The sequence below is a fragment of the Pseudomonas sp. Irchel s3h14 genome, from assembly GCF_900187425.1.
In the GTDB taxonomy this organism is placed as follows: Bacteria; Pseudomonadota; Gammaproteobacteria; order Pseudomonadales; family Pseudomonadaceae; genus Aquipseudomonas.
The window spans coordinates 57,672-288,357 of record NZ_FYDJ01000007.1; the positions used below are offsets into that span (position 1 = coordinate 57,672).

Consider the following 230,686-nt stretch of genomic DNA (forward strand, 5'->3'; position numbering starts at 1 on the left):
TGATGCTCGAACGGTACCCCGAAACTGTGCGTGCGACGCTCGGCGGCGAGATCGAAGTGAGCCCTCGCCTAGTGAACATGATGATCAACAACGAGGAAAGCGATCTGCTGATTTTTGAAGCCAAGATGAACCTCAAACCTATCTGAGTGAGGATCTTGGAAGCGCCTGCGAGTTTGATCAGGATAGGCGACAAAATCTCCGTATGCCGGAATCGGCTGCAATCGCAGAAAATCACAGCGCTGCAACCTGCATTTACTCCGTTACCCGTGCCGCTGACCGGGGCAAGCTTGCACCCAACATCATCGAATATCTGCGTCCAAATCCAGCACCCGCGCGGTATCGTAAAAGTGAACTGGCCTACTGAGAATGCTGCTACTTGGGCAACCTTTCTACGAGACCTTTTGCGATGAATCGTACGACACCATCTGGCTCGCCACCGAGCCGATGGACATGCACGCCGGTACCGAGACGGCATTGGCCAGGGTGATTGCGATGTTCGGTGCGGCGCAGCCGCACTGTGCTTATCTGTTCGCCAATCGCCGCGCCAATCGCATGAAAGTGCTGGTGCATGACGGCTTCGGGATATGGCTGGAGGCGCGCCGGTTAAACCAAGGCAAGTTTCACTGACCTGGCATTCGCCACGGTTCTGAGATGGAGCTGGATACTGAGCAACTTCAGGCATTAGTGCTGGGCCTTCCATGGCAACGCGCAGGTTCTGGAGGTTCGATCACACTGCTTTAACGGCTGCCATTAGCCTATCGGTCTATCGCCGGGAATTGCCTGCTCTGGCAAAATCCGCCCCATGACTTCGCTACCCAATCTCGATCACCTAACCCCCGGAGCAACCCGTATCTGGCAAATCCTTGGTCGTTCGGAAAAGGATATGAGTAATGAGTCGATATCCAAGCAGATAGTTCGGTCAGACCCCAGAACCCACCACTTCAATGAGTGGGTAACGGACGACATGCAATCTCTTGTTTCCTATCGCGATTAGGGGGCGAAGACGTTACCTGCTGTTAAGTAGACCTTGGTGCAGCTTAGACGTGGTCACGGCAAACGCATCATAGGGGCGGCGTTCTTGTGGCATGGGCGTCCACTTAAAATTTGGTGAACGCCATTGCCTCAAGCGACGGAGTCAGGAAGGTGTGTTGCCCGAACGGTTACATTGGGCATTGCCAATGCTGAGACATTAACTGCGCTGGCCCTCACCTACGGGTGAGGACGCTTCGCCCGGTGCTTCCTGAAAGCGAGCTTTTTCTATATTTCGACACCACTTACGAGCAATTACTATCCCAATTCTTCTATCAAATCGACGTGATGAAGATGAATGTTAAATTTTCTTTCCGGCGCCTGCTGATATTTGCGCGCGCTAGAGGCCAGTGCTGTCATGTCGATTTGGGCCTTAGCGAGTAAATGTCTCAGATTTCCTTTAGTGGTGTTTTGGACAAGTAGTGGCAGAAGCTTGAGAATGGCGCCTGTGTTTGTAGAAACTAACTTCAATAAGTTTGCCGCTTTCGGATGTGTTGCCTCGTCCAAGTAGGCGCGGTATCCAGCCTCAGCGGGTTGACCAGGCTCAATAGTCCAACGTATCCGACGTATTGCCAGGTGCTGCTGTATCCGGGCCCAGAATTCGTCGCCGTATAGGTCGATGCTGAGCATTTCAGTAGTAGCAGACCATAGCGCAGCGAAGAGTTTGGCTGATTTGGCCAGGGCTTCTGTATCCAAGGTCTCGGGCTCATAGGTTGTGCAGTCAAGTATGCCGAGACCGATATCGACTAATGTCCGCATTAGGCTCGATGCGTCCGAGGGGCGCCATTTTTTCGAGGTTTGGGTTGTAGGGCTAAACTCCAGGATCTCTCTCAGTGCAACGCTGCAGTCCCACGTTTTCAACCAATCATTAGCAAAGTCGCCACTTAGAGCGATCGAGTACCCAAGTACTTTGCAGGCATAGTCACCTGGTCGGGTCGCATGGTAATGCCTAGCGTGATCTCTGAGGCTCTGACCCTTACCCGCATCCCATTCTTCCAGTGTGAGATCCCACTCACCAAGGAAGCTTGTTATGTCCGGCGCTAAAAATTTGGTCGGTTTCTCAGAGTGCAAAAGTGCAAGCATGCTTTGGTAGACCCAAGGCTCCCAACTGTTGTCTAGGTCGCTTGATGTGGCAGGCGAAAACGAGGGGGCTATCTTGTCAGCCAAAGCCATTAGAAGGTCATTGCTGTCAATGAGTGTCTTTCGCTGCGTCTCATGAGCCGGAAAATTGAGGGTCTGACGAGTAAGCCACGTGCCCCAGCGCTTAAATATTCCGATAAAATCTGATCGCAGTGCAAGAGTGTCCCTCAGACGAGCAAGCAGGTATTTGACATGAGCTTCCAGTATGTCCTTTGGATGCTCTTGTCTGTCAGCTACATGAAGTAACATGGATTTGCCATGTCTGATCAAGCTCGGAAGCAATATCTCGCCGTTCCAAGTGCCGTCATCCCCAAAACTGGGTGCCACTCTGAGAGTCAAACATTCCCATAAAACATAATTGCGGTAAAACTCTGGACTCTCTAGCACCCGGTTGAGCAGTACAGGGTTTCGTATCAATTTCATCGATGCGAGCAGTTGTTCAGCGTCTAACTCAGCGAGCAGGCGTACCCAAGACCAGCTCGATTCGTTTGATCGTGCTTCGCGGATATGTCCGCTCCAAATGTCACCGAGTGTGAATGGATCAGCGTGATCTTCGGGGTGTTCTGAGTTGAGTTTAACTTCAGCATTGATAAAATGTTGAGCAGCAAGGGTGACGACCGTGGATCTGAAACTTTCATTCAATCTGGCTAGGGTGGCGGTAGCGACAGGCCAGAGCTGCTCAAGCCACCAAGAATGCCTAATCAGTGCTAAAAGCGCTGGTAGCCTGCCCTCAGTTTCTTTAGATGACCAAACGCTAATGATTGCCCCACATAGAACGGCAAGGGATTCAGCGTCGTCCAAGATGTCCGAAGCCTCATCCGTGTCACTCAACTGCATGGCAAAATTTTTGAGCGCAGTTTTGGCGTCTCCAGGAGCGAAAAAATAATTTTCGATCAGTGCAATCAGCTGTGGAGAGTATTCAACATTGCCTGCCGCGTAGTTGTTGATAAGGACTAATGCACTGTTGTAATCCTTTTCAGTGCTTGATACATATGCAGAAGGTAGCAACCATTCTTTGTTCATTGATTAAAATTCCTAGATTAGTCGCTTAGGCCTTTCCATGCCATCTCAAAAAAGTCGATTGCTCTGTGAGCGTTGACATCCCATCCTCTACTGGCAGCATTCACGTGACGATGAAACCCACCTACGGTAGCCCCGAAGTGCCAAAGTTCATCATCAATTATCGCGAATCGGTCATGTATGTAGGGGAACTTATTTATTGTAAATTTTATCTGCGCGTCGAGTGGCGGATAAAGTGGGCCTCTACGATCTGTGACCTCTTTGGATAAGTCCGAAAATACATCTAGCGCCTCGTTTTGATCGGGCGGTGCGCCTGTTAAAATACGTACTGATTTAAGCTGGTCGGTATCCCGAAACCAGTTTGAAACCTTTTCGAGTCTTTGGTTGTGTTTAGGTTTTTTGCCATCGTCGGAAAGGATGCGTTTGTCAATAATCCATACCCGTGACTGTGCTGCAAGAATAGCATTGGAGAACTCGTCAAAAATTTGTACTCTTTCCACATTCTGCCTTGCCTTAATTGCGGCAATGTCGGGGAAATACTGCACTCCTTCTTCGCGATAGTGGGGCTCGCAAGGAATCAGGAGTTGGGGTTTGAGAGTAGACTCAGCTTCCGGGACGACACTCACTGCGGGAGTAGGTGAAAGCTTAGGCATCTGATTCGTCCCGCTCGGCGAGCCCCTCAAAAGCGGCAGAGTTATCAAACAAATGACTTAGGTAGTCTAGAACTTTTTCGCCATGGGGAATCCGCATAATCAAGGTCGGTCGTACGCCAATCGAATTTAATGAACTGCCAAGCATCCAGACTCGACCATCTACAGCGATAAATCGGTCGTGGAAGTATGTCTCGATCGTTCGCGCAATCTTGATTTCAAGGGGGTTGCTGTGCAGGGTTCGGAATTTTTCTATATTAGTTTCTAACGCGCTGAGATCATCGCCCGCCAAAGTTGCCGACTTCTCATCCCCTTCTGATGTTTTGGGCTTGCTGAATGCGTAGTCAGATGTGAGGATTTTAACTTTAATATCATCGCGCTCAAGTGCAAACAGATATTGCACGATCTGAGTAGCACCAAAATAGGGGTCGGCGATAAAAACGCTAACACGCGCATTTCTAATTTTGGCTCTGATGTGATCTAGCGCCGCCTTGCGTTGCCCGGTGCCAAACCACGTTTGATCGTATAGGCGGGCACTGTGGTTTAGATTTCGCTCATTCCGGGCCTCAGTCAACCGCTTGAAGGCATCGGAGTTGTTCTGGGGATCTCCGTAAGTCTGAGCGGAAGCTAACGTCTTTTTCTCGGTGTGATATTGATCTGCTGGGCTCCTTTTACCCTCGTTTTGCGGCACGGTGACACTGACGCGTCGCTCAACGACCTCTGTCGTTAAGTGCATTTGTCGCAAGAATGATCGCATAGGTGTCTGTAGTAACACACCGCGTTGCTCATGCGCTAAAACCAATCCAGCAGTATCGATAGCAGTTGGCCTTTTGATTTCTATTAGGCCATCCTCAGGCACTTTGAGCGTTTGAAAAGAGGTCAGCATACCCTCCTGCCCCTCAAACACAGTCAAGTTAAGGTGTTGTAAGGTTTGGCCTGGATGAGGCTTTAAGTGGAAGTAAAGTGACTCCGAACCCTCGTTCTTCGGTTCGATGAACTGTCTAACTGAGTGAACGTCTAGGTCAGGGACGGCAAGCGTGAGGCCGCCTAAGTATTCTGGATATTCTCTGAGATCGACATGCATGTGTCTTTCCAAGAACTTAAAGGCCTCGTCGGCATTGTCTCTCCGTCCATTAGGGGTCAAGAACTCTGGCCATGATTGATTTCCGGAGATTCGACGAGAGTACCGGGTGATGCCGATATTTCGGAACGGGACAGAAGAACGTTCCGATGACCCGGTCAGACTTTCACTTTGCATAGGTACACCCAAGAGCGGCCACCTAGGAAAATCGTCTAGGCTTGCTACATCCAGAGGAATACCATCTGAGTCCTGGGAGTCCTGAAAAGGAATAGGTGTAGTAAAAGTTTCAAATGAGCTTCTGTACCAGTTGATAGCGTCTTCAGCTCGCATGACTATTCGATCAACTGCGATGCCGCCCTTTTCCTTTTTAAAGCGTTTGATTGCCGCTTCATGACGTTTAGAGGGTATTTCTCGTCCCGGTGGCAATAGCCAAACCGAGGCATATAATAAACGGAGGGGTGGTCTCTCGGTTTGATCCGACTTGGGCGGTATCAGCACGGCAATGCGAACTACTGCATAGTCAAAGCTCTCAAGGGCATCGTTGTATTGGTAAGATGATGAAAGGCTTTCTAAACTGTCCATGTTTGGCTCTTACTATGGCGCGATTTACGGGTCGCTGGGTTTGTCGTTCTAGTGCGTCGATTTTACCGAAAGTTTGATGAAGCTGCCATTGTGCTATCAAATGTTAACGGTCTCGGAGGCAGGCGTGCTATTGAAGGAGAGGCACCACGAAATGCTGGAGATTTGATCCTGCCAGCGAGGCGTAGCCGGAAAGCAAGTCTGACTAGAATAATGACGACTTTTCGAGGGGGCTCGAGGAGGGTGACGACTAAGCTCGGTGGTTGGGACAGGCATCGCAACGCCATTAACTGAGGTGATGGGGTAGCGCTTGATGGCGTTTTTACAACAGTAACGGATGATATTTTCGAGAAGGGGACTGTTGGACCTCAGGCTGGGGGCATCCTTTTCAAACCATCCATAGCATGCCCTCAAATATGCCCCCAATGTAGCAATCCACTGGAAGTGAATGGAGCTCCATGGTTTGTGGAAGGGCAGAAATGATCAGCCGAACAGCCTGCCAGCCGACGCCTAAAGACTCTCAGGGTCGCCAAAAAACATTTTGACTGGGCTCTAGGGCGGTAGTTACAACCTGAAAAAATCGAATTGTGCCCCCAGTTTTGCCCCCATTTGCACCGGATGTGCGAGCGGTCGCGAATGGCGATTTCTGACAGAAGACCAGGCTGGTGCGGGGTGGCTTGCAGTGGAACTCCACATTTGATCTGGAAGGAGGGTCCAGGGCTCATCAAGGACGAGCTAATCCGCTCTCGCTCGAGAGCAGCACCTGCGATCGGTTGTGTTCGACCCAAAGCGGACGGTCACGACAGACTGCTTTTGGCTAGGAGCGGTCAGTATCCTGGACGTGAGTATGGCGTTTTGCTAGCGTCTGACGCTCGCTTACCGAACCGCGTTTAAAAAGACGATGAGGTAGCATAAACAACTACTTTCCTGAGCCAGTGAATGACCCCATTATGCTGAAGATAAAGATGTATCCCGCAGGCAATGGTGATGCATTCCTGATCCGTTTCGAGGGCGTTAACATCCTGATCGATGGTGGTTACGCTTCGACCTTCGACCAGCACATACGCAATGACCTGAAATCCATTGCACTTAGCGGGGAAAGCTTAAGCTTGGTCATTGCAACTCACATTGATGCTGACCACATTTCCGGCTTGCTCACGCTGTTGCGCGCCAATGGCAATGCAGCCAACCCCCAAATTATTCGGATCGACCATGTCTGGCATAACAGCTTGCGCAGTCTCGTGTGTCAAGCGTCAGATGAGCCGGAGGGTTTTGCTCGGATGATGCTGGAAAGTATCCGCAAAAGGGGGTATCCGAAGCCGGTGGCCAGTGATGCGCGCCCTCAGGAAATCAGCGCACGGCAAGGAAGCTCCCTAGCCAACCTGCTTCGCATCGGGGGCTATAATTGGAATTTGGGTGATGGTACGCAACTCATCAGTACCTTTAACACGCCGAGCGTCGAACTTCATTCAGCGATCATACAAGTCATTGGTCCAAGCGCAGAGAGGATGGACGGCCTGCAGCGTCTGTGGATCACTGAGCTGAGAAAAAAAGGCTATCAGGGTCCTGTCGGATCAGGGGAGCTGTTGGACGATGCGTTTGAATTTCTTTGTGCTAATGCGCCAGAAAGGATAAAGAAAAAGCCCGTTCTTATTTCCGCGAATCAAAATCAGCGACTGAATGACATCTACGAGCCCGATACATCCATCCCTAACGGTAGTTCGATTGCCACGATTATCGAGTTAGGCAACAAACGGATGCTTTTTCTTGCCGACAGCTGGGTAGAGGATCTTTTGGAGCAACTGCACAAACTGGCAGCCGCGGGCCACTCAATGCTGTTCGACGCTATCAAGATTTCACACCATGGGAGCGTTTGCAACACTAGCCCAGCGCTACTCGAGTTGATCGATGCGCCGATTTACTTGGTCTCATCGAACGGCAAACAACATGGTCACCCCGACTTTCCCGTGCTTAGGGCGATTGTAGATCGGCCTGCACCGTTCCATCGCAAGATCTACCTCAACTACCGAACACCTGCATCCATTCGCCTCAGTGAATATCAGTCCAGCTCTGGCGCTGGCTTTACAGTGATTGAGGGTGGGAATGATTGGATCGAAATGGAATTAGCCGACAATGAATGAGCAACAAGTCAAGCTTGCTACCTGCAAAATCACATGTGTCGATGAGCTTGGTACGGGATGGCTGATCTCGGCAGACAAGGTGCTGACGGCATATCACTGCGTAGCACCTGCCATCGACAGCGGTAACCCGATATCTGTGGAGTTTGGCGAGGGTGACGAAGAGGCGATCTTTGCGAGTGTTGTTGCCTACGACGCGGGTTTGGATGCGTGCATTCTGCTCTTGCCGAGTAAGTGTTCTAAAACGCCTATTGCGCTGTCTACGACGCTGCCTCGGGAGGGAGCTGAATGGAGGGCCTTTGGCCACCCAGTGGTGAAGTTTGAAATTGGCCACCGCCTCGAAGGGCGCGTCTCGCAGATACTGGACCAACCAAAAATGTCCATGGACTTAGATCTGTCCGTGAAGCAGGACACTGCGCTGACGGATTATCGGGGCCTTTCCGGAGCGGCACTCATCTGTGGTCCACTCTGCTACGGGATGCTCCGTATTGCTGTTGATCACTCTTTGGGGGCCATTAGCGTCGTACAGCTGGGGCAGTTTCTGATAAAGAACCAAATAGATCTGGAACAGCCGGAGGAAAAAGCGACTGCCAACGAGGGCAATGCCGAACGCCCGGAATTCTCCGAGCGGTTTGAGGCAGCAGTAAACCGGAAGTCGAGCGGTTTTTTGTTTCTCGAAGGCGCGCCGGGTATTGGCAAGACGACATTCTGTGAAACGTTTCAACCAGAACTGAATCGACTTGAGCTAGCAGGGACGTATAGCTTTGCCTCGGGGGATCGGGGCACCAATGCAACGCTGCGCATTCAGCCAGAAATTTTCCATGATTGGCTCAACACACTCGTATCGCTTCAAAGTACCGGTAAGCCAGCCAGGCTATCCGAAATGCACTACTCAGCGCTCGTAACAAACACCAGTAGCCTGTTTAGCATTCTTGCGGAGCGGTACGCTTCTCGCGAGAAGGTTGGCGTTTTGTTTGTCGATGGTTTGAATGAAGCGGCTGCGGTCGGCGCAGAAGCTTTTACCAATTTCATCGGTCTATTTCCAGAGAAACTTCAGGAAGGGCTAGTCATAATCTTCTCCGGCCCGAGCTATGCCCATGTCGCAGCGCCTCTGGGAAAACGCCTGCAATCGGACGACAGCATTCAGATGCCTGCCCTTGAAAGGGATGTGGCGACTGAGTTCTGCAAACAGGGGCTGGTGTTCGGCAGGACAAGTCCTTCCCTGGTCGCTCGAATTTGCGATCGTGCGCAAGGTCACCCTCTGTACCTCCATTATCTGATTGATTACGTCAACGGCGGCGCAACCGACGAAGAACTGGACGAATTGCCTACCTTCAGTGGAAGCATTCGAGCGTACTACGATGTGTTGTGGGCGCAACTGCTGAGCGACGCGGAAGCGGTAAACCTGCTTGGGATCATGGCCAGGCTTCGATGGGGCATCCCAATGGAGCAGTTTGCCAACATCCTTACAGGATCCGAACATGGCGCGTTTGTTCCCACAACAACCCGTATTCGCCACCTGCTCTTGTCCCCTGAGCAGACGGCTGTATACCACGCCTCTTTCTCGGATTTTCTGATTGAAAAGACGGCCCACCTCGAACAAAACACACAGCTTCGACTGGCCGATTATTGCTGCGCACAGCAGGCGACCGACTACGGACTGTTGAATGTTGTTTACCACACGCTACGCGCAGGCGATGCTGGAAAAATCCAAGCTATTGCTGTTTGTCAGCAGGATTGGATCGATCATTGTGTCACTAGAGGGGCAGATCCAGACACTTTGCTTTCTGACATTGAAGAGACGCTTGCTGCGGCGACGCAGGTGGCGACTGCCGTCGAAATAGTACGGATGCTGCTGATACAGCAACGCCTTCATTTCCGCTACAACACTCTTTTTGCCCAGCACGCTAGATTGGCGGCGAAGGCATTGATCGCGTTAGGCAAGTCAAATGAGGCATTGCAGCACACCACTCGGTATGGCCACTTGATTGTGCAGCCTGCGCACGTGTTAGGGCTCGCGCTGCAATTGACCCAAGCCGGAGAAAAGGATGCAGCGCTGGATTTGCTGCATAAGGCTGATCAGATTGTCGAAGAGGCTTTGACGGCGCCTAAGCAAAAAGTATCGGCTTTCATTGATCTTGTTCATCTACGCATTCACATTCTTGCGTATATGGCTCATGCTGGCCGGGCTGAGGCACTACATGAAATACTGGCGTTCAATAAATCAGTTTTTGCATACCTCAAGCATGTTTTTCAAGATGCCCCCGAGAAGCAGCTCGATGAGGTACTGAATGAAATTTTCAGCGATTTTTTGGGGAGTTTAATGTGTCTCCAGGGATACTACCTGCCGCTGTTAAAATTGCCCCAATTTTCTAACAAGCCCCCAGCAGTACTGTTGGAAATTCTTGTCCGTCAGCTGAACTCTTACCACCTCTGCGCCTTAACCAACAACCTGCCTATAAATCATCAAACGATTTCTAAGGTGTTTGATGACATGGCCACGGTTTTAGAGAAGGCCGACAAGAAATCCCTCGAGCTAACCACATCAATCCTAGACACACTGATTCTCTTGCGTGCCCCTTGGCCTTTGGTCAACAGCCTCGCTGGTCAGGGTCTCTTGTCTGCACCACCGCCGGTCAACATATTTAATGTGAATAAAGTGAACGTCGATGAGGAGGCTCTCGACGAAGGCACTTCACAGTGGCGTGTATCTTCGTTTCTTCAGGCTGATCTTAAGTGCCCTGCCGTCGTAGCATGGGAGGAAACACACTGGCAACACAGTCTAGAGGGTGTCGTCAAAGCACTGGCCTGGTGCGATGGCAAGGCACGGCGCGCGGTCGTAGAGGAAAGCACGGCAGTCATTCGACAAACCTGGTTGGATATCGAGAGGGTGGTGCTGCAGCCTTTACGGCGTTTGACCTTGATCCAGCGCGTAAAGTGGAGTGACTGCTACGCCATCCCCGAGGCGGTGTTGCCGAAGATTTACGATCAGATTTTGACACTGTGCCTGGACTGCTACCCCAACGAGATCGGCAAGCTTCTCTTACTGATTGACGAACGCTTCTCGGATCAGTGCGGCATGTACTCGGAAGGCTTCCGCAAAACCCTATTGACGGTACTGAGCCGGCTGTCGCAGGCGACGGTAGACAGCAATGATTCTGACTTGACGTTCACATTGGCAGAGCGCTTTAACGAATATGTGAAACGCAATCTGAAAAATCGCCATGAGTTGGTGCCGGAGTTACTCCAGCTCATTCCTATCTTCAGTCAGTTGGACGCAACGGAGCTGGCGGATGACATTTACCAAGCCGTGCTTTCAGTTTCCATGGGGCCTGGCTGGTATAAGGAGGATCAACTAGCGCTCATGACCCGTACGTTGATGCGCTTTCCTGCAAAAGAGGTGCTTGCCCGACACATACTGCCAAGCGTTGCTGCGAACCTTGACAATGCCAGTGGCGAAATGACTTTTCAGCGGTACGTGCGCTTCAGCAAGGCTGAGTTGCTGGGAGAGATGTGTAGGAGAGGGCAGTATGGCAACGCGGTACGGTACTTTCAGCGCCAGGCTTGTGGCACGGCTGAAGAACTGTTGAAAGAGGCGAGTGAGGGTGACATAGATAGACCTTCACGTTTACGGGGTATGCGGTTTCCTGGCGGTTCACTGGACGAGCAAGGCGCAATAAGTCAGATGTTGAGCCAAACGGGGTCGAGCGCAAGTTGGCAGATCAGTTGGGCGCTGCTCGAGATATTTCAGCACGGTGACAGCAATGATCAGCTCTACTGGGGAAAAGCTTACGCTCGATTGATTGAGCAGGAGGGCGACGACAATGATGCTCTGGCGCTTATGTCGGAACGTATGCGCATCATTGTCAAAGCCGACGTCAATCGGGATCAGCGTCAGGAGTTTCTAGAAGCATTTCAGCAGCATCTAGACGCTCGCTATCGCCAAGCGTTTGCCAGCGTTCTGAGTGAGCTTGGGTCTTCTGATCATTCAAACAGCGTCAAGGATATGTTAGACGGTAATCCGTTTTCTAGTACCAGGCTCGAGCCAAATGAGGCGGAGTTGGCGCAGGAGTCTACCGAGGACTTAGATGATGACTTCTCAATGATGCCTGGGCTGTTTGGAAAGTCGTCAGCGAGTTCTGATGCCGCCGATGCTCTCAAGAAAGCCCGGGCACACCTAACCAGGCGTAACAAAGAACACGCCAAAGAGGAGGCCATCCACGCTCTAAAAGCTTTCCAAGATGGCGACTGGTCAATCTGGGGAGACCTTTCTGATATAGCTCGTGGAGCCGAAAACTTACTGAGTCAAAACTCCTCAGACGCTGATTCTTTGGCCCGGTCGTATGGCCCTCTAATTCTGGCTGAGCGCTTCGCCGAAAAATGGAGGATCGCGGATCATCTCATGGGGCGGATAGCAGAGCTCCTTACTGCGGAGGATAGAACGCTAATTGCAGAATGCGTGTTGGAGCATGTCAAGCTCATGCTCGCATGCGAAGACGAGAGATTGCCCTCCTATCAGTTCCTTGAGGGAAGTAGCTCAGCCAGTGCAACGGATTCATTCTTGGAACTTGTTTTGTGGCTGATTGACCATCCTCAATGGGGGCGCCGTGACAAGGCGGCCGAACTGGTGACGTGGCTCATCGACTCCTATCCTGATGGCATGCGAGTTTTTGTCGACCAGGCTTTTTCCATGAGCAATGGATTCCGAGCGGATATTCTTTGTGGCGGGTTGGACAACCTATCGCAACTCCAGCCTCTGGATTTTTGGAATCGCATTGAACCCTTGCTTGATTTGCCTAACATCGAATCCAACTGTAAGCATGTCGGCCGTATTGCCGTACTGCTTCGAATTGCCGGTCGGGCAGCAGGGAAAGGGGCCGATTCAGCTTCTGCTGCGCTTTTAACCCTGCGAGCAACAATTCAGGGGAAACGTGAAACTCAAACCCATCTTGCGAGCGATCTGCTTCCCGTATGGGCTGATTCGGTCAAATATGAGTGGGACGCACTTGCCACGCAGGGGTTAGCTACGCGAGAAGTCGCAGACGCCATGACCAACAAGCTCGAGCAAGACTGTGCGCCTTTAGATATCGAGACGGCTTGGCAACTGGAGGGATTAGTTTGCGAAGCATTCGGCGAAAACCCGCGCGCAGCATTGAATCGATGGAACGCGAAGCTTCGATACGCATTGCATACGTCGCTCCATTCGTTCGCGTCGGAAAACGACTTGGAGCCTATAGAGCGCACACTTAGAACCTACAATCCGGTACCTTTGCGATTGGTGCGTCGGTTCGGCTTCACCTCTCCATCCGAGCAGTGGCTCTCGTGCCTGAACGGCAGTGTTTCTGCAGGGTTTGTTCCTGCAAGCGATACTCATCTGTATCTAGATTTTCATGAGCTGGTAATGGAAGGGGACACTCCGTGTCTGTTGGAAATAACGGCATTCCTTTACCCTATGGGACGACCGGCTTGGCCTATGTCACCGTTACGTACATTCAGTTCAACCGAAGCTCCGAACATTGATGACTACACTGCTGGCGAAGTTTGCTCTAGCGTTAATTTCAAACCCGCTTTTTTGGGCGTATTCACGCCCGCTATGCCTCTTCTAGGCTTCATGCATTTGAGCGGCACTTCGACGTCCGACTTTGCCCGATCTTATTGGCGCGATGGCAGAGTTACAGCTGCAAGAGGAGCAAAACCCATGAGGGAAGGTTGCGGCCTATCCATTAGACGTGATGGGCTTCAACTGCCTCCGGGTTGGAGCATTGGCTGGAGGGTAGAAATAAATGGGCAGCTTGTGGACATACTAAGTGCAACGAAATAGGAGAGCGTATGCGACCAAAGATCGAAGCTATGAAAACACCAGAGACACGAGCAGAGTTTGAGCATCGGTTCAATCTTCTGCACAACTCAATAGATCAGGGAAGATATTCATTTCCTCGCGATTGTGTGGATGGATTGATGGCTCTGAGGCGCCTGCCAAATGGCAGACTCGATATTCTGAGTGTCAATCAGGATGTTCGAATGCAGATGAATATGATGGTTCAGTTTGCGGATGTTATGAAGGGCTCACTGCCGAGCGATACGCGAACGGCAAACACGCCTTCCGAACACTAAAATGAGGACGATAGTGTCCGCCTGTAGGCGGACACTATCGTCCTTAAGGCTGGAGTTCGAAAGGTGAGTTGGCCGGACGCTTACGGTTATTTACCATTGTTGATTTCGTTGTCGAAACCTGGGACGAGAAAATCGCCCTTAAAAAGTGTTTTAGTGCCATTGTGAGCAAACTGCGAGCGCAGCCGGCTCGACGACCTCATTCGTAAGGTAGTTCACCAAGCAGCCCTATCATCAGATCTCCACTGAGGATTTCAAATGGCAGCTCGATATACTCGTTCGGATGTCGAGGAATGGCTTTACCGTCATGACTCGAGTTCTTCGTATGACCCAGCACCTTTTCACCATTCTCCTTGATGTAGGGGAGCACGACGATACGGCCATGATTCTTCGAGATGATCGTTCCCTCGTGCCAAATAGTTTGGCCGCTGCCGCTCGCTGAGTCGCCGCCGATGGTTTTGACTACCCAGCCTGGTTTACCATTTTCCTCGTACCAAAAAACGAAGCCACTCATGACCACTACCCGCTGACCGCGGGACTTGGCCTCAAGCAGAATTTTCTGGATGCTTGCATGTTGAAGCAGCTGGTTGGCGCGAGGCAGCAGCAAGGCGCGGATCGCGGCTTTTGTCTTCCCCCAATGGTCAGTACCTGAGAAACCAAACCCTCTCGCAATTTTTTCGCGAACGCAGTACACCGCACATTTTTTGGAGGGGCTTATGCGATGCGTCCAGTCGAATTCCTTCGTCCGAGCTAAGGCGACTCGGTAACGCGGGAAGTTGATGATTTGCAGGTAGGGGGCTTCCTCGAGTTGACGGAAAAGATCCTCGTGCAGCCCCTGGAGTTCAGAGGGCAGAATGAGGTCTTGCGCCGCAGGGCGTGGACTGGAAGCATGCCTGCGCAGTGCCTCAGTGAGCATCAGAAGTTCTTCATCAGCCAGGCGTTCTTGCACGGTGATTTCTTTTTCAGCCTTGAGGGTCACTGATGTCTTCTGAGGCTCGCTGAGGCCAAGCATCTCGATACGTTCCGCAATCCCTTCGTTGAAACTAGATGCGACTTGTCGAGCTTCCTCCTGAGTTGCGTAGTTGTGCGCCTTAGCGTGACCTTCTGCCTCAACGTAATCAGGCAGCCATTTCAGGTCACCTGAAGGAAGTAACTTGAGGGCGTAGATCAACCAGCGATTCGTCTCATACCAGCGAAACGGAAAGGTCGCCAGCGTCGGATATATATATCCAGGCATTTCGCTCAACAACATTGGCTCACCTCCAGCATGCAGACGTGGTCAGGATGACCACTCCACATATGCTGCGAATGCTAACTTTTGTATCGCTTAAATAGGTTGTCTGGCGCCACATAGACTTTACCTCGCGCCCGCGAGAATGCCACGTAAAGCTTGTTTCGGGTCTGAGCCACAGACTCATGAAGCTTGCCCACGAGATACTGATTCCACGCTTTAGTGCCTAGTATCACGCAGATGTCTTCGTAGTGATCCTGGCCCTTGCTTGCTCCCCAATTCTGCGAGTAGCACCCGTATTTGTAATGCTGCTCATAGAACAGTTTGACCACGTTTTGATCGCGATGAAGCTGATCGGCTAGCTCCTGGGTGTCGACGTTCACCACCTCACTCATCCTGTTTTCATGAGCGTCTATGTAGATCTGCAGGTGAACACGAATAAACTCACACACAGTCGTCCCACATCGCCAGCTTTTGCTTAGGGTCTCCTTGTCGACCGCGATTTTGGCGTCCTTGAATCTCTTCTCATAGCGCGAGATGTCGTTGTGGAGCGGACCATTGACCGCTCCGTCGCGGCTTGTATCGAAGGTGTGCTGGTAAAAGTCGCCCACGAGAAGCATGTCGGCGTTGGCTGCAGATACCTCCAGTAGCAGGTTGAAATCGTGCCCGGCGAAATCCTGCACTTCGTCAACGTAAACGGCATCGTAGAACCGCTCGATGCGGGCTCTAACTGCCGGCAGAAACCCCTTCACCTCGATCAACTTAGCGAGACGGTTGTGGTACAGCCTTCCGCTAGTGTCGCGATAACGTCTCGTGTCATCGAGTGCAAAGTTCCGTTGTGGCGGCCGCCTGAAATTCAATCCCCTCGTGTTCAGCTGCAGCTGCATTATGGGGCGATAACAGAACCCATGCAGGAACGAGAAGTAGGTCATCAGGGAGATGTTCGACGGGATGGTGCCAAATTTCTGAATGATCCGGTTGCGCAGGTGGCTATGGTTATTCTCGGTATAGGTGATGATAAGAGCGCGCTTTTCCAGGCTGAGGCAGCTAATCAGATGCGTGGTTTTACCCGAGCCTGCCACCGCAAAGATCACTCTTTTATCCATGCGATCGCATCCTTGATGTACTGGGGGGCAACCAACTCGTCCGCTTTCTTCGTGAGCAGCTCGAAGGCTGCGTCTGCCTTGTTCTTGAGCATGTACTCTTGAACGGTTAGCTTCTTCCGCCCTGCGCCGAACAGGGCTTCACAGGCGGCCTGGTTGTCCTGGTACAGACCGATCTCGAACGTCGAGCGACTGTTGTCCTGATCTGCAAATATTCGGGCGCCGTTGTAGAGGCAGCCCTCATAATTCTCCACACAGTGCTGCTGGTAGTTCCCATCGTTGTCGCGGATTGCCGCCACGTTGATTCCCAGAAGCTTTCCGAGCTCCAGGTAGCGTTTGAAGCTCGTGCCACCGATGGAGATGATGTGCACCTGATCTGCTTGCGGCGATCGACCGTCGGAGTGCTTCTTGTACATCTCTTCGATGAGGATGAACTCGGCATCACCCTCGACTAAGATGACCTTCTTGGAGAGCGCAAACTCCAGAACGTTGTTGTCAGGAGCCTTCATGAAAAAGGTGGCGGTGCCGCCGGAAAGCGCTCTTAGACGACCAGCCTTCTGGTCGCTCCCCAGTAGCAGCGCATGGCGAAGGTCGAGCCTGGAGCAGATGTGGCTGCTGTGTGTGGCTATGAAGAGCTGATTGCCCGCTGTGTTGGCCAACTGCTCGACCAAGAGCTTCATCTTGGTATGGCTGAGATGGTTCTCGGGCTCCTCAAGGAGAAGGGCGTGGAGCTCTCCTTTGGCCTCATGCCGTCGCAGCGCGAACTCAGTCTTGATGAAACACTGCTCACCTTTGCCGCGGTTCTCGATGGGGATGCCATCTTTGGTGATGATCAGGTCGGTTTCGAGATTGGAGCGGATACTGGTTCTTACCCCGAATTGATAGGCGCCCAGCTCTGCGTTAAGTGCGGCAAGTTCGTTATCACGGAACGCCTCTTTGCCACGACGATAGCAGTTCTCGAGGCTGTAGCGCTGCGGCGGTTCAGCGTTGAAGCTGAAAACTGTGCGCGTGTACTCTCGCGTTGCGTATTCGCTGTCGATGCGGGAGCTGTCCAGCATCAGGTGCTTCACAGGGCGTCGGTAGCTGACATGCGGGGCCGCTGAGAACGTGGAGAACTTCACGGCGTAGTATTCGTAAGGGAAATTATCGGGATCCTCGCGAAGCAACTGCAGGATCGTCGTGCCGAACTCCTCGATCAGAGGCGCAATCTCCATCCGGAGTCCATCAGTCATAGCCCCCGCCAAATTTTGCGTGCCGTAGAATCCTTGGTCGTCACCTTCCTCCAAGAATACATCCACGATCAACGTCGGAAGCAGGTCGAGAGTACGCGGCCCTCGTTTGAAAGCACGCACCGCTGCCTGCGCAAGCAGTGATTCGTAGCCGATGGTTTCAACACGGCTTCGGCTCGCGCTTAGCGCAAGATCCAATGCGAGCAGCACGCTGCTTTTGCCTGTCTCGTTATCACCGATCAGCACGTTGACCCCGGCATCAAACTCGAGCATCAGCGAGTCGAACTTCTTGAAGTTTTGGAGCATCAGTTTCTTGATTGCAGGCATCTCAAATTACCTTCCCCTGCGAGCCGATGCGATTGAGGGTGAAGTGAGCTAGCAGAACTACTTCCATGGTTTGCGCCTCTCCATTGGGGCTTGATAGCCGGAATTTGCTGGGCAGCCGCTTCGCGGAAATGGCGATCTGTCTCCGGGCGCCTCGATAGCCTGGATCCTCGCTTTCAATACGCGGCAGGCCGAGTCGGGGGGGAGGGCAGGCCGTTTGCCCTCAAGGTTTGCGCGATCGCTGATTATGAAACGGACTGATGAATCAATAATTACTGGCTTTTGATCGACGGGATCGTGATGCCGCCGGGATTTTTGATCGACAGCATGAGGCGTAGCTCTTGATCGGCTGTCTTCACCTTTCCCTCGCGTGACAACAAGCCGTCAAAAAACGACCCGGCCACCACGTATTGTTGATCGATGGCGTCATTAGTAGCTTTTTCGGGTATGAGATTTTCAATCCCGCCCATCCTTGCCCATTCCATGCCATGGCGCACGAGCGCTAGATAGTAGCGAAAGAGGAGGGGGTTGCCCTTTAGAAAATTTCTGACACGAGCAGGGGAATGCCCTTTCTCAACCAGGAAGTCCTTTGCTAGCACTGAGGCCATGACGTAAACAGCTGCCAGTCTCTCGCCAGTTGTGCAGCCTGGATGTTTTAACGCCTTCATTCCCGCCTGGCCAAAAAACGTCTTGATCTTTTCAGTGGTGTCTTTTAGGCGATTTAGATTTTTTGCGTGATCAAGCTCGTCGAGGCTGAGCTCATGCTGCACAGCAGGTAATAGAGCTTTGAACCGTGCGACTACAGGCCCGTCAGGATCATTAGTGGCCAGCTCGCTTACCAGGGCTCGTAACCAGCTCGTTGACTCCTTGCAAACCATGTTTGGCTGCGCACATCTCAGCGTATCCATTTCGTACCGGAGCGCCTCCGCGATAGAGATCGAAGCCAAGATACGTCCCCGCTTATTGCTTAAGATGGCTAGTGAGCCCCGCATCGTCTCCCACCACTTTTCACCTTTGGCCATCTCAAGAAGCGCAATGTCCAGCAGTACGAATTTGGCGGTCGGCTCAGCCGCAATCACGGACTCCAGCTCAGTACTCCTGAAGAAGTTTTGGTCAAGCGCAAACACTTTTGCCATGCGTCATCCCCTACCTTCAGCGATCGCGAGACTACTCCATTTCGGACACATAGCGACAATGCCCACATAGTCTGCTGAGGTCATCATCTTCGTCAATCTTATCCTCCAGCGAGCTACCGCACTCTGCGCATGCACGGCCCGGGCTTTTATCCAGGCAAAGCACGCAACTGGCCTCATCGGTTAGGTATGTGAATTGATTACACCCTGCGCAGGTTTCGACAGGCGCTTCACCACCTTTTGTCATGGCGTAATAGAGATCGCGATAATGGTGCATGGTCGTAATGACCTCTGCGGCCTCCGCATATGTGGCTTCGGTTGCGCAGCACGTGCACACAAATTTTATCTGTGAGGCAGGTTCGATCAGGGTCCGGGGCTTGATCAGTTCTGATTTGCATGAGGGGCACTGCAATAGTTTTGCCGAACTCATCAGCAACGGATGAGCCCAGGCAACTCCTTGGTTGGCAGCCTGGCAAACCTCATGTTCACGCTTGTAAAAGCTCTCCTGCGCTGTCAGAAACTTCCATACATCCTCCCCCAGAAGCTGAACAGGTGTCAGGCTGAGATAGGTCGGAACAAATTGCTGTATGAGGTGGAACGACGCAGCCATCGCTTCGACAAGTCCAGCTGTTGGAAGCCTGGAATAGTAGTGCTCCACGTCGTTGCGCATCTCGATAAGCTTTCTCAAGAGCTTCCAGTCAATCCCAGTGACATCCAAAGCTTCCAAACGTTGGATAATCGTCTCCACGTCAGCAGTCTTATTGCCCTTGCCAACCCAGACAGGATTGCCAGCAGCATCCATGGAAGGGATCACATTTTGCTTGAGGAGCGACTCGTTGGAATCCAGAGGGCTAAGCTCTTGAAGCTTGACCTTGAACATTAGGAGAAGTCCTGCAGAAAGGTTCCGCATCGCCGAGAGAGCACGAGCCTCATCAGTCGAAATAGACTTGAAGTCTTCCACACCCAGTCGAATAGAGGAAACAGCGTTGTCGAGCATTGACATCAAAAACGTCCTTGTTTGAGAGGGGCCTAAGCCGTTTGAACGATCTGTTTACGAAAACTACATAACCCAGGGCGTGAGGGGCGAGCGATAGTGAGGTGCCTAGGGCCATTAAGATTTTCATGGAGCGCTTCATTCGGGTGCTCGAATTCGAAGTGTAGCGCTCAGTTTGCTCGTTTGCGCACAGTCCAATGTAATGGGGAGTTTAAATGCGTAGGTCTCCGTGATGCCCCGGTGTAGGTGAAAGAGAGCAGGTGGCCCGGGATCAGCAACTGGGTCGAAATACGCTCCTCGAAGTCCTGTATGGAATATAGCCTGAAGCGCTCGGGCCCACTCTCTTCCTCATCTTCATAGTCTTCGTCGGGGTGAAGTAGGTTATCCGATGCTAAGCAGATTCGCGCCACGAATGGGCAATCTGGCTGATCTCGAGCCTCCAGAACAACGTCAACAGACACTTCACCCGGTTTTCCGGGTAGCACATGGAAGCGAGGCGCGTGGGGGAGGAGGCATTCTGCGATGAATTGAAAGCTAGGCGTGGTCGATTCAAAGCGCTGAAGGTCAAAAAGCCGATTGAAGCATCGATCCTTGGCGGACTTGCGCAGGTCGCCATTGCTGTCGAAAAAAACTTCGAAAAGCATGCCGTCCAGCAGTGCTTTTCTCTTTATCTCAACTAACTCCCTCATTTTTGAGGGGAAATTATCTATGAAATGGGTCGCCTCACGTGCTTGACCGCAAGCTGCTTGATAGATATTTCGCCCGATTACAAACAGATTGTCTTTGCGAAATTTTCGGGAGGTCTCGGGCGTCAGCTGGGTCAGTGCAGAATTCTGCACGCTCCATGTATAAACCTTAAGGTTCCGGATGATTTCATGGGAAGCCAGCGAGTTATCGAGCTCTAGCAGCGCATCCCTCAAGGCTGAGGGACTGTAGCTGTCTATACGCACTCCAATACTGCGATTGAAGAAAAACTCTGAGGCCAGTGAGGTGTGCTCCCAAGAAATTTGCTTTCCGTTGGTCGCTACACTTAGCGTGTTACGCACCCGCTTGAACATGGCCTCGATCGTGCAGTCGGGTGCACCAATGTGTTGTAGGAGTGCATTGGTGTACCGACCGTTTCTTTGATCCTTCCCATCGTCAGCAGTTTGGCCAGGTGAGGTGGCGAATGCGATCAGGGTGCCTTGTGGCACATAAACCGAAGCTAGGCCTCTGGAACCGAACGATCTTTCCCAGCGTCGCTCCCAAGGGTTATTGCGGCAGGCGTCCAGGATTATTAGATTGGTATTGGTGCCAGCTCTCTCCATAGAGTCGATGACGTAATCGAGATTCATGGAAGAATGCTTGACGTCGATTTCGTCTCCAGTGCGGGTGTCAGTCGCGAGTAGGTAGTTCCTGCCGTCGATCTGTAGCCCGTGACCTGCAAAGAAAAAAAGCCCAACGTCCGCAAGGTAAAGCTCGCCGCGAAAATCGCGCAGGGCCTGCTCCATGTTTTGGTAACTCCCGTCTCGGCATTCGAGGACATCAAAGCCGTAGTGACGCAAGACGGTGGCGATGTCCTCAGCGTCATGACAGGGATTCGTGAGAGGTTTTTCCGGATAGGCAGCGTTACCAATAACCAAAGCGACCCGCTTCATAAAATCGTGTACATCCTGTAGGCGTTAGATGGTTACTCGCTATTAAAGTGGGATTTATGCTCGTAATCAATCTGTCTCTAACAATTGATCCGCTTTAGTTTTGAGCCACGATTTGGACGTCAGAGGGCGCTCCGATGCGTCCCCCTTCTTCGGGCGGTTCATCATTAGATCCCCGCATCGGATCGGTCTTCTGCTGAGTCGGAGAACAGGATGGGCAGTTCGCCAGAACCGCATGCCTTTCTTTTCAGCGGCCAACCGCTTGCGAGTCTGGCCCTCACACAGGCACACTCCTATACGTCCGAAGCGGCCCCCAAACGCTAAGTTTTCGAAACTTATCGAGCGGCATCCAGGGAAGGGAAAAAAATTGGAAAGAATTGATGACCGTCATTGACGATACCCTGCATGGGCCCATTGTCTGGCCATCTATCGAAGAAATCCCTCCACAAGAAGAGGGGGGGCCAATTGCCAGAGCTGGCTTCAGCTATCAGGACGAAGTTGCTGTTGGCTTTCTCATTGAGATGCTGCGCTCTTCAGCTATCGTAAAGGTTCATTGCGAATCGCACGATGACATCCTAGTAGTTCGATGCATCGAAGGGGTTCTTTATGCCGAGTTTGTTCAGGTCAAAGGTAACCAGCTGGACCAGCTTTGGTCCGTAGCCAATCTTTGTACTCGTAAGAAGGGCTTAGGGACTTCGATTTTTGAGGTTTCGCTAGCTCGTGACCGGCACGATCTACCATCTCTCTTCCGGCTGGTCACCCATCGGCCTGTGGCGCCTTTACTTCGCGTTTTGACATATCCGCTCGGCTCGCTCGGACGAGAGTCAGATGGGAATGCAGTAGCTGCGCTGCGGGCCGCAATTTGCGAGTACCACCCTGATGCCAAGTCGCCGAAGGGCAACGACACACAGTTTTGGATTGAAAATTGCGTCTGGGACATACGTAATGACCAAAGCAACATCGCCAATGCAAATCTGATCAAATTGATCGAACTATCTGCTCTCGATGGTCGTTGTTTACTTCCTGAACAAGCTCAAGTGTTGCTTACAGAATTACGGGAATGGGCAAAACGGGCTGGAGAGGCGCGATGGATTCCTGATCGTGACAAGAAGATCATCGCGCGCGCTGAAGTTTGCACTTGGTGGGAGCGGCGTACGGCAGAAATTCGCGACGGAGCCTCGGCGCCCGGTGGGGGCAAGCTCTCACACAAGCTCGATGAAATCGGTGCCGGTGGCGAGATGATAGCGCTTGCTGTTGAGTTGAGGCGAGACTATGCCGCGCTGATGAGAACCCCTCGTTACATGGAGGCGGACGAAACGGCTGCGCTCCAACAGCGGGTTAAGTCGGAAATGATGCGTTTGCGAGCACGATATTCTGCCGGACACCTGGATATCGACGGGGTGGAATTCCTTTCTCTGTGCTTGGACCGCCTCGACGAAGTGAACGAAGCACGGCCTGACGGTGAGCAGGATCGTTCGGCCTTCTTACAGGGATGTTTGTACGACATCACAGATCGATGCCTGCACCGATTTGGAAGACCACTCCGATGAAGTCTCTCGAACGCTTGGGTAGCCGTCCAGTGAGCTTGCCGCTAGCGGCCGACGACGTCATTGAATTCCATATGGCAAGACTGCTGCTGCTCTTGAAGCTATGTGGAACCGCAGGGCGAATTGACGGTTTGACTAAGATGGCAAAGCTAGACTTTTTCGTTAGATACCCAGACTTCTTCAATGTCGCACGCGATCAGTCGGTCGGAACAGTAAGGAGCGACCACGCTGTCGAATCAGCCATGGTGCGGCATCACTATGGTCCATGGGACAAGCGCTACTATCACGTGCTAGCAAATCTGGAAGCAAAGGGATTGATTTCGGTGACTAAAGAGAAGAACTCATATCAAATCGCCCTGACCGAACTCGGGCAAGGTCGAGTGAAACGTTTGCTCAGTCTTCCATCCTTCGAGCCAATTGTGGTTCGTATGAAGGACGTCAAGCGCGCTTTTGGCGCTCGCAGCGGCTCCTCGCTCAAACAGATGATTTACAAAGTCTTTGATGAAGAAGTTGGACAGCGTCGCCTCGGCGAGGTGATCGAGGCATGAGCGGCCCCTACCTTTCGATCGCGCGATTGTCTCGACGGCTCACTACCGGCGCCACGGAAGCGCTAACTTTCCAGCCAGGCGTCAATCTACTTATTGGCCAGCCCAACACGGGCAAAACAAAGTGGCTGCAGATGCTTGACCATCTGTTGGGCGATCCATCTTCCTTTGAGTCCACGTTCGATGAACAGCTCTACGAGAAATATGATGCAATCAGCGCCGAGCTTGTAATAGGCGAACACACGCTGAATGTTGAGAGGCGCTGGAAAGAGCCCGGTAGCAAAAGCAAAGTATTCGTTGATGGCGAGCCGCTGTCACCTCGCGATTTTCAGCATGTGTTGCTCGATAAATTGGGCATTCCGTTGTTGCACTTCCCGAAGGGCAATCCCTTCTCGGGCCAAACGTGGCCTGAGCTCAGCTTCCGCATGCTATTGCGCCACATGTATCGTCAGCAGCGATTCTGGGGTGGGATCGCGGATCAGCAGATCGACGCGGAGCAGCATGCCTGCATGCTGCAGTTTCTCGGGCTCGCCGAGCATATCTATACCGACGAGTATGGAAAATTGGTAGAGATGAAGCTCACTGCGGAGCGACTCAAAGCGCGTCGTGAGCAGTATGGCGCCACGCTTAGTGAGCTCGCCGGTGATCTTTTGACAGCTGAAGGCCTCAATCTCACAGTAAATTCAGAAATGGTCCGACTGGCAGAAGAGCGCATCATTGGGAAACTCGACGACCTGCACGTCCAGCGCGACAGGACGCTCACGGAAGGGAGGGATAAAGTTGTTGCGACCGAGTCGCGTGCTCGCATCGACGTATTGAGCGAAAAAAGGGCCACTCTCATCATCGAACGGGAGGAGCTGTTTATCCAGGCCAAGGCGACGAATGAGCGCCTTGAGGAAATGCAGCGCTACCACGACGATCTAAAGAATGAGCTGGCTCGGCTGCATCGTGCAGAAGATGCAGGCGCAGTATTTGCCGACTTGAAAGTCACGCATTGCCCCGCATGTGATCAGCCCGTCGCCGCTCAAGCTGTCGCCGATATTAGCTGCCATCTGTGCCATCAGCATCTGCCGAGCGACCCGATGGTTGAGGGCATGGGCGCTGCACGCCTGCAGTTCGAGAACGATCGGCTCACCGGTGAGTTGCACGAAGCGGAAAGCTTACTCGATATTTTGGAACGCGAGGCAATAAGACTTGCCCGTAGGCACGAGACACTCAATGAGCAACTCAAGGCTGCAGAGACGGAGCTTGCGCCTGCAAGGCAAGCGGTTTCCGCCCTGGTCAACGAGGATCTACGCGCAATTGACATGTCCATGGGTGAGCTAAACGAGCGGCAGCGCCAAGTCCAGCGTCTCAAAGGGGCGCTCGAGTTGGGTGAGCAACTGACCGCGCAGATCCAAGAGATGGAAACTACCATTGAGCCGCTACAGGATCAGGTCGATGCAAAGATGCGTACGACGGATTTTAGTCATGGCGAAGAAATGCTCGCGGCAGGTATGTCTACTTACTTGAACTCACTTAATGCCCTAAAACCCAAAGTCTGGCGTCACAGCGCACCAGACGTGAATCTTTCCCGGTCAAGCTTCAGCATCAAGGTTGGCGCCAGACGGTGGAACTCTGCCCTGGGCGGGACGGACACTTTGTACTTCCTGATGTCGTACCACTACGGTCTTCTCTCGCTAAGTGCCACGCCTGGGTACCACTACCCTGGCTTGACGATTATCGACCTCCCCGGAGACTTTTTGGGAGAGTCGGTCGAGGACAAAGAGAACTTTATCGTTCAACCTTTCATCGACCTCTTGCGCCAAGAAGCTTATTCGGGAGCACAAGTCATCATCACGGGTGCTTCCTTCCAAGGCCTAGAAGGCGTTCATAGCAACAAACTCACCAAGCCTTACGTCGGATGACGCCCTCATACCATGTATTAAGGTTCTGCGATTTTAAGAAAAGGATTGTCGGGTGGTATCAATTCAAAAAAAATCTTCGGGTCCTCAATCAAGTACCCCTTTAAGGTGGTTCTCTTCCTAGCGCCCTGCACTTGGCATGCCCAGATGTTTAGGCCGTTGCCTCGCTTCCTGTGGACCTTCATTTTTTCAAACTGCTTCTGGACCCAACGCCACTCTTCAATCTCTTGATCTATACCTTTGGCGATGCCTGGAAACTCCCGAACGTAGCGCTGGAAGAGACCTGGCGTTACCAGAAACACAGTACCGCTCACTGTGTGGATTTTAGCCTTGCTGTCGTTGATTATCAGCTTGTGGCTCTGGATGCCTCCCTTGATCCAATTCAGGAAAACCTGACCTGGGTTGTCCGAAGGGGGGCTTGAGACTTCGAGAGCATTTTCTGACGGCGTATAACGCACCACGGGTTCTCCCATTTCGAACATATCCAGCAACGTTCCGAGGTAGTCGGCCTCCTCTTTGGCCATAGGATCTTCTAGCGATTGGTTTTGATGCGATCCTGTTCCGCCTACCTTGGACGCTGGTGGTGATACCGGAGCGTCAGTCAGGTGGTCATCGACTGCAGTGCTCACCGTTCCGCTGAAAGCCTCAGGCCGGTTTTCGTTCCCCCAGATCAACGTCGGTTGAAGGCGCAGAAAGGTGAAGGTCTGCTGCCAGTCTCCATGTGTCACTTGTGCAGTCCAGATAGCTTTGCCTTCCGACGTGGACTCAACCAATCCATGCGACTGCAGCTCATCGAACACCGCGATATTGGACGTGGGAATGCCCTCAATCGATTGCGACAGCAGATAGGCTCGCAGCTTGTCCGTGACCGTCTTGCTGACCAGCCACAGCGCGTCTTGAGTCAACCAACCCGCAGCACCCGGCTGGTTGAGTTTTAGTTCGTGTTGAATCAGATGACGCAGTCCGCTGATCAAGTGATGTTGCAGCGAGTGAATCGGTGCTTGTAGCGCTTTGCTTGGATTGCCGCCGATGTTCTGCGCAGTGGAGACGCGGTCGGCCTGAATCACCAATTCGCCCAGCACGCCGGCGCGCTCGTACTGGCCCGCCAGGACATACAGCAGGCTGGCCCAGAGTGACGGAAATCCACTGAGCCAGTCCAAGATTGGACGGTCGAGAACTTGGGTGTAGAGCAAGCCTGCGGCGGCGCCGTGCAGGTGATAGTCGCGACCTTTGAGGTAGCGAAAGCGGTAGGGCTGATCCAGCGGGCCCTGCCAAGGATGCCAAAGACGGCCATCCTGGCGTTCGACCAGCAGGTCCACGGCGATCTTGCCTATATCATGCAGCAGGGCACCATAAGCAATACCCGCCGACCAGGCATCGGTCTGGGCGGCTTGGTCTTCGGGCGCGGCGCCGGTGGGAAGTAGATACGACTGACGCAGTTTCAAACTGCAAGCGACCAGTTCCAGTCCATGGTCGAGCATGCCGCCAAGATAAGCATGGTGGTGCGTCTCGCTGGCCGGGAGTTGCTGGACCTGCTCGGCGTAGCGATGAATCGGATTTAAATAGAGCTGGATGAACTGCGCGTGGGAGAGGGCGGTGTACTGCCAGATGCGATCGAGCAACTGGCGGCGGTGCTCCGCGGCTAACAAACTGTGGGCCGACTCGATGGGCAGGTAACCTTCGGTGGCGCTCACGGTCGGTGGTGGAGGGGGCTTCTGCCTTTTGTGGCGAAACAGACCGAGCATCGTGACCTCCGGGAAGTGGCTGGGTCAGTGGCCTTTTAGCCTTTTCGGGTAGGGCTCTTACCCTTGAGTCCCCATTCCCTTCCAACCCTTACCCGTCCTTTTGGCTCGTGTCCCTTTGTGCCGCAATCGGAATATGGATACTGCTCGACATCGTTTTGTTGGAGGGCTGGTACGAAAAAGACAAGAGTCGGTACACTGCGGTGCGAATTTTCTCGGGGCTTGCCATGAATCTGACTGACGCCACGCTGGTGCTGCTCCTTGCGGCACGTATCCATGGGACAGACGAAGCCGTCAGGGCCTCGGCGAAGAGCGTGGTCAAGAAGTTGCCGCGCAGTAAGCGCGATCTGATCTACAAGGTGATCGACAGCCGGAGACCACTCGAGCTGGTGGATTTTCTGGCGCAGAACCTGGATGCGGAATGACAGGCTGCTGGTGTGCGCGCCTCTCTTGTTCTTTGCGTCAGAGTCCCGCGGCATGGAGCCTTTCTGCTGAGCGTAAAAAAGGGCCCAACTCGTGTCAGGCCCTTTGAAGCGTTTGCAACGGTGAGGTATCGATTAAGCTCCATCGTTCATGCAAGGCGAGTCATCCATGACCGCTTGCTTCAGTTGCTGCTCCAAGTTGAGTACATACTCCGAGGCGCTTCGGGCGTGACCACTGGCACGAAAGATCGCGCGCTTGTCTGCCTTGAGCAGAGCGAGCCAGGAGTCGATGTAGCCCTCGTGCCGAAGCTCTCCCTGTATACCGGAGTAGGCACATAAAAACGCAGCGCCCATTTCGGCGATCAACTCCTCAAACGCGTAGCCTGGCGAGCCAAACGGACAGACTGACGTCACGCCTTCGCGCTGCAACCGAGTGCGATGCCCGGTCCAGTGCGTCAGCTCGTGCAGTGCGGTGGCGTAGTACCCACCTTCATCGTGAAATTGCGCTTTTGTCGGCAGTTGGATGAGATCCCTGATCGGATGGTAAAAGGCTTCATCTGCAGATCGATGAACGATGTGTGCACCCGAACTTAACAGCAGGTTTTCCGCAGCGCTGTTGGGCTGGAAGGGATCACTCTGTTCCGTCTCGAGCAGGGTTTCATTGAGCATTTCGAGCCCCTCCGTTTGCTCTATGTTGAACAGAAAATGCGTCCTGAGAATACCGAAGTGAGCTACCTTGGGCTGACCGTTTTCATCGAGTACGGGTTGGCCTGACTCCGTCTGTTCCTCGCGCTCCATCGGCTTGTAGAGCACTGCTAGGGCACTTTGCTCACCCTTACGGATGTGCCCACCGGCTTTTTTGGCTTGGTTGAAGGTCAGCCAACGATCTTGAGTGAACCCCTGCAACCTGGCCTCGGCCCAGAGCAACGGTAAATTGATCCCCGAATAGGGACGATGCGTGATTGCGTTGATGGCGTAGGGTTGATGACCGATGTAAGCGGAGCCACTTGAGGACCAGGGTTTGATCCAGGGGGCAACGCCTTGATCCAAAGCGGTAACGATCTTGTCAGTCACGTCTTGGTAGATATCGCGCATGGCATTTTCCTCGAGAGAAAACGGAGGAACGCCTTGCCCGTCGGGGAGGGTTCCCCGATTGGGTGATGGGTGGGTTGATGCAGGTCTTGCATGCTGTCCGAATGTGGATTTGAGAGCCGACTACGGTTATCTGCGTTTAGCGTTGGCCTCTTCGGCAAGCGCTATCAGCAAGGCGCCAGGCTGACCCGGTTCTTGGAGTAGGCTGAGACTCAATTGCAGCAACAGGTCGTGGTCTAAGTGATCTGTTGGTTGAATGTGTACTACCTCGAACATTACATAGGGCTCGTGTGGAGAGGCCAGGTGAGTCTCGAAGGCTGCGCGCAATACGTGGCTCAGCCGATCGACTTGCAGCTTCTCAGGATGACCTGAGCACTCGAGCAGTACTGCGCGTTGCCAAGCACCAGGCGTGAACACAATGGGCAACCGAAGGGTGTTCAGTGCTTCCAGTGTCAGTGAGTCGGACATGGTGTGCCTCCGTTGAAAGCGCGAAGAAACCTGTCCCGTGGGGGAAAGAATTTCCCCGCAGTGGGTTGAAGAAAAACAAGAAGGTTTGCCTGGCGAGCGGAGCTCGAAAGACGCTCAGAAGAGCAGTAGGCGTTCATCACCTTAGAAACGGTGACCGTGCGAGCTACCGAACGCTAATCGCACTTGGGGAGAACCATCACCAAAGTGACGTAGCCTTGAAGGCTCTGGCTACCTAGGCAGGGTGCTGTCGAAAACAGCGATCCGTACCTTGTATTTAGCGGAGCGATTTATACGGGTCAACCTCCGAAGAGAAGCTGTGTCCCGATGTTCGTCTTTTGTCTTCCAGTGAAGATTTTTTGGCTGGGCAAGCTGATAGACGGTCAAGCACGGACAGTTTTCAGTAGTAGGCTGTTACTCCTGTCTCAATCATGAAAACGCTCAGAAGAGGGCGAGAACATGCCGACTCAGAGCCCTGTTCAGAATTCACGTGCCCACCGCTGGGCGTACGCCTGTGGCATGTCGGTAAAGCGTGGTTATCGCAAATTGAAAGCGTTTGAGTCCCACCTGGCTGAGCGTGCGGTGACGGCAGGTATGCCTGCGGGTAATTTACTCGTTCGCGGGAGCTTTCTGATCGCCAAGTTCATTATGGTGGGAGCGTTGCTTTTTGTAAGTTTTTGGCTGTTCCTGTCGTTGATGACTCTAATGGGTTTGTATTGGGTAATCGTCCATCGCCCACCCAACGCCTCAAAGGACTTTTACGGGGCTCAGGCATTCGGCGATCCTTATGGCGAGTACGAACTCAATCGTGCACCGGGACAACCTGACCTGGACGAGCATTAGTGGGTTGTCGTTAGCTTTTTCTGATTGAAGTACCTGCGGAGATCAGAGCATCAGTACCTTTCGACCCCGCATTTTGTGCACTGAGTGTCCCTTTTCCTAGCATGCCTTCTGCTATGGAACCTACGCTATATCCGGCCCAACTCATTGCGGCTAGAAAGACCATTGGCAGCACGATGAACATCGCCCCCATCACATACTCAATTACCTGCGCCGTGACCGTCCCATCCATAAACCCGGATGTGGGCAGCGATAACAACACTTGATTGGACGCCGAAACCTGGTTGTACAGCGTATCGAGCATGCTGGAGTCGACCCAGCGGGCGAGTTCCCACCAGAAACTCAGCATATGCAGCGTGAACAGCGCGAACGTCACCGTCATGACGGTTTTCAGCTGGTAAGTACTGACCAACAGGATCAACGGCAAGCTGATGATGACGCCCATGATCAGGAAGGCCTGCACCATTGGCAGAGCGGCGCGTAGCGCATTCATCGCCGGGAAGTTGCTGAAGGAGCCGAGGGCCAACCCAGTGTTGGTGGCCAGGTTATTGAGCCCCTGATTGATCGAGCCGCCACGAGCGCTAGAGCCATAGTCCTGGTACACCTGTCCGGGCGACATGGACATCGATTGCTGGCGCGGACTGACCAGTTCGCGCAGGGTGGCATCCTCGATCTCGTTGCTCGAGCGGCCAGTCAGCCAACCTTTCAGCTGAGTCAGCAGAGAGGGATCAACCTGCTGGATCAACCGCCCGCGCAAGCCGACACCGCTGTCGCTCCACCACTGCTTGCAGGTGGGGTAGCCCGCGCCATTTTCTAACCGAGGTAAGGAGACATCGCGGTTTTCATCATAGGGCCAGTTGACGCGCGGCGTGCGTGAACGATCCGTATCGTAGTAGCCGGGCGTATCGAGAAAATAGCTTGAGCCGATCCAGGACGCATCAAAACTTTGTGCCTTATTCAACTGCGGGCGGTTGGTGAACAGCCGAGAACGGGAATAGCCATAGCAGTCGCGGGTGAAGTCGGCGACTTCCTGCAGCAGTACCTGGCTGTCGATGCGCGAACTGTCGATCTCCATGCGCATCTGCCGGATATCCGGTGCGCAGGGGATGGTAGCCGTGGCCGCCGCGGTCACACCTTTGCTTAAAGCATGCACCAGAAACCACCAGATCGGTACGTTGGCGGAGCGTTCGCCGATAGTATTGAAGGTCGTCCCCCAGGCAGTTTCCGTCGGTTTGGCCACACTCACGCCGCAACGCTGACTCGCCGCATCATCGAACGTCATTGACGAGAGGCTCAACGGAAAGACCGGCGCGCAGCCGAACAACACGACGATGTAGGCCAGCCACAATCGGTTCTCGATCCTCGGCACCGAGAGCAGTCCCTTGTTGCCTTCATCCGCGCCTTGCTGACGGGCCGACAACCATTCTTGCAAAACGATTGCGCCAAAGGGGGCGGCGAACAGTCCAGTGTCGGACAGGACGCTCCAGAGGCCGTTGTTGATGATCCAAGCCAGCAGGGAGAGGTAAAACTCCAGGTAGCTGTTGGTGCTCATGAGCATGGTGGTGACCTCACAGTCGGGTGAGTTCGACACAGGTAAAGAGCACGAGCCCTAATGTCCCGATGCGCTGCACGCGCAGTCGCTCCTGTGGTCGATGTCGGTAGTGGCGAAACAGGTCCCACCAGAGCGCAAAGAGGGTGCTGTAGAGCAGGGCACGCCACCACCGCAGATAGGGCCGTACGGATTCGAATGCCTGCTGCCAGACCTCGAAACTACCCAGCGCAGTGCGGCCGATCCATGCGACCAGTGCGGCGGTCAGGACCATCACCGCGGCAATCCCCAGACTCGAAAGCAAAGTGAATAGCGGTGAGCGTTTCATGGCTCACTTGCGCCTGGCGTCAGCATCATTGAGTCGACCAGGCTCGGGGTCGCCTTGCTCGACGGTACGCGATGCGTCGGCACCACCGGCATGCCGGTCGAGCACCAGGCTGGCGGTGTTGGTGGCCAGCATCTGCCGGACCTGCAGTTCGGTCTGCAGCAGGCGTATTTCGCGCTCCAGGGTGTCGATGTTTTTCGTCAAGGCGCTCTGTGCCGGCTCGGCTGAGGCGATGTTCGGTTCGTGACTGCCCGCCAGCAGGGTGCGCAGTAGCAGCAACGCTTTGTCGAGCACACTGGACAAGGCCGTCTCACTGGCCAGGCGCCGCGCCAACAGATCCTGATCGGGGTCGTCACGCAGGGCTTCGACCACACCACGGGTCACCGGCAGCATCGGGCTGGAGGCTTTCGCCAAGTTGTCAGGGGTAGGCGGCAGAGAGCCAGACAACAGCCCTTGCAGGGTCTTGAGGCGCTCGTTATAGGCCTCCTGGATCAGCGGCGTCAGTCCGCTGCCAGCGGTCGCACGCAGAGTTTCGCAGCTGTCGCAGGTCGCGACTTCACTCTCGCCCAACACCCGAACGGCCCAGTCGGAACCCTCTTGGGGCGAGGTCCAAGTCTGGCAAATAGCCCCGCCTAAGCAGTCGCTGCTACTGATCGAGGCGCTGTCATCCACCGACCGGTTATGCAGCAGGTTGTAGCCTGCTCGCACTACGTCGGAAGTCACCCGGATGGGGGGCTGCCCACTACCTCCAGCCTTCTGGCCACCGACCCAGGACACCCCATTGCTGCCGTTACGGGCCTCGGTGTTTTTCACCGCGGCCACAGCATCACCGCCGGTTTGCTCCAGATTGCCCTGCATTTCCTGGTTCTTGGCCAGCGCGCCCCAGCCGGCTTGACCGACCTTGTCCGCCATCTTCTCGGCCATGGCCTGGCAGGTCAATTTGGAACGATCGAAGTCGATACGCCCCTGCATCACCCCGTTACTCAGCAACTCATAGAGTCCGGGGTTGGCGCGCTGAATGATCAATGCTGGCAGCGACATCACCGCCTGGGTCGCGTTCTGCACGATGCTGCCCATGATCTGCTGGAAACCTTCGGTGACACCGTTCAGCTGGTTTTGCAGGGTATTAGTGAGGCTCATGTTCCCGCACATCATGTTCGCTCGCCAGGACCCGCCGACACCGAGACCACTGGGTCGGTAGAGCGAGCTCGGTGAGCCCACTGCCGAGCCACCACCGATGGTGTACATCACTCGGTCATCGAGCACTTCGCCTTGAGTGCCCAGGCGGTAATCGCCCTCGGCGGCGTGGGCATGAGTGGCCATAGCGAGTAGCCCGTAGAGCAACAGACTCATCACGCCCAACCAGGGGCGCGCGAGAAACCGGCTCATGAAGCACCTCCTTCGAAGTCGATGCTGAACAGGAAGGTCTGCCCCTCACGTTTGCAACAGCTATAGGGCCGCCACAACGACCAGGCGTAGCCGCCATCTGCGCCCGGTACCGGATCGCTGGGGAAGATGGCGCAAGTCGGTTGAACCTGGGGGTAAAGCAATTGCCATTTGTGGGTCGAAGCGTCGTTTTCAAAGATCGGACCAGGTGGCCAGTAGCCGTCGCGTGGGGTGGGTGTCAGCGGTACATATACATGCGGCTGTCCATTACGGGTAATCACATCGCCGGCCCGTTGCGCCATGACCGCGGCCGCCTTGAAGTCGTCGGGCTGTACCAGAAAGCCTTGGCGGGGATAGACGTTGCCCCACATGTTTCCCGAAGCCTGACGACCAATTTCACGGATCCCCGGCATGAGCGACTCGGGATAGAGACTTTCCGGAATGCCATGACGCCAGGCCAATGAATCCAAGGTGCTCAGGTAGTAGGGCATGAACTCAGTAGCGCCGCTGGCGCAGGCGTAGCCTGATTGCGAAGCCAGTTCCGTTGCGATCCAGCCACCGGGGTGGCCGATGCCATCAACGTTCTTGAAGCGGGGTAAGTTGTCGCGGCGGGTGTTGGGTGTGATCAGGTTGCCGCCACCGTCCGCACCGCTGATGGGGAAAGAGAGGGTGGCCATCGCGCCCCAGGGATTGTTGCCGGTGGTGGCGTAGCTCGAGACCACCAGTTCAGGAATGAAATGACGAACCTTGGTCGAGGTTTTGACCTTGCAGCCGAAGGGCGTGCAGAGGAGCCAGAAACAAATGCCGACGACCCTGTATTCGAGACAGTTTGGAGAAAGCACGGAGGACGTGATGCTGGCGGTGTCCAGCGCCATGCTTGGACCGCACGCCAGCAGGATGCTTAGCGCCAAAGGCCGTAGCTTTGTGGGCGGGATTGACGAGCAGGCAACAGGCATGATCCAGGCTCTCGGTGTATGGCCTGGGCAGGTTCGGTTACGGACTGAAGACTGTCAGTGGAAAAAATGAAGGTGGATGTATCGGATTTGCGAGACGTGAGACTATTATTTGACGTGAAGCGAGCTGCGCAGGATGTCCGGCTGTGTAAGTAGTTGATCTGCGGTAATTTCGAAAATATTGGCGAGCTTGCACAGGACCAACAGCGACGGATTGCCCGTGCATCGTTCGATTTGACTGACGTACGTGCGATCCACCTCGGCCATGAGCGCCAGCTGCTCTTGGGTGAGGTTTTTTACGCGTCGCATCAAGCGGATGTTTTCCGCCAGCTGCAGACGAAGCTGTTCGTAGTCTTGAGTCATGCGCGCAAATTGCGCCTTGAGGGACTCTCAATCCACGGGATATAGTCTACATTGGCACTGATCTAGGCCATTTGATGCTCATGCCTGTTATCGAGCGTTCATTTGGCTTCGTTAAGCTTTTCGAAGCTGGGCCCAACATCTAACAATAAATCAGAAATCTAGGGTGTGTATGGACGAAAACTACATTTCAATTCCTGCGGCGGATGGTTGCCCAAGTCTTCTGACACCTTGGGGCAACGAGTTTGCCTCGATGATCGAACGTGGCGTGCAATGTGCTCAGGCTTGGCTTGATACGCCCGGCGAGATTCCCCTGTGGTGGGAACTGGCGCAAACCCGCAAGACGTTTCCTGTTGGCGACTGTCAAGATGCTTTTGAAGCCGGATTCCTGTTGAGGATTCAGCAGCGGGTTCGAGGCGCATCGCAATAACCTATCCCTCGCTCTAGAGCGCGATACCTGAATAGATTTCCCTATGCAGGTTCTATTCCTCGCGCTCTATCGATCCGTTCGGCTACCCGGTAAGCCGCTTCCAACTCTGAGCAGCCATTCTCTTGCATCAGTGTCCAGCGCTCGGCTTTTTCCTCGGGCTCTGTCATGGCCAGGGCGAGATAAAGACTGGGCGGCACGGCGCGAAACAGCGTTTCGAGTTTTTTCGACAGCACGACCCCCTCGGTGTATTTGCCCGGCTCCTTGCTGGCGGAGAGCAACAAGGCTTTCTGTGCCGGCGTGAGTTTCTTGAAGCGAGCGATTTCTTCGATTTCCGCCGGTGGCATGTTCAAGCAAATCCACCATTCGATCATGTTGAGCATGGTCTGCGCGGCCGTGGGGAAGTCGGCCAGGTTCTGTGTGGCGAGCCAGAACCAGGCACCGAGCTTGCGCCACATCTTCGTGCCCTTGACCACGAATGGCGCCAGCAGCGGGTTCTTGGTGATGATATGGCCCTCGTCGGTGACCATGATGATCGGTCGACCCAGGTACTGGTCGCGCTCGGCAAGGTTGTTCACGGTGTTCATCAGGCTGATGTAGCTAATGGACATCTGGGCTTCGTAGCCTTCGCGAGCATAGGTGGCCAGGTCGACAATGGTCACATCGCTCTCGGGCCAAGGCGTGCCCTCGCGATCGAACAGTTCACCCTCGAAACCTTGGCAAAAAAGGTCGATGGACTCACCCATTTCTTGGGCACGCTCGCGACGCTTCTCCGGCAGGTGCGGGTCGGCGGCGACGCGCAGCAAGGCGTCGCGCACGTTGCGGGTCAGTACCTGGCGACACGCCGCGACACACGTTTGCGCCGCATCGAGAATGCACTCGCGGATCAAGCTGCGATCGGCTCGACTCAGGCGCGCCTCTTCCTTGGCCTCGCCGCCGGTGATCATCAGGCGGGCGGTGATTTCCAGTTCGCCGAGAACATCGCGCTGGTCTTCGCGACTGGTTACCACCTCATCGTCCAGCTCATCGATCGACAGACTCGCTACCTGATCCGGCTGCTCGACCAGGCGCCAAGCATCGGCGAACGGTGCGAGACTGACCGAGGCGCCAGGTTTCAATTGGACCTTGTTGACCGACAGGCCCTGTGTCGCGAAGTAGTCGCCCTGCAAGCCGAATGAGTTGCCGGCCTCGACGATAAACAGGCGAGGGCGGTACACCGCCATGACTTGCATCAGTAGGGTGACCAGAGTGGCCGACTTGCCGGCGCCGGTAGGGCCGAACAACAGCAGATGACCATTCATGGCTCGGTCCCGGCGTGATAACGGATCAAAACTCAACGGCGAGCCACCCCGATTGAACAGGGTGATGCCCGGGTGGCCGGTGCCGGTGCTGCGACCCCACACCGGAACCAGGTTCGCCAGGTGCTGGGCGAACATCAGCCGCGTGTACCAGTTGCGCGTGTCGCGGGCCGGGTTGTAAGCCATCGGTAGCCAACGCAGGTAACTGTTGCAGGCGGCGACTTCATCGCCTTCGCGTACCGGTTGCAACCCCGCACCCAGCAGCGCGTTGGCCAGGCTGACCGAGCGCTGGTGCAATTGCTGCTCATCGTGACCGCGCACGTAAAACGCCAGGGTGCCCCGGTACAGCTTGTGCTGGCGGCCGATGATCGCGCGAGCCTCTTCGACATCCTGACGGGTCTGGGTCGAGGCCAGGTTTTCACCGATGGCCTTGCGGGCCAGGCGGTTCAACTGCTCCTCAAGTACATCCTGCGGTTTGACCACCAAGGTCAGACTCATCACCGTACCTTCGGGTAACTGGTCGAACAGTGCGTTCATCGCATCGCCCTTATGGGTTTCGCCGGTGAGTTGGCCAATCAAGGGTGCCCGCCGCAGTTTGTCCACCATCATCACCCGGTGGGGCTGATCGTCGAAAAACCAGAGTCCGCATTGCACATCCGAGCGCGGTTCGTTGAAGAACAGCCGCTCGGCAAAGTCGTGATCGAAGGGCAGTTCCAGCGACTCGCCATCGCCCGGCTCCGGATAGACTACGCGGCGGTAGAACTCCTCGGGTGCTTCATCGGTGAGCGTGGGGGCCGGATTGAACCAGGGCAGCAGCCAGGCATACAGACCTCGGCCATCGACTCGCCTCGATTGCACCCCGCATGCCTGCAACGAAGCCGCAATACGTTCGCAAGCCTGATGCAGGGATTGCACTGGGCTGAGTCCCGTCTCCTCATCGCCAGACTCGAGCCAGCGATAGACCACCAGGCGCACCCGACGGTTATTGCCACGCCAGGGCAGGCGCGTCACCACTTTATCCTCAAACAGACCACCGGGCTTGGCGATGGCCTTCAGATGACGGCGGCTAAGCTCCAAATACGCCTCGGTGAAGACCGTGCCTCGCGCGCTGTCCTGGATATAATCGGTGAGCCGGGTCAGGTAGGGGGTGAAGTCGTTGTCGTCCTGGCAGAAAAACTGCGCCACCCAAGGTGCTTGATCCAGCTCGTCAAAGCTATCCTGCAGAGCATCCTCGAGGGCATCGCGGGCTGCCATCAGCCAATCGGGTTCGCGCCCTTCGGTGCCGATGGGCAGTAACTCGAACACCGCCCCCACCGAACGATTGTCATCCAGCAGAAAACACTGCTCGGTGTCGAGGTATTCGACCCACGGCAGGTGATCGGTGAAGCTGGGGTTATGCGCATAGAGTGCAGCGTCATCGGCCAAGGTGGCGCGAGGGCGTAATGGGTGGCGCCAGGCTCTCCACGCGGCAGTGCGGTTGCCCGAGTCGCCGCTACGCACTACAAGTCTTCCTGACGTTCACCCGGCAATGCGTACTGCACCCGTTGGTAGAACGGAAAGACGGTCGAGTAACCCGGCACCGGTGCCTGCTCGGTACCACTCAAATGCGGATACACGTACAGCACCAGATCGGGATTGGGCAGGCGCGGGAACAGGTTATGGATCTCGTTCGCCGCTGTGCGCGTGTACGGTTCCTGGAGAGCCGCGGAGACATCTGCCTGAGCCAGCGGGCGGCGTAACTGTTGCCGAGCCTCCAACAGTTGCTGCTGAGTGCCTTGCGAACCGGCGCCGTTCCATATGTCCAGCATTGTTTGCTCGCCATGGGGCAGCAGCGTGTCCTTGTCGGTGGAACACCCCGTCAGGACCCAGCAGAACACACTAATCCAGATCAGGCAGGGAGACAGGGTCTTTTTCATGGCGAACGCTCCGGCCCTTGGGCTCGTAGTCGATGGTGATCTCATGGTCGAGGTGCAGTGCGACTTGGGCGGCCGGTGGCACGTACACGGCAGCAAAGGCTTCGCCATAGAGTTTGTTGACCCACTCGCGGATGTCGCTGACCCCACCACTGAGAATTGAATTCAGTGCACTATTGCCACTGCTGTTGGTGACTCCGAAGGTACTGCCGCCCGAGCTGATCACGCTGCTGTTGTTCTGCTCATCCCCGAGTAAGGCGGCGACACCCGCGCCGGCCGCGGTGATCAAGCTCTGGCTGCCGAGGTATTGCCGGGCGTTCGAGCGGCGCTCGCCGGCAATGCACGGAATGCCATACGGATCGGACAGGTAACCGAGTCCACCACGGATCTTGTCGGTGTTCGAGCTCTGGGTGGTGGAGGCATTGCGACCGGCTACCGCCTTCGGCTGAGGGACCGTGCGGATGGTGCCATCGATAAACACAAAGGTGATTGACTCGACCTGTCCGCGTACGCAAGACAGGGTCCAGTCACCGGACGCCGTGCCGCTCATCACGGCACCCGCAACGTCCGGCAGGTCGATGCCGTTGGCAGTCAGGTTCTCCGGGCCGACCAGCACCTTGAAGGGATAGGGATCATTCACTGTGCCGTCCACCGGGACGCGGCCGATCAGCGCGGTCATGGTGACCGAGCCCATCAATGTCGCGTTTTCAGGAATGGTGTAGACCGGCTTCGCGCCTTCGGTACGATCAACGGATTGCGTCAGGTCACGCTCACCCTTGGTGACTGCACGTAGCTGTTTCTGGCTGCGATCAATCGCGTTATCTTTTAAGCCTTCCAGTGAGTTGAAGGCGGTAGGCAGACTCAATGTGGAGGAGGTCTTGGTTTTGTCTCGGGCGTCGGTGGGCCGAGCATCTGAAGGTTCAATCCACTGCATCGCATCATTGGCAGAATGCTGCCCTTCGAACTGAGCACCGTCGCCGGGCTCAAGCCCCAATCCGATTGGCATGTCCTTACCTTTGCCGGTCAGCCCCGACAACTGGTCCTGCAATTGCGTCAGCAGACCACGGGCCTGGCGGCTGTCTTGTTCTGCTTTGAGCCGGGCCTCGTTGGCTTGTCGACGGCCTTCATCAACTTGCTGGGTCACACTGCCAAGCGCGGTCTGGATGCGCGAATCGACACTGTTCTCCCGTTCGCGCAGGCGGTTGTTTTCCGTCTGCAGTGAGTCATTGTGTTTCTTCAAACCGAGCATGTCGCTGCGCATGGCCTTCACCTGCCCGACCAGGGTGGCGACGGTGTCGCGTGGGGTATCGCCAGCAATGCCGAGCGACTTGGCTTGCTCGGCGGATAACTGAATATTGCCCTGATCAACTGGGTGCTCTGGAGAGGGCGTGCTGCCACCCGCGACCCAGCTTTTTAGGATGATCAACACCACGGCCAGCAGCGCAGCCGGTACCAGCCATTTGAGCAATGCGTTAGCCTTCATCGCCAGCACCTCGCGCAACGGGCGGAAGCAGCACGGCGTGTTCGAGGCCGGCACCGCGGGTGACGAGGTAGGCAATCGTGGTGTCTTCAGCGCTGCCGACAGGCCCGAGGAAAGCATGCTGGAAAGCAGCGGCGAACAGCTTGGCCTGAAGCTGACGCGGATCGAGTTGCACCCTCGCTGAACCACGATTGCGCAACTTCACCGCCGTCACCCAGTAGTCACCGAGTCGCCAGGCGGCGATGGGCGTGCTGGACACGTTTTCGATCGGCAGCAGGCTTGGCAGTTCGGTGCGTAGCTTGAGCGGGACGCGGCGTACACCGGGCAGCGACTCCACGGTGCGCAGAGGCGCGTACAGGCTTTGCGCAGCATAACGCGTCAAAGCGACCGGGATCGGTGTACGTTCTGTAACAGGGACGGTGCTCGATTCAGCTTCAGTAACCTGCGCCTGAGCATTCTTGAGGATACGCACGGGCTCCAGCGGTTGATCACCAAGCGTGGCCGCGATATCCAGCAGGATGATCTCGCCCGTCGCTACCGATCGCAGTTGCAGTCGGGTCGGTGCAATGGCTTCCGATGCGCGCAGGTACAGCGTGCCGCCGGTTGATTGCACACGCAGTTTGCCCGTCAGGGATGCGGGCACACCGACGCGAACATTCTCATCGACAAAGACCACCCGCTCCTGATTGATCACCAGCGGGACCGCGAGGGGAAGACGTTCCCAGTGCATCAGCTCGACGGCCTGCGCCGCAACTCCCCATAGCATCATTACGACGGTGAGTCCCAGGGTAGAAATCCGCTTCATGGCTCACCTCCAGGCAGGGAGATTTTTTGCGGAGTGCCCTGATAACAATCGAGTGCCAGTCCCCACTTGTTGCGTTCGGGATCAAGATCAAAACGCACCACGCGTAATGGATAACGCACCACCACCCGCTTCACCGGTTCGGCGGCGTAATACTCATCGGCGTTGAGGTCGAGCTTGACCAGCCAGCTGTCGCGGTCGAGTTGCTTGACCCTGAGCTCCGGATCTTCGCTGTAACCTCGGCCCAGAATTTCGTAGACACCACGCACCCGCTGGCGTAGTTCGCCGGCGGCCTTGCGGTACTCGTAGTCGCCGTCGAGGAAGGACTTGCAGGCGGGGGTCAGGTAGGACTGCAAGCCATAGATGGCGCGGCGATAATCCTGCTCGCCATCCGAGGGCCAGCGGTTGAGTTGGCCAAAGATGTAGAGGGCAAAGGCATAGACATTCTCTGAGGGGATATCCCACCACTTGCGAGTGCTGCCCGAACGCAGATCCGGTGGTACATGCACGGTCAGATCGGTCGGTGCCGAGCGCCAGCCATACCAGAGTCCGACACAGACCAGGGCGAGGATCATTACCGCCAGACGCAGACTGAAGATATGTGCCTGTTGGGCATCGACCTTGTTCCGAAAACGGCTCATGGCTGCCACCGGGGCAGGGCTGGGTGCAGTCGACGCGAACGGCGAACCGTCCAGGCGCCGGAGTGAAGGATCAAACTCCCGCGACCCAGGCGCCAACGGCTGGCGAGTATCCATTCGAGTTTGCGGTACAGCCAGGTCTCGGGGCGGGCCCGTTTGGCCCGACGCAGTAGTGTGCCACCGGCAAATAGCACCACCGTCATGCCTGCGATCATGCTGGTCGGCGCTACGGCAATGGAGGCGGTGGCGATCGCCAGAGGAACGCCCAGCAGTAGTCCAATGATTGCGCCGGCACCGAGCGCCATCCACATCTCATCATTGGTCAACCCGCGCAGTACGGCGGGATCACGATTGAGTCGCTCCGGCAGAAAGACCAAGGTGCCGTCGACAAGGCGTTCGATAGTGTCGTTCATGTCAACCTCACAGAATCGCGGCAGCCTTGGTCAGAAACCAGATGATGATCACTACCAACAGGGCTCCGATGCCGACTACAGCACCCAAGTCCTTCCAGGTCTTGCGCTGGTTCTGCACATCGGCATAGACGGTCAGGGAATGCCAGGCCACGCCGAGAAAAGCGAGCAGGGCGATCAGTAGACCAAGCAGGATGCCGCCGTCGTAGGCGTAGTTTTTGATTGTCTCGATCAACCCGGAACCTTCACCGCGCGAAGGCGCTTCCATGGTCGGGAGTTCGGCAAAAGCCAGGCTTGGACCGAGCACCAGCAGCAGACCGATCAAACGCTGGCTCGCACGATCACGCAGGTTGTTTTTCAGAGGGGTAAAGTACTTGAGCATGGCGGCGATCTCCTGGGTTAGGACAGAGTGAAGAACATCAGGACGAGTAGGGCGAGTAAGACGCGCGCGGCACTGCCGCCGAAGGCTCCAAAGCGCACACTGCCGGCCGCCCAACCCCGGTAAGCCGTCCACATCACCCACGTACACCAGAGCAAAGTCAGGACCAGAACCAGGGATAGCCAGAGCGTCGAACTGCTCTGTGCCGAGAAGCCGGCGGCGTTTTGGAACGCCGCGGTCTGGGCGTTGGTCATGCTCATGGCGACGGCTTCGTGGGCGGAGTGTCTAGGCGGTATTCGCCGACCAGTTCAACGGGATCACGGGGTTGCGCGCGGGAAGGGGACAGGTAGCCCTGTAAGCCCTGGCGAATGCGTTGGAGGTCCTGAGTCAGACGGGGATAGTCGAAGCGATAGCGATCGTCGGGTTCAGCTGTGCTGGCTGCCTCAGCTCGCCTTGCAAGGCGTTCGATATTGTCAAGCTGCTGCTGGATTAGGCTGAGCTGTTCCTGCTCATGAGCCGATGCGGCATAGCCGCTGCCATGAGCGATGGCCAGCGGAAGGATTAAAAAGCAACGAAAGACGCTAGTCGACATGATGCTGGTCCATGTGGAGATGGAGCTAGCATCAAGTTAGGGGTTGAATTACTCAGTATAAAACCCGAGATGGGATGTATCGTTTTTTTGGAGGCGAGCGGAAGAAGTTTACCCACACATACACTAGCAATCGATTGGACGAAAAAGAAAGTCCAGTCTAGCAATCCTTCCCCATTAGTAATGTGTTGCTCATAAGGCAATGAGTGGATTCACTTCTGCCTGAAGCGCGTATGGGTGACGAAGAGTCAATCATCGCTTAGCATGGGGGCGTTCACTTCTCATTTCCCTAACCTGAAGGAAGTTACACATGTCTCGTTTGGCTGAATTTCGTAAGCTTGAGCAACAACTGGCCGAACAGCTCGCAGAGCTCGAGTCGATGAAAAGTGATTCCGGTCTGAAAAAAGAAATGGAATTTGAGAGCAAACTACGTGCGTTGCTTGGTGAGTACGGCTTCAGCTTGAAGAACATCATTGGCATCCTAGATCCAGAAGCTGGCCGTCGTACCTCTACCCCAAAAGATACCTCCCTAAAGGCAGTCCGTAAGGCTCGCGAAGTGAAGATTTACAAGAATCCAAACTCAGGTGAGGTGATCGAAACCAAGGGAGGAAATCATCGACAACTGAAAGAGTGGAAAGTCGAGTTTGGCGCAGACGTTGTTGACTCGTGGCGTACTCAGTAAGATCGGTTTGATGATCAAGGGCCTGTAACGGCCCTTTTTATCGGTGAGAATGATAAATCCAGAGTGCAAGTCTTGACCCAGTCCTGCGCCAGTTTGATTGGTGGTTAGACCCTGGGTATACCCACAAATCTTGGAAGCCTGCATTTCATCTGTTGCTCTAACCCCTTGGTGGGAGTTGAGGACGACCTCTAGTAGCTATATTTGCATTCGTATGGTGGGTCAGTTTTCGGTCGCTGAATAACTAACCTGGCATCGGGGTATGTAAAGAAAAAATTGGTTTTTCCGAATCAGAGATACTTCTTGAATGTCGTTGCCGTGATTGCCGTAATGATGCCGAGCATCACAGCACTAGGGAAAAACACAGCCATGGGATTGAGCGAAAAGGGCAGAGACAAGTAAATGACCCAGGGCACGATCAGCAGTGGTATCACGGCTCGTTTAGCTCGATGGTAGACAAAGCTACTTTCTCGTCCTGCGCCAAATTTACGTAGGTCCCGGCGCATCAGTCCATCGACAAAGCCAGTGAACATGGCCAGCAGAAACAGGGGGATGGCTAGGACCAGAATGGTTAGGCGCACCACGAAGGTAAAGCTCATATACACAGCCGCCAGCACGAAATCCTCAATGCTTACGTAGAGCTGATTGATCCAACTCCAGAAGTCGTTGCCCTGACTCGACACCCGCGCCTGCTGGGCAAAATCCGCAAAACCTGTCTTGACCAATAACCACTGATTGAAAAAATCCAGCCACTGGACAATCGTCTGTCCGGGTTGTTGGATGATAAGTGAAGATTTGAAGTGGTCGCTGAGCCAGCCTAACTCATTGGTCAGCATGACCTGGCTGTGTCGCCAACCTTGGTCACTCCAGAATAGTAGCAGGCCAGCGAACTCGATCAGGATCGAGAACAGCAACGAGGCGATCAGTAAACCGATGATGCGCAGTACCAGACTGATCGTCGAGACAATCACTCCAGGACGCTGGATCGGTTGTGGCGGCGTATTTTGTGTGGAAGTCGCCATTGTTCACTCCATTGCGCACTGCAGAGTTGATGTGGGCAGATTCTGCTGAATAGAAACCTGTGGCGGAGGCGGGCTACCCCACCTGATCCAAATTGAAGTCAATTGTTGGGCCGCCACCGCTTGCGCTCCACCATTGCCCCGCCTGCTCGTTGTAGGCCACCCGCATCCGTTGAGTGAGTTCCTGCAGGTCCTTGGGCATGGCGTCGTCGTTGGAGGGTTTGGGTAAGGGCATCCGGACTTTCCAGAGTTGCCCACCAGCCTGGAAAGAGAACATTTGACCCTTGGGCAAACTGACGATATGAGCCGGCTCGATCAGCGCCACACTGGTGCTGCTGACACGGTCCTGTGAGGACGACGTGAAGTCCGTGTTGGCCTCAGGATCGGAAGTGTCGGTGGCACCCGACACCAACGTTTTGGTCAGTACATTCACCATCGGCAACTGCTGGGTGAGCAACTCAGCGGTAGCGGTTTCGCGCACGCGGAGCATCTGCAGAGTATTAAAGTTGCCGATGACCTGACCGGCCTTGGCACGGTTGCCGATACGTGCTTCGATATCACTGAGGGTCTGGGTGTAGGCGGTTACTTGGATCCCGGCACCGCCGCCCTTATTGATCAGTGGGATGAATTCATCACCCATCAACTCGTTGAACTCATCGGCGTGCAGGTTGATCGGCAACTTGTCACTTTTGTTACCCGATTGGGGCAGGCCATGGTCGATGCCGTGTTTGTAGATGTGCCCCGCGACCGAGACCAAATCGGCGAACATGGAGTTGCCCACCGCTGCGGCCACCTCGGAGTCGGTCAGTGCATCCAGACCGACGTAGACGATGCCGCGTTTTCGGATGATCTGCATCCAGTCGAAGATTGGCCGCGGGTCATCTAAATCGGTGTAGTTTGGAGCCAGTAACTGGGCGGTCTTGCCGGTGGTGAGTTTCTCCAGCAGCGGCAGTAGCGAGGCAACGATTTTGTCGAAGTAAGTACGGTCATATCGCACCGCCGAACGCAGTCCGTCCATTACCGGATCAAATACCCGCTTCAGCGCCAGGTACTGCTCGATGGCCACCACACGCTTTTCGCGCCCGATCATATGCCGGGGGATGTTCTTCTCGGTCAGCTTGCCTTCAAGCTGGACGATCACTTCCCACGCCTTTGGGTCGGTCTTGGCGAAAAACTGCTGGGCGTATTCGATAAACAGTGCGTCGATGTTGACCACATGTCGCTGGATCTGCAGGTAGTCCGGACGTCGGCCCAGCTCGATCAGAGCGCGGGCAATGATGTTGACGAAACGCCAGGCGAACTCGCGAAAGGCTGCGGAGTTGCCTTCACCACTGAGCTGCCCGGCGATGCGCGACGCCACTTCCGAAATACGTCCGAAACGCCCCACGGCGTTGTAGCGGGCGGAGATCTCCGGCCAGCCTAGATGGAACACATAAAACTCCTTTTCCCGACCAGCGCGTTTGGCTTCGACGTACATCCGTTTGAGCAGGTCGGCATCGCCCTTCGGATCGAAGACGATGACCACCTCATGTTCGACGCGGTGAATGTCCTGGGTGATGTACACCTCGGCGAGCCGGGTCTTGCCGACACGGGTAGTGCCGAGCACCAGGGTGTGTCCGACCCGTTCGCCCAGCGGCAGACTGACTTCCGTTTCATCGGGCTCGACCCCATGCAACAGTGGCGAGCCACCTACCGGGGGCAAAGGCCGCAACGGATTGAAGGCACTGTCCCAGGCCGTGACACGGGCCAGTATCGAGAGTGGAAACGGTGCATGCTCCAGGCGCCGTTCGAGTCCACGGGCCAGGCGGTAGCTGGTCGGTTGGTCGACATAGTGGGCGACCGCCGGATCCTGGGCCTCGACCAAGCGCTGGGTGTGCAGGCGGGTCCAGCGAAAGCCGCGACCCATGAACAGACGCTTGCGGCTGACCGGAATCTGCCGACTGGTCAGCTCGTAGCGGGGCAGCCGACGGATATTGCGCCGATAACGCAGCACCTCCCAAGCTTGTCGCAGCCGGATAAGGCCGAACAGGGCATAGGCCAGCGCCGCCACCAGCCCGATCTCGGGTGACAGGGCCACAGCCCAGGGCGAGTACACGCACAACACCGCGGCAGCGATACAGATTGCTACGGTGTACAGCTCCACCGCTGGCCGGAGCTTGGACTCCATCGCATGCTCGGCCATGACCTGGACTCACTGTTCCAGTGAGGTGGAAGTGATCAAGACGGGATAGTGCTCAATCTGCAGGCGGGTGGCGATGTCGTTGCCGTTGACCGGCAGGATGGTGATGCCCGGAGCGGCTGCTCGAATCCGGGCCAGGGCTTCATTATCGGCCACTTCGACGGCGAGGCCAGCCGCGCCCATTTCCTGCAGTTCAGCAGCGCGTTGACGCAGCCAAGTCAGCGACTGGGGATCGTCACCGACCAGAAAAAATGGCCGCAAGCCCGGCATGTTCAGAGCGCGAGACGTGGTCTGGCCGGGGCTCAAGTGGGAGCTGCGGATGGGCAGTATCCAGGCTTCATCGGCAACCGTGGACAGGTCCGCATGCATGGCCCGATCAGGCTGGGTTCTGTTGCTTATTGACTGCCTGGCAGCTTGAAAATGGGGGCGGATGAAGTCGTTAGGCTGATCCTCGGCTACGGTCAGTTCCGGCTGGGCGAAAGGTGCCAAGAGCAGGATGAAGTAGCAGGTAAGGGGCATTCGCTTCATGGTGGTGTGCCCTGTTTGAAGGAAACCTGCAGGCGTTCGAGTTGTCGGGAAAAGCCGGCGCGGTAACGCGCGGCCGGCGTTCCTCCTGCCGGGCGGTGATATCTGCCGGCAGCTGATACCCAATCACCGGTAGCGGCGTGATGCTCCTGCAACAGCGCGGCGGTCACGGCGAGATTTCGGTAGGGATCAAGGGCTTCGCAGGGGGTGGAATAACGTTGTCCGTGGTAACCCAGGTTGATTTGGCCGAGTCCGGCATCGACCCGCTTGGCGTCATGTCGGGCGAGGGCCTGAAGCAAAGCGTGACAGGCGGCCTGGCGAGTGGCGAAGCGGTAGGGTGTTCCAGCGATGTTCAGTGTCCAGGGCCAGGGCAGCAGTCGACCACGGACGTGGATACCACTCTCCTGCAGGGCGATCGCGAATAGCACCGTAGAAGGAATGTCGGCGTCATGCGCCGCCAATTGGTAGGCCGGAGGCGGAAGTTCGTCAGCCTGGACGGCGAGCACCATCAGCAGGATCGCAATACCACTCAGTCGAGGCGTTGCCATTGTCCATTCATCTCTTGAAATGTGGCAGGCAATGGCCCCGGGGCTCCCAGGCTGAACCAGCGACCACGGTCATGGTTCAGGGTGATCTGCCGGCGTTGGACCTTGGCCGGATCAACGTCTGCTTGCCGAGCCCAGCTACGGACGCGTTCATCCTCGCCTTGGCTGCCCACCAGGTAGATATCGAACGCCACGTCACTGCTTTGCAGACGCTGCGCTTCGGAGGTGCACGCTGGGCAGTGGTCCTCCACAAACAAGGCTTGACGCGCCATGACCGCTGAGCTGGCAGGGGACGGGGATGCCATGCCCTGGATCGGCAGCAGCCCGGGAAACAGCTTGGCCCAGGCAGCGGTGTAAGCGTTTTGGTAAGCCAACTCGCGCTCGGCGCGTTTGGCTTCCAGCGCTACCTGTAATTCGGCATAGCGCTGGCGCTCTTGGTCGGTCTGGGCCTCGACACCGAGTGCGGTCAACGGATCGAGGTTCGGGCTCCAGAAACCGCGTGGGCCGGCATGGATCTGTTCGAAGCGCGTCCACTCCTGCTCCGTCAGACCCCAGCTCGCCGCCTGTTCAGAGTCAGAGCGCCCCAGCGGAGCAGACTGCGTGTCCTGGGTCCGTGACTGTGTCGTGACGGGGTTGCCCATCGCAGCGCCCATGGCCAGTAGCGAAGCGAGACAGACGACGGTGGGCAGTAGCGCTCTGTTCATGATCGCTTCTCAAGGGAGGTGCACGGTCTGGTCTGGCTGAGCGGCCACCGCGAAGATGGCTGAGTTCGGCTCCAGCACTTTCAGGTGCCAGGCTCCGAGCTGCTCGCCGCTATGCAGCAGCCGGACATCCGTGAGCGAGCGACTGTCATGAGGTGCGACCGCCAGAAAGCGTTCGCCACCGCGGGACTCGACACTCAATACTGAAAACGGTGGCGAGAGCGGGGTGGGTTTGGGGCGAGCGGTCTTTTTCGATTTAGTCGCGGAAGGCGACGGCGGTGGGGGTGATGGCTGGGTCTTGTGCTCCTGGAACTGCTGCTCGACCTGTTCAAGGCGTGCGCGCAGCGCTGTCAGGTCTGCCTGGGTGGCGCGGGCTGCGAGACCATCGCGCAGTTCCTGTATCTCTTGCGCCCACTGATCCAACATCGGATCGAGGGTATTGGCCTGTTGCTCACCAGTATCGACCATCTGCTTCAGGTCTTTCAGCGCGTACTGCAGCTTCTCCTGGGCGTCCTTGAGGGCGCTTGAATCATGTTGCAGGATGTCCAGGGTTTGTAGGTGTTGGGTGTTCGTGCTCTGCAGTTCGGCCACGTGTTGATACTGGTTATACAAACCACCACTCAGGCCGGCGACCGCCAAGCAAAGCAGCCCAATGATGAGGGTTTGAAACGTCGAGGCTCTCATGGGCGTGCCTCCAACAGATGGGGCGAGACGGGTGTGATCAGCGCGACGCCGGCCTCCGTTTTCTGCTGTTCGAAGCAGACCGAACGGCTGACTTCGTCGGTCGTGAGTTGCCAGGCGGGGCCAGCGAGCACTTGCAGCGCGCGGCGCAAAGAGATCGGGCCGAGCCGGTAATGGGCCGCGGGCAGGGGCCGAGTAAACAGCACCCTCACGGACGCGGTAATGGGGCAGAGCGAATAGCCCGAACGCTGCAATACGTACTGCAATGCATCCTGCACCGGAGGGTTCAGGCTGGACGGGATGCTCACGTCAATGATTTGGGCAAGAAGATCGCGTTGTTCCGTGGTGGGCTCGGTGCTGACCAGCGTGTAGCGGCCATAACGAAGCTCTGCCGGATGGCTTTCTTCGGCTATGCCCCTCGAGTGCTGAGCCCGATTGGAGCCACTGTCGATCTCTGGATTGGTCGGCAAAGGGTTGGGGATTTGCGCGGTGCAGGCGCTCAACAAAGCCAGCAGGCAGACAGGCGTGAAAAAACGCTCCATGGAAGAAACCTCATGCCAGATTCAGTGCAGAACCTGACATGAGGTGAAGGAGCGATTCAGTGAGAAAGTTGATTCAAGGTGGATCGTGTTAACGCTGAACACGTTGCTATTCATCGAAAATGGCGAGCCCATCCAAGACGGCAGCGTCGGGGTCGAAGATCAACAGTCGCACATCCGCCAATGCCGACAAATACAGTACGTTGACCAAGGCTTCCGGTGTGCCTGCGTCGAGTTGTTCTTGTCTCAAGCTCGAATAACGATTGCCCTCAATGTTCAGCAAGTTCTCGTCCGTCCATGGCGTGCCGATCAGTTTGCAGCCGATACCGCAGCAATCTGGCAGCGTAAAAAGCTCGAACAAGAGGCCGGTTTGCCGCAGAGCGAAGTTACTGACCCACTCCTCCAGATAAAGCATCGCTTCTTCGGGAAGGTGCGAGGTACTGATTTCCCAAGCCCGACTGTAGTGTCCGTTTCGAAGCTCAAGCGATGGACCATGGCTTGGGCCTCTTCCAGGGAGTACAGATCACCCAGGTGATGCCGCTCATTGAGCATTTCGCCCATCACGCGTAGATCACTTGGCGCGCTAGCCCGCTGGACTGACAGCGTTCATCCAAATTATCCGGAATGGAGTGGCCTTCGCTGATCACGGCGAAATCGTCATTGCACAGGCAGGGGAACAGTTGCAGCTCGTCGTCGGGCAGATGGGTTTGTGCGTCATGCACTGGTCGAAAGCAGGGAGGGCAGTCGTCTTCGTAGGTGATCAGTAGCAGCCGTTCGATATGAAGGTTGTCGTAACCGCGAGCAAATGGGTTTGAGGCCGTCAGCAGGGCTGCAGCTTGGTGTGTGGGGTTCATGAAGGTTCTCCAGAATGATAATGGACAAGGCGCCCGAAGACGCCTGTGAGGGTTAAAGCCAGCCATGTTCGGCAAGGGAAAGTGGACGACCTTCACCCACGATGAAGTGATCCAGTACGCGCACTTCGATCAAGGCCAAGGCATCTTTCAACCGTGCGGTCAAGACGCGATCCGCCTGGCTGGGTTCTGTACAACCTGAAGGGTGGTTGTGAACAAAAATGGCGGCCGCAGCGTTATGCGCGAGGGAGCGCTTGACGACTTGGCGGGGGTAAACGCTGGCGCCATCAATGCTGCCGTGAAAGAGCACTTCGAACGCCATCACCCGGTGCTTGGCATCGAGAAAAATCACACCGAAGACTTCATGCTCTTGTGGCGCAAGATGCAATTTTAGGTAGGAGGCCACAGCGCCAGGGGACGTCAGGTTAGGGCCGCGGGCGAACAGCCGACGATCCAGAATCTGCAGTGCTTCGTCGATCACCTGGTTTTCTTGGACGATACGATCAGCCTCGAAATCCGCGGTTTCAATCAGTGTGAGTTGGGTGCTCATGGTAGTACCTCCGAAGAGAACAATCAGGGGTACACGCCCGAGGGGAGTGGTGTCCCCGAGGTGGATAGAGAGTCGCGGGTGTTAGCAGATGGCGAGCTGTTTACAGCCGAGTGAATCGGTGGCGTTGACCGTGTAGGTGTGAACCACAACCGTCGCAGGGCAATAGGGAAAAGGCTTTTATTCCCCAGCCAGTTTCGGGATCAAAGTCGGCACTGATGGGCATTAACCGAACCAGTCCTCGATGGATGCCGGCGATGCGTTTCTCAATTTCATCCGTCGTGTAATAGAGCGATAACGTGCTGTAGTCCTCGTAAGCAGTAGCAAACAGGCAGTCGTCGCAAAGCCAGAAGGATTCCATGTTGGTTCTCCTGTGCGGATTGAAGAAAAGGCGCTCGACGGAGCGCCTTGATGAGGAACATCGTGGACTGTTCAGGCGGACTGAACGGTACGGGTGGCATCACGGCGGGCCGTGCGGGGAGTGGGTGGAGATTCAGGTTCGACCCGAGCCTCTGTTGGGTTTGCGGTCTCCTCAGCTTCGGTATCAGCCGATGATGGGGATGGCTCACTGTTTGGCGCTTGCTCAGCAAGTGCTGTTACTTCCTGCCTGGCGGGCGCTTTGTATTCGAACGTGCCGTTGACCTTGATCCAGTCAATGAACAGCAAACGACCTTTCAGGCTGGCGCCCGGTTGACCTTGTTTATCGCCTTTCTCGTAGAGAAACGGATCGATCCACAGGTCGCCGATACGGAACGACAGCAAGACCTTTTTCTCGGCTTTGACGGCGTCCATATAGAGACGAATCAAGCGTTCAGCTTCACCCCCAGCGACTTTGCAGTCGAAACGGGTGTACTCCACCGCATCGGTGGCACCGTGCAGGGCTGCGATATCGCAAGCCATGAATGGCTGGCCGCGGCGGACTTGTACTTCACGAACACGGTTGAGATAACCGATACCGACGGTGTGCAGATTGAAGTAAGTGGTCGCTTCTTGGGAGTGATTGGCGTGGGCCATGGTGGTTCTCCTGTTTCAAGGGAAAACGGCGACGCACAGGCCCTTACGGGGAAGTGAGCCTCCGTCAGGGTGGGTAAGGTGAAGTCGAGTCATGAACTACTCGCCACCGGCAAGCCGATGACGATCAGAACGATGCGTCTGGGGGAACAGCGGTGCAGCAGAGAAACGTCTGCGGTGGTGATCCGCAGGCATGAGGTAGTGGGCATTCATCACCGCTGAAGCGGTAACCGCGCGAGCTTCCGAACGCTGATCGCACTTGGGTAAACCACCACGAATGTGGCGTAGCCTTGAAGGTTCTGGCTACCTGGGCTGGGCTGTCAACGACAGCGAACCACGCCCTTTGTATAAGCCTGTCATAGGGGAGCGTCAAGACGCTGCCACCCGATTTTTTATGGCCGGAATATAGTGGTAGTCACTGGACTGAAGAAAGTGAAGAGGGGGCCTGGCGGGGTGCCAGGCGAAGAAGAGAAAAGCCACCTTTGACGGTCGTACGCAGTCGACAAGCTCCTCGCAAAACTTTATTCACTGCGTCACGCTTCGCCAACCGACCCTTGTCGTGGCCCGGGTCGGAACATGCTGGCACGCATCCGCGCACAAAGGGTGCCCAGTGTTTCCCCGGTGGGCTCCGGAACTGAATACGATCGCTGAAGCGGATGACCGCTATTGCCTGGTAGAGGCAACAGTGGTCATCCGCCACCGTGATCAGGTCGAGCATAAATCAGGAATGAAATTCCGCAGAAAGAGAAGGCTCCGAACTCAAGGAGTTCGACCGAGCTGCCCGGAGCGATTCGGTCTTAGGTCGCCGTTGGCGATGATCCTGAGACACTACAGCAGAGAGGGTGGGATCACGTCAAGCCAGTGGGCGATCCCGCATAAGCCACTACATTGAGCACGATGAAAGAGGTTACTTACTGCCGAGATGAGCGGCCAATTGTTCGATGGTTGCCAGGATAAAGGCGCGGTCACTTTCTTTGCCTTGGCCCGTGAAATCGGACAACACTTTATCGACTTAGAGAGGGATAAGCCGCCGTTGATGATGCACTGATCACCCCAATACTCATGTCGATCTCCAGTGAAGCGTCATGAGCGACGCGTATCTTTTCTGATCGGCACTGTTCCCTTACAGTCGGGGTAGTGGGAGCATGACCAGAACGGCCCTGATTTCCCCTTTCGCCTGCGCATTGAGGCGTTGCAAATGGGGCAGGTCGGGCCGGCTTCGACCGGTACCGCCAAGGTGAGTGCGCCACAGTGTTCGACCAATTGTGCAATCCAGTTCGCCTGCTTGGCGACGAACGCATCCAGGGTCAGACGTCCCGCTTCGATTTCGTCCAGAGCCTGTTCCCAGATCGCGGTCATACCCGGATCCGCGACTGCAGCGGGTACCGCCTCGATCAGAGTATGGGCCGCTGCGGAGGCCATTAAGGCGCGTTTTTTCTTCAGTAAATAGCCGCGATCAATCAACCCCTTGATGATGCCGGCTCGCGTGGCTTCGGTACCGATTCCGGTGGTGTCCCGAAGTTTCTGTTTCAGCCGTGGGTCGTTGACCAGCTTGGCCACGTTTTTCATCGCCTTGATCAGATCGCCTTCGGTGAGAGGTTTGGGAGCGGCAGTGCGCATGGATTTGAGTTTGACATCGTTCACTGCGCACTGAGTACCCTGTTGCAGGACGGGCAATACTTGGTGCTTTTGACTGGGCTCATCCTCCTCGGTCTTTTCGTAGAGCAAGCCTTTCCAGCCCTGGATCAGGATCTGCTTGCCAACAGCAGTCAAACACTCTCCGCCGCACTCCAGTTCGACCTGAGTTCGATCAAACTCATGATGCGGAAGAAATTGCGCGAGGTAGTGGCTACGAATCAGTTCGTAGACTTGGCGTTCTTGTTCGGACATCCGCGCCAGGTTCGCCGGCTCGGTGGTGGGGATGATGCCGTGGTGCGCGGTGACCTGGTCATCGTTCCATACCCGTGAGCGCAGTGATCGATCGAGGCTTGCGAGTGCGTGCCGCAGTGCGGGATCCGTTTTGAGCAGGGCATCGAATACCGCGGGTACCTCGTCGAACATACTTGCTGGCAAATAGCGGCAATCGCTGCGCGGGTAGGTGGTGGCTTTGTGGGTTTCATACAGGGCTTGGGCGATGTTCAGGGTTTCCTGAACGCCGAGTCCCAGCTTGCGCGAGCAGATCTCCTGCAGGGTGCTCAGGTCGAAGGGCAGGGGCGGCGCTTCGCGGAAATGCTCAGTCTGCAATGAGAGTACCGTGGCGGCGCAACCGTCAATGATTGTTTGGACTGCCTGACGTGCAATCTCCTGCTGAAGGCAACGACCGGCTTCATCTCGTCCTGAGCTGGGTGGTAACCACGATGCGATAAATGGTTTCCCCATAGAAGACAGGTACACATCCACTTCCCAGTAGGGCACCGAGACAAAGCTGGCAATCGCACGATCCCGACCGACCACCAGACGTAAGGTGGGTGTCTGGACGCGTCCCACTGACAACACGCCATCGTAGCCCGCTCGTCTACCAAGAAGGGTAAACAAACGACTGAGGTTCATGCCGATCAGCCAGTCGGCGCGGCTGCGGGCGAGGGCGGAGTGGTAGAGCGGGCAGGTCTCTTGACCAGACTTCAGCGCGGACAGTGCCCTGCGAATTGACGCCTCGTTGAGTGCGGACAGCCAGAGGCGCTGAACAGGGCCTCGATACTTGCAGAGCTCCAGCAACTCTCGGGCAATCATTTCACCTTCGCGATCGGCGTCGGTGGCGATGACGACGGTGGCCGCTTCACTGAGCAGGCGCTTGATGACTTTGAACTGTGCCGCAGTCTTGGGTTTGACCTCGACCTGCCACTGCGCGGGAATGATCGGTAGATGATCCAGCGACCAACTCTTGAATTGTTCACCATAAGCTTCAGGCGGTGCTGTCTCCAGCAGGTGGCCGATACACCAGGTGACGGTTGTCTCTGTACCGATCAGGCAACCATCACCACGCCGAGTGGCTCCGAGAACCTTGGCGATGTCACGACCTTGGGACGGTTTCTCACAGAGGAAGAGGCGCATAGAACAGCTCCGGATTGAGTTCGGAGCAGCGTTGTTGGAAACCGCAGGTGAGGGATATGAGAAACCTGAATCGAAGGATGCTCATATTTGTCAGTCAGGGCCGCCAGGTATGGGACGAGGTTGTACCCCGTCGCATCCCGACGACAGTGTGCATATTCACGAGCAGACAGTAAAAACGGCTCAGCAATCTCGCGCAAAAAAGCAATTTTTATGCCTGAAGTCTGTCAGTCCGTCGGTGGTTGCCCTCTGCGCTTTCTGGGTTTCGACGCAGGTGAACTGGCGTGCTCTGTGTTTTGCCCGACGGGTGTCGCAGATACTGCCGGTTCACTGGATCGTTCCCGCATGACCACGCTGTGCACCCGGTGAGGCAGAATGCCGACTCGACGGGCCTCGATCTTGAAGGTCACCCGCGCATTGTCTTCGCTGTCCTCCCACTCATCGCGTACGGTGCGGCCTTCGACCAGCACACGCATGCCTTTCTGGTACAGCGTGCTCCAGTGTTCAGCCTCACGGTGCCAGAGCTCAACCGGCGCCCAATAGCCGCCTCGATCTTCATAGCCGCCCTCGCGTGGCACGGGGTTGTCGAAGTACACATTCAGCCGTAGCAAACGTCGTGGCTCGTCATTGCCTGTGGCGAACTCCTGGAACTCTGGCGCACTGCCGATGTTGCCTTCGCCGACGAAAAAAGTACTCATCGTGATACCTCCACTGCGGTTGTGAACTGGCGCAGCAGCCGTTCGGCACTGTCCATTTTGATCGCGCAGGTCGTGGCCTGGCGGTAGAGCGAATGCACCACACTCATCTGTAGGTTCAGCGCGATGCGATTGCATTCGAAACGGCGTAATCCCTCGCGTACGACCTGCGGCAAGGCTTTGTTGCAGACCTGGCGTTCCCAGACCGAGACTCCCATACGGGCAAAGTCACGGGTGCGCCAACGCAAAAAGGTGCTGCCAGCGCTGGTGTTCTGCAGCACCAATCGGATATCCAGCAGTGAGTAAGGGGGCTGTCCGGCTTGCTGTACAACAGCCTCCATCAAGTCACATAACTGCGCCTCGATTTCCCTCGCCATCTGCGCCAGGTGCTCCAACTCCCCCTTACCCTTAAAGGGCTTTAAAAGGCCTTTTAGGGAGGCTGCGTGTTCGAGTTGCCGATAGGCATCTTGTGTCAACGTTTCGAAGGGCATCTGTTGAGCCGAAGTCAGGGGATTCATACTTCGTCCTCCGTCTCATCCACTGTCGCAGACGACTCTCCCGCTTCCTCGGCCAGCGCGTCAGCGTCATCCACTGGCACAGCGCCGCGACGAATGATCGGTGGCGCGAACTGGGAGCGGCGATGACCCTCAAGGATGTCCATCGGGGGCAAGCCCAACTTCTCGATGGCCGCATTGGCACGGGCATTATTCGCCGCCATGTCATCACGCGTGACGCCGGCATGCCGATAGCGCTGTGCCTGACCGAACAGGCTGCGCAGCAGATGGGCACCGTCGTCGATCCAGGCTTCCATGTCGACGCGGCCAATCAGGGCTGTGTGATGGGCCAATAGGGTACGACGCACCAGGGTGTCGTAGTCGGTCAGCAGGTAGACCGCCAGAAAACCCAGCTGGCTGCCGATGTACAACGGCAAGGTGACGGGGTGGATGTTGAGGTTGTCGCTCATGTCGATCTGTGTCGGCAGGTCCTGCCTGATCCGATCCAGCTGTTGGGTCAGTTCCAGCATCCCGGCTTTGGCCTGCATCAGTTTTTCTTCGAGTTGCACGATGGCCCAATCGGCATAGGGATCGTCCTGGGCCGCGGTTTGTTTGATCAGGTTGGTGACACTGATGTAGCCGGCCATGCCCATGATCGAGTGGACGCCTTCGCGTGCGGTTCGACCTTGCCAAATACGGGCGGCGTGGTGAGTGTGCAGAGTCAGGGTGATGCTGCTGCGCAATGAACCCAGGTTGAGTTGATAGTGATCGGCCACGGTGTTGTCCTCGCATAAGCTTGGACGGGAACGTTGCGACAGGTGAGGGTCAAGGGCAGCCAAAAAGCTGAATGCGGTCTATTCGGTTTGGTTTGAGACGGTTAATTTCGTAGACGTTCGTGAGTGATGCCAATGGCATCATTTCCATCGATGGCGATGGCGATGGCGATGGCGATGGCGCTCGGATTGCGCAGGTTCGGCCCTTTGCAATCTCACCCTTAGAACTCAGTAGATTTGATGCCACTGGCATCAAATCTACTGACGTCCAGGGTGTTTGCCGCGCAATTGGCGTAGCTCATTCAGGCACGCTTGGGCGAGGGCGGAGGCGGGTTCGCCCTGTTTTCGGGATGGGCGCGAGGATGCCGTTGGGGGCGGTTCTGCAACGGGTGAGGGTTCTGTCTGACCTGCCCAAGGACGAAAGTCGCCTTTCAGTGCGCGCTGGATTAGGCCCATCAGATACGCCGCTGGCTTGCGGATACCTCCTGCCGTACAGCGTGCGCTCGCTTCGTTGAGTACCGCCTGACGATCCGCTGGTTTGAGCTTGTTCAGCGCCACGGCGACGGCCTGACGCTCGCTTGGACTCAGGTGCAGCGAATCGGGCCAGTGCAGGTTATCCACCGCTTGGGTCGCGCGCGGTACAGTACAAGTACTTTCTTTTAATACAGTACAGGCGGCGTTCGGATTCCGAACGGTGCCGGAAACACTGGTGTTCAGACCCGATTCGGAATCCGAACGAGGGCTTGCACGATTCCGAACGAGGTGATCTTCCCCCAGTTCGGAATCGTGCATAGTGGTATCGGTTGCCTGATCCAATCCTTGCTGCATCCAGTGTTCACCCCAACTGTCGAGCCGCGTGGGTAGCTGACCTAAATCGATACGGGTGTCCTGGCGAATTTCTTCCAGAATATGCTGAGCGACAATGCGCACAGCCTTCGTTGCATGACCGAGGGTATGTCCGACTAGCTCCAGGTAATCCTGATCCAGCTCCATGGCTTCGGCGGGGGTTAACGGCTCATCGTGCAGGACGTACAGAGAACCTTGAAGACGCCCGGTGAGCTGATCGCGCCCGCGACTCACCAAGCTGAGCCAGCGAGTGAGCCTGAGCATCGTCAACACGCGAGCTATGGTTTCACGGGAAGCTAACGCGCCATAGGGCACGCTCGACAGGTAAGGCTGCAAATCCTCATAGCGTGGTGTGACCACGCCCTGGCCTTGCAGCATGAGTCGAAACACCTGCCAGGCATTACGCTCCAATGGCGTCAGGCGATTATCCAACAGCAGCCGACGCGGCACGACTTCGTGTGATTGGCCACTGAAAAGAAAGCCAGCCTGCAGAGCCTGGTTGGAGGGTGGTTCAGTGGTCGGGCGTGCGGGCCATCGTTCATTCAACTGCTGGGTGCATTGCTGCAGGACACGCTGCCAGCGACTGGAAGGGGCAGTGTTCATATTCCGTTGCTGTAATGGTCGATCTGCTGCCAAACGATGGTCAAGCTGATCTGTTGCTCCTCCGCCAGCATCATCATGGCGTCGAGCTGATCCTCGGTCCCGTCTTGAGCGCGTAGTTGGCACCAACGCTGCCAGAGCGCATGTTCCTGCGCTTCGCTCAAATGTTGAGGGCGGCCTTTACGGGTTTCTATCTTGAGTAGACGTCGGCGCAGGGCGGTTTCCGAATGGGCCAAACCGAAGCACTGATACATGATGGTGCTGCTGGCGCCGAGCTTGAGCGCTCGGTTGATCAAGCGCTCGTTCTGCTCGTCGCGTTCGGCTTGCTCGATCAATCGATGCAGCACCGGCGAGTCAATCTTGACCTCAACCCAGGGTACGGTGGCGTGGGCCAGGCGTGACAGCGTGGCGGGCGGTAAGGATTGCAAAAGATAGATGTCGTCCTCACCCAGTCCGAGTGCCTTACAGCGTTGCAGATTACCCAGGCGCAGTTCATGCAGCACCTGGGTCAGCATGGCTTGGTTGAGCACATTGAAGGACAGGTTCATGGCAACTCCTTCGGTGAGTCGTCTTCCGGGGGAAGCGTTAAGTCGATCAGACGCCGGGCAAGGCGGATCAGGCGATACAGTTTGATTAACAGGCTGTCGGGCAGTCGTTCCAGTCCGACGTCCACGGCGGGACGATCTGTCAGCGGGAGTTGATAGATCCCCAACAGCAACTGGCCGAACAGGGCGGAGGGCAGTTGCTTGCGATCCTCCCAGTTCACCTCGTCTTGAGCGCGCAACAGGGCCAGGAGCATTAGGTGAACGCCGGTCGCGCGAGGCGCTGCAAGATCCAGTCGCTCGATGTTGAGGGCGAAGCCCAAGCCAAGCTGCTGATCGATGATGCCCTCGGGATGTCCGGCATAGGCCGCCATTTCCCGAGCCAGTCCGGCTATGGCTAAACGCAATTGTTCGGGAGTATCGAGTGCTGGTGCGATGCTCCAGATATCGTCGATCGTGCAGGTTTCGACGGTCGGTGTTACTTCAGCGGCAGTGCCGCGCTCAATCTGTTCGCGAATCTGTTGGACACGTGACGGCGGGCTGACTGCTGATACGACATTCGTTTCGGGCGGTGTGAGCAGCTCCTCTCGCGCTGTTTCGGTCTGGGTTCTGGTCTCAGTTGGTTTGGGACGGGACTCGGAGGTGGAAGATCCCGCCGCAGCTCCATCAACACTCGGCAAATGCTTGTTCTCTGAGGGCGTGGCGACGACATTGCCAGGCGTCGAGATGACCCGTTGGGTATCGCTCAGCTCCAGGGCCAACATACGGTAGGACTGTCCGAGCAAACGGCTCATGCGTTCGAGCAGTTCATCCTGGATTTGCTCCAGATCGAAGGCCTCGGGTTCGGCATCGAAGTCGCCCAAGGTCTCAAGCCAAAACTCGGCGAACACGAGGGGCGCGGTTGGATAACGGTTCCAGGTTCGCTCTGCCTGACTACGCAGAGCGATCAGGCGTTCGATCTGGGGCTTCCCCAAGCCGGCATAGAGGGTTTGTGGAATAGCGGGCAGTAAGTGTTCGAGGGTGTCGAGCATCCGGCTGATGTGTGACTGCGAAATTGGATAGCCCCCCGCAGCAAGACGTCGTGCCAGCTCACGTTGCGAGAGTACAACTCCCTCTGGTTCGAGCATGGTTTTGAGTTTGGCTACCGCCAGAGCACGCTCGATGAAGGTGAGTTGGCCGTGCAGATCGCTTTCGGCCAGATGGCCGAGTAGGGCGGTGAGCTCATTGGTCCAGGGTCGGAACAGGCAATGAATGCGGAAGAAGCGCTCGTCACGGGTTTCCTGCCACAGCTCGCCGAGAATCGCCAAGCGCGTATTACCGCCGTTGCGGATGATGAAATAGGTTTCACCCGGGCGGCGGGTAATCGGCGGTGGTTGATCCAGCCCGCGTTCACGGATGGAGGCCTTGATATCGTCATACAGCGGATTACGGATGAAACGCGGGTTGTGTTCGTAAGGCCGCAGTTGCTCTAGAGTGACCAGCATGGGCGTATCAGTGAGTGGGTCGGACAGCCGCTCCAGTTCTGGACCCCGAGGGAAGTGATCCTGATGCAGCTTGTCGGTGATCTGCTCCTGACTGAGCTTCTTCATCGGACCAACCTCAGTTAACGCCGATTACACAAATGGTCACCGACCTCGAACTTGACGATCTCGGCAGTCCCCGAACCTTCGAAGTGTCGGGACAGTTCTGCGAGGAACCACCCCAGGGCCGAGCGCCCACCCTGCAGGCGAAAAACCACGGTGCAGTACTCCTCGCAAGGTGAGTGGTGTGGTCGAATGGATGGCTGAACGATGATGGGAAACTGATCCAACATCAAAAGACTCCTTGCCAAACACAGTTGGCCTCGAGGTCGAACAAACAAAATGACTTGGCGAGAAATGCGGGCTTATCGATTCGTCTCATCGAACCTTCGCGTATTTGCTTGCCGTAGAGATCGCTTCGCCCCATTCCGGAAACAACTCGATGGCCAGCGCTTGCATGGTTTCCAGCGCTGATGGCGAACGTCGTTCGCGTGACCGATGGGCCTCGATTCGGTGGATGGGTAGACCGAGTGAAGCGGCATTGAGATAAGCCACTCGGTCTGGAATTACGGTGTCTAGAACCAAGATGTTAGTAGCCCCAGCGAAGGTCTCGCGCAGACCACGGATGATCATTCGCGTGTCTACCCGGATGCTATTTACCTGGTTCAGCAGCAGTCGCAACGGTGGCGGTGTAATGCCCAGGTGACGGAACGGTTCGAGCTCACTCAGCAGCTTCAAGGTGCCGCGGCGCAGTTCGCGGGCGGCGAGCATTTCCGGCGTGATGGGAGAGAGGGCGAGATCGGATGCCAGGATGGCCATCTCCAGCAGCACGCTACGTGCGCCTTGGGTGTCGATCAACAGCAGGTCATAACCGGGGCGAAATTTGTCCAGCAGATTGCGCAACCGTAATCGCCCGTCAGGGGCGTGCAGCAGTAATGCATCGAGCTGGCCTTGATCGTCGTTGGAGATGATCAGGTCGAGCCCTGCGATCACAGTTTCGGAAATAATTTGCTCAGGTTCTGTTAAGTTGAGTGCAATGAGCTCGTACGCACCAGCGACAGCTTTCCGGCTCAAGGCGTAATAGCTGGAGAGGGTGGGTTGGCTATCCAGATCGAGCAGCAGCACGCGCAGGCCAGCATCCGCCAGAAGACCGCCGAGGTTGGCAGCTACCGTGGTTTTGCCTACCCCACCTTTGGTGGAAACCACCGATACCACGCGCATCACATCAGGCCTGCTGGCCTAAGCGCTCAGCGACCCACTGCTCAATTTCCAGCGAATCCCAACCGACCGCGCGCAGTCCAATACGTTTAGCTTGAGGGAATTTACCTTCTTTCATTAAGTTGTAGATATGCGCACGCTTGAAGCCGGTTTTCCGTTCCACCTCATCACGCCGCATGATGTGACGTTCGACCTGTGGTAGAGGTGCTTCAGCGATGGGAGAGGGTTGGATGGACATGCTGGTCATTCCTGGCGTCGATTGGCGCGTGGTGGGAAGTGACCTGAATTCAATCCCAGAAAATTAGATTAGTCATTGCATTGCAATCCACGGTATTGCATTGCAATACCGTGGATTGCAAGCAGGTCCTCATCTACGCTGCTCAGCCCTATGACGATCGCTTTTGGCAGCGCTATATTCATTGCCGAAGATGATCGTTGGGCTGCGCAGTATCAATTATCATTTTCTAGTTAGCAGTTAACTGCTATATTGATTTTTTTGAATTATTTATAAAAATATGTGGGTGGATTTAAGATTTAGGAAGGCTGCGTTTGGCTGCAGCAAAATTTGCATCCAATGTCCGTTTGCTTAAGCCAGGAACGCCATTATAATGTGCTGTTATTGAATCGACAATTGCAGCTTGACTGTCGAAAATTGAATGTCTTCTTCCTGATTGAGAGGAGCTGAGAATTGTTTCAATCAGTGCGCCTATAATCTTTAGAAGAGTTCCTTTGTTTTGGTCGTTGATTGGGCCGTTTATGTCAGTAAGTTTACGCAGGTTCTCCTCTTCTAGTTTAAGATTTGTGAGTTCTGTAATAAGTGACTCAATTGTATTTTTAGCGTTTTTCAACTCTGCCTCAAGTGCGTCTCTATCTGCGCGAAGAGTTAAATAGGTGCCAATGCTCATGGTTTTGTTGTCCTCCTTGGAGGGTCCAAACAAAAAAGTTGGACGCTGTTCAGGATAATAATGAAGCATCCATGATCTAAGATCAGTGTGCCTTATGGTCACTAGCTTGCAGTCGATAGGCGTCCCTGGCTCAACTGTTTTTCCTAGAACACCATAAGGAAGTTCATGATTAATGATTGCATCAAGGATTTTTTCGGTATTAGCGTGTAGGCATGGCCAATGCGGAAAGACCGATGCGAGCGTCGAGGGAGAATATGAAGTTACTTTGAGTATGGCTGCCTCATGGGCCAAAAGGTTGCACCATCTGATTGCCGCATCAATAGGGCGATAAAATATTTTTGTTGTAGAGTCATAGGTGTTTGAGCTATACACAGCGCGACCTCATGTCTTTAAGAGAAGTCGCCAAGTATCTAGCTGGTTAGATTGGTAACTATGGTGTCTAGGCAGCGACTGTCCGTATTTATTTCTGTTTTTTACAAGAAGTAATATCCTGATGGTCAGTTTTATTGTATATGGCTATAAAAGACTCTGGAGTGAGTAGATTTACATCCGTTCTTATAAATTTTCATTATTCAATGGTGGCTTCTCAGTTTCTTTAAAGTCTGGCGTAAAGTCTTGGAGTGACGTGACGGGCGCGCCTCATCACTCCGTCTAAGAAAGGTTGATTGAGGGGGCTTGCTGGACCACGCAGTGACATACCATGCACTATGAAGAAACATAAAATGAACCCGTGATTGTATTGTCATTGATCTTGGGAGCGGCTTTTCAGAAAGTAACAATAGAGGCTGATCATTCAAGTGCCAATATCATATAATTAATACGAATAATGCATGATATTCATGAAAAAGAATTTGACCCAAATGTACCGCTTGTCTTCGTGCTTGTTCCCACTCTCAATATCGGTGCTGCAAAGGCACAAGGAACAATTGCTGGGCTGTGTAAGCAACGTCCCGGTCACGCCGCGTGGGACACTAAAACTGAGCGTGCCGGTATGAATTGTGAATACCTTCGTCGTCCACATGTGCTGGATTTCATCAGCGTTATCCCGAGGTTCGCCCAGGGATTGAAATCGAATAGTGACGGGATGATCTTTCTTGCGCGAACACCGTGCCCTTCAGCTCATATATCGGTCGAAAAGAAGCTTGACCAACTGACGCAGCCATATATTCCCGGGGTCATGGTGATAGCGCGGGTGCCAATACTGTCGCAGGTGCAAGCTGGGGGACTTGATCGGGGTTTTTATCACCTTGATCGCGTTGTAGCGCAGGAAGGTTTTCCCTAATTCACTCGGGACGGTAGCAATTAAATTCGGGTTTTTCTCCAATATCATCGGGACCGTGATGAAGTGCGGGGTCGTCAGGTAAATCTCTCTGCGATGACCCAACTCATCGATGAACTGGTCGTAGCGGGTACTTCTATCTGACAGGACGACGGAAACATGCTTCATGCCCAGGAACTGTTCAAGGCTTACTTCGTCGCCAGGGTAGGTGCTGCTGACGATGGTGCAAAAAGAGTGCATGAACAGCTCTTGTTGAAAAAGGTTCGGGTCCTGAATGTAATGGGATCCGATGGCCAGATCCGTATCACCTCGCTCCAGTGAATTCGCAATGTGCTCGGTGGGGAGTTGCGATGTCCGTATTCGGCAATGGGGGGCCACTTCCTGAAGTTCCTCAATCAGCCGGGGCAAAAAAACCAACTCACCCATATCCGTCATGCAAAGGCTAAAGACCCTGGTGGATGTCATAGGGTCGAAACTGGCCTGCGCCAACAGCTTGTGCTGTACGGCGGATACGATCTCCAGAACTGAATCCCCCATCTTCTCGGCGAAAGGCGTCGGCTTCATCGAATCGCCAATACGGACGAAGAGGGGGTCTTCATAGAACTCCCGTAGACGTCGTAGTGCATGGCTCATGGCGCTTTGCGTCAAGCCAAGATGCTCCGCCGCCCGAGATACGTTGCGCTCTCGCAGAAGCGCATCGAACGCGAGTAGCAGGTTCAAATCGAATTTCTTGCCATGAATGGTATGCATGATCTGTATTAGCTCCATGATCTATGCGCATACATGATCCGCCTCTAGCATGGCATCAGCAAGTGCAGAAAAAACAAAAACAAGAAATGAGGGCAACGTGATGCTTCTTCGTAATGCTTGGTATGTGGCCGCCTGGTCGAGTGAAGTTCCGGTCGACGAGCTTCTCGCAAGAACGATTCTTAATGTGCCTGTAGTGCTTTGGCGTGATACCACTGGAGCGGTGGTAGCCTTTGAGGACCGTTGCTGTCACCGCGGTGCTCCCCTGTCGAAGGGGCGCCTGGAGGGCGATCAGCTTCGCTGTATGTACCATGGCCTTCTGTTTGATACAGCCGGGCAATGTGTCGAGATACCTGGACAAGAACGCATTCCTCCGCAAGCGAAGGTGCGCACGTTTCCCGTCGTGGAGAAACATAAGTGGATTTGGATCTGGGTGGGTGATGCCGGCCTGGCGGACCCGTCCCAGATTCCCGATACCCATTGGCTGGATGATCCTCAGTGGAGAAGTCTGGAGGGTTATACCTATTACACCACCAACTATCTCCTGATCGCTGACAACCTGCTCGACCTCGCCCATTTGCCCTACGTTCATCCGAACACGCTGGGTGGTGATGAGGCTTATGCGGCCTGCATACCTCAGGTCGAAAAGCTGGAAAACGGTGTTCGGGTGACACGTTGGGGCGAAGGCATCAAACCGGCGCCTTTTGTGCAGAAGATCAAGAATTATCCGGGACCGGTCGATCGTTGGAATATCTATGATTTCCTGTTACCCAGCATCTTCCTGATGGATTCAGGTATGCAGCCCTGTGGGCACAACGCCAAGGAGGGGAATCGAGTCAATGCCGCGGAGTTTCGTAGCACTCAGGCGCTCACGCCAGAGACAGACGAATCCACCCATTACTTCTTTTCGCAGCCTCACAACTTCGCCATTGACGATCCAGCTGTGACGCAGGCGATTCATAACCAAGTCATCACGGCATTTGAAGAAGACAGCGACATGATTCATGCGCAAGACCGTATGTTGAAGCTGACTTCCGATTTCAAAATGATCCCGATCGGAGCGGATGCGGCCCTTTCGTACTTCCGATGGCTGGTAGCGAAGGCTTACAAGGCTGAGCAGGCGGCGAGTAATCCCGTCAAAATCCAGGAGGCCTGAAAATGAGCGACTGGAACCGCGTTCGAGTGAAGGCGATTGTGCGGGCTGCGGACTCCATCCTGGATATCCACTTGCTGGCCGAAGATGGTCAACCGCTGCCTGTGGCCGAGGCCGGCTCGCACATCGACGTGCGCCTGCCAAATGGCTTGATCAGGCAGTACTCCATTCACCGATACGACCCCGTGGACGCAAGCTACTCGATCGGAGTCGGCTTGTCTGAACCGTCACGTGGTGGCTCAGCATTTATTCATATCCAACTGCGAGTTGGCGACGTGCTGGAAATCGGCGCGGTTCGGAATAACTTCCCACTGGAACGAGACGCAAGTGCTTACTTGTTCATTGCTGGTGGTATCGGCATTACGCCGATTCTCAGCATGATTCGCTGGTGCGACGTGAATGACAAACCGTGGCAACTTCTTTACTGCGTTCGCTCGCGATCCCGAGCTGCTTACATCGAGCACCTGCCCCGTGGCGGAAAACTGGTGTTTCACTCGGATGAAGAAAACTCCGGCCGCCCCGACCTGCAGACGTTCATTCGCCAGGCAGGCCCTACGGACCACCTTTATTGCTGTGGGCCTGCGCCACTCATGGACGCGGTACGGGGTATCGCACAGGCGTACCTGCCTTCCGGACAGGTGCACTTCGAGTTGTTCAGCGCGCCGCAGTCGAGTGCTTCTGAAAAGCCACAGGACAGTAGCTTCGTAGTGGAGCTTGCCCGCAGCGGCATGGAACTTACCGTACCTGCCGATACCAGCCTCCTCGATGCGCTCGAAGGGGCTGGGATAATGGTGCCTTACTCTTGTCGGGAGGGGCTTTGCCGTACCTGTGAATGCCAAGTATTAGCCGGTGAGGTTGATCACCGGGACTATGTCCTCAGCGATGAAGAGCGTGCATCCAATACGGTCATTCTGCAGTGTGTTTCCCGTGCCAAGTCCGCAAGACTGGTGCTCGATCTCTGACTTGCACTGGATTCACGCCGTGTCCTGGAGGCAATGATGAGTCGTTTCGAACTGAACGCTATTCGTGGCGAGCTTCTTTCTCGTAGAGAAAACCCTCCTGGGTCGTTGCAGAACGCCCGGGTTGGGTTCGACCAATTGTGCAAGCGTTTTTTGCCGCCGCCTGGTTGCAACTCTGCGGCTTCGACACTCGGTGGCGTGCTTGTACGGACGTTAACCTACCTGGCATCCCGGCGCTCGTTGCTCTATGTCCACGGCGGTGGATTTATGGTGGGCAGCGCTGAAGGTTTTGAGGGGGTCGCCGGCACGCTGGCTTCTGGTACGTCCGCTACGGCTTATGTGGTCGATTATCGACTAACGCCTGAACATGCTTATCCGGCTGCACAGCAAGACGTCCTGACTGCCTACGCGGCGTTGCTCGCAAGCAGTGAAAAGGCGAGCGATATCGTGTTGGCGGGGGACTCGGCGGGAGGTCAGCTCATCATGGCTGCTCTGATTCAGGCCCGAGGCATGGGAATGGAAATGCCAGGTTGTGTCGTACTGTTTTCTCCCTGGGTGGATCTTGCCCTCACCGCAGAGAGCATCCATAGCAAGGCAGGCGTGGACTGTTTCCTCACACCTTCGAAGCTGCAAGCCTGCGCTAACGCCTATCTGGGACAACATGCTGAGGCTGCTTCTTTCATCCTGGACGCTGACCTGGAAGGTTTGCCGCCGTTGATGATTCAAGTGGGGGAGTCTGAAATCCTGTTGGACGACGCGGTACGCCTGGCGCGAAATGCGGGATCGGCGGGCGTGGAAACCAGGCTGGAGGTATGGCCGGGAATGTTTCACGTCTGGCAGGCGTATGCGCCGGTTCTCTCTGAGGGGCGTGAGGCGCTCGCTTCTGCCACCGATTTCATAAATAGGGTGCTGGCACGGGAAAAAGTCGTTGATACCTGATGGCTGTGGCAGGCATCGGCGTTATTGCGATACCGCGAGCACCTCACGACGCGCTTGATTGCCGTTTCAAATCACTGGATCAGCATCCGCCTCTGCGACCTCGTTCCGGTGTGTGAGCCCAGGCATTACCTGCATTTTCTTGGCAAAACAGATCACGAAAAAAGATGCGAAGCCATGCTTGACATACACCTCTCCTAGCAGTAAATATACGATACGTCCCGTATCAAAACTGGAGTGCGATATTGCTGCTACCACAGAGGTTTTGTGGGCGCTGCCGTTGGAAGGGAGCTTAAGCAAGGAGCGTTTTTCGATTTTTCAGCGAAACCTAATACAAAAACAATAGAGGTTCGTATATGCGTCTACTCAAATGTGCCGTGCCTGCATATTCGATGCTTTCCTGTCGGTCGCATTTTGTTTCGTGCGTGATGACAGGTAGTGCATTGAGTCTGCTCTCACTGAGTGCCAGTGCCTTCCAATTCAATATGAGCGATAGCGACTACAGTGTTCGCTGGGATAACACGCTGAAATACAGTTCCGCCTGGCGCCTAAAGGACCAGAGCAGCAAACTCACCAAAGGCCAAACCGCCCTTAACCAGGACGATGGCGATCGAAACTTTGACAAGGGACTGATTTCCAATCGGCTCGACATCCTTTCCGAGATGGATATCAGTTATCGCAACTTTGGAGCCCGTGTCAGCGGCGCCGCCTGGTTCGATACCGAATATCAAAAAGACACTGACAATGATGACCCGGCCCGGGCCAACCAGCGTTCGGTCGCCTTCGACGAGTTCACTGACGACACCCGGCACCTGCACGGCGGCGACGCCGAGCTGCTGGACGCGTTTGTCTACTGGAACGGCGAGTTGGCGGACAAGAGCCTGTCCGTGCGATTTGGCCGTCATGGCCTGATCTGGGGCGAAAGCCTGTTCTTCGGCAGCAACGGCATTGCCGGTGGCATGGCCCCGGTGGATGTGGTCAAGGCGATTTCGGTACCGAACACACAGTTCAAGGAAATCACTCGCCCCGTCAACCAACTGTCCACCAGCTACCAACTGACTGATGATCTGTCGCTCGGTGCTTTCTACCAATTCGATTGGGAAGAGACTCGCCTGCCAGGCGTAGGCAGCTACTTTTCGGTCACGGACGTCGTCGGCGAAGGCGGCGAGCGCCTGATTGTCGGCGCGCCATTCCCGGATTTTCTCGGTGGTAATCCAAACAGCCCGGCGGCGTTCTTCCACGGCAACGACAAGGAAGCTCGCAGTTCTGGCCAAGGTGGCCTGCAGTTGCGCTACTCGGCGGGTACCGTTGACTACGGTCTCTATGCCCTCCAATACCACGAGAAGACCCCCCAGATTTACTTGAGGCCCAATGCAACTGGCCCCAATTTCGCCACCGGTGAGGTGGGCAACTACTCTTTGGTTTATCCAGAAGATATCCGGGTGCTCGGTGCCAGTTTCGCCACTTCCGTCGACGAGTTCAGTTTCGCCGGAGAGGCCTCGATGCGCTGGAACATGCCGCTGGTATCCAATACCCAGGTGGTGTTGGCCGGTGAGGCTGCGGACAACGATGATCATCCTCTCTACGCGGTCGGTCGTACTGCCCATGTCAACTTGAACGTTATTGCGTCCCTCGGTCCGTCATTTGTTTCCAATGAGGCTTCTCTAGTTGGCGAGATGGCCTGGAATCGACTGCTTAGCGTGACCAAAAACCCGGAGGCCTTGAATTCCAATGCCACTGACGATGCTCTCGGTTTCAGGTTGGTGTACACCCCGACCTACCGCCAAGTCTTTCCCGGCATCGATCTCAGCGTGCCGGTGGGTCTCAGTTATTTTCCGATGGGCAAGTCCGCAGTGGTGGGCAGTTTCGGCCCAGACAAGGGCGGCGATTTCAACATCGGCGTCAGTGCCAACTACCGTGAGCGCGTCACTCTCGGCCTGACCTACACCCACTTTTACGGGCCCGAAGATACCAATCTCGACGCGGCCAATCACTTCACTATGAAGCAGTCGCAGAAGGATCGGGATTTCCTGGCCTTCTCCGTCAAAACCACGTTTTAAGAGGGCTTGCGCATGATTTCCGAATTCAAACTCAAGTCGCTGTGTTTCGTTTTGCTCACGGGCGTTCTGATCAGCAGTTTGCTGCAGCCAGCCATTGCCGCAACAACTGACGCATCTGAGCTAGGTAAAACCCTGACACCTTTTGGTGCCGAGCGTGCAGGCAACGCCGATGGCAGTATTCCTGCCTGGGACGGTGGCTACACCAAAGTCGATCCATCCTTCAAGCAGGGCGGTACTCGCCCGGATCCATTTGCCGCCGAAAAACCGTTGTTCAGCATTACCGCCAAGAACATGGAGAAATACGCCGACAAGCTCAACGATGGCGTCAAAGCCATGTTCAAGCGTTATCCGGACACTTACCGAATCGATGTATACCCGACTCGCCGCACGTCTGCGGCGCCGCAATGGGTGTATGACAATATTCGCAAAAACGCGGCCGAGGCCAAGCTGGTAGAGACGACTGCCGGACCTGCTCCGCAGGGGGCTTATGGCGGCGTTCCGTTTCCTATTCCGAAAAGCGGCATTGAGGTCATGTGGAACCACTTGCTCAACTGGCGCGCTACTTCCATCGCCACGCATTTTCGCGACTATTTGATAACGGCTGATGGCAACCCGGTCCTGGCCACCGAAGGCAAAGCCATTCAAGAGATGCCGTATTACTATCAGGAAGGTTCGGCCGCCGACTTCAATGGTAACTACTGGTTGTTCCGTCTGCTGAACCTGGGCCCACCGATCCGTGCCGGTGAACAGATTCTGGCGCAGTCCTACCTCAACGAAGATCAAACCCAGACTTACGTTTATCTCTTGGGCCAGCGTCGGGTTCGTAAGCTGCCGAACTCCTGCTGTGATACCCCGGCGCCGGCTACGGCTGGCGTGATGAGCTTCGATGAGCTGTCGGTGTTTACCGGACGCCTGGATCGTTTCAAGTGGACGTTGGTGGGTAAGAAGGAAATGTACGTTCCCTATAACGCTAACAAGGTAAATGCCGCTGCCAAACCGGAAGACCTGTTTGGCAAGAACCACCTCAACCCCGACTACATTCGCTGGGAACTGCACCGCGTTTGGGTGGTTGACGCTGAGCTGGCCCCGGGCGCCCGGCATCAACTGCCGAAGAGCCGCTACTACGTCGATGAAGATACCTGGCAAGCGATGCTCGCTGATCGCTGGGATAGCAGTGGCGCGCTAGCCAAAACGCTCTGGACGCTGCCAATGGTGTTGCCGGAGGTGCCCGCGGTTGCCCAATTGTCTTCGGGCTTCTATGACCTGAATTCTGGTGCCTGGTTTATGCAAGGGGTTTTCGCCGGTATGTCGGAGCAGTATCGCATCGTCGATCGCTACAAGAAGTCTGAGTTCTCTCCGGCCGCCATGGCGGGCCAGGGTGTGCGTTAAGGTCGCTCTTGCCTGATAGGCGTCGGCTGTCGTCCAGCCGATGCCTTTGCAATATGCGTCTACTTGAGAATAAAAAATGATAAATATCCGTCATGTCAGTGAACTTGTACTGGCCTCCGTGTTGTCCGTCACCACCTCCATCTGCCTCGCTGAAACCGGTGCTGTGGGTTCCGCTTTAACAACACCTGCCATGCAGATTGTTGCATCTTCCAGGGCGGTGTTTATTGATCTGGCACGGGCCGCCGATCGACTGATCGCTGTTGGGGAGCGTGGGCTCATCGTTCTGTCGGACGATAATGGTCAGTCCTGGCGGCAAGTACCGGTGCCGGTCTCCGTCAGTCTTAGCTCCGTCTATTTCGTGGATGCCCAACGAGGCTGGGCGGTCGGTCATGCTGGAACTGTTTTGGCCACCATCGACGGGGGCGAACATTGGGCGGTGCAGTTAAATGGTTTGCAGGCTGCACAAATCGAACTGCAGGCCGCTCAGGCTGAAAAGGTCACTGCGGCCGATGCAGAAGCCGCCGATATGCGTCTGCAAAATGCCGAGCGGCTGATTGCCGATGGGCCGGATAAACCCTTCCTGGCGGTTCGGTTTTCCGATGCCAACCGCGGCTTGGTTGTCGGTGCCTATGGCATGGCACTCGCGACGCAAGATGGAGGTGCCAGCTGGCATTCGCTGATGGGACATATCGAGAATCCATCGCTCGTGCACCTTTATGCTATTGCTGAAAAAAACAACCTCTGCTTTCTCGTGGGTGAGCAGGGTTACCTGGCGCGTTCTGTCGATAACGGACAATCATTCAAGCAACTCGAAAGTCCCTATGAAGGCAGTTTCTTCACCGCCCAGGTGCGCGACGACGGCGCGTTGTTGGTGGCGGGCCTTAAAGGCCATGCGTATCTCTCCAGCGATGACGGTGACAGCTTTCAGCGTATTACTGTTTCGTCGCCTGTTTCCTTCAGTAGCTCCGTGCGATTGGCCGACGGCACTTTGCTGTTGGCTAATCAGGCAGGGGGCATTTTCAGCAGCGCAGCCTCACATGGCGCCGCGCTGCAGTCTGTAGGAAAACCCTTGGGGCTGCCGGTTAGCAGCCTGCTCGAAGCGGCCGATAAAAGTTTTATCGCTGCCGGTTTTGCTGGCTTGTCGCGCTTTGCTCATCCAGCCACAGATGTTTCGGAGTGAAGCTATGAAGTCTTCAAGCAGTTCAAATACCGTCGAGCTTAATGATTTCGATATTCGCTCGGGTTCAATGGTCGAGCGGGCCTTGTTCAACCATCGTCACTGGGTGCTGTTTCTGTGCCTGATGACTACGCTGCTGCTCGGTTGGCAATCCACGCGCATCGTGCTCAATGCCAGCTTCGAAAAGATGATCCCTACCGGGCATCCCTACATCGCTAATTATCTGAACAACCAGAAGGAGCTGTCGGGCCTGGGCAACTCGCTGCGCATTGCGGTTGCCAATCCTAAAGGGGATATCTATGACGCCGACTACCTGCATACCCTGCAGGTACTCAGCGACAAGATTTACCTGCTGCCGGGCGTTGACCGCGCCTACATGAAGTCGCTCTGGACGCCGGCGACGCGCTGGGTGTCGGTCACCGAGGAGGGCCTGGAGGGTGGGCCGGTGATCCCGGACAGATACGACGGCAGCGCTGCGTCGCTGGCCATGCTGCAGCGCAATGTGCAGCTCTCCAATGAAATCGGTCGGCTGGTGGCCTTGGATCAACGCTCCAGCATTATCTATGTGCCTCTGCTAGCGCGTACCGCCGACGGCAAGCCGCTGGACTACGCCACATTGTCCGACCAACTCGAAGTGCTGCGTGGGCAATATCAGAACGACCACGTCGAAATACATATCACGGGCTTCGCCAAGAAGATGGGTGATCTGATCGAGGGGCTGGAGCAAATCCTGTTGTTCTTCGCTGGCGCTATCCTCATCACTACCCTCGTGCTTTATGGCTACACCCGCTGCATACGCAGTACCTTGCTGGTGGTGTTCTGCTCGCTAGTAGCGGTGGTCTGGGAGCTGGGGCTGTTGCCGCTTCTGGGTTACGAACTGGATCCGTATTCGGTGCTGGTGCCATTTTTGGTCTTCGCCATCGGCATGAGCCACGGCGCACAAAAGATGAACGGCATCATGCAGGACATAGGCCGTGGCATCCATCGTCTAGTGGCTGCGCGCCTTACTTTCCGCCGTCTGTTTCTCGCCGGCCTTACTGCGCTGTTGTGCGACGCCGTGGGTTTCGCGGTGTTGATGATCATCCAGATCCAGGTGATCCAGGACCTGGCTATCATTGCCAGCATCGGCGTTGCAGTCTTGATTTTCACCAACCTCATCCTGTTGCCGGTACTACTGTCTTATGTGGGCGTCAGCCCAAGCGCGGCTCAACATAGCCTCAAGAGTGAGCGTGCGGAGGAGGGGGGCCAGACGCGCCATCCTTTCTGGCGTTTCCTTGACCTGTTCACCCGTAACCCTTGGGCCGCGATCTGTGTCGGCACCAGTCTGGTGATGGCGGTGCTCGGCCTCATGACCAGCCAGCACCTGGCGATTGGTGATCTGGATCCCGGCGCTCCTGAACTGCGCGCGGACTCGCGTTACAACCAGGACGATGCGTTCATGACCCGCAGCTACGGTGCCAGCAGCGACCTCTTTGCGGTGATGGTGCGTACGCCGCAGAGCGCCTGCTCGCGCTATGACATCCTGCGTAAGGTCGACGAGCTCGACTGGCAATTGCGAAATTTGCCAGGGGTCGACTCGACCAACTCTCTGGCGTTGCTCAACCGGCGGATGCTGGTTGGGCTCTCGGAGGGCAGTCCGAAGTGGTACGAGTTGCAGAACAACCAGGCAATGCTCAACATGATCACCGCCAGCGCGCCTCGCGGGCTCTATAACGAGTCCTGCAGCCTGCTGACACTCTATGTCTATCTTTCCGACCACAAGGCCGAGACGCTGACACGCCTGGTAGCGCATGTCGAAGCCTTCGCCGCCGCCAATGACACCGACGATGTGAAGTTCCAACTCGCCGCCGGCAACGCTGGGATCGAGGCAGCCACCAACATCGTGGTCAAGGACGCCAACCGTGAGATGTTGTTCTGGGTCTACGGTGCGGTGATCCTGCTCTGCCTGATCACCTTCCGCTCCTGGCGCGCCACGCTCTGTGCGGTGATCCCGTTAATGCTCACCTCCATCCTCTGCGAGGCGCTGATGGTGGGGCTGGGCATCGGGGTCAAAGTCGCCACGCTACCGGTGATCGCCCTTGGGGTGGGCATCGGGGTCGATTACGCACTTTATGTGATGAGCATCCTGCTGGGCCATCTGCGTCAGGGGGCCAGCCTGTCCGAGGCGTATTTCCGCGCGCTAGTCTCCACGGGCAAGGTGGTCATGCTCACTGGCGTCACCCTGGCCATTGGCGTGGGCACCTGGATTTTCTCACCCATCAAGTTTCAGGCGGACATGGGCGTGCTGCTGGCCTTTATGTTTGTCTGGAACATGGTCGGGGCCTTGGTGCTGCTGCCGGCGCTTGCCTATTTCCTGCTGCCGACAACCCGACGTCACGACTCAGAGGTCTCGGCATCCCAGCCTGGTGATGAGGTCACCTCGCTGGTGATAAATAAACCACCGGTCTCGGCAGGCGGCCTGAAGCAGGCCGGTCGCAGCGTCTTAGCATCCCCCCTTACGGAGTGACTTCCATGCGTTTGATTGCCTTGCTGTGGTGCGCATTTACGCTCATGAGCGCTACCGAAGCTGCCACAGCAGATGAGGAACAACGTGCTCGCAAGCTGTTGCAGGCAGCCGTCGAGTACTACCAGGCGCAGGGTGATGCCGCTTTCGCGGCCTTCAGTCGCCAGGGCGAATTCATCGATGGCGAACACTATGTATTCGTGGTCGATACCCACGGCGTCATGCTCGCCAGTGGCGGCACTTCATCTGTGCTGATTGGCCGCGATGTCACCGAGGCGCTGGAGCCGGAACTGCGTGACGGCTTCCGCCGGGCTTTGGAAGGCAAAGCAGGGGAGGTGCGGGTGGCCGAGTACCGCTGGATGAACGCCCGCGACGCCAGGGTAGAGCACAAACGTGTGTTCTTTCAGCGCGCGGGGGATCGTGTCATCGCCGTCGGTTTCTATCAGCCGCGGGCTACGCCACAGCAGGCCCAACAGCTGCTTGATCGCGCAGTTGTCGCCCTCAAGCAGGAGCCGCAGGCCAGCATTGCCGCCATCAACGCGCTGTCGCCACGCTTTCGCGAGGATGATCTCTACGTCTTTGTGATCGATCTGAACACCGGTCGCTACCTGGCTCACGGCTACAACCTGCGATTGCTCGGCGTAGAGTTCTCCAGCGTGCGTGACCCTGATGGCAAGCCTGTGGGCGAGCCGATCCTCGCGCTGATGAAGGATCGCCAGGACGGTGGTTACGATTACCGTTGGAAGAGCCCGGTGACCGGCAAGGTGGAAGATAAATACGCCCTGTTGCGCAAAACCGGCCATTTGCTGGTCGCGGTTGGGTACTACAAGAAGTCCGAATGATCCGTTGATAGGCCCCATAACAATAAGAAGGACTCCTGTCATGAACCGACTTTTTACTTCATTGATTTTGCGCTTCACCCTGACGGTGTTTAGACATGTAGCCGGCCATCAGAGGGCAGATCATGTCTTGGCTTAGGTTCGCATTGGGTAGGCTCTCTGTTGGTGCCAAGCTGTCAACAGGCTTTGGCCTGGTTCTGTTGACCACCGTGATTGTGGCTGGCACTGCATTCAGCTCAATCGCTTTACTGCAATCTCGTACCGAACGCCTTCGGGATGACCTTCAGATTCAAGCCAAAGTACTTCAGGCGAGAATCTCCGAAAAGGAGTATGCGATCGGCCTGCAACCGGAGGCCGAATCGAAAGTACGCGCGATCATCGAAGCGCTTCAAACCGAGCTCGCAAAGGGCGACGAACTGGCACGTGGCAAAATGAGGAATGCAGTTGCCGCGTACTTGAAACAGTTCCAGGAGTACACCGCGGCATTGCGCGAACTACGAAACTCTCGACTGAAAATGCAACAGCTTGCTGCAAATGCTGGCGAAAATTTCACGGGCGTATTCCTCGATCAGATAGACGCGATCAACCTGAAGACAGAAGCAGGCAACTCACCAGACGCGGAGCAGATGAACCAGTTGGAGCAGGCAGCAGACCTCAGAAACAAGCTGGCTAGAGTCCGAGAGCGTGAGCTGTATTACACCGAGAGTGGTGACCCGCATCACCGAGATGATTGGGAACAGGGCATGAGCGAGGTCCTTGCCGCAACTAAAAACCTCGCCATTCGCGTCGGCCAGGATGGTCAGGAATCTCTACAGCAAGCGTTACTCGCGCTGAACCAATACCGCCAGGCCTTCGATCAGTTTGCAGTCAGCCGCAATCAAATTGCCCAAACCAGTGAAGTGATGAAAAAAGAAGGCCAGTATCTGGGTGAGTTGTTGGCTCAGCTTGAGCAAGACCAAGCTTCTCTCATCACTGAAGACAATCAGCGGGCTTACCGCCAAATGACCCTGATCACGCTCTTGGCCCTGTGCCTGGGCATAGGGGCGTGCCTGGTGATTCGCCAGCTAATTCTTTTTCCCTTGCGTCAGACTGTACTCCTAGCCAATCGGGTCTCGGAGGGAAACCTTACGGGGGGCGATACGCAAATAACCGGCAAAGACGAACTCGGGCAGTTGCTGCGCACAGTCAACGGGATGCTCGTAAGCTTGCGCAACCTCGTGGGTCGAATTGGCAATGGCATAACAGATCTCAATAGCACCGCTGACAGCCTCGTACAGGTGATGGAGCACAATCGATCAGGGCTTGAGCAGCAACGCTCAGAGACCGAACTGGCCGTCATGTCCGTGCAGCAGATGAGTGCAACGGCACATGAAGTGGCGCGCAATGCATCACAAGCCAGTGACGCCGTCGTCATCGCCGACGGCTTTGCTCGGGAAGGAGACTCGTTGGTAAAACAAGTCACCGATCAAGCCGAGCGGCTGGCATTGGAAATGACAGGGTGCGCCAGCGTAATGGAGACGCTATTGCAAGAATGCAACTTGATCGGCGGTGTCCTGAGCGTCATTAAATCGGTAGCCGAACAGACCAACTTACTCGCCCTCAACGCTGCCATTGAAGCCGCTCGCGCCGGTGAGCATGGGCGAGGTTTCGCCGTAGTGGCCGATGAGGTACGTGGCCTGGCCCGACGAACCCAGAGCTCCACCAGTGAAATTGAAGCGTTGATTGAACGTCTTTGTGGTGCGGCTCAGCAGGCTGCAGAACGGCTCCATAAGAGTCGCGACCTCACCGATGAATCGGTGATATTGGCTGGTCAGGCTTCCTCTGCATTGGTAAGGATTACCCAGGCTGTATCGAGCATCGAACAGATGAATGAACAGATTGCTGCTGCCGCCGAACAACAAAGTGTTTTAGCCGAGCAGGTCAATCAGAGCATGGCGAGGGTTCGCGCTGTTGGAGAGCAAAGCGCCAGACAAAGCCAGGAACTGCAGGCGTCTACCTTGGGTTTGCAAGAAATTGGAGGTGAGCTTGGCATCGCAGTAGGGCACTTCAGGACGTAAGGAACTCCAACCGAACGATCTGGATCTTTGAGATCCTGTAGCCCCTGATCATTCTCTATTTGACAGCCCAATGGGTGCACAAAAGAATACGATTCGGATCGTTTAGTAAGTTGACGGAAGCCAGACGTATTGCCCTGAGGGAGGCGATGGCAGGGCAATAGTCCAATGCTGCGGATCGCCAAAAACAAGAACTTCCAGTTAAGGAGTGAGGTGTCATGGCAACTTTGAACGTCGCAGAAAGCATTCAAGAAGCACGTAACTACCCTCATAACTGTTGGTGGGTGGCGGCATTGGGTTCCGAAGTGGGCCGCTCACTGTTGGGCCGTTGGATGCTCGATACCCCCGTGGTGTTGTTCCGTCGAGAGGACGGCACGGTAGCCGCGTTGGAGGACCGCTGCCCGCATCGCCAGGCCCCTCTTTCCAACGGTCAACTTAAAGGTGACATCGTGGAATGTGGCTACCACGGTTTCTGCTTCGGCACTGACGGTAGTTGCGTGCGCATACCGTCCATGAACGGAACGCCACCGCCCAACTATTCGGTGAAGCACTTTCCAGTGAAGGAGATTGGTCCCCTGGTTTGGATTTATCTGGGCGATCCATCGGTGATCGACACGGTAGCTCCGCCAGCCGAGTTGCCGTGGGCGGAAGATTCGTCTTTTGCCATTAGGACTGGTTTGATGGAGATTTCAGCGAATTACATGCTACTGAAAGAAAATGTTCTCGATCTAACGCATTTTGGCTACGTGCATGCTTCGACATTCGAGATTTCTGACTGGTCCACTCCACCTGACGTCATCGTGGGCGATGAGACCGTTCAGTACTCCAAGCATTTTATAAATAGCCCGCTTGCGCCTGGTTACGCAATGTCCCTTGGGGTACCGCCGGGTACTCCTTGGCATCGTCAACACCGGGGCACGTTTCTGTCACCGGCGCTACAAGAAGGATGCACGGATTTTCAGAACCCCTCGAAACCTGAGGAGTCACCGGCACGCTTTCGTGTTGCCCATGCCACGACGCCAATTGATCAAACCCACATGCTGTATTTCTGGGTAGTCGGTCGAGACTTCGCCAAGGTGCCGGAAGCCATGGATCATTTGGTTCATGCTATCCGCGAAGGTTTTGATGAGGACCGAGTCGTGCTTGAAGCAGTACAGGCCCAGGCCAATCGCCGTCCGCGACGCGTCAGCACCGGCGAGCGCAGCGTCAAGGCCGATGCCGCAGGTATTCAGGCCCGTCGCATCGTTGCGCGGTGGATGGAGCGTGAGGAGTAATCAGCTCCTGCGCAGGGATCGAGTCTTGTTTGACGCTGGGTAAGCGACAGTCGTTCGCCCGGCAAATCATTGCACAAAGGAATACAGAGAATGATCAAGTCACGTGCGGCCGTTGCTTTCGCCGCCAACCAGCCGTTGCAAATCGTTGAAGTGGATGTTGAACCACCAAAGGCTGGTGAGGTTCTGGTTCGTGTTGTTGCCACCGGTGTTTGTCATACCGATGCCTATACCCTTTCAGGTAATGATTCGGAAGGCGTCTTTCCCTGCATTTTGGGGCATGAAGGTGGAGGTATTGTCGAGGCGATAGGTGAGGGCGTGACTTCGCTGGAGGTAGGTGACCATGTCATTCCGCTGTACACCGCCGAATGCCGCAAATGCAAATACTGTACTTCGGGCAAGACCAACTTATGCCAGGCTGTACGTGCTACTCAGGGTAAAGGGCTGATGCCGGACGGCACTTCCCGTTTCTCCTACCAGGGGCAGCCGATTTATCACTATATGGGCTGCTCGACCTTCTCCGAGTATACGGTACTGCCGGAAATCTCCCTGGCGAAGATTCCCAAGGATGCTCCACTGGAGAAGGTGTGCCTGCTCGGCTGCGGCGTCACTACTGGCATCGGTGCGATACTCAATACCGCCAAGGTGGAGGAGGGGGCTAGCGTCGCTATTTTCGGTCTTGGTGGCATTGGTCTGGCAGCGATCATCGGTGCCCGGATGGCGAAGGCCGGCCGGATTATTGTTATCGATATCAACCCGGCTAAATTTGACATCGCCCTCGAGCTGGGTGCTACCGATTTCGTTAATCCAAGGGAGCAATCCAAGCCCATTCAGGACGTCATTATCGAGATGACAGATGGCGGTGTGGACTACTCCTTTGAGTGTGTAGGCAACGTGCAATTGATGCGCGCGGCGTTGGAGTGCTGCCATAAAGGCTGGGGCGAATCGATCATTATTGGCGTGGCCGGCGCAGGCCAGGAAATATCCACGCGTCCATTCCAGCTGGTTACCGGTCGCGTCTGGCGGGGTTCGGCCTTCGGCGGGGTCAAGGGTCGCACCGAGTTAGCGAGCTATGTCGAAAAGGCGCAGAAAGGCGAAATTCCGCTGGATACCTTCATCACCCATAACCTGCCGCTGGAAAGCATTAACCAGGCCTTCGAGTTAATGCACGTAGGCAAGAGTATTCGCACTGTCATTCATTTCGATCACTAAGTCAGCAGACTTGGCGATGAGTGCCATGGCCAAATTTGTCCTGGTAACACCGCAACGCAAACCCATCTGGTTTCTACCATAGAGAGCAATAAAAATGAGTGTCTTTACTCACGTAACAGTCGGCACCAATGACCTGAATAAAGCCCGTAGTTTCTACGACGACGTATTGGGTAAGCTTGGCCACAAACGGATCGCGGATCTCGGCGACAACGGTTCCATCTGGGGCGAAGACGCACCGTCTTTCTTCGTCTTGAAACCAGCCAACGGTGCACCTGCCAGTGTTGGCAATGGCGTCACCGTCAGTTTCGAGGCACCGTCCCGTGCGGCTGTCGACGCTTTCCATGCCACTGCACTGGCTGCTGGCAGTGTATGTGAAGGCCTCCCGGGTCCGCGTAGCTGGGCACCGAACGCCTATGCAGCGTATGCCCGTGATCTGGACGGTAACAAACTAGCCGTCTATTGCTTCAAACCAGCTTAAGCCTGGTACGGGGCCAGCCTGGTTTTGGCTGGCCTCATCCGTAATCCTTCTCTACGGCGCTCAGGGCAATCCGGTCGAGATTCCCTCGCGAAGAAAGCGCAGTGTCAAGGCCCATGTCGCAGGTATCCGGGCGCGTCGCATCGTTGCATGATGGATGGAGCGTGAGGCGCAATCATTTTCCTCTTCGGAGGAGTCCCCCACGTTTGAGAACGAGCTTGATCCGCGAAGCAAATTTCTCCGCTTAAGCCGCTTCTTTATCACCTGCAGCCAATGTGAAAAGAGCCGATGAGCCAGGCGTGACGACCTCTGGCTTGTCAGCTCTCGATTGCATTTTTATCTTGAAGCCACAACAGCGGGTGCGTTTGTAAATGATCAGCCTCTCAAATCGGTCTCAGTTGTTCGCTGAGCCCGCTTGAAAGGCTGATCCACTGCTGTGTCCTGCCTGCTCAGAGACCGCCAAGCGCGACGTATTTGATTTCCAGGTAGTCATCGACACCATACTTGGAACCTTCGCGACCCAGCCCAGAGGCCTTCACACCGCCGAACGGCGCAACCTCGGTTGAGATCATCCCTTCATTAACCCCCACCATGCCGAACTCGAGGCCGTCGACGACACGGAAAATCCGGCCGATGTCACGAGCGAACACATAGGAGGCTAAGCCGAAGGGGGTGTCGTTGGCCATCGCGATGGCTTGCTCTTCGGTATCGAAGCGGAAAAGCGGCGCAACAGGTCCAAAGGTTTCGTCGTTGAAAATCAGCGCTTCGCGCGGCACATCGGCCAGGACCGTTGGCTCGAAATAGCTCCCGCCCAAGGCATGGCGTTTACCGCCAGTGACAACGCGTGCGCCTTTGGACAATGCATCGGCAATGTGTTCTTCGACCTTTTGTACTGCCTCTTCATTGATCAGCGGGCCCAGCAAGACGCCCTCGTGCATTCCATTGCCCACCTTGAGAGCTGCGGTGGCCTCAGCAAGCTTCTTCCCGAAGGCCTCGTAGATGCCTGACTGAACCAGCATGCGATTGGCAGCGACACACGCTTGGCCTGTGTTGCGGTACTTGGCTGCAATCGCACCCTTCACTGCGGCATCGATGTCAGCATCATCGAATACAATGAAAGGTGCGTTTCCACCCAACTCCATGCTGGTCTTCTTGATCGTCGCAGCGCATTGGGCAAGCAGTTGAGCACCCACTTCGGTCGAACCTGTGAACGACAGCTTGCGCACCACAGGGCTTGCAGTGAGTTCGCCACCAATCGCACGGGCCGAGCCAGTCACTACGTTGCATACGCCCGGAGGCAGGCCGGCGCGCTCCGCGAGCACCGCCAAGGCGAGCGCTGACAGCGGAGTCTGGCTAGCTGGCTTGATGACGCCAGCACAGCCCACGGCCCAACCCGGCCCCGCCTTGCGTGTGATCATCGCCGACGGAAAGTTCCACGGGGTGATTGCGGCGAATACGCCGATCGGTGCCTTCTGCACGAGGATGCGACGGCCATCTACGTTCTGCGGAATGATGTCGCCATAAATCCGCTTGGCTTCTTCCGCAAACCACTCGATGAAGCCCGCGGCGTAGGTAATCTCACCGCGCGATTCCACCAAAGGTTTGCCTTGTTCGGCGGTCAAAATCGTGGCCAGATCCTCGATGTTCTCGAGCATCAGGTCGTAGAGCTTACGCAGGACCTTCGCACGGTCCTTTGGCAGCGTTTTGCGCCAACCTTGCATGGCGCGCTCGGCTGCGGCAATTGCCCGCCGAGTTTCGGCACTGCCGCCGTTGGGTACACGAGCCACCAGCTCTCCGGTAGCAGGGTTGCGTACCTCAATAGTCTGGCCATTGTCGGCCTGAACCCATTCGCCATCAATCAGCATGGCCTGGCGGAGCAGGTCAGGGTCCTTCAGGTGCAGCGTTACGGTTCCATTCATGGGGCTGATCTCACAGGGGATTGCGGCCGACGAAGAAAGCTTCGTCGAGATCGCTGGTTGGATTCAGGCCAGCGGCTTCGAGCCCCTTGCGCAGCACAGTCATGTCGCGCTGGTACACCCGCTGCGTCGGGTGTGGCAGGGGACCGCCGTTGTAACCCTGTAGCCATCCCTGATACTTCCACATCATGCGATTGAGCAGGCCGTTTGCCGCCATCGGCAGGCTCGCAAACGCTTTGCGAGCAGGGTCCATCTTGTACCAAAGCTGTGTTGCTTCGTCGTAATTGCCTGCTTGGATCAGCTTGTGAATCTGTGGCAATAACGGACCGTAGTAGGACGAATAGTTGGTGCCGCAGAAAGGGATATCCATCACCTGCGCGAGGGGCACGTACTCGTACTCGAGTGGGGAAGAGATAACCACTTCCTTGTGGAATTCGCGGTGCACCTCGATCGCCGACATGATGTAGGGCAGGCCGCCTTCAGCCTTGATCGCAACCACGTTGGGGATCTCGTCCACCATACGACGCAGCACCGACAGCGGGATGTCGGCGGGGTGCAGACGGCTAAAGCCCCAAGCGGGTAGCGGGAAGATGATTACCCCGAGGTTTGTCGCTGCGCAAATGGCCTTAGTGTATTCGAAAACCTCGTCATAGGACTTCGGAAAGAAATACGGCGGGTAACCGAGCAACACCAGGTCGGCACCGGCATCTTCGGCTCTTTTGACCGCTTCAATGTTGTCTTCCAATGTGTTAAACACCGCGTGATGGACAATGACCAGTCGCCCCGCAGCCTGGTCAGCCATGATGCGGCAGAACTCACCGTACTGCTCCTGGGTGATTGCCACCTCGGAGCAGGATAGAGAACCGACGAAGCCGTGTTGGATTGCCAACTCGACGTCATGGCGCACCGCTTTTTCGTTGATGCGTTTGAAGTCCGACGTCATGGTCGGGATGGTCACGTTGGCGACCCCTAGGAGATGCTCGCGCGCCCAGTCGCGGGCGTCTTTCTTGTTGTAGCTAGCCATGTAGGAGTTCCTGTCGATCAGGGTGGGTTTATGGGGATTAGCGCTTTGTTTCAAAGTTCATCGGCAGTGGTATAGCCAGACCTGCTTCTAGTGCTTTGGTCAGGATCAGCTCCGCCACTACGATGTCCTGCAGACCTCCACCGACTGACTTGAACATCGGAGCCTTAGCGTGGGCCAGCTGTTCGTTGCATGCGCCGCTCATTAGGTCGGCTAGGCTGAAGGCTTTGTGATGAAAATCGATTCCGGCGGCGCGGGCAGCGATCATGTCGCCCGTTTCAGTCAGGACTTCCTCCAGCGTGTCGCAGATGATCAGATCGCTACGCTCCACGACCGAGACATCGATTTCACGTTGTTCGGGGATGGTTGAGCCAATCGAGACAACAGTGGCGCCCGGTTTGAGCCAGTCACCAAACAGAATGGGCTCCTCGCCGCGTGAGCGAGCCGCAGTGAGGACAATGTCAGCTCCTTCCACGGCTTCCCGAGCGCTGGCTACACCTTTGGCAGGGATTCCCAAGTCGCTGCTGACTGCTGCAGCAAACGCTTCACGGCGTTCAGGGGTTGGACTGAAGACCGTTACTTCTGTGAGTTGGCGCACGCTTGCGAAAGCACGAGTGTGCATCGAGGCTTCCAGACCACTACCAAGGACCGCCAGACGTGCGGGGCCCCGAGGTGCCAATCGGTCGAGTGCTGCCGCAGAGGTAGCAGCAGTACGGAAACCGGTGACCAGGTTACCGTCGACGAAGGCCGCAATGTGGTTCGTCGTCCGGTCGAATAGCACGATGACATATTCAATTCCCGGTGGAGCATCGCCCATATTCGAGCCCATCAGTTTGGCGCCGAAGTATCGACCTCCAGGTGGGATAGCCGGGAGGGTGCGCAGCCAGGTTTTTTCGAGGATGGCGACGGTCCGGGGCGGGGTTGCTTTGACGGGAATAGGAAGACCGTACGCTTGCTGAAGCGCGGTAATCGCGTCTTTCCACCTGAAAACGGTCCGTGCGGCGTCGCTGGAAACGAAGACGGGGGCTTGATTGCTAGCGGGCATACTTCGTGCTCCGATGATTTATGAATGTGGGAGGAACACGCACGAGGCAGTATTGCTACGAACTGCTGTCGAGCGGGTCGGGGAAGAGGGATGATCAGCACTGTTCGTAAGGCTGTTGGTATTACTGCTCAGGATTTCAGGATGAAGAAAGCGCAACGGCTTCAATGAGGTGCTGTTCACTGATGTGGCTCCAAGTATCGTGCGATTCTATTTTAGATTTATAAACGACACGTAACGTATCTAAATTATTGTTGGCGGATATCTCCTGTGTCAATAAGAATTTTCAGGTAGCGGCGACCATAAAAACTGCGGTTGATAAAGCGAAACGATACGTATAGTTTGTAGCTGGGCAGCGATGGAATTTGCACGTGGAGACCGCGATGAAATTGGGGCGACCGTTGGTTGAAGGGCTCGATGGGCTGGTCTGCTGGACCAGCAGAGTCTTACTTGAACTGGGGCAAGCGCACAGTAGGCCCGCCGCAGCTGTCTTTGATGGTGGGCAGCGATTGCTCCGCAATCTCGACGAATCGGTACATTTTCATTGGTTCTTTTCGGGCGCCGACCTGCTTTGCATGCCGGTTCAAACCGAGTGGACAGGTGATGCAAGTGGCATTGCCGTTCAGGCAAGCGCCCCCCTGATAAGCAAGGTTCAACAAGGCTGGTTGTGGCAACCCCATGCCTGCGACCCTGCCGATAGATGAACAAATACCACCCGCCATAGAAGCGGAGAGGAGACAAGAAATGAATGAAATTAAGCGCGTTTTAATTGTAGGTAGTGGCATTGGCGGAGCTACTGCTGCCTACGCTCTACGCAGGGTGGGGATAGATGTTCATTGCATAGATATCAAGCCTGAGAGTTCTTCCGCGGGCTCCGGTATTTGCTTGTTGCACAACACTCTGCGAGCGCTGGACATGATCGGGTTGGCGCAACCCTGTCTCGAGAGTGGTATGCGCTTCGAGTCGTTCCTCCAGTTTGATTCCGCCGGGCAGCTCCTGCGTTCCAATCCCGCCCCTCCGAGTTGCGGTATTCGTCGGCCGGAATTGGCGCGCATCCTGGAATCAGCTGCAAAGAATGCCGGCGCGGTCATGGATCATGGTTTGACTGTTGAGAGCCTGAATGATCGTGGAGATTGTGTCGAGGTTCGATTTTCAGACGGTAGAGAAGCCACCTACGATCTTGTTGTCGCGGCGGACGGCGCTTATTCAAAGCTGCGACAGCAAGTTTTTGGAGCTGATTGCGGGCCTCGTTTTGCGGGGCAAAGCGTATGGCGCTTTAATGCGCCTCGCCCGGATCAGGTCGAAGGATTCTGCCTCTATCGAAGCCCTTCGGGTCGAACTGTAGGTTCGTTTCCAACCTCGAAAGACAGCTGCTACATCTTCTATCTTGAGACCAGCAAGGAGCCTTTGCGTATACCAGAGGACCAGGCTCATTTGCTGATTCGCGAAAGGCTTGCCGAATATGTTGCTCCGGCAGTGCGAGAAGCGCTCGAGCACGTCACCGAAGCCAAGCAGGTTATATTCCGTCCCCTGGACGTTACCTTGGTGCCAGCTCCCTGGAATCGTGGGCGGGTCGTACTGATGGGAGATGCTGCGCATGCGCCCACTCCGCAAATGACTTCCGGCGGCGGCATGGCCATCGAAGACGCCGTGGTGCTCGCAGAATGCCTGTCCACTACCACTACGGCCCGGGAGGCCCTCGCAGCCTACAGTGCTCGCCGTTTTGATCGTGTAAAAGTCATTTGTGACGCTTCGTTCCAGCTCTGCCAATACGAGCAGCAAGACCCAATCGGTAACAGGGAGAAATCGGCGGCTTTGCTGTTGCAGACCTATCAGTATCTGGGGCAACCCTTCTAAGCAGTCCTACCACTCGTGGACCTCGACTCGCCATGTTTGGCGAGTTGAGGGAGAGGCTTGGTTGGCTCGCCTATAATATTCAGCATGGCATGCTTAGTAGGCTTGCTCCCTGATCGTCAAGGTAAGGGCAATCATTAGGAGGTGGGTGAATTGAAGCGCAAGTTGTGCTTTGGTAGATGACCGCATGGTTGGATTTAAGCTGCACACTACGTGACTCAGTAAGGTTTGTTGGCTTGGGTGCCAATAAACCTGACACGATCAAATCAATTGGCATTGGTAGGAGTTTGGTTGTTTGTATCCAACAGGTGGTAGACATACTTTATGTGGGATTCGGCAAAGGCCTCATTAAGTGGTGCGTGACCAATCATCAGGCGCATATAAACCGCTCCATAAATCACATCCATGAGTATCTCTATATTCGTGTCGCTCGAAATTTCACCTTTGTTTCGCCATTCCTCGAGAGTTTCACTAATAACTGCTCGCCTTCCATAGTGAAATCTTTCGCGGAAAGCACGCAAAATTGAAGGGTCTGACTGACCCTCTGCGATGATTTGAGCAACCAAGCGACCTGGCCAGCCGGAGTATTGTTCTACAAGGGAGCGGAAATGATGGGCGATCGCTTCTCTTGGGCCAAGTTCCCGTGGAAGTGTCGTTTTGATGAGGTGATTTTCGATGAACGCATCAATGACTACGAGTGCCTTGGAGTCCCACCATCTATAAATGGTTGCTTTGCTAACGCCGGCCTCTCTTGCAATGGCCTCAATGGATATAGCCTGAATTGAATTGTCTTGCAGGAGTTTAATGGTCGCATCGAGGATCAGCAGGCGAGTAGCTTCGCTGCGTGGTCGCCCGACAGCTGAGCTTTTTTTCGATTCTGCTTTTTTGACTTGCATAGTCAACTTCCTGATAACGCATTTAAAAACTTCGTTTTGCCCCCGCTCGCCGCCGTACGGTTTTGTGGTTGGCAATCGAAACGGTTAGGCCAGTATATTTGCCGTAATGAAAAAATTCCACTTCAATTTCTACCCTACGGTATTGGAATTCGTACTGAGTCGTCGTGAAGAAATTTTGTCCGAAAAAACGGGGTTTGATGGTTGCTTGCGGAATGGATTTTTACGCATTTCAACTGCTGAAAGCATATTTATTTTTGTAAAACGATGCGTATCGTATATAATGTATGGGCGTGGTTGCGAGGATGGCTTCGCGGGGTGCGCATACCGAAGCCAGGAGGAGCTTGCTATGAATCCAGGTTGCGTTTCTTTGAAGAGGAGGGCAGTAGGAAATGAATGACACCATTAAAGAATCTATCGTGGCGGGTGTTATCGGAGGCGTGATCTCTGCAGTGCTGGCTTTTTTGATTGCTCATTTTTTCGCACCTTTCCCGCTCACTCCATTTGATAATTCTTTAGGGAATGGTCTGAGTGGTTTCTTCAGCGGATTGATGAGCGGGTTTGTAGGCGTATTTTTTGCGCTTAAAAAGATTGCCGGATTGTCGAGGGCAAGCTCATCTGGCCAATGAATAGCCTGAGTTCTCTGTTGGCGTGCAGGCTAGCAGGTCAGCGGTGAGCTTCTGATCGGGTTTGATCATAAGCTTGTTGTTTTTTTCTCCTGCCGCTTGAATGAGTACACATTTGGCGAAGGCGGGCATTCCATCAGAAAGCGCGGCAGCGGCAGCAAAAAAACCTGGTCGTTGATAGCGTATTTTTGCCGGAGTCTCGCATTCAGGTGGCAGGGAGCAGGCATGAATGCCCAGTCGCAAACGCACTATGGAGTCCTTAGGCCTGGCAATGTATCGCTGGCGCCGGGCTGTTGGCTCAGTGCAGGGTGCGGGCTTGGTTGGCTTCTCCTATATGTGACCTCAAAAGTCTGCTCAGGAATGAAGCTACCATTTGTTCTTTTCTATATCTTAACTTTGCCGTTACCAGCTATGTCTTTGTTTTTTAGTAAGTTTTTAGATTATCTGCTGCTTCGGGCAACTCATTGACAATACGATACGTCTAGTATTAGATTTGCGTCATCTAGAACGAGGAAAAAAAATGCCTACCAATACTCTTCGGGTGATGTGGTTCGTTCCTCCCGCCATTGCGGTGGCCGCTTCGTGGCAAGAGTCGCTTGGCTTCCGTCTTGAGTCCTCCAGGACACAGTCATCCGATGAGCAGTACCTGTTGCTTTGTGAAGGCGCGGTCGATGCAGTCGTGACGTCGATCGACAATGTACTGCACTGGAACCAGCGGCAAGGACCTGAAGACTTTGTCGTAGTTGCCCAAATTGAAACGACCACCCCGCTTCAGTTGATTGGATCCTCAAATCTGTCGGTCCCATCAGATTTGGTCGGCGCTAACATTCTGGTGGATGCGCCGGAGAACGGGTTTGTTATTGCACTCCGGGCGCTGCTGCAACAAGCCGGGCTCGGTACCGAGGACTATCGCCTGACCCCGGTAGGAGGCGTGCGTGAGCGTTTCTCCGCGCTCACCGAAGGGCAGGGCGATGCAACCTTGCTGGGGCCACCATTCGACACGATGGCAGTACAGCGGGGGCTTAGTCATATCGCAACAATACAAGATGTATTTTCTAACTTTCCTGGTCAAGGCCTGGTAGTAAGGAGGTCAGTGAGTCATGCCAATGAAGCGTTAAAGGCCTGGATTCACATGCTGCAAGCTTCATTAACCACCGTGCCAGATGACACGGCGAAGCTTAAAGAGTCTCTGGAGTCGCTCGGCCTCCCTCCCGAGGCAGTAACGGCGCTGGTTAATACGTTTCCAAGTACCTTGATACCCTCCCGTGACGGCATTGAACTTCTTATCGGCCAACGAGCCTTGCTTGGGTTGGCTGGGGCGAATGTTACGTATGAGCAGGTTGTCGATTGCTCTTTTTTGCAATAATTCCGGAGACCTATATGAAGAAGTTTTCGCTCGGTACATTTTCGTTGAAGTCCAGCCCACAACAACGCTTCGCTGGGCTTGTTGTAGACAGTAAAATTACTTCGGTCAGTAGCTTGGCTGAAGAGTTTGGAGTTAATACTCTCCGGGACCAAAGTGTGTTGTCGCTCCTTGAGAATTGGGAAGTTAGCTACGCTGCACTCGAATCCATTGTAAACAAAGCGTCGACATCCTCTTGGTATAGCGAAGATCAATTGATTTTTCGTCCAGCCATTGATCTGCCACGACAGGTTTTCTGCACTGGTGCAAACTACCGAAAGCATGTAGTTGATTTGACGGTCGACTCTAATGTCGGGCCAGAAGGTTTTAATAAAGATGAGCTCAGGAAGTGGGCCGAGGACATGATGGATCAACGGGTTGCCACTGGCGAACCCTATGTCTTCACCAAACCCGTCTCAGCAATCTCGGGTGCTTACGAAGATTTGGTGCTACCACCTACCACAAGCAAGCCTGACTGGGAGCTGGAGTTGGCTGTTGTTATTGGACGGAAGGGTTACAATATCCGTGCTGAAGACGCTATGGATTATGTGGCCGGTTACACGATTGTCAACGATATTTCTGCTCGCGATTTGATTCCCCGAACCGATTATAAAATGCTCGGGACAGATTGGTTGCGATCGAAAGGCCAACCAGGTTTTCTGCCATTGGGACCCTACTTGGTACCCAAGAACTTTGTAAAGGACCCTCATAATCTATCTATGCGCTTGACCGTTTCCGGCGTCACCATGCAGGACGAGACCACCGCAGATATGCTGTTTGGAATTGAGCAACAAATTGCATATATATCTAAGTATGCCAAGCTTTTGCCGGGCGATATTATTTGTACCGGATCTCCTGCAGGTAATGGCACTCACTATAATCGCTTCTTGCGAGATGGCGATATTATGATCGGCGAAATTGCCGGGCTGGGTACGCAGCGACAAAAGTGCGTTAGTTTCGATAAGTGAGGTGAAGAATTATGGATCCTGTCGTTGACAATCCAGATCGCGCCTTCTTGGAGCGAGTTATTGCAGAGGCCCAGTTCGATATTCCTCTGGAACTAACCCCCGGACTAAGTGCCCTTAGCGCCCGGCTAATTCAAGGGCGGCCTGGGGCTGTCGAGCTAAGCTACGAAGTTCCCGAAGCGGCCATTCAGGGTAATGGCGTCGTTGCTGGCGGCACCTTAATGACTATGCTTGATTATGCGATGGCTTTTGCAGTTCTTAGTAAACTTTCTTGTGGCCAAACCTGTGCTACGACCAGTATCACGGTGAACATGCAGGCCGCCGTCAAACCCTCGCGACTGAAAGTAAGTGCCACAGTCGAACGTGTTGGTCGCCAAGTTGCCTTCGCGAGGGCTGAATTATTCGACCCGCACCGTGAATTGCTCATAGCTAGCGCGTCGGCTTCTTTCTTTATTATGGACGTCGCCCGCGTTCAGGCCGCATAGCTCAAAAAAATTTACTCAATAACAATACAATACGTATCGTATTTAAGGTGGCTATGAATGAACAAGATTTTCAACACGGATTACAAGCCCGTACGAAGGATCGTGACCGGTCATAACGAAGTAGGTGAATCCATATTCACCAGCGACGGAGACACACCTAATGTGCTCGCGCAACCTGGCAAACCGGTAGCTCAGGTTGTCTGGGCAACCGGGGCAGGGCGCGCTGTAGGTTTCGATCCAGCACCGGCTGGTCATAAATTCGGTTTCCACTCTGATAAGGGGTCACTCCTTCGCATTGTTGACTTCCCACCAGATGAGGTCTACGACCAAGAAAAACTGGTTGAATTCCTCGACAGTGAAGGGGTTCGAGACAAGAACAAGCCGCGCCATTTTTGGTTCCACAAAACCGAATCGCTGGATTACGCCGTGGTACTCGAAGGTGAAATCGTCGCGATGATGGATCACGGTGAGACGGTCATGCGCCCGGGGGACGTGCTGGTGCAACGAGCCACAAATCACAGTTGGTCCAATCGCTCAAAGCACAACTGCCGGATGCTATTTGTCCTGCTCGCACTGCAGGAAGGAGAAGAGCTGTGAAAAAAATCATTATTACTGCTGCCATTACTGGTGGCGCTCATACGCCGTCGATGTCCCCACATCTGCCGGTTACTCCTCAAGAAATTGCTGATCAGGCAATTGAAGCGATAGAGGCGGGTGCGGCGATTGTTCATCTTCATGCCCGAAATCCTGAAGATGGTCGTCCCACTGGCGATCCTGAAATTTTCCGTCAGTTTGTGTCTCGAATTAAAACCGAAACTGATGCGATCGTGAACGTATCCACCGGCGGTGGTGGGCCAGCAATGCCGATTAGCGAGCGCGCTGCTGCAGGTGTCGCTCTGCAGCCAGAGATGTGCTCCTTGAACATGGGGTCGATTAATCTCAATCTTTCAGAGATGGCCGCCAAAGACCGGAATTGGCGTTATTCCTGGGAGGTAGAGCACCTCACTGCCACGAAAGATCTTGTCTTCCGAAACACTTTTTCCGACATCGAGTGGATTCTGCGAACTATCGGCGCGGCAGGCACGCGCTTTGAGTTCGAATGTTACGACGTCAGCCACTTGTATACATTGAAATATTTCCTGGACAAGGGCCTTGTTAAGCCGCCGCTATTCATCCAAACAATTTTTGGACTGCGGGGTGCGATAGGTGCTCACATCGAGGATGTAATGCATCAAAAACGGACAGCAGATCGTCTGTTTGGTGATCAGTATCATTGGTCAGTACTGGGTGCAGGGAAAGACCAAATGTCACTAGCGACGCTTGCGGCCATCATGGGTGGGAACGTCCGGGTCGGGCTAGAAGATAGTTTGTACATTGGGCGTGGTGAACTGGCGGTCTCCAACGCTGCTCAGGTGCAAAAAATTCGCAGTATTATCGAGCCGTTGGGCTTTGAAATTGCTACGCCTCAAGAGGCGAGGGAAATGCTTGCCTTGAAAGGGAAAGCCAACACGGCTTTTTAATTCATTAATGGTCTGTCCTGAATACAAGAAAAAGTAAAAGGTGCAGCGCAATGCAAAAGATCAAGAAAGTATTGATTGTAGGAACTGGAATAGGCGGTGGCACCTTGGCCTGTGCGCTCGCTGATCGTGGCATCGAAGTTCACGCAATTGATAATAAGCCTTCTATTTCTGCGGCAGGAACTGGGATTTGTCTTTTAGGTAACACATTGCGAGCCCTCGATTCGATCGGGCTGAAAAATGATTGCCTTGAGCGCGGGGCACCCTTCCAAATGTTTCGTGAGTTCGATGCTACTGGAACTTTGATCATGGCCTCTCCGATTGGAGACAACTGTGGCATTAAGCGTCCTGAGTTATCGAATATCCTTGAGTCCCATGCTTCCAGGCGCGGCGCGATACTGAGTAAAAGTATTTCAGTTGAGTCGGTTATTGACAAGGGTAAAGTTGTATTGGTTAGTTTTACCGATGGCACTGAAACTGAATATGATTTGGTTGTGGCGGCAGATGGTGCCTTTTCACGTTTGAGAGACCGTTTTTTTGGCGAAGAGCATCGTCCAAAATTTGCCAAACAGAGTGTTTGGCGTTTCAACGCTCGTAGACCCTCATCGCTTGATGGGTTCCATATATTCCGAGCTGCGGATGGGACGGCCGTTGGGGTTCTGCCCACTTCGGCAGAAAACTGCTATCTCTTCCATATGGAGAACAGTCAAGAGCACCTTCGGTACCCGGATGAAAATTTGGACAGTTTGCTCATTGAGAGGCTCCGTTCCTATGAGGCCCCTTTGATTCGTGAAGCGCTGGAACAAATCACATCGCCCGCAGATGTATTGTTTCGCCCGTTTGATGTGACCCTTGTTCCTGTTCCCTGGAATCGAAATCGAGTGGTCCTGTTGGGTGATGCCGCTCATGCCCCAACACCACAGCTTACCTCGGGTGGAGGTATGGCAGTTGAAGACGCAGTAGTTTTGGCTCAGGTACTAGGCGAATACTCTGCTGATGAAGCTTTGAAAATGTACAGCCAACGTCGGTTTGACCGCGTGAAAAGAATCTTTGACGCGTCCTATCAGCTATCGGTCTATGAGCAGAATCCACTCGCGAATCGCGACAAAAGTGCACAACTTTTAATGGATAGTTATCGCTTTATAGCTCAGCCCTGTTGATTAAAATTTAAAGGTGTTTGATGCATCGCCGACCATCAGGCTGCCTTTTTGCGCTCTCAAAAACATCCCAAATAAACGAAACGATTCGATCGTATTTGGCATGCACCAGTGAAGCCGATTTTACCGCGGCGGAGCCGTTCAGATGCTTGGCCTGCCAGGAGTTCAGGCTCGGCTGTAGTCGGTATGACAGATGGGCGGCACACAGGTTTGTCTTTACAAAACGATACGTGCCGTATAGCTTTAGGCTGTGCAGGCCACTATGCCGGCTCTGTCATAACGAGCCATTCCAACAAAAGAGGGAGATGATATGAAGCTCGGTCGTATTTCTGTTAATGGTCCTGACGGAGCGGAAGCGCGTTTGGTACTCGTAGTACCGGAAGAGAAACGGGTTATCGACCTGAAACGCGCCCTTCAGGAGCAGTTGTTCAAAGAAGGCTCTTCTCGGGAAGCCTCCTTGAAGTATGCAGATGCTGTATTCCCTGGGAGCATGTCGGCGGCAATTGCATTGGGTTCACCCTTTGTCCAGGCAGCTGAAAAAATCAACGCAACGCGTCCCGATGCCTACTCCACATCATTCGACCAAGTGACATGGCTCCCGGCTTCGGATCCATCTGTCGTGCGTGATGGGTTGACTTTCATTGGCCACATCAAAGGCTTCCATGAAAAAATTGGTCACGAGCCAACTCCCAGCCTTCTGAAAATTCCTGGGTACTTCAAAGGTACACCGCATACCGTCATTGGGCATGATGCCGAAGTCCCATGGCCAGGTTATATAGAGCACATGGATTATGAGCTCGAGCTGGGCTATGTCATCGGCAAGCGTGGTGAAAATCTCAACCCTGATAACGCACTTGACCACCTTTTTGGCATTACCATTTTCAATGATTTCAGCGCTCGCGACCGTCAAGCGATCGAGATGCCAATTGCAATGGGCCCTACCAAGTGCAAGGATTTTGCGTACGGCATCGGTCCGTGGATTACCACCATTGACGAATTTAAAGATCTCGACCGAATAGGTATGGAAGTTCGGGTCAACGGCGAGACTTGGGGTAAGGGCGACAGCTCAAACAAGCTGTGGACCGTAGGCGAGCTAATTGCCTGGTCGAGTCTTGGTGAAGCTGTTGTGCCAGGCGATGTGATTGGTTCGGGTACTATGGGTGGTGGTTCCGCTCTTGAGCTTGACCGGCAGCTCCAGCCAGGCGATGTCGTCGAACTGATCGTTGACGGCGTCGGAACGCTTCGCAACAAAATGGGACAACCGATCCCGGGTCTCTGGTGGCCCGAGGAGCGCAAGCCGTTCATGTGAGTGGATTTGTAATCCACGAGCGCATCGAAGATATCCGGCCCGCTCAAAAAGGCGGGCCTGACATAACAAAAACGCAATCTTTGATAGGTGTTGAAATGAACATCCTTGGTCCGGACACATTGTATTTTGGCGTTGATGATGTTGCGCTCTGCGAGCGGTTCCTGAAGGATTACGGCCTTGAGCCGGTAGGTGATGGACGCTTCGAGGCGTTAGACGGAACCGGCGTGGTTATCAAGCATCGGGATGATCCAAGTCTTCCCGCTTGGACATTGCCTACCGCAAACATGCTGCGCAAAACCATGTATGGCGTGAAAGATGCTGCCACTCTGGAAAGTATAAAAAAGGAATTTGAGGGGGAGCGGGAAGTCAAGACCTTGTCTGATGGCTCATTGGAGCTACTTGACGATGTCGGCTTTGCTCTTGGCTTCCAGGTCTCGATCAGAAAGTCGCACCAATTGAGTGCGGAGCGTGTAAACGCCCCTGGCGATATTCATCGCCAAAAAAACAAGACGGGCGTCAATGTCGATACCACGGAGCTGGCTCCTAAGCCACGAACACTTTCTCATGTAGTCTATTTTGTCCCAGACGCCGACAAGGCAGAGCGATTTTACGCCGACCGTCTGGGCTTCAGAGTTACCGACAGATTCATTGGCATGGGCCCGTTTCTGCGTCCTGCCGGTACTTTTGACCACCACACCCTTTTCTTCATCCAGACTCCTCCACACCTGCAGGGATGTGAACATTTTACGTTCCATATGGGAGGGCCGACCGAAGTGATGCAGGCCGGCTATGCGTTTGCTGGAAAGGGCTACGAATCGTACTGGGGGCCTGGACGTCACCAGTTTGGGTCTAATTGGTTCTGGTATTTCAATACCCCGATGGCTTGTCATATCGAATATGACGCCGATATGGATCAACACGATGATGAGTGGTCTCCACGGGAAGCTCCCGCTATCGTCGATAACTCCCAAATCTTCCTTTTTGACTGGCGCGAGAAATGGGCTCCAGGCGGAAAGCCTGATTAAAAGAGGTTAAGTAAACGATGGCGAATCCCCAGCGTCTCAGGCTTTGCCATCTCGAGCAACTTGCGCCAGGTCAGTCCTTCGGGTTCAGGATAAAAAACGTAGGTCAGGATGACTTTTTTTTAGTCAACAATGGTGGTCATATTGTTGGGTACAAAAACTCATGCCCGCACTGGCCTGGCTCTTCTATGCCGGTGCTTAAGAATCGCTATCTAGATAGTGAGTCCCGATATATCGTGTGTAGTGGTCATGGCGCATTGTTTGAGGTCGACTCGGGCTTGTGTATAAAAGGTCCTTGTATCGGTCAGCGCTTAATTTCTATAAGTTTGGAAGTTACAGAGGCTGGGGAAATATTTCTCATCGGAGACTGAATGATCTAGGTCTCTGGCTCTGCCGTTTCTGTTCTACATGTTAGCGTAAATCATGTTGTAGAAAATAATAAAAAGAAGGAAGGCGTGATGAAATTTTCAGCTATTTATCGTCTGGTTGTTTGCACTGGCGCCTTGTTTTTTGCTGGTAATTCGATCGCGCTTGAGGGTGGCACTTCGAGCTATCCAGCGGGAATCGTGACCGTCATGAGCGGCGCTGTGGGTGCCCCAGGCGAGACGCATCTCTATACATACAACAAGCTAATCGATATCGACTCAATCCACGATGGGCGAGGTGATAAGGTGTTTCCTAAAGTAAAAGGAAAAATCCACGCTCACGCGTTGCGATTGGTTCACACGCTTGACGGGCCAACGTTGTTAGGAGGCAATGTTTCATTGCAAATAGCAGTTCCTTACGTACAAGGCCATGTGGATATTCCTGCATTGGGGCCGTTCGGTAGGGATTCCGCAAGTGGGATGGCGGATCCGATGTTTGGGGCTCTGGTCAGTTGGCAGTCCCCAACGTATCTTCACAATATAGAGTTGGATTACGTCGCTCCTTGGGGGGAATATGATGAGCACGCACTCATTAACCCCGGTAACAATAGCAGTGTGATTTATGCAGCGTACGCTTTCACTTGGTTTCCCCTGCCGCAAGTGGAGGTGAGTTCAAAGATTAGTACTAATTATAGTTTTGAAAATCAGAAAACTGATTATCAATCAGGTGTGCAAGTCGTAGCAGACTATGGGATAAATTATCGATTCTCCAGTAACTGGTTGGCAGGGGTTGGTGGATATTTGGCAACCCAGCTCAGTGATGATCAGCTTCATGGCAAAGATATCGGCAATCGTACGAAATCTATAAAAGTTGGTCCGCAAATAGGATATGCACATCGGGATTGGGGCCTGTTCGCTGCTTATCAAAGCGACGTGTATGCTCGGAACACTACCGAAGGGGATACGATCATGTTGAATGGGTTTATAAAGTTCTAATTAGGTGCTGTAATTTCGCGCCTGGCTTTTTGTGCAGGCGTTTTTTTTGAGTTAGAAAAGCGGCACGCTTCGGTAATGTCGCGCGAGCCATAGAAGTTCTCGATCTGACGCCCTCGGCAGTTAGTCACCAGCTGGCAGAACTGGAGGCGATGATTGGTCGACAGCTGTTCTCAGAACGGCCAGGGGGTGACATTGACGCCGGTGGGTGAACATACCTCACTGAGATTTCCGGCATCCTGCATAGCCTGGCGGTGGCGACCGAACGCGGCACCAGTGATGTCAGCTTCGACTGTTTGCGGCTGCGCTCATCCCCCCAGTTTCGGCCTGTCGTGGCTGATGCTGCGCCTGGTGCAATTTCGCCAGAGCCATCTCGATATTCAGCTCAACTTCTCGTGTTCCTACGAATCGCTGCATTTCACACACTGAGTTTTGATCGTTCCTACATGACGTGGGAGGCCGCCAGCCACGGGCTTGGGTTTGCCCTGGAAAGCAAGCGGCTTGCGCAGAACTATCTAGCGCGTGAAACGTTGGTTGAGTAGGGCGGCCGTTGAGTGCGCCAATCACTGCACACCACCCGGTTTTCCCGAGAGCGCATTCGATTCCTGATTGGAGGCAGAAAGAATTGGGGCACCTATTTCAGTTATTAACTGCCTGGGCTCAAACCACGGGGTTCGGTGGTGCCGGGTTTCCCCAAGGTTGGCTGTGAGCTGTTCCCCGAGCTGTTCTTCCATTTGATTAGGGCCCTTTGAAAAGTACAATCTTCCGTTCGAAACGTGCATTTTTCGCCGCGCTTTTGCACTCCATACTTGCATGGTCTTTATCGGCGTACTGACTTATTTATCGCGTGTGCGGTGCCTTCAACACGCTCTATAAATACTCTCGCTCGCCGGAACACCACAATCCAATAATAAAGAGACCATCCATGAAAAAGCCAAACCCGCTGCTGGAAGATCTGAGAAGTGTCCTGCCGACTATTGCAGAAAATGCCTTCGAGGCAGAAAAAGCGCGTTGCGTGCCTAACGAAAACATCGCGCTGCTCAAAGGTATTGGCATGCACCGAGCCTTGCAGCCGAAGAAATACGGCGGCATGGAAATTTCCCTCCCTCAATTCGCAGATTGCATCGCATTGTTGGCTGGTTCCTGCGCAAGTACGGCTTGGGCGATGAGTCTGTTGTGTACCCACAGCCATCAAATCGCGATGTTTTCCAGCAAGTTGCAGGATGAGATGTGGGGCCGAGACCCTGACGCCACGGCCAGTAGCAGTATCGCGCCGTTCGGTCGTATCCAGGAGGTGGAGGGGGGCGTCACCTTTAGTGGTGAAATGGGATGGAGTTCAGGCTGTGATCATGCCGAATGGGCCATCATGGGTTTCTTTCGCGAAAATACTGAAGGCACTCGGGATTATTGCTTCGCAGTACTGCCAAGCAGTGACTACGCAATTCGTGATGATTGGTTTGCAGTGGGGATGCGCGGTAGTGGCAGTAAAACTCTGATCGTTGAAGACGCGTTCGTGCCTGAGTATCGCATCCAGAAAGCCAAGGACATGATCGAAGGTAAGTCCGCGGGCTTTGGACTTTATCCGGACAGCAAGATTTTCTTCGCCCCTTATCGGCCTTATTTCGCCAGCGGTTTCTCGACGGTCAGCTTGGGTATTGCCGAGCGCATGCTGGATGTCTTCCGTGAGAAAACCCGCAACCGCGTCCGTGCCTACACTGGTGCCGCTGTCGGCGCAGCCACCCCGGCATTGATGCGCTTGGCGGAATCCACACATCAGGTCGCGGCCGCCCGAGCGCTGCTGGAAAAAAGCTGGGAGGAGATCGCTGAATACAGTGAGCGCCACGAATATCCAAGTCGCTCCACGCTGACGTTCTGGCGTACTAATCAGGGCTACGCCACAAAGATGTGTATCCAGGCAGTGGATCGTCTGATGGAAGCGGCAGGTGGTGGAGCCTGGTTTGAAACCAACGAGCTGCAACGCCTTTTCCGCGACTCCCATCTTACTGGTGCGCACGCATACACCGATTACGATGTCTGTGCACAGATTCTTGGTCGCGAACTGATGGGCCTTGAGCCCGACCCGTCGATGGCCTGAGGCGAGTAGCTGCGACACCACAAGCCCGTTATAAAAACAATCAGGGCACGCTCCTGGGCGTGCTCGGGAGTCTTGCATGTCCGATATTAATGAGATTGCCGTTTCTTCTGCCTTCGATGCGCGTGCATTTCGCCGCGCATTAGGTAACTTCGCCACCGGTGTAACAGTGGTAACAGCCGCCGACCAGAACGGCCGCAAGGTGGGGGTGACGGCCAACAGCTTCAACTCGGTGTCGCTGGATCCGCCATTAATCCTCTGGAGCATCGACAAGCGCTCTTCAAGTCACGGCGTGTTTGAAGAAGCTACACACTTTGCGGTGAACGTGCTTGCTGCCGATCAGATTGATCTTTCGAACAATTTCGCTCGTCCGAAGGATGACCGTTTTGCAGAGGTCGACTTTGAAGCAGGCGAGGGCGGAGCGCCGGTGCTCTCTGACTGCTCGGCACGTTTTCATTGCGAAAAATACCAGCAGGTGGACGGTGGTGATCACTGGATCATGATTGGCAAGGTTGTGGCTTTCGATGATTTTGGTCGTTCACCACTGCTGTATCACCAAGGTGCTTACTCCATGGTGCTGCCGCACACTCGTATGACCAAGAGTGGTGAAGGTCAGCCGCCGAGCAGTCACTTCCAAGGACGACTGAGCCATAATCTTTACTACCTTATGACCCAAGCTCTGCGCGCTTATCAGGCAAGCTATCAGCCGCGGCAATTGTCGACAGGTTTGCGAACCAGTGAGGCACGTATGCTGATGGTGTTAGAAAATGATGCGGGTCTAAGCCTTACCGATCTGCAGCGCGAGGTGGCGATGCCAGTGCGGGAAATAGAAGAGGCCGTTTCCAACCTCACTCGGAAAGGCCTGGTCTGTGAAGAAGATGGGCATTTGCGTCTGACGGTTAAAGGTATCGATGAAACAGAAGGATTGTGGTCAATAGCCCGTGAACAGCAGGAAAAAGTCTTCAGTCAATTCAGCGACGACCAATTGGAAACATTCAAGACCGTGCTGAAAACGGTAATCAGGCTCTGATCTGATTTAGTTAGCGATCAAAATAGACGGCGCCCAAAGCGCCGTTTTTTTATGGAAGTAAGAAGCTTTATGGCTATTTCAGCGTGATAATATTATTAACATGCTAACTAATTTCGAGCCGTTCTTAAATGCCCAAGCACCGACAGTCTCTGACACTCAACTTGCTCCAGGCCCGTGAAGTCGCCATGAGTTTTTTCCGGCCCTCCCTGAAGGATATAGGTCTCACTGAACAACAATGGCGGGTGGTGCGGATTCTCAGTCAGCAGGGCGAATTGGAAATCAATCGCTTGGCGGACTTGGCGTGTATTCTCAAGCCCAGTATGACAGGCGTACTGGCGCGGATGGAAACCGCAGAGCTAGTCGAACGACGGCGCTCAGAACACGACCAGCGTCGAGTGCTGGTGAAACTGACGGTTGCCGGAGATAGCTGTTTTGAAAGTATGAGGGGGCGCATGGAAGAGAACTATGAGCGCTTGCAGGAGCGCTTCGGCGCGGAAAAATTGCAGACGTTGTTGGTGCTGCTCAACGATTTGAAGTCACTTAAGCGTTGATCTCTGGGTGATCACTGCTGGCAAAACCGACCGCCAGCAGTGAGTATTTGCAATTGACCTGAAATCAGTAAGCGCCGCCGGTACTGATGGTGGCCGGGGTATTTTTGAACTTGCTTGTCAGTGCTTGCAGGCCTTGCATCAGTACTGTGGTGTCAACACCCACCGCTACGAATGCCGCGCCGAGCTCGATGTAGCGCCTAGCCAGTTTTTCGTCAGCGCTGAGAATGCCTGGCGCCTTGCCCGCATCGCGGATTCGAATGATCGTGTCTTCAATGACTGCCTGAACTTCGGGATGCCCCGGATTACCGCGATGGCCCATGGCAGCGCTGAGGTCGGCGGGGCCGATAAACACCCCGTCAACGCCCTCGACGGTGACGATGCCATCCAGATTGGCCAGGCCTTTGAGGCTTTCAATCTGCACCAACAGGCATATTTGCTCGTCGGCCTTGTCCAAGTACCCGGGCACGGTATTCCAGCGCGACGCCCGTGCCAGTGCGCTGCCTACACCTCGCACGCCACTGGGCGGATAGCGCACGGCACGCACCAGTTCTCGCGCCTGCTCGGCGCTTTCGACCATTGGCACCAGCAACGTCTGGGTTCCGATGTCCAGAATCTGTTTGATCAACGTTGTGTCGCCGGCGACAGGGCGGATCACCGGATGACTGGCATAGGGAGCTATGGCCTGCAGTTGGCCAAGCATGCTGCGTACGTCATTGGGTGCATGCTCGCCGTCGATCAATAGCCAATCAAAGTCGGCATTGGCTGCCAGCTCCGCGCAGTAGGGGGTGGCGAGACCGAGCCAAAGGCCGATCTGCGCCTTGCCACTTTTCAGGCGCTGTTTGAATGTGTTGATGGGCATGTCCATGAAACGGTCCTCCAAAAATCAGACAAAGCGGCAGGAAATGGAGCCGAGCATGTCGTAATCGACATGGAAGGTATCGCCTGGGTTGGCAGCCACTGGACGGGTAAACGACCCGCCCAGAATAATCTGTCCCGGTTGCAATGTGACGTCGTAAGGTGCGAGTTTGTTGGCCAGCCAGGCGACACCCTTCGCAGGATGATTGAGAACGGCAGCAGACACCCCTGATTCCTCGATCACTCCATTGCGGTACAAAACAGCTGGCACCTTGCGCAGGTCGACTTCATGAGGGCGGACAGCACGGCCACCCATGACCACCCCGGCGTTCGCCGCATTGTCGGAAATGGTGTCGAAGACCTTGCGCGTGGCCTTGGTCTCGGGATCGATCTGTTGGATACGCGCGTCAATGATTTCCAGGGCCGGAATCACCCATTCAGTAGCATCCAGCACATCGAAAATCGTCACGTTCGGGCCTTTGAGCGGCTTGCCGAGTATGAATGCCAGCTCCACTTCAACGCGCGGCACGATGAAGCGGTTAAAGGGGATATCGGTGCCTTCGTCGAACAGCATATCGTCAAGCAACGCGCCGTAATCTGGTTCTGAAATATTTGATGAAACCTGCATGGCCCGAGAGGTCAGGCCAATCTTGTGCCCCACCAGCTTGCGTCCGTTCTTTATTTTCTGCGCCACCCAGGCTCGCTGAATGGCATAGGCATCTTCGATGGTGATCTGTGGATGCGCGAGGGAAAACTGTCCAACTTGCTCACGAGAGCGCTCGGCGTTGTCCAGTTGAGCAGCGGCTTGCTGGATGAATTCTTGATCGAGCATGACGTAGATCTCTTAATGAGGATTGACGATAGCGGCGGGCGTGCGCAGCACCAGAAAGGCGCCCGCGACGATTAGGGCCGCGAGAACGTAGAGGGCAAGACTGGCGCTGTGGGTGGTGTCTCGCATCCAGCCAATCAGATTGGGTGTCAGAAACGAGGCAATACTTCCCAGGGAACTGATCAAGGCGATGCCCGCCGCCTGGGTACTGTTTGATAGGAATGCCGGTGGTAGCTGCCAAAACATCGGCAGTGCGGCGCTCGCGCCCATACCCGCAATCACCAAACCTCCGATTACCATGAAGGGATCGCCAGGCATCAGGCCGGCTACAGCGATACCGAGGGCAGACATGAGCAATGGCACACTCAAGTGCCACCGGCGTTCGCGGCGCCGATCTGATGAGCGCCCGCAGGCGATCATAAAACCGCAGCCTGCCAGGTAGGGCAGGGCACTGAGCAGGCCGACCTGGCCATCGCTGCCTATCCCAGAGCTATGAATCAGGGTAGGCATCCAGAAAGCGAGCGTGTTGACCGCCAACATGACCGCGCAGTAGATCCCCACCAGCAACCAGACCTGCGGATCACGGAGGATACCGCTGAACGAGATGATGGATTTGCGTTGCTCTTCGCCAGCCAGTTGATTGCGCAGTTGGTCTTTCTGCTCGTTGCTCAGCCAGCTCACTGACTCGAAGTTGTCGGGCAGCACCTTGAGCACCAGCAAGCCGAGAAGTACGACTGGTGCGCCTTCAATCAGGAACATCCACTGCCAACCACGTAGGCCCCCAACATCATGAAAGCCTTGCAGGATACCGCCCGATAGAGGGCCACCGACGACCCCGGCCAGCGGCACGGCAATGGCGAACAACGCGGTTACCTGTGCGCGCCTACCGGCCGGATACCAGCGGTTGAGGTACACCAAAATACCTGGGAAAAATCCAGCCTCGGCGACGCCGAGCAAGAAGCGCAACGCGTAGAAACCCTCAGCGTTTTCGATCAACAGCATGCTGGTGGACAAGGTCCCCCAGACGACCATCAACAAAGCGATCCAGCGCCGTGGCCCAATGCGATCCAAGGCTATGTTGCTGGGTACACCGAACATCGCGTACGCCACAAAGAACAGGCCTGCACCAAATCCGTAGACGGTGTCGCTGAAGTGCAGGTCGGTGCCCATCTGCATCTTGGCAAAACCAATATTTATCCGGTCAAGATGAGCGAACAGGTAACACACCAGCAGCAGTGGCATCAGCCGCCAGGTCACCGTGCGGTGGGTCGACGTTGCGGCGTCGCTCAAAGGCTGTGTAACGGAAGTGGCTATGCTCATGATGTTGTACTTTTTTGTGAGAGAGGCCAATGGGGTGAGGAGCTTCTTAGTTCGCCTGTTGCTTGAGAAAGGCATGGACGTTGTTGAGCTTGAAATTCAGCTCGGGGTGCAACTCGATCATTTCAAACGACAGGGCCAGCAGACGTTCTGCCTGTAGCGTTGCAAAGTGGGCGGCAATGACTCCGAACAGTTTTTCCGCGACCTGTTGACGCGTTGCCAAGTCGCGGCCGTGTCCTACCTTCAGCGTCATGTGGACGAAGGCGTAATCGTGTTTGCCGTCGGCCATGCGCCACGTGTCCAGTCGAACTCCGCGGCTACGGATACCCCCCAGCGGAAATACATCGCTGGCGCCAAGTGTGGCGTGAACTTTTTCAAACAGGCCCGGCAAGTCGGCTTGTTGCTCGATGTTGTCAGTGTATTCAGCAATAAAATGCGGCATCGTGCCCTCCTGGTAGTTGGCTGTGTCGAGCGGCGGGCGCTTCCCGGCCGCTTAAGCGAAATTCAGAGCGGGAAAATGGCGTTGATCTGGCCGGTACCGGAGCTGCCAAAAGGTTCTGTGAGCACTTCGACCGGCTTGTTGTAGTCCGGGCCGCCCAGTAGACCTAAAAGCATTGCAGTGTCGTGCATCTTGCCTTCGCCGAAGCAGTGCTCAGCGTAGTCAGGAAGCATCGCGCAGAATTCTTTGAATCGGCCTTCACGCCACAGCTTAACCACGTGCATGTCGACCTGTTTATCGAATTCGCGAGTCCAGTTGTGGATATTGGCTTCCGCTTCACGATCGTCTGAGAAGCGATGCGACAGAGAACCGGAGGCCAGCACCAGGACTTTGTGGTCGCTCTTCTCGATTGCGCGGCGCACGGCGGCGCCGAATGCGAAGCTGTCTTCCAGACGATGCCAGGCACACCAGGCCGCGATGGAAATCACCTTGAGTTTTTCGGCGGCAGGTACATCCATGTGCATGTAGCGCATCGGCACCAGGGTGCCGTATTCCAATTCCAGACTCGGGATGTTGTGGGACAGAGTTCGCACACCGGCAGCGTTGGCTTCCTCTGCGATAAGCTCGCCAAGTTCCGGGCAGCCCGGGTAGTGGTAAACCATGTCCTTGATGAAGTGCGGTAGTTCATTGCTCGTGTAAACACCACTGAAGTGCTCACCGTTGTTCACGTGGTAGCCGCTGTTCACCAGCCAGTGCACGTCGAACACGACGGCGGTGTCGGCACCCAATTCTCGCGCACGACGGCCTATTTCCTTATGTCCGGCGATAGCGGCAGCACGACAGCCGTGGTGTTTGCCCGGCAGTTCGGACAGATACATCGACGGTACATGGCAGACTTTTGCTGCCAGAACGACTTCGCCCATGATGATTCTCCTGAAGTTATTCTTGTTGGTTCAATTCAATGGACAGCGAAGACTACGACGAGCGCGATGCGCGCCCCACCGTAGCCTTCAGCGGCGGCTATCGGCTGCTCATAGTCCCCAGCGCGGGATGTGGTGACTGCCCATGGAAATGCAGACGTTCTTGATCTCGGCGAACACTTCGAAGCTGTATTGGCCTCCTTCACGACCTGTACCGGAACCTTTCACACCGCCGAATGGCTGACGCAAATCACGCACGTTCTGACTGTTGATGAACACCATGCCGGCTTCGATGCCACGGGCCAGGCGATGGGCCTTGCCGATGTCCTGAGTCCAGATGTAGGACGCCAGGCCGTACTCGGTATCGTTGGCCAGTTGCAGGGCTTCGGCTTCGTCCTTGAACGGAATCAGGCACACCACCGGACCAAAGATTTCTTCCTGGGCGATGCGCATCTTGTTATTCACATCGGCGAACACCGTCGGTTGGATAAACTGGCCTTTACTCAGGTGTGCAGGCAAGTTCGCCGGACGGTCAAGACCGCCAGCGAGGAGGGTGGCGCCTTCTTCAATACCGATCTTGATGTAGCCGGTGACCTTGTCGTAGTGGGCCTGTGTGATCATCGAGCCGACCTGGGTTTTCGGGTCTTGCGGATCGCCGACGATCAGGCGTTTGGCACGAGCGGCGAACTCGGCGACGAAGGCCGGGTAAACGCTTTCCTGGATGAAGATCCGGCTGCCAGCGGTGCAGCGCTCACCGTTTAACGAGAAGATGGTGAACAGCGCGGCATCGAGGGCTCGCTCAAGGTCCGCATCTTCAAAAATCAGTACGGGCGACTTGCCCCCCAGCTCCATCGAGTACTTTTTCAATCCTGCGGTCTGCATGATTTTCTTGCCAGTTGCCGTGCCGCCGGTGAACGAAATCGCCCGCACATCCGGGTGCCGTACCAACGCGTCGCCAGCCGTCGCACCGTAGCCCTGAATCACGTTCAGCACACCATTTGGAATGCCGGCTTCAACAGCCAGGCGGCCCAATTCATTGGCGGTCAGCGGTGACAGCTCAGACATCTTCAGCACTGCAGTATTGCCAAGTGCGAGGCAGGGGGCAGTCTTCCAGGTCGCTGTCATGAAAGGCACGTTCCACGGCGACACCAGGCCACACACGCCCACCGGTTGATACATGGTGTAGTTGAGCATCTGGTCGTCGACCGGATAGCTATGACCGTCCATGCGGGTGCAGACTTCGGCGAAAAAGTCGAAGTTGTCCGAGGCACGTGGAATCAACACGTTCTTGGTCTGATGGATCGGCAGGCCGGTGTCCAGGGTTTCCAACTCGGCCAGGTGCGGAACATTCTGCGCGATAAGCTCACCGAGCTTGCGCATCAGTCGGGCACGCTCTTTTGCCGGCGTTTTGGCCCACTTGGGGAAGGCTTCCTTGGCCGCAGCCACGGCCTGAGCGACTTCTTCAGCACCGCCGCTTGCGACTTCGCCGATCGCTTCGCCTGTGGCCGGGTTGTAATTGACGAAAACGTCTTTGCTTTCGACCTCACGGCCGTTGATCCAGTGTTTGATCATGTTGCTCAAGCCTCTTTATGGGCGGAGAAAAATTCCGCTTCACTGACAATTCGATTGACCAGGCGCCCGACGCCCTCGACTTCCACGATCACTTCATCGCCGGGCACGACATCGGCCAAGCCTTCCGGTGTGCCGGTGGCGATCATGTCGCCGGGCTGCAGGGTCATGAAGCTGGATAGATATTCGATCAGGTAAGAGATGTCGAAAATCATGTCCTTGGTGCTGCCTTCCTGCCGCAGTTCACCGTTGATCCAGGTACGCAGTTTCAGATTGCTGGGGTCCGGCACGTCGGCGACGTCGACGATCCACGGGCCGACGGGCGTCGTGGCATCGCGGTTTTTCACCCGCAGGTTGGGTCGGTAGTAGTTTTCCAGGTAGTCACGAATCGCGTAGTCGTTGCACACCGTATAGCCGGCCAGGTACTCAAGGGCATCTTCACGCTTGACGTTGCGTGCGCGCTTGCCGATGACGGCCACCAGTTCACACTCGTAGTGCATGTAGGCGACATTGTCCGGACGCCAAGTGACCTGGTTATGGCCGATGTAAGTGCCGGGGGATTTGATGAATACCAGGGGCTCGGTCGGTGGTTTAAAGGCCAGTTCGGCGGCGTGGTCGGCATAGTTCAGGCCCAGGGCGAACATGCTGCCGGTAGCCGGTGGCAACCACTCAACCTGACTCTCGGCCAGCAGGCGGCCATCGGCCAGGCGCAAGGCGTTGTAGTCTTCAACCTGGGCGAGGTGGATTTCGCCTTCATAGCGAATACGAGCGTGTTTCATGGAAGCTCCTGTTACTCGGCCACGATGTGGTTGACGAGGCGGCCCAGGCCGCTGATTTCAACTTCGACGGTATCGCCGGGCTGGACATCGACACGGCCTTCAGGGGTGCCAGTGATCAGCACATCGCCTTCGTGCAAGGTCATAAACTCGCTGATCTCGGCGATCAGTTGGGAAATGTTGCGGACAAAGTTGGCCGTAGAATTTTCCTGGCGCAGCTCACCATTGACGAACAGCTTCAGGCTCAATTGATGCGGGTTGGCGACCTGGTCACGGGCAACCAGTTCCGGGCCCAGTGAGCAGAAGCCGTCACGGCACTTGGCCTTGACCGCCGGACGGTAGTAGCTGTCTTCGGGCAGGCTGAACTCATTAACGATGGTGTAACCGGCCACATGCTCCAGCGCATGTTCAACGCTGACACGGCTGGCGCTTTTACCGATCACTACACCCAGTGCCGGACCCGGTTGCAGACGAACACCGTACGGAAGAAGCACCACGCCGTCATGGTCATTGCGGGTATTGGGTGTCTTGATGAACAGCACCGGTTTGACCGGTGGTTTCTGATAAGGCGCTTGCTCGAATTCGGCGATGCGTTGGTTCAGCAACCCCTGGTAGTTCAGCGCAACGCCGAACAGGGTGCCGTTCGCAACATTATGCAAGGCACGGCTCATGCTTTTCTCCTGGCAGTGGCGGGGCAGTGACTGCCCCGCAAAATATTCGTTAACCTGTTAACGTTATAATTAATATGTTAACTATCGTCAAGCGTGGCAAAATCTTCCGACAGTGGTTAGCCGCCGCAAACCGGCGCAGGATGAAAACCCTTGCACGGCCAACACCCCGATAAGAAAGAGAATCCAGCGATGATCGATCGTCAGCCGATCCCCAATATCAACATCGGTCAGGTCTACGACCAGCGCTACAGCGATGCCGAAGTGCACTACGACAAACTCGGCAATTTGGCGGAATTCTTCGGCCGCAACATGCCGGTGCATCGACACGATCGGTTCTTTCAGGTGCATTACGTGAAGAGCGGTGCGGTGCGGGTTTATCTGGATGACCAGCAATACCTCGAGTCGGGACCGATGTTTTTTCTCACGCCGCCGACGGTGGCCCATTCCTTTGTCACCGAAGCAGACGCCGACGGGCATGTACTGACCGTGCGCCAGCAACTGGTCTGGCAGTTGATCGATGCCGACCCGAGTCTTGCGCCGGGCGTGCAGTTGCCGGCGGCCTGCGTCGCGCTGGCACGACTGGCGCCGCAATTCGATCCCGAGGTCAGGAGGCTGGAGTTTCTGTTCGAGGAACTGTGCAGCGAGATCAACGCCAATGGACCAGGGCGTGGTTCGGCTCTGGACAGCTTGACGCGATTGATCATGATCAGCCTGCTCAGGCTGTGCGCGAACTCCCTGGAAGCCCGCCCAGCGCGCCATGAGGACTTGCGGATCTTCCACCGCTTCAACGAGTTGATCGAAGACCATTACCTGCAGCACTGGCCTCTGGCGCGCTATGCAGACAGTATTGGTGTTACCGAGGCGCGGCTGAATGACGTCTGTCGACGGATTGCCGACCTGCCGTCGAAACGGCTGGTCCTCGAACGAATGATGCAGGAAGCCAAGCGCCTGCTGCTGTTCACCGGTAGTTCGGCCAATGAAATCTGCTACCAGTTGGGCTTCAAGGACCCGGCTTATTTCAGTCGTTTCTTCCAGCGTTATGCGCAGGCAACCCCAGGGGAATATCGCCTGCGGCAGTCGGGTTTGCGCTGAGGTAGTCATGTGCGTTTTTCGATTGGCTTCCAGTGTCTGTCGAGCAATCATGGTCGCAGCCGGCGCCTTGAAAAATGGCTTTTACAAGGAACCGATTGCACTTTTCATGGATGAGGCAGCGCAAGGGCAAACTGGCTTTGTCCTTGATAGTTGCGTGCACCCTGTGCCGACTTTAAGCTTTGTTCCTTCATCCTCTTTTTGTGCGTGAAACATGCCGACTCCCAGACCGTCCCTTACGCTCACCTTGTTGCAGGCCCGTGAAGCGGCCATGGCATTTTTCCGACCGCTGCTTAACGAATATGAATTGACCGAACAGCAATGGCGGGTGATTCGCATCCTGCGTCAGCAGGGCGAACTGGAAAGCCATCAACTGGCTCACCTGGCGTGTATCCTCAAGCCAAGCATGACTGGGGTTCTGTCCCGGCTCGAGCGCGACGGTATCGTCCGGCGCAGGAAGTCTTCCGAAGATCAGCGACGAGTGTTCGTCGCTCTCACCGAGCTGGGGCAGCAATGTTTCGTCGACATGAGTGCCGGGATGGAAAGCAATTACTTGAAGATTCAGGAACAGTTTGGCGAGGAACCGCTTGAGCAGTTGCTGGAACTGCTCAATAAGCTGAAGAACATCAAGCCCTGACCGCCCGGAGTTGATGAGCGTGCTCACTATCGCTCGGTGCGAGCCACCAATGTCAGTCGCCGACGGAGTGAGGCTCCATCCGAGCTCTGGCATGCTCAGCGTTTAGATTATTTTTGTTGTTATGAAGAGTGGGCGTCCGGCGCTTCAACCGACCTGGCCGTTGCGCGGTTGCCGTTCGGCGTCGGCACGTTTCTTCAAGTAGATGCGGGTGACCACGGCAGGGGCGTCACTGGCCACAGATATCTCATAATGTTGCTCATCGCGATCGTCGAGCGCAGTCTCCAAAGCTCCGAGACCCTGCACATCCTCGTTGAATGCGGCGAACAGTTGCTCATGCATGAATTCCCCGAGGGCTTGGTCATGCCGGGCGAAGTCACGGCCGTGGACGATGAAGTAATGCAGGCTGTTGAGGGTTTCCGGGGTCAGTATGTGCGCGGTACGGATGTGGAACTGCTCCCGGCCCTCGACCGGTTGGGCGCTGTCATAGAAGGTCACGCTGACCCGGTGCAAGGCCGGAGATAGAAACTCTGAGGTGGCGATGCGTGCTGCCGTCGTGCAGCCCTCGAGGCCGGTTGTCCTGCCCCAGACCGGCGACAGGGTGGTCGGTACCACTTCGCGGATCAGCGTGTAGTGGCCTTCCTTGAAATCGAGCTTATAGGGCGCGCAGGCATAGTCCGGAGTCCCGATGGTGTTGGCATGGAGAAAACTCAGGTGGGTAAGGTCCATGAGGTTCTCATGCAGGCTGACGTAGTTGCCAGGATGATGGAAGTAACCGGAGGTGCAGGCCCAGGCCGGGTCGTCTATCCAGTCCTGGCGCGGGATCAGCCCGGTATCGGCAAGGGACTCATCGCCCAGCCAGATCCACAATAGGGGGCCCTGGCGTACCAGTGGATAGCGGCGAATGCCGATACCTCGCGGGCAGTTCTTTTGCGAGGGTACCTGTGTCAGGTCGCCGGACTGGTCGTAGCGGAAACCGTGGTAGCCACAGACGACGCTGTCGTCCTCCAGATGTCCACGCGACAAGGGGAACGAGCGATGGGCGCAGCGGTCTTCCAAGGCAACCGGTTCACCGTCTTGGGTCCGGTACATCACCACTCGACGGTCCAGCAATCGACGCGCCAATAAGTGGCGGCCCACTTCATGGTCGAAGGCGGCGACGTACCACTCATTGTAGATGAACGGAGTATCGCGATTGGCCATCGGTTCGCTGGCCTTGCGGGCTTGGGTAATCAGGTTGCCGGTCGGGATTGACAAAAGGAGGCTCCTCCAGGGATCTGTAGCAGGGCAAAGAAAGGCTGTCGGCGAGGGTGCAGCCCATGCATTTGTTGTTGTCGCGCCAGCTTACGAGCGGCGGCATGGCGTGGTGTCAACCGGGAGGTGGACAAGTCGGATCATTGCTAGCACACTCATCGTTAACAAGTTAATCATGTGGGCGTGTTTCGATTGCCTATCCGAATACAACAATATTGATCCCACGCCGCCATGATTCGTCTCAGCGCCCCGCCAGTTTCTGTCTTGCCCCAGGATGTTCGTCATTTCAGCGAGCTGGTCTGCACTCTGGGCACCGAGGGCTTTCCTGGCGCGCTTCTGGCGTACCTTGGTCAGTGGGTTGATTGTCAGCATTTTTCCGTCGTGCGCATGGCCGGCAAACGACCGCAGTTGCTGGCTGTCGGCACCCGCCACCAAGACACCGGTCTGGTATTGCGCTGCGGCCAGGCCTATATCGAGCGCTACTATCGCCACGACCCGCTGTTCGAGCCGTTGCGGGCAGCGCCAGGGCAAATCGGCCATCTGCTGGCACAGGACATCCGTTTCTTGCCGTATCGGGAAGCGATCTATCTGCGCCACGGCATGATCGAGCGGCTATCGAGCCTGTACTTGGACGAGCAGGAGCGCCCGGTGCTGTTCAACCTCTACCGTCACCGCGACCAGGGTTTTTTCAGCGAACGCGAATTGCAGATGTGCGAAGCCCTCAGCCCTGCGTTACTGCAATTACTGCGCGGTCACATGGCTCTGATCGGTTTGAACCGCGTCAAGGATCATGATCAGCAACTGCTCCTGCATTGCCCTGACCTCACCGCGCAAGAGCTGAAAATCTGCAGCCGCCTGCTTCGGGGAATGACCCATGCCGGCGTCGCCGCCGACCTTGGAATCAAGGAAAGCACTGTGAAGACCTTCCGCAACCGGGCGTTCGAACGACTAGGGATCAACTTTCGCAGCCAGTTGTTCGCGCTGTTCACGGCGGGTGGCTGAACCCTGCTCAATCCGCACCGAGTATTTCCTCGTCGTTCGGTCCTTGACTGGTGCGCTGGCGCGTCAAGTGGACGGTAGCTGAGCGCAAGATGCCGGTTTGAGCGTGCTCCAGTCTCCTGACGCGTAAGCCCCCATCATTTTTTGCAAACGATCCTTGGCTTCGTCGCCAAACGGGCACACTTTACGGGTGTCGAGATTCACATGCACCGCCGTTTGCTGCATGGTCGCGCTGAGATAGTTTTGCTCGTCATGGAAGAGCTCGACCTGAGTCACCAGGCGTTTCTCGTCAAATCTCAGGGGCGTGAGCTCCACACGCAGTGGATCGCCCGCGCTGACCTCCCTGAGGTATTTCAGATTGGCCTCAACGGTAAATAGCCCGCAATTGCGCTCCCGTGTGTATCCCTCGCCCAGCCCGAACTGCTCCAAAATGCGATGGCCCAAGTCATCAAGGAGCTTGACGTAATACGCCATGTTCATATGGCCGTAGAGGTCGATCCATTCATCTCTGACGACTGCCTTCTCGCAGGGCTTTGCGTTCGGTTGCGGAATGTTCATTAGCTGGCTCCTTGTATGTGAAATGTACTATTACGGTGCAGAACCGGAACCGGGCATCCTGACTGGTGCGTTAATGTCGCCTTTTTCCAGTTCGCCGGGGAATACTGAGTGCAACCACTGTCGCAGCCGGACAATGGCTTGATCATTCCATTTTCGAGTGGGAGCGATGAAGTAATACCCGCCTAGACGAATCGTCATCGGCAATACATCGATCAGTTCGCCAGCAGCGATTTTTTCATCGGCCAGCAGCTCGCTGACGAGTGCCACACCCTGACCCATGCAGGCCGCTTCGAGGGTGAGGTGACCGTGCCACAGCCGTGGTCCGCGCAACCTGGGAATATCTGTAACACCGGCGATGCTGAACCATTGCGACCAGCGCTGCGTATTACGCTCATGGATCAACGGTAACTCCAGCAAGTCTTCGGCGCAGGTCACCTCGGCAAAACGATTGCAAAACGCGGGGCTGGCCACTGCCCGGATCAAGGGGCGGGCGAAAAGCTCTGCGCACAGTTCCTCGCCGAGATTCAGCTCCTCCAGATAGACAATCTCGGCATCCGCTTCATTGCGACTGAAGTCGGGGCGTGTACTGGTCGGCTCGAGTGTCAGCTCACGACCGCTGAGTGCCTCTTCAAGCTCGCCCAGTCTTCCCAGCAAACGCCTGGAAGCGAGGCCCGCCATGCAGCAGACGTGCAGCGCGTCTTCGCCCTGACGCAGGTCGCTGCTCGCGTCCGCGATGATATCCAGTGCCCGCCGAAGCTGTGCCGCGTAGCGCTGACCTTCACGCGTCATCTCAAGTCCGCGACCTGACTTCTTGACCAGTTTCGTGCCGACGGCGGCTTCCAGATTTTGTATATGCCTGGAGATCACGGTATGTGAAACCGAGAGTTCTTCTGCGCACTGCCGCACGCTTCCACAACGACTGAATCCTTCGAAGGCGCGTACGGCGAGTAGGGGCGGTAGTCGTCGATTCATAGGTATTCCAGGCCTCGGGTGTTAACGATAATCGCAAGTCTCATGCCAATGCATCGGTGCATTTAATGCACCAGTCAGGCGTTTTCTAACTGCTTGTTCGCACGGCCCTCCATGACGGAATTTGTGGGTCATGGCTTTCGATCTTTTCAGGAGTATGCCTTGAACCTTTCCGGACGCGCCGCCATTGTCGGCGCCTATGAATCACCCCGCAGGGATGCGCCGAATGTTCATCCTTTCGCGATCCAGGTGGAGTGTATCCAGGCAGCGCTGGTGCAAGCCGGGCTGACCCTTGGGGACGTCGATGGTTTATGTGTGGCGTCGGGCGACTGGGCCGAGGGGGGCGGTGTCAACAGCGTGACTGAAATGGCCGAGTACCTGGGCATAGAGCCGCGCTGGTTCGACAGCACCGACGTTGGCGGTTGTTCCTATCTCGTTCATGCCGCCCACGCGGCAGTGGCGATTGCTGCCGGGTTGGCCGATGTCGTGGTGATCAGCTACGCCGCGTCACCGCGTTGGTGGCCATTGAAGACCCCTTCATTCGATCCTTTCGTCCTCCCTGCCGGCCCGGGACAGTTTGAATTGCCATTCGCGCCGACGCTCATCTCAACGTATGCCATGTATGCCCAGCGTCATATGCACCTCTATGGCACTACGGCCGAGCAGTTAGCGCAGGTGGCCGTAACATTCCGGCAACATGCCGCTGCAAATCCCGATGCGTTTCTGGGCGGCAAACCCATCACTGTAGAAGATGTTCTGAATTCATCCATGATCGCGTCGCCGTTGCACCGGCTCGATTGCTGCGTCGTGACTGACGGCGGCGGAGCAATCGTGATGACAACCCGGGAGCGCGCAGCAGATTGTCGGAAAAAGCCGGTTTACGTGAGCGGTTTCGGCATGGCCACACAGCGTACTCAAATCAGCCAGATGTCCCGCGAACTCATTACGCCTGCCGCTCGAACCGGCCCCCGCGCCTTCGAAATGGCCGGGTTGAAGCCTGCCGATATCGACGTTGCGCAGCTCTATGATGCCTTCACGATCACACCAATGCTGGCCCTTGAGGACCTTGGAATCTGCCCTCGGGGTGAAAGCGGGCGGTTCGTGGCGGACGGCCATCTGAGCATCGGCGGTTCTCTACCCTGCAACACCGACGGAGGCGGGCTGGCGTCGAACCATCCGGGCAAGCGCGGCCTGCTGGCGCTGATCGAAGGCGTCCGGCAATTGCTCGGTGAAGGGCCTGGCGTGCAGGTGAAAGACGCGGAGGTCGCGTTGGTTCATGGGCTGGGCGGAACATTCTGTGCCGCTGCCACCGTCATTCTGACCGTCTGAGGAGTCAGCGATATGACCACTTTCAGTCCTGTTGTCACCGACGCCCTGTCGGCACCCTGGTGGGTAGCCCTGCGGGAAGGGCGGTTGCTCGTTCAACGCAACCCCGTGTCAGGCGCGTGGCAGTGGTACCCCCGGGACCATTGCCTTGATGATCTGTCGATCAAGCCCGAATGGGTGCAAGTCTGCGGGCACGGCAAGGTGTTTACCTATTCGGTTATCCACCGTGGGCATTCGCGGCTGGACGCGCCCTATGTATGCGCCTTGGTCGAACTCGAAGAAGGCCCACTGATGCTCTCGCAACTTCACGGCAAGGCGGTCGACGAAATCACCGTCGGCATGAACGTGTCGGTTGCGTTCATTGAAACGGATTCAGCCACCTCATTGCCGGTTTTCCGCCCAAGGAGCCACTCATGAGTTCCACCCTCTACTTCGACGACCTGGCCGCTGCTCAGTCATTGGTGTCGTCCCGTATCACGTTGACGGAAACCCACATCGTCCTGTTCGCCGGGTTGACGGGCGATTTCAACCCGTTGCACATGGATGAAGAAGCTGCGCGTGAGGGCACCTTCGGGCGCCGGATCGCCCACGGCATGTTGGCTCACTCCATGAGCACCGGACTGCGCTCGAGTATCGATGATTGGGCGATCATCGCGTTTCTCGAAACCCGTCGCCGATTCGTCGCGCCAGTGTTCGCAGGCGACACGCTGCATTACGTGGCTGAAATCGAAGACTTGCGCAAAAGCACTTCAAACCCTTCGCGGGGCATTGCCAGAGTGAAGCTGCGTCTGCTCAACCAGAGCGGTGAAGTGGTGCAGGAAGGCGAAGACGTATTTGCGGTCGCCTGCCGCACCGGGAGCGAATCATGAACACACGTCTGGAAGGGCATGTTGCGTTGATCACCGGTGGTGCTGGCGGCATTGGCTCGGCCATTTGTCAGCGCCTGGCGCAAGAGGGTGCAGCGGTCATCATTGCCGACCTCGGCCCCGGAGCCGCCGAGCTGGCTCACTCCCTGACCACTCAGGGCTATCAGGCGACAGCAGTCAATCTCGACGTTTCGAGCCGTGACAGTTGGACTGCGGTCATGGCTGATCTGCCGCCGGCCTTCAAAGCCGTCGACATTCTGGTGAACGTGGCAGGCATCGTGCGTGATAGAACGTTGATGAAGATGACGGATGAAGACTGGGACGCGGTGATCGACGTCAACCTGCGAGGCTCCTGGATGGGGTGTCAATTCGGGTTGGCGGCGATGGTCGGGCGCGGTTGGGGCAGGATCATCAATATCGCTTCCACGGCGATCCTCGGCACCTACGGTCAGTCGAATTATTCATCGGCCAAGGCGGGCGTGGTGGGTTTGACTCACACCGTCGCTCTGGAGGCCGCGCGCCACGGCGTATTGGTCAACGCCGTGGCGCCCGGGATCGTCGAGACGTCTATTCTGGCGAGTGTGCCAGAGGAGATCAGGGCGCGCTGGATCGCAAAAATGCCACTGGGCCGGCCTGCACAACCCGCAGAAATCGCCTCTGTCGTGGCGTTCCTCGCCTCCGACGATGCCAGTTACATGAGCGGGCAAGTTCTCATTGTCGACGGCGGCGCAACGACAGGCGATTACTGAACCACAGAAACACTGCTATCCACTAACAATAATTACGCTGCAACAGGCGAAGGGGCATCGATATGGTCGAATTTACACGGCGCAGATTTTTGCAAGCGAGCGGTATCGCAGGTGCAGGTTTAGCAGCAGGATTGATTCGTCCGTCGTTCGCTGCCGACGAGTCGCTGTACGCGGCTGCGCAGAAAGAAGGTGCACTCAACCTTTACTGGGGCTCTTACGAACAAAGGACCATTGAAGCCATCCGCGACGCGTTCACCCGGCGCTACCCGGGGATCAAAGTCAACCTGCTGCGTCAGGCATCGCAGACGATCTACACCCGGTTGCGTCTCGAACTGCAGAACAATGCGCCCAACTGCGACTCGCTGGGCAGTACCAACATTCTTCACTACCTGGAGTTGAAAAAGATCGGCGCGTTGATGCCCTACAAGCCGGCAGGTACGGAATTTCTGCCGCAGGAATTCCAGGGACTGGACAAGGACGACACCTTCCAGGTCGGCGCCATCAGCCTGACCAGCCTGAATTTCCAGTCGGATAAAGTCACATCAGCGCCCACCTCATGGGAGGCTGCACTGGACGCTCAATGGGCTAACAAGCTGACGGTCGGCAGCCCGTCCTTCTCGGGGGATGTCGCTTCCTGGGTGGTAGCGATCCGTAAAAAGTACGGCGACCATTACCTCAAAGAACTGGCGAAGTTGAACCCCAAGGTCGGCCAGTCGAACGTGGATACTGTCACCGATATTCTGTCAGGCGAGCGCCTTGTGGGTCTGGGTGCGCCATTCAGTTATTCGCTGACACAGAAGGCGGCTGGCAACCCAATAAACGTAGTTACCCCGACCGACGGCACTATCCTCAACCTGGGCTTGAGTGCCATTCCACTGAAAGCCCCACACCCGAATGCGGCGAAGCTGTTCTCCGACTTTTTGTATGATTCTGAAGTCTCGCAAATCCTGGCGGCAAACTTCTGGCCGACATTGCGCACTGACGTTCCATGGGCCGAGGGCCGCAGTCTGTCCCAGTTAACCTGGTATCGCAATCCACCTGAAGACCTGGCGGCCGAAGTCGCTGAAGGTATCGCCAAGTGGAAAGACATCATCGGTTGAACCAATACCCGCCGGGCCGAGCGGCCTGGCGACGGTAGATTCAGGAGTGACCCCTTTATGGGCGTTTTTGCGATAGGCACTTCCTCGGCGACCGTTGGCGCCGAGATTCGACGACACCGACCCTGGGTGCGCTGGACAGTGGTGACCGTGGTTCTGGCGGCGCTGTTCTTATTGGTTGCGCAACCGGTCGGCTGGATTCTGTTCAACAGCGTACACGAGGACGCCACGCAACAATGGACGCTGAACAATTACGTGCGCCTGGTGACTGCCAAAGGCATGATCCAGCCGATCATCAATTCGATTATTTTGGCGTTTTCAACCGCAGCGATCTCAACATTGCTAGGTGTTCCGCTGGCCTGGCTGGTGGCGCGTACCAACATGCCCGGCCGGGGGCTCATCAGGATGCTCACGCTGGGGGCGTTCGTGACCCCCTCGTTCATCGGTGCACTGGGGTGGATTTTGCTCGCGGCACCTAACGCCGGTTGGCTGAATACGCTCTATCGACAAATCTCGGGCGGCGATTTGCCCCTGTTCAACATCTACTCCATGAGCGGCGCAATCTTCGTCTGCGCCATCTATACCGTCCCGTATACCTTCACCATCGTCGCCAGTGCGCTCGATGAAATGGCGGTCGAACTGGAAGACGCGGCGACGACCCTCGGCGCCAGCATTCTGCGCACAATGTTCAGCGTGACCATTCCGATGGTGATGCCTTCGGTTATCGTCGGTTTCATTCTGTCCTTCATTCAGGGGATGACCCTGTTCGGTGTTCCAGCGTTTCTGCTCACACCTTCAGGGACATCGGTCGTCACCACCAAACTGGCCGAGTTCTATCAGTTGTTCCCGCCCGAGCTATACATGGCGGCGGCGTATTGCATGCCGCTTCTGTTGCTCACTGGTGGGTTGTTCTGGGTACGCAAAAAAATGCTTGGCCGCAGACGTTTTGTGATGATCGGTGGCAAGAGCCGGGCGGGGCGCAGCATCGATCTAAAAGGCTGGCGCTGGGCCGGGTTGTTGTTCGCGCTGATTGTTCCGGTGACGGCGGTGATCCTGCCTTACTTCGCCTTGATCGTCGTTTCTCTCTCCAAAGCCTGGGGGCAGGGGCCATCGCTGAACAACCTGACGTTTCACTGGTATCGATGGGCAATTCTGGAGAACGCTGAAACTCAGGCGGCGATTATCAACTCATTGGCCTACGCCGCCATCGGCGCCAGTATTTGCGTCCTGCTCGGAACCCTCATTGCCTATATCGTCGAACGCCGCCTGGTCGCGGGCACGACCATTATCGCAGCGTTGACCAATCTGCCGATCATCATCCCCGGGATTGTGTTGTCGGTGGGTTTCTTCGCCGCCTATACCCAGCCACCCCTGAGCCTTTACGGGACCTCGGCGATCATCATTGCGGCGTTCGTCGCGACGTTCCTGCCCATCGCTTATTCGCATGGCGGGGCAATGCTCAAGGGCATCAGCCCGGACCTGGAGCGGGTCGCACGGATACTGGGCGCCAGTGAGTCAAAGACATTCACCAGTATCACGGCTCCGCTGATGAGATCCGGGCTGATCTCCGGATGGCTGTTGGTGTTTATCCCCGTGATGCGGGAGCTCTCAGTCGCGGTGTTCCTGATAACGCCCAGCACTAACGTCATGACGACGTTGATTTACAACTACAAGGATGGCGGCAATTACGAGGCGGTGGCTGCCGCTAGTGTCTTGCTATTGGTTGTCACCATGGTGGTGGTGGCGATCGCTCAAATGCTCAGCGTGAAGCTGGCGAAACATAAACGTGCCAGTGTTGAAACCGGAGTCGCCCAATGAGCCAGATTCAGATCCGTGATTTGCAAAAAAGCTTCGGCCAGTTCCAGGCGCTGAAAGGTATTGACCTGACCGTGGAGGATGGAACGTTGCTGGCGTTGCTTGGCCCTTCCGGCTGTGGCAAGTCAACCACACTCCAGTTGCTGGCCGGTTTCGAAACACCGACCGCAGGTGAAATCCGCGTCAATGACCGGGTCATTTCCAACCCGCAGGGCGTGGTTCCTCCAGAGCGCCGGGATATATCGCTCGTCTTTCAAAACTACGCGGTGTGGCCGCACAAAACCGTGGCCGAGAACGTGGCGTTTGGCTTGCAGATTCGTAAGGTGCCGCGTGCTGCACTGCAAGAAAAGCTCACTAAAACCCTGAAGACCGTCCATCTCGACCACCTGGCTGACCGCTATCCCTCCGAGCTGTCGGGTGGGCAACAGCAGCGTGTGGCGCTGGCGCGGGCGCTTATTGTCGAGCCGAGCATTTTATTGCTCGACGAACCGCTGTCGAACCTTGACGCGCACCTTCGGGAAGAAATGCGCTTCGAAATCCGGCGAGTGCATGACTTGCTTGGACTGACGACGGTCTACGTCACCCACGATCAGGGCGAGGCATTGGTGACGGCCAACCAGGTGGCGGTGATGAATGGAGGCAGCGTGCAACAACTGGGTTCGCCGAGGGAGATTTTCGAGCTGCCAGCCACCGCGTTCGTCGCGGCGTTCATCGGCAGCAATAACGTGATCAAGGGCGTGTTGACGGGGCCCGGCACATTGCGCTTTGGAGAACAGTCGCTGGTGGGGGTGGACCGCAGTGGTGCCAGTCCTGGCGCAGAAATCACCCTGTGTATCCGTCCGTCCAAAGTGCGGATCGTCGGGCCAAATCAAGGCGTGACCAATGTGCTGCCCGGCACGGTGCTGCGCACGGCGTACCTCGGAGAATATTGCGACGTATTGATGGACATTGGCGCTGGCGTTTCGGTGCGCGCCTTTACGCCCCCGACGGTCGACTCTCGGGTAGGGCAGGTCGTGCTGCTGCATTTGCCAGAACAGGATTGCCACCTGCTGCCTTCCGGAGAACGGGTTAACAGTTAAACCGGCAGGGCGGCAGCGGTCGTCGAGCGGTAAGTACTCAATAAAAGGCCAGACAGGATTCAACTATGAAAATTGAAGAGAGCGCCGAGATTGTTCGGTTACGACGAGGGAGTGTTGAATGGGTCATTTTCAATCGACCTCACGCTTTGAACGCGATGTCGCCTGCAATGGAAGAGGCGTTGACCGGGACTTTTCAAGAGCTGGCACGCGATGCATCAGTCAAGGCGCTGGTGCTGACCGGCGCAACGGGAGCGCGCCCCTCCTTCATGGCGGGGGCAGATTTCGGCGCTCTGGAGGATGCGAAAACGACAGCTGAATTTCTTGAACTCGAAGGTCACAGTGAAACGCTCATCCAGTCGCTCGAAGCGCTGACATTTCCGACCGTTGCCGCTATCGCAGGGCCTTGTGTGGGTGGGGGCGCACTTATCGCGGCTGCTTGTGACGTGCGCATCATCAGCCGTTCAGCCAGGTTTGGATTTCCCATTGCACGAACGGTTGGCAACTGCCTCAGCGCTCTAAACTACCAGCGTCTTGTCGATTTGTTCGGCACATCCATGACAAAAGAAATGGTGTTCAGCGCGCGCCTGCTGGATGCCTCGGCGCTGATGGCAAGCGGGGCGTTCAGGGAGCTGGTTGACGAAGACGCGTTGGAAGTTGCGGCCGAGCGCGTAGCTGAACACTTGGTGCAGCTTGCGCCACTGACGCTATGGGCGACCAAAACTACGTTACGGCGACTTCGAGACGCCCAAGTGGCAAATGTCGAGGACGAGGACGTGTTGTTGCGTTGCTACCACTCTGCTGACTTTCGTGAAGGCGTTGCAGCGTTTCAGCAAAAACGTCCACCAGAGTGGAAAGGGCTTTAGCACAACTTTGCGGTGTAATGAAACACCGATGCTGTCGCGTTACCTAGATAGAAAGCTCTGACGCTTGCATGACCAGACGGTTTCTCGAATATAAATATTAATTGTTCGCTGGCAACTTCAGTTGCCAGATAGGGTGAAGTCATGTCGATTAAATCTGAAATACCCAACAAAGGGCCTCTAAGCGGTATACGTGTCATTGATGCCACGCATATGTTGGCAGGGCCTTATTCCACCTGGCTACTCGCGATGCTCGGGGCTGATGTAATCAAGATCGAGCGCCCGAAAGGAGGGGATTACACCCGAGGCGTTGCGCCGTTCAAAGACGAGGAAAGTATCTACTTCAACAGTGTCAACCGGAACAAACGCAGCGTCGCGCTGAACTTGAAAGAGGAAGAGGGCAAAGCTGTTCTGCGCCAATTACTGACGACGGCCGACGTGTTTATTGAAAACAACCGAGCAGGGGCAATGGAACGTTTGGGGTTTGGTTATGAAGCTGTTAGTGAGTTGAATCCGCGGCTGGTGTACGCCGCAATTTCAGGTTTTGGACAGGATGGTCCTTACAAGCACTTGCCTTCTTTTGATGTAGTCGCCCAGGCGATGTCCGGCATGATGAGCATTACCGGCGAAGAGTTCGGGCCACCTGCACGGGTGGGTATTTCGCTGGGCGATATCGGGTCGGGATTATTCACTGCCGTGGGTGTACTGGCGGCGTTGGTGGGCAGGGGGCAAGAGGGCGAGAGGGGCACTTTTATCGATATTTCGATGCTCGATTGCCAACTGGCAATGATGGAAAACGCGGTTGCGCGCTTCCTGCAGGTAGGTGATCTTCCTCGCCGCCTAGGCAGTCGCCACGCGTTGATTGCGCCGTTCCAGGCCTTCGCCACCGCCGACGAACCGATTGCCATCTGTGTTGATACCGAAGAGCAGTGGCAGCGGATGTGCATTGCGATGCAGCGACCTGAATGGATCGATGATCCGTTGCTGCGTGACGGCCCGCTGCGCGCGCAGAATCATGCTCGTCTGGAGCCATTGATGATTGCCAGATTGCAACAGAACGGCCGTGAGTTCTGGATGGCGACACTTCAGGCGGCCGATGTGCCCTGCAGTCCGATCAACACGGTGGCCGAGGCAATCGCCGACCCGCAAGTGCAATATCGCGGCATGATTGTCGAGGTGCCGGCCCAATCCGGAAATTGCTACGTGAAGCACCCAGTCCATATGCCATACACCGACATGGTAGAAGAGAAGCCGTCACCAGGCTTGGGCGAGCATAGTGTCAGCGTTTTGCGGGAGCTTGGGTATTCAGATGAACAGATCTCTGCTTTCAAATCTCGAGGAGTGATCTGATCTTTAATGGTAGCCGCACAACTCCGAAGTCCGAGATGCTGTGGAGTTGCACAAGTTGGTTGACCCTATGAAGGTGGCGAAGTCTCTGTCGCCACATACGCTGAAAAAGGCATCATCGACTCGGTTGGTGGATGCTCCTAGGTTGAGGGCAATACCGCACCGAGTCGATCACCCAACAGGTTCCATGCGCGCGTCTTCTCTTCGGCATAGTGATGCTGCTGGTAATGGAGCCTCACCCACGAGCCTGCATCATGGTCGCGCTCGTGCGACGCAGGTCATACGGCGTCCAGTCGCCGTTTTGGCCGTCGGCAAGGACTAGGGTGTCGTCGTGACGCCGTCTCGAGAGGGCCTTGCGGTTTTTGAACTGGGCCTGGCGATCGACGACCTGTTTACTCACCACCTTTACGTCCATATGCCCATCATCCTGTTTGTTCGGAAAGCACCACTGGGAGTCTCCCGTCAGGGGCTTGGGTTCCTGAAAGAAATTCAGGGCGAAGGGGGAGAGGAAGATATAGTGGTCCTGTTTCTTACCCCTGGAGCCGTTGACGTTTTCAGTGGGGAGGGACCACGTTCGCCGCTCCAGATCGACATTTTTCCATTCGGCCTGCAGCAACTCGCCAATCCGGCACAGCCCAGGCTGATCCAGAGCGCGAGCTGCGTTTCCTTCTTTAGCGGCCGAATGCCGTTGTATTTTTGGCCCGCGGGGAGGGCGTCGTAATCGGCGGTCATTTGCTGGAAGCGGTCGTGCAGCTCCAAGAGCTCATCCGGGGAAAGGATGCGGCTTCTTTCCGCTTCGTAGTCGGCAGGGATCAATGGGAATATGTCGACCAGTTCAGTCGGATCGCCCTCGATCAATAAGACCCGCCAGGGCTGACGTTTTCTGGCCCGGTTGAACATCGGGTTGAGGTCGGCGAAAAAGCTGACGGCTTGACGGTGAGCGCCGCGGTTGACCACGGTGCGGATCAGCGCCCGAATATCGTGTTCGGACACACTACTCACCGCTGTTTTACCGAGTGAAGGCTATAAGTCCTTATTAAAACAGCGTTGTAATTCGGCATTGTTACGGGTCTTGCGGATGTCCGTCAGGGATTTGCGCGGCCAAGACCCGCAGCAGTGTTCTTTGTTCTGCTCGCCCCACCGATAGCGATAGATAAAGCTGACCGACACACCGTCCTTGCGGACTCAGATTCGACCGGCCAAATTGCCATCCTCCCGTAGGATCCGGTCGGCATCGTTGGCAGTCAGCGACTCGAGTTCTTTGATGGTGATTTAGGCCATGAAATGGACTCCCCTACGTTTACCCCAAAGCCACTGGCTCTTAGTGGAACTCTTCCTTTTTGTGTGAGCTGACGCCCGCTTTTGCAACGTCTAAGTTTTCTGCGGTTCACCCCGTTTCTGCCAAGCGTCAGACTGTCGTCCGATCCGTTACCAATCCGGAAAACTCCTGCATTGCATCCAGCAGCGCCTCCAAGAAATACGCCTTCGACGCCCGATCGCAGAGGGTGTGCAAGCTCGCCTGCTGCACCGTACTGGAGTTGATCACGATCACGTTTATCCGCGCCGCGGACGTCTGGGCCACCGTACCCGGGCCGAACGCCAACGGGCTCAAGTCGACGCCGCAGAGTTTGGCCATCACCTTGCTCAAGTGTTCGCCCGCTAGTTGAAAGCAGACGTGGCTGTCCTGACGCGGCAGCAGATAGTTGGCCTGGTGGTCCAGTTCCCACCGGGCTTCTTCGTCGGCGATGCGTTGCCCCTGATCCTCGGGGCTGCCCAGCAGCAGGTACTCGGTCTGGGACAGGCGCGCTACCTGACTGCCATCGGCTTGAATCACCGCACGGTTGGGCGCATCTGGCAGGACGAAGCCGCGGCTGCGCAGGTACTCGGCACTGTGGGCTCCGCGGAAACCGACCCGCGGCAGGTCGGTCAGGTCCGCCAGGCGGCACCCCGGCAACGGTGCCAGGGCTTGCCGGGCGATGCTGTGTTGTTCTCTCAGACTGGTCATGACTCAAAGCTCCTGGCGTTGGTTGTCGGGATCGAAGAAGGGCAACTGCACCACCTCGGCCTGGACCACGATGCCGCCTTCGACGCGGATCGGAATCCGTTGCCCAGGCGTGCTCTGGTCGATGCCGGCATAGGCCAGGCCGATGATCTTGCCCAGGGAGGCGGAATACTCGCAGGAGGTAACGTTGCCGCTGATGTCCGGGCCGTTAAGGACCAGATGGCCTTCCAGCGGTTGCAGGCTGCCTTTGGGCAGGCTGAAACCCACCAGTTTGCGTTTCAGTGGCTGGGCTTCGAGGATGTCCACCGAGCGGCGGCCGACGAAGAACGGCTTGGTGCGACTGACCGCCCAACCCATGTCGATTTCCGCCGGGTGAGTCATTCCATCGGTGTCCTGACTGATGATCACGTGGCCTTTTTCCATACGCAGCAGGCGCTGGGTTTCGACGCCGAAAGGGCGGATGTCATGTGCTTTGCCGGCCTCAATCAGTGCGTCCCAGAGCTTGAGCCCGTGACGCGCGGGTACGTGGATTTCATAGCCCAGTTCGCCGACAAAACCGACTCGCAACAACCGGGCCTTGATGCCGGCCACGGTGCCCTGGCGAACGCCCAGATAAGGGAAGGCATCGGCGCTCAGGTCGAGGTCGGTGCAGACCTGTTCCAGCACCTTGCGCGAGTCCGGCCCGGCGACGTTGACTGCACAAATGGCCGCAGTGACGTTGGCGACATCCACGTCGAGGCGCCATTGCGCGTTCCACTTAAGCATTTGCTGATAGATCCGGTCGACACCGCTGGTGGTGGCGGTGACGTAGAAATGGTTCTCGGCAAATCGCGCACAGACACCGTCGTCGATCACCACGCCGTGCTCATTGGTCATCAGCGCATAACGGGAGCGGCCGATCGGCTGCTTGAGAAAGGCGAACGTGTACATCCGATTGAGCAGTTCGGCCGCATCCGGGCCGCGCACATCAAGGCCACCCAGGGTCGAGACATCGATGATGCCGACCTTGTTGCGCACGTGCAGGGCTTCCGCCTGCATGCATGTCTCCCGATCCTTGGCGTTGCCGTAGTAGGCCGGGCGTTGCCAGATTCCGGCGGGCATCATCTTCGCCCCGGCTTGCAGGTGCCGGGCATGCATCGGCGTTTGCCGGTACGGGTCGAATGCGCGACCGGCGACATGCGCCAGTTTTTCAGCCACAAACGGTGGTCGCGCAGTGGTTACGCCGGTTTCACTGATGTTGCGTTGGGTGGCCCAGGCCACCAACCGCGCGGTCGGCAGCGCTGAGTGACGACCTTGAGACGGGCCCATGCCGACGGTGGAGTAGCGCTTGACCAGTTGCACATCACGATAGCCGATCCGGGTGGCGTTGACGATGTCGGCTACTTGCAGATCCTCGTCGAAGTCGACGAAGTCCTTGCCTTTGGGGTGCGGGAAGATTGGCCAATTAAAGTTGACCCGAGCCTCGCCGTTGAATGGCGCACGTTGCGTGCCGACTGTCAGACCCAACGCGAGGGCGGCTTCGGCACCGGCATTCACACCATCGGCAATCACGTTATCCAGCTGGTGATGACCGTTGACCGAGCCGGCGACATTTAGATTCTTTGGTAGGCCGCTGAGAGTGAACTCGGCACGCTGATCGTCGTAGGCCAGTTTGCCGCCGGCCTGGCACAGCAATTGATAGACCGGCATGTAACCGGCGGACATACACAATAAATCGCACTTCAGGTGTTGCCCGCTCTCGGCGACCTGGCCTTGTGCGGTGATTTTGCGCACGTCGACGCCGTTGATATGGCGCATGCCTTTTTCGTGCTGGGCTTCATATACGGCGCTGTTGCTCTGATGGTAGATCTTGCGTTGCGCCAGTGCGCGCAGCAAGGATTCGTCCGAAGGACCATGGCGCAGATCCACCACCGCGGAGACCTCCACGCCCTGGTCATGCAGATCCAGCGCGGCGAGGTAACCGTCATCGTTGCCTGTCAGCACCACGGCGCGTTTACCGGGTTTGACTGCATACAGTTTCATCAGTCGTTGCGCGGCGCTGGTCAGCATCACGCCCGGCAGGTCGTTGTTGCGAAAGATCACCGGTTGATCGAAGGCCCCGCTGCACACCAGGCACTGGCGGGCGCGGACCTTGTACATCCGTTTGCCCTGAATGACCGGCAGGTAGTTGTCGGTGAACCAGGCGTTGCAAGTGGCTTCGGTCAGGATCTGGATATTGGCGTGTTGCTCTACCGCAGCGAGCAGTTCGCGGCGTAGGTTTTCAGCCCTGTTGCCTTCGATATCGAAGCGGGCATAGGTTAGCGAACCGCCGAGAACCGGTTGTTGCTCGATGAGCAACACCTTGGCCCCCGCGTTGGCTGCCGTCAGCGCCGCATGGAGCCCGGCGGGGCCTGCGCCGATGACTGCCAGATCGGTGAAAAGGTAGGCCTTGTCGTAGTACTCAGGCTGGAACTTCAGGTCCAGCACCCCGAGGCCGGCCTTCTTGCGAATCATCGGTTCCCAGACTTTCCACATGCCCTTGGGTTTGTAGAACGAGCGGTAGTAAAAACCCACCGGCATGAATTTCGAGAACTTGCCGAGGTAGGCGTCCTTGTCGTTATCCAGCGAGCCGTTGACGTTCTGCGCCGTCACCTGCAACCCAGCGGACAACGCGTGTGCGTCGGCCAGCACGTTGGGTTCTTCGGGCAACTGCACCAGGCTGTTGGCGTCCTGGCCGGCCATGGTCAGCGGGCCACGCGGGCGATGGTATTTGAACGAGCGGGAGATCAGGAAACGCCCGTTGGCCAACAGCGCGCTGGCGATGCTGTCGCCTTGCAAGCCTTGGTAACGGTCGCCGTCGAAACTGAAATCCAGCGGCTGATCACGGTCGATCAGCAGGCCCATGGGGGCGGGTAGGCGATTCATCCTGCGATCTCCTGGGGGGCGCTAAAGTCGACACGGGCGGTGAACAGTTCTTTGGGGTCGAAGGTCCGCAGGATTTCATCGCTGACTGTGTGACGCTCCGCCAGAAACCAGTAGCTGGAGGGCGTGTGCATCCACCACTCGCGCACCACGCCGGCGAGGTTGTCGGTGTTGAACACGTAGTCGGCCCATTCGACGTCGCTGCAACTGACCGGGTCAGGCATCGGCTTGAATTCACCGCCATAGGTGAACTCGCTGATATTGCGCGGCCCGTTGAGCGGGCAATTCATGATTTTCATAGTCCGCTCTCCGTCAGTGACTGGCCGCCGTGGCGCCCATTTCGTTGACTTGCTGGAAGGTCGAGAAACGTTCGAGGCCGAAGGGTTTGATCAGCTCCGGTACCTTGCCGCCGCTGGCCACCAACTCGGCCATGGTCTTGCCGCAGATCGGTGTGGCCTTGAAGCCCCAGGTGCCCCAGCCGGCGTCGAGGTAGTAATTCTTCACCGGTGACAGGCCCATGATCGGACTGTAATCCGGGGTCATGTCGGTGATGCCGGCCCATTGGCGCATCAGCTTGGCGTTGGCCAGGAACGGGAACATCTCGATCGCGTGGGCCAGCAAGCTTTCCTTCAAATCGAGCGTGGAGCGAGTATTGAATAATGGATAGGGATCGGAGCCACCGCCGAATACCACCTCACCACGGCTGGTCTGCTGCACATAGCAGTGCAGGGCGGAGGAACTCACCAGCGGATCGAGAAACGGTTTGAACGGCTGGGTGACCATGGCTTGCAACGGGAACGTCTGGATCGGCGAGCGGATCCCGGCCTTGGCCATCAGCAACGAACTGTGCCCGGCAATCGCCTGCACCGCGCAACCGCACTTGATGGTGCCGCGATTGGTTTTTACGGCAGTGATGGCGCCGTTCTCGATGATCAGGTCCTGGACTTCGGTGAGCTGGTGGATTTCCACACCGCGTTTGGCAGCCTGCTTGGCGTAACCCCAGGCGACCGCGTCATGGCGCGCGGTGGCGCCGTCGATGTGCCATAGGCCGGCGATGACCGGCAAGTGGCCGGGATCGAGGTTGAGGCTGGGCACCAGTTCGCGGATCTGCTGCCGGTCGATCATCTCGGTGCGGCCGCCAAAGTGTTTGTTGACCTCGGCGCGCTGCCGGAACGAACGCACCGTGGCATCGGTGTGGGCCAGGGTCAGCTGGCCGCGCTCGGAGTACATGATGTTGAAATCAAATTCGTTGGACAGCGACTGGAACATCCGCACCGACTCGGCATAAAAACGCACGCCTTCGCTGGTCAGGTAGTTGGAACGGATCACCGCGGTGTTGCGCGCGGTATTGCCTCCGCCCAGATAGGATTTTTCCAGCACCGCGATGTTGGTAATACCGTGGTACTTGGCCAGGTAGTAGGCGGTGGCCAGACCATGGCCGCCGGCGCCGATGATCACCACGTCATAGCTCGATTTGAGTTCCTTTGGTGGCGGCAAATCCACGTCCACCGGGTACTCCGAACTCAGCCCGTATTTCAATAGATTGAATGGCATAAGGCCTCCGATTGGCTGCGTAGGGCCTGGTGTTGCGCAAGGGCTGCGGTCACGGTGTTTTTCATCAGAAAGGCGATGGTCATCGGGCCGACACCTCCGGGTACGGGGGTGATTGCCGCGACTTGCGTCAGGGCGCTGTCGAAGTCGACGTCGCCTACCAGACGGCTACGGCCATCGTCCTCGATACGGTTGATACCGACGTCGATCACCACCGCGCCAGGCTTGAGCCAACTGGCGTCGATCAGTCTTGGGCGACCTACGGCGGCGATGACGATGTCTGCCTGCCGGCACAGGGCCTGCGGATCCTGGCTGCGCGAATGCAGGACGGTCACCGAGCAGTCAGCCTGCAGCAACAACGCTGCCATGGGTTTGCCGACGATATTCGAGCGGCCGATCACCACCGCGTGCTTGCCGCGCAGATCGCCGCAGGTTTGTTCCAGCAAATACAAACAACCACTGGGCGTGCAGGGCGCGAGTACGGTGCGTCCCTGGCTGAGGCCGCCGACGTTCTGACTGTGGAATCCGTCAACGTCCTTGTCCGGGGCGATAGCTTCCAGTGCGCGCAACTCATCGATATGAGCCGGCAACGGCAGTTGCAGAAGAATGCCGTGGATCGAGCGATCGGCATTCAATCGGGCGATCAGAATGAGTAACTGTTCAGTGCTGGTGTCCGTGGAAAGCCGATGTTCCAGCGAGCGGATACCCACCTCTTCGGCGCGCAGGATTTTGTTGCGCACGTAGACCTGGCTGGCCGGGTCGTTGCCCACCAGAATCACCGCCAGCGCCGGTTGAATGTCTTGCTCGCGCAGGCGCTCCACGTCCTTGCGGACCTGTACCAGGACACGGGCGGCGGTGGCTTTGCCGTCGATCAGTTTGTGTGCGTTCACCGGAAGATCACCGTTCTGTCCTGGTTGAGGAAAACCCGGTGCTCCAGGTGGTACTTGACCGCCTTGGACAGGGCCACGGTTTCGGTGTCACGGCCGGTGGCCACGAGATCGTCGGGCAGGTAGACGTGATCGACCCGCTGTACTTCCTGCTCAATGATCGGTCCCTCGTCGAGGTCGCTGGTGACGTAATGGGCGGTGGCGCCGATCAGTTTCACACCACGCTGGTAGGCCTGGTGATAAGGCTTGGCACCTTTGAAGCCGGGCAAGAACGAATGGTGAATGTTGATCGCCCGCCCCGAGAGTTGCTTGCACAAATCGTCGGAGAGGATTTGCATGTAGCGCGCCAACACCACCAGTTCGGTGCCGGTTTCGTCGACGATCTTCATCAGCTCGGCTTCCTGTCGGGCCTTGGTTTCCTTCGTTACCGGCAAGTAGATGAAGCGAATGCCCTCGCGTTCGGCCATGGGCCGCAGGTCGAGGTGGTTGGAGACGATGGCGGTGATGGTCATGTCCATCTCGCCCTTGTGGTAGCGGTAGAGCAGGTCGGTCAGGCAATGGTCGAACTTGCTGACCATCAGCAGCACACGCATCGGCTCGCGGGTGTCGTGCAGTTCCCAGGTCATGTCGAACGCTTGGGCGAGGTCGGTGAAACCGTCCTTGATCTGTTGCAGGTCGCCTTGGTGGCCATCATTGAAGCGGAACACTGCGCGCATGAAAAACCGGCCGCTGAAGTCGTCGTCGAATTGCGCCATCTCCCCGATGTAGCAACTGTTGTCCGCCAGATAGGTGGTGACGGCAGCGACGATGCCGGACACCGCGGGACAGGTGATCTTGATGATGAAATGGTTTTTTTCGTGTTGCATGACACGTCCTCGGGATGATGGCGGCAGCTCATCGCATAGCGAAAAAAATCATTAGTGGACAGCAGGCTCATCCATGAGCGAATTTTCTTGTAGGGAATAAATTATTCCTGTTTGTGGCTTTATAGGGGAATGGTCGCGCCGAGTCCAGAGCTTTTAAGAAAGTTTTTTAACTGACAGGAAAATACGCGAGGCCGACAGTGGGTCGGCCTCGAGGCAGGGCAGAGCGGGGGAAGAGGGGGCGTTATTCTTTGTCGGAACCGTAGTTCATGATCGACAGCAGGCGGATCGGCACCTGCACCAGTTGCTCGGGGCCGTGGGGGATTTCGCCTTCGAACGTCAGACTGTCGCCAGCTTCCATTTGGTACAGCTGATTGCCGTGGCGATAGATCAGTTCACCTTCCAGCAGGTGGAGGAATTCGGTGCCGGGGTGAGAGAAGGTCGGAAACTCCTCACTCGCGTCATCCATGCTGACCATGTAGGCCTCGAAGCTCTTCTTCGGCCCGCGGGTGTGGTTGAGCAGATGGTAGGTATGGCCTTTCTCGGTGCCACGGCGCACCACTTCCATGCCCTGATCAGCCTTGACCAACAGCGCACTACCGTCTTGTTGGTCGTATTCGCTGAACAACTTGGACAGTGGCAGGCCGAGCACATCGCATAGACGGCTCAGGGTATCGAGGCTGGTAGACACCTGGGCGTTTTCGATCTTGCTCAACATGCCCTGACTGATATCGGCAATCTTGGCCACGTCAGACAATTTCAGGTCCTGGGCCTGGCGCTGGCGCTTGATCTGCAAACCCAGATATTGCTCAAGCTTGAGGCGCGGGGCGGTTTCGGTCGACATAGTCATCAGATCCTGCACACTTTCCGTTCAGTAATATTAGTTTCGCACTGAGAAAGTGCAAATCGCGGCGTTCGGCTCGCATTCATCTTTGCAGTATTCCCACAGGGAAAAGAATTTTCCCATATATACAGCACAAAAGCGCCTTTCACGGCGTATCAGCGTTGCACTCGCGAATCTGGCAAGGGCCTTGCATTCCTGTTGGGAAACTAACTTTCTTTTTAGGAATAAAAAGACGGTCATGCCCAATCCAGAATGTTTTGCCTTTCGCGAGGAGTGACGAGCAATGTTGCCAGCAGAAACCCAGCGCATCATCGACAAGCACGGGATCAAGTACGTGCTTGCGCAGTTTGTGGATATTCACGGTGCGGCCAAAACCAAGTCGGTGCCAATCTGTGGGCTCAAGACCGTCGCTGAAGAAGGGGCAGGTTTTGCCGGGTTCGCAATCAGCGGCATGGGCATGGAACCCCACGGCCCGGACTTCATGGCTCGCGGCGACTTGTCCACCTTGACCCCGGTGCCGTGGCAGCCGGGTTATGGACGGGTGGTGTGCGTCGGCCACGTCGACGGCAAGCCCCATCCGTATGACAGCCGTTATGTGCTGCAGCAACAAGTGCAACGCCTGGAAGAAAAGGGCTGGACCCTCAACACCGGTCTGGAGCCCGAGTTCAACCTGATGCGCCGCGACGAGCAGGGCAAGCTGCAACTGGTGGACCTCAGCGATAACCTCGACAAACCTTGCTACGACTATAAAGGCTTGTCGCGCTCCCGCGTTTTCCTTGAGCGGCTGACCGAAGCCTTGCAGGCGGTGGATTTCGAGGTCTATCAAATCGACCACGAGGACGCCAACGGCCAGTTCGAAATCAACTACACCTACAGCGACGCCATGACCTCGGCGGATCGCTTCACCTTCTTCCGCATGGCTGCCGGCGAGATCGCGAACGACCTGGGCATGATCTGCTCGTTCATGCCCAAGCCTGACCCGAAACGCGCCGGCAACGGCATGCACTTTCACCTGTCGATCAGCAGCGCCGAGAACAAAAACCTGTTCCATGACGCCAGCGACCCCAGCGGTATGGGCCTGTCGAAACTGGCTTATCACTTTGCCGCCGGTCTGCTGGCCCATGGCCCGGCGCTGTGTGCCTTCGCCGCGCCGACGGTCAACTCCTACAAGCGTCTGGTGGTCGGTAATTCGTTGTCCGGCGCGACTTGGGCGCCAGCCTTTATCGCCTTCGGCGCCAACAATCGTTCGGCCATGGTGCGGGTGCCTTACGGTCGTCTGGAATTCCGCTTGCCGGATGCCGGCTGCAATCCCTATCTGGTCAGCGCCGCGATCATCGCCGCCGGCCTGGATGGCATCGATCGCCAGCTGGAAATCGACCACGTCTGCAATGAGAACCTCTACAGCCTGAGCCTGGAACAGATCGCCGCGCGGGGCATCAAGACCTTGCCGCAGTCGCTCAAGGAAGCCTGCGACGCGCTGGAAGCCGATCCGTTGTTCGCCGAGGTGCTCGGCCCGCAGATCGTTGGCGAGTTCATCAAGCTCAAGCGTATGGAATGGGTGGAATACAGCCGCCACGTCTCCGACTGGGAGATCCAGCGCTACACCGAATTTTTCTGACGCTGTGTTTTGACAACCATTCGGGCACCCGGCACGGCGTCGGGTGTTCACTGCCTCCGAAGGAGACTTGATATGTGTGGAATCGTAGGTCTTTACCTGAAAAATCCGCAGCTGGAGTCCCAGCTCGGCAAGCTGTTTGAACCGATGTTGCAGGCCATGACCGATCGTGGCCCGGACAGTGCCGGCTTCGCCATTTATGGCGATGAAGTGGCGGACGGTTGGGTCAAGCTGACCCTGCAGGCGACCACCGAAGGCTTCGATTGGAAAGCCTTGATGGGCGAACTGGAAGGGCGCCTCGGTTGTTCGCTGGACTGGTTCCAGAACGCCAGCGCCGCCGTGCTCAAGATCAATGCTGCAGAGGCGCCGGTGCGTCTGGCCCTCGCTGAACTAGCACCGAGCCTGCGCATTATGAGCGCCGGGCAGAGCATCGAAATCCTCAAGGGTATGGGCTTGCCTCAGGAGATTTCCCAACGCTTCGGCCTGGCCGGCATGAAGGGCAGCCACATCATTGGTCACACCCGGATGGCCACCGAAAGCGCGGTGACCATGGAGGGCAGCCACCCGTTCTCCACCGGCGCCGACTTGTGTCTGGTGCACAACGGCTCGCTGTCCAACCACTTCCGCCTGCGTCAGGAACTCAAGCGCGAAGGGATTCACTTCGAGACCGACAACGACACCGAAGTAGCCGCGGGCTATCTGACCTGGCGCCTGCAGCAAGGCGACTCGCTGAAAGAAGCGCTGGATCATTCGCTGGAGGGTCTCGACGGTTTCTTCACGTTCGCCATCGGCACACGCAACGGTTTTGCGGTGATCCGCGACCCGGTCGCCTGCAAGCCGGCGATCCTCGCCGAGACCGACGACTACGTCGCCATGGCGTCCGAGTATCAGGCCTTGTCGAGCCTGCCGGGAATCGAAAACGCCAGAATCTGGGAGCCCGCACCGGCCACCTTGTACATCTGGGAACGCGAAACAGCTTAAGGAGCGCACATGAAAACTATCGATCTTTCCACTGCCACCGTGCGTGACCTCAATCAGGCGCTGCACGATCAGGTCAATAACGTGACCGATCACGAGTGGCTGGTGACTCACTCCGATGGCAAGCACAACCTCGCGGTCGGGGTGAATGAAGCGGTGTCCATCGATATCCAGGGTCACGCCGGTTACTACTGCGCGGGGATGAATCAAAAGGCCTCGATCACCGTTCATGGCAACGTCGGTGTTGGTTGCGCCGAAAACATGATGTCCGGCTACGTTCGGGTCAAAGGCAGCGCCTCGCAGGCGGCAGGTGCCACGGCACATGGCGGCTTGCTGGTGATTGAAGGCGATGCCGGGGCACGCTGCGGGATTTCCATGAAAGGCATCGACATCGTCGTCGGCGGCAGCATCGGCCACATGAGCTGTTTCATGGGCCAGGCGGGTCGCCTGGTGGTCTGCGGTGATGCCGGCGATGCGCTGGGCGATTCGTTGTACGAAACCCACATCTACGTCAAAGGCTCCGTCGAGTCCCTGGGCTCGGACTGCATCGAAAAAGAGATGCGTGCCGAGCACCTGGAAGAGCTGCAAGGCCTGCTCAATCGCGCCGGTTTCGAGCATAAGGCGGCTGACTTCAAGCGCTACGGTTCAGCCCGTCAGCTGTACAACTTCAAAGTCGATAACGCGTCCGCGTACTGATCCAGGAGAACACGACATGAGTGAGAAAACTGCCCCGGTACTGCGCGAGTCAGCCACCTTCGACCGCCTGACCATCCAGGAAATCCAGCGTGCCGCGGAAACCGGCATCTACGACATTCGCGGCGGCGGTACCAAGCGCAAGCTGCCACATTTCGATGACTTGCTACTGCTCGGCGCCAGTGTTTCGCGCTACCCGCTGGAAGGCTATAGGGAGAAGTGTGGCACCGATGTAATCCTCGGCAACCGCTTCGCCAAGAAGCCGATTCACCTGAAGATTCCGGTGACCATTGCCGGCATGAGCTTCGGTGCGTTGTCGGCCAATGCCAAGGAAGCCCTGGGCCGTGGCGCAACCATCGCTGGCACCAGCACCACCACCGGTGACGGCGGCATGACCCCGGAAGAACGCGGCCAGTCGCAGCATTTGGTCTATCAATATTTGCCATCCCGTTATGGCATGAACCCGGACGATCTGCGCAAGGCCGACGCCATTGAAATCGTCCTGGGGCAGGGCGCCAAACCCGGTGGCGGCGGTATGTTGCTGGGGATGAAAGTCACCGAGCGTGTGGCCGGCATGCGCACCTTGCCGATCGGTGTCGACCAGCGCAGCGCCTGCCGTCACCCGGACTGGACCGGCCCGGATGACCTGGCGATCAAGATTGCCGAGCTGCGGGAAATCACCGACTGGGAAAAACCGATCTACGTGAAAATCGGCGCCAGCCGGCCGTATTACGACGTCAAGTTGGCAGTGAAGGCTGGGGCGGATGTGATTGTGCTCGATGGCATGCAAGGCGGGACGGCGGCGACCCAGGAAGTATTTATCGAACACGTGGGGATCCCGATTTTGTCGGCCATCCCGCAAGCGGTACAGGCTTTGCAAGAGATGGGCATGCATCGCAAGGTTCAGCTGATCGTTTCCGGAGGGATTCGCAATGGTGCCGACGTCGCCAAGGCGATGGCGCTGGGTGCGGATGCGGTGGCCATCGGGACGGCGGCGCTGATTGCCTTGGGCGATAACCATCCACGCCTGGACGATGAACTGAAGAAAATCGGCTCGGCCGCCGGTTTCTACGACGACTGGCAGAACGGTCGCGACCCGGCCGGGATCACCACACAGGACCCGGAACTGTCCAAACGACTGGATCCGGTGGAGGGTGGCCGTCGCTTGGCCAACTACCTGCGCGTCATGGTGCTGGAAGCCCAGACCATGGCCCGGGCTTGCGGCAAGTCGCATCTGCACAACCTCGATCCCGAGGATCTGGTGGCGTTGACTGTGGAGTCGGCGGCCATGGCCCGGGTGCCATTGGCGGGGACCAATTGGGTTCCGGGTTCCGGTACCGGTTACTGACAAAAAACTGTGGCGAGGGAGTTTGTTCGCGCTGGGCTGCGAAGCGGCCCCAAGAATCTTTGCGAGTGCTACGCACTCGAGCGCGAGTAAGCTCGCTCGCCACAGATTGAGGGGCCCGCCAAGAGGCCCATGAAATAACAACTGCTCGCTGCCAGACACTTTCCATTCCTTTGCAGGAGCTTTGAACATGGTCAATCGTCTTCTCGGCAAATCCCTTCTTGTCTTATTGGCGGCCGGCGCACTCGCGCCGCTAGCCCAGGCGGCCGACGCACCCACATTGAACACCGGCAGCACCGCCTGGATGGTGACCGCCGCGGTGCTGGTGCTGTTCATGTGTCTGCCGGGCCTCGCATTGTTTTACGGCGGTCTGGTGCGGGCGAAAAACATGCTCTCGCTGTTTACCCAGTGCTTCGGCATCGCCGGCCTGGTCGGCGTTCTGTGGGTGATCTATGGCTACAGCATGGTGGTCGATAGCACCGGCATGGTCGAGGGGCAGGTGACGTTCAACAGTTTCGTCGGTGGTTTGAGCCGGGCCTTTCTGGCCGGCATGACCCCGGAGAGCTTGGTGGGGGATATTCCGGAAGGCGTGTTCGTGACCTTCCAGATGACCTTCGCGATCATCACCCCGGCGCTGATTGCCGGTGCATTCGCCGAACGCATGAAGTTTTCGGCAGCGCTGTGGTTCATGGCGTTGTGGTTCACTCTGGTGTATGCCCCGGTGGCGCATATGGTTTGGGGTGGTTCGGGCGCTTTGATGCATAACTGGGGTGTACTCGATTTCGCGGGTGGTACCGCCGTGCACATCAATGCCGGTGTCGCCGCTTTGGCCGCGTGCCTGATTCTCGGCAAGCGCAAGGGTTACCAGAATACGCCAATGCCCGCCCACAACCTGAGCCTGACCATGGCCGGTGCGGCGATGCTCTGGGTTGGCTGGTTCGGCTTCAACATCGGTTCCGGTGGTGGCCTTAATGGCACTTCTGGCATCGTCATGCTCAACACTCAATTGGGTGCGTGCGCCGGCATTCTCGGCTGGATGTTCACCGAGTGGTTCAAGGTTGGCAAACCGAGTGCTTTGGGCCTCGCCAGTGGTGCCTTGGCCGGTTTGGTCGGCATTACTCCGGCGTGTGCGTATGTGGGCGTAGGCGGTGCGTTGGCCATCGGTCTGCTATGCGGGGTGTTCTGCTACTTGAGCGTCACTGTGCTGAAACGCCGCTTCGGTTATGACGACAGCCTCGACGTATTTGGCTTGCACGGCATCGGCGGAATGATCGGCGCGGTGTTGACCGGCGTGTTCTGCGTGCCGTCCCTGGGCGGGTTGGTGGAAGGCGTGAGCATGGGCGCTCAGGTCGTGGCGCAGATCAAGGGCGTGCTGCTGACGACGGTTTACTGCTTTGCCATCAGTTGGGTCATTCTCAAGGTGATCAACGCGGTCATAGGCTTGCGTGCCGATGAATCGGTGGAGGACATGGGGCTGGATCTGGCTGAACACAACGAGAGTGCCTACAACCACTGATAGTTACGATTGAACGACACGGCCCACCTTCGAGTGGGCCGTTTTCGTGGTGCTCAGCTCAACGCTGCATCACTGATCGACTTTCGCCCGCGCGCTTCGGCAGCACGCTGCAATTGACTGGCGATCAGGGTGTTCTTCAGCAGATACGCAATGGTCATCGGCCCCACGCCTCCTGGAACCGGCGTGACCGCACGGCTGACGGTGCGAGCACTGGCGTAATCGACATCGCCTACCAGCCGATTGCCGGACTCACTGGCAATGCGATTGATGCCGACATCGATCACCACCGCCCCGGATTTGAGCCAGCTGGCGTCGATCATCTCAGGACGACCCACCGCCGCGACCACGATGTCCGCCAACCTGCACAACGCCGGTACATCGACGCTGCGCGAGTGCACCACGCTGACCGAGCAGTTGGCCTGCAACGACAGGGGCGCTTCGATGGACTGCACGACCTGGTCGATGATCACCCGTTATTTCGCAAACGCCTGGCACAACTGTACGGCGCCAGTGACGACTTCGAAGTGGTGGGACAGGCCTCCAGTGGCCGAGAAGGCACCAACCTGGCCGTGAGCCTGACGCCGCAGCAGGTCTTGCTTGATCTGCACATGCCCGGCTTGAGCAGTTTGCAGGTGCTCGGTGAGCTGCGGTAGTTACGTCTGGACTGCCAGGTGGTGGTGCCGCTTCGATGGATCGCGCCGAGCTGTTGACAGCCCCGCGCCTGGGGCCAGTGGTTATGTGCTCAAGAAAACCGAGCCCGATGCGTTGTTGGCCTACATGCGCAATTGCCACAAGGGTGCGATCGTTCTGGATTCAACCCTGGTTGCGCTGCTGGCCGATGAGGGCGAATCGGTGACCCGGCCTGCACACGATTCGGATCCGCTCGACACCAGCAACCTGACCGAGCGCGAGGGGCAGACCTTGGCCTGATCGCCGCTGGCATGAGCAATAAACAGATCGGCCGGGAACTGGGGATCAGCGACGGCACGGTCAAAATCTATGTGAGGAATCTCTTGCAGAAGCTCAGCCTGCGTTCGCGCCTGGAGCTGGCGACGTGGGTGCACAACGGCGCGTCGGTGAGACACGAGGAGCGTCATTAGATGATGGAACGGCCAGAGGCATTTGTGCAGACACTGCCCTTGCACTTGATGGATCGACTTTCCGGCGGCGTTGCTCGAACTGTGCGATAAAGGGCAGATCGCGCACTTCAACCTGGCCTGGGTCGAGCTGATGGATCTACCGGGTAAGGAATGCAACGTTGCACCACGAAGACCGTTCATTGTGGTGCCAGGCGCTGCATGAGTTGCGTCGCCGCCCGGAGACCTCCTTCAACCAGCGGCGGCGTTTTGTTCACCCTTCGGGGGAACTGCGCTTGTTCGACGTCAGCCTCAAACGCGGGGCTCAGGGTTTTTATCTGGGGGCCGGGGACATTACCGCGCACAAGCGCCGCGAGATTGCCTTGCAGGTCAGCCAGCGCAGCAGCATGAGCCTGCTAGGCAGCATGCCGGGGCAGATCTATCGCGGCCGCAACTACGGCGACGGGACCATGGAATTCGTCAGTGTCGGTTGCCTGCAACTGACCGGGTGTCCATCGGAGCGGTTGGTGGACAACCATGAGTCAACCTACAACAGCCTGATCCTGGCCCAGGATGCCGATTACGTCTGGCGCGAGGTGCAATATGCCTTGTCACGGCAGGAACCCTTCACACCCAACTACCGGATACGCTGCGCCGATCAGCCGATCAAGCATGTCTGGGGAAAGGGTGTGGGGATCTATGCCGATATACGGGAAGTACGGGGTATCGAGGGGGCGATTTTCGAGCGCTGCATGGATTGGCGAGGGCGCTGAATACACCGTTGCGCGAGGGTACAACGCCGGGCATCGCACCCGGCATTGGCTTTCAGGGGGTTATCAGGACAATTCGCCGACTCCTTGGGCGCGCTTGCCGAGTTTCATCAACCAATAATAGCTGAGGGCCGGCACCAGCAACCCGACGATCCAGGCCAGGTCTACGCCATCCAGGGCGTTGGCCACCGGGCCGACATACAACGTGGTGTTCATGAAGGGGATTTCCAGGGCGATTGCCAGCACGAAACTGCCGCAGGCGATCCAGTTGACGCGCCCGTAGATCCCGTTCTTGTCGAAGATGTCATCGATCCGGTACTGGCCTTTGCGCAGGCAGTAGTAATCCACCAGATTGATTGCCGTCCAAGGGATCAGGAAATAGCTCATGAAGAAAATGAAGTTGAGGAAGAAGTTGATGAAGTCGTCCTGACTGATGGTGCACAAGGCCGTGGCGACCAGGCTGATCACCAGCATGAACAGGCCGCGCACCCGAGGCGTCACCTTGAGCCGGGCAAAGGGTTCGATCACGGTGATGGTCGACATGAAGGCGCCGTACAGGTTGAACACATTGATCGACACCTGGCCATAGACGATGAAGACGAACAGCAGCAGCGCGCCGCCACCAAACAGCCCGGCGACATGGCTGCCGACGTTGCTGGAAAAATCGGTGATACCGACGCTGAGGATCGCGCCGAGAATCATCATCCAGGCACCACCGCTGACCGTGCCGGCGTAGCTGTACCAGAACACCTTGGCGGTCGGTGTGCTGCTCGGCAGGTAGCGCGAATAGTCGGCCACGTAAGGCGCATAGGACAGTTGCCAGGTGACTGCGATGCTCACCGCTACCAGAAATTTCGACAACGAGAAGCCCGTTGCCAGCCATTGTTCGGCCGGGATCGGCAGCTTCAAGGCGAGTACCGTCGCGGCGATGAACACCAGCAGCGAAAGCAGCGACAGCCATTTCTGCAGACGATGAATCAGGCGATAACCATAGAGCGCGACGACAAAGCACAACGCCCCGATCAGGTAGATATTGCCGGTGGCCGGCAGCGGGCTGACGGACTCCAGGGCCTGGGCGGCGAGCAAGGTATTGCTGACAAAGAACCCCAGGTAGATCAGCATCACGAACAGCAGCGGCAGCACTGCCCCCAATATGCCGAATTGCGCCCGGCTCTGGATCATTTGCGGGATGCCCAGTTTCGGCCCTTGGGCGGAGTGGGAGGCCATGAAAATCGCGCCCAGCAGCGAGCCGATAATGATCGCCAGTGCGCTCCAGAACAGATTGAGCCCCATGACCACCGGCAACACGCCGGAAGCGATGGTGGTGATGTTCATGTTGGCGCCGAACCAGATGAAAAACAGCGAGCCGGGCTGGCCATGGCGTTCGGCTTCAGGGATGAAATCGATGCTTCTTTTTTCGACTTGCATGGCGATCACTCCTGAGTCCGGGCGAGGTGGGTTTGCAAGCGGGCGATGGTGCTTTCCAGCTCATGGGGCTGGTGGGCGAACAGGTCCGGGCGCTCGGGAATCAGGCTTAGATAATCGCGGTTCTCCAGGGCTCGCAGGCATTCGGCGCAGGTCAGGATCTCCAGCGCGTAAACCCAGTTGGCCATGATCAGCAACGCTGAGTAGTGTCCTGCCAGCGTGGTCGTGGTGCAGGCATCGCTGACCAGCCGAATGTGATAACCCAGGGCGAAGGCGTCGAACACCGTGCTGAGCACGCAGACATCGGTCAACACGCCGCAGACGATCAGGGTGTCGACCTCGAGCGACTTAAGTCGGGCATCCAGGTCGGTGCGATGGAAGGCGCTGTAACGGCCCTTGTCGATAATGAGTTCATCAGGCTGCGGCGCCAGACGTTCGATGATTTCCACTTGCCGGGTGCCGGCGCGATAACTGCTGGGGCCGCCGTCGGCCGCTCGCGGTTCGCCACGCGGCAAGTCACCGCCGTCGGCCTGATTGATGTGGCGGGTATAGATGACAGGCACCCGCTGACGGCGGGCGGTCTCGAGCAGGGTGGCGGTGTTGGCCGCCACGGTGTCGAAGTGTTCCAGGACGAAACCGTCCTCCTGCTGCATGTCGATGATCAACAGCGCGTTTTTATTGTTCATTGAGCAAACCTGATCATGGGCGAAGCACAATGCACCGGACACGCCTCGTGATGACGAGACGTGGAGTGCGTGAATTCCAGTTCGGGTGGCTCAGTAAACGGGTTGCCAGAAGCCGTTCTGCTTGGCGGTAACGCTGGCGCGCAGGCGCTTGAAATGGAGATGCGAAGCGGTCCATTCGCCGCGCAGGTAAGCCTGCTCGGCGCCGGAGGGAAGGGCGAGTGATGGGCGGCGATCATTGATCATTGGAATCGACCCTACACGTCAGTCAGCCCCCCGGCTTCGCGTCCGAGGGGCAGGGTGGTGGACTCAGCGGAACGCCGGGACCACGTGTTTGATGAACAGCTCCAGGGATTTTTTCTTCTCCGCGTGGGGCAGGCTGTTATCGCACCAGAAGCTGAACTCGTCGACCCCCAGTTCCTGGTAGTACTTGATGCGCGGGATGATTTCTTCCGGGGTGCCGATCATGGCGGTGCGGTGCAGACTCTCCAGTTCGAATTCTGGACGAGCGGCGAATTTTTCTTCCGGGCTCGGCGCCAGGAAGCCGTTGACCGGCACTTCCTTGTTGCCGAACCAGGCATCAAAGGTGCGATAGAACCTGGAGATCGCCTTGGCCCCGACTTTCCAGCCTTCGGGATCATCCGTCGCGTGGACGTGGGTGTGACGCAGCACCATCAGTTGCGGACGTGGTATGTCCGGGTTGTTGTCCAGGGCCGCCTGGAATTTGTTCTTCAGGTCGAGGACTTCTTCGTCGCCCTTCATCAGCGGCGTGACCATGACGTTGCAGCCGTTGGCCACGGCGAAGTTGTGCGAATCCGGGTCGCGGGCGGCGATCCACATCGGCGGATTGGGCTTCTGGATCGGCTTCGGTACGCTGGTGGACGTCGGGAATTTCCAGATATCGCCATCGTGGGCGTAATCGCCTTGCCACAAGGCGCGCACCACCGGAACCATCTCGCGCAGTGCTTGACCACCGGAGGAGGCGGGCATGCCACCGGCCATGCGGTCGAACTCCACCTGATAGGCGCCACGGGCCAGACCGACTTCCATGCGGCCGTTACTGATCACGTCCAGCAGCGCGCATTCGCCGGCGACCCGCAACGGGTGCCAGAACGGCGCAATGATGGTGCCGGCGCCGAGGTGAATGGTGGTGGTCTTGGCGGCCAGGTAGGCCAGCAGCGGCATCGGGCTTGGCGAGATGGTGTATTCCATGGCGTGGTGTTCGCCGATCCAGACGGTGCTGAAACCGCCGGCTTCGGCCATCAGGGTCAGTTCGGTCAAGTCTTCGAACAGCTGACGGTGGCTGACGCTTTCGTCCCAACGTTCCATGTGCACGAACAGGGAAAACTTCATGACGCTTACCTCGGATCTTTTGTTGTTGGCCGGTCGATCGGGAGTCGACCGGGCTGATTATTGGAGTCTGGATATTCGCAATGTACGCAAGCTATCTCTGAGTATTGTCGAATCAGGCGAGCACGGGCAGGGCGCCCATTTTGCCATGGCAATACACCAGTGGCCCGGCGTTGTGCTGGGGCACGATCAGGTTCTTCACCGCGCCGACCATGATCGCGTGGTCGCCCCCTTCATATTCGCGCCACAGCTCGCATTCGATCACCGCCGTAGCATTGGCCAGAATCGGGTTACCCAGTTCGCTCAAGGTCCATTCGATGCCTTGCGCCTTGTCTTTGCCTTTGCGTGCGAAGGCATAGGCTTCGCTCTGCTGGCCGCCGGACAGGACGTGAATGGCAAAGCGTTTGTTCTTGATCAGTACCGGATAGGAATCGGAGCTGTAGTTGGGGCAGAACAGCACCAGGGCCGGGTCCATGGACAATGAACTGAAGGCACTGGCGGTCAGGCCGACGATGTGGCCGTCGTCATCCAGCGTGGTAATCACAGTCACCCCGGAAGGAAACGAACCCATCACTTGTTTGTAGATGGCGGCATCGATCATGGGACGGTCCTCTGGCGGTGTAATGCGGTTTTTATGTGTTTGTAGGTCTGATGGTATACCGTAATACATAGTTTGCAAGGGCTTTTTTTCCGACCCGATAAACGTACTCCTTGGGTATTTAAGTCAATGTTTACGGGGCTTTTAGCCCGTCTCTGCGGGCGCTGAGGCGCCACGATTACGAGGCAGATGGGCGCTAAAAGACCGGATCAGTCTTGTTTAAAAGATGGAATACCATAATATGGCCGGCATCTGAGGGGTAGCCGAAGAGCTCCCCCGGTTTGGCTTCGTACAACTATAAGATCAGACAAACTAGAGTTCATGCACATGTCCCAGATGTCCCGGCAAGACCCCCTGATCGAGAATCACACGGTCGATTACGTCCCACTCGCGGAACGCCACGGGAAGGCCCGCGACCTTTTCACATTATGGTTCAGCACCAACATCGCGCCGTTGCCCATCGTGACCGGCGCCATGGTGGTTCAAGTGTTCCACCTTGACCTGTTCTGGGGGCTGTTGGCGATTGCGCTCGGGCATATGGTCGGCGGTCTGGTGATTGCCCTGGCGTCGGCGCAAGGGCCGCGCATGGGGATTCCGCAGATGGTGCAGAGCCGCGGCCAGTTCGGTCGTTATGGTGCGCTGCTGATCGTGTTCTTTGCGGCGATCATCTACATCGGCTTTTTCATCTCCAACATCGTGCTGGCCGGCAAGTCCATTGTCGGCATCGCGCCTTCGGTTCCGGTGCCGGCGAGCATCCTCATCGGCGCCTTGAGCGCCACCGCGATCGGGGTGATCGGTTACCGTTTCATTCACACCCTCAATCGCATCGGGACCTGGGTCATGGGCAGTGCCTTGCTTGCCGGTTTCCTTTACATCTTCGCCCATGACCTGCCGGTGGACTTCTTCACCCGTGGCGGTTTTAACCTGTCGGGCTGGCTGGCAACGGTGTCGTTGGGGATCATCTGGCAGATCAGCTTCTCGCCTTATGTGTCGGACTACTCGCGTTACCTGCCGGCGGATATCGGGATCGCCCGTCCGTTCTTCGCCACGTATCTGGGCGCGACCCTGGGCACCATTTTGTCGTTCACTTTCGGCGCGGTGGCGGTGCTGGCGACTCCGGAAGGCACCGAAGCGATGGCAGCAGTGAAGCAGTCAACCGGCTGGCTGGGGCCGATCCTGATGGTGCTGTTTCTGCTCAACATCATCAGCCACAACGCCTTGAATCTGTATGGCGCGGTGCTGTCGATCATCACCTCGATCCAGACCTTCGCCAGTCAGTGGACGCCGAGCATCAAGGTGCGCGTGGTGTTGTCGAGTGTCGTGCTGGCGGGGTGCTGCCTCGTCGCATTGGGCGCTTCTGCAGACTTCATCTCGCAGTTCATCGGCCTGATTTTGGCGCTGTTGCTGGTGCTGGTGCCTTGGGCGTCGATCAACCTGATTGATTTCTATCTGATCAAGCGTGGCAGCTATGACATTGCCTCGATCTTCCGTGCGGATGGCGGGATTTACGGGTGTTTCAATCTGCATGCGATCGTTGCGTATTTCATCGGGATTATTGTGCAGCTGCCGTTTGCCAATACGTCGTTGTATGTCGGGCCGTATGCCAATCTGGTGGAAGGGGCTGATCTGTCGTGGCTGGTGGGGTTGGTGGTGACTTGCCCGTTGTATTATTGCCTGGCTACCCGCAGTCAAGCGCAAGAGCGCAAAGCTTCCAGACTCGGTTATGCCGATTAATCAAACCCGTCTTCTGTTCGTCTGAGATGCCCGGCCTGTGCCGGGCATTTTCGTTTGGATGGCGAACAGAGGGGGAGCTGAAGGCGCACATTTGATCGGTACCAAGCTCGGATGCTGTGCCCACTCAAGATTCACTGTGTGAGCTTGCTGGAGAAAGCGGTTGGTCAGGGGCGACGACGGTGTTGGCTGGGTGGTGGTACTCGCGAGCAGGCCCCCACATTTTATCGGGGCGGGGCAGGGATGCTGTGTTCGCTGAAGATCCTTGCGGGAACGGGCTTGCCCGCGAAAGTGCGAAGTCAGGCGACGGCGTTGTTGGCTGAAGGATGTATTCGAGAGGGAGATGCACATCCGCTCGGAGCAGGGCACGGATGCTGTGTTCGTGTTGATCCCGGGGCCTTTGCTCGTGAAAGTGATGAGTCAGGCAGAGGGGATAGTGAGATCAAAAAAGGCCGCCGCAACCCGACGTTGCAGCGACCCGAGGGTGATAGATAACGTGCGGCCCACTGGCATGGGTCGCTTGAGGATCAATGAGCGCCAGCAGCCTTATTCAGATCGCTCTCAGCCCATTCGGTATAAACGCATGCATCCGCAGTCGCCCAACGCACACGCACCGGATCGCCCGCCTTGAGCGGCATGCCCGCGGCAGATAGCGCCTTAACGGTCATGGACGTACCGCCCGAGGTCACCACACTGCAAGTCTGGCTTTCACCAAGAAACAGCACTTCCACGACCTTGGCCGAAACTTCATTCCAGCCCGCCGCCAACGGTTCCTGGGCGGCCTGCTCGACACTCAAGGCCAACGCTTTCTCCGGCCGCACCATCAGCAAAACATCCTGATCAGTCTGCAACCCGGCGGTCAGTCGAATCGACAGAGACTGACCTTCAAACGAAGCCACCGCATTGCCCTGAGCCTTGAGCTTGAGGAAGTTGGAGTTGCCAAGGAACGAGGCAACGAAGGCATTTGGCGGGTTCTGATACAGGTCAAAGCCGCTGCCCAATCCAACGATTTTGCCGTGACTGAAAATCGCGATGCGCTGAGACAAACGCATGGCTTCTTCCTGGTCGTGGGTCACGTAAATGATGGTGATGCCCAGACGCCGATGCAGCTGGCGCAGTTCATCCTGCAAGTCTTCACGCAGCTTTTTGTCCAGTGCGCCAAGGGGTTCGTCCATCAGCAGAATGCGTGGTTCATAAACCAGCGCCCGAGCGATCGCCACCCGTTGCTGCTGCCCACCGGAAAGTTGTGAAGGGCGGCGATGGGCGAATTGTTCCAGTTGCACCAGTTTGAGCATGGCGTCGACCCGGTGCTCACGCTCGCTGGCGGCCAGCTTGCGGATGGCCAGCGGAAACGCGATGTTCTCGCGCACCGACAGGTGCGGAAACAGCGAATAACGCTGGAACACCATGCCAATATCACGCTTGTGCGGCGGTACGTTGACCAGCGACTGGCCATTGACCTGGATCTCGCCGCTGCTCGGGGTTTCGAAGCCGGCAAGCATCGACAGGGTAGTGCTTTTGCCGGAGCCGCTGGAGCCGAGGAAGGTCAGGAATTCACCGTCCTTGATGTCCAGCGAGATGTCGTCCACGGCGGCAAAGTCGCCGTAGTACTTGTTCAGGTTGCGCAGGCTGACCAGCGGTTTGTCGTTCTGCTGCGCGGAATCTTTGATGACGGCACTCATGTCGTACTCCTGTGCGCTCAGGCGCTGATTTGATTGCGCCGGCGAACGGCGGCGGCGATGACCATGACCAATACCGAGAGGCCGATCAGCAGCGTCGAAGCGACGGCGATCACGGGTGTCAGGTCCTGGCGCAGGGTGGTCCACATTTTTACGGGAAGGGTTTGCAGGGTAGGGCTGGCCATCATCACGCTCAGCACCACTTCATCCCACGACACCAGGAACGCGAACAGCGCACCGGCGACCATGCCCGGGCGGATTGCGGGAAAGGTCACCTTGAACACCGCTTGCAGTCGCGAGGCGCCGCAGATCACCGCGGCATCCTCGATGGACTGATCGAACAGCTTCAGCGAGTTGATGATCGAGATGATAGTGAACGGCAGCGCTACGATGACGTGGCTAACCACGAAAGCGAACATCGTTCCGGTGTAGCCGAGTTTGAGAAACAGCGCATACACCGCCACCGCGATGATCACCAGCGGCACGATCATCGGCAGGGTGAACAGGCCGTAGAGCATTTCCCGTCCTGGAAAGCGCCCGCGTACCAGGGCAAAAGCGGTCGGCAAACCCAGGGCTACAGCGCAGATCGTGGTCAGCACGGCGACCTTGAGGCTGGCCATGGCTGCGTTCATCCAATCGGGATTGGAGAAAAACTGGCCGTACCATTTCAGCGTCCAGCCCGGCGGCGGAAACACCAGCCACTGGGAGGAGCCGAAGGACAGCAGCACGATGAACACGATCGGCAACAGCAGGAACAGCGCGATCAAACCAGTCGTGAAATACAGGCCGAAACGCATGCGCCGGCTCATGGCATTGGGGGTCAGGAGCATGACGGCTTACCTCGCGTTGCTGGCGCCAACCGGGGATTCCGGCTGGAGCTTCAGGTAGAAGTAGAACAACACCAGCGTGATCACGATCAGCAAGGCTGCACCGGCGCTGGCCAGTCCCCAATTGAGGAACGACTGCACCTGCTGAATGATGAATTCGGGCAGCATCATGTTCTGCGCGCCGCCCAGCAGCGCCGGGGTCACGTAGTAACCGAGGGACATCACAAATACCATCAGGCCACCGGAAAACAGCCCCGGCCGGCACAGCGGCAGGAACACCCGGAAGAAGTTGGTCCAGGGGCTGGCGCCGCAAATCGAACCGGCCTGCAGAATCATCGGGTCAATGGCCTGCATGGTCGCCTGCAACGGCAGCACGATGAACGGGATCATGATGTAACTCATGCCGATCACCACGCCGGTCAGGTTGTGCACCATTTCCAGTGGCTGATCGATGATGCCCATTGCCATCAGCGCTTTGTTGATTACACCGGACGCCTGCAACAGCACCAGCCAGGAATAGGTCCGCGCCAACAGGCTGGTCCACATCGACAGCAGCACAATGTTGAGGACCCAGCGGCCCCAGCCACGAGGCACCAGCGTGATCGCCCACGCCAGAGGAAAGCCCAGCAGCAAGCTGAACAGGGTCACCAGCCCGGCCACCGAGAAGGTGTTGAGCAAGACCCGGGCGTAAGCCGAGTTGGCGAACAGTTGTTCGTAGTTACCCAGGCCCGGTACCGGCTCCAGCACGCCCCGCAGCAGCAGACCAATCAGCGGCGCCAGAAAGAACAGGCCGAGAAACAGCAGGGCGGGGATCAGGTTGCTTGAACCGCGCCAGCGCTGTGTCAGGGAAGGGGATTGGTTCATCACAGCCGCCTTGCCGGGAACCGCCCCGGCAGCGCCAGTGGCGCTCCCGGTCGGCGTGGGTTGACGGGACGCTGTTGCCGTCATTTTCATTTGACCAGCCATTCGTTCCACCGTGTCGCGATGGCCGGACCGTTCTTGGCCCAGTACGCGAAATCAAGAGTGATCTGATCCTTGGCGTAGGCAGTCGGCAGGTTAGGGGCGAGCACCGAATCCAGGCGCGCCACGCTGTCGACGTTGACCGGCGCATAGGCGGTCAGGTTGGAGAAGTCAGCTTGTCCTTTGGCGCTGCTGGCGTTGGCCAAAAACTTCATGGCGGCGGCCTTGTTTTTCGAGCCTTTAGGGATGACCAGAATGTCGGCCATGACCAGGTTCTGTTTCCAGCTCACGCCCACCGGCGCGCCATCTTGTTGCAGGGCGTAGATGCGGCCGTTCCAGAACTGCCCGAGGCTCGCTTCACCCGAGGCCAGCAACTGTTGCGACTGCGCGCCGCCGCCCCACCAGACGATGTCTTTCTTGATGGTGTCGAGTTTCTTGAAGGCGCGATCCAGGTCCAGCGGGTACAGCTTGTCGGCGGGTACACCGTCGGCCAGCAGAGCCAGTTCGAGCACGCCGGGGCTTGGCCATTTGTAGAGGGCGCGTTTGCCAGGATAGGTCTTGGTGTCGAACAGCGCGGACCAATCTTGAGGTTTGCCGGCACCGAGCTTGCCTTCGTTGTAACCGAGGACGAAGGAGAAGTAGAACGAGCCGACGCCATGGTCAGAGACGAAGCGCGGGTCGATTTTGTCGCGCTGGATCACCGAGAAATCGAGGGGTTCGAGCAAGCCTTCAGCCGCCGCGCGCAAGGCGAAGTCCGCCTCGACGTCGACCACGTCCCATTGCACGTTACCGCTTTCGACCATGGCTTTGAGTTTGCCGTAGTCGGTAGGACCATCCTGGACCACGGTGATGCCGCTGGCCTTGCTGAACGGATCGGCCCAGGCCTGCTTCTGTGCATCCTGGGTGCTGCCGCCCCAGCTGACGAAGTTGACGCTTTCAGCCGCCATCGCCACATGGCTGACCGTGGTCAACAAGCCTGCGAACAGTACTGCGGTTACACCTTTGTTCAACACCATTTTCACGCCCTCATTTGTTGTGTTTTTGAGCGGGTTTGGTAATGCCCGCCTATCGGGAGCAGTAGGTCCATCTGGCCTCTTAAGGCGACCGTGCCAAGGGCTGTTATTGGTGCTTTCCCTAACGGGTGCACTTGGCTACATTGTCCGGTCTATGGAATATCATATTATGGTATTCCAAACTTTGTGCAAGCACTTTGCCGTACCGGCTATCAGCCAAAAGCGGTTTTTTGGCCGTCAGGTCACCCAATAGTGACCTGACGGGTAAAAGGGCCATCCCCGGACTCATTCGGTGAACGGGATGCTCTCGACCACTTCCAGGTCGTAACCGGTCAAGCCTGCGTATTTCAGTGGCGGGCCGAGATGACGCAACTTGCCCACGCCGAGATCCTGCAGAATCTGCGCCCCTGTCCCTACTTCAGAATAGATGCGCGATTGCGAGCGGCTGAACTGTCGTGGCGGTTGAGTGAGTTGTGGAACGCGTTCCAGCAGCGCTTGCGACGACTCATGATTGGCCAGCACGACCACCACGCCGCGACCTTCTTCAGCCACCCGTTGCAGCGCAGCCCACAACGTCCAGTTGGACGGGCCGCTGTACTGCGCACCGACCAGATCGCGCAGCGGATCGATCACATGCACCCGCACCAGGGTGGGTTCTTCTCGACGAATGTCACCCATGACCATCGCCATGTGCACGCCACCTTCGATGCGGTCCTCAAAGGTGATCAGGCGGAAAGTCCCATGCACCGTCGGCAATTCGCGTTCACCGATGCGCACCACGGTGTGTTCGGTGCTGAGCCGGTAGTGGATCAGATCGGCGATGGTGCCGATCTTGATCCCGTGTTTACGGGCGAACACTTCAAGATCCGGGCGGCGGGCCATGGTACCGTCGTCGTTCATCACTTCGACGATTACCGAGGCGGGGGTGAAGCCGGCCAGGCGAGCGAGGTCGCAACCGGCTTCGGTGTGGCCGGCACGGGTCAGCACGCCGCCTTCCTTGGCGCGTAGCGGGAAGATATGGCCGGGCTGCACAATGTTCGTGGGACCTGCATCGGCAGCGACGGCGGCGGCAACGGTACACGCCCGATCGGCGGCGGAAATACCGGTGGTCACGCCCACGGCGGCCTCGATGGACACGGTGAACGCGGTGCTGAACACACTGCCATTGCTCGGCACCATCTGCTCCAGACCCAGGCGCTGGCAGTGCTCGTCGGTCAGGGTCAGGCAAATCAATCCGCGTGCTTCACGAGCCATGAAGCTGATGGCATCGGCGGTGCAACGGTCGGCGGCGATCAGCAGGTCGCCTTCGTTTTCCCGATCCTCGTCATCGACCAGCAGCACCATCTTGCCTTGCCGGTAATCTTCGATGATTTCTTCGATGCTGTTGAAGGCCATGCTGGAACTCTCAGTGTTTGGTGGGTATATTTATTGGTATACCATAATACAAAATAAACCAAGAGGTCACTATGAAGGCGTACTGGATTGCTCACGTGGATGTCACCGACCCCGATCAATACAGCCAATACACCCAGCGCGCCCCGGCGGCGTTCGCTTTATATGGCGGGCGGATGCTGGCCCGGGGCGGACGCAGCGAAGCGATGGAAGGTCGGCCGACACCGCAACGCAGCGTGGTCATCGAGTTCGATTCTTACGAGCAGGCGCTGGCCTGTTACCACAGCGAGCAATATCAGGAGGCGAAACGTCACCGCAAGGGCGTGGCCCGGGCCGAGGTGATCATTGTCGAGGGGGTGGCACCTTAGGAGATGTCAGCGGATGAAGTGGATCTTGCCGGTATCGTCGTTGCCGATGTAGATGCCGTAGACCCCGGCCTGGCGTTCCTCGATATAGCGTTCGAGGATCTGCCGGATTGCCGGGTAATAGATGCTGTCCCAGGGAATGTCCTCGGGCGCGAAGAATTTGTAGTCCAGGGTTTCCGGGCCGTATTGGCCGGTGATTTCCAGCGCGATGGCGCGGAAAATGATGTACACCTCGCTGATTTTCGGCACGCTGAAGATCGAGTAGGGCGAGAGAATTTCCGCGCGCACGCCGCTCTCTTCCCAGACTTCGCGCAGCGCCGCTTGCTCGGTGGTCTCGCCGCCTTCCATGAAGCCCGCCGGCAGCGTCCAGGTGCCCGGACGCGGCGGGATCGCGCGTTGGCACAGCAGGTACTTGCCGTCCTGCTCGATGATGCAGCCGGCAATGATTTTCGGATTGATGTAATGGATGTAGCCGCAGCCACGGCACATCAGACGCTCGTGTGTATCGCCCGGTGGCAGCTGGTGACCGAGGTCACCGCCGCCGCACTTTGGACAAAAGCTCGGGCTGAACATGGTTAGCGACCTATGCGAGGTTCTTTGAGCGCGATGGGCAGGGTGATCTCGGGGATTTTTCCGGTCTCTTCCTGTTTGCGCTTGAGGTAATCGAGTGCGACGGTTGCGGCGGCGCGCACGTGGTCGACGCAAGCCTGGTGGGCGGCCAGAGGATCGCCGCTCTTGATCGCTTCGACCATGCGTTCCATTTCCTGGTTGCTCACGCCACGGCGATTTTCCTGGGACACCGAAGTCGCCCGCAAGTAACTGATCCGTGCCTGCAACTGACGCAGTTGAGTGGCCGCCACATGGTTGCCGGAGCCTTCGAGCAGGACGTCGTAGAAACCTTGAACCGAATCGATCACCTGTTGCAGTTCACCTTCCTTGAGGGCCTTGCGGTTTTCCTCGAGGGCTTTTTCCAGGGCCTTGATGTCCTTGGCCTTGGCACGCAGGGTGAACAGCTGGACGATCAGGCCCTCGAGCACGCAACGCAGTTCGTAGATATCCACGGCATCGGCCAGCGTAATAATGGCAACCCGTGGGCCCTTGGCGTCGGCGAATTCCACCAGGCCTTCGGACTCCAGGTGACGCAAGGCTTCGCGTACGGACGTGCGGCTGACGCCCAGGCGATCGCACAGATCGCGTTCGACCAGACGATCTCCCGGCAAGAGCTGGAAGTTCATGATGGCGCTTCGCAGTTTATCCAGCACGATTTCGCGCAGGGTAACGGGGTTGCGATTGACCTTGAAGCTGTCGTCGAGTGGCAGGCGTTTCATGGGGTCCGCTCTGAGTGTGGCTGTCCATGCAAAAAGAGCACTTCGATCCAGGATCATCGTGCTCAGGTCATCAAAACAGCCAAGGGTTAACTGGAGGCCTCGGCATCGGCTTCGGCGAAGGCTTCACGGGCGAGCCGGAAACTGTCTACGGCAGCGGGAACACCGCAATAAATACCGACCTGAAGCAGAATTTCGCGTATTTGTTCACGACTCAGCCCGTTACGCAAGGCGCCGCGTACATGCAGCTTGAGTTCGTGCGGCCGATTGAGGGCCGAAATCATCGCCAAGTTTATCATGCTGCGCTCTTTAAGCGACAAACCCTCACGGCCCCAGACGTGGCCCCAGCAGTACTCGGTGACCATCTCCTGAAGAGGCCGGGTGAAGTCGTCGGCGTTCTCGATGGAGCGGTTCACGTAGGCCTCACCCAGTACCTGAGTGCGAATTTTCAGGCCTTTTTTATATTTTTCATTGCTCATCGCTGTGCGCTCCCAAAATCGTCGAGCCCTCCCATCAAGGTGTATTTGAGCTCCAGATAATCTTCGATGCCGTACTTGGACCCTTCACGGCCCAGCCCCGAGGATTTGATCCCGCCAAAGGGTGCGACTTCGGTAGAAATCAGCCCTTCGTTGATCCCGACCATGCCGTACTCCAGCGCTTCACTCATGCGCCAGGCCCGGCCCAGATCGCGGGTGTAGCAGTAAGCTGCGAGGCCGAATTCGGTGTCGTTAGCCAAGTGCACAGCCTCGGCTTCGGTGTCGAAGCGGAACACTGCGGCCAACGGGCCGAAGGTTTCCTCTTGAGCGACTTTCATGTCACCGGTCACGCCGGCCAACACGGTTGGCTGGAAGAAGCCGTGCCCCAGTGCATGGCGTTCGCCGCCGCAAAGCAGTCGGGCGCCTTGGGCGAGGGCGTCCTGAACATGGTCTTCGACTTTGGCCACCGCGCGTTCGTTAATCAGCGGACCTTGAGTGACACCTGCCTCGAAACCACTGCCGACGTTCAGTTGCACCACGCACTCGGCCAGTCGCGTGGCAAAAGCATCATGAATGCCACTCTGCACCAGGAAGCGATTGGCACAGACACAGGTTTGCCCGGCATTGCGGAACTTGGCGATCAGCGCACCTTCTACGGCGCGCTCCAGATCAGCATCGTCGAACACGATGAAGGGCGCGTTGCCCCCCAATTCCAGCGAGACTTTTTTCAGCGTTGGCGCGCACTGCGCCATGAGCAATTTGCCAATGGCGGTGGAGCCGGTGAACGACAGTTTGCGCACCAGCGAGCTGGCGGTCAGCTCACCGCCGATGGCCACGGCGTCGCCGGTGATCACATTGAAAATGCCCGGTGGAATCCCGGCCTGTTCCGCCAACGCGGCCATGGCCAGCGCCGAGAACGGGGTTTCCGGTGCCGGTTTGACGATGCATGGGCAACCGGCCGCCAGCGCCGGCCCGGCTTTGCGGGTGATCATCGCCGCCGGGAAATTCCACGGGGTGATGGCCGCGACCACGCCGATCGGCTCTTTGCTGACCACAATGCGCGCATCGCCTTTGTGGCTGGGAATGGTGTCGCCATAGATGCGCTTGGCTTCTTCGGCGAACCACTCGATGAAACTCGCGGCGTAGAGAATTTCACCCTTGGCCTCGGCCAGGGGCTTGCCTTGTTCCAGGGTGAGGATTTCTGCCAGAGCATCGGCGTGTTCAAGCATCAGTGCGTGCCAGCGCTTGAGCGTCTGGCTACGTTCCTTGGCGGTCAGTGCGCGCCAGGCCGGCCAGGCTTTGTTGGCGGCGGCGATGGCCTGACGAGCTTCTGCGGCGCCAAGGTTCGGCACCTGGCCGATCTTTTCGCCGGTGGCCGGGTTGAAAATGTCCTGACAGACGCCATCGGGCGCATCCAGCCACTGGCCGTCGATGTAGGCCTGCTGGCGGAACAGTTGCAAGGCTGCTGGGCTCATGCCGGCTCCCATAATAGAAGTAAAAAAGGGCCGCACCGGGGGGGGTTAGACGCAGCCCAAATGTAGACGTCAGGCCAGGGTGGGCAGCGGGCCCAGCTTGCCTTTGTGATAGATCATCGGCGTGACCGGTTGCTCGGGCAGAATCAGGTTCTTCACCGCACCGACGATGATCGCGTGATCGCCGCCGTCGTACTCACGCCACAGTTCGCACTCGATGATCGCCGTGGCTTTGCCCAGCAGCGGGTTGCCCAACTCGCTGAGGTGCCAGTCGATGCCTTTGGCCTTGTCCTTGCCTTTGCCCGCAAACGCATAGGCTTCGGCAGTCTGGTCGGCCGATAGCAGATGAATCGCGAACTGCTTGCTGTCACGCAGAATCGGGTACGTATCCGAGGCATAGTTGGGACAGAACAGCACCAGTGCCGGATCAATCGACAGCGCACTGAAGGCGCTGGCGGTGATGCCGACGATGCCACCGTCCGGGTCCAGGGTGGTGACCACCGTGACCCCGGATGGGAACGAGCTCATGACGTCTTTGTAAATGCCGGGTTCGATCATGTCGGCGGTCTCCTAGCGCATCACGAAGGGATCAGGCATGGGTGCCTGAGAGAGGTTGATCCACACCGTTTTCAGCTCGGTGTAGGCCAGCACCGAATCGATGCCGCTCTCGCGTCCGTAGCCGCTGTTCTTGAAACCGCCGATCGGCGCCATGGCCGAGACGGCGCGGTAGGTGTTGACCCAGATAATCCCCGAGCGAACGTCCCGGGCCAGGCGATGGGCTCGCCCCAGGTCGCGGGTCCAGATGCCGGCGGCGAGGCCGAACTGCGAGTCGTTGGCAATCGCCAGGGCTTCGGCTTCATCCTTGAAGCGAATCACCGAGGCCACCGGACCGAACACCTCTTCCTGCATGATCTTCATCGAGTTGCGGTCGCATTCGAACAGGGTTGGCTCATAGAACCAGCCATCCCCCAGATTCTCGGGACGCTTGCCGCCCAGACGCAGACGCGCACCCTCCGCCACGGCATCGGCTACCAAGCCTTCGACCACGGCCAGTTGTTGAGCAGTGGCCATCGGGCCCATTTCGCTACTGTCTTCCTGCGGGTTGCCGATGCGGATGCGCTTGGCGCGTTCGACCAGACGATCGACGAACTCATCGTAGATTTCGTCCTGTACCAACAACCGCGAGCCGGAAACGCAGCTCTGGCCTGATGCCGCATAGATCCCGGCAATCGCACCATTGATAGCGCTGTCGAGGTCAGCGTCGGCAAAGATAATGTTCGGTGATTTTCCGCCCAGTTCCAGCGACAGCTTGGCGAAGTTCTCGGCGCTGCTGCGCACCACATGCCGGGCCGTGGCAGCGCCGCCGGTGAAGGCGATCTTGCGCACCAGCGGATGGCGGGTGAGGGCGGCGCCGGTGCTTGGGCCGTAACCGGTGACGACGTTGACCACGCCCGGCGGGATACCGGCTTCCAGCGCCAGGCGAGCCAGCTCGAGAATGGTTGCCGAGGCGTGCTCGGACGGTTTGATCACAATGGTGTTGCCTGCCGCGAGGGCCGGTGCCAGTTTGATCGCCGTCAGGTACAGCGGGCTGTTCCAGGGAATGATCGCCGCGACCACACCCATGGCTTCATGCACCGTGTAGGCAAACAGGTCCGGCTTGTCCAGCGGCAGGGTGCCGCCTTCGAGCTTGTCGGCCAGGCCTGCGGTGTAGTGGAAGAACTCCGGCAGGTAGCCGACCTGACCGCGGGTTTCGCGAATCAGCTTGCCGTTGTCGCGGCTTTCCAGTTGCGCCAGTTGTTCCTTGTTTTCAGCGATCAGGTCACCGAGGCGGCGCAGCAGTTTGCCCCGAGCGGTGGCGGTCAGGCCGCGCCAGGCCGGGCTGTCGAAAGCTGTCTGCGCAGCCTGCACAGCGCGCTCGACATCGGCTTCGTCGGCATCGGGTAATTCAGCCCAGGCTTGAGCCAGGGCCGGGTTCAGGCTTTCAAAGGTTTTGCCGGAGAGGGCATCGACCCATTCACCGCCGATGCACATCTGGAAGCGTGCGAGTGTCATGCAACGATCCCCTTTATTTGGTTTTGTCGGGCGTTTGCCGTGTCGAGAAATTGCAGCAACAACTGGTTGACCAGACGCGGCGATTCTACGGGCATCATATGCCGCTGCTCGGCGAGCACGGCAACGGTAGCGCCGGGAATTCGCTCGGCCAGTTGCTGGGCCATTTCCGGTGTCGAGCCAGGGTCCAGTTCGCCGGTGGCGACCAGTGTCGGCACCTGAATACTTCCCAGATCTTCCGCGCGGTACATGTCTTGGGTCGCGAACAGCTCATAAGTGGTCAGGTAACCCTGCGGATCGTTACCCGCCAAGGTCTGGCGCAAGGCGGCGATCTGCGCCGGATTGGCCGCCTGATATTCGCGGCTGAACCAGCGCGACAGCGCCGCTTCGGCGTTGGCGTCCGGACCATGCTCGGCTGCCTGAGCGGTGCGGGCAATGACACCGGCGCGTTGCTCGGGGCTGCGGTTGAATACGCTGTTGAGCACCACCAGGCCTTGCAGGCGTTGCGGGTAATGCAAGGCAAACGCCCGTGCCACCAGCCCGCCCATGGAAAAACCGATCACCGTTGCCTGAGGCAGTTGCAGGTGGTCGAGCAGTTCCAGCAACTGGTCGGCATAGCCGAGCAGAGGCGTGCCGCTTTCCGGGCGCGGGCTGGCGCCATGGCCAAGCATGTCGTAGGCAATCACACGGTACTTCGTGGCCAGGCCAACGACCTGGCCGCCCCACATTTCTTTGTTCAGGCCCACGCCGTGGATCAAAACCACGGGCTGGCCTTGGCCGGTCGCCAGGTAACTGGTGCCAGCCGGGGTGCGTTCAGCGGTGAGCCGAATCATGGAGCGCTCCTGCATGCCTTTTTTGTTGTGGTGACTGACCTGGATTACTGGGCGTTTTCCGCTGCCAGTTCTTCCAGATCGATGTAACGGTTGCCGATGCGTGGGTGCAGGCGACCGCCATCGGCGCAACCCAGGACCACGACGATTTCATCGGCGCGGGGCGCGTCTTCGATCTGCATTTCAAGGGTGATGTAGTGCGAACGCAGGCCTTCGTCGTCTTTATGCATCATCGGAATCTGGATCGAGGTGCCCGGGCCGCCGCGCTTGTTGGTGAAGCTCAGGTAGCTCTTGGCTTTCACCGCTTCGCGATAATGGTTACCGAAACGCAGGGTATGGATTACGGCGGAGGCGTGCTCGATTTCACCGTCGGCGCCGACTACCGCGGCCTTGCCATAGGCTTCGATCTTCTCGGCGCCGCCGATGATGCCCACCAGGCGTTCGACCATCAGTGCGCCGAGGTCGGAGCAGTTGGCGCGGATTTCAGGCTTCAGATCTTCGACGAAGCCGCGGCCCAGCCAAGGGTTTTTCATCACTACGGCCAGCCCGACCATGGTCACAGGCTTGTCAGTAGCCTTGCCGCCTTCAATAAAGGTTTCTTCGACATAGCTGACGATCTTGCGGATTTCGAAACTCATGAGCTGCTCCGTGTAGGGTGAGAGTGTCTGTGCGTCTGATGGTATACCATAATACCTGAAGTACAAGTCCCTGAAATGAGTTTGTGCTCGAACAGTCGACAAATGGCCAGTCCCGCGTCTTGGTGGCAGTAAAGGCGCCTGCGGATAAATAGGCTGCGCAGGCAGGGGTGGAAGACCACGCCTGTGGTGTTGAGGATTTAAAGGTATTACCCAGGGCAAGTTAGATTGGTGGGGCAAGGCGACAGGGACCCAGTGGAGACGGATGTTGGAAAAGTCATCATCGACTCGGTCGGCGGGTGCTCGTAGGTGGAGGGCTACACGGCACTGAGTCGATCACCCAACAGGTTCCAGGCGAGTTTCTTCTCTTCGGCATAATCGTGATGCAGGTAGTGGCGCCTCACTCAAGAACAAGCCAGTACATGGTTTTGGCAGCGATCAATGACATCCAAGCTGACTCCCAAAGCCTGCATCATGGTCGCGACCGTGCGGCGCAGGTCATGAGGCGTCCAGTCGCCGCTCTGACCGTCAGCAAGGACCAGGGTATCGTCGTGACGCCGTCGTGAGAGGGCCTTGCGGTTTTTGAATCGAGCCTGCTGATCGCCTACCTGCTTACTCCACTTTCACATCAACATGCTGATCATCCTGCTTGTTCGGAAAGCACCACCTGGAGTCTCCCGTGAGGGTCTTGAGTTCCTGAAAGAAATGCAGGGCGAAGGGTGAGAGGAAGACATGGTGGTCCTGCTTCTTGCCGCGAGTGCCTTTGACACTTTCACTGGGGAGAAACCACGTCTGCTGGTCCAGATCGGCATTTTTCCATTCGGCCTGCAGCAACTCGCCTATCCGGCACAGCGTACCCCGGCTGATCCAGAGCGCGAGTTGAGTCTCCTTCTTCAGCGGCCGAATGCCCTCGTACTTTTGACCGGCGGGGAGGGCGTTGTAGTCGGCGGTCATTTGTTGGAAGCGGTTATGCAGTTTCAACAGCTCAGGCGCCAGTACCGGTGTATGTCATCGGCAAGGACATACTGACGGCGGGCCTGCTGGCCCGTCATTGCTCAATAGGATTCTCACCAGCCCCGACGAGCTTGAGAGCTCACTTACTGGTGTATTTCAGTGACAGACATGGTGAAGACCAGCCGGGATCTACCTGCATTGGCGTAGGAGTGTGGAACGTCCGTTTTTGCCACTGCGGAGCTTCCAGCAGGGATGACTAATTCGGTTTCCCCGACAACACATTTCAGTGTCCCTTTCTCCACATGGAACAATTCAAGTGTGCCCTGAGGGTGTCCTTGTGACGAAAAGGATTCACCTGGGAACATTTCCCAGCGCCACAACTCAATCATGTTGGGCCCTGTCGTTCCTGCAAGAAGCCGGGCTGTCCCACCCAGATCACCGGTCCAGAGAGTAGGGATCTCCTGACTGTCGATAATGTGGGCAGCAGGGGCGTCCGTCACATTGACGATGTCTGCAACAGAAAGCCCCAACGCTGCGGCGATTTTGCAAAGGATGCCAATGCTCGGGTTAGCCGTACATTTCTCAATTTCGACGACCATTCCTTTACTCACGCCTGAGCGACGGGATAGTTCATCTAACGTGATTTTCTGATTCTTTCGTGCCTGTTTGAGCGTGCGCGCAACTGCCAGGCTCACAGTCTGAGCATCAGCGCCAGGCGCGGTCGATATACCGGTATTTATGGTCATTGTTGATGATCATGAGAAAAAGTTGAAAGGGATTCTCGACGCTTGCCGCTAGTGTCGTCAATCTGCTCGGTAGTTAAGCCTGATCAGTAAGGTCGATATATTGACTTTTTTGGTCGCCAGTGGCTAGCATGAAACGACATGTGGATCACTGGAGATTTTTGATGCTGTCCGTACTGCCGTTAATTGACCAAACAGTTGCAGAGCTGGCACCGGGCTTCAGGGCGCTGAGCATCGTAGTGCGGGCTGCGCCCCTCACCAACCCTGGCGTTGCTCAAGCGGCCTTGGATCGCGCTTGCCTGTCAGTGTTGTCAGATGGACCCGGCTGGGGAGAAGCCCATCTGGCAGCATGGGCAGAGACCTTTCGAAAATTCGGGGCTAAGCCGCAACGTACGCCTTGCTCAGCCGAAGCGTTGCGCAAGCGGGTTTTACGTGACGGCAGCTTGCCGAGCCTGGATCCCATAGTTGATCTCTACAATGCCATCAGTATCGAGTACGCGATCCCAGTAGGCGGGGAAAACATAGACGCCTATGTGGGCTCGCCGCAGCTCGTGGTCGCAGATGGCACTGAGCCTTTTGACACCATGAAAGAAGGTGCTGCAGCTTACGAGTATCCAGACGCCGGCGAAGTGGTATGGCGTGACGATAAAGGCGTGACATGCCGTCGTTGGAATTGGCGGCAAGGTGTCAGAACACGGCTGAGTGCTGATGCAAAACACATGTGGTTCATTCTGGAAAGTTTGCCGGCGATGCCTCTCGAAGCGCTGACGGAAGCAGGTGACAAGCTTATCGAAGGCCTGCAACTGATGATGCCAGGCGTTCAGATTGAGAGCTCACTGATTGGTCCTGGAGCCAATCAGTCAATAGACGAGACCATGGAGTCATGAATGATGTTTACCGGCCTTAGTGCATTTCCTTTGACGCCTATGAATGAGCAAGGTGTGGATGAAAATGTCTTTACTCGTCTTGTTGAGCAACTGGCAGCAGCGAATGTCGACTCCATCGGTGCACTCGGATCTACCGGTAGCTATGCGTATCTTTCTCGGGCTGAGCGCTCTCGAGTTACGCAGTTGGCAGTAGAGGCGGCGGGCAATGTGCCTGTCATGGTCAGCATTGGATCGCTACGCACGCGTGACGTGCTATTGCTGGCCGAGGAGGCACAAAAGGTGGGTGTCAGAGCCTTGTTGCTACCACCTGTTTCCTATCAGAAGCTATCTGCGGAAGATGTCTTTTCATTGTATGAAACGGTCACGGCCAATATCTCAGTCCCGCTATGTGTCTATGACAATCCGGGTACTACCCATTTCGAATTTACTGACGAGCTGCATGGACGCATTGCCGAGCTACCCAATGTGAGTTCAATCAAAATCCCTGGCGTTCCCGAGGCACCATATCTTGCCAAGGCACGCGTGGATCGTCTTCGAGAGCTGGTTCCGAACCACGTTACGATCGGGGTGAGCGGTGATGTCTTTGCTGCTGTCGGCATGAATGCTGGCTGTGACGCCTGGTACTCCGTCATGGGAGGGCTGTTCCCCAAGACGGCGCTAGCGATTACGCGAGCGGCATTGTCTGGTGATGCCCATGAAGCCACACGCCTTTCTGAATGCTTAAAGCCACTCTGGTCGTTGTTCAGGCAATTTGGAGGTAGCTTTCGTGTCGTGGCGACTGCCGCAGAGCTTCGTGGATTTACCCAGCATCCAAGCGTGCCCCTGCCGCTCCGAACGATAAGTGGTGAAGGGCGTAAGCAAATTGCCGCGGTGATCGACGAGCTCGAACTGAACTGAACCTGGCTTCTTACATAGAAGGAGGACGCCTGCCCACCATGTTCCATGAGGCAGGCGAGCAGGTTTCTAGCGTTTCAAAAACGTTGTGAAGTGGTCCTTGTGATCCTGCAGGATCTCGCGTGGCAAGATAGTTCCAATACCCCCTCGATGTTGCAGACCATGGGAAAGCACATGCGCCAGAATTTGCTCCTTCGTCATGTTGCCTGGCTTCCCGTCCTTGAAAATAAACGCCACTGGATCAGACAATTCCATTGCGGTGACTGATTTGGTGTAGTCAACAAACCATTGATTCGCTATGGAAAATTGTTCTTCTAGCGGAGTCAGGTTCGGCGGTTGGTCAGTCACGACGGAGTCAAATTCGTCTGGGTTTCCTTGCAGTCTGGCGATGAACAGCTGATCAACAATGTTGATGTGGCTGAGCCAGTACATCGCTTTCGCCATTTCGTCTGGATAGGATTTCGCCGCCGGGGCTTTCAAGCATTTGAATAGCTCCTCCTCAGACCATGCCTTGTACTGGTAAAGCGAATGCAGAAGGTTCTTGGCACACATGGTTTTCTCCCGGATTTCTAAACTGACAGATGTCTTGTGCTATTCGATGAGGTGGCGCCAAAGGCCTCATTTCGTATGGCTGAAAAAGGACTATTGGACAAATGGAATAGTCACTATATTGACTTTTATAGTCAATGGAAGGAAGCTGGATGACAAGCGATTTAAATCGTCGCATTGGATTTCAGCAGAGCACCGCCAGAGAGGCGGCTGGCTCAAAGATTGCGGGAGGGTGTCTCAGATTATGAAATACGTCAGCACGCGGACCCCTGGCAAAACATTCGAGTTCAGTGACGTGCTCATGGGCGCGTATGCACCAGATGGAGGGTTGTTCGTCCCTCTCAAGGTTCCTCGCTTCAAAAAGGAGGATCTCTCCAGGCTGGAATGGCTTCCTTTCCATGAACTGGCACGCCATGTGATTGAGCCGTTTATGGGTAGCTGGATCCCTCAAGATCAACTGTCTCAGATTCTTGAGGAGACGTTTGACTGCTTTAAAAGCAAAGCGGTTGCACCGCTTTACCAAACGGCGAGTAATGAGTGGATATTGGAATTGTTTCACGGGCCAGCAGGCGTCTATCAGGACTTTGGTCTCCAATTGATGGCTCGCCTGGTTGAGCACGGTTTACTGAAATCTGGAAAGAAAGCGCTTGTTGTAGGTTGCACCGGTGGAGACACAGGCGCTGCTGCTATAAAAGCTTTCTCTGGTATGCAAGGTGTAACCGTAATTGTGCTGCATCCCTCCAGCGGAATAACGGAAGAGCATAGACGCCGCTTATTGAGTACGGGTGAAAAAAACATAGTTAATGTTGCTGTCGAAGGGGATTACTCTGATTGCCATCGCCTCTGCGAACAGTTCTTCAAGCACAATAACGAAACGCAGCAGCTGATATCGTTCAATTCCGTGAATTGGGTTCGAGTACTTGCGCATCTTTCCTTCTATTTTTATTCAGCGCTTCAACTAGGGGCGCCTAACAGGGAAGTTGCCTTCAGCGTACCTACCGGTAATTTTGGTGCGCTGTATGCGGGCTACATTGCCAGGGAAATGGGGTTGCCGATCCGGCAATTGATTGTGGCCACCAATGCCAATGCGGGGTTGCATAACTTTCTCCAAACTAATCTCTACAGTCGTAATGAAATTCGCATTACCAATACCCCTAGTATGAACGTTTCACTGGCCTCGAATTTTGAACGTTTGCAATGGAGCATTCTTAACCGGCGCGGAGAAAAAGTAGCCCGAAATATGGAGTTATTAGAGGGCGAGGGTTCGATTCAGTTAGAGCAAGATGAATGGTTGGAGGCGCGTAAACTTTTCGACTCTCTGTCCGTGGAAGATTCGGATGCTTTCAGGAGCATTCATGAGGTGTTTGCGCAGAGTGGTTATCTGGTCAGTCCCAACACCGCAATTGGCCTGCGAGCTGCTCGTGCCAGCAGGCGCAGCTTGTTAATTCCGATGATCTGTCTGGCGACAACACACCCATCGAAGAGTGCCGTAGTGACTGATGAATCAGACGCGCTGGGTGTCATCAAAGGGATCGGTGCTCCTCCTAGACCCGATTATGGATGCGTTTCAATTCCTAACGATGTTGGCGCATTTAAGCAGCTCATTCGGACGTTGTCCACAGACACGGAGTCTCGCTCGTTATAAGTTTGGAGTTAGAGATGAAACGTGTTTTAGATAAAGTTGATGAGAAGATATTGGAAGAGCTCACGCGTAACGCGCGGCTTGCTCATAATGATATTGCAATGAAAGTTAACTTGTCCCGGAATGCGGTCAGGCTACGGATTGAAAGATTGGAGCGCGATGGATACGTCAGGGGCTATACGATCATTAAAGGTATGCCCTCCACGGATGCCGGGCCCATCAACGCGTTAATCTTCGTTTATCGTAAAGACAGGATGCGCGATGCTGAAGTTGTCCGTTCTGTTGTAGCAATGCCTGAAGTCATTTCATGCAATGTAATGAGTGGCGATCTTGATATTGTATTGACGGTCGAGGCTATGAGTTCAGATCGTATCCATAGGGTCTGGAGTGAAATCTCAGCGCTGCCAGGGGTTCTAAATACTGTGACCTCTTTCGTTTTATCCTGCACCAAGTAGCGTTGACAAAGCAAAGTGCGCCGTTGCACGAGCATTTTGCTCGCAATAACGTTCTGTTTGCCATATTCGTGAAAGCACGTTGACGAATTACTATTTCAGCACCAAAACATAACAATGAGATCTTTGTCGTGACTGAATATAAAATTGCTCTGCTTGGCTTCGGTGGCGTCAATCGCGCCCTCACTCAGCTTATCGCCGATAAGAACTCACTCTGGGCGAATGAATTGGGTTTCAAACTGAAGATTGTTGGTGTCAGCGACCTTTATCTTGGCTCAATTATCAACAAAGAAGGTCTGGATGCACATGAATTGGCCGCGGTACCTGCCGCCAAAGGTGGTTTCAGAACCTTGCCAGGCGGCAGTGCTGAGCCGGCTAACGAAACGGTCATCCGCTTCTCGGGTGCAGATATCGTTGCTGAGGCAACGTTCACAAACCCCGTGGATGGAGAGCCAGCCACTACGTTCTGCCGCTGGGCTTTAGAGAAGGGCGCCAGCGTTGTGACCACCAACAAAGGGCCGGTGGCACTGCATGCTGATAGTTTGAAAGCGCTTGCAGAAAGCACCGGCGCCCGCTTCGAATTCGAAGGCGCGGTGATGAGCGGAACGCCGGTTATCCGTTTGGCCAAAGAGTCCCTGGCAGGTTCGGAAATCAGCGGTTTCAAAGGGATCCTCAACGGTACGTCCAACTTTGTCCTTTCCAGCATGGAAACTGGTCTGGACTTCTCCGAGGCTGTCGCAAAGGCCCAGGAGTTGGGTTATGCCGAAGCTGATCCAACAGCGGATGTGGAGGGCCATGATGTACGTCTGAAGGTCGTCATTTTGGCGAATGAACTGCTGGGGGCAAAGCTCAAGCCGAGTGATGTCCTTTGCAGGGGTATTTCTGAAATTACCGCCAAAGATATTGCTGAGGCGACTAAAGCCAATGCCCGATGGAAGCTTATCGGCAGCGCAGAGAAACGGAGTGATGGCTCGATCTCGGCCTCTGTTAGTCCTCAGTTATTGCTATCCAATGACGCGCTCTGCGGTGTGAGTGGCGCGACCAACGCCATTACGTTTAATACCGCCATTCTCGGCCCTGTAACCGTGGTGGGCGCTGGTGCCGGTCGCTTTGAAACTGCCTTCGCCTTGCTCACCGATATTGTGAGCATTCACAAGCACAAAACCCAGTCAGGTAAGTAATCATGAATAGCTTGAGTCTCTCACTCGCTGCTGATTATAAAGCCATTACGGTGCTTAGCCCGTTTGACGGTAGCAAGGTGGGTGAGGTGGCAGACATACCTGCTTCATCAGCCACTACGATAGTCGACACGGCTATTTCGGGTGCCTTGATTGCCAAGGATCTGCCGCGACATGAACGTGCACGCATATTGGAAAAAGCTGCGTTTTCGGTTGAACGTGATAAGGACGCCTTTGCCAAACTGATTGTGGCTGAGTCGGGCAAAACGCTGAAACAGGCGAGAAAGGAGGTGTTGCGCTGCGTCAATACCTTGAAGTTGTCGGCGGAGGAAGCCAAGCGTAATGCCGGTGAAGTGATCCCTTTCGATGCTTATGTCGGATCCGAATCTCGCCAGGGATGGTTCACTCGTGAGCCCCTTGGTGTAATCGTCGCGATCACGCCCTACAACGATCCCCTCAATCTAGTCGCACATAAACTTGGGCCAGCAATTGCAGGTGGAAATGCGGTTGTACTCAAACCGTCTGAGCTCACACCGCTATCAGCGATCAAGCTGGTGGATTGTCTTATCGATGCAGGCCTACCTCCAGTTGTTGTGACAGTCGCCACAGGAGGCGCTGCGCTGGGCAAGGCCTTGGTCGCGCACCGGGCGGTACGTATGGTTTCGTTCACGGGCGGCTTCGTCACGGGTGAACAAATCTCGCGTACAGCCGGGCTCAAAAAACTGGCGATGGACCTGGGAGGAAATGCCCCAGTCATCGTGATGGCCGATTGTGATTTGAATGAAACAGTCGACTCGTGTGTGTCGGGTGCTTTTTGGGCTGCTGGCCAAAATTGTATTGGTACCCAGCGGATTCTAATTGAGGCCCCGCTCTACGAAGCATTCAAAACACGCTTCATTGAAAAAACCAGCCAGTTGATCGTGGGTAATCCAGCGGATGAGCAGACAGATGTCGGCCCGATGATTACTGAGGCGTCAGCCAAGCGTACCGAGGAGGTGGTGAATGACGCCATCGCGAAAGGCGCGACCTTGCTGTTTGGCAATGTACGCAACGGATCGCTGTATTCGCCCACTGTCCTGGAAAGTGTCGACCGCCACTGCAAGCTGTGGTGCGAAGAAGTGTTCAGCCCTGTTGTGATACTCCAGAGCGTGGGTTCCCTGGATGAGGCTCTGACGCTCGCCAACGAACCAGACTACAGCCTGCATGCCGGGATCTTCACCAGTAATTTGAATGTTGCGCTGAAGGCAGCCAAGCGGCTTGAGGCGGGCGGCGTCATAATCAACGACTCCTCGGACTATCGATTCGACGCAATGCCTTTCGGTGGTTTCAAGTACGGGAGTATGGGCCGTGAAGGTGTGCGTTTCGCCTATGAAGATATGACGCAACCCAAGGTTATTTGCATTAACGGTGTAAGTGGAAGCTAAACAAATCGTTCGAATTTTCAACGAATGACACAACAATAAAATCAGAGGAATCGACATGCGTCCCGATAAGCACAACCTATCAACATTATCTGCAGCGACGCTGGCAGTTCATGGCGGGAATATCGCGGATGTCACCAGTGGTGCCGTCCGTACGCCATTGGTCATGGCTAACTCCTATCTCTTGCCCGAAGATCCGGCAACCATGGACTGGTCGAGTCCAGACGGCCTTGTGTATACGCGTAATCAAGGCCACAACCAGGTTTGTCTAGAGAAGAAACTCGCAGCCCTCGAGGGTTGTGAAGATGCAGTGGTATTCGCGACCGGTGTCGCCGCGTTGCATTCGGTGTTTTTTTCTTTCTTGAAAAGTGGCGACCACGTCATCGTCAGCGACATCACCTACCAAGCCGTTTGGCGACTCTTCGCAGAACTCCTGCCTGAACGTTACGGGATCGAAGCGACGTTTGTAGACGTCGGTGATCTGGAATCGGTCCGTCAAGCCATTCGGCCTAACACCAAGCTGATTCATACTGAAACGATTGCCAACCCGACCACCAAAGTTGCAGATATTGCAGCGTTGGCTGAAATTGCTCATGCGCACGGCGCACTGATCTCAGTAGATGCAACGTTCACTCCACCTCCATTTTTCCGCGCGAGTGAGCACGGTGTCGACTTCGTCATTCACTCGTTGACCAAGTACATCAATGGTCATGGCGATGCGATGGGTGGCGTAGTGATCGGCTCCCACCAGTTGATCTACAAGATTAAAAATGATGCATTGGTCGACCTCGGCGCGACCATTTCACCTTTCAATGCCTGGATGATCATGCGCGGGTCGGTCACGCTGCCGCTGCGTCTGAAACAACTGTTGAGCACGGCTGAAAAACTGGCACAGTTTCTTGATGCCGACGATCGTATCGCCTACGTCTACTACCCGGGTTTGCCTTCCCACCCCCAGCACGAGCTGGCGCGCCGGCAATTTGCAGGCAAGGGATACGGCGCAATGATGGCCTTCGCGGTGAAGGGCGATCCAGATATGCAGAATCAGTTTGTTTCGAATTTGCGCATCATCACTTCGGCCGTTTCATTAGGGCATGACGAATCGCTGATCGTGCATGTGGGGGCAGAGGGGCGGGGTGGCTTTGACAAGTATCCCGAAGAGTTCCGTCAGTACGGTCATTTGCGTTTTTCTGTTGGGCTGGAAGATCCAGAAGACTTGATCAAGGATATTACGTTCGCTCTGGATGCAACATTCGAGTGATTTAAATACAGGCGTCACGCAGCCAGGGTTTGGTCAAACCCGTCTTTACCCCCGTGCTCGCGGGGGTCTTTTTAAGAAAGTTAAAAGGGTTTGCCCTATTAAAGGCTAACTGTTCGTTCGCTGGCGTTTTAGGAGAAGCTCGTGGCTTGGGTAAGTTTGGTGATTGCAGGAATACTTGAAGTTGTCTGGGCGTTTTCGATGAAACAGTCGGAAGGTTTTACGCGGTTCGTACCGACGGTTATTACACTTATAACAGTGATAGCCAGTTTTGCGCTGCTCTCGTTCTCTATGAAAAGCTTGCCGCTGGGCACGGCTTACACTATCTGGACCGGTATTGGCGCTGTGGGGGCATTCGCAGCGGGCACTTTTTTCCTGGGTGAACCTGCCAGCCTGCTGCGCGTTGTGGCCGCCATCTTGATTGTCAGCGGCTTGCTGATGATGAAGTTGGTGTCCGCCTGAACGACGAGCATTTTGCTCGTGATAACGATCAATTTGCCATATTCGTTAAGTCGCGGCACTCAGGTAGTGTTTAAGGCGAAGCGATGGTTTTAACCAATAACAATGAAAGTAACGTTTTGCCGCTATCAGATGTTTACTGCCCTTAAATCCAACTACAAAATCTAGGGATGTACTTATGATTTCGCTAAGAAAGCTGTATTTGATAATACTGTTTGCGCTGTGCACGAATGTGGTGTCGGCCAAAGAGTACACAACCTTGCGATTTGGCGTGGATGCTAACTACGCGCCGTTTGAGTCCAAAGCGGCTGATGGCAGTCTCAAGGGATTTGATATTGATTTGGGTAATTCGATTTGCGCCAAACTTCAAGTCAAATGCATCTGGGTCGAGAGCGATTTTGACGGTCTGATCCCAGGCCTCAGAGCCGGTAAGTTCGACGGCATTCTCTCGTCCATGACAGTGACGCCCACGCGCGAAAAAGCCATCGATTTTTCAAACGAGCTGTTTTCCGGATTCACGTCCTACGTGTTCAAAAAAGGATCGGGCCTCAGCGCAGACGTGGCGTCACTCAAGGGTAAAACGGTCGGTTACTTTCAAGGCAGTATCCAGGAAGCCTACGCAAAAGCCGTTCTGGACAAAGCAGGCGTAAAAATTCAGTCCTATCAGAATCAGGATCAGGTGTATTACGACCTCGTAGCGGGACGGCTGGATGCATCCCTGCAGGACTCATTGCAGGCTCAGTTAGGTTTTATCAACTCGCCGCAGGGTGCCGATTACGAAATCAGCCCGTCCGTCGAGAGCCCTTATCTTCCCTCCAAAACAGCCATCGGCATAGCTAAGGGCAACGTAGAGCTCAAGGCATTGCTAGATAAAACGATCCAGGCCTTACACAAAGATGGCACCTACGATTCGATCCAGAAGCAGCATTTCGGTGATCTGAATCTTTACAGCGGCAAATAACCACCCGGCGCTCGTCCCCTGGACGGGCGCTTATCGCTATAGGTTGCTGATCATGTTCGAAACACTATTAGGCGTGCTGGGGCTCTCTGCATTCAGCCTGAAAGGATTCGGCCCTTTGCTGCTCGAAGGCGCCTGGATGACCGTCAAGCTGTCCCTTTCTTCCCTGGCGCTCAGCGTACTGCTGGGGCTGATTGGGGCAAGCGCCAAACTTTCCAGCCTCACGCTGCTGCGCTTGCTGGCGCAGCTCTACACCACACTGATTCGGGGGGTGCCGGATCTGGTGCTGATGTTATTGATTTTCTACAGCCTGCAAACCTGGCTGACCGTCATTACAGTGGCTCTGGGTTGGGAATACATCGAGATCAACCCCTTTGTCGCGGGGATTATCACCCTTGGATTCATCTACGGTGCTTATTTCACCGAAACCTTCCGCGGCGCCATGCTGGCAGTGCCCCGCGGCCAGGTCGAAGCGGCCACGGCTTATGGGTTAAGTCGCATTCAGCGTTTTCGCTTCGTGATGTTCCCGCAAATGATGCGATTCGCCTTGCCGGGTCTTGGCAACAACTGGATGGTGATTCTCAAAGCCACTGCTCTGGTGTCAATCATAGGCCTGGCTGACTTGGTGAAGGCCGCCCAGGATGCGGGAAAAAGTACCTACCAGTTGTTCTTTTTCCTGGTGCTGGCTGCTTTGACGTATCTGGTCATCACCAGCATCTCCAATTTTGTCCTGCGCTGCCTGGAACGGCACTACGCAGTGGGTTCACGGGAGGCGGTGCGATGATCGAACTTCTGCAGGAGTATTGGAGGTCTTTCGTCTACAGCGATGGTCAGCAGATAACCGGTCTGGCCATGACGTTGTGGTTGCTCAGCGCTTCACTTTTCATCGGCTTTATCGTGTCGATTCCACTGTCCATCGCTCGAGTGTCACCCCGGTTTTATGTGCGCTGGCCGGTGCAGTTTTACACCTACCTGTTCAGGGGGACACCGCTCTATATCCAGCTGCTGATCTGCTACACCGGGATCTACAGCCTGGCTGCAATACGTGCGCAGCCGGTGCTTGATGCGTTTTTTCGCGATGCAATGAATTGCACCATCCTGGCCTTCGCCCTGAATACATGCGCCTACACCACAGAGATATTTGCTGGCGCCATTCGCAACATCGCCCATGGTGAGGTTGAGGCAGCGAAAGCGTATGGCCTCTCAGGTTGGAAGCTCTACGCCTTTGTGATCATGCCCTCAGCATTGCGTCGCTCGCTGCCGTATTACAGCAACGAAGTCATCCTGATGCTGCACTCGACCACGGTGGCGTTCACCGCAACTGTGCCGGACATTCTTAAAGTCGCCCGCGACGCGAACTCCGCGACCTTTTTGACCTTTCAATCGTTTGGGATTGCGGCACTGATTTACCTGGCGGTGACCTTTGCACTGGTCGGCCTGTTTCGAATCGCCGAACGTCACTGGCTGGCTTTTCTTGGTCCTACTCACTGAGCTCAGTATCTGACACTGCTGCTCCAATCCGCGTTAGAGGATGATTGCAAACATGTACAAATTGACTGTTGACGGGCTACACAAAAGTTACGGTAGCCATGAAGTACTCAAGGGCGTTTCCCTGCAAGCCAAAACAGGCGACGTGATCAGCCTGATCGGCGCCAGTGGCTCTGGAAAGAGTACTTTCCTGCGCTGCATTAATTTTCTCGAAACACCCAACGACGTTGCCATGAGTCTGGATGGCAAACCGATCTGCATGGTTAAAAACCATATGGGGCTGTGCGTGGCTGATGACCGTGAACTGCAACGATTGCGCACCCGCCTGGCCATGGTGTTCCAGCACTTCAATCTGTGGGGCCACATGACCGTGTTGGACAACATCACCATTGCTCCGCGGCGGGTGCTGGGTGTCAGCAAAAAAGACGCGGAAGATCGTGCCCGGCGATACTTGGAAAAGGTGGGCCTGCCGGCCCGTGTTGCCGATCAATTTCCTGCGTTTCTCTCTGGTGGTCAACAGCAGCGGGTAGCTATTGCTCGCGCACTCGCGATGGAGCCTGAAGTCATGCTGTTCGACGAGCCTACATCGGCGCTGGATCCTGAGGTGGTGGGCGAAGTGCTGAAAGTCATCCAAGGGCTCGCAGAAGAAGGTCGGACCATGATCATGGTGACCCATGAAATGGGTTTTGCCCGCAAAGTCTCGAACCAACTGCTGTTTCTTCATCAGGGTCTTGTCGAAGAGCAGGGCGGGCCAGAAATTCTGGATAACCCGCGCAGCGAGCGTCTGCAACAATTTCTGTCCAATGGACTGAAGTGAAAAACCTTCCGTATGAATACTGGAATTAAAGCCCTGGGGACTTTTGAAACTTTGGGGTGTATCGACGAGGCAATCATTGATGTGCTGCGCCACAACGGGCGCATCACTTATAAAAAACTCGCCTCACTTGTGCACTTGAGTGAGAGCCCTTGCCAGCAACGTGTACGTAAGTTGGAAAGGCTAGGGGTCATTCGTGGTTACGGTGCCTTCATCGATGAGCACAAGCTTTCACCTGGTTTATCTCTGCTGGTGCTGGTTGGATTGGCTGATGGCAAGGGGCTCGCCGCGCAAAAGGCGTTTGAAGCCGTAGTTGGTGCTTGCCCGTAGGTCATTGAGTGCCAACTCATCAGTGGTGCGCTTGATTACTGTCTGCGGATGCGTTGCCGGGATATGGAGCATTTCCGCTCGCTCACTGAACGTTGGTTGGAGAGTACTGAACTGCATATCGAGAAACTGGCGGCCTATCCAGAGTTGGCCGTCATCAAGCACTCATCAACGCACCTTGGCAGCGAATAACAACTACAACACTCCCGGTCTTCGGATAAAACATGATGATTGCTAACCTGAAGTTCAGTCATAAGGTACTGCTTGCTGCATCGCTCGTTGTCGTCGCAGCGTTTTCCCTCCTTACGCTGTACAACGATTCGATCCAGCGCAAAACCATCCGCACGAACCTTGAAAACCACCTTGAAGAAATGAGCAAAATCACGGCGAGCAGCGTCCAGGCCTGGCTCTCTGGACGGATATTGTTGGTTGACCATATTGCTCAGACGGTTGCCAACGACCCGGCGGCGGACAGTGTTACGCGTCTGCTGGAGCAGAGGTCATTGCTATCGACGTTTACCTTCACCTATCTAGGCAGTCGTGATGGTAGTTTCGCCATACGGCCAAAGGACGACTTACCCGCTGACTACGACCCGCGAACCCGGCCTTGGTACGCGGACGCGATGACTGCTGGGGGAACCACATTGACTGAGCCCTACCTGGACGTTACTACCGGCCAGTTGATGATGACGATTGCGACGCCGGTAAGCCACGACGGCCAGACGCTTGGGGTGGTGGGAGGGGACCTGACACTGGATACATTGGCGAAGATCGTCAGCTCACTTGATCTAGGTGGAATCGGTTATGCCTTTTTAGTTAGCGCTGATGGCAAGGTGCTCGTCCATCCGGACAAAGATCTGGTGATGAAACATCTGAGTGATATCTACCCGCAAAACACACCGACTCTCAGTGCCCACATCAGTGAAACTGAACAAGAAGGGAAGCCTCGGATTTTGATGTTCGATCAAGGACTTGCCTTCGGTAAATTGGTATATCGGCTTGTCCATCGATAAAAACAAAGCCTACGAGGCGCTTGGTGATTTCCGGACCTCCGCTATTTTGGCGATGGTGACGGCAGTGTTCATCACGCTGCTTCTGCTGGGCATGCTTATTCGTGTGTTGATGCAGCCCTTGAGGCTGATGGGTAAAGCCATGCGAGATATTGCCCAGGGAGAGGGCGACCTTACTCGTCGATTGAACGTGCACTCGAAGGATGAATTCGGGGAGCTGGCCCACGATTTCAATCTTTTTGTGGAGCGTATCCAGCACTCGATACGCGAAGTTTCTTCTGCCACCGAGCATGTCAATGAAGTGGCCAAGCGAGTGATGCAGACCTCTAGCTCCTCCATGGCAAACTCAGACGACCAGGCCAATCGCACTAACAGCATTGCAGCAGCGATTAATGAGCTGGGTGCGGCGGCTCAGGAAATTGCGCGCAGTGCAGGTGATGCCTCGTTTCAAGCGTCGGATGCCCGCCTTCAGGCGGAGGGTGGGCGCCAGGTGGTGGCGCAGACGATCAATGCCATGGACAAGTTGTCAGGAAAAATCCGGACGTCGTGCAGCAATATCGAGGCGCTGAATAGCAAGGCGGAGAACATTGGACGGATCACTTGAAGTGATCAAGGGAATCTCCGAACAGACCAACCTGCTGGCACTCAATGCTGCCATCGAAGCCGCACGGGCAGGCGAGGCCGGTCGTGGTTTTGCCGTGGCAGCAGACGAAGTTCGTAGCCTGGCTTATCGCACTCAGACGTCAGCCCAGGAAATCCACACGATGATTGAAGAGCTTCAGGTGGGCGCCCGTGAGGCGGTATTCACTATGAACGAGAGCGAGCGTTACAGTCAGGACGGCATGATTATCGCCAACCAGGCTGGTGAGCGACTGGGTATTGTCAATCAGCGAATTGGTGAAATTGTATCAATCAGTCGGTGGCAACTGCTACCGAAGAGCAGACCTCCGTAATTGACTCGCTGAATATGGACATCGCCGAGATCAAATCCCTCAACCAGGAAGGCGTGGAGAATCTCCAGGCCCCCTTGCTTGCATGTGATGACCTTGAGCAACAAGCCAGCCGACTCAAGCATCTGGTGGATAGTTTCCGTACTTAAGTTGAATACATCGAACGCTGCTGATTATTAATAGATTTTCCTGCTCAGATGGAGCCCTAAGTTGTTGATGCTGAGGGCACTGCGGCATTGATAGCCACGCAGTGCCGTCCCGCAGGAACATGGGCAAGGGGACCCTGCGGGGAGGGCTGCGCGAAGTAAGGGGATTGCAGGCGTTATCAATGCTTCAGCTAGAGAGGGCGGGTATGCTCGCTTTGGTCAACCCGTTTAATCTCAAATTCATGCAGCGTTGCCCATTCCTTGCAACAGCATGATCTCAGCGATGATCGGTACCGGCGTCATCAGGTGAGTGCGCATCATGGTGCTCGCCCGTGGCGCATCGCGTGCCAGAATGGCTTCAACCAACGCGGCATGTTCCTTGCGCTTGAGCTTCAAGGCCTCTTCGGAGAAGACCGTCCGGGTCAGCCAAAGGTGGCGGTAGCGTTCGGCCTGGTCAAACAGATAACTGCGCGCCTGTAACAGGTGTTTTGAGCCACAACCGGCGGCGATAGCCGTGTGGAAGGCCTTGTGCCGTTCGTCCCAGACATCCAGGACCTGCTCTCGGGTTTTGACATCCATAACTTTCGAGAGGGTATGGGACTGGGCAAGGATCTGCGCCTCCCAGGCGTCGTCACCACGCTCGATAGCCAAGCCTACGATCATCGCCTCGAGGTTGGCGCGGGCATCGTAGATGTCCTGCATTTCCTGTAGCGACATGGGCGCGACCCGGTAGCCCTTCTGGCTGATCACCACTACCAGATGCTCGGCCACCAATTGCGACAGCGCCTCTCGCAGCGGGCCAACCCCCAAGTCATAACGCTCCTTGAGCCCGCTCATGAGGAGCTTCTCTCCGGGCTTGAAGACCCCGCGAATGATGTCCTGTTTGAGTCGCTCATACCCGCTGAATGCAGAGTTCTGCTTGGGGGTGAGGCTATCCAAAGGTACTGCTCCTGATATCGACAAGGTCCAATCATACCTAAACATCTGTCATACGAAAAATATAAGACGGAATGCTATTTTGTAGATCATATATAAAAATGTAGACATTCTAAATTTATGGCGATATTTTTGCTCTGCGCCTGATCCAGATCAATGCTGGAAGGGCTAATCCCTACCTCTGCCCAGGAACTGCCATGAACGCCTTTACTCAGATTCAGGACCTTGTGATGCCACTCCCATCGGAGACTAAGGGGTTCATCCTTACCCCTTCCAGCCAGTCGCCGCGGCTGCTTGAGCTGAAATTCACCAAGGAAACCGTCGACGCATTTGTCAAGGCGGTGGCCCAATGGCCGGTCCAGGCCCTGGAGTACAAGTCGTTCCTGCGTTTCCGGGTCGGTCAGATCCTTGACGAACTGTGCGAAGGCACTCTGCGCCCGGTATTGGTCAACACCATTCTGGACCGCGCCACCGGCGGCATGCTGATCACGCCTGAAGGTTTGAATGACGTGACCCAAGCCGATGAAATGGTCAAGTTCTCCTCGGCCGTCGCACACCTGATCGGTCGGTCCAACTTCGATGCCATGAGCGGACAGTTCTACGCGCGCTTCGCAGTGGTCAACACCGACAATTCCGACAGTTACCTGCGCCAGCCACACCGGGTCATGGAACTGCACAACGACGGCACCTTTGTTCAGGAACGTACCGACTACGTGCTGATGATGAAGATCGACGAGCAGAACATGGAAGGCGGCAACACCCTGCTGCTGCACCTGGACGACTGGGAAGACCTGAACCACTACTACACGCACCCGCTGGCCCGCCGTGAAATGCGCTTCACTGCGCCACCGAGTAAGAACGTGCGTGAAGACGTGTTCCACGCCGTGTTCGACAACGACGCCGAAGGCCGCCCGACCATGCGCTACATCGACCAGTTCGTGCAGCCCAAGGATTTCGAGGAGGGCATCTGGCTGACTGCCATGAGCGAATCCCTGGAAGGCAGCCAAAAGAAGGTTTCGATACCGGTGCCGGTCGGCAGCTTCGTGCTGGTCAACAACATGTTCTGGCTGCACGGCCGTGACCGTTTCACCGCCCACCCGGGCCTGCGTCGTGAGCTGATGCGCCAGCGCGGCTACATCAGCTACCAGAAAACGCTGTACCAACGCGGCCAATAAAGTTTGCCAAGAGCTGAAATGACGAGGGCCAGCACGTACGGCCCTTGTCGTGCTTCCAACAAAAACGTAACTCAGGTGGGTGCAAGCTAATGGCTGCGTACGACTTCATCATCATCGGTGGCGGCATTGTGGGTATGTCCACGGCCATGCAACTGATCCAGGTTTACCCGGACGCAAAAATCCTCCTGCTGGAGAAAGAGTCCGGCCCGGCCCAGCACCAGACCGGCCACAACAGTGGCGTGATCCATGCCGGCGTTTACTACACCCCCGGCAGTCTGAAGGCACGTTTCTGCCTGGAAGGGAACAAGGCCACTAAGGCCTTCTGCAACAAGCACAGCATCCATTACGACGAGTGCGGCAAGCTGCTGGTGGCCACCAACGAGCTGGAAATGCAGCGCATGAGTGCGCTTTGGGATCGCACCGAAGCTAACGGTCTGAGGCGTGGATGGCTGTCTGCGGCCGAGTTGCACGAGCGCGAGCCGAACATCATCGGCCTGGGCGGTATCTACGTGCCTTCGAGCGGCATCGTGAACTATGCCCAGGTCACCGCGGCCATGGCTCGTGAATTCGAAGCCGCCGGCGGCGAGATCCGCTACAACAGTGAAGTGGTCGCCATCGACGAGAGTCCCGATGAGGTGGTCGTCCGCACCGGCAGCCAGGAGCACCACGGGCGTTTCCTGATCACCTGCTCGGGCCTGATGGCCGACCGTGTGGTGCGCATGCTCGGGATCAAGCCCAACTTCATCATCTGCCCATTCCGTGGCGAGTACTATCTGTTGCCCAAGCAGCACAACCAGATCGTCAACCACCTGATCTACCCGATCCCGGATCCGTCCATGCCGTTCCTCGGCGTGCACCTGACCCGCATGATCGACGGCACCGTCACCGTCGGCCCCAACGCGGTGTTGGCCATGAAGCGCGAAGGCTATCTCAAGACCGATTTCTCGCTGTCGGACATGTTCGAAACCCTGACCACCCCGGGCATTCTCAAAGTATTGGTGAAGAACCTGCGCCCCGGCCTGATCGAGATGAAAAACTCGCTGTTCAAGGCTGGCTATCTCAAGCAGGTGCAGAAGTACTGCCCGAGCATCAACAAGAGCGATCTCACCGCCTACCCGGCCGGTGTTCGCGCCCAGGCGGTCTCGCTCGACGGCAAGTTGATCGACGACTTCCTGTTCGTCAACACCGCCCGTAGCGTCAGCGTCTGCAACGCCCCGTCGCCCGCCGCGACTTCCGCGATCCCGATCGGTGCATACATCGTCGACAAGGTCCGCGAGCAGCTCGCCAGCACCGGCGTCAGTTTTGTCACACCCGACAACTCCACTCGGACCGCCCCGATGGCGGCCTCCGTCGCAACCCGCTAACGAGGAATTTCGCGTGCAACTCAACGATCCGAAACTGTTCCGCCAGCAAGCCTATATCGACGGTGCCTGGGCAGACGCCGACAATGGCCAGACGCTTAAGGTCAACAACCCGGCCACCGGTGAAATCATCGGCAGTGTGCCGAAGATGGGCGCGACCGAAACCCGTCGTGCCATTGAAGCCGCCGACAAGGCGCTACCGGCCTGGCGTGCCCTGACCGCCAAGGATCGCGCCAACAAACTGCGCAAGTGGTTCGACCTGATGATGGCCAACCAGGAAGACCTGGCCCGCCTGATGACCCTGGAGCAAGGCAAGCCACTGACCGAGTCCCGTGGCGAAATCGCTTACGCCGCCTCCTTTCTGGAGTGGTTCGGCGAAGAGGCCAAGCGCGTGTATGGCGACATGATCCCCGGTCACCAGGTCGACAAGCGCCTGATGGTGCTCAAGCAGCCGATCGGTGTTACTGCCGCCATCACTCCGTGGAACTTCCCTTCGGCGATGATCACCCGCAAGGCCGGTCCGGCCCTGGCCGCCGGCTGCACCATGGTCCTCAAGCCGGCCTCGCAAACCCCTTACTCGGCCCTGGCCTTGGCGGAGCTGGCCGAGCGCGCCGGTATTCCGAAAGGTGTGTTCAGCGTGGTCACCGGCAGTGCCGGCGAAGTCGGCAGCGAGCTGACCGGTAACCCGCTCGTGCGCAAGCTGACCTTCACCGGTTCCACCGAAATCGGCCGTCAGTTGATGGTCGAGTGCGCCAAGGACATCAAGAAGGTCTCGTTGGAACTGGGTGGCAATGCCCCCTTCATTGTGTTCGATGACGCCGACCTGGACGCCGCCGTCGAGGGCGCGCTGGTCTCCAAGTACCGTAACAATGGCCAGACCTGCGTCTGTGCCAATCGCCTTTATATCCAGGATGGTGTCTACGATGCCTTCGCCGAAAAACTCACCGCGGCCGTGGCCAAGTTGAACATTGGTAATGGCCTGGAACACGGCATCACCACCGGCCCCCTGATCGACGCCAAAGCCATGGCCAAGGTCCAGGAGCACATCGACGATGCCGTGAGCAAAGGCGCTCGCGTGGTTGCCGGCGGCAAGCCGCATGCCTTGGGCGGGACCTTCTTCGAGCCGACTGTGCTGGTTGATGTACCGCGCAACGCCGCCGTTGCCAAGGAAGAAACTTTCGGCCCGCTGGCACCGCTGTTCCGCTTCAAGGATGAAGCCGATGTGATCGCCATGGCCAACGATACCGAATTCGGCCTGGCGTCCTACTTCTATGCCCGCGACCTGAGCCGTGTGTTTCGTGTGGGCGAAGCGCTGGAATACGGCATTGTCGGCATCAACACCGGGATCATCTCCAACGAAGTGGCGCCGTTCGGTGGCATCAAGGCCTCGGGTCTGGGGCGTGAAGGCTCCAAGTACGGCATTGAGGACTACTTGGAAATCAAATACCTCTGTATCGGCGTGTGATCACGGCGGACATTCATCAAGCGTCAAGAGGGGTGGAAATGAACCCCCACCAAAGCCTGTAACAACGCCATATGGCCGCCATTCCCCGGAGTTCCTTAACATGAATCACTCGTATCTTTCTCTCGCCGAAAAGGATGTTCAGCATCAACTGCACCCCTACACGGATGCGCGTCTGCACCAGGAAGTAGGCCCGCTGATCATTGAGCGTGGCGAGGGCATTTACGTCTATGACAACCAGGGCAAGCGTTATCTAGAAGCGATGTCGGGTCTTTGGAGTGTGGCGCTCGGTTTCAGTAATGAGCGCCTGATCAAGGCGGCAGAGCAACAGCTACGTAAACTGCCCTTTTATCACCTCTTCAGTCACAAGGCTCACACGCCCAGTATCGAATTGGCTGAGAAGCTGATCGAACTCGCCCCGGTGCCGATGAGCAAGGTCTTCTTCACTAACTCAGGCTCTGAAGCCAACGACACCGTCGTCAAGATGATCTGGTATCGCAACAATGCCATCGGCAAGCCTGGCAAAAAGAAGTTCATCAGCCGTCACAATGCGTATCACGGCATTACTGCTGTCAGCGCCAGTCTGACCGGGCTGCAGGTGAACCAGCGTGGCTTTGATGTGCCGCTGCCCGGCTTCTTTCACGTCGCCTGTCCGCACCACTATCGCAATGCCAAGCCTGGCGAGACCGATGAACAATTTGCTGATCGCCTGGCAACCGAACTGGAAAATGTCATCCTCCGAGAGGGCCCTGATACCGTAGCCGCTTTTTACGGCGAACCGCTGATGGGGGCGGGCGGCGTGATCGTGCCTCCGCGCACATATTGGGACAAGGTTCAAGCGGTGTGCCGCAAATATGACGTACTGGTCGTTGCGGATGAAGTGATTTGCGGCTTTGGTCGTACCGGTAAAATGTTTGGCTGCGAAACCTTCGGCATCAAGCCGGATGTCATGGTGGTTTCCAAGCAACTATCTTCTTCCTATCAACCGATCGCGGCAGTCCTGATCAACGATAAGGTCTTCGAGGGGATCGCCGATCAGAGCCACACCTTCGGTACTCTGGGCCATGGCTTCACCGGCAGCGGCCACCCGGTTGCGACTGCAGTTGCGCTGGAAAACATAAAGATCATCCAGGAAGATCGGCTTGTCGAGCGCGCCTGCGAGTTGGGCGAACAACTTCAGGCCGGACTGGCTCAATTTGCTGATCATCCGTTGGTAGGGGAGGTTAGGGGCTGTGGATTGATCGCTGCTGTGGAGCTCGTTGCGGATCGTCGGACAAAGGAGCCGATGGATACGGTTGGGAAGCTGGGGCGCTACCTGGCGGGACGTGCGCAGGAGTACGGCATGATCACAAGGGCGATGGGAGACTCGATCGCATTCTGCCCGCCGTTGATTTCCACGAAAGAAGAAATACAGCTCGTGGTTGATATTTTCAGCCGTGCACTCGACGACACAGACCGCTGGTTTGGACTGGGAGTCAACCAAAGCCTGTGGCATCAGTGGGAGGGCTACACGCACAACTCCTGATAGCGTTACTCGGCGTCATAAAGTCGTATCGGGCATCGGCGCGGCGCAGGGTACTGGTCGCGCCACGACCATCGTTTCGTGAGTAAAAAAATGATACTTCACGGATTGCCGGGAAAGATGCTCTTTATCTTCATGAAAAAGAGTTCGCTGTCCCGGTAGCCGTACACCATCCGTTTGATGACCATGATTTATTCCTTTCAATTGACCGGTGTGCATTGACCAACGAACCCGGCTCTCAATGCCTCTAGATAAACCTGTTGTTCCGGCTTCTTCAGGTTTCTGGATTGCGCAGCAGTAAACAGCGGGTTTGCTTGATAACCTAATACGGCTGGTTTGTTGTGATGCAGTCGATTGGTCTCGTCGGCTTGCACCAGATTGATCACTGCTCGGCCATATTTGATGACCACGTAGAAAAGGTTGTAGGCCGACCGTGCTTTCAGGCAATGCTGGCTAATCTCAAGGTCAAAAGCTGTATTCATGTCCACCGCAGCGGCCTCGATTTGAGCACAACCCTCGGGCTCCATTCTTTGAAAAATGATCTGACCGCGGCGCGGGTTTTAGACAGGTTCGACAAGCAGGAAACGTGTGGCATGAAGCGTCAAAGTTCTTGTTTCTGTCGTTCCCGGGCTTCGTGAAGAACCTCAGTGGCTGCGCGACCACCTGCGGCTACGGCAATGGCAGTCCTTCTAGTGGTGGTGTTCTTCCAGTGCTGCGGCGAGCGAGCACAGCCTTGCCAGGTCGGTTGAGTTGGTTCTTGTGCAATAGCCTGACGGGAAAGGCAGCTGGATGGAGGGGCGATTTTCAACGCATTAAAGTGGGCCTGCAATGGGGGGCTTTCGGTAGCGGAGTGCATGGCGACCTCCAGCCATCCATGGCAGGAGCTTTCATTCGACGGGATTCTCTATGAAGCGCATGGGTTGAGATTTGGTTCTTCAAACCAAGATGGAGTTTTGATCAAAACCTTGGTACAGGCCGCTCCACGACGCTCCAATATGACGATGTGTCGATAAGGCTCAGGACGCGTCCCTGTTCTTTGTCCAGGCTCAGGGGGCCTCGGATCAAATCACCGGCCAGCCAACTCGGTGTGTTAGCCGCCAGCACTCTACCTTCGGCGTTGAGTAACAACGCCTCGTTACTGACCCGCATAAGGCTGCGCACGAGCAAGGGTTCCAAGGAGTGCAGAGAAATATCGGCAGCAGCTACACCAATGAAGCGTTCTGCGAAAAAAATAGGAACCGAGAAGGCAACGATGTACTGCTCCGTGCCGTACAAATCCACGAACGGGCCGTCTATGGAGGGCTGCCGGGTTTGCTGGGGGCGGGTGTACCAAGGCATGTGCAGGTAATCGTAAAAACGGTCGCTACGACTATTAAAATTCAGTGTCAGAGGCTGGATCTCTTCTTTTTGGGTTCGGCACCACCACTCCAGATGCATCTCGCGATCTTCCAGCTCACCAGGAGCGAAGACAACTCCGGCACCATGAAACTTGAGGCTCTCTGAGTTCAGGATTTGTCGGATTATCGGCAGCAATGGCTTGAGGTCGCCTTGGCTGGGGCGCTTCGTTTTGCAACACTGATGTTCCCAAATGCTCAATACTTGGGCGCTCATATCGTTGAGCCCCTTGAATACGTTACTAATGGAAGCGTTGATCAACGTGGCACATTGGGACAACTCGTTTGCTGACATTTCGTTAGCCATGGCTCTACCTCATGACTCAGAGAAGACAATGCGGTGCCTGCAGTCGACGAGGCATGCGACGCCAAGCTGCATAGCGAGCGAGTATTTCAGCAAGTTTCGTTCCATTCATAAGTCGACTTCTGCCATTTGTTGTAGTCGTAGGGTGCTTAGGCGGCGAACGCCTCGTGTTACATGTGCTTCTGCCAGTGCGCCGGCCAGATTGGCGTCGTTCGCTACGATGGCTTCCAGGATAGCTCTATGTTCCCGTTCGACGGTCTGTGGATCCGGTTGACCGGCAAACGGCAGCCATAACAGTTCCCCAAGTTCCGCCTGCAAGCGCGCTTCGCTGTGAGTCAGGCGCACAGACTGCGCTGCCACGGCTATTTCGATATGGAATCTGGCGTCGGCTCGTCGGCGCTCTCGCCGCTCTTGAGCGTTGGCCAGAGCGTCGACAAAGCTGCTCAGTCTTGCATGTTGCTCAGGCCCGGCGCGCTGAGCCGCCAGTCGGGCGGCGGCGCCTGAAATGGCAGCGTGTTCATCGGCGAGGTCGCGCAGTTCAAGCGTGCTGATTTCACGTAGTTGATCGAACAGGGACTGATCTGAGGTTTGCGGCGCGGCGCAGATGAAGCTCCCGCCGCTGCGTCCGCGCCGGGTTTCAATAATGCCGCGCTCTCGCAAGACCGCCAGAGCGTCCCGCAGGGTGACCGTGGCAACGCCGAGTTGGGTGGCCAGGACACTTTCATTGGGGAGCTGTTCGCCTTCTGTGAACAAACCCAGATCGATCATTTCTATCAGGCGACGGGTAACAGACTCCGTTTTACCTTCTTGGTTAAGGCGTATGAGGCTTGAAGTAGGGCTCATGGTTGATTCATTCATGGGCGGCGCCGTTTTACGCCTGTGGCAATAGTCCGACGTAGCGTCAAGCGCGTCCGGATGTGTGTTTCTTTTAAAATTCTATTTCATATTTAATATTGTTTTTGTGCGTGTTCGTGTGGTGATTCTAGAGTTTTAACGCATAAAAAGTCAAAAAAATCACCTTCCATTCGCTTTTTTGGGGTTCTCATGGATTAAAAGATATGGTTCCATAGGTTTAAGGCGATTTGAGATCGCATCCATCCGAACCCAGGAGCACTTTTAACCATGAGTCAGTTGACCCGATCAGAGTGGGAAGCCAGAGCCAAGGCGCTGAGCATCGAAGGGCGAGCCTTTATCAACGGCAAATATGTGTCGGCCAGTTCAGGTGCAACCTTCGAGTGCATAAGTCCTATCGATGGGCGTGTGCTTGCCCTGGTCGCGAGTTGCGATGCGGCGGATGCCGATTTGGCGGTAGCCAGCGCCCGATCGGCGTTCGAGTCCGGTGTCTGGTCACGCCAAGCACCTGTAATGCGCAAGGCAGTGATGGTGCGTTTTTCCGAATTGTTGCAGGCCCATGCCGAAGAGCTAGCTCTGCTGGAAACATTGGACATGGGCAAGCCGATTTCCGATTCGCTGTCCGTCGACCTCCCGGGGACCATTGACAGTATTCGCTGGTGCGGTGAGGCAATCGACAAAATCTACGATGAGGTGGCAGCGACCTCGGTCGATCAGCTCGGGCTGGTTACCCGGGAGCCAGTTGGGGTGGTCGCTACTATCGTGCCGTGGAATTTCCCACTGATGATGGCGTCCTGGAAGTTGGGGCCAGCGTTGGCTGCCGGTAACTCGGTGATCCTCAAACCCTCGGAGCGTTCTCCGCTGACCGCTATCCGCATCGCACAGCTTGCTCTGGAGGCGGGTCTGCCAGCAGGTGTCCTCAATGTTCTGCCGGGCTATGGCCACACCGTGGGCAAGGCGTTGGCCTTGCACGGTGACGTTGATACCTTGGCGTTTACCGGGTCGACCCAAGTGGCCAAGCAATTACTGGTTTATGCGGGTGAGTCAAACATGAAACGGGTCTGGCTCGAGGCCGGCGGCAAGAGTCCCAACATTGTATTTGCCGATGCCCCTGATCTTCAGGTGGCGGCCGAAGCTGCAGCGGCAGCCATCTCCTTCAACCAGGGCGAGGTTTGCACCGCCGGTTCACGTTTGCTCGTGCAGGCGTCAATCAAGGAGCGTTTTGTGCCAATGGTTGTCGAGGCCATGAAGAACTGGAAGCCAGGGCATCCGCTCGACCCTGATACTAATGTCGGTGCACTGGTGGACAGCCGTCATCTGGATGGGGTGATGCAGTACATCGAAGAGGGTCAAGCGCAAGGTGCGCGGCTCTTGCTCGGGGGACGCGTTGCACGGGTAGAAGCCGGTGGCAGTTATGTAGAGCCAACCCTGTTCGACAACGTCAGCAACTCGATGAAAATCGCCCGAGAAGAAATATTCGGTCCCGTACTGTCAGTCATCGAATTCGACGAAGCAGAGGATGCTGTACGCATCGCCAATGACACCCCTTACGGTCTGGCCGCAGCTGTCTGGACGTCTGACCTGTCTCGAGCCCACAACATTTCCCGCGCACTTCGTGCCGGCAGTGTTTGGGTCAATCTCTATGACGGCGGTGACATGATGGCGCCGTTCGGCGGCTTTAAACAGTCCGGTAATGGCCGTGACAAATCCCTGCATGCCTTTGATAAGTACACCGAGATCAAGGCCACCTGGATACAACTCTGAGTCAACTCTGGTTAATCGCGCAACGGATGGGATAGCACCGTCCGATCAACGCCTATTAAAACAAATTCCTTTTTGAAGGATGTTGCAATGAACAGCTCAATTAGCTCCAAGGTAGCTGTAGATCAAGACGCGGAGCAACTCCGTGCTCTTGGGTACACCTCGAATTTCGAACGTAGTATGAGTCTGTGGCAGAACTTTGCCCTTGGGTTCACCTATCTGTCCCCGGTGGTAGGGGTCTACACCTTGTTCGGCCTGTGCTTGGCCGCCGGCGGGCCACCAATGTTCTGGTCCTACCTGCTGGTGGGGTTCGGCCAGATGCTGGTGTGTCTGATTTTTTGCGAAGTGGTATCTCAATACCCGATTTCCGGTGGCGTCTATCCTTGGGCCCGACGTCTGGTTGGCAAGAAGTGGGCATGGATGGTCGGGTGGATTTATGCCATCTCCCTATGTGTCACCATTGCCGCCGTCGCGCTGGGGGCTGGCCCCTATATCGCAAACCTTCTAGGTTTCGAGTCGTCGCCGGTGACTAACACGTTGGTCGCGCTATTTCTGACGGCCACGGCGACGGTCTTGAATCTCAGTGGTACCAAGCTATTGGCACGGGTGGCGATGTTCGGTTTTCTCTGCGAACTGGTCGGGGCTTTGTTGATCGGTGGATACCTGTTGATCTTCGAGCGCCACCAGCCTTTGAGCGTATTGTTCAATACTTTTGATATTTCCATTGATGGGGCCTATTGGCCTGCGTTTCTCACGGCCTCATTGGCGGGGATGTTTCTCTACTACGGCTTTGAAGCTTGCGGCGATGTTGCCGAGGAAACCCCAAATCCTAGCCGCCAGGTTCCAAAGGCGATGCGGATGACTATCTGGATCGGCGGCGCTGCCTCGATCTTTGCGGCCCTGGCGTTGATCCTTGCAGTTCCAGATATGGCTGCGGTCATTTCCGGGCAAGACAAAGACCCGATGTCGACCATATTCGGTAGCGCCTTCGGTCCTCTGGGCTCTCGGGTAGTCATGGCGGTCATTACGGTTTCGTTCGTTTCCTGCGTGCTGAGTTTGCAGGCATCCGCCAGTCGTCTGCTCTATGCCTATGCTCGAGACGAAATGCTCATGGGCAGTAATGTGCTGAAAAAGCTCTCGCCTACGACGCACGTCCCGACCGCAGCCCTGGTGGTGTGTGGCGTGCTGCCGGCGATCATTGTGTGTGTCGGCTTCTACCTTCAGAACGCTATTGCGCTGGTGGTGAGCTTTGCCGCCATCGGTATCTACCTGGCGTTCCAGATGATTGTTGGCGGTGCGCTGTACGCCCGTATCCGTGGTTGGAAACCCAAGGGCCAGTTCACCATGGGACGGTGGGGTTGGGTAGTGAACATCGCTGCCCTTTGCTACGGCATGTTCGCGATCATCAATATGTCCTGGCCGCGTACACCGGATGCGCCTTGGTATGTGAACTACGGCATCGCACTTGTCGGTGCCATTGTCATCCTTGTAGGTGTCCTGTACATGACCCTATTTCGTCCTTATGAAAAGGGCAAAGCCCCAGCTTCGGATGCCTGGAAAAACCGCTAATTGACATCAATGTCTGCCGCCAAGCGCGGCAGGCAAACCGATCTTCTAACAATAAGGTTGAAGGCTATGACGTCTCGAATCCACTCACTACTGTTCGGGCTGTTTCTGGTTCTGGCCAGTCATGCAAGTTTTGCGGCAAGCCAAAACGATACCATCGGCGTGATTCATGACTATATGAAGGCTTGGAATGCCCATAATGCGGATGCTGCGGCCGAGTACTTTTCTGATAACGTTGAGTTTCTCGACGCCTCGGTGGGCACACCTCAAGTTGGCCGCGAAAACGCCAAGTCCCAAGTAATTCAAGTGTTCATGCAGGCGGTGCCGGATCTGCAATGGAAAATGTTCGGCGAGCCGATTGTCAATGGCGAAAGCATTGCCTTTGAGTGGGAGTTCATTGGTACCAATACCGGTTCCTGGAGTGCCGAGACCCCAGCCACTCAGCGCCCCCTCAGCTTTAAGGGTGTTAGTTTCATACACCTCAAGAACGGCAAAATTCTCACGCAGCATGACTACTACGACGCCCTTGGTTTTAACAAGCAACTGGGCTGGTAACGGGTTATTACAGTTTGCCCACAGGTGTATGGCATGTTTGAACGGCTGGAACAATTCCGCAACCTGGCGACCCAATTGCAGTGTATTTCAATCTCGATTCATCCCTCGAGTGAGCTGAGATGGCGCTCCGCGTTCCCTAACTTTTCGGTGCTCCAGTGCTGACGATGGGCAAAGGGAAACAAGCGGTGGACGGCATGGTCGTTTGGGTAGTTATTTGCAGACACTCGGCGCTAGTATTCCGGTATACGCACTGCATGCGCGATTGTCCGCCCTGATACGACGGCCGATTTTGCCGGAACACTTGTAGCGGCTGCATGGCACAAGTGGATGGCTTTGTGGCATATAGCGACTCAGGCCTATCGACATACCTAACCACCAGCCCATGAGTTCTAACCTTACCCAACGTTCAAGGAGGGCGCCCGTCAAGTTTGGTTATTTGTGGTAAATGCGGACCCTGTTCATGGCGCCGGCACTACGCCGCGCGCCATGAACGAAGATCGAAGCCTTATTCGACTGCCGCAGTCTCGGCCACACGTTGAACCGTGGCCGGTTTCAACGGCGTCTCGGGCAACGTCTCTGGCGTGTTCAGGTCACGGGCAAAGGTCCTGTCGTTTTCGCCACGGAAAAAGTTCTTGCCGTAGATCAGCAAGCACAACACCACGCCGATGGCGAATGCCCAGCTCGCGCCCTTGATTGCCAGCACCGCGCCGATCACCCCGGCGATACCCAGGTCACGCTGGCTTCGCGCTTCCAGGATGCCCAGACGCACGCTGACATAACCTTGGATCAGCAGGGTCAGGGACAGCGCGACGCCCAGAATCGGTTGCACCAAGGTTACCACTGGCAACAGCAGCAGCCCGGTATTGGTCCCCCAGCGGAATGAACCGACACCGCCAATGATCGAACCCATTGCCTTCGGCCCACCCTTGAAACGTTCGATAATCACCACCAGCATGGCTGCCCACTTCGGTCCGCACATGGCGACGTCGGGGCCGAAGATGCTCATGATGGCGTTGCGTCCGCCGAAGATCAGGTGCGCGCGGTCCGGGTTGTAGTCGATTTTCTGGTCGGGTCGGATCTGTTCAGCTTCGTCCAGCAGTACCTTAGCACTGAGCACGTCGCCGAACACGATGATGTACACCGCCAGCACCGTTGGAATTGCCGAGATGAACATCGATAAAGGCGGCATGCCGAGACCGAACACCGTGTAGTGGGTCCACAAACCAATGAAGTCCGGTTGGCTGATGCCCCATTGAATGGTCGGCCACGGCGCCTCGTTGAACAGCGGAGCGATGACCACCGCCAGCAGGACAATCGGCAGGATGCCGAGCTTGGCGAAATTCCACCAGAACGCGTTCTTTTGCTTGAGTACCTGGAAGTGCTGGGAAAAAATCAGGTAGAACGCCAGGCCCACCGCGATGGAGATCGTCCATGGGAACGCGTCAAACTTGCCGCCCACCTGAAACACCGCGATCACGGCACTCAGGCCCGCGCCGACGATGATCCCGGATTTCATGGCCGCCGGTATGTAGGTGAACACACGTTTCGCCATCCCCGTGGCCCCCAGCGCAATGGAGAACACGCCGAGCATCAATTGAAACGCAATCAAGGCATGGACACGTTCCGGGCCCACCGGAAAGGTTGCGCAATAGGCCATCAACAGCGGCACCGCCGGGGTGATCCAGCCCGGTACGGTCGGGTCGCCGAGCAAGTGGTGGGTGAGGTACAGCAAGCCGTTGAGCATGACCACTGCCAGTGCCACTTCGAATGGCATCCCGAGCAATTCGGTCATCAGCGGGATCGCCGCCAGGTCGACTGCGCACATCAGCAAACCTTGCAGGTAGTCCGGCAACTCGAATTTGTAGTGGATAAACGGCAAGCGCACCTTGAACGGGCCAAGGGCAATGTACGGACTTTCGTATCGTGATTCAGGGGAACTGGACATAGGCTGCACCTGTTTTATTGATCTTGTAGGGTGAGCGCTCGATGAGTCATCGAGCGCTGAACGGTTTGAGGGCGCCAATCAAAACGCCGAGCGATAGATTTTCTCGATATCGACGGCGCTCAGGCGGCGCGGGTTGTTGCGCATCAGGCGCTCGATCTTGCTGGCCTCTTCGGCCATGGCCGGGATGGCGTCCTCAGGAACGTCAAAGGCGCGCAGGCTTTTGGGAATCTCCACCGCCTCACACAGATCGGCCATGGCCTGCACAGTGGCATCGGCGGCTTGCGGGTCGCTCAGGTGGGACACGCGCAGGCCCATCGCTTCGGCGATATCACGGAAGCGCTCGACACAAGCCAACTTGTTCCACTGCATCACGTGCGGCAGTAGCAAGGCATTGCTCACGCCATGGGCGATGTTGAAGCGACCGCCCAACGGGTAGGCCAACGCATGCACCGCGCCGACGCCGGCATTGCCAAAGGCCATGCCGCCCATGAGGCTGCCGGTGGCCATGTCTTCGCGAGCTTGCAGGTCGGCCGGGTTGGCATAAGCCTTGGGCAGGGCCTTGGCGATCAATTTGATGGCGCCCAGTGCCAGTGCGTCGGTGATCGGCGAGCGATTGACCGACAGATAAGCTTCGATGGCGTGAACCAGGGCATCCACGCCACTGGCGGCGGTGACGCTGCGCGGACAGGTCAGGGTCATGGCCGGGCTGACCAGGGCGACATCCGGCAGCAGGTAGTCGCTGACGATGCCCTTTTTCAGTTGCGCTTGCTTGTCGGAAAAGATCGCGACGCTAGTCACTTCCGAGCCGGTGCCAGCGGTGGTCGGAATGGCGATGAGGGCAGGGCCCTTTTGCTTGACCAGGTCGACGCCGAACAAGTCGGCCAACGGGCCGTCATGCCCGGCGAAGGCCGCGACGCCTTTGGCGATGTCAATGGCGCTGCCGCCTCCGAGGCCGATCAGGCCGTCATAGCCGCCTTCGTGGAATGCGCGGGTGCAGTCTTCAACGATGGCGATTTCGGGTTCAGGCTTGACCTGATCAAAGATGCCGTAACGCCGACCTCCCAGTTGCGCAAGGGCAAGGTCCACCGTGCCGGACTTGACCAGCACCACATCAGTGACGATGAGCGGAAAGTTGATATTCAGGCGGGTGAGTTCAACGGATAGCTGCTCGATGGCGGCTTCTCCGGTAATCAGTCGATTGGCGATTTTGAATGCTGAGACAGTCATCGGCTCGTCCTATGTAGTTGTTGTTTGTGCAAGGGCGTGTCAACCGGACATAGCGAATGGCGTGCCAGAATGCGCAAAGCCCCGGATGGCGGGGCTTTGCGGGAAAAAGGCGGGATTAATGCAGGGGAGTTGCGATCAGTATCCTGATCGCCTGGGGGCTGTTTTATCCAAATACTAATCAAACGTTGTCAGTCAGAGTGTTCCCAGCGTTTCATTTTTTGCACCACGGTGGCCTGGCTCACACCCAAGGCCTTCGCCGCCAGGCGAGTGGTCTTGTGCAAGCGCAGTGCCGCGCGAATCGCTGTGCGTTCGGCGTTCTCGACAATCTTGCGCAGTGGCAGGCGGCCCTGGTCGGTGTCCTGCGGGCTGAGGTTGAGTATCTCTTCGGGCAGATCCAGCGCCTCGATGGTGTCGCCCAGGGTGGTCACCACCAGCCGCTCCACCACGTTGATCAACTCACGGATATTGCCTGGCCAGGCGTACTCACACAGCAGGTCGAGCGCTTCCAGGCTCCACTGCACCTGGCGTGCGTAACGGCTGTTGTAGGTCTCCAGGTAAAAATGCAACAGCGCGGGGATTTCCTCACTCCGCTCGCGCAGGGCGGGAATGTGGATGGGGACGACGTTGAGTCGGTAGTACAGGTCCGCGCGGAACAGCCCCTGTGCCACCCGCTGTTTGAGGTCATGATGGGTGGCGCTGATGATGCGCACGTCCACTTCCTTGAGCTCCAGCCCGCCAACCGGAATGAAGCGATTTTCTTCGATCACCTTTAGCAACTTGACCTGGACCGCCAACGGCAGATCGCCAATTTCGTCCAGAAACAACGTGCCGTGGTGGGCCAGTTCGAGCAGACCACGCTTGCCTTTTGGCCCGGCGCCGGTAAAGGCACCGGGGGCATAGCCAAACAGTTCGGCCTCAATGAGGTTTTCCGGCAGTGCACCGCAATTGAGTGCCAGAAACGGCTCCTTGGCCCGGGGGCCGGCATTGTGGATGTATTGCGCGACCAGGGTCTTGCCGACACCTGTTTCGCCTAGCAGCAGCACTTTCACCGAGCTGCTGGCCACCTGGCGCGCCAGGGCGAAGACCCGGCCGGAAACTTTTTGGTCCGCCACGGGCAGGGAGTTCAACAGTTCGTCGCGTTGACCGGCATGCAATTGCGCGGTGCTGTTGCGCAGTTGTTTGAGCTGATGCAGTTCGTCACGCTCATGCTTCATGCGCAGTAACTCGGTCATGTCACGTACGGTGCTGACCACGTAACGGATGCGTTTGGCGCTGTCGAAGATCGGTGTTGCGCTGACCAACAGCTTTTTCCCGTGACTCACGCTCTGCATTACCGAAACGGGCAAGCCTTCGCGTAAAACCCGCAGGGTGGCGGACTGAGAGATCGTCCCTTCATTGACCAGCACTTGCATGGAGCGCCCCACCAGTTCGGCACTGTTGAGGCCGGTCAAGCGTTCGTAGGCCTTGTTGACCTTGAGTGTGTTGCCATCGCCATCGGTGATGTAGACGCCGTCGTGCAGGGCGTCCAACAGTTCTTCGAAACTTTCGTCATTGACGTTCATGCAGGAATCCAGGACAGCATAGTGGGGTGTTTAAAGCGCTAGCTTAATGCGTCACCCCGGTTTTGTTCGATCGATCGCTGCGGTTTTTCAGCCAGGCCGCCACCGAAGCGGTGGAAGACGCCATCCAGATGGTAATTCTACTGAGGCGTCAGGAATCGCTGGATAAGCTTGTGTATTTGTTGAATATTTCCTCACCATAGTCGCTATGGTCGGGCTCAATGCTCGCGTCGATCACGGGTTGGCAATGCCGAGCTTCTGCGCCACTTTCAGGCACTGTCTTGCGCTGAGCTTTTGAAGCCGTGACCCTAAGCGACGATTAGTTCAGCATGTTGTCAATTGTGGCGTTAGGAATACTCTTTATGGCCAGTTCCAGTTCATCCCAGTCGATGCAAGACTTCAGTCAAAACTTGCGCCTTCTCTGCGGATATTATAAGTCGGTGGCGAAGGTGTGCCGCTCCCTTGATATCAACCGCCAGCAGTTCAACAAATACTTGGGGGCGCAAGCGACTCCCTCGTCCTTTACCCTGCGCAAGATCTGCACTTTTTTTGGGGTGGATGAGGAGGAAATATTCTCCGAGCATGAATCCTTCCGCGCTCTGCTCAACAGGCAACGCACGGCGCGAGAGTCGGACAGTGCAGTACCGGCCGATTTTTTTCCGAGCTCCGCGCAGGAGTTGTCGAAGTACCAGGGTTACTACTTTGTCTATTTGATGTCGCCTTCTGCGCCGGGGGAGGTGATCAAGTCGATTACCCGCTTGACCCGCTCCGGCGAAAAGATCCTGAGTAAAACCTACGAGCGGATGAGGTTGGGCGATGATCAGTTGAAGAGTTTCGGCATCAATAAATATCGTGGGTTCTGCTTTGCCTCATCGGATCTGATTTACATCGTCGAGCGAGAGTACCTCTCGTCCCGGGGCTATATCTGGTCGGCGATTTATCCCTCCTACCGCAGTCGTTTCCGTTTTCTCAACGGCTTGGTACTCGGCGTTTCGGGTGACAATTTCCGCCGTCCTTTTGGTGCCCATATTGTATTTGAGCACCTAGGCGAGTCGATCGACCTGCGTAACGCTCTCACCAGTTGCAGCTGTTTTCCGATTGATGCCCCTGAGATTCCCGTCGAAGTGAGGGCGCGGCTGCTGGTACATCCACCAGAAGGTGAGTTCAACCTTGTCCCTCCGCTGTTTTAGTCTTTTTTTAAAATAGACGCTAGGTGACGCTTCAGGGCGTCACCTGGCGTTTTTTTATTCGTGCTCGCGAAATTGAGCTGGCGGTGCGTCAGATCAATAATGCCATACACCACTTAAAAGTCAGTTTCGTTAACGGCCAATCACATCATTCGTTCCGGTTGAATGAGTGCCTGTTTCTACAAGTGATCCGCTGCGCCCACCATAAAAATAAGAGGAACACCGATGAAGTTAAAAAGTACATTAATGGCGGGGTTGATGGCGCTGTCCGTTACCGCGCCGTTGACCAGTGGTTTGGTGTATGCGGCAAACAATACCTTGGTTGTCGCTGATCGAGCCTCTTTCAAGGATTGGGATCCTGCCTCGGCTTTTTCGGAGGAAGTGCGGGTACTGGGCAATATCTACGAGACACTAGTGGTATACAACGCGCCAGGCAGTGCTGAGGAGTTTTCCCCCAGGCTCGCCACGTCCTGGGAAAGCAGCGACAACGGCAAGACCTGGACCTTCAAGCTGCGGCACGGCGTTAAATTTCATGACGGTTCGGCCTTTAATGCTGCAGCGGTCAAAAAGTCCATTGATTACGTCAAGCAGCTGAAACAGGGCGCTGCATTTGTATGGAACGGTCTGGATACCGTCGAGGCCCTCGCTGACGATACGGTAGTGCTCAAGTTTAAGAGTCCCACTCCAGCCAATCTGATCGCGGCAGGCCAGTATGCCGCTTACATCATTGCCCCGGCGGCGGCGGAGAAAGGGCATGACTGGATGATGGCTCCCAACGCCATCGGTACCGGTCCCTATAAGCTTGGGCAGGTCGAACAGGGCCAGCAAGTGGTGCTTGAGCGATTCGATGGCTACTGGGGAGGTTGGAAAGAAGGGCAATTTGATCGGGTCATCGTGAAGGTCGTGTCCGAAGCCTCCACCCGTACTCAGATGATCAAAAATGGCGAGGCCGGTGTCGCCTGGGATATCCCTCTTGATCAACTCAAGGTGTTGGGAGAGGACCCCTCCATCAAGGTGAGCACCGCGCCTTCGTGGAAGAACTTCCAATTTTTGATCAATACCCAGAAGTACCCTACGAACAACCTGGCATTTCGTCAGGCGCTGCAATACCTCTGGGACTATGAAAGTGTCACCAAAGATATTTTGCATGGCTACGGCAGTGTTCCCAAGGGGCCTTTGCCCACCAGTATCTGGGGGCATGCCAGCGTGCCTATGGCCTCTTACGATCTGGATAAAGCCCGGCAATTGTTGGAAGCCTCCGGTGTACCTAAGCAGGACTGGAAGGTCTCGATGCAGTACATCAGTGGCATCTATGCAAACGCTGCAGAACTATTCCAGGCGACGGCGTCTCAGGTTGGCGTTGAGGTGGAGTTACTCCCCGGCGAGTGGGGTGTGATCTGGGATAAGGCAAAGAAGCTGGATACCGCTCCCAACATGCAATCTATGGCTTGGTGGCCGACGTATCCGACACCCAGCGATTGGCTTTTCAGTGAGTTCCATACAGAGAAAACCACGCTATTCAATCTGTCTCACTACAGCAACCCAAGCTTTGATCAGTTGATCGAAGAGGCGGCGGCGCTAGAAGGCAGTGATCGGGCCAAATCCACTGAAAAGTACGTGCAGGCCCAGCAGCTACTGGCCAAGGACGCTCCTGCGATCTGGTACGCCGACGTGCAGCAGATACGCGTCTCCCGCAAAGACATTAAGGGTATGGAAAAGAGCCTGAATCCTGCTTATGAGGCGATTCTCTATTACAACTTGAATCGCTGAATGCTGAGTCGTCCTTGATGAAATTGTACCTGTAACGCCTGATTTGCCATGTAAATCGATAACCGGGCAGTTAGTTAATTTGCCTGGTTATTCCCTCAAGGGTTAACCCGCTTTTGGGATTTTTATGTTGGGCGTAAGAAGTCAGGGTCAAGTTTTTTAGCCACAAGGGGTATTCCAAATGGCGAAGTATATAGCTCAGCGATTGATAGTGATGTTCTTCATTCTTTTGGGAGTGTTGACCATCACCTTCGTTCTGAGCCGAGCTCTTCCGGGTTCCCCGGTAGAAATGATGCTGGGGAATCACCCCACGGTGGAGCAGATTGCCGTCGCACGGGAAAATCTGGGGTTGGATAAGCCTCTGCCGATCCAATACTTCAATTACATCGGCGATCTTCTCCGAGGTGATTTTGGCACTAGTCTGCGCACCGGGCGGCCGGTGGTGGAGGAAGTGGTCAGGCGGGTTGGCGCGACTTTTGAACTGACATTCCTGGCGATGTTCTGGGTGGTGGTGCTGGGGGTGCCGATCGGTGTCATCTCAGCGGCGCGGCAGAACTCTGTGGTCGACAATGTGGCACGAGCGGGGTCTATCGCCGGGACGGCGTTTCCAGTGTTCATCCTGGCCATGGGCTTGCAGTTGGTGTTCTACGGCAAGCTCAACTGGCTGCCCCTGCAAGGACGTATCGATGCTTCCATTCTTCTCGATAGCCCTTTTGAGCGTGTGACAGGCTTTTACCTGATTGACACTCTGCTGGCCGGTAATTTCGTAGCACTGTGGAGCGCCATCAAACACCTGACGCTACCCGTGCTCACCCTGGTCATCGTGACCTTGGCCACTGTCACCCGGATCACCCGAAACATGATGGTGGAGGTGCTATCCGAGGAGTACATCCGTACCGCCGTTTCTTACGGTGTACCCAAGTGGCGTATCCATTACGCCTATGCCCTGAAGGCGACAATGATTCCGCTCCTGACAGTGGTGGGCCTGACCTTCGGTTACCTGCTCGGTGGTGCGGTAGTCGTTGAGTTCATTTTCGATTGGCCTGGCCTGGGCGGCTTTGTGGTGTTTTCGATTGCCCAGAATGATTTCCCCGCTGTGATGGGAGCCACCCTGGTGCTGGCCACGACGTATCTGTCGATCAACCTGATCGTTGATCTCTTGTATCACCTTGTTGATCCGAGGTTGCGAGTCCAATGAGTATCCAAGACGTATCCCTGTCCATGCCCTCGCGAGCCCCATCATGGCGTATCAAGGCCCTGGCGTTTGCCAGCGATAACAAGTTGTTTGTATTCGGCGCGCTGTTATTGCTGCTGATCATCCTGGCGGCAGTCTTCGCCCCCTGGCTTGCACCTTATGAGCCGAACAAGATTGTCTTTTCCCAGAAATTGCTGGCACCCAACTGGGCACACTGGATGGGCACCGACGAGTTTGGTCGCGACATTCTTTCACGGGTGCTTTATGGCGCACGCACCTCGCTGATCATCGGAGTGAGCGTAACTCTGATTGCGATGCTGATCGGGATTCCGATTGGGCTTGTTTCCGGTTACTTCGGTGGTCGAGTTGATACGCTGTTGATGCGTTTCTCAGATGTGTTTCTGGCCTTTCCGCCGCTGTTGTTGCCGATCGCTATCACCGCGGCGCTGGGATCGGGATTGGCCAACGCCATGTTAGCGCTCGCTGTCTCTTGGTTTCCCTGGTACGCGAGGATCATGCGCGGTGCGGTAGTACGGGTTCGTTCAGAAACCTATATCCATGCCGCCCGTTCCATGGGCGTCAGTCACGGCCGTATCTTGCTTCGCCATGTTCTGCCCAATGCCACCACGCCTGTGATCGTGCAGGGCTCCATGGACTTTGGTTACACCATTCTCGCCGCTGCCTCGCTGAGCTTTATCGGGCTGGGGGCCAAGCCGCCCATGATCGAATGGGGGCTGATGGCCGCAGCGTCGCGCTCGCAGTTACTCGAGAATCCCTGGACGGTGCTGTTTCCCGGAGTGGCGATTTTTGTCCTGGTGCTGGCCGTAAACCTAGTAGGTGACGGGCTGCGCGATGTGCTTGATCCAAAGAAGGGGACGCGCTGATGATCGACGAATCCTTGCAATATTCTGCTATCGAGAGTCTCGCCGCTTCGAATAACGACGCAGCTCAAGACCTGGTGCTGGAAGTGGAAGGGCTGACGGTGTCCTTCCCTGGTTTGTTCAAGACCGTAAAGGCCGTACGCGGCATCGACCTTAAGGTAAGGCGCGGCGAGATCCTCGGGTTGGTGGGGGAGTCGGGCTCGGGCAAGTCTATGACGGCCATGTCCTGCCTTGGATTGATGCCTGAGGCCGCTCGGCTGGGAGGCAGTGTCAGGGTCGCCGGACAGCAGGTCAACGGCGCATCGGCGTCGCAGCTGGCGGTTTTGCGTGGCGGTGGCGCGGCGATGATCTTCCAGAATCCGATGAAGGCGCTCAACCCGTTCTTCACCATCGGGCGGCAGATGTTCGATGTCATCGGCTGCCATCGGCAACTGAGTAAGGCACAAATCCGCGCCGAGGCGCTGAGCTCGCTGGAAGCGGTGAGCATGCCCGACCCCCCTCTGGCGCTAGCCAAGTACCCGCACCAGATGTCTGGCGGTCAGTTGCAGCGAGTGGTGATTGCCATGGCGCTGGCCTGTCGGCCGAAACTGCTGATCGCCGATGAGCCGACCACGGCGCTGGACGTCACCGTGCAGGCGCAGATCATCGCTCTGCTGCGCAAGCTGGCACGGGAGCAGGACCTGGCGATTCTGTTTATCACCCACAACCTGGGGGTAGTGGCTTCGCTCTGTGACCGGGTGGCGGTGATGTATGCCGGCGAAGTGGTGGAGAGCGGTCCGGTGGGCGAGGTGTTCAAGCGACCTGCACACCCCTACACCCTGAAGTTGATGGGCACCGTGCCCAAGTTGGGGCAGGGACCCCAAGCCCTGGGCTTCATCCCGGGGCAGGTGCCGAACATGGCGGATCCCCCGGCTGGCTGTGCCTTCAACCCACGTTGTGAACGCGCCACCGGACGCTGCAATCACGCTGCGCCGAGGGTTGTCATCGGCAAGGAGCACTGGGCAGCTTGCCACAACATATTGGTCAAGGTGTGAGGCTTCTTTGAAAGGTAAACGGCTATGAATAACAACAAACAGCCCGCATTGTTGAGCGTCAATCAGTTGCACAAGACCTACGCCAGCCGCGATGGCCTGGTGACGGCCATTGACCACATCAGCCTGGAGGTGCAGGTCGGTGAGACGGTCGCGCTGGTGGGGGAATCCGGTTGTGGCAAAAGTACGGTGGCCGCGACCTTGCTCGGTCTGCTGCCAGCCGATAGTGGGCAAATTCTGGTCGAAGGTCGGCCGCTGCCCACTGATGCCAGGGCGCGGGGCAGGAGCTTGAGTATGGTGTTCCAGAACCCGTACGCCTCGCTGAACCCGAAAATGACGATCAAGGCGATTGTTGCCGAGCCGCTGAAGGTTGCCTTTGGTTTGCGCGGTAGCGCCTTGCACGCGCGCATTCTCGCGCTGCTGGGAAATGTAGGGATGGGCGAGGAGCACATGGAGCGCTACCCCCATGAATTCTCCGGTGGCCAGTTGCAGCGTATCGCTATCGCCCGGGCCCTGGCGCTGGAGTCAAAACTGCTGATCCTCGATGAGCCTACGGCGGCGCTCGACGTGTCGGTCCAGGCCCAGGTGCTGCAACTGCTCAAGACGCTGCAGACCGACAATGGCCTGAGCTACCTGTTTATCAGCCACGACCTTGCGACGGTCGAGTATCTGGCGCAGCAGGTGCTGGTGATGTACTTGGGGCGCATCGTCGAGGCCGGGCCGGTGGAGCAGGTGTTCGGCCGACCGCGTCATCCCTACACGCGTGCGCTGCTCAATTCAGTGCCCTCCATCGACCCGGAGCGCCGTGACCAGTTGCAAATCCTGAGTGGCGAGATCCCCAGCCCCTTGAATCGGCCTGCCGGGTGCCACTTCGCGCCCCGTTGCCCGCGGGCCACTGAACGTTGTCGCCGAGAGGTGCCAGCCGAGACCCAGGATCACGGCCACCGCTTTTCTTGCCACCACCCTCTGAACGATGAGAGCTGAACCCCTATGTACAATAAAAAAGACATGACCGCTCCCGGCATTGGTTATCAGGACCTAAGTTTGATGCAGGGCTATCCGCCGTCCCGGGAAAAGCAAGTCGGCCTGCATAATTGGGACAGTCCGCCCTATAACCGCTGGTCGTTCCAGCACATGAGCCAGTTGTTTCCGGTGGCCGCTATTCATCGTAGTCCCGGGCCGGTCACCGAACTCGAGCGCAACGAACGCTCACTGGACGACGTACGTTTCCAGCGGGTCGACGGCGGACAAACCGATCTGGCGACTTTCTTGACCGATAGCTACACCGATGGTTTTTTAGTGCTCCACCGAGGCAAGGTGGTTTCGGAGCAGTATTTCAACGGTATGCAGCCGCACACGTTGCATCTGTTGCAATCGGTATCCAAGACCGTCGTCGGTAGCCTGGTCGGCAGATTGATCGGCCAGGGCAGAATCGATCCCCAAGCGCGTGTCAGCGACTATGTGCCCGAGCTTTCGGCAAGCGGTTATGGCGACGCCCGGGTACAGGATCTTCTGGATATGCGCACGGGAGTGAGATTCAGGGAGGACTACACCGATCCGGATGCTGAATTCATCCAGTTGGATATCGCCTCCGGTTGGCGTGAACGGGGAGAGCTAAAGTCGCCTGACAGCATTTATGGTTTGTTGAAGTCGCTGAGTAAAGATCGTGAACATGGCCAGTTCTTTGAGTATCGCTCAGTGGATACCGACGTGTTGGCCTGGGTCTGTGAGCGGGCCTGCGGCGAGCGGCTCCCCGTTTTACTGAGCCGGGAGATCTGGTCAAGACTGGGGGCAGAACAAGACGCGAATATCACCCTCGATTGCGTTGGAACGGCATTGGCCGATGGCGGGATGAGCGCCACGCTGCGTGATCTGGGGCGCTTTGCCCAGATGTATCTGCAGGGGGGACGTTTCAACGGCCAACAGATTGTTCCAGAGGAATTTGTGCGCGCATGCGGCCGTGGTTCCACACCGGCTTTTGAAGTCCTCTATGGCTTCTATGTCAAACACTTTCCTAACGGCGCCTATAGCAATCAGTGCTGGGTGCTGGACAGTGAACAGGGTACCTATTCGGCGCGCGGAGTATTTGGGCAGAGTATCTATTGGGATCCGGCTTCTGAAGTGACAATCGTAAAACTTTCCAGTTGGCCGGACTTTATCAATGCAGAGTGGACGTTGAATACCTTCCGTGCTTGTGCCGCTGTGGTTGAAGAACTGCAACGCAGCTGACGCGGGAGTGTGAATGACCGCGGCTTGTCAGGCACTTCCCAGCCTTGGTGAAGAGGTGCCATGTGCAGGCTCGGCATAGCTACACCCAGACCCGGCTGACCGCCGGCGGCTGACCCTCCCGGCCCTAACTTGGACGCTGTTTGCAGCCTTCGTTCTGGTGGGCCCTACCCCTTTCATCCAGACCGCGCTTTTGCCGTGGCCGGGATGAGTGTTGCCAACAATAAAATAAACAAGAGACGGAGCGACCATGAACTTGAACACCACCCGGGCCTTGCGCTCATTGACCGCGCTGGCGCTGTTGGGGGCCCTTTCCACCCCAGCGATGGCGATCCAGGTCACCGACAACCTCAATCTCGGCGGTGCCGTCCGGGCGCGTTGGGACTATGACCCGGATCGCGACATCCAGAAGTTCAACTTCGACACCGCGATCCTCAACGCCAAGTACAACTCCGACACCTGGATCGGCGAGGCCCAGTACCGTTTCTACGGTCGAGCCTACCCTTACAACTACACAAAGCATGTCGGTGACGTCCAGTTCGCCGAATTGGCGTGGATCGGCTACAAGTTCAACCCCGACCAGCAGGTCCAAGTCGGCCTGAACCAACTGCCGTTCGGTTTGCAGCCGTACTTCGGCAGCACGTTCTACCAAACCCTGGGCAGCGTCATGGGACTGGAAGACGTGGAAGAAGTCGGCGCCAAGTACATCCAGCAAAGCGGCGACTGGAATATTCAGGCCGGTTACTACCTGCGCCCCGCTTGGCAGGGTAAAGGCACTAGCAATGGTGAAACCTACTCCACCGTGGTCTCCGAAGCGGACAGCTATGTCATCGACGGCAGCAACAACCAGGAACGCAACACAGTGGTCCTTCGGGTGGCCAAGGCGCTGGACCTGGGACCGTGGAAGTCCGAAGTCGGGATCTCCGGCCTGACCTCGTCCCTGGAGAACCGCGACACCAACAACGATGGCCGGCGCAATGCCATGGCGGTGCACTACATCGGCAAGAACGGCCCATGGGGCGTGCAACTGCAAGCCGCGCGACAGCAGATGTCCCCGCGCAACCCCGGCACCGATGAACTGGTGACTTTCGGCAGTTACGACGCCACCTTCAACGTCGCCAGTCGCGGCAACTTGTACGTGGCGGATGTAAGCTATGACGTCAGCGGCAAGTATCTGTTCGATCAGATCAGCGGTGTGAAGCTGTACGCCAACTACAGCGCCTTCGATAAATCCGCGGACGATTTCAAGACCTCGCAACGGATGATTTTCGGCACCTCGTTCTCCCTCAGCAAACTGTGGATCGCCACGGAATGGTTGTACGGCAAGAATGATCCGGTCATCGGTGGCGGCAGCCTCACCCAGAGTCTGGGGGCTGGTGGTAGTAATCAGTGGGAAAACCAGTTGTACATGAACATCGGTTATTACTTCTGATCCGGATTTTTTGGCAACAGCCCTAAAGTCCTCTTCGCGAGCGGGCTCGCCCACAGGTTTAGCGCATAACCTGTGGACGAGCCTGAACTGGTCAAGTAAGTCCGGACACCGATTACGGTGTTTATGCCGCTTTTTACTCCATGGCTATTGGCGACAGGTAGTTGTTGTAGCTGTGGAGCCTGGTGCGGTTGCCTGGGTATTTAATTTGGGTTCTACACGGCCCTTGGTTTAACGAATCCTCTCTCACTTCGAGGCAAAATCATGACGGATTTGCTTGCACAAAAAGATGTTGAAAATCACCTCCATCCTTATACGGATGCTCGACTTCATGAAGCGGATGGCCCCCTCATTATCGAGCGTGGAGAAGGAGTTCATGTATATGACAACCAGAATAAGCGATACATCGAGGCGATGTCAGGGCTATGGAGTGTAGCGCTTGGTTTCAGCAACCAACGGCTGATCGAGGCTGCCGAAAAGCAACTACGTACACTACCGTTCTATCATGTGTTTTCCAGCAAGGCACACCGCCCCAGCATTGAGCTCGCCGAAAAATTGGTGGAGATGGCTCCGGTGCCGATGAGCAAGGTGTTTTTCACCAACTCCGGCTCTGAGGCAAACGACACGGTAGTTAAGCTTTTGTGGTACCGGAACAATGCTCTGGGGAAGCCCGCCAAGAAAAAGTTCATCAGTCGGCAGAACGCATATCACGGTACCACTACCGTAAGTGCGAGCCTCACTGGGCTGCCGGCAAATCAGCGCGGTTTTGACGTTCCCCTGCCGGGCTTCCTGCATGTCAGCTGCCCGCACTTTTACCGATATGGTCGAGCGGGTGAAACAGAAGAACAGTTCGCCGATCGCCTCGCCCGAGAACTGGATGATCTGATCATAAAGGAAGGCCCTGAGACGGTCGCAGCGTTTTATGGCGAACCGCTGATGGGAGCGGGGGGTGTGATCGTTCCGCCGAAAACCTACTGGGAAAAGATCCAGAAGGTGTGCCGCAAGCATGACGTCTTGATTGTCGCGGACGAGGTCATCTGCGGTTTCGGTCGAACCGGCAATATGTTCGGTTGCGAAACCTTTGATATCAAACCAGACGTCATGGTGGTATCCAAACAGCTGTCGTCCTCCTATCAGCCCATTGCAGCCATATTGATTAACGATGCCGTTTACCAAGGTATTGCCGATCAGAGCCATTCGATTGGCACCTTAGGTCATGGCTTCACTGGTAGCGGGCACCCGGTAGCTACTGCAGTCGCCCTGGAGAATCTTAAAATTATCGAAGAGGAGGGCCTGGTTCAGCATGCTGCTGAAATGGGGATTATCCTTCGCAAAGGGCTTCAGCAGTTTGCTGATCATCCAATGGTTGGCGAGGTTCGTGGTGTGGGGTTGATTGCTGCCGTTGAGTTGGTAGCCGACCGGCACACAAAAGAGCCTTTTGAGGCTGTTGGCAGACTCGGGCGGTATCTGTCCTCTCAGACCCAGGAGCGTGGAATGATCAACCGAGTCATGGGAGATGCATTGGCATTCTGTCCTCCGTTAATCTCAACGGAGAAGGATATCAATGAAATCCTTGGAGTTTTTGCGGCTTCTTTGGATGCGACACAGCACTGGTACCTCAAACACACTGCACAGTAGTTAACGCCACTCACTACAGGCAGAGCCTGAATGCGGAGTCTTCCGGCCTGCCGCTTCGTACTCGCTTTAGGACTCGTCTCGAATTGGTCCTACGCAATTGATACCGTCGGCCGGACGACTGCTCTTCCGAGTGGCTGTAGGTAGAGCTCGCTAGCATGGCTTGGAGTCATCTTTTTTTGCTCTTGATACACCCTGAAAACAAGTCCAGAATTGAGTCCATTCCTGCTTCAGGAATAAAAGAAACCCCTTATATTTCAATGAGTCGGATACCGGATGCGAATCTCGTTTCCCGCTCCAATTATTGCTCTACAGGCTTCCATTGAAGTCTGTAGAAATTGAAAAAAGAGGCTTCGGCCTCTTTTTTCGTTTCTGTAAGTTCCACTCGAAAGCACTGCCATCCACGTTTTTTTAGTACATTTTTTAGTACATTAATCCGGCGCTTGGTAGATCGCTTTTTCGTGGTACTCGCCTCACTGGAAACCGTACAAATTTCCTCAGCCATACGAGACGGAGATTGTACGATAGCCCTCACCGATACTGCAGTCCGGCACGCCAAACCCTGTGCCAAGGACTACATACTCCCCGGCTACGATGGCCTCGCTCTTTTTTCGTCGGAGACTGCCTTACGGTTTCCAGATATCGACGTCTGATCGCCGCACTGAAAAAAGCCGGACTGGAGCTTTCCGACATACAACCTGCCTACCTGTCGCCTGCCGATGGCCGAGCTGCATTCGAGAACAACAAGGTCGACGCCTGGGTCACGTGGGACCCCTTCCTCACCGGCGTGCAACGTCAAGTGCAGGCTGCTTTTTTAGAATCAGGAGGATTCATGTTTACAGCGACACTGATTTACCTCATGGCGGTCATCAGCCCCGGCCCGAACTTCATTATTGTCAGCCGTTTTTCATCACTCAACTCGGTGACCGCCGGTTTCGGCGCTACATTGGGGATCTGCACTGTGGGGGTAATGTTTTCAACCCTGTCGCTGCTGGGACTTGCCGCGCTGCTGGCGCAATATCCCGGTTTTTCCGATGTCGCCACACTGTGCGGTTCCGCGTATTTGCTGTACATCGCCTATGTGATTATCAAGAGCGTGCTTCACAAGGGCGCGGGCGGCAACAGCGGCACGCCTCAGGCAATCGGGGGATTCTTCGAAGGTTACAAAGTGGGGGTAATCACCAATATCAGCAACATGAAAACCATTGCCTTCATGGTCAGTATCTATGCCGGTTTCCTGTCTTCGCCTCGTACCTCCACCGATAAGGTTCTGGTGGTGCTGTTGTGTTCGACGCTGGAGTTGATCTGGTATTCAACGGTGGCCTTGCTGTTCGGACAAGGTCGGGTCAAGGCGCTGTTTTTGAAATACACGCGCCAGATCGACATGGGGCTGGCTGTCTTCCTGGTGGGGTTTTCGTTGAACAATGCCATCCCTGTCTTCATCGGCAGCCACTGAGGGAGGCCTTATGCAGTGGAAGGACATTTGCAAGGAAGTGGCTGTCAGTTACAAGCACAGGAGCTGGATACTGGTGCGCACCCCAAAGTCGGTGGCCGATTGCGTAGGTTTGCCTGTTGAGTCAGGTCCTCCCTGGATAACGGGTTTCCATCACGATTGACAGCGCGTCGGGGCGCCAGAATTCCTGGTCGAACTCCACGGCCTGGTCCTCTTCGCCGAAGTTCAGGCGCTCCAGGTAGACGCTGGTCGAGCCTGGGGAAAGCTGCAGCAGTTCTGCTTGATCCTCGTTGACGGTGCCGATGTGCATCTCCAGCTCGCAGCGCGATTGCACCCGCGAAAAGCGCTCGCGCAGGACCCGAGTCAGGGAGGTGTTCAAGTCAGCGTCGAGCAAGCCCGGACACCAGCTCGCCAGCAGTGCGTTGAACTCCAGCAGCACTGGGCGCCGATCAATCCAGCGTCGACGCTGGAGGAAAAATACCGGCTCATCTTCCGAACTCAGGCTCATGCGCCTGGCCAGCCAGGCGCCGGCAGGGCGCAGTTCGGCCTGCAGACATTCGGTTCGCGGTGTACGTCCCTGGGCACTGACGTAGTCCATGAAGCCGCTGATCCGCGTGGGGTCGTATCGGATTCGCTGCGGGCTGACGAACCAGCCGCGACGGTTTTCCCGGTACACCAGGCCTTCGGCTTCCAGTTGTTGCAGCGCTTGGCGCAGCGTGACCCGGGTGCAGCCGAAGCGTTCGATCATTTCCCGCTCGGAGGGGAATTTTTCATCGGCCTGGGGCGTACCTGTAGCGATGTCGTTGGCGATCTGCTCGCGGATCCGCTGGTAGTGCGGTGAAAGAGGATCGAAAGGCATTCAGTATGGCGCCTGTTGGCGGATCGAGGAGGGTGATGGCGCCCGCGGACGCCATCGATTGGTTGCTTACACTAACGAATCGGATCGCCGGCCGTCGAGCCGTCTGCGAACGCGTCGATATCGGTGGCCGGCTGCTGTTCTTGGTGCGCCAGATCCTGTTGCCAGGCCCGCAGACCATACACCGCCAGCAGCACAAAGCCTGCATACAGCGCGGCCGTCAGGCGCAGGTCCTTGAACAGAAACAGGCCGACATACAGGCAATCGAGGACGATCCACAGCCACCAACTGACCACGTACTTGCGTGCCGCCCAGACACTGGCGACAAGGCTGAAGGCGGTCAGCAGCGCGTCGAACCAGGGCACTGCGGCGTCGGTGAAGCCGTACATCAGGGCTCCGAGCAATACGGCACCGATCGTGCCGAAAAGCAGGCCGAGTAGTCCCTCGCGCAAGGGCAGCCTGGCCACCCGGACCTTGCCATGGCTCAGGCCGCCCTGGCTCCAGCGCCACCAGCCGTAGCCTTGCAGCAGTGCGAAGATGCCCTGCAACAACGTGTCGGAGTAGAGCTTGGCCTGATAAAAAATCCAGGCATATAGCAACACCGCCAGCACACTGACCGGCCAGCACCAGCGGATGCGCCGGGCGGTCAGCCAGACGCCGAGGATGTTGAGCAGGACGGCGATGATTTCAAGATCGGACATGACGTGTTCCTCAACTGAAACGATAAGGGGAGCTATCAGAAGTTGATCGAGGCACTCAAGCGGGCGGTCAGTGGTGCACCCTGGAACAGGTAACCATCGCCCATGTATTCACCGGCGTCCCGCCAGTAGCGCTTATCGAATACGTTGTCCACGGTCAGTCGAAACACGGTGTCGTAACCGTCAATACGGGTGCTGTAGCGGCTGCCGACGTTGAAGATGGCGTAGGCGCCGGTCTGCACCTCGCCCTGACGATTGGCGTATTTGCTGCCGCTGTATTGCACGCCACCGAGCAGGGCCAGGCCGTCGATCCAGGGCAGGGCATAGTCGCCGTAGAGACTGGCACGCAGTGTCGGCACGTTGATCGCCTGATGACCTTCATAGGCCGGCGTACCGCTGTCACTGACCCGTGCACGGATCGCTGCGACACTGGCCGAAATCTGCAAGCGCTGGCTGGCCCAGCCATTGGCCGAGAGTTCCAGTCCGGTGTTTTTCTGTTCACCCTGCTGGGTGAAGGTGAATGTGCCGTCGTCATTCGGCCGGGAGTACTGGTACGCCTGGCGGATCTGAAACAGCGCTGCGGCCAGGCTGATACGTTGCCAGTCATACTTGATGCCCGCCTCGATCTGCCGGGACACGGTGGGCGCGAGGATTTCATAGGCGTTGGTGGTGAACCACGCCGCTTCGCCGCCCAGTGACAGGCCCTTGCTGTAACGGGTGTACAGCGACAGGTTTTCCACTGGCTTGTAGATCAGCGCGGCCTGGGGCAGGAACACATAGCGCTGGGTGTGTCGGGTGGTGTCGCCCTGGCTGTCGAAGGTCTCCTCATCCAGACGCACTTCGCGCCCGCCGAGCACGGTTTGCCATTGCTCGTTGAAGCTGATCCGGTCATTGAAGAACAGCCCGTATTGGCGGCTGTCCAGGCGTCGGTAGGAGTCGTTGAGTGGGCCGTCGTAGCGTGCAAAATCGGCTGGTTCGCTATTGATATTGGCGCTGCCGATCATCACGTTGATGGCGTCGCGTTTATCGACCACGCGGCGAAACGCACTGCTTCCTACACTCAGTTCGTGACCGAGGCGACCGGTGTCGAAGGCGCCAGTGAAGGCTGCCTGTACCTCGTCATTGCGGCGGGTATCGTCAGGGCTGCGGAAGTCGTAAATGTCATAGTCGCCTTCGGGGCTGAAGTAGTTGGGTATCGCCGCGCTGGCGCAACTGGCGGAGCCATAGCAACCCCAGGCGAACGAGCTGTAGTCATCGGTGACTACCCGGCTGCGCGATGCGCTGATGTTGCCTTTCCAGGAGTCGCTGAAGCGATATTCAAAGTTGCCGTTGAGGTTCAGTGCGTCGGTGGTGACGGGTTTCGAACCACTCTGATGTGCCAGCAGTTTTTTCGGCGAGGCGTGGTGCGGCAGGCGGGTGCCACCGAGTAATTGATAACCCGGTGCCGAGCGCTGTTCCTTGGTCTGGTACTCGACATCCAGTTGCAGCAGGGCATCGGGGCTGATGTTCCAGTCGAAGGCCAGGGAGGCGAAATCGCGCTGGCCATTGGTGTGTTCTACGTAGGAATGCAAATCCTCATGAGCCACGTTGGCGCGCAGTCCGAACTGTTGTTCGCTGCCGAAGAATCCTCCCACGTCCGTGGCCAGGTAACCGCTGCCGCGATCGTCAGTAGAGACGGTAACCGAGCGCACGTCGGTCGGCCGCTTGGTCACGTAGTTGACCAGTCCGCCTGGCTCCGAGACGCCGCTCTGCAAACCGGAAAGCCCCTTGAGCAATTCCACCGTTTGCTTGTTTTCCAGCCCGACGTTTTGCTCGCCGGTGATGGTCCGGCCATTGATCTTGTAGCTGCTGGCGGAGTTCAAAGAGAAGCCGCGCACGACGAAGTTTTCGTAATAGCCGACCGGCGCGTAGCTTTCACCTACCGAGGCATCGTTCTTCAGAACTTCGCTGAGCAGACGAGCCTGCTGATCCTTGATCAAGGCCTCGTTGATCACCGAAATCGATGCCGGCGTATCGAGCAATGGCGCCGCCTCGAAACCGCCGACCGAAGCGCTGCGGGCCTGATAGCCAGAGGTGTCTTCGCCTGTCACGGTCACCACCGGAAGTTCGGTGTCGGCGGCCTGCGCTGTATGCACCGTGTTGGCCAGCAGCAGGCCCAGGGTCAGAAGATTGAGCGTGAACCGTGGGGCGGACATTCCCTCGCGGGACGTCCGGTAAAGCATATCCATGAATACTCCTCGACGATTGCGATCCCTGGCCAGGCGAACACCGGGCACAGGTACCCAGGCGCGCTCCGGGAAAGAGCCGTGCTGTTAAGACAGGAAAAAGCGATGTGTGCCCTGAGGGCGTCAGGCCGGAGTTGCTCCGGTGGTCATTGGCAAGTTTGAATCCGCGGCCCACTCTTGAAGCGAGCCATCATACAAGAGGACGTTGTCGCGTCCGACCAATGTCAGCGCCAGGGCCACTGCGGCGGCTGAAATGCCGCCGCCGCAATAGAGCACCAGAGGTGCTGGCGTCTTGAGCAGTTCGTCACCCAGTTGGTTTTTCAGTTGCGTGCTCGGCAGGTATTTGCCCTGCGGGTCCAGCAGGTTACGGGCCGGCAGATTTAGGCTGCCGGGAATATGCCCGCGTCGGGCGTAGCGGCTTGGGGCGGCGCCGCTGAACAAGGCAGAGGATAAGGCGCAGACCAATAAACCCGGACGCTCGCCGGCCAGCACTGCCTGCACGCCCTCACGGTCGATCCAGAATCCGGGGCGTTGCTGCAACGGCAGTGGGGCCACGGGTACGGAGGATTCTTCACCCTGACGTTGCGGCAAACCGGCAGCACACCAGGCATTGAAACCGCCGTCCAACACCTGAGCCGCAATGCCCACGCTGCGTAGCATCCACCACAGACGTGCGGCCCAGAAGCCGTCGGCGCGGTCATAAATCACGATGTGGCTGTCGGCACCGATGCCCAGTCTGGCCAATGCGCTGGCGAACTGATCGGCGCGGGGCAGGGCAAAGCTGAATGGGGCTTGGGGCTGGGCCAGATCCTCCAGTAGATCGGTATGCAGCGCACCGGGTATATGGTTGTGGAACCAGACCTCACGGCCACTGGCCACGCGATAGTCCTGGTCGAAGCGCGGCGCCGGCAGTTCGACGCTGGCATCGAGGATCCGCAGATCCGGATCGGCCAAGCGTTTGGCCAGCGCTTCGGGGCTGATCAGGATGGCGTTTATGGTGGCGGTCATGATCCAGAACTCCGGGTTGAGGCAAGGCGCCGTAAATGGTCGAGCAGGCACTGGCCCGGGTCAGTGGAAAACCAGCGCGTGTGACCGAGCAAGTAGGCGTGGTACGCCACGTCGGCACTGGCGGTGGAACCCACCACGCCCTGGAAATAGGTAATTTCGGACAGGGCGAAATCTACATGCACCAATGGCAGCAGCGCGGCCAGTGTCAGCAGGTCGGCCGAGGACAAGGGTTTTACGCTGGCATAGCCATCCAGCAAGGCATCGATGTCATCTAGCGCCGCCCGGGCACTGCCGCCGCTATCCAGCTCCAGCCAGGGAATGCCATTGCGCTCGATGGCTGTGGCCAGGTCGAAGAGGGCGAATGTGCGGTCCGCCAGGCCGAAGTCCAGCACATAACTCACCCCCGCATCGGCAGCCCTTGAACTCCAGAGCAGATTGGAGCCGTGCCAGTCGTTGTGGGTCCATAAACCGGGCTGCTGACCAAGCAGCGGTTGCAACTGGCGATGCCACGGCAGTAGCAACGGCAGCAATTCCCCGCGCCAGTCGTGCTGACTCATGTAGTCGGTCAGTGCGGGGTCCAGGCGTATGGCCGTTTGCAAACTGGCACCCAGGTCCTGATGGGTGCAGAGCTTGAAGTTCGCCAGAAGCACCGGGGTGTGGCGTGGTGCGGCCTGATAGTCCTCGGCGGCGAGGTGCAATCGGGCCAGGGACGCGCCGGCGGACCAGGCTTGCTGCTGAGTGAAAAACGGTGTCCACGACAGCGACTCTCGATACAGATCCTGACCTTCGGCCAGGGTATGCACCTCATACGTCCATTCGCCCTGGGCGACCGCCGTTTCGCCGTTGCGGTCGGCCAACACCTGACTCACCGGCACACCACGCTGATGCAAATGCGCCATGAACCGATGCTCCTCGCTCAGCCAGGCGGGTGTCCGAACTCGCTGATGGTGGCGTTTAATGAACACCGTTGCGGCGCGGGTCTGTACCAGGCTGGCCGCCGAAAATGGTCGTGGGCTATGCCAATTGAGGCTGAGCGGCGCCCCGAGTTGCGGGTAGCCGAGCAGCAGCTGTTCGACGTCGCGGGTATCCAGCGGCGGCCAGTCCGCAGCCACCGGTTCGAGGCTCAAACCGTGCGCCATCAGACCGACTCCGGCAAGTAGGCGTTACTGGTTGCCTGACGCCATGCTTCGGCATCGTCGAGCACACCGTTGTCTTGCAGCCAGTGAGCGTAAGGCTTGAGCAACTCATCCCGTTGCCGCCCCCAGGCGCCTTCGTGCAACCAGGTCGGCGCGATCTTTTGCAGCGATTCCGCCAGCAGTTCGCGGGGGAAATAAGGGGTGACAGTCTCATAGGCTTGCAAGGCGCTCGCGGGATCGGCAGCGGCGGCCAGGTACCCACGGGCGGTGGCGGCGAGAAAGGCGCGGGTCAGTTCGGGTTGCGTTTCCAGGGTCTGCTCATGGGCGCCCAGCAGGTAACTGTGATACGCCGGTGCTCCGAGGTCATCGACCGGCCAGACCACGCGCCGCTCGGCTTCGACCGGGCTGGTCATGAGCGCTTCCCAGGCCCAGTAGCCACCAAAACTCGCATCGGCGATACCGGCGGCCAGTTGCTCGGGTCGCAGTTCGCGGGTGCCACTGTCCACCAGGATCAGCGCATCGGGATCACCACCATCAACCCGCACCAAATGCCGGACCATGGCCAGGCCGCGAGGGGTGGGGTTCAGCGCCAGGCGCCGACCGGCCAGGTCCCGTGGCCGCTGGATGCCCGAATCGGTAAGGGTCTGGATCGACTCCAGGCCACGGTGGTTGATCGCTGCTACTCCCCGCAACGGTTGCCCCAGGCCGCGGCGTACGAGCAGTCGGTTGCTGGGGAACACGCCGAAATGCACAGCCCCGGACAGTAAATGATCCAGGGTGTCGCCGCGCCAGGGGTCATGCACCACCAACTCGACATCCAGCCCGGCCTCCTGGTACCAGCCACGTTCGCGGGCCAGATACAAACCCGCCGAATTCGGCCAGGGATGAAAGTACTCCAGCATTACCCTTACAGAAACCATCGCTATCGACTCCAGCCAACGTCGTGTATGGACGTCAGGCACCTGTGTTTGATTGCGGCGATTTATAACGGGGCAATCTGGTATATACCAATATCCTTTATTGCTATGGATATACCTGGAATGTTCGACGCGTGAGCAAAGCCACGCAGATCGTGGCTTCGCCAGGGGTCGTAAGTTTTGAGGGTTTGATCATGTCGCTCAGGGGGGGCGCTCATTGCGCTAATACCCGGCCAGGCGATCGGGGCGAGGGGAGGCCGGAAGAAGCAGAGAGAGATCAGAGCCGGCCGAGGGCGTAGGTGCTCGTGGTGCAAGGCGGGCGCCAGTGAAGGCGGATCGAAGGGATGAAGTACTACGGCCATGTACTAGTCGGCGAAGAATACCAACGCGCGCAATTCGATACTGCGCCGTGGGGGGGCATCACGTCGCGTAGAAGGGTCATCGAAAGCGGTGTGCGCGCCCGCTCTTGCCACACCGTCGGTGCGGGAATCGAATATTTTGAGCAGCAGCGCTTCTTCAGGTCGTAACTGGGGGTAGTAATACCAGCGATGAGTCGGGTTGGCGCGGACGGAGAAGGTTTCCCCGATCTTGTCGCGATACACCAGGTCGCTGGGCAGGAAGTCGGCAGGATCGATGGTGCTGGCATCGCACAGCGCTAACGGTGAGGTAAAGACCGGCCCCCCGATGGGGCGCCACAGATTGATGATTGCGAAACGTTTGAGCAACCGCTGCTCCGCTTCCTCCGGGGGCAAGTGATCGCGCACACGGCGTACGGCTGAACGCTCGGTCTGGTCGTTATGGACATAACGCACCGGTTCGCGCAGTCCAGAGGCCTCTCTGCCTGGCTGATCAACACGAATAGTGTGATCAAAGATAACGGTCTTGATGGCGCCGGTTTGCTCGCGAATCAGTGCGTCAGCCTCAGGGTAGTAGAGCAGGCGAACCTGCGTTTCGTCTTCCAGATCAGGCACTGTGCTGGGGTGCTCGACCTGCTCGAAGCCTTGCACATCGAGAGTGGCGGAAGTGGTGAGAAAGCGTGCGTTATGAATACTCACCCGGGTCGGCTGCAGGATTCCCGTGCGTTGCGGTTGGCCTTCGGGCTGCGCGAATGCGTAATTGACCGGACGGATGCCATTGTCCAACAGGTAGTTGAGCTCACCGATCACGGATACAGGTGCGATGTTTTGCTGATGGGGCCCCATAAAAATTCCTCGAGTCGATACGAGCGTTTCAGAATGATTCCTTGAATGGCCGCAAATCCAGTTCCTGAGTCCACGCGCTGCGCGGTTGTGAATGCAGATACCAATACGCTTCGGCGATATCCTCAAGCTGTAATGCGCCCTCAGCGCCTAGCTGCTCAAGGCGCTGCGGAGCATGGCTGCGTACGCGTTCGCCGTTGATGCTGCCATCGATCACCACGTGCGCGACGTGAACATTTTGCGGACCGAACTCACGGGCGAAGGACTGACTCAACGAGCGCAGCCCGGCCTTCGCCGCCGCAAACGCCGCGAACGGTGGCTTGCCCCTCAAAGAGGCCGTGGCCCCAGTGAACAGCAACGTGCCGCCACCGCTTTCAAGCAACGCACGGGTCGATTCTCTGGCAAACAAGAACCCGCCGAGGGTCGAAGCTCGCCAGGTTTGTTCGAAGAGGTCGGCGCTGAGTTCAAGGCTGGGGGATGAGACCGAGTTACCCACATTGAAGATCGCCACGCGCAGCTGACCAAACTCCCTGACAACTTTAATCGCAGCCAGGATGTCAGCTTCGCTGCCTGCGTCCGCTGGCAACGCCACCGCATTGCCGTCCTGTGCCTGGATGCTCTCGACGACGGCCTTGAGCTTGTCGGGGCTGCGACCACTCACCGCGACGGTATAGCCACCTTTGGCGAACCGTCGTGCCAGCGCCGCGCCTAATCCTTCGACAGCGCCGACCCCGTTTATCCAGACAACTTCTGCGGTTGACGACATGGCGCGATCCTTAAAGGGCGAGAGGGCACTTACTGTAACTTCCTATTTACATCGAGGATTAGAATTTTGGACGATAACGATAGATCGGATTAATTATTGTGATGACCGTGTAAGTACCGATTCACATGGGATGGTGCGCTCCATAAGTTCATGGGAGTTATGTTCATGAACAACTCGAAGTTCGCAGATTAGTTTGCTGCCCAGCGATGACAGAAGGGTTCACGAACAACATTCGTGACGGCCCCTCAATACCTATCCAGTCAAAAACACAGCCTCGCTACTCGCTTGAGGCGAGCCTAAGCTAATGCGAAAAAGATATTTATTACTGTTTTTTAAGATCGTTTAGCTTCAAGCAAGGCTTACAGATTCAGTTAAGACACATGGAGTGAAACATGGCGCACACACAGGACATCACGACCTTGCCGACATTGGACCTGTCACTGCTTGAGGGCACGGCGGCACAGCGTCAGGGGTTTCTTGACGCTTTGCGTCACGCCGCACGGGATGTGGGTTTTTTCTACCTGACAGGCCATGGCATCGACGGTGGTTTGTTGAAACAGGTGCAAGACCACGCCCGCCAATTCTTTGCCTTGCCGGACAGCGAAAAGGCAGCGGTCGGCATGATCAACTCACCGCACTTTCGCGGCTACAACCGCGCGGCTTCAGAGATCACACGCGGCAAGCCCGACCTGCGCGAACAGTTCGATCTGGGGGCCGAGCGGGACGTGTTGCCGCAGGATGAGCACAGCCCGTACTGGTCTCGTCTTCAAGGCCCCAATCAATGGCCGGCGGCGCTGCCTCAACTCAAGCCTTTGCTGCTGGATTGGCAGCAAGCCATGACCCGTATGTCGCTGCGTCTGCTGCGGGCCTTCGCTCAAGCGCTGTCACTGCCGCAGGACGCTTTCGATCAGTTGTACGGCGACAAGCCCAATGAGCACATCAAATTGATGCGTTATCCGGGGCAGGCACCCGATACCAGTAATCAAGGCGTCGGTGCACACAAGGATTCGGGGTTCCTGAGCTTCCTGCTGCAGGACCAGCAGGCCGGCCTGCAAGTCGAGATCGAGGAAGGGCGTTGGATCGATGCGCTGCCTCGGGACAACACCCTGGTGGTGAACATCGGTGAATTGCTGGAGCTCGCCACCAACGGTTATCTGCGCGCCACGGTGCATCGGGTGCTGTCGCCGCCCAAGGGCAGCGAGCGCCTGTCGATTGCGTTTTTCCTCGGCGCGCAACTGGACGCGGTGGTGCCGCTGTATCCCTTGCCCACGGCGCTGCTGCAGGAAGCGCGGGGCCCGGCCAGTGATCCGGACAATCCGTTGTTTCGTGACGTGGGCTGGAACTACCTCAAAGGTCGCCTGCGTTCCCATCCCGATGTAGCCCAACGTTTTTACGCCGATGCACTGATCCCCAAGGCGCTGAGCGCCTGAACCCATCAAGGACTACGAACATGTTGAAAAAAACAGGATTGACCCTGGCCGTGCTGGGCGCTCTGGTGGCTTCTTTCAATACACTGGCCCTGGAGCCGTTACGCGTGGCAGCGGACCCTGTGCCCCATGCGCAGATTCTGGCGTACGTGCAGAAACTCGACCCGCAGCTGAACCTCAAAGTCATTGAAATCCCCAACGGCGTGAACTCCAATGAGCTGCTGGTACACGGCGACGTCGATGCCAATTACTTCCAGCACTTGCCGTATCTGAAGTCCCAAGAACAAGCCCTCGGAGAAAAACTTGCAGTGGCGGCAACGGTACATATCGAGCCGCTGGGGATCTACTCCCACCGGCACAAGACCTTCGCCCAAGTGCCGCAAAAAGGCACGGTGGCCGTTCCCAACAATGTCACTAACCTGAGTCGCGCCCTGTACCTGTTGCAGGACAACGGCCTGATCAAACTCAAGGCCGGTTTCAACGACCCGGCGACCGATCAGGCAACACCGAAGGACATCGCCGAGAACCCGAAACAGCTGAAGATCCTCGAAATCGAGTCGCCACAGATTCCCCGCTCCCTGGATGACGTGGACCTTGCGGTGATCAATGGCAACTATGCGCTGGAAGCCGGTCTGGTCCCGGCCAAGGATGCGTTGGGTCTGGAGAAGGCCGAGCACAATCCCTACGCCAACATCCTGGTGACCACGCCAAAATTGCAGGACGACCCACGGATCAAGCAATTGGCCAAAGACCTGAGGTCGCCTGAAGTGGCCAAGTTCATCACCGACAACTTCTCGGGTTCGGTGATCCCGGTGGTCCCGGTGACTGTGGCGGCCAGCAAGCCATGATCATCGTCGAGCAGTTGAGCAAAACCTACGCGCCTGGGCAGGCACCTGCACTGGATCAGGTGTCCCTGAGTATTCCCGATGGCGCGATCTACGGGATTCTGGGGCGCAGCGGTGCGGGTAAATCGACGCTGCTGCGTTGCCTCAATCTGCTCGAACGCCCCAGCTCGGGGCGCATTCTGCTGGATGGCAAGGACCTCACAGCCTTGTCCGACATCGAGCTGCGCCAGCAACGCCAACGTATCGGCATGATCTTTCAGGGCTTCAACTTACTGCACTCGCGCAACGTCTTCGACAACATCGCCGTGCCGCTGGAGATAGCGCGTGTCACTAAAACGCAACGTTATTCACGGGTACGAGAACTGCTGGATCTGGTAGGCCTGAGCGATAAGGCTCAGGCGTTTCCCTCTCAACTCTCCGGCGGGCAGAAACAACGGGTGGGCATTGCCCGGGCATTGGCGGCGCGACCGGCCTATCTGCTCTCGGACGAAGCCACCAGCGCCCTCGATCCTGAAACCACCCACTCGATTCTTGAACTGCTGCGCGACATCAATCGCCAGTTGGGACTGACCATCGTGCTGATCACCCATGAGCTGGACGTGGTCAAGTCCATTTGTGATCACGCCGCTTCACTGGCCCATGGACGGTTGGTCGAGGCGGGGCCGATTGCACAGTTGTTGGCCAATCCGGATTCGATCCTTGGCCGTTCGCTGCTACCCGGTTACAGCACGCCTTTGGGCAACGATACCCGGACGTTGGAGCTGAGCTTTTTCGACAACCTTCTGGCCACTCCGGTGCTCAACGAATTAGTGGTGCAGCAGGGCGTGGAGGTGAACTTGTTGGCCAGTGGGGTCGAGTCCATCGGTGGGCGCCGGGTCGGGCGTTTGCGCGTGGCTTTTTGGCAGTCTGGCGATGAGCTGAAATTGACGCGGGTGGTGGCGTTTCTCAAACAGCGTGGCGTCAGGGTGGAGCGCTCATGAACCGTGTGATCGACTGGAACGAGATCTTTCAGCTGGTGCTCAATGCCACCGGTGAAACTCTGTATATGGTTGTGCTGGCGGGGTTCTTTACCCTGCTGATAGGCTTGCCATTGGGCGTGTTGCTGTTCATCAGTCGCAGCGGTGGTTTGTATCCGATGCCCCGGCTCAACAAAGGCCTGGGTGGGTTGGTCAATCTTGGCCGCTCGCTGCCATTTGTCGTGATGCTGATTGCCCTGATTCCGCTGACCCGGCTGGTGGTCGGCACGACTCTGGGCAGCACCGCCGCCGTGGTGCCGATCACCATCGGCGCCTTTCCGTTCTTTGCCCGAATCGTCGAGAACGCCCTGGACGAAGTCGACAAGGGCCGGATCGAAGCCATCCTCGCCATGGGCGGTGATATTTGGCATGTGATTTTCAAGGTTCTGCTGCCCGAAGCGCTGCCCGCGTTGTTGGCGGGTATCACGTTGACCTTGGTGATGCTGATCGGATTTTCCTCCATGGCCGGCGTCATTGGTGGCGGCGGGCTGGGGGACTTGGCGATTCGCTATGGCTATCAGCGTTTCAACAACCAAGTGATGGTCGCCACGGTGGTGGTGCTGGTGATTCTGGTCCAGAGCGTGCAAAGCCTCGGCGATCGGCTGGTGCGTTCCTTGGCCCATCGACGTTGATATGGTTTTTCCTTCGGACTGATCCTCACCCAGCGCGCTCAGGCGTAGTTCATAGAGTTCCGATTGGTGCGCCGCGTCGAAGGGGAACTGCGCGCGGCTGATAAACGCACCGTTGGCGCTGAGCAGGCGTTAGCTCTGGCTCGCCGACAGCACGGCCACGCCTTCCAAGGCCCGATATTCGAGAAACGCGGCCACCGATTCCTTCGGAAAAGAAGGCCTAAGCTAATTCCAAAAAGATATTTATTTCTGTTTTTTAAGATCGATTAGCTTTATGTCTTAAGGAAGTGCTGCGGTCCACACGCGGCGCTTTTTTGCTTCAGGCTAACCGTATTCGGGTCATGGCCTGAGGCTCAGCCAATTTTCCTACTCTGGGGCGAGCGCGTTGCCCGCATCCAGGGGTCGCTTGCCCGGAGCTCCTGTGACACTTATTCAAACCTCTTTGCCGACTGCCCGGATCGACTCCTCTCAACGGCTTGCGCAACCCTCCAGCGACCACACAAATGAGGGCGACGATGTGCTTGAGCTGCGAGACGTCACCAAAGCCTATCTGCGCAAAGGTTCGTCGGTGCTGCCGGCCGTCAGCAATGTCAGCTTGAAGGTGCGTCGCGGGGAAGTTCTGTGCCTGATGGGGACATCCGGAAGCGGCAAGTCCACGTTGCTGCGGCATATCAATCGCTTGATCGAACCCTCGAGTGGCGAGGTATTGATCGAAGGGCAGGCCATCAGCGGTTTGAGTCACACAGCCTTGCGCGATCTGAGATCGCGACGCATCGGGATGGTGTTCCAACATTTTGGCCTGTTGCCTCATCGCACGGTGCTGGACAACGTCGCGTTGCCCCTCGAGCTGCGTGGCGAATCCGAGTCGATTCGTCATGCGGCGGCAATCCTGCAGTTGCAGGCGGTAGGCCTGGAAGGTTGGGGCGAGCATTATCCCCATGAACTGTCTGGCGGCATGCAACAACGAGTCGGCCTGGCACGGGCATTGGTGACTGATCCGGAGATCCTGTTGATGGACGAGCCGTTCAGTGCGCTGGATCCGACCATCAGGCGCGATCTGCAAAGCCATTTTCTGGCCTTGGTGCGTGAGCGCGGTATCAGCACATTGCTGGTTACTCACGACCCGACGGAGGCAATACGTCTTGCTGACCGTATTGCTGTGCTGCGCCGCGGCCGCCTGGTGCAGTTGGGCACACCCAAACAGTTGCTTGAGCATCCGGTTGACGCCGAAGTTGCGGACTTTTTCCGGGATTGCACCCCAACCCTATCACCGCTGCGCAGCGTCGACAGCGGTCACTTCCAGGCTCCCGAAACGGCTCCGCGCGAGCAACCCTCCCACCCCGGCTTGCGCGGGTGGCAAGCACTGTTGCTGGGGCCTGCAGCGCTGGCCGCGCGAGGCAAGGGCGGTTTCTTCTGGCTCGGGTTCGCTGCTGAGCTCGCAGCGCTGGCGGCAGTGGGCCAAGGCATTGCCAATTCGTCATGGTTGGCGATTCTGGCGGCTGTGATTGTGTTCGCGGCCAGTCGCTTCACAGTGTTCTCGTTAAGCCGCCAGCCTGTGCGGCGCAACGTATCGGGTTGGGGGCTGCCTTTGGCTGTGCTGCTGGTCAGTCAGGCGTTGGTGATCTGGCGCGTGTTTACGCCTGACACCACTCACGTGCTGCTGCAGTTCCCGGCCAATCGCCAGGCGCTGCTGCTGGCGGCGCAGAGCATTGATGAATTCATCGGCTGGTCGCAGGTCACGTTCGAGAGCGCTTTCGTCGGCGTGATCGTGGCCGTTCGCACTGTCATCGAAGGCATCGAAAACCTGCTGGGCTGGTTGCCATGGCCGGTTTCGGCGTTGGCGCTGGTGTTGCTGGCGTGGCGTTCGGCGGGCCTGACGCTGGCGCTGACCAGTAGCGCAGCCTTGTTGTACATCGGCCTGTTCGGCTTTTGGGAGAGGACTATTGCCACGCTGGCGCTGGTCGGCTCGTCGGTATTGATTGCCCTGGCCATCGGTGTACCAACCGGCATTCTGCTGGCGAAGCGCCCGCTTGTACGGCGCCTGATCACACCCTTGCTGGATGTCATGCAAACCCTGCCAACGTTCGTGTACCTGATTCCTGCGGTGGCGTTCTTCTCTGTCGGCAAGACTCCCGCGGTGATCGCGACCGTGATCTTCGCCCTGGCGCCAATGATTCGCCTGACGTCGCTGGGTATCCAGGAAGTCCCGAAGGATGCCGTCGAAGCGGCGGTCGCCCACGGGGCCAGCCCTTGGCAAACCCTGATCAAGGTGCAACTGCCCCTGGCTCGCCGCTCGCTGTTGCTGGGCATCAATCAAACCATCGTCATGAGCCTGTCGATGGTCGTCGTGGCCGCCCTGATCGGTGCTGGCGGCCTGGGTTATGACGTCATGACGGCGTTGCGCAACATCAAGGGAGGCGAGGGTGTTCTGGCTGGTGTGGCGATCGTCCTGTGCGCGCTGATCCCTGATCGAATCATTCAATCGAGCTTGCGCAAGCAAGATCATCTGCACAACTGAACAGTGAGACTTATTGTGAAGACACACGTATTGCGCAACCTGGGCGCCGCCGCACTGCTGACCACCCTGATCCTTCCTGCCACTGTCTGGGCCAAGGACAAAATAGTCATTGGCGAGCAGAACTGGACGGGGGCTATCGCCATCCAGCACATCCTTGGCGAAGTGATCAAAAGTCGCCTGGATGGCGATGTGTCGTATCTGGCAGGGGATGTCCCGGTACTGTTCAGTGCCGCGGCGAAAGGCGATGGCTCGGTGGATGTGCTGACCGACATCTGGTTGCCCAATCAATCGGCCGCTTGGGCCAAGTACGTCACTGGCGGGACCCGGTCATTGGTGCCGAACACGCATCCGTATGCGGGCGAACAAGGGTTTTACATTCCCGGCTATTTGCAGGACAAGTACGGGGTCAAATCCATCTATGACCTGAAAAAACCGGAAGTGGCCAAGCTCTTCGAACCACTGGGCGGCGGCAAGGCTGAGTTGCTGGTGGGGCCGGCGGGCTGGGAGTCGACTTACATCGGCCAGATCAAGGCCAAGGATTACGGGTTTGCCGATAAGTTCGAGTCGGTGTCCACGGAAGCCTCGGTGACCTACGCCAAACTAGCCTCTGCTTACAAGGCACAACGTGGCGTGGTGTTCTATGCCTACACCCCGGACTGGATCTTTTCGGCCTTCGACTTGCGTCGCCTGGAGGAACCGGCGTTCGACGGCTACGCCCAGGACAACAAAAAAGATGACCCGTTGTATAAGGCCGATGGTTGCTGGAAATTCATCAGCCCGACGGTCGACCCGGACTGGCTGAACAAGAGCCAGATTACCTGCGCCTTCCCGGATGCCAAGGTTCATGTCCTGGCCTCCGCTGCCTTGCAGAAACGCGCACCGAAAATTGCCGAGTTCTTGCGCAATGTCGCTATCGATCCGGCGCAACTCAATGAGCTGATCCTGAAGATCGAAAAGGAAAAACAGCCGGCGGAGGTCGCGGCCAAAGCATGGGTACAGGCGAACAGCGCCACGGTTGATCAATGGCTGGCAGCGTCGGCGCCAAAAGTGAGTTCGGCCCAATGAGCCATGCTTCCTTGCGTTTGCTCGATGGCGGTATGGGCCGCGAGTTGCAGCGTATAGGCGCACCGTTTCGTCAGCCGGAATGGTCAGCGCTTGCGTTGATCGAGGCGCCTGAGTTTGTGCTTCAGGCGCATAAAGCGTTCATTGCTGCTGGCGCGCGGATCATCACGACCAACAGCTACGCGGTGGTGCCTTTTCATATTGGTGATGAGCGCTTTGCCGAACAGGGGCGAACGCTGGCCGAGCGCGCTGGTCGGCTCGCGCACCAGGCGGCGTCCGAGAGCACTGAGCCGGTCACGGTGGCGGGTTCTTTGCCTCCCGCTCTGGGGTCATATCGACCGGACCTGTTTGATCACCAACGCTCAGTGGCGATTCATCGGGAACTGATCGCCGGACTGCAGACCCATGTCGACGTCTGGTTGGCGGAAACCCAGAGTTCCATCGCTGAAGTTCGGGCGGTAGCCGAGGCGCTGGGTGCACAACCCAAGCCGCTTTGGCTGTCGTTTACGCTTCTGGATGAAGTTGGGCAGGCGTCGCGATTGCGTTCATCCGAGCCAGTCGCCGATGCGGTGCGCGTGGCGGCGGAGTTGGGCGCGACAGTGGTGCTCTTCAATTGCAGCCAGCCGGAAGTGATGGCAGCGGCATTGGCCGAGGCCCGGGATGTTATCCAGAACCTCGGCCAAGCCATTGAACTGGGGGTTTACGCCAACGCCTTCCCGCCCGTCAGCGCACAGGCCGAGGCCAATAGCACGTTGTTGGAGATTCGTCGCGATCTGGGCCCCGAGTCCTACCTTTACTGGTCGAGGTCGTGGGTTGCCGCGGGCGCCAGCATCGTCGGCGGATGTTGTGGCATTGGTCCTGAACATATTGCGCAGTTGCACCTGCATCTGCTGCCCTACAAAGAGGTGGTCAGCGCATGACTGATTTTCAGCGAGAAGCCCTGGTTGAGCAGGCAACGTTTGGCGCCGGCTGTTTTTGGGGCGCAGAAGCGTCATTCAGGGAGTTGCCGGGCGTACTCGACAGTAGGGTCGGTTTTGCACGGTCGGCCAAAGGGGAGGCGACACTGATCGAAGTGGTGCAGGTCGACTTCGATGCGCGGGTGATTACTTATAGCCGCCTGATCGAGCACTTCTGGACGCTGCATGATCCGACGTCCATCGACCGTCAGGGCGCGGATGTCGGGGAGAAATACCGTTCAGCATTGTTTTTCAGCTCCGCTCAACAGGCCCAGTTGGCGCTGGTCGCCAAACAGCGCCTGGACGCTTCCGGTCAGCTGAAAAGACCGGTGGCGACGGTCATTCTTCCCTTGGGTGAATTCCAAAAGGCGGATGAAACTCAGCAGCGATACCTTGAAAAGCACGGTGGCAGTGCCTGCTCTCTTTGAACAGGCAACAGCGTTTCCGGGTTGAACAATACAAGCGCCACTGACTCGATTCTGTGGCGTTTTTTTTCCGTCAGTTTTTTCGAACAAGGGGCTTTGCCCTCAGCGGTGATCCACCCCGTTTAATGACTTTATTTACAGGAGCCACGATGTCCGATCCAAAACCTCTTTTGTTTGCGCTCTATGAGCAAGCCAGTGTGGGCTGTGGCGGTGCGCCAAGCCTTTGGACGCACCCGGCTGACGAACGACTGGCCATCAATTCTTTGGGCTATTGGTCGAACCTGGCGCGCATTGCCGACCAGGCTCACCTCGACATGCTTTTTTTTGGTGATGTCCTGGGTTTCTACGACGTATTTGGTGGCAACGCCGATGCGGCGATGAAATGGGCCGTGGAAGCACCCGCCAATGACCCGCTTATGATCATTCCTGCATTGGCGGCCGTGACGGAAAACCTGGCCTTTGGCGTCACCGTGACCACCAGCTACGAACATCCTTTTACCCATGCCCGACGCTTCAGCACGCTGGATCACCTCACCAATGGCCGGGTGGGCTGGAACATCGTCACCTCATACCTGTCCAGTGCCGCCCGCAACTTCGGGCTGGAACAGATGATCAAGCACGATGATCGCTACGAGCGCGCTGAAGAGTTCCTCGATGTGGTCTACAAACTCTGGGAAGGCAGTTGGGCCGGCGACGCCGTGGTCGCGGACAAGGCTCGCCAGCTCTACGCGCGGGGTGATCGTGTACGGCCAATCAACCACGTGGGTGAGCATTACCGGGTGGCCGGGCCGCACTTGACCTCGCCATCGCCCCAGCGCACACCTTTACTGATCCAGGCCGGCTGGTCAGGGCGTGGCCGGGAGTTTGCGGCCAAGCACGCAGAGCTTATCTTCATCGCCAAATCCAACCCACTGGAAATTCGTCAGGGGCTGGAAGAAATCTGGGCCCAGGCTCAGGCTCGTGGTCGTCAACCCGAGGATGTGAAGTCTTTAACAGTGCTGCGTATCGTCACGGCCAGGACCGAGATCGAAGCTCAGCGCAAATATGATGAGCTGCAAAGCAACTATCACTTGCAGGCGCAATTGGTAAGCTACGCCGGCGACACCGGCATAGATATCAGCCGCTACGCCGACAGCGACGCGCTTTCAACCCACACGGAAGGCATGACCTCTTATGTGATGCGTCCCGATGGCAGTGGCAAACCGTTGACCGCGGGCGATGTCAAACAGCGCTTTGCCAACGTTACCCGAGGGAGCGATCTAATCCTCGTAGGCACCCCACAACAGGTGGCCGAGCGCATCGAAGAGCACGCACGCATTTCAGGCACCAGCGGCTACATGCTCAATCCGTTGATCAGCCCTGGCAGTCTTGAAGACTTCGTCGAGCTGGTTATCCCTGAACTGCAAAAACGTGGCCTATACCGCACCCAACCGCAAAGCGGTACCTTTCGTTCGCGGTTGCGGGGTGACGGTTCGAGCCATTTACCAGCGTCAGCTTATGGCGCGTCGTTCCGTTTCGACAGTGACCTCTAGGGCGGTAGAACTACGGCTTATGCGTCCGGTGACCATTCAGTCGGGAAGGCATAATTGATCTCCGTGCACAAACGGTCGTTCTAACGGCCGCTTGTGGATTTGAATACACCGCTGAGGACGAAGGCATAGCGTTCAGGTCGGATGAAAAATGTCGTGCGGTCGCAGCAGTGGCCGTCAGCGAAGTACGATGTGCGTTCCATGACCAACAGCGCCGCGCCGCGTTTGATGTGCAAGGCACTGGCCAGGCTTTTGTCTGCTTCTTGAGCGCGGATCGCCAGATCGGCACGGGTGACCGCCATGCCGGTGATCGACTCCAGAATGGAGTAGATCGGTTGGTGCTCGACATCAGTCCACACCACGCTGGCCAGCTCCACCGGTAAATAGCTGCGCCCGAGTGCGATGGGTTCGTCATCGACAAAGTGCAGTCGCTCCAGCAGCAGGCAATCGTCCGCTGCTTCAAACAATCCACGCAATGCCTCCGGGACTGGCTGCAGTGCATGGCTGATGACCCGCATGCTCGGTTTTAGACCTTGCAGCAACAAGGCTTCGTGAAAGCTGCGCAATGCATCCAGGCCGTGGCGAACCTGCTTGGCCGCCACGAACGTGCCTTTGCCTTGCTTGCGCTCCACCACGCCGTCATCGCTGAGCTTGCCCACCGCCAGGCGCACCGTGACGCGGCTTACCCCAAAGCGTTGGCCCAGCTCTGCTTCCGACGGCAATTTACCGGTGGGTTCAAAGTCACCGCGCTGAATTTCTTCCAGCAATCGATGGGCGATCTGTTCGTAGAGCGAGGTGGTGCTGTCGCGCAGAATGGACGTGGACACGGTCGGCTTCCATGGTCCTTGGAGTGGGGCGGTACGCCGTCACTTCTAAGGTTATAAAAATAGGTTATTGGGATAACTTGTATTAATACGTATTATGTCAGGCATTCCCATTGTAAACGACCTGACGACACTTGCCATGCTCAAAACCAACGCCTACCTGCAGCAGCAAGCCGACGCGCTGACGGTCGATGACATGAGCTTCAGCTACCCCAACGGGCATCGCGTGTTTTCTGCTTTCAGCCTGAACGCCCGGCCTGGCGAATTCGTTGCGATTCTGGGGCCATCGGGCTGCGGGAAAACCACCTTGTTGAACTTGTTATCCGGTTTTCAGCAACCCCAGAGCGGTCAGATCAGCATCAACCAGACAGCGGTGAAGCCGGAGCGTTCGGAGCTGGGTTATGTGTTTCAGGCGCCGCAGTTGTTTCCCTGGTTGAGCGCGCTGGAAAACGTCCGCTTTGGTTTGCGGATGACGGCGCAACTCAGCGAGGCGCAACAGCGTGCCCAAGCGCTGCAATACCTGCGCCTGGTCGGTCTGGAGGATGCGGCCCATCGATTGCCACATCAGCTCTCAGGTGGAATGCAGCAACGCATTTCCCTGGCCAGGACGCTGGCCCTTGAGCCCAGCGTGCTGCTGATGGACGAGCCCTTCGCCGCGCTGGATGCCATCAGTCGCAACAGCATGAATGAAGAAACCTTGCGTATCTGGGCCGAGCTGGGTCAGACGGTGTTGTTCATTACCCACGACATCGACGAAGCGGTGTTTCTGGCGGATAGGGTGATCGTGCTCAACATCGCTCCGGGCGGAATCCATAGTGAGCTGAAGATCAATCTGCCGCGCCCTCGCTCCAACCTGAACACCCGCCGCTTGCCGGCCTTTCTCGATTACCGCAATGAGCTGATGGAGCGCATTTCCCATGTCATGGAAGTGTCCGCAGCTACTCCCCACACCACCCGACAACCCGAGTTAACCGCATGATCAAACGTTCGCTGCTTGCCCTTTCATTGTCTGTTGCCGCACTGGCAAGCAGCACATTTGCCGTGGCCACCGAGGAAAAGCCCCTGCGTGTGGGTTATGTCTTCGCCATGGCCAATGCCCCGGCGCTGATCGCCGACAAACAAGGTTACTACCGCGAGGAAGGCTTGAATGTCGATCTCAAGGCATTGGGCGACGGCCCGGTCATCCAGCAGGCGTTGGCTGCCGGTGAACTGGACGTGGCCTATGTCGGCACGCCACCGGTTTACCAATGGTTCTCCCGAGGGCTGCAAAGCCGGATTCTGGCCAAGGTCAATTACGGCCAGGCGGCGGTGATTGTCGATGCCAAGAGTCCGATTGCCAGCTTGGATCAACTCAAGGGCAAAAAACTCGCCGGGGTCAAGAAGGGCAGTGGCATGGACGTGCTGCTGCGCGGTTATGTGCTGAAAGAAAAGGCCGGGCTTAATCCCGACAAGGACCTGGACATCATCGACATGCCCCCCGGCAACATGAACGCGGCACTGGAGCGGGGCATTGTCGACGCGGCGTTTTCCTGGGAACCCTTTGTCAGCCAGTCGTTGCTGCGGGGGGCGAGCCGGATTTTGCTCGACGTCAACCAGGTGCTGCCGAATTACCCGTGGTACGTGGTGATCGCGCTACCCAAAACCTTGCAGGAGCGCCCGGACGATGTGGTCAAGTTGCTGCGTGCGCACCGCAAAGCCATAGCGTTCCTCAATGAGCATCCCGACGAGTCGAATCGCATCATCGCCGAGGCGTTCAAGCTTGAAGCGGTGCAAGGCGCTGACGGCAAGACCATCGCGCCAGAAACCATCGTCGCCCAGGCGCGGACCCGACTGGGTTGGTCGGCGGACTTGCAGGCTACGGACATTCAATTCATCCAACGCTTGATGAATTACTCCCACGACCTCGGCTTTATCGACACCACGCTCAAGACCGAACAGATCGTGGATACCTCCTACCTGGAAAAAGCCTCGCGCTGAGTCAGTCATGTCCTTGCCAAAACCGAATTGGGGATGGGCTTCGCTGCCATTTCTGTTGTTGATATGGATCGCCCTGGCCAGCCGCTTTCCCACTTACATCCTGCCGCAGCCATGGGATGTCGTCCGCGAGGCTGTGCGCTGGCTGGGCGACAGTTCGCTGTGGCAGCACTTCAGGGCGAGTGTCCTTGAAGAGGTCGGCGGCTTCTGCGCCGCAGTGATTATTGCGATTTTGTTGGGCACGGCCGGTGGCCTGTCGTCGCGCTTTCGCGATTTCATCTCGCCGCTCAATAGCCTGTTCATGGCGATCCCGCCGATCGCCTGGGCGCCGCTGATCATGATCATTTTCGGCCTGGGGTATGTCTCGATTGTGCTGGTGATTTTCATTGCCGCGGTGTTCCCCATGGCAGTGACAATCCAGGAGGGTGTGCAGAGCATTCGCGGCGGTGAAGTCCGTGCAGCTCGTACCTTGGGCGCCAACCCCTGGCAACTGCTGGCCCACGTTTACCTGCCGGCGTCATTACCTTTCGTGACGGCGGCCTTACGCATCGGTTTCAGCCAGGGCTGGCGGGCATTGGTCGCGGCGGAAATGATCGGTGCGTCCCAAGGCATTGGCTGGATGGTGTCCACGGGCGGACAGATCGGTAACAGCAGTCAGGTGTTGCTCGGCATCGTGCTGATCGGCCTGATTGCGTGGCTGATGGAGAGTTTCGTGTTCCGGCGCATCGAGCGTCACTACCAGAAATGGCGCGTGCAGTAAGCATCGTCCTTTGTCTTCGATCCCTTTCAAACCTTCAGTTGACCACTGCACGAGGTGTCATGTGAGTAACGTTTTCGATCCCCGCGAAGCCGGGCATTACATCGCCCCACAAGGCCTCTACGAACGCAACAAAAAACGCCCGTTCCTGGGCAGCATCGACTGTGACCGAGACACGTTGATTGCCGGGCAATGGGATGAAATCACCCTCGTCTATGAGGTTGGCGGCAGTGGTCTGGCGGATGGCGCGTGGTTGAAACTGGCCTTCAAGTTCTACTCCGACTGGGCACTGTTCCAGACTTCGAATCCGGCCGGTCCCAACTACGTCAGCGCCGAATATCAGGCGGGCGAACTGGCGCCCGGCCAGAGCCAGGCCACCGTGCAGCACCTGAAAGTGCGTTTCGACCAGAAGGGCCACGAACGGCCGTTCCAGAAAGCGATCATCATCGACATCATCGACGGCTACCTGAATCCGGGCGACAAAATCTCCATTCGCCTGGGCGACCGTCGCCAGGGCGGCGCGGGGACGCGGGTGCAGAGTTTCGTCGAGAAAGACTTCCGTTTCCGGCTGTTTATCGACCCGTTGGGCAGCTCGAAATTTGCCGAGGTGCCAGGCGATCCATTGTTGAACATCGTGCCGGGACCGGCGCAAAGCGTGCAGGTCATTGTGCCGCGTCTGGTCAGCGCTGGTGAGGCGTTCGACGTTTTGCTGCGGGTGGACGATGCCTGGGGCAACACCTGCCGCAACTTGCCGCTCGGTGGTGTCCTGATCCTCGTTGATCCCGAAGGCGGCGAGCGCCAACAGCCGTTTACTTTGGCGAATGAAGGCTGGGCGACGGCGCGGCTCGAGGGTTTTGATCTTGGGGCCGTGGGCGAGTGGCGATTGTCCGCCGAGGTGCAGACGCCTGGCGTGCGCGGTGCCCAGGCTTTCGTCACCGTCGACCCGGCGGGCACGGCATTGCGTCCGTTGTACGCCGACCTGCATGTGCACTCCGATGACACCGTGGGCACCAATGATACGCTCTACAACCTCAGTTACGGTCGCGATGTCGCTGGCCTCGATGTCCTCGGCTACACCGCCAACGACTTCAATATCACCGAGCAACGCTGGGATCAGGCGGTGAAGCTGATTCATGAACTCAACGAGCCGGGCCGCTTCGTCTGCTACCCCGGCACCGAGTGGTGCGGCAACTCCTGCGCCGGTGGTGACCGCAATGTGGTGTTCCTGCATGATCGCAAGCCCGAGTTTCCGTTCGACAACCAAGGGCGGCTGGTGCGCTCCTTCGAGTGGAACGAGTTCACCGCCGGCACCATCAAGCCGGGCGCCTGGCCGGTGGACGAGTTGTACGCCGCCTATGCGAAAGACCCGGAAGGTCACCTGATGATGCCCCATGTCGGCGGGCGCCGGTGCAACCTCGACTGGCATCACCCGGAGCTGGAACGCTTGATCGAAGTGGGGTCGGCCTGGGGCCAGTTCCATTGGGTCTACGCCGAAGCTCTTCAGCGCGGCTATCGGGTGGGCGCCGCGGCGAACAGCGATGAACACCAGGGTCGTTGCGGTGGCGGGGTGCCGGCCACGGCGGTGTTCGGTTCTCGCGGCGGGTTGACCGGTGTCGTCGCCGAAGGCTTCGACCGCGCGAGTGTCGGCAAGGCGCTGCGTGCCCGTCGAACCTTTGCCACCACCGGCGAGCGTTCATTCGCCAGCCTGCGTCAGGGCCGGCATTTTATGGGCGAGGTGTTCACCGCGGATTCGAACGCCACGCTGGATTATCGATTGCTGGGCGAGGCGGGGTGGGAGCAGGTCGATCTGTTCGATGGCGAGACGCTGATCTGGTCGCGCAACCTGCATCAGGAACTGGGCTTTTCCACCCAACATATTCGCCTGCGCCTGGGCGGCGCGCGGATCAAGGATCGTTATCGCGGCGCCTATTGGACCGGCGAGATTCGAGTGACCGGGGCGGTGATCAATGGTTTTCGCGCCTTGGGCCTCGATCACCCGGAGCAAACCGTATGGCGCAAGGACGCCACGACCCTGGCCTTTCGCACCGACACCAACGGCGACACCGACAGTATCGAAATCGACCTGTCGCAACTGGCCGGCGCGACGTTGCAGGTCCGCAGCCGCATCGACAACTACATCAAGGTCGGCGACCCGTCCGAACCGCAGCCCTACGTGCATGCGCCGACGGTGCTGATGCAACTGTCCGGCGAAGAACTGCTGGCGCAATCCCAAGTGATCGAAGAGTTGCCGGGGGCTGAGCTGAAAGTTTCCCTTGAACGAACCACCGCCGCGCCGCTGCCTCGCGAGCTGCAAGGGAAGATCGACCTGGCGCAACTCAATCTGCAACCGGGCCGTGAGCATCCTTTGTTCATCTGTGCACGTCAGCGGGATCAGTCCCGGGTCTGGACGTCGGCGTTGTTCCTGACGCTTGCCTAATGTCGTAGTCGAGAAAAATACCGTCGTTGGATGCTGCGGTGGCCGATATTCGTCGGTTGTGAGTTGACTGGTGAGTGGGGGAGGTCGGGACATCTTTTCGCTGGGGACTCATCTTCTGTTAATCCTGCGCAATTGCCACCGCCAGCTTGATGATCGTTCGTTCGATTGGCTACGGGTAGAACCCAATAGCGTGGATTGGAGGTGTACTTTGTGTGCTCTTGATACCCTCTAAAAAAGTCCAGAATCAAGTCCATTCCTGCTTCATGAATAAAAAACCCCATAGATTTCAATGGATAGGGCGTCAGATGCGGCTATAGGCACTGCAAACAAATGTGGGGAAAACTTCGGGCTCAAGGACATGGATGGCTTGCAGCTGTTCGTCAGCA

207 protein-coding genes and 12 pseudogenes (1 of these 219 running past the window's edge) are annotated in these 230,686 nt (G+C 56.7%); 107 read left to right on the plus strand and 112 right to left on the minus strand.

Translation table 11 applies throughout. From position 1 onward, the window contains the following. Both CKW16_RS15540 and tnpB read left to right on the plus strand, forming a co-directional pair. Positions 1-146, plus strand: partial view of a DEAD/DEAH box helicase gene (locus tag CKW16_RS15540; RefSeq protein WP_095129138.1) — the 3' portion only. Its footprint begins 2,320 nt before the window's first position; only the last 146 of its 2,466 coding nucleotides appear in the window; its start codon lies off the left edge, out of view; the stop codon is at positions 144-146. A 220-nt stretch (positions 147-366) separates the two neighbouring features. After that, positions 367-627, plus strand: coding sequence for an IS66 family insertion sequence element accessory protein TnpB (tnpB, locus tag CKW16_RS15545; RefSeq protein ID WP_141232742.1), 261 nt, complete (start codon positions 367-369; stop codon positions 625-627). 660 nt (positions 628-1,287) lie between these two features. Here the strand turns inward: tnpB and CKW16_RS15550 are convergent. The 3 genes from CKW16_RS15550 to CKW16_RS15560 are packed head-to-tail and all read right to left on the minus strand — an operon-like array spanning position 1,288 to position 5,502. Next, positions 1,288-3,192, minus strand: coding sequence for a hypothetical protein (locus tag CKW16_RS15550; RefSeq protein WP_095129139.1), 1,905 nt, complete (start codon positions 3,190-3,192; stop codon positions 1,288-1,290). A gap of 17 nt (positions 3,193-3,209) precedes the next feature. Then, the gene (locus CKW16_RS15555) at positions 3,210-3,842 is read right to left on the minus strand and encodes a hypothetical protein (RefSeq protein ID WP_095129140.1); all 633 of its coding nucleotides are present in this window, start codon (positions 3,840-3,842) and stop codon (positions 3,210-3,212) included. Beyond that, positions 3,835-5,502, minus strand: a complete 1,668-nt coding sequence (locus CKW16_RS15560) for a VPA1262 family N-terminal domain-containing protein (protein WP_095129141.1) — start codon at positions 5,500-5,502, stop codon at positions 3,835-3,837. The genes CKW16_RS15555 and CKW16_RS15560 overlap by 8 nt, the downstream gene beginning before the upstream one ends. 947 nt (positions 5,503-6,449) lie before the next feature. On the opposite strand from CKW16_RS15560, the gene avs1a reads away from it, so the two are divergent. From avs1a to avs1c, 3 genes are read left to right on the plus strand one after another with little or no spacing between them, the layout of a single operon-like run. After that, positions 6,450-7,640, plus strand: a complete 1,191-nt coding sequence (avs1a, locus tag CKW16_RS15565) for an AVAST type 1 anti-phage system MBL fold metallo-hydrolase Avs1a (RefSeq protein WP_095129142.1) — start codon at positions 6,450-6,452, stop codon at positions 7,638-7,640. Then, positions 7,633-13,458: an AVAST type 1 anti-phage system protease Avs1b gene (gene avs1b, locus CKW16_RS15570; RefSeq protein ID WP_095129143.1), complete on the plus strand. Its 5,826-nt coding sequence runs from the start codon at positions 7,633-7,635 to the stop codon at positions 13,456-13,458. Before avs1a ends, avs1b begins: the two co-directional genes overlap by 8 nt. 29 nt (positions 13,459-13,487) lie before the next feature. Next, entirely contained in the window at positions 13,488-13,751 is a 264-nt protein-coding gene (avs1c, locus tag CKW16_RS32855; protein ID WP_371918034.1) for an AVAST type 1 anti-phage system protein Avs1c, read from the plus strand. Between the two features lie 196 nt (positions 13,752-13,947). Here avs1c and CKW16_RS15580 read toward each other — a convergent pair whose 3' ends face one another. The 6 genes from CKW16_RS15580 to CKW16_RS15605 form a co-directional block, all read right to left on the minus strand. Next, positions 13,948-15,000: a hypothetical protein gene (locus CKW16_RS15580; RefSeq protein WP_095129144.1), complete on the minus strand. Its 1,053-nt coding sequence runs from the start codon at positions 14,998-15,000 to the stop codon at positions 13,948-13,950. 59 nt (positions 15,001-15,059) lie between these two features. After that, positions 15,060-16,085, minus strand: a complete 1,026-nt coding sequence (locus CKW16_RS15585) for an AAA family ATPase (RefSeq protein WP_095129145.1) — start codon at positions 16,083-16,085, stop codon at positions 15,060-15,062. Next, positions 16,070-17,638 carry an ATP-dependent endonuclease gene (locus CKW16_RS15590; protein WP_095129146.1) on the minus strand — a complete coding sequence of 523 codons (1,569 nt, stop codon included), beginning with the start codon at positions 17,636-17,638 and terminating at the stop codon, positions 16,070-16,072. The genes CKW16_RS15585 and CKW16_RS15590 overlap by 16 nt, the downstream gene beginning before the upstream one ends. Positions 17,639-17,907: 269 nt before the next feature. Next, on the minus strand, positions 17,908-18,771 hold the full coding sequence (locus CKW16_RS15595) for a hypothetical protein (RefSeq protein ID WP_095129147.1): 864 nt from the start codon (positions 18,769-18,771) through the stop codon (positions 17,908-17,910). A 31-nt stretch (positions 18,772-18,802) separates the two neighbouring features. After that, positions 18,803-19,771, minus strand: a complete 969-nt coding sequence (locus CKW16_RS32315; protein ID WP_176471560.1) for a zinc ribbon domain-containing protein — start codon at positions 19,769-19,771, stop codon at positions 18,803-18,805. Between the two features lie 161 nt (positions 19,772-19,932). Then, positions 19,933-21,399: a caspase family protein gene (locus tag CKW16_RS15605; protein WP_095129148.1), complete on the minus strand. Its 1,467-nt coding sequence runs from the start codon at positions 21,397-21,399 to the stop codon at positions 19,933-19,935. A 377-nt stretch (positions 21,400-21,776) separates the two neighbouring features. Between CKW16_RS15605 and CKW16_RS15610 the strand changes: the two genes are divergently transcribed. The 3 genes from CKW16_RS15610 to CKW16_RS15620 are packed head-to-tail and all read left to right on the plus strand — an operon-like array spanning position 21,777 to position 25,395. Then, positions 21,777-22,946, plus strand: coding sequence for a dsDNA nuclease domain-containing protein (locus CKW16_RS15610; protein WP_095129149.1), 1,170 nt, complete (start codon positions 21,777-21,779; stop codon positions 22,944-22,946). After that, entirely contained in the window at positions 22,943-23,491 is a 549-nt protein-coding gene (locus CKW16_RS15615) for a hypothetical protein (protein WP_095129150.1), read from the plus strand. The genes CKW16_RS15610 and CKW16_RS15615 overlap by 4 nt, the downstream gene beginning before the upstream one ends. After that, positions 23,488-25,395, plus strand: a complete 1,908-nt coding sequence (locus CKW16_RS15620; RefSeq protein WP_095129151.1) for a hypothetical protein — start codon at positions 23,488-23,490, stop codon at positions 25,393-25,395. The genes CKW16_RS15615 and CKW16_RS15620 overlap by 4 nt, the downstream gene beginning before the upstream one ends. Positions 25,396-25,412: 17 nt before the next feature. Here the strand turns inward: CKW16_RS15620 and mobH are convergent, their stop codons facing one another. Continuing rightward, the gene (mobH, locus tag CKW16_RS15625) at positions 25,413-27,137 is read right to left on the minus strand and encodes a MobH family relaxase (RefSeq protein WP_095129152.1); all 1,725 of its coding nucleotides are present in this window, start codon (positions 27,135-27,137) and stop codon (positions 25,413-25,415) included. A 224-nt stretch (positions 27,138-27,361) separates the two neighbouring features. On the opposite strand from mobH, the gene CKW16_RS15630 reads away from it, so the two are divergent. Then, positions 27,362-27,559: a hypothetical protein gene (locus tag CKW16_RS15630; protein WP_032830353.1), complete on the plus strand. Its 198-nt coding sequence runs from the start codon at positions 27,362-27,364 to the stop codon at positions 27,557-27,559. A gap of 132 nt (positions 27,560-27,691) precedes the next feature. Here the strand turns inward: CKW16_RS15630 and CKW16_RS15635 are convergent, their stop codons facing one another. Then, positions 27,692-28,651 carry an ArdC family protein gene (locus tag CKW16_RS15635; protein ID WP_095129153.1) on the minus strand — a complete coding sequence of 320 codons (960 nt, stop codon included), beginning with the start codon at positions 28,649-28,651 and terminating at the stop codon, positions 27,692-27,694. A 126-nt stretch (positions 28,652-28,777) separates the two neighbouring features. After that, the gene (locus CKW16_RS15640; RefSeq protein WP_095129154.1) at positions 28,778-29,116 is read right to left on the minus strand and encodes a hypothetical protein; all 339 of its coding nucleotides are present in this window, start codon (positions 29,114-29,116) and stop codon (positions 28,778-28,780) included. 456 nt (positions 29,117-29,572) lie between these two features. Here CKW16_RS15640 and CKW16_RS15645 point away from each other — a divergent pair, with 456 nt between their 5' ends. Next, positions 29,573-29,956 carry a DUF3742 family protein gene (locus tag CKW16_RS15645; RefSeq protein ID WP_095129155.1) on the plus strand — a complete coding sequence of 128 codons (384 nt, stop codon included), beginning with the start codon at positions 29,573-29,575 and terminating at the stop codon, positions 29,954-29,956. A gap of 10 nt (positions 29,957-29,966) precedes the next feature. Here the strand turns inward: CKW16_RS15645 and CKW16_RS15650 are convergent, their stop codons facing one another. The 5 genes from CKW16_RS15650 to CKW16_RS15670 form a co-directional block, all read right to left on the minus strand. After that, positions 29,967-31,511, minus strand: coding sequence for a conjugal transfer protein TraG N-terminal domain-containing protein (locus tag CKW16_RS15650; RefSeq protein WP_095129156.1), 1,545 nt, complete (start codon positions 31,509-31,511; stop codon positions 29,967-29,969). A gap of 10 nt (positions 31,512-31,521) precedes the next feature. Then, positions 31,522-31,830: a hypothetical protein gene (locus CKW16_RS15655; RefSeq protein WP_095129157.1), complete on the minus strand. Its 309-nt coding sequence runs from the start codon at positions 31,828-31,830 to the stop codon at positions 31,522-31,524. A gap of 3 nt (positions 31,831-31,833) precedes the next feature. Continuing rightward, positions 31,834-33,216, minus strand: a complete 1,383-nt coding sequence (locus CKW16_RS15660; RefSeq protein WP_095129158.1) for an integrating conjugative element protein — start codon at positions 33,214-33,216, stop codon at positions 31,834-31,836. Then, positions 33,213-34,169, minus strand: a complete 957-nt coding sequence (locus CKW16_RS15665) for a TIGR03756 family integrating conjugative element protein (RefSeq protein WP_095129159.1) — start codon at positions 34,167-34,169, stop codon at positions 33,213-33,215. Before CKW16_RS15665 ends, CKW16_RS15660 begins: the two co-directional genes overlap by 4 nt. Positions 34,170-34,274: 105 nt before the next feature. Beyond that, positions 34,275-34,529, minus strand: a complete 255-nt coding sequence (locus CKW16_RS15670) for a helix-turn-helix domain-containing protein (RefSeq protein WP_095129160.1) — start codon at positions 34,527-34,529, stop codon at positions 34,275-34,277. A gap of 169 nt (positions 34,530-34,698) precedes the next feature. On the opposite strand from CKW16_RS15670, the gene CKW16_RS15675 reads away from it, so the two are divergent. Further along, positions 34,699-34,956, plus strand: a complete 258-nt coding sequence (locus CKW16_RS15675) for a LasR-specific antiactivator QslA (protein ID WP_095129161.1) — start codon at positions 34,699-34,701, stop codon at positions 34,954-34,956. 41 nt (positions 34,957-34,997) lie between these two features. Here CKW16_RS15675 and CKW16_RS15680 read toward each other — a convergent pair whose 3' ends face one another. The 9 genes from CKW16_RS15680 to CKW16_RS15720 are packed head-to-tail and all read right to left on the minus strand — an operon-like array spanning position 34,998 to position 42,465. Next, complete coding sequence (locus CKW16_RS15680) at positions 34,998-37,751, minus strand: conjugative transfer ATPase (RefSeq protein ID WP_095129162.1); 2,754 nt, start codon at positions 37,749-37,751, stop codon at positions 34,998-35,000. Then, a complete protein-coding gene (locus tag CKW16_RS15685; RefSeq protein ID WP_095129163.1) occupies positions 37,751-38,167 on the minus strand; it encodes a TIGR03751 family conjugal transfer lipoprotein in 417 nt (138 codons plus the stop codon). Before CKW16_RS15685 ends, CKW16_RS15680 begins: the two co-directional genes overlap by 1 nt. Further along, a complete protein-coding gene (locus tag CKW16_RS15690; RefSeq protein WP_095129164.1) occupies positions 38,130-39,647 on the minus strand; it encodes a TIGR03752 family integrating conjugative element protein in 1,518 nt (505 codons plus the stop codon). The genes CKW16_RS15685 and CKW16_RS15690 overlap by 38 nt, the downstream gene beginning before the upstream one ends. Continuing rightward, on the minus strand, positions 39,637-40,449 hold the full coding sequence (locus CKW16_RS15695) for a TIGR03749 family integrating conjugative element protein (protein WP_095129165.1): 813 nt from the start codon (positions 40,447-40,449) through the stop codon (positions 39,637-39,639). Before CKW16_RS15695 ends, CKW16_RS15690 begins: the two co-directional genes overlap by 11 nt. Beyond that, a complete protein-coding gene (locus CKW16_RS15700) occupies positions 40,446-41,087 on the minus strand; it encodes a PFL_4703 family integrating conjugative element protein (RefSeq protein WP_095129166.1) in 642 nt (213 codons plus the stop codon). The genes CKW16_RS15695 and CKW16_RS15700 overlap by 4 nt, the downstream gene beginning before the upstream one ends. After that, entirely contained in the window at positions 41,084-41,497 is a 414-nt protein-coding gene (locus CKW16_RS15705; protein WP_095129167.1) for a TIGR03750 family conjugal transfer protein, read from the minus strand. The genes CKW16_RS15700 and CKW16_RS15705 overlap by 4 nt, the downstream gene beginning before the upstream one ends. A gap of 7 nt (positions 41,498-41,504) precedes the next feature. Next, positions 41,505-41,876, minus strand: a complete 372-nt coding sequence (locus CKW16_RS15710; protein ID WP_095129168.1) for a TIGR03745 family integrating conjugative element membrane protein — start codon at positions 41,874-41,876, stop codon at positions 41,505-41,507. A 17-nt stretch (positions 41,877-41,893) separates the two neighbouring features. Next, positions 41,894-42,133 (minus strand): TIGR03758 family integrating conjugative element protein, encoded by a 240-nt coding sequence (locus tag CKW16_RS15715; protein ID WP_095129169.1) that lies wholly within the window; start codon positions 42,131-42,133, stop codon positions 41,894-41,896. After that, complete coding sequence (locus CKW16_RS15720) at positions 42,130-42,465, minus strand: RAQPRD family integrative conjugative element protein (RefSeq protein ID WP_095129170.1); 336 nt, start codon at positions 42,463-42,465, stop codon at positions 42,130-42,132. The genes CKW16_RS15715 and CKW16_RS15720 overlap by 4 nt, the downstream gene beginning before the upstream one ends. A 307-nt stretch (positions 42,466-42,772) precedes the next feature. Here CKW16_RS15720 and CKW16_RS15725 point away from each other — a divergent pair, with 307 nt between their 5' ends. Next, entirely contained in the window at positions 42,773-43,144 is a 372-nt protein-coding gene (locus CKW16_RS15725; RefSeq protein ID WP_095129171.1) for a histone-like nucleoid-structuring protein, MvaT/MvaU family, read from the plus strand. 287 nt (positions 43,145-43,431) lie between these two features. Here CKW16_RS15725 and CKW16_RS15730 read toward each other — a convergent pair whose 3' ends face one another. From CKW16_RS15730 to CKW16_RS15845, 23 genes and pseudogenes are all read right to left on the minus strand, one after another. Beyond that, positions 43,432-44,163 carry a TIGR03747 family integrating conjugative element membrane protein gene (locus CKW16_RS15730; protein ID WP_095129172.1) on the minus strand — a complete coding sequence of 244 codons (732 nt, stop codon included), beginning with the start codon at positions 44,161-44,163 and terminating at the stop codon, positions 43,432-43,434. Between the two features lie 73 nt (positions 44,164-44,236). Continuing rightward, complete coding sequence (traD, locus tag CKW16_RS15735; RefSeq protein WP_095129173.1) at positions 44,237-46,342, minus strand: type IV conjugative transfer system coupling protein TraD; 2,106 nt, start codon at positions 46,340-46,342, stop codon at positions 44,237-44,239. 9 nt (positions 46,343-46,351) lie between these two features. Then, on the minus strand, positions 46,352-46,867 hold the full coding sequence (locus CKW16_RS15740) for an integrating conjugative element protein (RefSeq protein ID WP_095129174.1): 516 nt from the start codon (positions 46,865-46,867) through the stop codon (positions 46,352-46,354). Continuing rightward, positions 46,864-47,412 (minus strand): lytic transglycosylase, encoded by a 549-nt coding sequence (locus tag CKW16_RS15745; RefSeq protein ID WP_095129175.1) that lies wholly within the window; start codon positions 47,410-47,412, stop codon positions 46,864-46,866. Before CKW16_RS15745 ends, CKW16_RS15740 begins: the two co-directional genes overlap by 4 nt. Continuing rightward, positions 47,394-48,113: a TIGR03759 family integrating conjugative element protein gene (locus tag CKW16_RS15750; RefSeq protein ID WP_095129176.1), complete on the minus strand. Its 720-nt coding sequence runs from the start codon at positions 48,111-48,113 to the stop codon at positions 47,394-47,396. The genes CKW16_RS15745 and CKW16_RS15750 overlap by 19 nt, the downstream gene beginning before the upstream one ends. A 9-nt stretch (positions 48,114-48,122) precedes the next feature. Then, the gene (locus tag CKW16_RS15755) at positions 48,123-48,794 is read right to left on the minus strand and encodes a chemotaxis protein (protein WP_095129177.1); all 672 of its coding nucleotides are present in this window, start codon (positions 48,792-48,794) and stop codon (positions 48,123-48,125) included. Further along, positions 48,791-49,333: a PilL N-terminal domain-containing protein gene (locus CKW16_RS15760; protein ID WP_095129178.1), complete on the minus strand. Its 543-nt coding sequence runs from the start codon at positions 49,331-49,333 to the stop codon at positions 48,791-48,793. The genes CKW16_RS15755 and CKW16_RS15760 overlap by 4 nt, the downstream gene beginning before the upstream one ends. A gap of 106 nt (positions 49,334-49,439) precedes the next feature. Beyond that, a pseudogene (locus CKW16_RS15765) lies at positions 49,440-50,184 on the minus strand (ABC transporter substrate-binding protein). 52 nt (positions 50,185-50,236) lie between these two features. After that, on the minus strand, positions 50,237-50,731 hold the full coding sequence (radC, locus tag CKW16_RS15770; protein ID WP_095129179.1) for a DNA repair protein RadC: 495 nt from the start codon (positions 50,729-50,731) through the stop codon (positions 50,237-50,239). A 100-nt stretch (positions 50,732-50,831) separates the two neighbouring features. Further along, complete coding sequence (locus CKW16_RS15775) at positions 50,832-51,089, minus strand: hypothetical protein (protein WP_095129180.1); 258 nt, start codon at positions 51,087-51,089, stop codon at positions 50,832-50,834. A 71-nt stretch (positions 51,090-51,160) separates the two neighbouring features. Further along, positions 51,161-51,742, minus strand: coding sequence for an STY4534 family ICE replication protein (locus tag CKW16_RS15780; protein WP_095129181.1), 582 nt, complete (start codon positions 51,740-51,742; stop codon positions 51,161-51,163). A 1,080-nt stretch (positions 51,743-52,822) separates the two neighbouring features. Beyond that, positions 52,823-54,790, minus strand: a complete 1,968-nt coding sequence (locus CKW16_RS15785) for a DNA topoisomerase III (protein ID WP_095129182.1) — start codon at positions 54,788-54,790, stop codon at positions 52,823-52,825. Between the two features lie 224 nt (positions 54,791-55,014). Next, positions 55,015-55,485 (minus strand): single-stranded DNA-binding protein, encoded by a 471-nt coding sequence (locus tag CKW16_RS15790; RefSeq protein ID WP_095129183.1) that lies wholly within the window; start codon positions 55,483-55,485, stop codon positions 55,015-55,017. Next, entirely contained in the window at positions 55,482-56,000 is a 519-nt protein-coding gene (locus CKW16_RS15795; protein ID WP_095129184.1) for a DUF3158 family protein, read from the minus strand. The genes CKW16_RS15790 and CKW16_RS15795 overlap by 4 nt, the downstream gene beginning before the upstream one ends. After that, on the minus strand, positions 55,997-56,752 hold the full coding sequence (locus CKW16_RS15800) for a PFL_4669 family integrating conjugative element protein (RefSeq protein WP_095129185.1): 756 nt from the start codon (positions 56,750-56,752) through the stop codon (positions 55,997-55,999). Before CKW16_RS15800 ends, CKW16_RS15795 begins: the two co-directional genes overlap by 4 nt. Positions 56,753-57,007: 255 nt before the next feature. Then, positions 57,008-58,198: an STY4528 family pathogenicity island replication protein gene (locus CKW16_RS15805; RefSeq protein ID WP_095129186.1), complete on the minus strand. Its 1,191-nt coding sequence runs from the start codon at positions 58,196-58,198 to the stop codon at positions 57,008-57,010. Further along, entirely contained in the window at positions 58,195-58,743 is a 549-nt protein-coding gene (locus CKW16_RS15810; RefSeq protein ID WP_095129187.1) for a DUF2857 domain-containing protein, read from the minus strand. The genes CKW16_RS15805 and CKW16_RS15810 overlap by 4 nt, the downstream gene beginning before the upstream one ends. Then, the gene (locus CKW16_RS15815; RefSeq protein WP_095129188.1) at positions 58,740-60,326 is read right to left on the minus strand and encodes a ParB family protein; all 1,587 of its coding nucleotides are present in this window, start codon (positions 60,324-60,326) and stop codon (positions 58,740-58,742) included. Before CKW16_RS15815 ends, CKW16_RS15810 begins: the two co-directional genes overlap by 4 nt. A gap of 14 nt (positions 60,327-60,340) precedes the next feature. Further along, positions 60,341-60,550: a hypothetical protein gene (locus tag CKW16_RS32860; protein ID WP_095129189.1), complete on the minus strand. Its 210-nt coding sequence runs from the start codon at positions 60,548-60,550 to the stop codon at positions 60,341-60,343. 85 nt (positions 60,551-60,635) lie between these two features. Further along, a complete protein-coding gene (locus CKW16_RS15825) occupies positions 60,636-61,478 on the minus strand; it encodes a ParA family protein (RefSeq protein WP_095129190.1) in 843 nt (280 codons plus the stop codon). A gap of 4 nt (positions 61,479-61,482) precedes the next feature. After that, the gene (locus tag CKW16_RS15830) at positions 61,483-61,713 is read right to left on the minus strand and encodes an AlpA family transcriptional regulator (RefSeq protein ID WP_371918031.1); all 231 of its coding nucleotides are present in this window, start codon (positions 61,711-61,713) and stop codon (positions 61,483-61,485) included. A gap of 289 nt (positions 61,714-62,002) precedes the next feature. After that, entirely contained in the window at positions 62,003-62,752 is a 750-nt protein-coding gene (locus tag CKW16_RS15835) for a hypothetical protein (RefSeq protein ID WP_095129192.1), read from the minus strand. Positions 62,753-63,494: 742 nt separating this feature from the next. After that, the gene (locus tag CKW16_RS15845; RefSeq protein WP_095129376.1) at positions 63,495-64,409 is read right to left on the minus strand and encodes a LysR family transcriptional regulator; all 915 of its coding nucleotides are present in this window, start codon (positions 64,407-64,409) and stop codon (positions 63,495-63,497) included. Between the two features lie 49 nt (positions 64,410-64,458). Here CKW16_RS15845 and CKW16_RS15850 point away from each other — a divergent pair, with 49 nt between their 5' ends. The 13 genes and pseudogenes from CKW16_RS15850 (at position 64,459) to CKW16_RS15905 (ending at position 80,437) form a co-directional block, all read left to right on the plus strand. Next, positions 64,459-65,562: an aromatic ring-hydroxylating dioxygenase subunit alpha gene (locus CKW16_RS15850; RefSeq protein WP_218244076.1), complete on the plus strand. Its 1,104-nt coding sequence runs from the start codon at positions 64,459-64,461 to the stop codon at positions 65,560-65,562. Positions 65,563-65,564: 2 nt separating this feature from the next. Further along, positions 65,565-66,521: a PDR/VanB family oxidoreductase gene (locus CKW16_RS15855; RefSeq protein ID WP_095129195.1), complete on the plus strand. Its 957-nt coding sequence runs from the start codon at positions 65,565-65,567 to the stop codon at positions 66,519-66,521. A gap of 36 nt (positions 66,522-66,557) precedes the next feature. Then, complete coding sequence (locus CKW16_RS15860) at positions 66,558-67,457, plus strand: alpha/beta hydrolase (RefSeq protein ID WP_176471561.1); 900 nt, start codon at positions 66,558-66,560, stop codon at positions 67,455-67,457. Between the two features lie 425 nt (positions 67,458-67,882). After that, positions 67,883-69,514, plus strand: a complete 1,632-nt coding sequence (locus CKW16_RS15865; RefSeq protein ID WP_371918032.1) for a DUF1302 domain-containing protein — start codon at positions 67,883-67,885, stop codon at positions 69,512-69,514. A 12-nt stretch (positions 69,515-69,526) separates the two neighbouring features. Further along, positions 69,527-70,903: a DUF1329 domain-containing protein gene (locus tag CKW16_RS15870; RefSeq protein WP_095129197.1), complete on the plus strand. Its 1,377-nt coding sequence runs from the start codon at positions 69,527-69,529 to the stop codon at positions 70,901-70,903. A gap of 76 nt (positions 70,904-70,979) precedes the next feature. Continuing rightward, on the plus strand, positions 70,980-72,083 hold the full coding sequence (locus CKW16_RS15875) for a YCF48-related protein (protein ID WP_095129198.1): 1,104 nt from the start codon (positions 70,980-70,982) through the stop codon (positions 72,081-72,083). A 4-nt stretch (positions 72,084-72,087) separates the two neighbouring features. Then, positions 72,088-74,586, plus strand: a complete 2,499-nt coding sequence (locus CKW16_RS15880; protein WP_095129199.1) for an RND family transporter — start codon at positions 72,088-72,090, stop codon at positions 74,584-74,586. Positions 74,587-74,591: 5 nt separating this feature from the next. Beyond that, positions 74,592-75,425 carry a cache domain-containing protein gene (locus CKW16_RS15885; protein WP_095129200.1) on the plus strand — a complete coding sequence of 278 codons (834 nt, stop codon included), beginning with the start codon at positions 74,592-74,594 and terminating at the stop codon, positions 75,423-75,425. Between the two features lie 122 nt (positions 75,426-75,547). Then, positions 75,548-76,621, plus strand: a pseudogene (locus CKW16_RS32865) (methyl-accepting chemotaxis protein); the annotation flags it as partial. Positions 76,622-76,774: 153 nt separating this feature from the next. Continuing rightward, entirely contained in the window at positions 76,775-77,479 is a 705-nt protein-coding gene (locus tag CKW16_RS32870; protein WP_371918035.1) for a methyl-accepting chemotaxis protein, read from the plus strand. 215 nt (positions 77,480-77,694) lie between these two features. Next, entirely contained in the window at positions 77,695-78,750 is a 1,056-nt protein-coding gene (locus CKW16_RS15895; RefSeq protein WP_095129202.1) for an aromatic ring-hydroxylating dioxygenase subunit alpha, read from the plus strand. Positions 78,751-78,840: 90 nt separating this feature from the next. Continuing rightward, positions 78,841-79,959 carry an S-(hydroxymethyl)glutathione dehydrogenase/class III alcohol dehydrogenase gene (locus tag CKW16_RS15900; RefSeq protein WP_095129203.1) on the plus strand — a complete coding sequence of 373 codons (1,119 nt, stop codon included), beginning with the start codon at positions 78,841-78,843 and terminating at the stop codon, positions 79,957-79,959. 94 nt (positions 79,960-80,053) lie between these two features. After that, positions 80,054-80,437 carry a VOC family protein gene (locus CKW16_RS15905; protein ID WP_095129204.1) on the plus strand — a complete coding sequence of 128 codons (384 nt, stop codon included), beginning with the start codon at positions 80,054-80,056 and terminating at the stop codon, positions 80,435-80,437. Between the two features lie 446 nt (positions 80,438-80,883). Here the strand turns inward: CKW16_RS15905 and CKW16_RS15910 are convergent, their stop codons facing one another. Genes CKW16_RS15910 through CKW16_RS15920 form a run of 3 tightly spaced genes read right to left on the minus strand, consistent with a single transcriptional unit; the run spans position 80,884 to position 84,416 of the window. Continuing rightward, a complete protein-coding gene (locus tag CKW16_RS15910; RefSeq protein WP_305883232.1) occupies positions 80,884-82,335 on the minus strand; it encodes an NAD-dependent succinate-semialdehyde dehydrogenase in 1,452 nt (483 codons plus the stop codon). Positions 82,336-82,363: 28 nt separating this feature from the next. Beyond that, entirely contained in the window at positions 82,364-83,374 is a 1,011-nt protein-coding gene (locus CKW16_RS15915) for a dihydrodipicolinate synthase family protein (RefSeq protein WP_095129206.1), read from the minus strand. Between the two features lie 37 nt (positions 83,375-83,411). Further along, the gene (locus CKW16_RS15920) at positions 83,412-84,416 is read right to left on the minus strand and encodes an ornithine cyclodeaminase family protein (protein ID WP_095129207.1); all 1,005 of its coding nucleotides are present in this window, start codon (positions 84,414-84,416) and stop codon (positions 83,412-83,414) included. A 741-nt stretch (positions 84,417-85,157) separates the two neighbouring features. Here CKW16_RS15920 and CKW16_RS15930 point away from each other — a divergent pair. Further along, the gene (locus CKW16_RS15930; protein ID WP_095129209.1) at positions 85,158-86,270 is read left to right on the plus strand and encodes an FAD-dependent oxidoreductase; all 1,113 of its coding nucleotides are present in this window, start codon (positions 85,158-85,160) and stop codon (positions 86,268-86,270) included. Between the two features lie 263 nt (positions 86,271-86,533). Here CKW16_RS15930 and CKW16_RS15935 read toward each other — a convergent pair whose 3' ends face one another. Further along, positions 86,534-87,163 carry a TetR/AcrR family transcriptional regulator gene (locus tag CKW16_RS15935; protein ID WP_095129210.1) on the minus strand — a complete coding sequence of 210 codons (630 nt, stop codon included), beginning with the start codon at positions 87,161-87,163 and terminating at the stop codon, positions 86,534-86,536. A gap of 389 nt (positions 87,164-87,552) precedes the next feature. Here CKW16_RS15935 and CKW16_RS15940 point away from each other — a divergent pair, with 389 nt between their 5' ends. Then, the gene (locus CKW16_RS15940) at positions 87,553-87,789 is read left to right on the plus strand and encodes a hypothetical protein (RefSeq protein ID WP_095129211.1); all 237 of its coding nucleotides are present in this window, start codon (positions 87,553-87,555) and stop codon (positions 87,787-87,789) included. Here CKW16_RS15940 and CKW16_RS31895 read toward each other — a convergent pair. Next, a complete protein-coding gene (locus CKW16_RS31895; RefSeq protein ID WP_141232743.1) occupies positions 87,775-88,035 on the minus strand; it encodes a hypothetical protein in 261 nt (86 codons plus the stop codon). The two genes, CKW16_RS15940 and CKW16_RS31895, sit on opposite strands and share 15 nt — an antisense overlap. Positions 88,036-88,306: 271 nt before the next feature. On the opposite strand from CKW16_RS31895, the gene CKW16_RS15945 reads away from it, so the two are divergent. The 14 genes and pseudogenes from CKW16_RS15945 (at position 88,307) to hpaR (CKW16_RS16010) (ending at position 100,674) form a co-directional block, all read left to right on the plus strand. Next, complete coding sequence (locus CKW16_RS15945) at positions 88,307-89,152, plus strand: ABC transporter substrate-binding protein (RefSeq protein WP_095129212.1); 846 nt, start codon at positions 88,307-88,309, stop codon at positions 89,150-89,152. A gap of 14 nt (positions 89,153-89,166) precedes the next feature. Then, positions 89,167-90,156, plus strand: a complete 990-nt coding sequence (locus tag CKW16_RS15950; protein ID WP_095129213.1) for a fumarylacetoacetate hydrolase family protein — start codon at positions 89,167-89,169, stop codon at positions 90,154-90,156. Between the two features lie 11 nt (positions 90,157-90,167). Then, complete coding sequence (locus tag CKW16_RS15955; protein WP_095129214.1) at positions 90,168-90,638, plus strand: PaaI family thioesterase; 471 nt, start codon at positions 90,168-90,170, stop codon at positions 90,636-90,638. 57 nt (positions 90,639-90,695) lie between these two features. Then, a complete protein-coding gene (locus CKW16_RS15960) occupies positions 90,696-91,235 on the plus strand; it encodes a cupin domain-containing protein (protein WP_095129215.1) in 540 nt (179 codons plus the stop codon). After that, the gene (locus CKW16_RS15965; protein WP_095129216.1) at positions 91,232-92,158 is read left to right on the plus strand and encodes a 3-keto-5-aminohexanoate cleavage protein; all 927 of its coding nucleotides are present in this window, start codon (positions 91,232-91,234) and stop codon (positions 92,156-92,158) included. Before CKW16_RS15960 ends, CKW16_RS15965 begins: the two co-directional genes overlap by 4 nt. 50 nt (positions 92,159-92,208) lie before the next feature. Further along, the gene (locus tag CKW16_RS15970) at positions 92,209-93,315 is read left to right on the plus strand and encodes an FAD-dependent monooxygenase (RefSeq protein WP_095129217.1); all 1,107 of its coding nucleotides are present in this window, start codon (positions 92,209-92,211) and stop codon (positions 93,313-93,315) included. 307 nt (positions 93,316-93,622) lie between these two features. Beyond that, on the plus strand, positions 93,623-94,621 hold the full coding sequence (locus CKW16_RS15975) for a fumarylacetoacetate hydrolase family protein (protein WP_095129218.1): 999 nt from the start codon (positions 93,623-93,625) through the stop codon (positions 94,619-94,621). Positions 94,622-94,716: 95 nt separating this feature from the next. Beyond that, entirely contained in the window at positions 94,717-95,646 is a 930-nt protein-coding gene (locus tag CKW16_RS15980; RefSeq protein WP_095129378.1) for a VOC family protein, read from the plus strand. A gap of 17 nt (positions 95,647-95,663) precedes the next feature. Beyond that, entirely contained in the window at positions 95,664-96,014 is a 351-nt protein-coding gene (locus CKW16_RS32875; RefSeq protein WP_095129219.1) for a Rieske 2Fe-2S domain-containing protein, read from the plus strand. Between the two features lie 87 nt (positions 96,015-96,101). After that, positions 96,102-97,004 (plus strand): transporter, encoded by a 903-nt coding sequence (locus tag CKW16_RS15990; protein ID WP_095129220.1) that lies wholly within the window; start codon positions 96,102-96,104, stop codon positions 97,002-97,004. A gap of 56 nt (positions 97,005-97,060) precedes the next feature. Beyond that, a pseudogene (locus CKW16_RS15995) lies at positions 97,061-97,641 on the plus strand (LysR family transcriptional regulator); the annotation flags it as partial. 285 nt (positions 97,642-97,926) lie between these two features. Beyond that, a complete protein-coding gene (locus tag CKW16_RS16000; RefSeq protein WP_095129221.1) occupies positions 97,927-99,096 on the plus strand; it encodes a p-hydroxyphenylacetate 3-hydroxylase oxygenase component in 1,170 nt (389 codons plus the stop codon). Between the two features lie 76 nt (positions 99,097-99,172). Then, a complete protein-coding gene (locus tag CKW16_RS16005; protein WP_095129222.1) occupies positions 99,173-100,123 on the plus strand; it encodes a p-hydroxyphenylacetate 3-hydroxylase reductase component in 951 nt (316 codons plus the stop codon). A 128-nt stretch (positions 100,124-100,251) separates the two neighbouring features. Beyond that, positions 100,252-100,674 carry a homoprotocatechuate degradation operon regulator HpaR gene (hpaR, locus tag CKW16_RS16010; protein ID WP_095129223.1) on the plus strand — a complete coding sequence of 141 codons (423 nt, stop codon included), beginning with the start codon at positions 100,252-100,254 and terminating at the stop codon, positions 100,672-100,674. Between the two features lie 64 nt (positions 100,675-100,738). On the opposite strand, the gene hpaI is transcribed toward hpaR (CKW16_RS16010), so the two are convergent. From hpaI to CKW16_RS16050, 8 genes are all read right to left on the minus strand, one after another. Continuing rightward, the gene (hpaI, locus tag CKW16_RS16015) at positions 100,739-101,539 is read right to left on the minus strand and encodes a 4-hydroxy-2-oxoheptanedioate aldolase (protein WP_095129224.1); all 801 of its coding nucleotides are present in this window, start codon (positions 101,537-101,539) and stop codon (positions 100,739-100,741) included. Between the two features lie 18 nt (positions 101,540-101,557). Continuing rightward, entirely contained in the window at positions 101,558-102,361 is an 804-nt protein-coding gene (hpaH, locus tag CKW16_RS16020; protein ID WP_095129225.1) for a 2-oxo-hept-4-ene-1,7-dioate hydratase, read from the minus strand. 12 nt (positions 102,362-102,373) lie between these two features. After that, the gene (locus tag CKW16_RS16025; RefSeq protein WP_095129226.1) at positions 102,374-103,678 is read right to left on the minus strand and encodes an MFS transporter; all 1,305 of its coding nucleotides are present in this window, start codon (positions 103,676-103,678) and stop codon (positions 102,374-102,376) included. Between the two features lie 46 nt (positions 103,679-103,724). Beyond that, entirely contained in the window at positions 103,725-104,117 is a 393-nt protein-coding gene (locus CKW16_RS16030) for a 5-carboxymethyl-2-hydroxymuconate Delta-isomerase (protein ID WP_095129227.1), read from the minus strand. A gap of 62 nt (positions 104,118-104,179) precedes the next feature. Further along, entirely contained in the window at positions 104,180-105,037 is an 858-nt protein-coding gene (hpaD, locus tag CKW16_RS16035; RefSeq protein ID WP_095129228.1) for a 3,4-dihydroxyphenylacetate 2,3-dioxygenase, read from the minus strand. Positions 105,038-105,145: 108 nt separating this feature from the next. Continuing rightward, positions 105,146-106,606, minus strand: a complete 1,461-nt coding sequence (hpaE, locus tag CKW16_RS16040) for a 5-carboxymethyl-2-hydroxymuconate semialdehyde dehydrogenase (RefSeq protein ID WP_095129229.1) — start codon at positions 106,604-106,606, stop codon at positions 105,146-105,148. Between the two features lie 5 nt (positions 106,607-106,611). Continuing rightward, positions 106,612-107,382, minus strand: a complete 771-nt coding sequence (locus CKW16_RS16045; protein WP_095129230.1) for a fumarylacetoacetate hydrolase family protein — start codon at positions 107,380-107,382, stop codon at positions 106,612-106,614. Positions 107,383-107,393: 11 nt separating this feature from the next. Further along, entirely contained in the window at positions 107,394-108,050 is a 657-nt protein-coding gene (locus CKW16_RS16050; RefSeq protein WP_095129231.1) for a fumarylacetoacetate hydrolase family protein, read from the minus strand. A 189-nt stretch (positions 108,051-108,239) separates the two neighbouring features. On the opposite strand from CKW16_RS16050, the gene hpaA reads away from it, so the two are divergent. Together hpaA and hpaR (CKW16_RS16060) are read left to right on the plus strand one after the other, a co-directional pair. Continuing rightward, the gene (gene hpaA / locus CKW16_RS16055; protein WP_095129232.1) at positions 108,240-109,142 is read left to right on the plus strand and encodes a 4-hydroxyphenylacetate catabolism regulatory protein HpaA; all 903 of its coding nucleotides are present in this window, start codon (positions 108,240-108,242) and stop codon (positions 109,140-109,142) included. A 211-nt stretch (positions 109,143-109,353) separates the two neighbouring features. Beyond that, positions 109,354-109,776, plus strand: a complete 423-nt coding sequence (gene hpaR, locus CKW16_RS16060) for a homoprotocatechuate degradation operon regulator HpaR (RefSeq protein ID WP_095129233.1) — start codon at positions 109,354-109,356, stop codon at positions 109,774-109,776. 144 nt (positions 109,777-109,920) lie between these two features. On the opposite strand, the gene CKW16_RS16065 is transcribed toward hpaR (CKW16_RS16060), so the two are convergent. Next, positions 109,921-111,030 carry an aromatic ring-hydroxylating dioxygenase subunit alpha gene (locus CKW16_RS16065; RefSeq protein ID WP_095129234.1) on the minus strand — a complete coding sequence of 370 codons (1,110 nt, stop codon included), beginning with the start codon at positions 111,028-111,030 and terminating at the stop codon, positions 109,921-109,923. Between the two features lie 228 nt (positions 111,031-111,258). Between CKW16_RS16065 and CKW16_RS16070 the strand changes: the two genes are divergently transcribed. Continuing rightward, entirely contained in the window at positions 111,259-112,029 is a 771-nt protein-coding gene (locus CKW16_RS16070; protein ID WP_095129235.1) for a helix-turn-helix transcriptional regulator, read from the plus strand. 63 nt (positions 112,030-112,092) lie between these two features. On the opposite strand, the gene CKW16_RS16075 is transcribed toward CKW16_RS16070, so the two are convergent. Next, positions 112,093-112,584: a thioesterase family protein gene (locus CKW16_RS16075; protein ID WP_095129236.1), complete on the minus strand. Its 492-nt coding sequence runs from the start codon at positions 112,582-112,584 to the stop codon at positions 112,093-112,095. A 30-nt stretch (positions 112,585-112,614) separates the two neighbouring features. Beyond that, entirely contained in the window at positions 112,615-113,556 is a 942-nt protein-coding gene (locus CKW16_RS16080; RefSeq protein ID WP_095129237.1) for a LysR family transcriptional regulator, read from the minus strand. 159 nt (positions 113,557-113,715) lie between these two features. Here CKW16_RS16080 and CKW16_RS16085 point away from each other — a divergent pair, with 159 nt between their 5' ends. The 9 genes from CKW16_RS16085 (at position 113,716) to CKW16_RS16125 (ending at position 122,695) form a co-directional block, all read left to right on the plus strand. Next, the gene (locus tag CKW16_RS16085) at positions 113,716-114,882 is read left to right on the plus strand and encodes a hypothetical protein (protein WP_095129238.1); all 1,167 of its coding nucleotides are present in this window, start codon (positions 113,716-113,718) and stop codon (positions 114,880-114,882) included. 12 nt (positions 114,883-114,894) lie between these two features. Beyond that, entirely contained in the window at positions 114,895-115,296 is a 402-nt protein-coding gene (locus CKW16_RS16090) for a Zn-ribbon domain-containing OB-fold protein (RefSeq protein ID WP_095129239.1), read from the plus strand. Further along, complete coding sequence (locus tag CKW16_RS16095; protein WP_095129240.1) at positions 115,293-115,748, plus strand: MaoC/PaaZ C-terminal domain-containing protein; 456 nt, start codon at positions 115,293-115,295, stop codon at positions 115,746-115,748. The genes CKW16_RS16090 and CKW16_RS16095 overlap by 4 nt, the downstream gene beginning before the upstream one ends. Then, positions 115,745-116,494: an SDR family oxidoreductase gene (locus CKW16_RS16100; protein ID WP_218244078.1), complete on the plus strand. Its 750-nt coding sequence runs from the start codon at positions 115,745-115,747 to the stop codon at positions 116,492-116,494. The genes CKW16_RS16095 and CKW16_RS16100 overlap by 4 nt, the downstream gene beginning before the upstream one ends. A 62-nt stretch (positions 116,495-116,556) precedes the next feature. Continuing rightward, complete coding sequence (locus CKW16_RS16105; protein WP_095129242.1) at positions 116,557-117,594, plus strand: extracellular solute-binding protein; 1,038 nt, start codon at positions 116,557-116,559, stop codon at positions 117,592-117,594. Positions 117,595-117,651: 57 nt separating this feature from the next. Beyond that, the gene (locus tag CKW16_RS16110; protein WP_095129243.1) at positions 117,652-119,409 is read left to right on the plus strand and encodes an iron ABC transporter permease; all 1,758 of its coding nucleotides are present in this window, start codon (positions 117,652-117,654) and stop codon (positions 119,407-119,409) included. Further along, the gene (locus tag CKW16_RS16115) at positions 119,406-120,485 is read left to right on the plus strand and encodes an ABC transporter ATP-binding protein (protein ID WP_095129244.1); all 1,080 of its coding nucleotides are present in this window, start codon (positions 119,406-119,408) and stop codon (positions 120,483-120,485) included. Before CKW16_RS16110 ends, CKW16_RS16115 begins: the two co-directional genes overlap by 4 nt. A 65-nt stretch (positions 120,486-120,550) precedes the next feature. Further along, positions 120,551-121,348 (plus strand): enoyl-CoA hydratase, encoded by a 798-nt coding sequence (locus tag CKW16_RS16120; protein ID WP_095129245.1) that lies wholly within the window; start codon positions 120,551-120,553, stop codon positions 121,346-121,348. 141 nt (positions 121,349-121,489) lie between these two features. After that, positions 121,490-122,695 (plus strand): CaiB/BaiF CoA-transferase family protein, encoded by a 1,206-nt coding sequence (locus tag CKW16_RS16125; protein ID WP_095129246.1) that lies wholly within the window; start codon positions 121,490-121,492, stop codon positions 122,693-122,695. A 65-nt stretch (positions 122,696-122,760) separates the two neighbouring features. On the opposite strand, the pseudogene CKW16_RS16130 reads toward CKW16_RS16125, so the two are convergent. The 8 genes and pseudogenes from CKW16_RS16130 to CKW16_RS16165 form a co-directional block, all read right to left on the minus strand. Then, positions 122,761-123,964, minus strand: a pseudogene (locus tag CKW16_RS16130) (tyrosine-type recombinase/integrase). A gap of 136 nt (positions 123,965-124,100) precedes the next feature. Next, positions 124,101-124,697, minus strand: coding sequence for a sarcosine oxidase subunit gamma (locus CKW16_RS16135; RefSeq protein WP_095129247.1), 597 nt, complete (start codon positions 124,695-124,697; stop codon positions 124,101-124,103). A 3-nt stretch (positions 124,698-124,700) separates the two neighbouring features. After that, the gene (locus CKW16_RS16140; RefSeq protein ID WP_095129248.1) at positions 124,701-127,598 is read right to left on the minus strand and encodes a 2Fe-2S iron-sulfur cluster-binding protein; all 2,898 of its coding nucleotides are present in this window, start codon (positions 127,596-127,598) and stop codon (positions 124,701-124,703) included. Further along, positions 127,595-127,894: a sarcosine oxidase subunit delta gene (locus CKW16_RS16145; RefSeq protein ID WP_095129249.1), complete on the minus strand. Its 300-nt coding sequence runs from the start codon at positions 127,892-127,894 to the stop codon at positions 127,595-127,597. The genes CKW16_RS16140 and CKW16_RS16145 overlap by 4 nt, the downstream gene beginning before the upstream one ends. Before the next feature lie 13 nt (positions 127,895-127,907). Further along, positions 127,908-129,149 (minus strand): FAD-dependent oxidoreductase, encoded by a 1,242-nt coding sequence (locus CKW16_RS16150; protein ID WP_095129250.1) that lies wholly within the window; start codon positions 129,147-129,149, stop codon positions 127,908-127,910. Beyond that, on the minus strand, positions 129,131-130,036 hold the full coding sequence (gene folD, locus CKW16_RS16155; RefSeq protein ID WP_095129251.1) for a bifunctional methylenetetrahydrofolate dehydrogenase/methenyltetrahydrofolate cyclohydrolase FolD: 906 nt from the start codon (positions 130,034-130,036) through the stop codon (positions 129,131-129,133). The genes CKW16_RS16150 and folD overlap by 19 nt, the downstream gene beginning before the upstream one ends. After that, entirely contained in the window at positions 130,033-130,899 is an 867-nt protein-coding gene (gene purU, locus CKW16_RS16160) for a formyltetrahydrofolate deformylase (protein WP_095129252.1), read from the minus strand. Before purU ends, folD begins: the two co-directional genes overlap by 4 nt. Before the next feature lie 241 nt (positions 130,900-131,140). Further along, on the minus strand, positions 131,141-131,740 hold the full coding sequence (locus tag CKW16_RS16165) for a helix-turn-helix domain-containing protein (RefSeq protein ID WP_095129253.1): 600 nt from the start codon (positions 131,738-131,740) through the stop codon (positions 131,141-131,143). A gap of 283 nt (positions 131,741-132,023) precedes the next feature. Here CKW16_RS16165 and glnT point away from each other — a divergent pair, with 283 nt between their 5' ends. The 5 genes from glnT to CKW16_RS16190 all read left to right on the plus strand — a co-directional run bounded on the left by glnT (position 132,024) and on the right by CKW16_RS16190 (position 137,887). Continuing rightward, a complete protein-coding gene (glnT, locus tag CKW16_RS16170; protein ID WP_095129254.1) occupies positions 132,024-133,358 on the plus strand; it encodes a type III glutamate--ammonia ligase in 1,335 nt (444 codons plus the stop codon). Between the two features lie 72 nt (positions 133,359-133,430). Then, entirely contained in the window at positions 133,431-134,336 is a 906-nt protein-coding gene (locus CKW16_RS16175) for a glutamine amidotransferase family protein (protein WP_095129255.1), read from the plus strand. 9 nt (positions 134,337-134,345) lie between these two features. Then, positions 134,346-135,029 (plus strand): protein glxC, encoded by a 684-nt coding sequence (locus CKW16_RS16180; protein ID WP_095129256.1) that lies wholly within the window; start codon positions 134,346-134,348, stop codon positions 135,027-135,029. A 16-nt stretch (positions 135,030-135,045) separates the two neighbouring features. Further along, on the plus strand, positions 135,046-136,374 hold the full coding sequence (locus tag CKW16_RS16185; protein WP_095129257.1) for an FMN-binding glutamate synthase family protein: 1,329 nt from the start codon (positions 135,046-135,048) through the stop codon (positions 136,372-136,374). Positions 136,375-136,561: 187 nt separating this feature from the next. Continuing rightward, positions 136,562-137,887, plus strand: a complete 1,326-nt coding sequence (locus CKW16_RS16190; protein ID WP_095129258.1) for an ammonium transporter — start codon at positions 136,562-136,564, stop codon at positions 137,885-137,887. Between the two features lie 53 nt (positions 137,888-137,940). Here CKW16_RS16190 and CKW16_RS16195 read toward each other — a convergent pair. Further along, positions 137,941-138,324, minus strand: a pseudogene (locus tag CKW16_RS16195) (bifunctional 5,10-methylene-tetrahydrofolate dehydrogenase/5,10-methylene-tetrahydrofolate cyclohydrolase); the annotation flags it as partial. Positions 138,325-138,333: 9 nt separating this feature from the next. Here CKW16_RS16195 and CKW16_RS32880 point away from each other — a divergent pair. Next, positions 138,334-138,987, plus strand: a pseudogene (locus tag CKW16_RS32880) (LuxR C-terminal-related transcriptional regulator). Further along, positions 138,988-139,736, plus strand: a pseudogene (locus CKW16_RS16205) (PAS domain-containing protein). It begins immediately after the preceding pseudogene. Between the two features lie 63 nt (positions 139,737-139,799). On the opposite strand, the gene CKW16_RS16210 reads toward CKW16_RS16205, so the two are convergent. The 5 genes from CKW16_RS16210 to CKW16_RS16225 all read right to left on the minus strand — a co-directional run bounded on the left by CKW16_RS16210 (position 139,800) and on the right by CKW16_RS16225 (position 143,792). Continuing rightward, positions 139,800-141,161 carry a cytosine permease gene (locus CKW16_RS16210; RefSeq protein WP_095129259.1) on the minus strand — a complete coding sequence of 454 codons (1,362 nt, stop codon included), beginning with the start codon at positions 141,159-141,161 and terminating at the stop codon, positions 139,800-139,802. Positions 141,162-141,166: 5 nt separating this feature from the next. After that, the gene (locus CKW16_RS16215) at positions 141,167-141,844 is read right to left on the minus strand and encodes an isochorismatase family cysteine hydrolase (protein ID WP_095129260.1); all 678 of its coding nucleotides are present in this window, start codon (positions 141,842-141,844) and stop codon (positions 141,167-141,169) included. Positions 141,845-141,934: 90 nt separating this feature from the next. After that, positions 141,935-142,087, minus strand: coding sequence for a hypothetical protein (locus CKW16_RS32320; protein ID WP_176471562.1), 153 nt, complete (start codon positions 142,085-142,087; stop codon positions 141,935-141,937). 63 nt (positions 142,088-142,150) lie between these two features. Then, on the minus strand, positions 142,151-143,194 hold the full coding sequence (locus CKW16_RS16220; protein ID WP_095129261.1) for an LLM class flavin-dependent oxidoreductase: 1,044 nt from the start codon (positions 143,192-143,194) through the stop codon (positions 142,151-142,153). A 112-nt stretch (positions 143,195-143,306) separates the two neighbouring features. Then, the gene (locus tag CKW16_RS16225) at positions 143,307-143,792 is read right to left on the minus strand and encodes a flavin reductase family protein (RefSeq protein WP_095129262.1); all 486 of its coding nucleotides are present in this window, start codon (positions 143,790-143,792) and stop codon (positions 143,307-143,309) included. Between the two features lie 324 nt (positions 143,793-144,116). Here CKW16_RS16225 and CKW16_RS16230 point away from each other — a divergent pair, with 324 nt between their 5' ends. Then, on the plus strand, positions 144,117-145,523 hold the full coding sequence (locus CKW16_RS16230; protein ID WP_095129263.1) for a cytosine permease: 1,407 nt from the start codon (positions 144,117-144,119) through the stop codon (positions 145,521-145,523). 524 nt (positions 145,524-146,047) lie between these two features. Here the strand turns inward: CKW16_RS16230 and CKW16_RS16235 are convergent. From CKW16_RS16235 to ribBA, 5 genes are all read right to left on the minus strand, one after another. Then, positions 146,048-147,202, minus strand: coding sequence for an ABC transporter ATP-binding protein (locus CKW16_RS16235; RefSeq protein WP_095129264.1), 1,155 nt, complete (start codon positions 147,200-147,202; stop codon positions 146,048-146,050). A gap of 17 nt (positions 147,203-147,219) precedes the next feature. Then, complete coding sequence (locus tag CKW16_RS16240; protein ID WP_074877303.1) at positions 147,220-148,029, minus strand: ABC transporter permease; 810 nt, start codon at positions 148,027-148,029, stop codon at positions 147,220-147,222. A 6-nt stretch (positions 148,030-148,035) separates the two neighbouring features. Continuing rightward, positions 148,036-148,980, minus strand: a complete 945-nt coding sequence (locus CKW16_RS16245) for an ABC transporter permease (RefSeq protein WP_176471565.1) — start codon at positions 148,978-148,980, stop codon at positions 148,036-148,038. Continuing rightward, positions 148,977-150,002, minus strand: a complete 1,026-nt coding sequence (locus CKW16_RS16250; protein WP_095129266.1) for an ABC transporter substrate-binding protein — start codon at positions 150,000-150,002, stop codon at positions 148,977-148,979. Before CKW16_RS16250 ends, CKW16_RS16245 begins: the two co-directional genes overlap by 4 nt. Before the next feature lie 282 nt (positions 150,003-150,284). Then, positions 150,285-151,394, minus strand: a complete 1,110-nt coding sequence (ribBA, locus tag CKW16_RS16255; protein WP_095129267.1) for a bifunctional 3,4-dihydroxy-2-butanone-4-phosphate synthase/GTP cyclohydrolase II — start codon at positions 151,392-151,394, stop codon at positions 150,285-150,287. Between the two features lie 71 nt (positions 151,395-151,465). Here ribBA and CKW16_RS16260 point away from each other — a divergent pair, with 71 nt between their 5' ends. Further along, the gene (locus tag CKW16_RS16260; RefSeq protein WP_095129268.1) at positions 151,466-151,759 is read left to right on the plus strand and encodes a DUF1330 domain-containing protein; all 294 of its coding nucleotides are present in this window, start codon (positions 151,466-151,468) and stop codon (positions 151,757-151,759) included. Positions 151,760-151,765: 6 nt separating this feature from the next. Here CKW16_RS16260 and CKW16_RS16265 read toward each other — a convergent pair whose 3' ends face one another. The 10 genes and pseudogenes from CKW16_RS16265 to CKW16_RS16310 form a co-directional block, all read right to left on the minus strand. Continuing rightward, positions 151,766-152,329: an NUDIX hydrolase gene (locus CKW16_RS16265; protein ID WP_095129269.1), complete on the minus strand. Its 564-nt coding sequence runs from the start codon at positions 152,327-152,329 to the stop codon at positions 151,766-151,768. A 2-nt stretch (positions 152,330-152,331) separates the two neighbouring features. Next, a complete protein-coding gene (locus CKW16_RS16270) occupies positions 152,332-153,084 on the minus strand; it encodes a GntR family transcriptional regulator (RefSeq protein WP_095129270.1) in 753 nt (250 codons plus the stop codon). 86 nt (positions 153,085-153,170) lie between these two features. Beyond that, the gene (locus tag CKW16_RS16275) at positions 153,171-153,560 is read right to left on the minus strand and encodes a carboxymuconolactone decarboxylase family protein (protein ID WP_095129271.1); all 390 of its coding nucleotides are present in this window, start codon (positions 153,558-153,560) and stop codon (positions 153,171-153,173) included. Then, on the minus strand, positions 153,557-155,032 hold the full coding sequence (locus tag CKW16_RS16280) for an NAD-dependent succinate-semialdehyde dehydrogenase (protein ID WP_095129272.1): 1,476 nt from the start codon (positions 155,030-155,032) through the stop codon (positions 153,557-153,559). Before CKW16_RS16280 ends, CKW16_RS16275 begins: the two co-directional genes overlap by 4 nt. A gap of 69 nt (positions 155,033-155,101) precedes the next feature. Then, positions 155,102-155,587 (minus strand): flavin reductase family protein, encoded by a 486-nt coding sequence (locus CKW16_RS16285; RefSeq protein WP_095129273.1) that lies wholly within the window; start codon positions 155,585-155,587, stop codon positions 155,102-155,104. A 12-nt stretch (positions 155,588-155,599) separates the two neighbouring features. Further along, positions 155,600-157,081, minus strand: a complete 1,482-nt coding sequence (locus tag CKW16_RS16290; protein WP_095129274.1) for an aldehyde dehydrogenase — start codon at positions 157,079-157,081, stop codon at positions 155,600-155,602. Next, positions 157,078-157,911, minus strand: a complete 834-nt coding sequence (locus CKW16_RS16295) for an alpha/beta fold hydrolase (RefSeq protein ID WP_095129275.1) — start codon at positions 157,909-157,911, stop codon at positions 157,078-157,080. Before CKW16_RS16295 ends, CKW16_RS16290 begins: the two co-directional genes overlap by 4 nt. Positions 157,912-157,955: 44 nt before the next feature. Beyond that, positions 157,956-158,546, minus strand: coding sequence for an amino acid synthesis family protein (locus CKW16_RS16300; RefSeq protein ID WP_003182108.1), 591 nt, complete (start codon positions 158,544-158,546; stop codon positions 157,956-157,958). A 206-nt stretch (positions 158,547-158,752) separates the two neighbouring features. Then, positions 158,753-159,542: pseudogene (locus CKW16_RS16305) on the minus strand (site-specific integrase); the annotation flags it as partial. A gap of 98 nt (positions 159,543-159,640) precedes the next feature. After that, positions 159,641-160,243: an XRE family transcriptional regulator gene (locus CKW16_RS16310; RefSeq protein WP_095129276.1), complete on the minus strand. Its 603-nt coding sequence runs from the start codon at positions 160,241-160,243 to the stop codon at positions 159,641-159,643. Between the two features lie 161 nt (positions 160,244-160,404). Between CKW16_RS16310 and CKW16_RS16315 the strand changes: the two genes are divergently transcribed. Beyond that, the gene (locus CKW16_RS16315; protein WP_095129277.1) at positions 160,405-161,127 is read left to right on the plus strand and encodes a B3/4 domain-containing protein; all 723 of its coding nucleotides are present in this window, start codon (positions 160,405-160,407) and stop codon (positions 161,125-161,127) included. Continuing rightward, a complete protein-coding gene (locus tag CKW16_RS16320) occupies positions 161,128-162,024 on the plus strand; it encodes a dihydrodipicolinate synthase family protein (RefSeq protein ID WP_256580499.1) in 897 nt (298 codons plus the stop codon). It abuts the gene before it with no gap. 66 nt (positions 162,025-162,090) lie between these two features. Here the strand turns inward: CKW16_RS16320 and CKW16_RS16325 are convergent, their stop codons facing one another. Then, the gene (locus CKW16_RS16325) at positions 162,091-162,573 is read right to left on the minus strand and encodes a DinB family protein (protein ID WP_095129278.1); all 483 of its coding nucleotides are present in this window, start codon (positions 162,571-162,573) and stop codon (positions 162,091-162,093) included. Between the two features lie 241 nt (positions 162,574-162,814). On the opposite strand from CKW16_RS16325, the gene thrC reads away from it, so the two are divergent. From thrC to CKW16_RS16385, 12 genes and pseudogenes are all read left to right on the plus strand, one after another. Then, the gene (gene thrC / locus CKW16_RS16330) at positions 162,815-164,215 is read left to right on the plus strand and encodes a threonine synthase (protein ID WP_095129380.1); all 1,401 of its coding nucleotides are present in this window, start codon (positions 162,815-162,817) and stop codon (positions 164,213-164,215) included. A gap of 14 nt (positions 164,216-164,229) precedes the next feature. Further along, a complete protein-coding gene (locus tag CKW16_RS16335) occupies positions 164,230-164,667 on the plus strand; it encodes an Lrp/AsnC family transcriptional regulator (protein ID WP_095129279.1) in 438 nt (145 codons plus the stop codon). Between the two features lie 128 nt (positions 164,668-164,795). Beyond that, on the plus strand, positions 164,796-165,845 hold the full coding sequence (locus tag CKW16_RS16340) for a homoserine dehydrogenase (RefSeq protein WP_095129280.1): 1,050 nt from the start codon (positions 164,796-164,798) through the stop codon (positions 165,843-165,845). Positions 165,846-165,847: 2 nt separating this feature from the next. Then, positions 165,848-167,266 (plus strand): aldehyde dehydrogenase family protein, encoded by a 1,419-nt coding sequence (locus tag CKW16_RS16345; protein WP_095129281.1) that lies wholly within the window; start codon positions 165,848-165,850, stop codon positions 167,264-167,266. Positions 167,267-167,321: 55 nt separating this feature from the next. Continuing rightward, positions 167,322-168,524 carry a PLP-dependent aspartate aminotransferase family protein gene (locus CKW16_RS16350; RefSeq protein WP_176471563.1) on the plus strand — a complete coding sequence of 401 codons (1,203 nt, stop codon included), beginning with the start codon at positions 167,322-167,324 and terminating at the stop codon, positions 168,522-168,524. A gap of 141 nt (positions 168,525-168,665) precedes the next feature. Next, positions 168,666-168,983 carry a multidrug efflux SMR transporter gene (locus tag CKW16_RS16355; protein ID WP_095129283.1) on the plus strand — a complete coding sequence of 106 codons (318 nt, stop codon included), beginning with the start codon at positions 168,666-168,668 and terminating at the stop codon, positions 168,981-168,983. Between the two features lie 175 nt (positions 168,984-169,158). Continuing rightward, a complete protein-coding gene (locus CKW16_RS16360) occupies positions 169,159-169,941 on the plus strand; it encodes a transporter substrate-binding domain-containing protein (RefSeq protein ID WP_095129284.1) in 783 nt (260 codons plus the stop codon). Positions 169,942-169,993: 52 nt separating this feature from the next. Continuing rightward, on the plus strand, positions 169,994-170,722 hold the full coding sequence (locus tag CKW16_RS16365; protein WP_095129285.1) for an ABC transporter permease: 729 nt from the start codon (positions 169,994-169,996) through the stop codon (positions 170,720-170,722). Then, positions 170,719-171,429, plus strand: a complete 711-nt coding sequence (locus tag CKW16_RS16370) for an ABC transporter permease (protein WP_007896174.1) — start codon at positions 170,719-170,721, stop codon at positions 171,427-171,429. The genes CKW16_RS16365 and CKW16_RS16370 overlap by 4 nt, the downstream gene beginning before the upstream one ends. A gap of 52 nt (positions 171,430-171,481) precedes the next feature. After that, positions 171,482-172,243, plus strand: a complete 762-nt coding sequence (locus CKW16_RS16375; protein WP_095129286.1) for an ABC transporter ATP-binding protein — start codon at positions 171,482-171,484, stop codon at positions 172,241-172,243. Positions 172,244-172,255: 12 nt separating this feature from the next. Further along, positions 172,256-172,759, plus strand: a pseudogene (locus CKW16_RS16380) (Lrp/AsnC family transcriptional regulator). Between the two features lie 35 nt (positions 172,760-172,794). Beyond that, positions 172,795-174,676, plus strand: a pseudogene (locus CKW16_RS16385) (methyl-accepting chemotaxis protein). A 237-nt stretch (positions 174,677-174,913) separates the two neighbouring features. On the opposite strand, the gene csiR reads toward CKW16_RS16385, so the two are convergent. Next, the gene (gene csiR / locus CKW16_RS16390; RefSeq protein ID WP_256580501.1) at positions 174,914-175,612 is read right to left on the minus strand and encodes a DNA-binding transcriptional regulator CsiR; all 699 of its coding nucleotides are present in this window, start codon (positions 175,610-175,612) and stop codon (positions 174,914-174,916) included. A 194-nt stretch (positions 175,613-175,806) separates the two neighbouring features. Between csiR and glaH the strand changes: the two genes are divergently transcribed. From glaH to CKW16_RS16410, 4 genes are all read left to right on the plus strand, one after another. Further along, positions 175,807-176,784 carry a glutarate dioxygenase GlaH gene (gene glaH, locus CKW16_RS16395; RefSeq protein ID WP_095129288.1) on the plus strand — a complete coding sequence of 326 codons (978 nt, stop codon included), beginning with the start codon at positions 175,807-175,809 and terminating at the stop codon, positions 176,782-176,784. Positions 176,785-176,873: 89 nt separating this feature from the next. After that, positions 176,874-178,148: an L-2-hydroxyglutarate oxidase gene (gene lhgO, locus CKW16_RS16400; protein ID WP_095129289.1), complete on the plus strand. Its 1,275-nt coding sequence runs from the start codon at positions 176,874-176,876 to the stop codon at positions 178,146-178,148. A gap of 13 nt (positions 178,149-178,161) precedes the next feature. Next, positions 178,162-179,610, plus strand: a complete 1,449-nt coding sequence (gabD, locus tag CKW16_RS16405; RefSeq protein WP_095129290.1) for an NADP-dependent succinate-semialdehyde dehydrogenase — start codon at positions 178,162-178,164, stop codon at positions 179,608-179,610. Positions 179,611-179,710: 100 nt separating this feature from the next. Beyond that, entirely contained in the window at positions 179,711-181,132 is a 1,422-nt protein-coding gene (locus CKW16_RS16410) for an aspartate aminotransferase family protein (RefSeq protein WP_095129291.1), read from the plus strand. 197 nt (positions 181,133-181,329) lie between these two features. On the opposite strand, the gene CKW16_RS32610 is transcribed toward CKW16_RS16410, so the two are convergent. From CKW16_RS32610 to CKW16_RS16425, 3 genes are all read right to left on the minus strand, one after another. Continuing rightward, positions 181,330-181,611: a hypothetical protein gene (locus tag CKW16_RS32610; protein ID WP_256580503.1), complete on the minus strand. Its 282-nt coding sequence runs from the start codon at positions 181,609-181,611 to the stop codon at positions 181,330-181,332. 475 nt (positions 181,612-182,086) lie between these two features. Next, on the minus strand, positions 182,087-182,830 hold the full coding sequence (locus CKW16_RS16420; protein WP_095129292.1) for a cache domain-containing protein: 744 nt from the start codon (positions 182,828-182,830) through the stop codon (positions 182,087-182,089). Between the two features lie 105 nt (positions 182,831-182,935). After that, positions 182,936-183,670 carry a FadR/GntR family transcriptional regulator gene (locus CKW16_RS16425; protein ID WP_095129293.1) on the minus strand — a complete coding sequence of 245 codons (735 nt, stop codon included), beginning with the start codon at positions 183,668-183,670 and terminating at the stop codon, positions 182,936-182,938. Positions 183,671-183,949: 279 nt separating this feature from the next. Here CKW16_RS16425 and CKW16_RS16430 point away from each other — a divergent pair, with 279 nt between their 5' ends. From CKW16_RS16430 to CKW16_RS16440, 3 genes are all read left to right on the plus strand, one after another. Then, positions 183,950-185,443 carry an aldehyde dehydrogenase gene (locus CKW16_RS16430; protein ID WP_095129294.1) on the plus strand — a complete coding sequence of 498 codons (1,494 nt, stop codon included), beginning with the start codon at positions 183,950-183,952 and terminating at the stop codon, positions 185,441-185,443. 87 nt (positions 185,444-185,530) lie between these two features. Beyond that, positions 185,531-187,009 carry an APC family permease gene (locus CKW16_RS16435; RefSeq protein ID WP_095129295.1) on the plus strand — a complete coding sequence of 493 codons (1,479 nt, stop codon included), beginning with the start codon at positions 185,531-185,533 and terminating at the stop codon, positions 187,007-187,009. Positions 187,010-187,075: 66 nt separating this feature from the next. After that, on the plus strand, positions 187,076-187,561 hold the full coding sequence (locus CKW16_RS16440) for an ester cyclase (protein ID WP_095129296.1): 486 nt from the start codon (positions 187,076-187,078) through the stop codon (positions 187,559-187,561). Positions 187,562-188,066: 505 nt separating this feature from the next. On the opposite strand, the gene CKW16_RS16445 is transcribed toward CKW16_RS16440, so the two are convergent. From CKW16_RS16445 to CKW16_RS16455, 3 genes are all read right to left on the minus strand, one after another. Next, entirely contained in the window at positions 188,067-189,506 is a 1,440-nt protein-coding gene (locus CKW16_RS16445; protein ID WP_256580505.1) for a hypothetical protein, read from the minus strand. Between the two features lie 78 nt (positions 189,507-189,584). Next, the gene (locus tag CKW16_RS16450; RefSeq protein ID WP_095129297.1) at positions 189,585-190,733 is read right to left on the minus strand and encodes an iron-containing alcohol dehydrogenase; all 1,149 of its coding nucleotides are present in this window, start codon (positions 190,731-190,733) and stop codon (positions 189,585-189,587) included. Positions 190,734-190,921: 188 nt separating this feature from the next. Further along, complete coding sequence (locus CKW16_RS16455) at positions 190,922-192,295, minus strand: sigma-54-dependent Fis family transcriptional regulator (protein WP_095129298.1); 1,374 nt, start codon at positions 192,293-192,295, stop codon at positions 190,922-190,924. 359 nt (positions 192,296-192,654) lie between these two features. Here CKW16_RS16455 and CKW16_RS16460 point away from each other — a divergent pair, with 359 nt between their 5' ends. The 11 genes and pseudogenes from CKW16_RS16460 to CKW16_RS16515 all read left to right on the plus strand — a co-directional run bounded on the left by CKW16_RS16460 (position 192,655) and on the right by CKW16_RS16515 (position 205,099). Next, on the plus strand, positions 192,655-193,482 hold the full coding sequence (locus tag CKW16_RS16460) for a helix-turn-helix transcriptional regulator (RefSeq protein ID WP_095129299.1): 828 nt from the start codon (positions 192,655-192,657) through the stop codon (positions 193,480-193,482). Between the two features lie 222 nt (positions 193,483-193,704). Beyond that, positions 193,705-195,249, plus strand: coding sequence for an ABC transporter substrate-binding protein (locus CKW16_RS16465; protein WP_095129300.1), 1,545 nt, complete (start codon positions 193,705-193,707; stop codon positions 195,247-195,249). 178 nt (positions 195,250-195,427) lie between these two features. Then, a complete protein-coding gene (locus tag CKW16_RS16470) occupies positions 195,428-196,444 on the plus strand; it encodes an ABC transporter permease (protein WP_024777129.1) in 1,017 nt (338 codons plus the stop codon). After that, the gene (locus tag CKW16_RS16475) at positions 196,441-197,325 is read left to right on the plus strand and encodes an ABC transporter permease (RefSeq protein ID WP_095129301.1); all 885 of its coding nucleotides are present in this window, start codon (positions 196,441-196,443) and stop codon (positions 197,323-197,325) included. The genes CKW16_RS16470 and CKW16_RS16475 overlap by 4 nt, the downstream gene beginning before the upstream one ends. Continuing rightward, positions 197,325-198,356, plus strand: a complete 1,032-nt coding sequence (locus CKW16_RS16480; RefSeq protein WP_095129302.1) for an ABC transporter ATP-binding protein — start codon at positions 197,325-197,327, stop codon at positions 198,354-198,356. Before CKW16_RS16475 ends, CKW16_RS16480 begins: the two co-directional genes overlap by 1 nt. Positions 198,357-198,380: 24 nt before the next feature. Further along, on the plus strand, positions 198,381-199,337 hold the full coding sequence (locus tag CKW16_RS16485; protein ID WP_095129303.1) for an ABC transporter ATP-binding protein: 957 nt from the start codon (positions 198,381-198,383) through the stop codon (positions 199,335-199,337). A gap of 6 nt (positions 199,338-199,343) precedes the next feature. Then, positions 199,344-200,582 (plus strand): serine hydrolase, encoded by a 1,239-nt coding sequence (locus CKW16_RS16490; protein ID WP_095129304.1) that lies wholly within the window; start codon positions 199,344-199,346, stop codon positions 200,580-200,582. A gap of 247 nt (positions 200,583-200,829) precedes the next feature. Continuing rightward, positions 200,830-202,011: a hypothetical protein gene (locus CKW16_RS16495; protein ID WP_095129305.1), complete on the plus strand. Its 1,182-nt coding sequence runs from the start codon at positions 200,830-200,832 to the stop codon at positions 202,009-202,011. A 261-nt stretch (positions 202,012-202,272) separates the two neighbouring features. Next, entirely contained in the window at positions 202,273-203,646 is a 1,374-nt protein-coding gene (locus tag CKW16_RS16500; protein WP_095129306.1) for an aspartate aminotransferase family protein, read from the plus strand. A gap of 646 nt (positions 203,647-204,292) precedes the next feature. Continuing rightward, a pseudogene (locus CKW16_RS16510) lies at positions 204,293-204,502 on the plus strand (ABC transporter substrate-binding protein); the annotation flags it as partial. Next, positions 204,503-205,099 (plus strand): LysE family translocator, encoded by a 597-nt coding sequence (locus CKW16_RS16515; RefSeq protein WP_256580514.1) that lies wholly within the window; start codon positions 204,503-204,505, stop codon positions 205,097-205,099. A 121-nt stretch (positions 205,100-205,220) separates the two neighbouring features. On the opposite strand, the gene CKW16_RS16520 is transcribed toward CKW16_RS16515, so the two are convergent. From CKW16_RS16520 to CKW16_RS16555, 8 genes are all read right to left on the minus strand, one after another. Beyond that, positions 205,221-205,955 (minus strand): UTRA domain-containing protein, encoded by a 735-nt coding sequence (locus tag CKW16_RS16520; RefSeq protein ID WP_095129307.1) that lies wholly within the window; start codon positions 205,953-205,955, stop codon positions 205,221-205,223. 71 nt (positions 205,956-206,026) lie between these two features. After that, positions 206,027-206,653, minus strand: coding sequence for a nicotinamide riboside transporter PnuC (pnuC, locus tag CKW16_RS16525; protein ID WP_095129308.1), 627 nt, complete (start codon positions 206,651-206,653; stop codon positions 206,027-206,029). Positions 206,654-206,688: 35 nt separating this feature from the next. Beyond that, on the minus strand, positions 206,689-208,878 hold the full coding sequence (locus CKW16_RS16530) for a TonB-dependent siderophore receptor (protein ID WP_095129309.1): 2,190 nt from the start codon (positions 208,876-208,878) through the stop codon (positions 206,689-206,691). Positions 208,879-208,998: 120 nt separating this feature from the next. Continuing rightward, entirely contained in the window at positions 208,999-209,883 is an 885-nt protein-coding gene (locus CKW16_RS16535; protein ID WP_095129310.1) for a sulfurtransferase, read from the minus strand. Next, positions 209,880-211,022, minus strand: a complete 1,143-nt coding sequence (locus CKW16_RS16540) for a phosphotransferase enzyme family protein (RefSeq protein WP_095129311.1) — start codon at positions 211,020-211,022, stop codon at positions 209,880-209,882. The genes CKW16_RS16535 and CKW16_RS16540 overlap by 4 nt, the downstream gene beginning before the upstream one ends. Beyond that, positions 211,022-211,939, minus strand: coding sequence for an ABC transporter substrate-binding protein (locus CKW16_RS16545; protein ID WP_095129312.1), 918 nt, complete (start codon positions 211,937-211,939; stop codon positions 211,022-211,024). The genes CKW16_RS16540 and CKW16_RS16545 overlap by 1 nt, the downstream gene beginning before the upstream one ends. A gap of 362 nt (positions 211,940-212,301) precedes the next feature. Next, positions 212,302-213,138 (minus strand): CmcJ/NvfI family oxidoreductase, encoded by an 837-nt coding sequence (locus tag CKW16_RS16550; protein WP_095129313.1) that lies wholly within the window; start codon positions 213,136-213,138, stop codon positions 212,302-212,304. A gap of 28 nt (positions 213,139-213,166) precedes the next feature. Beyond that, complete coding sequence (locus CKW16_RS16555) at positions 213,167-213,901, minus strand: SDR family NAD(P)-dependent oxidoreductase (RefSeq protein ID WP_095129314.1); 735 nt, start codon at positions 213,899-213,901, stop codon at positions 213,167-213,169. A 392-nt stretch (positions 213,902-214,293) separates the two neighbouring features. On the opposite strand from CKW16_RS16555, the gene CKW16_RS16560 reads away from it, so the two are divergent. The 4 genes from CKW16_RS16560 to CKW16_RS16575 are packed head-to-tail and all read left to right on the plus strand — an operon-like array spanning position 214,294 to position 217,821. Next, entirely contained in the window at positions 214,294-215,331 is a 1,038-nt protein-coding gene (locus CKW16_RS16560; RefSeq protein ID WP_095129315.1) for an isopenicillin N synthase family oxygenase, read from the plus strand. Between the two features lie 20 nt (positions 215,332-215,351). Next, entirely contained in the window at positions 215,352-216,176 is an 825-nt protein-coding gene (locus CKW16_RS16565) for a MetQ/NlpA family ABC transporter substrate-binding protein (RefSeq protein ID WP_095129316.1), read from the plus strand. Continuing rightward, positions 216,173-217,153: a methionine ABC transporter ATP-binding protein gene (locus CKW16_RS16570; RefSeq protein ID WP_095129317.1), complete on the plus strand. Its 981-nt coding sequence runs from the start codon at positions 216,173-216,175 to the stop codon at positions 217,151-217,153. Before CKW16_RS16565 ends, CKW16_RS16570 begins: the two co-directional genes overlap by 4 nt. After that, complete coding sequence (locus CKW16_RS16575) at positions 217,150-217,821, plus strand: methionine ABC transporter permease (protein ID WP_095129318.1); 672 nt, start codon at positions 217,150-217,152, stop codon at positions 217,819-217,821. The genes CKW16_RS16570 and CKW16_RS16575 overlap by 4 nt, the downstream gene beginning before the upstream one ends. Before the next feature lie 9 nt (positions 217,822-217,830). Here CKW16_RS16575 and CKW16_RS16580 read toward each other — a convergent pair. Further along, a pseudogene (locus CKW16_RS16580) lies at positions 217,831-218,025 on the minus strand (XRE family transcriptional regulator); the annotation flags it as partial. 310 nt (positions 218,026-218,335) lie between these two features. On the opposite strand from CKW16_RS16580, the gene CKW16_RS16585 reads away from it, so the two are divergent. The 5 genes from CKW16_RS16585 to CKW16_RS16605 all read left to right on the plus strand — a co-directional run bounded on the left by CKW16_RS16585 (position 218,336) and on the right by CKW16_RS16605 (position 224,311). Beyond that, a complete protein-coding gene (locus CKW16_RS16585; protein ID WP_256580506.1) occupies positions 218,336-220,336 on the plus strand; it encodes an ATP-binding cassette domain-containing protein in 2,001 nt (666 codons plus the stop codon). Positions 220,337-220,351: 15 nt separating this feature from the next. Further along, positions 220,352-221,401 carry a glycine betaine ABC transporter substrate-binding protein gene (locus CKW16_RS16590; protein ID WP_095129320.1) on the plus strand — a complete coding sequence of 350 codons (1,050 nt, stop codon included), beginning with the start codon at positions 220,352-220,354 and terminating at the stop codon, positions 221,399-221,401. Beyond that, positions 221,398-222,318, plus strand: coding sequence for a homocysteine S-methyltransferase family protein (locus CKW16_RS16595; RefSeq protein WP_095129321.1), 921 nt, complete (start codon positions 221,398-221,400; stop codon positions 222,316-222,318). Before CKW16_RS16590 ends, CKW16_RS16595 begins: the two co-directional genes overlap by 4 nt. Next, positions 222,315-222,782, plus strand: a complete 468-nt coding sequence (gene msrA, locus CKW16_RS16600) for a peptide-methionine (S)-S-oxide reductase MsrA (RefSeq protein WP_095129322.1) — start codon at positions 222,315-222,317, stop codon at positions 222,780-222,782. Before CKW16_RS16595 ends, msrA begins: the two co-directional genes overlap by 4 nt. A gap of 146 nt (positions 222,783-222,928) precedes the next feature. Then, positions 222,929-224,311: an LLM class flavin-dependent oxidoreductase gene (locus CKW16_RS16605; RefSeq protein WP_095129323.1), complete on the plus strand. Its 1,383-nt coding sequence runs from the start codon at positions 222,929-222,931 to the stop codon at positions 224,309-224,311. A gap of 80 nt (positions 224,312-224,391) precedes the next feature. On the opposite strand, the gene CKW16_RS16610 is transcribed toward CKW16_RS16605, so the two are convergent. Further along, the gene (locus tag CKW16_RS16610; RefSeq protein WP_095129324.1) at positions 224,392-225,135 is read right to left on the minus strand and encodes a GntR family transcriptional regulator; all 744 of its coding nucleotides are present in this window, start codon (positions 225,133-225,135) and stop codon (positions 224,392-224,394) included. 136 nt (positions 225,136-225,271) lie between these two features. On the opposite strand from CKW16_RS16610, the gene CKW16_RS16615 reads away from it, so the two are divergent. The 4 genes from CKW16_RS16615 to CKW16_RS16630 all read left to right on the plus strand — a co-directional run bounded on the left by CKW16_RS16615 (position 225,272) and on the right by CKW16_RS16630 (position 230,300). Further along, entirely contained in the window at positions 225,272-226,111 is an 840-nt protein-coding gene (locus tag CKW16_RS16615) for an ABC transporter ATP-binding protein (protein WP_095129325.1), read from the plus strand. Continuing rightward, a complete protein-coding gene (locus tag CKW16_RS16620) occupies positions 226,108-227,109 on the plus strand; it encodes an ABC transporter substrate-binding protein (protein WP_095129326.1) in 1,002 nt (333 codons plus the stop codon). The genes CKW16_RS16615 and CKW16_RS16620 overlap by 4 nt, the downstream gene beginning before the upstream one ends. A 7-nt stretch (positions 227,110-227,116) precedes the next feature. After that, the gene (locus tag CKW16_RS16625; protein WP_095129327.1) at positions 227,117-227,866 is read left to right on the plus strand and encodes an ABC transporter permease; all 750 of its coding nucleotides are present in this window, start codon (positions 227,117-227,119) and stop codon (positions 227,864-227,866) included. Positions 227,867-227,927: 61 nt separating this feature from the next. Beyond that, entirely contained in the window at positions 227,928-230,300 is a 2,373-nt protein-coding gene (locus CKW16_RS16630) for a hypothetical protein (RefSeq protein WP_095129328.1), read from the plus strand. Positions 230,301-230,686 lie beyond the last annotated feature (386 nt).

Bases quoted from the DNA above. Each gene is read 5' to 3' on its own strand.
- CKW16_RS15930 (WP_095129209.1), top strand. From the start codon at position 85,158: ATGAATGAAATTAAGCGCGTTTTAATTGTAGGTAGTGGCATTGGCGGA.
- CKW16_RS15705 (WP_095129167.1), bottom strand. From the start codon at position 41,497: ATGAACGACACTATCGAACGCCTTGTCGACGGCACCTTGGTCTTTCTG.
- CKW16_RS15550 (WP_095129139.1), bottom strand. From the start codon at position 3,192: ATGAACAAAGAATGGTTGCTACCTTCTGCATATGTATCAAGCACTGAA.
- CKW16_RS15730 (WP_095129172.1), bottom strand. From the start codon at position 44,163: ATGGCGACTTCCACACAAAATACGCCGCCACAACCGATCCAGCGTCCT.
- CKW16_RS16180 (WP_095129256.1), top strand. From the start codon at position 134,346: ATGAAAACTATCGATCTTTCCACTGCCACCGTGCGTGACCTCAATCAG.
- CKW16_RS16150 (WP_095129250.1), bottom strand. From the start codon at position 129,149: ATGCCATTCAATCTATTGAAATACGGGCTGAGTTCGGAGTACCCGGTG.
- CKW16_RS16115 (WP_095129244.1), top strand. From the start codon at position 119,406: ATGAGCCAGATTCAGATCCGTGATTTGCAAAAAAGCTTCGGCCAGTTC.
- CKW16_RS16125 (WP_095129246.1), top strand. From the start codon at position 121,490: ATGTCGATTAAATCTGAAATACCCAACAAAGGGCCTCTAAGCGGTATA.
- CKW16_RS15610 (WP_095129149.1), top strand. From the start codon at position 21,777: ATGACCGTCATTGACGATACCCTGCATGGGCCCATTGTCTGGCCATCT.
- CKW16_RS15880 (WP_095129199.1), top strand. From the start codon at position 72,088: ATGAAGTCTTCAAGCAGTTCAAATACCGTCGAGCTTAATGATTTCGAT.
- CKW16_RS16445 (WP_256580505.1), bottom strand. From the start codon at position 189,506: ATGTCCAGTTCCCCTGAATCACGATACGAAAGTCCGTACATTGCCCTT.
- CKW16_RS15725 (WP_095129171.1), top strand. From the start codon at position 42,773: ATGTCTCGTTTGGCTGAATTTCGTAAGCTTGAGCAACAACTGGCCGAA.
- CKW16_RS15635 (WP_095129153.1), bottom strand. From the start codon at position 28,651: ATGCGCGATATCTACCAAGACGTGACTGACAAGATCGTTACCGCTTTG.
- CKW16_RS16495 (WP_095129305.1), top strand. From the start codon at position 200,830: ATGAACTTGAACACCACCCGGGCCTTGCGCTCATTGACCGCGCTGGCG.
- CKW16_RS15630 (WP_032830353.1), top strand. From the start codon at position 27,362: ATGAATCTGACTGACGCCACGCTGGTGCTGCTCCTTGCGGCACGTATC.
- CKW16_RS16595 (WP_095129321.1), top strand. From the start codon at position 221,398: ATGAGCCATGCTTCCTTGCGTTTGCTCGATGGCGGTATGGGCCGCGAG.
- CKW16_RS15580 (WP_095129144.1), bottom strand. From the start codon at position 15,000: ATGTTGTTGAGCGAAATGCCTGGATATATATATCCGACGCTGGCGACC.
- CKW16_RS15955 (WP_095129214.1), top strand. From the start codon at position 90,168: ATGGATCCTGTCGTTGACAATCCAGATCGCGCCTTCTTGGAGCGAGTT.
- CKW16_RS15940 (WP_095129211.1), top strand. From the start codon at position 87,553: ATGAATGACACCATTAAAGAATCTATCGTGGCGGGTGTTATCGGAGGC.
- ribBA (WP_095129267.1), bottom strand. From the start codon at position 151,394: ATGGCCTTCAACAGCATCGAAGAAATCATCGAAGATTACCGGCAAGGC.
- CKW16_RS16465 (WP_095129300.1), top strand. From the start codon at position 193,705: ATGAAGTTAAAAAGTACATTAATGGCGGGGTTGATGGCGCTGTCCGTT.
- CKW16_RS15555 (WP_095129140.1), bottom strand. From the start codon at position 3,842: ATGCCTAAGCTTTCACCTACTCCCGCAGTGAGTGTCGTCCCGGAAGCT.
- CKW16_RS15845 (WP_095129376.1), bottom strand. From the start codon at position 64,409: ATGCATACCATTCATGGCAAGAAATTCGATTTGAACCTGCTACTCGCG.
- CKW16_RS16120 (WP_095129245.1), top strand. From the start codon at position 120,551: ATGAAAATTGAAGAGAGCGCCGAGATTGTTCGGTTACGACGAGGGAGT.
- CKW16_RS15595 (WP_095129147.1), bottom strand. From the start codon at position 18,771: ATGGCAAAAGTGTTTGCGCTTGACCAAAACTTCTTCAGGAGTACTGAG.
- CKW16_RS16100 (WP_218244078.1), top strand. From the start codon at position 115,745: ATGAACACACGTCTGGAAGGGCATGTTGCGTTGATCACCGGTGGTGCT.
- CKW16_RS16435 (WP_095129295.1), top strand. From the start codon at position 185,531: ATGAACAGCTCAATTAGCTCCAAGGTAGCTGTAGATCAAGACGCGGAG.
- CKW16_RS16365 (WP_095129285.1), top strand. From the start codon at position 169,994: ATGTTCGAAACACTATTAGGCGTGCTGGGGCTCTCTGCATTCAGCCTG.
- CKW16_RS15935 (WP_095129210.1), bottom strand. From the start codon at position 87,163: ATGCAAGTCAAAAAAGCAGAATCGAAAAAAAGCTCAGCTGTCGGGCGA.
- CKW16_RS15900 (WP_095129203.1), top strand. From the start codon at position 78,841: ATGATCAAGTCACGTGCGGCCGTTGCTTTCGCCGCCAACCAGCCGTTG.
- CKW16_RS15655 (WP_095129157.1), bottom strand. From the start codon at position 31,830: ATGAAACGCTCACCGCTATTCACTTTGCTTTCGAGTCTGGGGATTGCC.
- CKW16_RS15715 (WP_095129169.1), bottom strand. From the start codon at position 42,133: ATGAGCATGACCAACGCCCAGACCGCGGCGTTCCAAAACGCCGCCGGC.
- CKW16_RS32870 (WP_371918035.1), top strand. From the start codon at position 76,775: ATGAGTGCAACGGCACATGAAGTGGCGCGCAATGCATCACAAGCCAGT.
- CKW16_RS15860 (WP_176471561.1), top strand. From the start codon at position 66,558: ATGAGTCGTTTCGAACTGAACGCTATTCGTGGCGAGCTTCTTTCTCGT.
- CKW16_RS16270 (WP_095129270.1), bottom strand. From the start codon at position 153,084: ATGAAACGCCTGCCACTCGACGACAGCTTCAAGGTCAATCGCAACCCC.
- CKW16_RS15950 (WP_095129213.1), top strand. From the start codon at position 89,167: ATGAAGAAGTTTTCGCTCGGTACATTTTCGTTGAAGTCCAGCCCACAA.
- CKW16_RS15710 (WP_095129168.1), bottom strand. From the start codon at position 41,876: ATGCTCAAGTACTTTACCCCTCTGAAAAACAACCTGCGTGATCGTGCG.
- CKW16_RS16050 (WP_095129231.1), bottom strand. From the start codon at position 108,050: ATGAGCCGTGCCTTGCATAATGTTGCGAACGGCACCCTGTTCGGCGTT.
- CKW16_RS16000 (WP_095129221.1), top strand. From the start codon at position 97,927: ATGAAAAAGCCAAACCCGCTGCTGGAAGATCTGAGAAGTGTCCTGCCG.
- CKW16_RS16240 (WP_074877303.1), bottom strand. From the start codon at position 148,029: ATGCTCCTGACCCCCAATGCCATGAGCCGGCGCATGCGTTTCGGCCTG.
- CKW16_RS16370 (WP_007896174.1), top strand. From the start codon at position 170,719: ATGATCGAACTTCTGCAGGAGTATTGGAGGTCTTTCGTCTACAGCGAT.
- CKW16_RS16030 (WP_095129227.1), bottom strand. From the start codon at position 104,117: ATGCCGCATTTTATTGCTGAATACACTGACAACATCGAGCAACAAGCC.
- CKW16_RS32315 (WP_176471560.1), bottom strand. From the start codon at position 19,771: ATGTCAATGCTCGACAACGCTGTTTCCTCTATTCGACTGGGTGTGGAA.
- CKW16_RS15660 (WP_095129158.1), bottom strand. From the start codon at position 33,216: ATGAGCCGGTTTCTCGCGCGCCCCTGGTTGGGCGTGATGAGTCTGTTG.
- CKW16_RS16260 (WP_095129268.1), top strand. From the start codon at position 151,466: ATGAAGGCGTACTGGATTGCTCACGTGGATGTCACCGACCCCGATCAA.
- CKW16_RS16570 (WP_095129317.1), top strand. From the start codon at position 216,173: ATGATCATCGTCGAGCAGTTGAGCAAAACCTACGCGCCTGGGCAGGCA.
- CKW16_RS15920 (WP_095129207.1), bottom strand. From the start codon at position 84,416: ATGCCCGCTAGCAATCAAGCCCCCGTCTTCGTTTCCAGCGACGCCGCA.
- CKW16_RS16300 (WP_003182108.1), bottom strand. From the start codon at position 158,546: ATGAGTTTCGAAATCCGCAAGATCGTCAGCTATGTCGAAGAAACCTTT.
- CKW16_RS16280 (WP_095129272.1), bottom strand. From the start codon at position 155,032: ATGAGCCCAGCAGCCTTGCAACTGTTCCGCCAGCAGGCCTACATCGAC.
- hpaI (WP_095129224.1), bottom strand. From the start codon at position 101,539: ATGGACATGCCCATCAACACATTCAAACAGCGCCTGAAAAGTGGCAAG.
- CKW16_RS15645 (WP_095129155.1), top strand. From the start codon at position 29,573: ATGCCGACTCAGAGCCCTGTTCAGAATTCACGTGCCCACCGCTGGGCG.
- CKW16_RS16295 (WP_095129275.1), bottom strand. From the start codon at position 157,911: ATGATTCGGCTCACCGCTGAACGCACCCCGGCTGGCACCAGTTACCTG.
- CKW16_RS15670 (WP_095129160.1), bottom strand. From the start codon at position 34,529: ATGACTCAAGACTACGAACAGCTTCGTCTGCAGCTGGCGGAAAACATC.
- CKW16_RS15750 (WP_095129176.1), bottom strand. From the start codon at position 48,113: ATGAACAGAGCGCTACTGCCCACCGTCGTCTGTCTCGCTTCGCTACTG.
- CKW16_RS16095 (WP_095129240.1), top strand. From the start codon at position 115,293: ATGAGTTCCACCCTCTACTTCGACGACCTGGCCGCTGCTCAGTCATTG.
- CKW16_RS15695 (WP_095129165.1), bottom strand. From the start codon at position 40,449: ATGAAGCGGATTTCTACCCTGGGACTCACCGTCGTAATGATGCTATGG.
- CKW16_RS15620 (WP_095129151.1), top strand. From the start codon at position 23,488: ATGAGCGGCCCCTACCTTTCGATCGCGCGATTGTCTCGACGGCTCACT.
- CKW16_RS15805 (WP_095129186.1), bottom strand. From the start codon at position 58,198: ATGAACACTGCCCCTTCCAGTCGCTGGCAGCGTGTCCTGCAGCAATGC.
- purU (WP_095129252.1), bottom strand. From the start codon at position 130,899: ATGCAACACGAAAAAAACCATTTCATCATCAAGATCACCTGTCCCGCG.
- CKW16_RS15990 (WP_095129220.1), top strand. From the start codon at position 96,102: ATGAAATTTTCAGCTATTTATCGTCTGGTTGTTTGCACTGGCGCCTTG.
- CKW16_RS16425 (WP_095129293.1), bottom strand. From the start codon at position 183,670: ATGAGCCCTACTTCAAGCCTCATACGCCTTAACCAAGAAGGTAAAACG.
- hpaR (WP_095129223.1), top strand. From the start codon at position 100,252: ATGCCCAAGCACCGACAGTCTCTGACACTCAACTTGCTCCAGGCCCGT.
- CKW16_RS15885 (WP_095129200.1), top strand. From the start codon at position 74,592: ATGCGTTTGATTGCCTTGCTGTGGTGCGCATTTACGCTCATGAGCGCT.
- CKW16_RS15585 (WP_095129145.1), bottom strand. From the start codon at position 16,085: ATGGATAAAAGAGTGATCTTTGCGGTGGCAGGCTCGGGTAAAACCACG.
- CKW16_RS15785 (WP_095129182.1), bottom strand. From the start codon at position 54,790: ATGCGCCTCTTCCTCTGTGAGAAACCGTCCCAAGGTCGTGACATCGCC.
- CKW16_RS16420 (WP_095129292.1), bottom strand. From the start codon at position 182,830: ATGGCTAACGAAATGTCAGCAAACGAGTTGTCCCAATGTGCCACGTTG.
- lhgO (WP_095129289.1), top strand. From the start codon at position 176,874: ATGGCTGCGTACGACTTCATCATCATCGGTGGCGGCATTGTGGGTATG.
- CKW16_RS15590 (WP_095129146.1), bottom strand. From the start codon at position 17,638: ATGCCTGCAATCAAGAAACTGATGCTCCAAAACTTCAAGAAGTTCGAC.
- CKW16_RS16455 (WP_095129298.1), bottom strand. From the start codon at position 192,295: ATGAACGTCAATGACGAAAGTTTCGAAGAACTGTTGGACGCCCTGCAC.
- CKW16_RS16230 (WP_095129263.1), top strand. From the start codon at position 144,117: ATGTCCCAGATGTCCCGGCAAGACCCCCTGATCGAGAATCACACGGTC.
- CKW16_RS16360 (WP_095129284.1), top strand. From the start codon at position 169,159: ATGATTTCGCTAAGAAAGCTGTATTTGATAATACTGTTTGCGCTGTGC.
- CKW16_RS15615 (WP_095129150.1), top strand. From the start codon at position 22,943: ATGAAGTCTCTCGAACGCTTGGGTAGCCGTCCAGTGAGCTTGCCGCTA.
- CKW16_RS15745 (WP_095129175.1), bottom strand. From the start codon at position 47,412: ATGGCAACGCCTCGACTGAGTGGTATTGCGATCCTGCTGATGGTGCTC.
- CKW16_RS15865 (WP_371918032.1), top strand. From the start codon at position 67,883: ATGACAGGTAGTGCATTGAGTCTGCTCTCACTGAGTGCCAGTGCCTTC.
- CKW16_RS15790 (WP_095129183.1), bottom strand. From the start codon at position 55,485: ATGAGTACTTTTTTCGTCGGCGAAGGCAACATCGGCAGTGCGCCAGAG.
- CKW16_RS16565 (WP_095129316.1), top strand. From the start codon at position 215,352: ATGTTGAAAAAAACAGGATTGACCCTGGCCGTGCTGGGCGCTCTGGTG.
- CKW16_RS16145 (WP_095129249.1), bottom strand. From the start codon at position 127,894: ATGAAAATCATGAATTGCCCGCTCAACGGGCCGCGCAATATCAGCGAG.
- hpaA (WP_095129232.1), top strand. From the start codon at position 108,240: ATGATCGATCGTCAGCCGATCCCCAATATCAACATCGGTCAGGTCTAC.
- CKW16_RS15915 (WP_095129206.1), bottom strand. From the start codon at position 83,374: ATGGCTAGCTACAACAAGAAAGACGCCCGCGACTGGGCGCGCGAGCAT.
- CKW16_RS16190 (WP_095129258.1), top strand. From the start codon at position 136,562: ATGGTCAATCGTCTTCTCGGCAAATCCCTTCTTGTCTTATTGGCGGCC.
- CKW16_RS15945 (WP_095129212.1), top strand. From the start codon at position 88,307: ATGCCTACCAATACTCTTCGGGTGATGTGGTTCGTTCCTCCCGCCATT.
- CKW16_RS16225 (WP_095129262.1), bottom strand. From the start codon at position 143,792: ATGATCGATGCCGCCATCTACAAACAAGTGATGGGTTCGTTTCCTTCC.
- CKW16_RS15830 (WP_371918031.1), bottom strand. From the start codon at position 61,713: ATGTCCATCCAACCCTCTCCCATCGCTGAAGCACCTCTACCACAGGTC.
- avs1c (WP_371918034.1), top strand. From the start codon at position 13,488: ATGAAAACACCAGAGACACGAGCAGAGTTTGAGCATCGGTTCAATCTT.
- CKW16_RS16045 (WP_095129230.1), bottom strand. From the start codon at position 107,382: ATGAAACACGCTCGTATTCGCTATGAAGGCGAAATCCACCTCGCCCAG.
- CKW16_RS16290 (WP_095129274.1), bottom strand. From the start codon at position 157,081: ATGACACTCGCACGCTTCCAGATGTGCATCGGCGGTGAATGGGTCGAT.
- CKW16_RS15980 (WP_095129378.1), top strand. From the start codon at position 94,717: ATGAACATCCTTGGTCCGGACACATTGTATTTTGGCGTTGATGATGTT.
- CKW16_RS16615 (WP_095129325.1), top strand. From the start codon at position 225,272: ATGCTCAAAACCAACGCCTACCTGCAGCAGCAAGCCGACGCGCTGACG.
- CKW16_RS16575 (WP_095129318.1), top strand. From the start codon at position 217,150: ATGAACCGTGTGATCGACTGGAACGAGATCTTTCAGCTGGTGCTCAAT.
- CKW16_RS15895 (WP_095129202.1), top strand. From the start codon at position 77,695: ATGGCAACTTTGAACGTCGCAGAAAGCATTCAAGAAGCACGTAACTAC.
- tnpB (WP_141232742.1), top strand. From the start codon at position 367: ATGCTGCTACTTGGGCAACCTTTCTACGAGACCTTTTGCGATGAATCG.
- mobH (WP_095129152.1), bottom strand. From the start codon at position 27,137: ATGCTCGGTCTGTTTCGCCACAAAAGGCAGAAGCCCCCTCCACCACCG.
- CKW16_RS15810 (WP_095129187.1), bottom strand. From the start codon at position 58,743: ATGAACCTGTCCTTCAATGTGCTCAACCAAGCCATGCTGACCCAGGTG.
- CKW16_RS15855 (WP_095129195.1), top strand. From the start codon at position 65,565: ATGAGCGACTGGAACCGCGTTCGAGTGAAGGCGATTGTGCGGGCTGCG.
- CKW16_RS15650 (WP_095129156.1), bottom strand. From the start codon at position 31,511: ATGCTCATGAGCACCAACAGCTACCTGGAGTTTTACCTCTCCCTGCTG.
- CKW16_RS16110 (WP_095129243.1), top strand. From the start codon at position 117,652: ATGGGCGTTTTTGCGATAGGCACTTCCTCGGCGACCGTTGGCGCCGAG.
- CKW16_RS15870 (WP_095129197.1), top strand. From the start codon at position 69,527: ATGATTTCCGAATTCAAACTCAAGTCGCTGTGTTTCGTTTTGCTCACG.
- CKW16_RS15720 (WP_095129170.1), bottom strand. From the start codon at position 42,465: ATGTCGACTAGCGTCTTTCGTTGCTTTTTAATCCTTCCGCTGGCCATC.
- CKW16_RS15675 (WP_095129161.1), top strand. From the start codon at position 34,699: ATGGACGAAAACTACATTTCAATTCCTGCGGCGGATGGTTGCCCAAGT.
- CKW16_RS15665 (WP_095129159.1), bottom strand. From the start codon at position 34,169: ATGCCTGTTGCCTGCTCGTCAATCCCGCCCACAAAGCTACGGCCTTTG.
- CKW16_RS16210 (WP_095129259.1), bottom strand. From the start codon at position 141,161: ATGCAAGTCGAAAAAAGAAGCATCGATTTCATCCCTGAAGCCGAACGC.
- CKW16_RS16490 (WP_095129304.1), top strand. From the start codon at position 199,344: ATGTACAATAAAAAAGACATGACCGCTCCCGGCATTGGTTATCAGGAC.
- thrC (WP_095129380.1), top strand. From the start codon at position 162,815: ATGAAATACGTCAGCACGCGGACCCCTGGCAAAACATTCGAGTTCAGT.
- glnT (WP_095129254.1), top strand. From the start codon at position 132,024: ATGTTGCCAGCAGAAACCCAGCGCATCATCGACAAGCACGGGATCAAG.
- CKW16_RS16535 (WP_095129310.1), bottom strand. From the start codon at position 209,883: ATGACCGCCACCATAAACGCCATCCTGATCAGCCCCGAAGCGCTGGCC.
- CKW16_RS16220 (WP_095129261.1), bottom strand. From the start codon at position 143,194: ATGAAGTTTTCCCTGTTCGTGCACATGGAACGTTGGGACGAAAGCGTC.
- msrA (WP_095129322.1), top strand. From the start codon at position 222,315: ATGACTGATTTTCAGCGAGAAGCCCTGGTTGAGCAGGCAACGTTTGGC.
- CKW16_RS15795 (WP_095129184.1), bottom strand. From the start codon at position 56,000: ATGAATCCCCTGACTTCGGCTCAACAGATGCCCTTCGAAACGTTGACA.
- CKW16_RS32320 (WP_176471562.1), bottom strand. From the start codon at position 142,087: ATGATCAATGATCGCCGCCCATCACTCGCCCTTCCCTCCGGCGCCGAG.
- CKW16_RS15815 (WP_095129188.1), bottom strand. From the start codon at position 60,326: ATGAAGAAGCTCAGTCAGGAGCAGATCACCGACAAGCTGCATCAGGAT.
- CKW16_RS16530 (WP_095129309.1), bottom strand. From the start codon at position 208,878: ATGGATATGCTTTACCGGACGTCCCGCGAGGGAATGTCCGCCCCACGG.
- hpaR (WP_095129233.1), top strand. From the start codon at position 109,354: ATGCCGACTCCCAGACCGTCCCTTACGCTCACCTTGTTGCAGGCCCGT.
- CKW16_RS16310 (WP_095129276.1), bottom strand. From the start codon at position 160,243: ATGACCATAAATACCGGTATATCGACCGCGCCTGGCGCTGATGCTCAG.
- CKW16_RS16605 (WP_095129323.1), top strand. From the start codon at position 222,929: ATGTCCGATCCAAAACCTCTTTTGTTTGCGCTCTATGAGCAAGCCAGT.
- pnuC (WP_095129308.1), bottom strand. From the start codon at position 206,653: ATGTCCGATCTTGAAATCATCGCCGTCCTGCTCAACATCCTCGGCGTC.
- CKW16_RS16350 (WP_176471563.1), top strand. From the start codon at position 167,322: ATGCGTCCCGATAAGCACAACCTATCAACATTATCTGCAGCGACGCTG.
- CKW16_RS16545 (WP_095129312.1), bottom strand. From the start codon at position 211,939: ATGGTTTCTGTAAGGGTAATGCTGGAGTACTTTCATCCCTGGCCGAAT.
- CKW16_RS16265 (WP_095129269.1), bottom strand. From the start codon at position 152,329: ATGTTCAGCCCGAGCTTTTGTCCAAAGTGCGGCGGCGGTGACCTCGGT.
- CKW16_RS15755 (WP_095129177.1), bottom strand. From the start codon at position 48,794: ATGAGAGCCTCGACGTTTCAAACCCTCATCATTGGGCTGCTTTGCTTG.
- CKW16_RS16460 (WP_095129299.1), top strand. From the start codon at position 192,655: ATGGCCAGTTCCAGTTCATCCCAGTCGATGCAAGACTTCAGTCAAAAC.
- CKW16_RS16005 (WP_095129222.1), top strand. From the start codon at position 99,173: ATGTCCGATATTAATGAGATTGCCGTTTCTTCTGCCTTCGATGCGCGT.
- CKW16_RS16475 (WP_095129301.1), top strand. From the start codon at position 196,441: ATGAGTATCCAAGACGTATCCCTGTCCATGCCCTCGCGAGCCCCATCA.
- CKW16_RS16625 (WP_095129327.1), top strand. From the start codon at position 227,117: ATGTCCTTGCCAAAACCGAATTGGGGATGGGCTTCGCTGCCATTTCTG.
- CKW16_RS15875 (WP_095129198.1), top strand. From the start codon at position 70,980: ATGATAAATATCCGTCATGTCAGTGAACTTGTACTGGCCTCCGTGTTG.
- CKW16_RS16480 (WP_095129302.1), top strand. From the start codon at position 197,325: ATGATCGACGAATCCTTGCAATATTCTGCTATCGAGAGTCTCGCCGCT.
- CKW16_RS16245 (WP_176471565.1), bottom strand. From the start codon at position 148,980: ATGAAAATGACGGCAACAGCGTCCCGTCAACCCACGCCGACCGGGAGC.
- CKW16_RS16620 (WP_095129326.1), top strand. From the start codon at position 226,108: ATGATCAAACGTTCGCTGCTTGCCCTTTCATTGTCTGTTGCCGCACTG.
- CKW16_RS16515 (WP_256580514.1), top strand. From the start codon at position 204,503: ATGGCGGTCATCAGCCCCGGCCCGAACTTCATTATTGTCAGCCGTTTT.
- CKW16_RS16105 (WP_095129242.1), top strand. From the start codon at position 116,557: ATGGTCGAATTTACACGGCGCAGATTTTTGCAAGCGAGCGGTATCGCA.
- CKW16_RS15780 (WP_095129181.1), bottom strand. From the start codon at position 51,742: ATGGCCCACGCCAATCACTCCCAAGAAGCGACCACTTACTTCAATCTG.
- CKW16_RS16320 (WP_256580499.1), top strand. From the start codon at position 161,128: ATGATGTTTACCGGCCTTAGTGCATTTCCTTTGACGCCTATGAATGAG.
- CKW16_RS15970 (WP_095129217.1), top strand. From the start codon at position 92,209: ATGCAAAAGATCAAGAAAGTATTGATTGTAGGAACTGGAATAGGCGGT.
- CKW16_RS32610 (WP_256580503.1), bottom strand. From the start codon at position 181,611: ATGAATACAGCTTTTGACCTTGAGATTAGCCAGCATTGCCTGAAAGCA.
- avs1a (WP_095129142.1), top strand. From the start codon at position 6,450: ATGCTGAAGATAAAGATGTATCCCGCAGGCAATGGTGATGCATTCCTG.
- CKW16_RS15975 (WP_095129218.1), top strand. From the start codon at position 93,623: ATGAAGCTCGGTCGTATTTCTGTTAATGGTCCTGACGGAGCGGAAGCG.
- CKW16_RS15740 (WP_095129174.1), bottom strand. From the start codon at position 46,867: ATGAAGCGAATGCCCCTTACCTGCTACTTCATCCTGCTCTTGGCACCT.
- CKW16_RS15760 (WP_095129178.1), bottom strand. From the start codon at position 49,333: ATGGAGCGTTTTTTCACGCCTGTCTGCCTGCTGGCTTTGTTGAGCGCC.
- CKW16_RS15825 (WP_095129190.1), bottom strand. From the start codon at position 61,478: ATGCGCGTGGTATCGGTGGTTTCCACCAAAGGTGGGGTAGGCAAAACC.
- CKW16_RS16550 (WP_095129313.1), bottom strand. From the start codon at position 213,138: ATGGGGCCCCATCAGCAAAACATCGCACCTGTATCCGTGATCGGTGAG.
- CKW16_RS15960 (WP_095129215.1), top strand. From the start codon at position 90,696: ATGAACAAGATTTTCAACACGGATTACAAGCCCGTACGAAGGATCGTG.
- CKW16_RS16075 (WP_095129236.1), bottom strand. From the start codon at position 112,584: ATGAACATTCCGCAACCGAACGCAAAGCCCTGCGAGAAGGCAGTCGTC.
- CKW16_RS16560 (WP_095129315.1), top strand. From the start codon at position 214,294: ATGGCGCACACACAGGACATCACGACCTTGCCGACATTGGACCTGTCA.
- CKW16_RS16175 (WP_095129255.1), top strand. From the start codon at position 133,431: ATGTGTGGAATCGTAGGTCTTTACCTGAAAAATCCGCAGCTGGAGTCC.
- CKW16_RS16325 (WP_095129278.1), bottom strand. From the start codon at position 162,573: ATGTGTGCCAAGAACCTTCTGCATTCGCTTTACCAGTACAAGGCATGG.
- CKW16_RS16165 (WP_095129253.1), bottom strand. From the start codon at position 131,740: ATGTCGACCGAAACCGCCCCGCGCCTCAAGCTTGAGCAATATCTGGGT.
- hpaH (WP_095129225.1), bottom strand. From the start codon at position 102,361: ATGCTCGATCAAGAATTCATCCAGCAAGCCGCTGCTCAACTGGACAAC.
- CKW16_RS16470 (WP_024777129.1), top strand. From the start codon at position 195,428: ATGGCGAAGTATATAGCTCAGCGATTGATAGTGATGTTCTTCATTCTT.
- CKW16_RS16070 (WP_095129235.1), top strand. From the start codon at position 111,259: ATGATTCGTCTCAGCGCCCCGCCAGTTTCTGTCTTGCCCCAGGATGTT.
- hpaD (WP_095129228.1), bottom strand. From the start codon at position 105,037: ATGGGCGAAGTCGTTCTGGCAGCAAAAGTCTGCCATGTACCGTCGATG.
- CKW16_RS16430 (WP_095129294.1), top strand. From the start codon at position 183,950: ATGAGTCAGTTGACCCGATCAGAGTGGGAAGCCAGAGCCAAGGCGCTG.
- CKW16_RS16500 (WP_095129306.1), top strand. From the start codon at position 202,273: ATGACGGATTTGCTTGCACAAAAAGATGTTGAAAATCACCTCCATCCT.
- CKW16_RS16080 (WP_095129237.1), bottom strand. From the start codon at position 113,556: ATGAATCGACGACTACCGCCCCTACTCGCCGTACGCGCCTTCGAAGGA.
- CKW16_RS32860 (WP_095129189.1), bottom strand. From the start codon at position 60,550: ATGTTGGATCAGTTTCCCATCATCGTTCAGCCATCCATTCGACCACAC.
- CKW16_RS16275 (WP_095129271.1), bottom strand. From the start codon at position 153,560: ATGAGCAATGAAAAATATAAAAAAGGCCTGAAAATTCGCACTCAGGTA.
- CKW16_RS16450 (WP_095129297.1), bottom strand. From the start codon at position 190,733: ATGACTGTCTCAGCATTCAAAATCGCCAATCGACTGATTACCGGAGAA.
- CKW16_RS16215 (WP_095129260.1), bottom strand. From the start codon at position 141,844: ATGAACAATAAAAACGCGCTGTTGATCATCGACATGCAGCAGGAGGAC.
- CKW16_RS16555 (WP_095129314.1), bottom strand. From the start codon at position 213,901: ATGTCGTCAACCGCAGAAGTTGTCTGGATAAACGGGGTCGGCGCTGTC.
- CKW16_RS15905 (WP_095129204.1), top strand. From the start codon at position 80,054: ATGAGTGTCTTTACTCACGTAACAGTCGGCACCAATGACCTGAATAAA.
- CKW16_RS16440 (WP_095129296.1), top strand. From the start codon at position 187,076: ATGACGTCTCGAATCCACTCACTACTGTTCGGGCTGTTTCTGGTTCTG.
- CKW16_RS32875 (WP_095129219.1), top strand. From the start codon at position 95,664: ATGGCGAATCCCCAGCGTCTCAGGCTTTGCCATCTCGAGCAACTTGCG.
- CKW16_RS16185 (WP_095129257.1), top strand. From the start codon at position 135,046: ATGAGTGAGAAAACTGCCCCGGTACTGCGCGAGTCAGCCACCTTCGAC.
- avs1b (WP_095129143.1), top strand. From the start codon at position 7,633: ATGAATGAGCAACAAGTCAAGCTTGCTACCTGCAAAATCACATGTGTC.
- CKW16_RS15775 (WP_095129180.1), bottom strand. From the start codon at position 51,089: ATGGAATCCTTCTGGCTTTGCGACGACTGCCTGTTTGCTACTGCTTAC.
- CKW16_RS16335 (WP_095129279.1), top strand. From the start codon at position 164,230: ATGAAACGTGTTTTAGATAAAGTTGATGAGAAGATATTGGAAGAGCTC.
- CKW16_RS16485 (WP_095129303.1), top strand. From the start codon at position 198,381: ATGAATAACAACAAACAGCCCGCATTGTTGAGCGTCAATCAGTTGCAC.
- CKW16_RS15850 (WP_218244076.1), top strand. From the start codon at position 64,459: ATGGCATCAGCAAGTGCAGAAAAAACAAAAACAAGAAATGAGGGCAAC.
- CKW16_RS15605 (WP_095129148.1), bottom strand. From the start codon at position 21,399: ATGAAGCGGGTCGCTTTGGTTATTGGTAACGCTGCCTATCCGGAAAAA.
- CKW16_RS16345 (WP_095129281.1), top strand. From the start codon at position 165,848: ATGAATAGCTTGAGTCTCTCACTCGCTGCTGATTATAAAGCCATTACG.
- CKW16_RS15700 (WP_095129166.1), bottom strand. From the start codon at position 41,087: ATGAGCCGTTTTCGGAACAAGGTCGATGCCCAACAGGCACATATCTTC.
- CKW16_RS16135 (WP_095129247.1), bottom strand. From the start codon at position 124,697: ATGACCAGTCTGAGAGAACAACACAGCATCGCCCGGCAAGCCCTGGCA.
- glaH (WP_095129288.1), top strand. From the start codon at position 175,807: ATGAACGCCTTTACTCAGATTCAGGACCTTGTGATGCCACTCCCATCG.
- CKW16_RS16250 (WP_095129266.1), bottom strand. From the start codon at position 150,002: ATGGTGTTGAACAAAGGTGTAACCGCAGTACTGTTCGCAGGCTTGTTG.
- hpaE (WP_095129229.1), bottom strand. From the start codon at position 106,606: ATGATCAAACACTGGATCAACGGCCGTGAGGTCGAAAGCAAAGACGTT.
- CKW16_RS15685 (WP_095129163.1), bottom strand. From the start codon at position 38,167: ATGAAAAAGACCCTGTCTCCCTGCCTGATCTGGATTAGTGTGTTCTGC.
- CKW16_RS16235 (WP_095129264.1), bottom strand. From the start codon at position 147,202: ATGAGTGCCGTCATCAAAGATTCCGCGCAGCAGAACGACAAACCGCTG.
- CKW16_RS16090 (WP_095129239.1), top strand. From the start codon at position 114,895: ATGACCACTTTCAGTCCTGTTGTCACCGACGCCCTGTCGGCACCCTGG.
- traD (WP_095129173.1), bottom strand. From the start codon at position 46,342: ATGGCCGAGCATGCGATGGAGTCCAAGCTCCGGCCAGCGGTGGAGCTG.
- CKW16_RS16520 (WP_095129307.1), bottom strand. From the start codon at position 205,955: ATGCCTTTCGATCCTCTTTCACCGCACTACCAGCGGATCCGCGAGCAG.
- CKW16_RS16375 (WP_095129286.1), top strand. From the start codon at position 171,482: ATGTACAAATTGACTGTTGACGGGCTACACAAAAGTTACGGTAGCCAT.
- CKW16_RS16285 (WP_095129273.1), bottom strand. From the start codon at position 155,587: ATGATCGAACCCGGCATTTACAAAGACGTCATGAGCTCGTTCCCATCC.
- CKW16_RS15560 (WP_095129141.1), bottom strand. From the start codon at position 5,502: ATGGACAGTTTAGAAAGCCTTTCATCATCTTACCAATACAACGATGCC.
- CKW16_RS15640 (WP_095129154.1), bottom strand. From the start codon at position 29,116: ATGTCCGACTCACTGACACTGGAAGCACTGAACACCCTTCGGTTGCCC.
- CKW16_RS16140 (WP_095129248.1), bottom strand. From the start codon at position 127,598: ATGAATCGCCTACCCGCCCCCATGGGCCTGCTGATCGACCGTGATCAG.
- CKW16_RS16025 (WP_095129226.1), bottom strand. From the start codon at position 103,678: ATGAGCATAGCCACTTCCGTTACACAGCCTTTGAGCGACGCCGCAACG.
- CKW16_RS16540 (WP_095129311.1), bottom strand. From the start codon at position 211,022: ATGGCGCACGGTTTGAGCCTCGAACCGGTGGCTGCGGACTGGCCGCCG.
- CKW16_RS15690 (WP_095129164.1), bottom strand. From the start codon at position 39,647: ATGAAGGCTAACGCATTGCTCAAATGGCTGGTACCGGCTGCGCTGCTG.
- radC (WP_095129179.1), bottom strand. From the start codon at position 50,731: ATGAGCACCCAACTCACACTGATTGAAACCGCGGATTTCGAGGCTGAT.
- CKW16_RS16315 (WP_095129277.1), top strand. From the start codon at position 160,405: ATGCTGTCCGTACTGCCGTTAATTGACCAAACAGTTGCAGAGCTGGCA.
- CKW16_RS16410 (WP_095129291.1), top strand. From the start codon at position 179,711: ATGAATCACTCGTATCTTTCTCTCGCCGAAAAGGATGTTCAGCATCAA.